The organism is Streptomyces sp. NPDC039465 (genome assembly GCF_055639315.1).
Genome location: NZ_JBVKAP010000004.1, coordinates 197778 through 423561, shown reverse-complemented (window position 1 = coordinate 423561; position 225784 = coordinate 197778). Strand labels below are relative to the sequence as shown.

Sequence of the window (225784 nt, the reverse complement as noted above, 5' to 3'; positions counted from 1 at the left end):
ATCGGGTCCATCAAGTCCCTTCCCCAAAAACCGTGGACGAGATAGCCACATTAGGGGATGAACAGGACACCACAGCAAGCGGCACTCCGCCCCCAACGCTACGCCCCAACACCCGCCCCCCGCACGCGCGTCCACCCCCGGAACAGCAGACAGGCACCACGGCGAATACCACCGAGGAGCCTGGAGATGAGGTACAGTGTGCGACGATGCGGTACCGCGATGGGTCCGCTGTGCGGGTGTAGTTTAATGGTAGAACATGAGCTTCCCAAGCTCAGAGCGCGGGTTCGATTCCCGTCACCCGCTCCACGAGAAAGCCCCAGGCCAGAGGCCCGGGGCTTCTTTGTTGTCTGGACCTCTCCGGGGCCGCCGTGCCCTCCGCGTGCCCTAACTCTGGGAGAGTCGGACAGTCGGCGGGCGGTGAGTCCGACCATCTGGGCGAGACGGGTGACGGTGAACCCGCGGCGCTTCGTGCACACACCGGCCGCGGGCCACCTACCCGGCGCCCGAGCCCAGGCAGCCAGGGCCCACAGCACCCCGCAACGCCCCGATGCCCAGGGGCACCCGGCCGCAGGCACCCTCGCCGTCGTGCAGCAGCCGCCACAGGCACGGCGGCGCTGATCTTCTGCGCGCGCCGACGGGCCCATCCCGATGCCCTCGCTGCTCGTGGCAGCGAGGGCATCTCTGGCTGCCAGCCGAGGCAGTTGATGCGCTGCCGGTGGTCGGGGGCTGCTCGGTAGCGCAGTGGAGGCACTTGCTCGCAGCGGCGGGCAGGTCCTCGGAGAGGCAGGCCGGGCAGGTCTTGACGGGACCGGGTTCGCCCAATGCCTTGACACCGCGGCGGGCCTGGTAGCGCTTGTACGGCACGACGATCAGGAAGTAGATGACCGCCAGGAAGATGATGAAGTAGATCAGCGCGGAGATGAACTGGCCCCGGTCGAGGTACGTCGCCTCGTTTCCCTCTTCGCCGAGCTGCCACCCGAGCCCCCGGAGATTTGCCGCCCTGGAAACGGCTGACGATCGGGTTGATCTAGTCGGTGAACGCTTTGATCAGGGTCGAGAAGGCCAGCGCGATGACCAGGCCGGCACGCGAGCACAGCGGGAGCAGTGCTCAGCAGCTCGTCGCAAGCCCTGACGCAGGTAGCGGAGCCACGGCGCGATGACGCACGGACGGCCGCAGCCCGGCCGCGCCACCGCCTCACTTGGGCTCGGCTCCGTAAGGGATGCCGCCGGTCTGCTGGTGAACGCGGGCACCGCGGCCCGCGTGCGATGGCAGATGGGTACGTGCTCCGCCCGTGTCGCGGGCCGACTGCTCACGGACCAGGTCCTGTAGCGCTGCTCAGCTCGGGCGAGGCGGCGATCAGCGGCTCGGGCCGGCCTTGCAGGAGCCCTACGACCGCGCTGCTGCCCGCCGGATGCCCGGCGACCTCCGACGCGGTCCTGTCGAGCGTGTCCGCGGCGCGCTCCGCCCCATCGGGGTCGGACCGGCGCAAGCGCTGCACCAGGCCTTCCCGGGTAGCGGATCCTCCTGGCCCGCATCGCGCCGTGGCTAGGCATCGCGCATCGTGACCCCGAAAGGGGAGTGGGTTCGGCAGACAGCTGCCGACCCACCGAACCCAGAGCTACGCCACATGCTCGTGGGGCCCACCCCATTCCGATGAGGTGCGCGACCTGAACGCTGACGGTGGCAGGCTCTGTTTCGCCAGGGTCCGCCGGCCGACACTTGAGGCGCGCCAGGGGCTCGTGCCCGGGACCCGCTCGATAATGGGCATGTAGGGGCTCCTCTGGTTCTGCCGGAGGTCGCACGTGACTGCGACCGGGGCTCTGGGTGCCACCAGAACCCCGGCCTGGCGTGCGGGCGTTGAGGTGGGGCCGGCCGATCACCTGCGGGCCGGGCCCGCTACCGGCCTCCGGCCCGCCTGTGTTCTTCGACGATGCCGTGCCCTTCCGCCGGCTCCCTGATGCGCCGTCTCAGGCGCCCACTTGGGACTGGCGGGGCTCGGGCGGACGGTTTACCTCTGACGCTGAGACGAGTGGGGGCGACGTCGATTGCCCCGGGTGCGGCGGCTACGGTCGCGGCGGCTGCTGACTCGGCTGGCTCTCAGCCCCCGGACCGTCGTCGATGGAAGCCTCAGGTGGTCTGCCCCTCAATCGGTAGACGTCGTGGCAGGCTCCCCAGACCAGACGACGCAGCAGTGCGGAAAAGTAGCCGGCGTGAGCAGTCCTGTGCCGAGTCCTGGCAGTCCGCGTCGGCGGCGAAGTCCAGAGTCTCGAAAGTGCGCGACCAGTCCGTGCCCTCACGTGTCCCTTCATTTAGCTGAACGGCGTGGCGTGAGGGCGGGGTACACATTCCTTGGGGAGAACAGCGTTCCCCTCCCGTCGGGTGGGACGATCCAGGAGAACCGCGCCGCTTTCCGGCCAGGTCGGGAACGGCCAGCCACGTCCCGCTCGTCCGATACCGGGCAGCCCGATCCAATCTCGGCTGGGTCATCACAGGCCGAAGCCAGCCATCGAGCCGACCACACAGAGCGCGTCATTGCTACCTCATCTCTGGTCAGCCGAGGAAGTACACGACTCTCGCGGACCGGAAGCGGTACGGACAGGGAGGCGGAACGTGGCGGATTCGAATCGCCGATTCTTGTGATCTGGCAGGCGCTGCCACGTTCCCTGGATTCCACAGCGAGTCCCGTCGGCAACTCTCTGCTCCCCGCCCGGCATGACAGGCGCGGGCATAGCCCAGAGCGCATCCGACTCTGCGAGGATCACATGGCTCGGTTGATCCATCGCCGGAGTGCGACGTGGGTGGTCTCATCCAGCGTGCACAGGGCCTCGATGGCGTCGAGGTCTCCCGGCATGGGTGCGATGCCGGCTGCGGTGAGGGTGGCGTGCAGCTCCAGACGGCGGAGGTCGGCCGGCTCGAAAGGAAGCGGCAGGCGGCTCTCCGGCGTTGGCGCCGGCAGAAGGTAGTCGCCGAGCTCCATGCCGCCGCGGGCCATCGACGTCTCCTCAGACCGGTCGTCGATGAGCACGGCGGGGAAGCGGTACGGGTCGAGATCCAGCAGCCCAGTGGTGCCCGTGGTGAAAGCCGGAGATCCAGTCACGAGTGCCTCCTTAGTAGTCATGCAACTGGAGAAGACGACTGGAAAGGGACTGGGGACAGTTGCAGCCCACGGGGTACTCCACCCGAATGTCCCCTATGGCATCTCGTCACAAGAGAGATGAACCAACCGATCCCAGCGTCCAGCGGCGGCCACCTCTTCGGCTCATCCGGCGCAAGCCGGACCTCGAACACTTCGTCCCTGCATCCCGCATGCCGGGACGGCATCCCTCATCGGCCCCGTCTCCACTCCCGACGTCGTGGCCTCGGCAGGGCGGGCGTGGCTAGGGCTACTGGCTCCCCGATGGCCGGCACTGCGTCGCGCGCCGGTATGCATGGAACACCACCGACAAGCCCGCAACGCGCGGTACCGGCCCTCAAAAGTCGGCACGGGCCGGTACGTTGGCCCAAGGCACGGGCTTTGGCCGCATACCTTGGCCGAGGCTAAGGTGAGGCGCCGTACTCGGTGGATCGCTCCCCTGAGGGAAGTGGGGATGGGGATCATGGATGCGGACCACGCGGGGCTGGTTGTCGCGGCGCAGGCCGGGGACGATCGGGCGCGCGAGGAGCTGATCGCCGCCTACCTGCCGTTGGTCTACAACATCGTCGGGCGAGCGCTGAGCGGACATGCCGACGTCGACGACGTCGTCCAGGAAACCCTGCTGCGCGTGGTGCGCGACCTGCCTGCCCTGCGTGCCCCCGAGAGCTTCCGGTCCTGGCTGGTGTCGATCACGCTCCGCCAGATCAACACCTACTGGCACCGGCAACGCACCTTCGCCGGCCGGACCACGGTCATCGACGAGGCACACCAGATACCGGACGCCGGCGCCGAGCTTGAGGGCGTGACGATCCTGCGTCTGCATGTGTCGGACGAGCGCCGTCAGGTCGTCGAAGCCGGCCGGTGGCTCGACCCGGAACATCGGGTGCTGCTGTCGCTGTGGTTGCAGGAATGTGCCGGCTCACTGAGCCGTGACGACGTCGCCGCCTCGATGGGGCTCACTGTCGCCCACGTCGGAGTACGCCTGCAACGCATGCGCGAGCAGTTGGAACTGAGCCGGACGATCGTCGCCGCGCTGGAGGCCGACCCGCGCTGTCCGCAGTTGGACGAGACCGTCGTCGGCTGGGACGGTCTGCGTACATCGGTGTGGCGCAAGCGGATCGCGCGGCACACCCGCGACTGCCCGGTCTGCATGGCGACGACGACAGAACGGGTTCCCGCCGAACGGCTGCTCCTCGGCCTCGCGACGCTGGCCGTCCCGGCCGGACTCATCGCCGCGCTGGCCGCCAAGGGCCTGCTGTCGGGTACGGCCGCGAGCGCCGCCGGGCTGGCCACGGCACACGTCGCCGCCGGCACGGCGACGGCGACGGCGACGGCGACGGGGGGAGGCGGTCTGCACAGCGCGCTGATCGGCAAACTCCACGTGGTGACCGCTCATCCGCTGGTGAGCCTCGCCACCGGCGCGGTGCTCATCGCCGGGACCGCCACCTACGCGACCTGGCCCGAACCGGCGCATCGGGAGCCCGGCGTCATCGCCGCTCCCACGGTCGGCAGTCCCAAGCCGGTCAATCCCACGCCGATCCCGTCGCGCACTGCCACGTCGGCCGCACCGTCCCCGGTGACTCCGTCCGCCGTCGCGGGCACTGTTCCGCTGGGCCCACAGTCGCTGGAGTCCGTGGACGAACCCGCCCTGTACATCACGTATGCCGGCGACTTCGCGACGCTCGGCCGAGTCTCCGCGTCCAGCAGCGCGCGGAAGCGGCAGCGGGGCACCTTCACGGTCATCGAGGGGCTGGCCGACACACGGTGCGTCACCTTCCGCGCCGCCGACGGCCGCTACCTGCGCCATCGTTACCTGCGGCTACAGCTGAGCGCCAACGACGGCAGCGAACTGTTCCGCGAAGACGCCACCTTCTGTCCGCGCCCCGGGGCGGTCGCCGGGTCGGTGACCCTGCACGCGCACAACTATCCCGGATCGGTCCTCCGCCACCGCGACGGCGGCATCTGGCTCGATGGCTCCGACGGCACTCGGGCCTTCGCCGGCCAGGCTTCCTTCATCATGCGCAAGGCCTGGGCCTGAGAACCGCTCCTTGAGCATTTGGTCCAGCTTCGATCCGCATTCATCGACGGCTGCCACCACTCCAAAACCCTTCACCCGTTGATCCTGGCGGCGCGCCTTTCCGCAGGGACGACCAGACCGCGGGGCTTGGCATAACGCTTTTTGCCCGCGAGATGCATCACTGAGCAATCGTCCGGGCGGCGCGACTTTTCTGTTACGAGACCGCGCGTTCGAAGGCCTCCAATTCGTGGGGTGCCCTTCCCGCCGCTCGCCATGACGTGCCGACGTAGCGGGTTCCCCGGCTTCCCCGTTGACGTATTCCCTGAAGAAAGCCTCTCCGATGACGCAATTCACCCATGAACCCCGAGGAGAATCATGAAGGGCCTGCACCGGCTCAGCCGGCGTCGCCGAACAGCGACGGTAGGACTGTCGGCCGCGGCGGTGGTGGCCGGTGTCGTGACGCTCCTTCCCAACTCCGCCGGAGCCGCGACCCTGGGTACGCAGGCCGCCCCCTCGGGCCGGTACTTCGGTACCGCTGTGGCCGCCGGCAGGCTCGGCGAGCCGGCGTACACCGCGATCGCCGACCGGGAGTTCAACATGATCACCCCGGAGAACGAGATGAAGTGGGACGCCGTCCAGCCGTCCCGCGGCAACTTCACCTTCGGCCCCGCCGACCGCATCGTCAACCGTGCGCAGGCGAACGGCCAGCGCGTGCGCGGCCACACCACGGTCTGGCACTCGCAGCTCCCGGCCTGGGTCGGCTCGATCAGCGACGCGAACACGCTGCGCAGCGTGATGAACGGCCACATCACCACCACGATGACCCACTTCAAAGGCAAGATCTACGCCTGGGACGTGGTCAACGAGGCGTTCGCCGACGGCCCCAGCGGTCAGCTCCGCAGCTCGGTGTTCCAGAAGGTCCTGGGCAACGGCTTCATCGAGGAGGCGTTCCGCACCGCCCGTGCGGCCGACTCCTCGGCCAAGCTCTGTTACAACGACTACAACATCGAGAACTGGTCGGACGCCAAGACCCAGGGCGTCTACAGAATGGTCAAGGACTTCACGTCCCGCGGCGTGCCCATCGACTGCGTCGGGCTCCAGAGCCACTTCGGAGCGGACGGCCCGCCGGCGAGCTTCCAGACCACCCTGGCCAACTTCGCCGCCCTGGGCGTCGACGTCCAGATCACCGAGCTGGACATCGCCCAGGCATCGCCCACCCACTACGCCAACGCGGTCAAAGCCTGCCTGTCCGTGGCCCGGTGCACCGGCATCACGGTGTGGGGCGTCCGTGACAGCGACTCCTGGCGCCGCGGCGAAAGCCCGCTGCTGTTCGACAACAACGGCAAGCCCAAGCCCGCGTACACCGCCGTCATGAACGCCCTCAACTCCGGCTCGGGTACCACCCCGAGCGGGCCGGCCGACGGCACTGGTACCGGCACGGGGGAGATCAAGGGCGTGGCCTCCGGCCGCTGTATCGACATCCCCGCCTCCACCACTGCCAACGGCACCCAGGCGCAGCTGTGGACCTGCAGCGGACAGGCCAACCAGCGCTGGACCTACACCGACGGCAAGCAGCTGAAGATCCACGGCAACAAGTGCCTGGACGCCAAGAGCAAGGGCACCACCAACGGAACCGCGGTGGTCATCTGGGACTGCAACGGCGGCACCAACCAGCAGTGGAACATCAACACCAACGGCACGATCACCGGCGTCCAGTCCGGGCTGTGCCTCGACGCCGTCGGTGCGGCCACCGCCAACGGCACCAAGATCCAGCTGCATGCCTGTGGGGGCGTCGGCAACCAGAAGTGGACCGCCCCGTCCGGGTCGGGCGGCGGCACGTGCGCGCTTCCGTCGACGTACAAGTGGAGTTCGACGGGTGCCCTGGCGCAGCCTGCGAACGGGTGGGCCTCGCTGAAGGACTTCACCAACGTGGTGCACAACGGCAAGCACCTGGTCTACGGGTCGCACTTCAACGGATCGAAGTACGGCTCGATGACGTTCAGCCCCTTCACCAACTGGTCGGACATGGCGTCCGCCGGACAGAAGGCGATGAGCCAGCCCGCGGTCGCGCCCACGCTGTTCTACTTCGCGCCCAAGAAGATCTGGGTCCTCGCGTACCAATGGGGTCAGTGGCCCTTCATCTACCGCACTTCGAGCGACCCCACCGACCCCAACGGCTGGTCCGCGCCGCAGCCGCTGTTCACCGGCAGCATCCCCCGCACCGACTCCCCCACCGGCCCGATCGACCAGACCCTGATCGCCGACGACCAGAACATGTACCTGTTCTTCGCCGGTGACAACGGCAAGATCTACCGGGCGAGCATGCCGATCGGGAACTTCCCGGGCAGCTTCGGCTCGTCGTACACGACGGTCATGAGCGACACGGAAGCCAACCTGTTCGAGGCTCCCCAGGTCTACAAGGTCCAGGGCCGGCAGCAGTTCCTCATGATCGTCGAGGCGAAGGGTGCGCAGGGGCGCTACTTCCGCTCGTTCACGGCCTCCCGCCTGAACGGCTCGTGGACCCCGCAGGCCGCCACCGAGAGCAACCCCTTCGCGGGCAAGGCCAACAGCGCTGCCACCTGGACCAACGACGTCAGCCACGGTGACCTGGTCCGCAGCAATCCCGACCAGACCATGACGATCGACCCCTGCAGGCTGCAGTTCCTCTACCAGGGCAAGTCCTCCACCGCGGGCGGCCCCTACGACCGACTGCCGTACCGGCCGGGTGTCCTCACCCTGCAGCGCTGACTGCCCGATCCACGGTCATACGCAAGGAGAAACACCCCCCATGAAGAACCCCACGAACGGTGGGCGCCGCGGGCGTCACCGCCGCCGCTGGACCGCGACCGGACTGCTGCTCGGAGCGCCCGCTCTCGTCGTGCCGTATCTCCTGTTCGTGCAGGACGACTCGCAGGCCGCGACGGTCGACGGCAATGCCTACTACCGGCTGATCTCCGTACGCAGCGGCAAGGCGCTGGACGTCAACGCCTTCTCCACCGCCGACGGCACCCGCATCCAGCAGTGGACCGACCAGAACACCGCCAACCAGCAGTGGAAGCTGCGACCCACCGGGGACGGCTACTACGAGCTGGTGAACCGCAACAGCGGCAAAGTGCTGGGCATAGCGGGCGGTTCGTCCGCCCAGGCGGCCGCCGCCGAGCAGCAGACCGACAGCGCCTCCACCTCTCAGGAGTGGCGGATCGACGAGGTGAGCGGTTCCGACGCCGTCACCTTCACCTCCCGCAGGAGCGGCCAGGTCCTGGACGTCTCCGGAGGCTCCACGGCCGAGGGCGCGGTGGTCATCCAGTATCCCGGCAAGGGCAGCACCAACCAGCAGTGGAAGCTGGTGAAGACGGCCGAGTCCCCGGCGGCCGGGACCGGACCGTATGTGTGGAGCAACGCCCAGGTGGTGGGCGGCGGTTACGTCACCGGGCTGGTGTTCAACCCGCGTGAGAAGGGCCTTCTGTACGCGCGCACCGACATGGGCGGCGCCTACCGCTGGGACACCGCGGCCGAGCAGTGGATCCCGCTGACCGACTGGGTCGGCGAGAAGGACTGGAACCTGCTGGGCATCGACTCGGTGGCCACCGACCCCGTCGACCCCAAGCGGCTCTACCTCGGGGCGGGCACCTACACCAACGATTGGGCGGGCAACGGCGCGATCCTGCGCTCCACCGACAAGGGCCGCACCTTCAAGCGCACCAACCTGCCCTTCAAGCTGGGCGGCAACGAGGACGGCCGCGGGGCTGGCGAGCGGCTGGTGGTCGACCCCGCGAACAACGCCAACCTGCTCCTCGGCAGCCGCAAGAACGGCCTGTGGCGCAGCACCGACCACGGCGTCACATGGAGTCAGCTCTCTTCGTTCCCCGTCAAGGACGGGGCGGGCAGCGGCGGCGGCATCTCCTTCGTGACGTACGGCCCGGCCGGAAGCAAGACGATCTACGTCGGCGTCGCCGACAAGTCCACCTCCCTCTACCGCTCCACCGACGGCGGCAGCACCTGGCAGGCCGTCTCCGGGCAGCCCGCCGGCCAGATGCCGCAGCACGGCGTGCTCTCCGGTGACGGATCGCTGTACCTGACGTACACCAACAATCTCGGACCCAACGGCGTGACGGCGGGTTCGGTGTGGAAGTACACGCCGGGCAGCGGGGCGTGGAAGAACATCTCCCCGTCCCAGGGAAGTTACGGCTTCTCCGGTCTGGCGGTCGACCCGCGCAAGCCGTCCACGGTCATGGTCACCACCCTCGGCCGCTGGTGGCCCGAGGACGAGATCTACCGGACCACCGACGGCGGTTCGAACTGGAAGGCACTGGCCGACAAGTCGGTGCGGGACGCCTCCGGCGCTCCTTACGTCGGCACTCACACCGGGCACTGGATGACCGCCCTGGCCATCGATCCCTTCGACTCCGGGCACGTGCTGTACGGCACCGGCAACGGCATCTTGCGCAGCAAGGACGCCAATGCCTCCGACAGCGGCGGCACCAGCCACTGGAGCATGGGTGCCCGAGGGCTGGAGGAGACCGCGCTGCTGGACGCGATCGCCCCTCCCGGCGGCGCCACCGTCATCACCTCCATGGGCGACCAGGGCGGCTTCCGGCACGACTCCCTGACCAAGGTGCCCTCCGGGCGGCTGAAGAACCCGTTGATGACCAACAGCACCGATATCGACTTCGCCCAGTCCAAGCCCTCGATGATGGTCCGCGTCGGCCGTGGCGGCGAGCAGGACGGCGCCTACTCCACCGACGGCGGCAGCAACTGGACCGGCTTCAAGGCAGAGCCTGTGGCCGGTGCCCGGGACGGCCGTATCGCGCTATCGGCGGACGGCTCCACCATCGTCTGGACCGAGGCCGGTCAGGCCCCGTACCGCTCGACCGACAACGGGGCGAGCTGGTCGAGGGTCAACGGCCTGGGTAACGACGCCGCAGTCGTCGCCGACCGCTCCTCGGCCAAGACCTTCTACTCACTGGCCGGCGGCACGCTCTACGCCAGCACCGACGGCGGCGCGACCTTCACCGCCCGGGCCACCCACCTGCCCGCCGGCCGGCTCACGGCCGTCCCCGGCATCGCCGGGGATCTGTGGATCGCCGGCGGCGCCAAGGGGGTGCTGCACTCCACCGACGGCGGCCGCACCTTCACCACGCTCGGGGCGGTGCAGTCCGCCTCCGCCCTCGGGTTCGGCAAGGCCGCGCCGGGCGCCTCCTATCAGGCCCTGTACCTGATCGGTACCGTCAAGGACGTCACCGGCGTCTTCCGCTCCACCGACAAGGGCGCCACCTGGCTCCGCGTCAACGACGACGCCCACCAGTGGGGCAGCATCGGCGGCGTGGGCGTCATCACCGGTGACCCCGACACCTACGGTCGCGTCTATGTCGGCACCAACGGGCGCGGCCTCCAGTACGGCGACCCGTCCTGACCTAAACGCCCGAGCGGGGCCGCAGGCACACCGGCCTGCGGCCCCGCCATGGCTGAGGTCAGGCGCCGACCGGCTGCCCCCGCTCGAAGTGGTAGTGCACGGTCGAAAACTTCGGCCCCGACGACGGCTCGGGGTAGCCCACTTCCCTGATGACCGGCTGGAGCCGGTTCCACAGAACGGCCCCGTCATTTCCAGGGGCTCCCCACAGCCCCGGGCATGCAAAGCGAGGCGTGCCGGCACGGCGTCAGGTGCGATGGGTCCCACCTCACCCCCGGACGGCAGGAGTCGAGACGGCCGCTTACGCGGCACCGTCCTTTTCCGCGTAATTCGAAGATGCTTCGTACGGGCCCCGCTTGCCGGACCGGCGCTTCGTTGGGCCGCCCGGATTCTCGATGACCGCTCGTAATCGGGGGGACACAACTCCGGGGGCATAGTGCGCTGTTATGGGGATCCGATATCTTTTGGCGCCGCCGCCGCATCCGCATCCTTTCTCCAACACATTCGTCGGCAGGCAACAGAATGTCATGCCCGCATCACTCCGAGCGGGCTCCATTCCCCCACAGAGGCACACCTCTCCCCACGAGGCGTACCTCTCCCACGGAGGCACACCATGAGATCCTCACTCGCGTCGCGGCGCCCGCGCTTCGCGGCGCCCGCACTCGCCCTGTCCGCCCTGCTCGCCTTGCTCGCCCTGGTCACGGTCCCCGCCGACACCGCCCATGGGGCCAACGGAAGCACCTCGGCATGCGCGCTCCAAGGGACGACCGGCTACACCGACGAGGGCCAGCAAACCGACTACAACCGGTTCCAGGAACCGGCGGGCACCAAGCGCGTGGGCGTGATCTACGTGGACTTCCCCGACACCGTCGGGACCACCACGCCCCTCGACCGTTACTACAACCAAATATCCGGCGCCGCCGACTGGATGTGGAAGGCCTCCAACGGCAAGGTCTGGCTGGACATGCGAGCCCCGCACGGCAACTGGGTGCGCATGCCGAAGAAGTCCACCGAGTACAACTGGGCGCGCGGGTTCTCCTGGGACACACACCGGATATACGTGAAGGACGCGCTCGCCGGTGCCGCCAACGCAGGTGTGAACCTCGCCAACTACGACATGTTCTACATCGTGCCGACCAGCAACGCGGCCGCGATCACCCACACACCCACCTGGGTCCAGGACCCCGCCAACCCGACCTGGGTCTGGAACAAGGCGACGAACGCCTGGGTGGCGATCAAGTGGGCCGTGACCTTCGGACAGGACATGTGGCACTGGGGCTACAAGGTCGCCAACCACGAGACCGGCCACACCTTCGGCCTGCCCGACCTCTACGCCTTCAACGGCGAACAGCACCAGTACGTCGGCGGCTGGGACGTCATGGGCAAGGTGAGCGGACCGGCCCCGCAGTTCCTCGGCTGGCACGCATGGAAGCTCGGATGGATCACGGACAGCCAGGTCTCCTGCCTGTCCACGAACACCACCTACGCCACCAACCTGAACGGGGTGGAGTACGGGGGCAGCGGCTACAAGCTGGCCGTCATCAAGACCAGCGCCACCACGGCCTACATCGCCGAGTCCCGCAAGGCCGCCAACAACGACTCCAACACCTGCGCCACCGGCGTACTGATCTACAAGGTCGACACCTCGGTCACCAGCGGCAGTGGACCGGTCCGGGTGGTGAGCAACCCCAAAGCCGCCGCACCCACCGGGAACTGCAGCACGCTGGACATGCAGACCTGGAAACCCGGCCAGACGTTCCAGGACGACACCGCCCGCATCCGGATCCACGTGAACAGCTCCGACGCGTACAACGACACCGTCTGGACCTACAAGTGGTGACCGCGTAGCCCACATCTCTCTGGGGCTGCCCGCCGGAGTCGGCGGTCAGCCCCGTCCCGTGAAGTCGGTACGCGCCGGCGAGGGATAACCAGGTACTATGCAATGCATGGAACCTGACATCGCAGGTAAGCCCGTCGCAGGCAAGGCGGAGAGCCAGCTCCGAAAAGGGGTGCTGGAGTACTGCGTGCTTGCGATCTTGCGGGATGGCCCGCGCTACGGCGTGGAGCTGCTCGAAACCCTCGGGGCGGTGAACGTCATGACCACGAGCCAAGGGACCATCTACCCCTTGCTGTCGCGGCTGCGCCGGGACGGACTGGTGGAGACCCACTGGCAGGAGTCCCCCAGCGGGCCGCCCCGGCGCTACTACGAGCTGACGCCATCGGGGCATGCGGCGCTGAAGGAGTTCACCGCCATCTGGCCGCACTTCCGTGACGCGGTCGACCACTTCATCACCGACTGACAGGAGACCGCTGTGACGATCACCGAGCACCCGCTGGTGAAGAACTACCTGGCCACCGCGGCGCGTGAGGCGGCCGGACTCGGCCCGGAACGCCGCAACGAGCTGCTGGCCGACCTGGAGGAGCACATCGCCGTGACCCTCGCGGAACAGTCCGCTTCCGGCGACGACGAGGTCCGCGCCGTGCTCACACGCCTCGGCGACCCGCGCACCATCGCGGCCACCGCACTCGGCGACGAGCCCCCCGCCCCTCCCGCTCCGCAGGTGAGCCGGGTACGTCCCCTCGCCCTGCTGGTACTGCTGGTGGTGATCGGCCCCCTGACGGTCTTCACACCCCTCCTGAGCATCGCCCTGATCGCCCCGATCTGGTTGCTGTGGGCCGGGTCGCAGTGGCACACCCGGGACAAGGTGATCGGAACGGTGGCCGCCCTCGCGCCGCCGGCATTCGGAGTCGCGCAGTGGGCGATCCCCGCGGGCGCGATCAACCTCGGCCTCGGAGCGTTGTTCATTCCGCTCGGCCTGGCCCTCCTGGCGCTCCCGATCGCCGCCGGCGTCTATCTGCTGTGGGCGGCGAGGCGCCCGGCGTGACAGGGGCTCACCTGCCGCCCCCACCGCCGTTGACCGGCACGCCCAGCCCGACCGGCGAACTCTGAGACCCCCACCAGCAAGAGGAGAGAACCATGCAGGCTCAGCTCACACACCAGATGGCCCTTGCCCCTACGGGCGACATCCTGATCGCCTGCGCAGCAGCTGCTGTGGTCGCGGGCTGTCTCGCGGCGTTCTTCGGCGCTCTGCTCAGCATCGTCAGGTCTGACGTCACCGGGGGGATGAAGCTGATCTGGGTCGTTTTCGTCTTCATGGCCCCATTCCTCGGGAGCCTGCTCTGGTTCCTCATCGGTCGCCGCGATTCCCCGCGTCGTCGGCCAGGCATCGCCTGATTCCAAGAGCGCCACCTCCACCGTGGCGCGGCAGATCCGAAAATATCTGTGCCCGCGGGCTGAGAGTTTAACGGGCCCCGCTGGGAGAGTTTTTGTCGCAGCGCGCGGAGTGGAATTATTTTACCCACACAGGCCACTTCGGCGTGCTACTGTCGGTCCCAGTTGCAGTCGTGGTTCCCAAAATTCTTCCGGTCATTTTCCGGGCGGGGCATCATCGCGGCGACACGGCGTTCGTGCAGTGCGGACGCTGGTGTACTGCCCCAAAGGAGATTTGACATGGCATCTGGCACCGTGAAGTGGTTCAACGCGGCCAAGGGTTTCGGCTTCATCGAGCAGGACGGTGGCGGGCCCGACGTGTTCGCCCACTTCTCGAACATAGCCTCCCAGGGCTTCCGTGAGCTGCTCGAAGGCCAGAAGGTCACCTTCGACATCGCGCAGGGCCAGAAGGGCCCGACGGCCGAGAACATCGTTCCCGCCTGACGCTGACGCGTATTTCGTAGCTGGGGCCCGCATCCCTCGGGGTGCGGGCCCCAGCTGCACGTATTTTTCGCGGTGGTTCCACCTGCGGAATCAGAATTCCCGGTGACACAGCTCCTCGGAGCCGTATCCAGGTCGATGTACCGGATTTCACGTCCGCCGGCATCACCCATTTCACTTTCGCATTTCATTCGGCCCGTTCTTGTGATTCCCCGCGCTCTTTCGCTGTGGGAATTCCTTTGGTACGCGCCGTATCAAGGAAGGTTCTGCATGAACCCCACACGTACGAACGACCGCTCCTCCCGCACCCGCCGCCGCACCGGCGGCCCCGCTTTCGGCTCCGCCGCAGCTCCGGCTCGGGGCAGCCGCTTCGGTTCGTCCGTCCCCAGCCGGTCGGGCGGCCGCGGCCGTCGATCCGCCGCAGGTCAGAGCGAGTTCGCCCTGCCGAAGACGATCACTCCGGCGCTGCCCGCCGTCGAGGCGTTCGCGGCCCTCGACATGCCCGCCGAGCTCCTGGCCGCGCTCACCGCGCAGGGCCTGTCCGTGCCGTTCCCGATCCAGGGCGCGACCCTGCCGAACTCTCTGGCGGGCCGTGACGTGCTGGGACGCGGCCGTACCGGCTCCGGCAAGACCCTCGCCTTCGGCCTGGCCCTCCTGGCCCGCACCGCCGGGCAGCGCGCCGAGCCCCGTCAGCCGCTCGCGCTGGTTCTGGTCCCCACCAGGGAGCTCGCCCAGCAGGTGACCGACGCCCTCACTCCCTACGCCCGCGCCGTCAAGCTCCGCCTGGCGACCGTGGTCGGCGGCATGCCGATCGGGCGCCAGGCCGGCGCCCTGCGCAGCGGCGCCGAAGTCGTCGTCGCCACCCCCGGCCGTCTCAAGGACCTCATCGACCGGGGCGACTGCCGCCTGAACCAGGTCGCGATCACCGTCCTGGACGAGGCCGACCAGATGGCCGACATGGGCTTCATGCCCCAGGTCACCGCCCTCCTGGACCAGGTCCGCCCCGAGGGCCAGCGCATGCTGTTCTCCGCGACCCTGGACCGTAACGTCGACCTCCTGGTCCGCCGCTACCTCACGGACCCCGTCGTCCACTCCGTCGACCCGTCCCAGGGTGCGGTCACCACGATGGAACACCACGTCCTGCACGTGAACGGCGCCGACAAGCACGCCACCACCACCGAGATCGCTGCCCGCGACAGCCGCGTCATCATGTTCCTCGACACCAAGCACGCCGTGGACCGCCTCACCCAGGACCTCCTCAACAGCGGCGTACGGGCAGCCGCCCTGCACGGCGGGAAGTCACAGCCGCAGCGCACCCGCACCCTGACCCAGTTCAAGACCGGGCACGTCACCGTCCTGGTCGCGACGAACGTCGCCGCCCGCGGCATTCACGTCGACAACCTCGACCTCGTCGTCAACGTGGACCCGCCGACCGACCACAAGGACTACCTCCACCGCGGCGGCCGCACCGCGCGGGCCGGCGAGTCCGGCCGTGTCGTCACCCTGGTCACCCCCAACCAGCGCCGCGACATGACCCGCCTCATGGCCGCCGCCGGCATCGTCCCCCAGACCACCCAGGTCCGCTCCGGCGAAGAGGTACTCAACCGGATCACCGGCGCCCAGGCCCCCTCCGGCGTCCCCGTCACCATCACCGCGCCGGCGCCCGAGCGGCGTAAGCGGAGCGCGGCATCCCGCGGTCGGCGCCGTCCCGCTTCGGCAGCCCGGCGCGTGAGCGTACGGCGGCCCGCCTTTGACGCGGCGGCCTGAGCAGCACGTGACCAGGAATCTGACCCATCTCCGCAGGAGGCACGTTTTGACGCTGGTCCAGATGCAGCCCCGCTCGGCGAGTGCCACCCCCGCGCTCAGGACGGCGGCCAACGCCACGGACACCGAGGCACCGCAGGTCTGCGACGACATGACCGTTGAAGTGGCCCTGTCCGTCATGGCCAGTGCCCGCGCAGGACATCTGCTCATCTGCGACGACGACGGCCTGTGCACCCAGCTGGTCACCCAGGCCCAGCTGGCCGCCGTCCGCGACGGCACCACGTACACGGACCGCATCCGGCTGCGCGACGTCCTCGGCGACCGCGGGCCGTTCACCTCGCCCCGCAGCGCTACGAGCGCCCTCGTCCCTGCCTGAACTGCCTGAACCGTCTGACCGACGGGACCGGCGTGAGCCGCCGCCAGAAGAGCGAGGAGGGCCCGACCAGCGCGCGCTGGTCGGGCCCTCCCGCGTACCGGCGGATTCTCCGCGTGGCGCCGGGTCAGTGGTCGGAGTAGCTGAAGTCGCCCATGGTCCAGGCGCTGACCTCCGCGATCGAGACGCGATACATCCCGCCCGTATCCGGGATCCCCACCGTGCCCTGAAGGATGCGGGCCAGGTGGAAGTGCAGATGCGTGGGCGGCCCCTCCCCGCGTGTCGTGGCGGCGAAGATGGCGGAGAACTCACCCAATCGGGCCGAGTCGGTCAGGACCTCCGACACCCGCTGCCTCCATACGGCTTCGGGAGCCAGCCGGCCGGTGATGACGGCCCCACCGGTGACCACGGTCAGGGACATCTGATTGCTCTGCCCGGACTCCACCAAGGCCGCGACGTCAACGAGCAGTTCGTCAGGCTTCGACATGAGAGCCGATTCTATTCACCGGCCGTCCCGCCCGGCTGCTCTTCCCCCCTGGACCGATCGTGAAGATCTATCTCCCCTCAGGGCGCCCGAAAATCTATGTCGGCCGGGGTAGACATTGGGTGGTGGCGTGGGTATGGTTTTTCTCGTAGCCCAGAGAGACAAGAGGGCCTGGCAGAGACGAACTGCCGGGAAGCAGTACCCGCAGTACATGCAGTACACGTAGTTGCAGTTCGCAGGACGGTGCGGTGGTGGAGTTTCGAAGCCACGGTTGTCGCAGGACGGCGACGGGACTGACGACCGCACTGGGTGGCCCGCAGTGATCAGGGGCCGCCATGAGCAGTTCGCAGTACCAGCAGTACCAGCAGTACGCAGTTCCGCGTTTGGCAAGTAGTTGATCACCGAGGGAAGAACGGAGGAGCCGAGCGCCATCAGGATCGCCCGGGTGGCAGTGAGCCCGGGTACCGCAGGACATCCGATAGTGAGGTGGTCTCCGGTCAAGCAACCGCGATCCCCGCACACCCGACGGCATCACGGTCGGGTCGGCGGAAACAGAGGGCCGGCGCAGTAGCAGGGCCGGCAGATGGTGTAGTAGTTCCTTCGGGGCCCTGGTGCCGTACGGCACCAGGGCCCCTCCACGCGTTCCACATGAGAGGTGCAATGACAGCAGACGACTCGTTCAACCGGCTCGATGACGACGACTACCCCGCCTACACGATGGGCCGGGCCGCCGAGATGATCGGCACCAGTCAGAGTTTCCTGCGCGCCCTCGGCGAAGCGCGTCTGATCACCCCGCTCCGCTCCGCGGGCGGCCACCGCCGCTACTCCCGCTACCAGCTGCGCATCGCCGCCCGCGCCCGAGAGCTCGTCGACCAGGGCACCCCCATCGAGGCCGCCTGCCGCATCATCGTCCTCGAAGACCAGCTCGAAGAAGCCCAGCGCATCAACGCCGAGTACCGCCGCGCCGCCGGATCGTCCTCTCCGCCGGCCTCGGACTGAGGGGACTGTCCCGACCAGCTCCCCCGGTGGCCCGGGTCACCGAAGCGGGCGTCGGCGGCCGGCGAGGCGCATGGGTATCGCGGCGTGGACGAGGGCTGACACGAGCACCGCGATGCCGATGAACAGAAGGAAGAGGAGTCCGTCGACGACGGCGCCGATGATGCCCAGCACGATCGCGACGATGATCAGGGCCAGGAAGAGCGACAAGAGGTCCGCCGCCTCGGTCGTGTCCTCGGTGGTGCGGGCGGCTCAGCGGCGGGCCAGCTGCCGTTCACCGTTCGCCCCGGGGGTGTAGGCGAGGCCGTAGTGTCCGAAGACCGCTTCCTCGTCCCCGGCGGGAAGTACGTCGTCGGTGCCGATCGAAGGGCACTGCTTCACCAGCGCCTTGTCGTGGGCGACCTTCACATAGCCCGGCCCCACCGTCGCACCTTCCAGGGGGACGAACACCAGACGGTAGCGGGTGGGCAGGCCGATCCGGATCGTGGCCATGGACGGCTCGTCGGTGCTGGTGTCGACGTAGATCGCCTCCAGCTCTCCGATTCGGCGGCCCCGGGTGTCCACCACGTCGTGGGTTCGCCACTCACGGATGTCAGCCATCTGGATCATCCCAACTCCTCATCGTCGGTTACCGGTTCGGGAAGCGTGGCGACCAGGATCTCGGCGGCCTGACTGACGTTTTCGGCATCGACCGCCCGGGCCATCGCCGCGCGGGCCGTATCCGCCGTGGTGTGCGGCGGGACGACCAACAGGGCGAAGTGATCGTTGTCGCCACGGGTGATGAGGACGGTGTCGTCGCCGACGGGGAAGGAGTCGAGGTGCACGACACGGTCGTCGACGACCACACGCGTCGGGACCTCCTCCCAGGCGGCGGTGTCCAGGCCGACCCTCGTGATGGGGCCGAGGTGTGCGGTGAGCGCCTCGATCAGGGCGGGCAGCTCGGACACGACGTCACGGGAGCGGGGCCACCACGCGCCGTCCAGGACGCCTTCGCGGGAGTGCGTCGTCTGCAGCCGGAGCACCGCCGTGCCGGGCTTCACCGCTCGGTGGATCTCGTCCGGGAGGAGCTTCCGAGGGGTGGGGGTGTCAGATTCGGCCATGGTGGTTCGCCTGCCTGTGCGGGGCCGCCGGCACCTCATGGCCGACGAGATACCGCCGTGGTCTCACGGTACTCCGCGCGCCTGCGATCACGCCCGCGAGCATCGGCCGGGCGGGTGTTCCGGGCCGAAAATCCGCTGGTCAGAAACCCCTCGTCCGGCCAGGGGGCGGAGTACGCTGAAAGTACCGGGAGTAAGTCGAACACCCGCTCCCACGCGGACGTCGTTTCCGGCGATCAAGACACTGGGCCGCCCCGCAGGGCGGCCCGGAGACGGGTCCGCGATCATGACCACCATCGCACCCCCGCTTTCGGCGCGCCTGGCGCTGACACCGAAGACCACCCTCGCCGGCCAGTTGGACGGCGCCTGGTGGCCGTACTCACGCGATCTCGCGGCTGAGCTGCCACCCCTGGTCGACGCGATGGAGGGCCGCTTCGGACGCATCACGCGCGTCACGGTGAACCCCACCCGTTGGCCCGTCGTCCCGCACAAGGTTCCCGTCACCGGGCACACCGTGCACGTGGGCTGGTTCACCGAACAGGATCCCGACAAGATGATCCTGCTCTCCTACACCATCGGCCGCTGCGACCTGCTGGTGATCCCGCCCGAGACCGAACCCGCCGCAGCCGCCCGGCTCATGGCCGCCGCCGCGATCCCCGGCAGCGTCCTCACCGCCGGTGTGCTGATCTCCGACGAAGCCGCGACCGGCCGCCGTATGCGGGAGGCCCCGAGCAGCGAGGACGCCTGGGAGACCGACGGTGGGTCCGCCCCGCCGCCCCTCCGGCACCCGGTCACCCATCCGGTCGCCCGGCACCCGGTCGTCGGCGCGCGGATGATCCCTTTGCCGGGGAACATGCGGAGATGACGCCATGGAGACCGTGATCACGCTCGCGGCAGGCGCCCTTCTGATCGCGCTCGGCATACGCCTGATCCACCGGCTCAACGCCCAGCACGACGCACGCATCGCGGCCTACCACTTCAGCGACCCCTTCCCGGCGATCAGCCGGCCACCCGGCCACAGCCCCCACAGGCCGTCAGGGCGGACCCCCAGCCGCAGGCTCACGGGCACCTGGCCCTGACCCCAGACCATTCCTCCGACCGAAGGCGGCGGGTGGGGCACCCGACACCCGGGACAACCCACCCGCCGGCCTCTCGCTCGTCCCCTGAAGGGACCACCGCCTTGTACGCCACCGAGCACGCCACCCTGCCGCAGGCAGGACACGCCGAGATCCGTATCGTCGCCGCCACCCCCGACGCCGCCCGCGCGGTCGCCGAAGTCATCCGCCGCTCCTTCGACGGGGCGGAGCAGCGCAGCTATCCCGTTCCCGAAGGCGGAACGCGGCTCCACCTCACCGTGGACACCGAATCCGCCGCGGAACCCGCCCGCTCCTGGCTCACCACCAGCAGACCGTCCGCCGGCACCGGCATCCACGACGACGAAGTCTGAGGAGCGACCCTCACAGGAACGAAAGGACTCGATCATGGCGACCCTCCGCGAGCGTCAGGTCTACCGCGAACGGGTCCTGACCGCCCTCTACGAAGCCAGCGAAGGCAACCGTCTCCTCGGGGTCCCCGGGCGCAAGCTGCGGAACGACCTACGCATCCCGGAGGAAGACCTGGCCGCCGCCTGCACCTACCTGGCCGGCGAGGGCCTGATCACCGTCGACTGGGAACCGGGCAACACACCCGCGATGGTCTCCCTGACCCACCAGGGGATCAGACGTATGGAGGCCGAGGAGGCTGAGCGCGGCTGACTGGCCGCAACCGGACGGCGACCTACACCTTCGCGTCCGGCTTCCAGTCCTGGGCGAGGAGACCGAGCAGCACCTCGTCCATGAACCCGCCCATCACCCAGGCCGAGGAGCGCATCACGCCCTCGCGGACGAAGCCGTTGCGTTCGGCGGAGCGCAGCATCGCGGTGTTGTCCGAGAGTGTCTCGATCTGCAGCCGCTGCAGGCCGCGCACGGTGAAACCGTAGTGGCACAGCACCGCGACCACGTCGGTGCCGTAGCCCTTGCCGCGGCAGGACGGCAGCAGTCCAAGGCCGATGTGCGCGGCCCGGTTGTGGGTGTCGATGCCCCACAGCGTCGCGGTGCCGACGAGGGTGTCGCCCGCCAGCTCCACCACGGAGAACTGGACGCTCCCCTGGTTCGTGTCGTCCACGACGAGCCGCGGATCCTTCGAGCCGGGCGTGATCGGCCGCCACGGCCCGCTCTCGGCCCGCGAGGCGTTCGCCACGTCGTCGTAGAGCTCGGTCCGCAGGATCGGGATGTCGTCCTCGTACCGGGCCCTGAGCCCTACCTTGCCGCCTCTTAGCATGCGAGCTTCTTATCCGGCCGCACTGGCCGGCGGCAAACCAATAAGCAGTCGCTCCGCCTCGCTTGCGTTAGAGCGGACTCTAGATCGTAGAGTCCCGGGCACCAGGGCGGGGGCACCACCCGGCCCATGCCATCGGGGGGTTCGGCAATGCGTTACCGCGTTCTCGGCGGGACAGGCATCGAAGTGAGTACGTACTGCCTCGGGACCATGATGTTCGGCTCCGTCGGCAACCCCGACCACGACGACTGCGTACGGATCATCCATGCCGCCCTCGACCAGGGCATCAACTTCGTGGACACCGCCGACATGTACTCCGCGGGCGAGTCCGAGGAGATCGTGGGCAAGGCGCTGCAGGGGCGCAGGGACGATGTCGTGCTCGCCACCAAGGTGCACTTCCCGATGGGTGAGGGGCGCAACCGCGGGGGCAATTCGCGGCGCTGGATCGTACGGGAGGTGGAGGAGAGCCTCCGGCGGCTTCGTACCGACTGGATCGACCTGTATCAAGTGCACCGGCCGGATCACACGACCGATGTCGAGGAGACTCTGTCCGCGCTCGGCGATCTGGTGCGTGCGGGCAAGATCCGCGCGTTCGGATGCTCGACCTTTCCCGCCGAGGAGATCGTCGAGGCCCATCATGTGGCCGAGCGGCGGGGGCTCCAGCGGTTCCGCACCGAGCAGCCGCCCTACTCGCTGCTGGCGCGCGGGGTCGAGGCGAGCGTCCTGCCCGTGGTTCAGCGGCTCGGCATGGGCGCGCTGACCTGGAGCCCGCTCGCCTCCGGCTTCCTCACCGGCCGCTACCGCAAGGGCCGGTCCATCGACCTCGGCAGCGGGCGGGCCGCGCTCACCCCGGCTCGCTTCGACCCCACGCTGCCGGAGAACGCGCGCAAGCTCGACGCCGTGGAGGAGCTGGTGGGCGTGGCCGACCGACTCGGCTGCACGCTCCCCGAGTTGGCGGTGGCCTTTCCGCTCACACACCCGGCCGTGACCTCGGTCATCATCGGGCCGCGCACGCTCCAGCAGCTCCAGGACGCGCTCAAGGGGGCCGCGCTCGTCCTCGACGACGCCGCTCTCGACCGGATCGACGAGATTGTCCCGCCCGGCACGAACCTCTACCACCCCGACGGCGCCTGGCGCCCGCCGTACCTCACCGACCCCGCGCGGCGACGCCGTCCGCTGGTGGACGACCGGGCGGCGGCCTGAGCGCTCCGTGCCGGCCCCCTGCCTCTACCCTTGGGCCGCGAGACGGACAAGGACGAAGCGGTGGAACGGAGCGTGCGGTGACGACGGGGGAAGCCAATGGCGGAGACCTCATAGGCAAGCTGCTCGGGGGGCGCTACCGCGTGACCTCGATGATCGGGCGCGGTGGCATGGGTGTGGTCGCCCGGGCCGTCGACGAACTGCTCAACAGGGAAGTCGCCGTCAAGGTCCTGCGGGCCTACACCGACGCCTCCGCGCACGAACTCGCCGGTCTGCGGGTCCGGATGCAGCGGGAGGCGCAGGCCGCCGCGCGGATCCGGCACAGCGGTGTGGTCACGGTGCACGACGTGACCGAGGAGCAGGGCCTGCCGGTCATCGTCATGGAACTCGTCGACGGGCCCTCGCTCGACGACGTGCTCACGGAGCGCGGCACGCTCGCGCCGCACGAAGCGGCCGCGATCGGCGCCAAGTTGATGGACGCGCTCGACGCCGCGCACCGCGTCGGCGTACTGCACCGGGACGTCAAGCCGGGGAACGTGCTCCTGGAGCACGGCGAGCGAAGCGAGATGGGGGTCCCCCCGGCCGGAGGCTGGGGGAGGGTCGTGCTCACCGACTTCGGCATCGCCAGCATGGACGCCTCCGGCGACGACGCCATGGACAAGCTGACCCGCAGCGGGCAGATCGTCGGCTCCCTCGACTATCTGCCGCCGGAGCGCGCGCAGGGCAGGGAGCCCGGGCCCGCGTCGGACATCTGGTCGCTCGGTATGACGTTGTACGCGGCGGTGGAGGGCGCTTCGCCGTTCCGCCGTACGTCCGCGTGGTCCACCCTGGCGGCGATCGTCACCGAGCCGCTGCCGGAACCCCGGCAGGCCGGTCCCCTCACGCCCGTGCTGCGGGCGCTGATGGCGAAGGAGCCGGAGAGCCGGCCCACCGCCGAGCAGGCACGCGCGATGCTGGAGCAGGTGGCCGCGGGCGCGACGGTCACCCTCGCACCGCAGGCCCCGCTGCGTACGCCGACCGAGGCCGCGATCCCGACGCCGCCGCCCGGGTTCGGCCCCGCCCCGGCCCACGCCGCTCACCCGGCTCACCCGGCTCATCCGCAGGCTCCGTACACCGGCCACCCCGGGGCCCCCGCCGGGGCCGCCGCCGTCGAAACGAGCCGCGTCGCAGCCCGTCGCGCGCGGCGCCGCAGCCGTACCGTCGTCGGGGCCGCGGCAGCCGTCGCGCTCCTCGCCGCGGGCGGTGGGATCACCTACGCGCTGACGGGCGGACAGGGCGGCGGTACGACCGCGGCGGGCGGGCAGGCGACGCCGCCCGGCGTCAGTTCACCCGCGAGCAGCACCCCGGCCCCCGCCGGTTCTCCCGGCGCCTCCTCGCAGCCGTCTGCCCCGAAGGAGACGGACGGCCGCAAGGACAAGGACCGGGACAAGGAGACGGGTCCCACAGCGACGACCAGCGACAAGCCGACGGCGGGGGCGCCCGCCTCCCCCAAGGCCACACCCAGTTCCACGGTGAAGGAGCCCACCCCGGTGTCGACGGCGTGCACCGGCTGGGCTCACGCGAACCGCAGCGACGGATACGGCTACGTGTCCCAGAGCACCCACCTCTACACCGGTCCGTACGCGGAGTGCTCCTTCGTGACCGCGGTCAAGTCCGGCGTGAAGATCTTCTACCACTGCTACGTCACCAACGCCCATGGCAACAAGTGGATCTACGCCCGTATCGAAGGCACGAGCACCGAGGGCTGGGTGTTCAGCGACAAGTCCACCCTGAAGAGCGGCTCACTGGCCCGCTGCTGACGCGGCACGAGGCGAGGCTCAGGCGGTCAGCCAGCAGCGGCGGTCGCGGGCCACGGTGTGGACACGCTCCACCTGGGCGGCGTCGAGGGCGCCCGACGTCGGTCCCAGCGAGGCCACTTCGCGTTCCTGATAGACCCTCACCTCCAGCTGTGTGGGGACGACGTCCAGCTTGGACACGTCGACCCAGACGAGTACCGGCTGTACGGGCACGGAGAAGCCGCAGTGCCGTTCCAGGGCCGCGGCGACACGGTGTGCCTCGGCGCGGAGGTCGAGGACGTACGGCTGGGGGTCACCGCCGTCGATCCGGAGCGTGTCGTCCCCGACCCACACCGCCTTCTCGGGGTGGTGCCTGGTGTGGATGGTGAAGACGCCGCCGGGGCCGATCAGCAGGTGCTCGATGTCCGTGCCGCCGGGCAGCGGTACGGCGTGCAGGACGCGCCAGCCCCTCTTGGTCAGCCGGTCCAGCTCGGCGCCCACGCGCGCCTCGGCGGCCCGACCGGGTCTCCGGCTCAGCAGGCGGGTCGCGATCCGGCCGAGGAGGCCGGTGGCGGGGCGCTCGGCGGCCAGGTCGTGGTCGGGGGTGAGGGGCGGGAGGGAATCGGGGACCGGGGCGGCCGTCGGGCCCGACTGGGGCGGGCCGGGGTCCTGCCGGGCCAGGGCGTCCACCGCCGCGTCGCCGTACTTGCGGTCGAGGAAGGTGATCTCCCCGGTCGTACGGTCGGCCCACGCGACGGCGGTGCCGTCCGGGAGGTTGACGTAGAGACGATCGTGTCCGTGCCGCTTCCACGAGGTGACCCGCAGCTCGCGCATCGAACCCTCACCCCCCGGTCGGTCCTGTCGGCCGCGCCCCCGCGGGCCGTGTCGCCATCGGAGCACCGGCGCGACGGCGCTCACAAGTGCGCATTCGGGGAAGGGCTTTGCGTCAGGGCTTCAGATTGCTGAAGGCCACTTCGAAACGCTCGACCGAGACGATCCGCTGGCCCTCGCGTTGCGCGGTCTGCTCGCGGATCTCGGTGGCGCGTTGTTCGCTCGCCCGCATGGTCTGCTCGTCCTGCCACAGGGTCAGCGACCTGGCCCTTCCGGTGGCCCGGTCGACGAGGTAGTACACACCGACAAAGCCGGGGAGCTCCTGGACCTGCTGGACGATCGCCTCCGAATTGGCGGCCAGGTCTCCCTCGGCGGGTACCGGTGATCCCTCGTAGGTGCTCAGCCTTGCGAACATCGCCGACCATCCTTTCCACGACTGCCCCCCACCCCACGACCAGGGTCCTCCCAGTCGGCAGGGGCCGCATGCCGACGCCGCTCCCGCGCGGGACAATGAGGGTGACGCCCCTTGGGAGAGGCGGGTCGCCGACGTGCCGTACATCGCCGTGACTGCCTTGAGCCATGCCGGGCTGGTCCGCGAGCACAACGAGGACAGCCTGGTCATCGGCCCGTGGACGCTGTGCGGCACCGTCACCGAGAACCCCCAGACCCTCCTCTTCCCCCTCGGCACCCCGCTCGTCGTGGCGATCGCCGACGGGCTCGGCGGGCAGCCGGCCGGGGAGGTGGCCAGTGCGCTGGTCGTACGGCAGCTGGCCGCGCTCGGGCCCGCACTGGACGGGGCGGAGGCCGTACGTGAGGCCCTGGACCTGTGCAACGAGGAGCTGTACGCGGCCGCGGCGGGCCGGCCGGAGCTGGCCACGATGGGGACCACCGTCGCCGGGATGGTCGTACGGGGCAGGTCGCCGCTGACGTTCAACGTCGGCGACAGCCGGGTGTACGACGCGTCCGGGGATACGTTCCGGCAGGTCAGCGTGGACGACAGCCCGCCGCCGCCACCGGGGCGGCGTACGACGTCGGCAGTGACGCAGACGCTGGGCGGCAGCGAGCGGCCCATCGCCGTCACGCCCCACGTCACGGCCCTGGAGGCGGGCGCCGGCGCCGCCCGCTGGCTCCTGTGCAGCGACGGGCTCACGGATCCGGTGCCGGACGAGGAGATCGGCGCCGTACTGCGGGTGCACGACGACGGCCGGGCCGCCTTCGAGCTGTGGAAGGCGGCCATGCGGGCCGGCGGGCCCGACAACATCACGCTCGCGCTCGTACGCCTCGGTGAGTAGGCGCACGAGCGCGACGCTCGTCCCGCTCAGCCGGTGAACGGCTCCAGGTCGAGGACGCCCAGACGGTCCGGGTCGGTGAGGATGTCCAGGGCCGTGACCTTTCCCTCGCGGATCGTGAACGCCATGAGCGAGAGCGGACGGCCCTCCGCCGTCGCGAGGACTCCCGCCGCGCCGTTGACCAGGGCCGGTACGGACGCCTCGGCGAAGCGGGCGAAGGTGATGGCCTGGCCGGCCACCGCCGCGGCGCCGCGGATCAGCATGGCCGGGCGCAGGGCGCCGCCGTCGGAGCGGGCCACGATGTCCGGGTCCAGGACCGCGACGAGGGCCTCGAAGTCGCCGCCGCGGGCGGCGGCGAGGAAGGCGTCCACGATCTCGCGCTGGCGCGTGAGGTCGCAGTCGGGCGCCGGGGCCGCGCCCTGGACCCGGCGGCGGGCGCGGCTGGCGAGCTGGCGGGTGGCGGTCGGGGTGCGGCCCACGATGGGCGCGATGTCGTCGAAGGGGACGGCGAAGAGGTCGTGCAGGACGAACGCGAGCCGCTCGGCGGGGGCGAGCGTGTCCAGGACGACGAGCAGCGCGAGGCCGACCGAGTCGGCCAGCAGCGCCTCGTGTTCGGGGTCGATCACGTCCCCGGCGCCGACGACCGGATCGGGCAGCCGTACCGGCTCGTCGAGCGATTCCTCGCGGCGCGAGGTACGGGAGCGCAGCATGTCCAGGCAGATCCGGCCGACGACCGTGGTCAGCCAGCCACCCAGGTTCTCGACGCCGTCCGTCCCGGCACGGCTGAGCCGGAGCCACGCCTCCTGGACGGCGTCGTCCGCCTCGTTGAGCGAGCCCAGCATGCGGTAGGCCACCGCCTTCAGATGGCTGCGGTGGGCCTCGAAGCGCTCCGCGAGCAGGTCGTTCGCCTCGGCCGCGCCCCTCGGCTCCATCGTCCCCATCGCCCCCGTCGATTCCATCTGCCTCGTCCGCCCCATCGGTCGTATCGGTTCCGTCGGTCGTATCGGTTCCATCTGTCCTTCTCCTCGCCGCCAGCCCTCGGTGCGTTGACGGAGCAACGTCCGCCGCGTGTGACGCTCAGCCGTCGGCGAGCCGGTCCTCAAGGCCGTTGAGGATGGCGGTGAGACCGAACGCGAAGGTGTTGTCGGGCGCGGCGTTGTAGTCGGTCCCGCTGGCGGACTCGATACGGGCGCGCAGCCTCGGGTACTGCATCGCGATCTCCGTGGCCTGTGCCAGGGTTTCGCGGATCTGTGCCTCCGGGTCGCCGCCGTTGCGGCTGAGCCTGCGGGTGAGGGAGACGGTGGCGGCGTCGCCCGCGGCGTTGCCGAGGACGAAGGTGAAGACGGTGGCGACGGCCTGGTCGGCCTCGGTGCCGGTGAAGCCCGCCTTCTCGTAGAGGCCGATCATGTGCTCGTCGACCCGTGACTTGGCCGGGCCGTACAGCAGATGAGCGGCCAGGGCCTGGAGCAGCCAGGGGTGGCGGGTCATCATCGCGTGCATGCTGTTCGCCATGGCCGTGGCCGCCTCGCGCCACTCCAGCGCGTCGATGTCGGGCAGCTCGACCTCCTTCCAGACCTCGTCACTGGCCAGCCGGACCAGGTTGTCCTTGTTCTTGACGTGCCAGTAGACGGCGGTGGCGGCCGAGCCCAGCCGGTTGCCCAGGGCGCGCATGTTGAGGCCGTCGAGCCCGTCGGCGTCCAGGAGCTCGATGGCGGCCCTGACGATCTGGTCCGCGGTGAGTGTGTTCTGTGCCATGACCCCAGCATAGTTGAACTAAGTGCAAGAGAAGCCCAAAAGAGCTCATGGAAGAGACTTGCACTTAGTTCAAGTCTCCTTCTAAGCTGCACTTGCACTTAGTGCAAGTCCCCGGCGCGAAGCCCGACCCCCTCGAAGGAGACGACATGTCCAGCACCACCACCGCCCTCTTCCAGCTCCTGATCGCCCTCGCCTTCATCAGCATCCCGCTCGTCCGGGCCCGCTACGGAGCCCGCGCACAGAGCGCCGTCGAGAACGAGCTCGGCCGCCAGGGCGTCCGTACCAGCGTCATGGCCGAGAACGGCATGCGGCTCGACGCCGGCGGCCACGAGACCTGGGCCCCGCTCGGCATCGCCACCACGATGGCCTCGCTGGCCGCCCTCAACCTCTTCGGCAACAGCTGGGGCGAGACCCTCTCGTGGTACCTCCAGCCCCTGGTCCTGCTGATCAACTGCGTGATCCTCTACAGCAACCTCACCGCCACGGCCTCCGTCACCGCCGCCTTCGCCAAGAGCGGCGACAGCGAGCTCCAGCGCATCGACGTCAAGGCCATGCTCACCGCCGCCGAGAAGGGCTTCCCCCGCTGGGTCATGCCCTACCTGCAGAACATCCGTCACACCGTCGTCTTCGCCGGCTCGCTCACGGTCCTCGCCCTCCTCGCCACCAGCTGACCCGTCAACCCGCCAGCCCCTTGACGCTCACCCTCACCCTGGAGCCCGCCATGCCACTCTCCGTCACCGTCGCCATCACCCTCCAACTCCTCCTCGCTGCCGTCTTCTTCGTCATCCCCGTCACGGTCTGGATCCACGGCGGCCACGCCCAGCGGGCGGCCGAAGCGGAGATGGGCCGACAGGGCCACGCCTCCACCGTCCTCGCCCAGCACGGCATCCGGTTCAAGGAGGAGATCTGGGAGCTGCTGCTCGCGCTCGGCATCGGGGTGTGCCTGACGGCGCTGGCCGCACTCAACCTCACGGGGAGCGGCACCGGCCGCCTCCTGTCGTGGATCGCCGAGCCGGTCGTCCTGCTCGTCGTCGGCTTCATCACCACGGGCCAGGTCTTCGCCCGGCAGTACACCGAGGCGGCCTTCAGGAAGTCCACCGACCCGGCCGTGCGGCGCATCGACGCCCGCGCCGTCATCGCCGCCGCGAGCGGCGGGTTCCCCGCCTGGCTGCGGCCGCTGGTCCTGCTGCGCTTCCTGCTCGCGACCGTGGGCTCGGGGCTCGTCATCGTCCTGCTGACGACGGACGCGGCCGGCGCGTACTTCCGGTAGGCCGCCGGCCCCGCCCGACACCCCATCTCAGTCCACGTCGCCCCAGGTCATGTCCGGACCGGGCGGCCACGGCTGGGAGAAGTCGAAGAGAGTCGGGTCGTCGATCTCCCGGACGGCCTTGCGCCAGGACGGGCGGCCGGAGAGCAGGAACCCCCGCCAGCCGCCCGAGATCAGCAGATACATGGACGCCGGATCGTTCTCCACGCCATGGTGGTCCGCGATCTCCGCCGTCTCCTCCACCGTCGCCTTACGGATCTCGAGGCCGCGCATCAGCGCGTTGACGCAGATGCTGTCCACATGGCCGGCATACACCTCGATCCGAGGCGCGGGGGCCAGCTTCACATCGGTGTCGCTGCGGAGCAGCAACGCCTTGTGCGACACCGTGTAACTCCAGAGCTTGAACAGCCGCTCCGGCTCACTGAACTGCATAGAGACCCTTCCACTCAGCGGCGGGAATTCCTGCCCGGCGGCTCGGGCGGCTGCACCGACTTGGGCTGCGGGACATCGTCCACCTTCTCGTTCTCGTGGTACCACGTGACCGACTCCCAGGACCGGCCGCCGTAGTCCTCCCCGTCCTCCAGACCGGTGTCGTAGGCCGTGACGTTCCGCGCCACGACGCTCATCTCCCAGGCCGTGCCGCAGCCCTCCGGCGGGTGCTTCTGCTTCTCGCCGGTACCGAACGGCTTCCCTCGCTCGACCGCCTGGTCGAAGGCGTCCGCGATCGACTGCGGAGTGCCGCCCGCGCCCGGCATCCCGGCCAGGGTGATGTGCAGGTCCACCCGCGGGTCCGACACCGCGCCCATCCCCCGCATCACACAGCACTTCGCAGCATGCATGTGCGAAGAGCCTGTCATGGTCGCCGGGGAAGCGATCAAGGCGGATCCGGGGCCGCGCGGGACCCCCGGGAGGCCGGGGGTTCAAGCCGTTCGTCGAAGCGGGGGATCCGGCCAACTCGGGCCTGGGAAAGCGTTTACCGCACGCAGATCCTGGGAACGCCCGTTCCCCATGCGTCACTTCTCGCCACTGATTGAGCACGTAACGTTACCGAAACACATGGGGTCGATGTGTGTTTCGGCGACGTTCCCGCAAGACTCGCGGTCACCGATCAGGCACCACTCGAGCGGAAGGATGCACACAATGCGAACCACCGCACGCTGGGCAGCGACGATCACGTTGGCGGCAACAGCCGTTGGCTGGCCGCTGACCGCCGCCGTCGCCCAGCCTGCCCCCACGCCCGCCTCCCTCTACGCCCCTTCGGCCCTGGTACTCACCGTGGGCCATGGCGAGAGCGCGGCCGACACGACAGTGGAGCGGGCCGTGACCCTCGTCTGTGAGCCCACGGCGGCCGGGAGCCACCCGGACGCGGAGGGTGCCTGCGGGCAACTCCGCCAGTCCCGTGGTGACTTCGACAGGCTGCCCGAGAGCACGGTGGGCGTGTGCACACGGGAGTACAACCCCGTGGTCGTGACGGCGGAGGGCGTCTGGCAGGGCAGCCGCGTCTCGTACGAGCGCGTCTTCGCCAACGACTGCGTACGCAAGTCCCAGGGTTCGCGCGTGTTCTCGTTCTGAACCTCCCCGCGTGGCGCGTGCGATCCATAGGCACGAGTCCGTACGCATGAGAGAGCCCCAGGCCGTCGGCCTGGGGCTTTCTCGCGCACCTCGCGTCCACGGATCAGGCGCGGGGGATCAGGCGTTGGGACGCTTGCCGTGGTTCGCGCCCTTCTTCTTACGGGCTCGGCGCTTGTTGCCTCGTTTGGACATGGAGCACATCTCCCTGAATCGGGATTTTCCGGCCGTCGCCAGTCTAGGTTCGCGGCGACACACCCGCATCAGCAGCCCCTTCGGCGCCGTATACAGGCGGTACACAGTTTCGAACAGCGTTCAACTTCAGAGCATTCAGCTTCAGAGCGCTCGACAACACAGGCGTGGGGGCCTTCATGGCACTGTTCGGAAACGCCACACGATCGACCCGGTGACGGCACAGCAGGACTACGCCGCTGCTGGGCCAGGGGGGAACAGGTGCACGCCGCGTACCTGGTGATACGGGACACGATGCTCTTCAAGGGCGTCCCGCCCCGATCGGGGCGAACGTCCGGGCGTGCGATGGTCCGACCGATTTGCCTTTGTCAACCGATCGGTAACTCACGCGACTGCAAAGCGACATTGCCGTACGCGAACTTCGCGGAGAGCTGCGAAGCACGCTGACAAAGTGTCATACTGGCGCCGCAGCCCTTCGTGCATCCCCCGTCGCGAAGGGCTGTTCATATGCCCGGACACACCAAGTCCCCCACGGGCAGGGGACTCCCCTCGTGGCCCCCTGTCCGTGTTTTTTCGAGTTAACAGTGGCGTAGAGTGTTTGCGCAAGTCCAGTTGACCGCGGACGTGAACGTGGGGGGTTCCAGTGGGAAACGGCGGCGAGCAGACGCCCGAGCCGGAGCGCACGACCGAGCTGCCGACGGGCCCGGCGCCCGAGCCGGCGCCCGAGTTGACGACGTTGCAGCAGAAGGTCGAGTACATGGTGGAGAAGACCTTCCCGGGGCAGAAGGTCTCCGGCCGGTTCTTCGCCGATCTCGTCAAGGAGCGCGGGGGTTCCCTCTCGCACAGTTATTTCTCCAACATCCTGGCCGGGAAGGTGACCCACCCCTCCGAGGACATCCTCAAGGCGCTCGGCCTGGGCTTCGGGGTCGACTGGCGGTTCTTCAAGGAGGAGTCCGAGGTCGTCGACGACGTCGTCGCCGGTCTCCAGTTCCTGGCCAAGCGGCGTACGGGCGAGATCAGCGGGATCGCCGGGCGGGGGCTCGACGACGACGGACTCCCTGCCGAGCTGCTGGAGTTCGCGCTCTCGCTCCTGGAGGAGGCCAAGGGCCCCCGGCAGGACACCGACCAGGAGCCGTCGGCCTAGCCCCACAGACACGTGTCCCGCAAAGGCCCGTAAGGGCCCGCACGCGTGTCCGTCTCGTCGTACGCGTTGGCTAAAATCGCCGTTCGCATGTCACACACACGCGTGACGACGACCAAGAGGCCCCGATGTCCCTGCGCGAGCTGCGGAAAGAGTGCGAAGCCGGGCTGGCTGACCTGCCCCTCCCCGCCCCCTTCGACATCGCGGCGCTGGTGGCCAACATGGAGGCCGCCCGTGGCCGGAAGATCGTACTGCGCGAACTGCCCGACCGGCTCGCCCGTCTCAACGCCGCGTGCGGCCTGCGGCTGAAGGCCGGCGACACCAGCCTCGTCCTCTACCGGCGGCGGCCCACCGAGTACCAGACCCAGCACGTCATCCTGCACGAGCTGTGCCACGAGTGGTTCGACCACGGCACCAGCCTCGACGCCGAGCAGCTGCGGCGGCTCATGCCGGTCTTCGACACCTCCCTCATCGGCCGGGTCCTCGGCTCCGGCGCGACGACCGTGCAGGCGCGGGCGCAGTACGACACCCACGAGGAGCGCATGGCCGAATTCGGGGCCTCGCTCATACCCCGGATGGCTCGCGAGGTCACCAGCGACGACATGGTCGGACGGCTCGCCAACTCGCTCTCCCGGCCCGTCGCCCACCGGCGTACCGGGCTGTTCAGACGCTCCCCCCGTCCCCCGGAATCTCCCCTGTCCCCCCACACCACCCCCGAGGAACCCTCACCATGAACGTCCTCGATCTCGCCGGCTACCTCATAGCCGGGCTGATGACGGCCGTCGCCCTGTGGCGCATGCCCGCCGCGCTCTGGGGCGACGAGGAGGACAAGCGGCGCCGCGCCCTGTGGGGCTGCTACGCCGGATTCGCCGTCGCGCTGTGGACCAAGACCCACATCGTCCGCATCGGGCTCAACAACAGCCCCGTCACCGACCTCGCCGTCCTCATCAAGCACTACACGGCGACCATCGCGATCCTCGCCATCCTCAGCTACATCGTCGCCATCTACGGCCAGTACCCGCAGGGCGGTGACATCCCCCGGCACGTCCGCTTCGCCCGGATCGTGCAACACGTCGCCACCAAGGCGTCGGTCGCCACGCTCGTCCTGCTGACCGTGCTCTTCTTCACCGTCGTGGACCGGAGCACCCCCTCCGACCGGTTCGTCTCCGACCACGCGGGGCAGTGGGGCGCCACGCTCTACATGAGCGTCTTCTACCTGTACTTGGGCGCCGCGTCCGCCGTCTGCGCCTACCAGTGGGCGCTCGCCACCGCCGACACCCGTCTGCGGCACCTGCGGATCGGCCTGGGCATGATGACGGCCGCGATGTTCATCGGCGTCGGCTACACCGTCAGCCGCACCCTCTTCATGTGGGTCAGCGTCGTCGACCGGCCCAGCACCGCCTTCGCGCAGGGCTTCGACAAGGGCACCGAGGTCGCGCAGCTGGTGCTGTTCGCGCTCTTCGCGGTCGGCGCGTCCATCCCCGCGTGCAGCAAGGGCTTGCGCCGGGCAAAGCTATGGCGGGCACAGGCCCGCCTCCACCCGCTGTGGCGGGCCCTGATGACCGCCTTCCCCGACCAGCCCTTCGAGCCGCCCGCCTCCCTCGCCCGGGAGCTGCTGCGCTTCGGCACCCCCGCCGACCTGGCCGTGGACCGCTGGGCCGCCGACATCGCCGACGCCGTCGAGAAACTGCGGCACTACGTCCCCGACCGGCTGCTCCCGGCCGCCAAGGAGGCCGCCTCGGGCGACGCCCCGCTCGCGGACGCGTACTGGATCAAGGCCGCGCTCGCCGCGAAGGCCGACGGCGCCCCGGCCGGCCCGGCCGCCGCTGTCGAGCCCCAGCACGCCACCGACCAGGACGGCGAGGTCGCCTGGCTGGTGCGGGTGGCCGCGGCGTACCGGAAGGTGGACGAGGCACGGGCCCGTACGCTCCTCGCCCCCGCGGCCACGGAGCCGGTCGCGTGAGCGCCACCGTACGCAGCCGGCCCGAGGACACCACCCCGCCCACCCGCACCACCCGTACGGCCCGTACGGTCACCGACGTCCTCCAGCCGCGGAACGTCCTGCTGGCCGGGATGCTCGGGATCGGGCAGGCCGCCGCCGGGCACTGGAGCGGGCTGCTGTGGGGCTTCCTGGGGGCGCTGTGCGCCGGGCTGATCCCCGCCGGGTACATCGAATGGGAGCGCGGACGCGGCACCTGGGGCGACCGGCACGTCGTCGACCGCACCAAGCGGGCGCCCATCTTCTTCGTGATCCTGGGCTCGATCGGCACCGGATCCGTGGTCATGGTCCTCGGCCATGCCCCACCGGGCATCCTCGCCGCGATGCTCGCGCTGTGGGCGATGACCGTCTGCCTGCTCGCCGTCAACACCCTGTGGAAAATCTCGGTGGACTCGGCGGTCGCCTCGGCCGTGGTGGCCCTGCTGGCGGTGGTGCACTCCCCCTGGTGGCTGCTCGCCTACCCGCTGGCCGTCGCCGTCTGCTGGTCCCGGGTCGCGCTCGGCTACCACACGCTCATGCAGACCGTGGCGGGCGCGTCGCTCGGGGCGGCGACCGCGAGCGCCGCGCTCTTCCTCTAGCCGCGACCTGGCCACGCCAGCCGTGGTGGCATTCCGTACATCTCCCTAGAATTGAGGCATTCCTCCCCGCGACATGACCTGGAGGCTGTCATGGCGGTCGGCATGCTGATCGACAACCCGGAGGGTTCGCAGGAGCAGTACGACACACTCCAGAAGCACCTCGATCTGAGCACCTTGCCCCAGGGCCTCATCTACCACTGCGCCGGCCCGAGCCCCAACGGCGGCTGGCGCGTCGTCGACATCTGGGAGTCCGAGGCGGACGCACAGCGCTTCTTCGCCGAGAAGCTGCTCCCGGCCTGGGAGGCCGCCGGCCTCCCCAAGGGCACCGGGGAGCCGGTGTACTGGCCGATCTACAACGCGCTCCCCTAGCAGCGCCGGCCTCTGCGGAAGGTACCCCCCGCAGAGGCCGGTCGGTCCGGGCGGCGGTGCCCGACGGTCGGACGGTCTGTCATGACATGGGTCACAGAAGAAAATGCGCCCTCGTGAGCAACTGCCGTCTTTGTGCGGCTGTGTCCTCCGCTGAGGCTTGGATTCCGCGCCGGGCTCCGCGGTGGCCTGCGAAATCCCGCTTCGGCCCGGCCGGTTGGCGTTTTACGATCACGCCGCTTCACCCTTTCCTCATTCTCTTTTCCGGAAGGCCCAGGTCTCCTGTTGAAGATCCGCCGCATGCTCGCCACGGCCGTGGTCGCCGCCGTGACGACGCCCGCCGTGCTGCTCTCCGTCACCCCCGCGTTCGCCGCCACCACCCCTGACGCACAGCCGCAGGCCACGCGGACGCAGCCGGGCAAGCCCTCCCTCGCGGAGCTGGAGAAGGCCGCCAAGGCGGCGAACAAGGCCTACGAGGACGCCCTCGCGAAGCACTCCGCCGCCGAGAAGGCCTTCGACGAGGCGGCGGCCGACGACGCGCCGCACGCCGTCGCGGACCGCAACGCGCGGAAGGCCGCCGCGGACGCGGAGGAGGCCAAGAAGACGGCCGACAGCGCACTGGCCGCCGCCAGGAACCACCTCCTGACGCTGGACCCCGAGGCCACCGCCGAGGAGAAGGCCGCGGCGGAGCAGGCCGTCGCCGAGGCCCAGACCGCCGCGGCGAACGCCGCGACCGCGAAGGCCGATGCCGACACCAAGGCACGCGCCGCCGCCAAGAAGGCCGGCGACATCCGGGTCGCGGCCGCCCGCGACGCGGAAGCGGCGCGGCAGGCCCTGGAGAAGGCGCTCGCCGTCAAGAAGGCCGCGGACAAGGCGCTCGCCGACGCCCGCGCCGCCCAGGGCGAGGGCGACGACGAGGACGACGACCGCACCTGCGTCGCCGAGAAGGGGCTCACCTCCAAGGTGACCGGCCTTCCCTCCAAGGTCGTCGCCGGAACGACCGTCGCCTTCACGGTCCGGGTGGCCAACGGCACCGGCAAGAACCTCGACTTCGTACAGCCGTATGTGAGCCTGCACGCGTTCGACACCGCCGGCCTCAAGGACCTCGGCGACAAGCTGCGCCTGCAGTGGTCCAGCACCACGTCGAAGACGTGGAAGACGGTCGACGCCAAGCACCCGATCGGCCTGATCACCGGCCTGCGCAAGGGCGCCACGGCCGATGTGAAGCTGCGCGTCACGATCGACGCCTCGGCGCCGAAGGGCAAGGGCGACGTCTTCGTCGGCTCCGAGTACGCCAACAAGGACGGCTCCTGCGGCGGTTCTCCGTTCGACGACCTGTACCGGTTCACGATCGCCCCGGCCGGCACCACCACCGGCAAGGTCGGCGAGGCGGAGAAGACCACCTCCACGACGGGGTCGGGCACCTCGCGCACCAGCGAGCAGGGCGGCCGGTCCACGACCACCGTCACCGCCACCACGACGTCCGGCAGCCTCGCCGCGACCGGCTCCGACGAGAACCTGACGCGGCTCGCCCTCGCGGGCGGCGCGGCCGTCGTGCTCGGCGCCGGTGCGGTGCTGGTGGCCCGCCGCCGACGCGGGGCGGGCAACGACGCGTAAAAGCGGGTACATAGGCATCACAGGCCTGGCTCCAGGACCGATCGGCGGTCCTGGAGCCCGGCTTCTGTCAACGAGGTCCGGGGAAGCGCGTCTCGAAGGCCGTGAACGCCGCCTCCTGGCGCCACTGCACCGTCGCCTTCGGGCTGCCCGCCAGGAACGCGGCGCAGGACGGTCCGGGGCGTGGCGAGCCCGGCCGTTCGTCGCGGCAGGGGCCGCCGGGGCGGTAGCCGTCGCGGGTCGGGTTGCCGGCCCACAGGCTGCGGCCGGAGAGGAAGGCGTACTCGAGGGAGGCGCGCGCCAGGTCCTTCAGCTCCGGGTAGGTCAGACCGTACGTCAGCGCCGCCCGCTCGTATTCGTGGCTGATGGTGATCCGTGAGACTCCCGGGTCGTCCGTGGCGAGCACGACCGGCACCCCGTGGCGGCGGTACGTCATGAAGGGGTGCTCGGCGCCGACGACGCCCAGGATCTGGGCATTGCTGGTCAGCGCTGTCTCGACCGCCACCTCGCGGCGCGCCATCGTCCGGACCAGCTGCCGCCGGTCGTCCTCGTGGCCCAGGTCCACGCCGTGGCCGATGCGTTCGGCCCGGGCGGTGCGGACGGCCTCACCGATATGGAAGGTGAGGTGCTCGGGCTTCACGAGACCGGGGACGAGTTCGCCCGCGTGCAGGGTGACATGGGCGCGGGGGTAGACGCCGCGGAGGTGGGCGAGCATGCGCATGTGGAGCCGGTAGTCGCGCAGCGCGATCGGCCCGTCCTCCGGCTGGAGGAGATTGACGGCGACATGGCGCGGGTCGCGTTCGGCCAGGCGCATCGCGAGGACCATCTGGGTGAAGACGTGCTGGGGCGTGGACTCCCGCAGCACGTGCGGGATCCAGCGCACGGTCAGCGCACAACCCGGGTCGGCGGCGGGCGTGTCGCACCGGGCGGTGGTACGGAACTGCGCCTCGGCGGCGTCCGTCTCCCGCCGCGCCTGGGCGACGAGCCGGTCGATGCGGCCGTCGGCGACCAGCGCGCGGTGCATGCGGTCCAGGTCGGGGTCGAAGCTGGTCTCGGCGGCGAGGGCGGCGGCCCCGGCCACGGCGAAGCCGTCCATGGTCTCCAGGTAGAACTGGTTGTGCCGGGCGAGGGTGCCCGCCACGTCCGCGAGCATCCGGCCGCGGTTGTCCCTGGTGGCCAGGGCGAACTTCCCGAACGTGGCGAAGAAGTGGTCGTGGCCGGGCCGGCCCGGCGGGAAGCCCTCCATCGACCAGGCCCGCACGAGCGCGTCCCGGAACGCCGGATCGGTGGTGGTGTCCACGGCCGGCCGCCGCCCGGGCCCGCACGGCGGCGCGACGGCGGTCATCGTGGCCTCTTCGACGCACAGCCCGGCCTCCACGGCGAAGCCGATCAGCGTCTCGGTCCGTACGGCTCCGGCCAGGTGGTTGTGCAGGTCCCCGCCCTTGGGCAGGGCCCGGAAGAACGCGCCCCGGCGGACGGGGTCGCCGACGAGAGCGCGCAGCCGGTCGTCGGTGCGGCGCTCGGCGGTGACGTCCGGGTCAGGGGCGCGAGCCGCGGACGAAGGGATCGCGGGCAGCAGGCACAGCGCGGTGAGCGCCGCGAGGACGGCGGCGGAACGCTTCCGTGCGGAACGCTTCAGTGGAGTGGTCACCCCACATGATCAGCGGGCAGGGGCGGAGGACCGGCGGTTTCGCGCCGCGGGCCCTCGCGCGGTTCTCGGGCGCGCCGGTGATCGTCAGCCACGACCGCCGGCTGAGGGACGGCTTCCGGGGCAGGCGGCTCGAACTGACCGCGGGAGCCCTCGCCGCGGCCTGGTCCCCGCGGCCTAAGGGGTACGTGCCGGGCCGCGCGGCGCGGACCGGCCGACGACCGTACCGGCGCGGTCGATGCACACCACGTCGACCGCGACCGGTGCCCCCCGCAGCACCTCCAGGGCCTGGTCGCGGGCGGCGGCGGCGACCAGATCCCCGAGCGGCACCCCGGCCGCGGCGCACAACTGCAAGGCGGCCAGACCCGTGTTGGCGACGGCGACCTGTCCGGCCAGCGCCTCGTCGGCGCCGCCCGTACGGGCCAGCTCGGCCAGGAACCCCTTGTCGACCTGGGACCGCGCCGAATGCAGATCCATGTGCCCCACCGCCAGCTTCGACAGCTTCGCGAAGCCACCGCAGACGGTCAGCCGGTCCACGGGATGGCGGCGTACGTACTTGAGCACCGCGCCCGCGAAGTCACCCATGTCCAGCAGGGCGATCTCCGGGAGGTCGTACAGCGTCCGCACGGTCCGCTCCGAGGTGGACCCCGTGCACCCGGCGACATGCGTGAGCCCGGCCGCCCGCGCCACGTCGACCCCGCGGCGGATGGAGTCGATCCACGCCGAGCAGGAGTACGGCACGACGATGCCGGTCGTGCCGAGGATCGACAGTCCGCCGAGGATGCCGATCCGCGGATTCCACGTGGACCGGGCGATCTCCTCGCCGTGGTCGACGGAGACCGTGATCTCGACGTCGCCGCTGCCGCCGTACCGTTCGGCGACCCGCGCGATGTGGTCCCGCATCATCTGCCGGGGGACGGGATTGACGGCGGGCTCGCCCACCTCCAGCGGAAGGCCGGGCAGGGTGACCGTGCCGACGCCGGGCCCGGCGCGGAAGACCACCCCCTGCCCGGCGGGCAGGGGCCGCACGGTCGCCCTGATCAGCGCGCCATGCGTCACGTCCGGGTCGTCACCGGCGTCCTTGACCACCCCGGCCATGGCACTGCCCTCGGCCAGCCCCTCCACGGCCAGCGCGAACGCCGGCGTCTGCCCCTTCGGCAGCGTGATCGTCACCGGGTCCGGGAAGTCGCCGGTGAGCAGCGCGGTGTACGCGGCGGTCGTCGCCGCCGTCGCACAGGCACCGGTGGTCCAGCCGGGCCGCAGCCCGGTGTGCTTGAGTTGGGCGCTGCGACCGCCGGTGGCGGCCGCCCCATCGTCCGTCGTCCCGCCGCCCGTCGTCCCGTCGCCCGTTGTCATGAAGGAACCCCGATGCACGTCCTGATCCTCGGAGGCACGACCGAGGCCCGCGCCCTGGCCGGGCTGCTGCACGCGGCCGGGCCCGGGCAGGGCACCGGGACCGTCCGGGTCACCAGCTCGCTCGCGGGCCGGGTCGCCGCGCCGAAGCTGCCGCCGGGCGAGGTCCGCATCGGCGGCTTCGGCGGTGCGGAGGGCCTGACCGGGTGGCTGCGCGCGCACCAGGTGGACGCGGTCATCGACGCCACGCATCCTTTCGCCGGAACGATCAGTTTCTCCGCGGCGTACGCGGCGGACAAGGCCCATGTTCCCCTGCTGGCCCTCCGCCGCCCCGGGTGGGCCCCCGTGGCGGACGACGACTGGCACCCGGCCGGGTCCCTCGAGGAGGCGGCCTCCCTGGTGGACACCCTGGGCGAGCGGGTGTTCCTGACGACGGGTCGTATGGGGCTGGCCGCGTTCGCCGCCTGCACCTCATGGTTCCTCGTCCGCAGCGTGGACGCCCCCGAGCCGCCGGCCCCGGCCCGGATGGAGGTCCTCCTCGACCGGGGCCCCTTCACGCTGGAGGGCGAGCGGGACATCCTGCGCCGGCACGCCATCGACGTGCTGGTCACGAAGGACAGCGGCGGCGAGGCGACCGCCCCCAAACTGCGCGCGGCCCGGGAGGCGTCCCTGCCGGTGGTGATCGTCCGCCGCCCGCCGGTCCCGGAGGGCGTGCCGGTGGCGTCGACGCCGTCGGAAGCGGCGGTCTGGGTCGCGAACCTGGCGACGTAGCCCCTACTCTCAGGGGCATGTACGGCTACGACCAGAACCAGGGTGCCCAGCAGCAGTACACCCAGCCCCCGCAGCAGCCGATGCAGGGCATGCAGGGTATGCAGGGCGGGTACGGGCAGCAGCCGCTGTACCCCGAGCCGTCGCCGCCGTCGCTCGCCGACGCCGTGCGCGCCTTCACGACCGGGTCCCTGGCCGCCGAGGACTTCCAGCAGATCTTCGCGACCTCGAAGGTCTACTGCCCGCGCGGCGACAACCCCGGCTTCCTGGCGCTGCACAACACCCAGCACCCGGTGATCCCGATGTTCACCACGCTCAAGGAGCTGCGCCGGTACGCGGGCAAGGAGTCCAAGTACTTCGTGATCACCGGCGCCGAGGTGATCGACCTGCTCCCGACCGGGTACGGCTTCGTCCTCGACATGGAGGGCGACCACCGGATGGTCTTCGACGCGAAGGCCGTGGAGCAGATGGTCGACTTCGCCATGCGCCGTATGTACGGCTGATCCACCGCCTTCTCTCCGCCTGTACCCCAGAGCCCGGCCATGCGGCCGGGCTCTTCGCGTGGCGCGATGGAAGCGGAATGGAAGCGGTCGTCGCCGCGTTCAGGTGGCAGGAAGTTCGATATTCAACTAACCTGGATGTCGAAGGATGGAGGTCCTGACATGCCTGCCGTAACCGTCGAGAACCCGCTGACCCTGCCGCGTGTCTCCGCGCCCGCCGACGCGATCGCGCGCCCGGTCCTCGCCGTGAGCACGGCGCCGGCCGGATTCGAAGGGGAGGGCTTCCCGGTGCGCCGCGCGTTCGCCGGGATCAACTACCAGTACCTCGACCCGTTCATCATGATGGACCAGATGGGCGAGGTGGAGTACGCGCCGGGCGAGCCCAAGGGCACCCCCTGGCACCCGCACCGCGGCTTCGAGACCGTGACGTACCTGCTCGACGGAACCTTCGTCCACCAGGACAGCAACGGCGGCGGCGGAACCATCCAGAACGGCGACACCCAGTGGATGACCGCCGGCTCCGGACTCCTCCACATCGAGGCCCCGCCGGAGGCGCTGGTGATGTCGGGCGGCCTCTTCCACGGCCTCCAGCTGTGGGTGAACCTCCCCGCGAGCGACAAGATGATGGACCCCCGCTACCAGGACATCCGCGGCGGCCAGGTCCAGCTCCTCACCTCGCCCGACGGCGGCGCGCTGCTGCGGGTCATCGCCGGTGAGCTCGACGGGCACGAAGGCCCCGGCATCACCCACACCCCCATCACGATGATCCACGCCACCCTGCGGCCGGGCGCCGAGGTCTCCCTGCCGTGGCGCGAGGACTTCAACGGCCTCGCGTACGTCCTGGCCGGGCGCGGCACGGTCGGTACGGAGCGGCGCCCCGTCCACATGGGGCAGACGGCGGTCTTCGGCACCGGCGGCGCGCTGACCGTACGGGCCGACGAGAAGCAGGACGGGCACACGCCCGACCTTGAGGTCGTGCTCCTGGGCGGCCGCCCGATCAGGGAGCCGATGGCGCACTACGGGCCGTTCGTGATGAACACCCGCGAGGAGCTCCAGAAGGCGTTCGAGGACTTCCAGAAGGGACGCCTGGGGACGATCCCCGTGGTGCACGGCATGGGCGCCTGACGCCTGCCTGGGCCGGGTGATCCCGGCCCGGGCGGGGGCGCGGGGCGGGGGCGGGCGCGGTTCTGACGGTCCGTCACCCGGATGCCGCGCCCCACGGGCCGACACCCCCTCGCCGTGATCGGCTGGAGGGGTGCCGACCTCGTCCGCCCTCCTCCCCGAGCCCGTGCGGCGGCTCGCCGCCTGGTGCGTCGTCGTGCTGCTCGTCGCCGGGGTCGCCGCCGTCGGGATCTGGCTCGTCATCACCTTCCAGACGGCCGTCACCCCCGTCCTGCTCGCGCTCCTCGGCACCGCGCTCCTCGGGCCCCTGCACCGGCGGCTCATCAGGCTGCGGATGAACCGCTCGCTCGCCGCCGGGCTCACCTGCGTCGCCGTCGTCGCCGTCGTCGGCGGGGCCACGTACGTCGTCGTCAGCGCCCTCATCGAGACCGGCGACCAGATCCTCGCCTCGCTCCGGCAGGCCGCCGACGACCTGACCAAGCACCTCGGCGCCGCCGGCACCTCGCTCGACGACCTGGCCAACAACGCCAAGAACCTGCTGACGAGGTTCGGCGCGACGGCCGCGTCCGGGGTGATCAGCGGGCTCAGCGTGGTCGGCGAGGTGATCGCCATCGCCGTCCTCGCCCTGCTGCTGGTCTTCTTCTTCCTCCGCGACTCGGACAAGGCCACCGCCACCCTCGCCTCCCTCATGCCCCGCTCCACCGCCACCACCGCCGAGGCGATGTGCCGCCGCGCCTTCGAGGCGGTCGAGGGCTTCATGCGCGGCACGACCTTCATCGCCCTGATCGACGCGATCCTCATCACCATCGGACTGCTGATCCTGCGGGTGCCCGGCGCGGTGGGGCTCGGCGCGCTCGTCTTCGTCGGCGCGTACATCCCGTACCTCGGCGCCTTCATCTCCGGCACGGTCGCGATCCTCGTCGCCCTCGCCGACCGGGGGTTCGTCATCGCGCTGTGGGCGCTCGGCGTGGTCCTCGCCGTGCAGATGATCGAGGGGCACGTCCTCCAGCCCGTGATCCAGAGCCGGACCGTGCAGATGCATCCGGCGGTGGTGATGCTGGCCATCACGGCCGGGGCGTCGGTGGCGGGCGTCCTCGGCATGCTGCTGGCCGTACCGGTGACGGCCGCCGCGTTCGGGGTCTTCGGCGAACTGCGCAGGCACTACGACGGACGACAGACGACGGATGACGGATGACGGATGACAACTGACAGAGGGCGGAACGGGTCAGGCAGGCGCGGCAGGCGTCCCACCCGGTTCGAAGGACGCCAGCATCTGCTCAAGCGCCTGCTGGTCCGGCCCGATCCACGGATCGGACTCCGGCGCCATCGTGATCGTGCCGAGCATCATCGCGGTGAGCCGTACGGCCGGCGGCAGATGGGTGGAGAGCACGATCTCCGGGTCCATCGCCCGTAGCGGTTCGATCGTCGCGACGTATTTCACCGGGTCGACGACATGGATCCACGGACTGTCCACGGTCGCCCACAGCAGCTGCGCCGCGCGCAGGTCCTCGGGCGACACGTCGGAGGCGTGGCCGCCCTCGGCGATCTCCTTGTTCGGCATCGGGCCGCCGAAGCAGTCGGAGCTGAACATGATCCGGGTCTTGTCGTCGTAGAAGCCGACGGTGGCGGGGCTGTCGTACAGCGGCGGCCGGAAGCCGTGCAGCGTGCGGTCGCCGACGTCGAGGGAGTGCCCCGGGTTGAGCATGTACACACGGTCCATCGGGAAGGGCCGTTCGGTGGACATGATGCCCGCGCCGAGGAACGTGGTGACGATCCGGCATTTGGGGGAGGCCTGGAGCAGCTCGAAGATCCCGCCGGTGTGGTCGCGGTCGGGGTGGGTGAGCCAGATCCAGCGGACGTCGGCGGGGTCCATGACCGAGCCGAGGGCGGCCATGAAGTCCCGGTCGGAGAGGGAGAGACCGGTGTCGACGACGACCGGCTCCGTGGCGAGGAGGACGAAGGCGTTGACGGGGATGAAACCGATGCCCGGTACGTCGAGGCTGTCCCCGATGACGGTGGTGTCGCTGCCGACCTTGTGGATGTCCATGGCGCGCTCCGAGGTCCCCCCGGCGGCCGTACGTCTCCAGTCTCCCCCCGCACGCCCAGCCGCGCCCCCGCACGCCCCCCGGGGCCCCCGGAAGCCCCGTCCTCCGCCGCTCTACTCCCCCCGCACGTCCTCGTACAGCTCGAACCAGATCGACTTGCCCCCGCCCCTGGGGTCCACGCCCCACGCGTGCGCCAGCATCTCCATCAGCAGCAGGCCGCGGCCCGAGGACGCCATCTCGCCGGGCCGCCGCCGGTGCGGCAGTTCGTCGCTGGCGTCGGCGACCTCGACCCGCAGCCGGCGGGTGCCGCGTTCGCCGGTCGCCTCCGCGACGAGCAGCGCGTCGCCGTCCGTGTGGACGAGGACGTTGGTGACCATCTCGGAGACCATCAGCACGGCCGCGTCGAGCTGCTCCTCGTCCGTCCAGTCGTGCAGCAGCTCCCGTACGTGCTGCCGGGCCGCCGCGATCCGCTCCGGCTCGGCCTGGGCGACGGTCATGGCGCTGCGGCGCGGAGCCTGGCGGGCCGGGGTGCCGAGCCGGGAGAGGAGCAGGACCGCGATGTCGTCCTCGCGGCGGTCGGCGAGCGGGCCGGTCGTGTGGTGCGAGCCGGGGCCGTGGACGGCCTGGACGAGGCTGTCGGCCAGTTCTTCGAGCGAGCCGCTGTCGTGGGTTTCGAGGAGGGTGCGGATCCGGGCCCAGCCGGTGTCGAGGTCGTGCCCGCCGGTCTCCAGGAGTCCGTCGGTGCACATCATCAGCGTCTCGCCGGGCTCCAGGGTGAGCCGGGTCGTCGGATAGTCGGTGTCGGGGACGATGCCGAGGGGCAGTCCGCCCGCGGTGGGCCGGTGGACGACCGTTCCGTCGGCCATCCGGACCGCCGGGTCGGGGTGTCCGGCGCGGGCGATGTCGATGGTGCCGGTCTCCGGGTCGACCTCCAGGTAGAGGCAGGTCGCGAAGCGGGGGCCGCCGGAGGCGTCGGTGCTGTCGGTGCCGTCGGTGATGCCGTAGAGGAACCGGGAGGCGCGGGAGAGGACGGCGTCGGGCCGGTGGCCCTCGGAGGCGTAGGCCCGCAGGGCGATCCGGAGCTGGCCCATGAGGCCCGCGGCGCGTACGTCGTGGCCCTGGACGTCCCCGATGACGAGGGCGACCCGGCCGCCGCCCGCGCGGGAGCCGCCGCCGGGGAGCGGGATCATGTCGTACCAGTCGCCGCCGACCTGGAGGCCGCCGCCGGTCGGTACGTACCGCGCGGCGATCGACATGCCCGGGATGGCGGGTCCGAGGACCGGCATCATCGAGCGCTGGAGACCGAGGGAGAGTTCCCGTTCGGACTCGGCGACACCGGCGCGGGCGAGGGCCTGGGCGAGCATCCGGGCGACGGTGGTGAGGACGGAGCGTTCGTCGGGGGTGAAGGCGACGGGGTGTTTGAAGGCGGCCATCCAGGCGCCCATGGTGCGGCCGGCGACGATGAGGGGGAGGAAGGCCCAGGACTCCCTGCCGAATCGTTCCGCCAGGCGCCAGGCCGCGGGGAAGCGCCGCCGGTACTCCTGCGGCGAGGGCAGATAGATCGCCCGCCCGGTCCGTACGACCTCCGCCGCGGGGTAGTCGGTGTCCCGGGACATCTCGGTGAACGGTCCCTCGTCGCCGGCGTGGTGTCCGTGGTGCCCGATGATCGTGAGGCGGTCGCCCGCCATGCCGAAGACCGCGAGGCCGTCGGGCGAGAAGCCGGGCATCGACAGCGACGCCGCCACCCGCAGGACCTCCGCCGTCGACCGGGCCTCCGCCAGCGCCCGCCCGGCGTCCAGCAGGAACGCCTCGCGCGAGCGGCGCCAGTCTCCGGTGATGGGGGTGGCGGCGGCGGTGCCGGGCTGGGGCTCGGCGACCTCCTGGAGGGTGCCGACGAGCTTGTAGTCGTCGCCCTCGATCAGGGGCTTGGAGCGGCTGCGTACGGTACGGATGACCCGCCCGTCGGTGTCCATGATCCGCAGCCGGGCCTCGGCGAGGGTGCCCTCGGCGACGGCGAGGTTCACGACGCCGTCGATCTCGTTCCAGTCGACGGGGTGGAAACGGGAGCGCACCTGCGCCTCGGTGAGCGACGCCGGCTCGGCGGGCAGGCCGAGGAGCCGGGCCGCCTCCGCGTCGAGGGTGACGGTCCCGGTCGCGTTGTCCCAGCGCCACAGGCCGGTCGCGATCGCGGCCAACACGTCCTCGGTGCGCATTTCCACACTTTAAGAAGATTGACGGATCAGTCGCCACCGAGGGTGTCCGACAACCGTTCGACCGCCTGTGTCCGCTTCGCGTACGCAGAGTATTCGATAAGCGATCTTGGCCGGACGGGTAACCTTGACCAGTCGAGCCATACCCCCATACCGAAGACTGGATGAACGACGATGCATCGGTACAGGTCCCACACCTGCGGCGAGCTCCGCGCCTCTGACGTCGGCACCGACGTCCGGCTGAGCGGCTGGCTGCACAATCGGCGCGACCTGGGCGGCATCCTCTTCATCGATCTGCGCGACCACTACGGCATCACGCAGCTCGTCGCCCGGCCCGGCACCCCGGCCGCCGAGGTGCTCGACAAGCTGACGAAGGAGACCGTCGTCCGCGTCGACGGCAAGGTCGTCTCCCGTGGCGCCGACAACGTCAACCCCGAGCTCGCCACCGGCGAGATCGAGATCGAGGCCCGCGAGGTCGAGGTCCTCGGCGCCGCCAAGCAGATCCCGTTCACCGTCAACGCCGACGACGGCGTCAACGAAGAGCGTCGTCTGGAGTACCGCTTCCTCGACCTGCGCCGCGAGCGCATGCACCGCAACATCATGCTGCGCACCGCCGTCATCTCCGCCATCCGGCACAAGATGACCGCGCTCGGCTTCAACGAGATGGCGACCCCGATCCTCGCCGCGACCTCCCCCGAGGGCGCCCGCGACTTCGTCGTGCCGTCCCGTCTCAACCCGGGCAAGTTCTACGCGCTGCCGCAGGCCCCGCAGCAGTTCAAGCAGCTGCTGATGATCTCCGGCTTCGACCGCTACTTCCAGATCGCGCCCTGCTTCCGCGACGAGGACGCCCGCGCCGACCGCTCGCCGGGCGAGTTCTACCAGCTCGACGTGGAGATGAGCTTCGTCGAGCAGGAGGACGTCTTCCAGCCGATCGAGAAGCTGATGACCGAGCTCTTCGAGGAGTTCGGCGGCGGCCGGCACGTCACGTCGCCCTTCCCGAGGATCCCGTTCCGCGAGGCGATGCTCAAGTACGGCTCCGACAAGCCGGATCTGCGCGCCAAGCTGGAGCTCGTCGACATCACCGACATCTTCGAGGGCTCCGAGTTCAAGGCGTTCGCGGGCAAGCACGTGCGGGCGCTGCCGGTCCCGAACACCGCCGAGCAGACCCGTAAGTTCTTCGACGGCCTCGGCGAGTACGCCGTCGAGCAGGGCGCCAAGGGCCTGGCCTGGGTCCGCGTCGGCGAGGACGGCACGCTGAGCGGCCCGATCGCCAAGTTCCTCACCGAGGAGAACGTCAAGGTCCTCACCGAGCGCCTCGGCCTGGAGGCCGGTCACGCCGTCTTCTTCGGCGCGGGCGAGTTCGACGAGGTCTCCAAGATCATGGGCGCGGTGCGGGTCGAGGCCGCGAAGCGGGCCGGCCACTTCGAGGACGGCGTCTTCCGCTTCTGCTGGATCGTCGACTTCCCGATGTACGAGCGGGACGAGGAGACCGGCAAGATCGACTTCTCGCACAACCCGTTCTCCATGCCGCAGGGCGGCCTGGAGGCCCTGGAGACCCAGGACCCGCTGGACATCCTCGGCTGGCAGTACGACATCGTGTGCAACGGCGTCGAGCTGTCCTCCGGCGCGATCCGGAACCACGAGCCCGAGGTCATGTTCAAGGCGTTCGAGATCGCCGGCTACTCCCGGGAGACCGTGGAGCAGGAGTTCGCGGGCATGCTGCGCGCATTCGAGTACGGCGCCCCGCCGCACGGCGGCATCGCCCCGGGCGTCGACCGTATCGTCATGCTCCTGGCCGACGAGCCGAACATCCGCGAGACCATCGCGTTCCCGCTGAACGGCAACGCGCAGGACCTGCTGATGGGCGCGCCGACGGAGCTGGACGAGGCGCGGCTGCGCGAGCTGAACATCCAGCTGCGCAAGCCGGTCACGAAGGAGAAGCCGGCGGAGGACCGCCCGATCAGCGAGTCGGTCCACCCGGAGGCGGGCCGGTAGGTCAGTGTGGGGAAGGGCCCTGGAACCGTAAGGTTCCGGGGCCCTTTCTGCTGCCCGCCCTCTTCTTCGCTCTCCCTCCTGTCCTGCAACCGACCTGAAAACGACGGCAGGGCAACCCGTTCGGCAGGCCAACGCGTTCCACTGGTGTGGAACACCTACGGGAGCGCCGGGAAGACCGGCGGCGGAGACGGCGACGGACGGGGACGGAGACGGATGCGCGGCGGGCGGCCCGACCACGGCGACTTCGAGGAATTCGTCGCCGCGCGCGGCCCCAGGCTGCTGCGGATGGCGTGGCTGCTCACCGGCGACGCGCACCTCGCCGAGGACCTGCTCCAGACGGTCCTGGCCAAGGTGTGGCCCAAGTGGCCCCGGATCGCGGCCGATCACCCCGAGGCGTATGTGCGCAGGGCCCTCGTCCACACCCACACGTCCTGGTGGCGGCGGCGCTGGCGGGGCGAGGTCCCGCACGGCGTACTCCCGGAGCGGGCGGTGCCGGCCGACGCGTACGAGGACGTGGACCTGGGCCAGACGCTGGGCGCCGCGGTACGGCTGCTGCCGCCCCGGCAGCGGGCCGTCGTGGTGCTGCGCTACTTCGAGGACCTGAGCGTCGAGGAGACGGCGGCGACGCTCGGCTGCTCCCCCGGCACGGTCAAGAGCCAGGCCGCGAAGGCGCTGCGCACCCTGCGGGCCGTGCTGCCGGAGCCCGCGAAGGAGCGCTGTGACCTGTGACTGATCAGGAACAGGAAGCTCAGGAGGCCGGGCTGAGGGCGCTGCTGGAACGGGCGGTGCCGGAGCTCGCCGCGCCCGAGGGCCGGATGCGTCGGGTGCGGGAGCGGGTCGTAAGGCGGCGGCGGGCGCGGGCCGCGGTGGCGGGCGGCGCGGTGGCGGTGGCGGGCGTACTGCTGGCGGGGGGCGTACTGCGGCCGGAGCCCGTACGGCCGCCGGAGCTGCGGCCCGCGTCGCCGGCCCCCGTGCCGCTCGACCGGACCGTGCGCTATCCGGAGCTGGCCGGGCTGACGCTGCGGCTGCCGCGGGGCTGGTACGGGCTGAAGGCCGGGGCGACCGGTTTCGCGGGCCCGCAGCGGCTCACCCCGTACGAGAAGACGTGCCGGACCGCGCCCGGCGTGTTCTGCCCGCCGCTGGAACGGCTCGACGCGGACGGGGCGCTGCTGGTCCTGCGGATCGGCGCGCAGCCGGCCCTGCGCCCCACGCCCCGGCCGGGCCAGAGCCCGGACCGTACCTCTCTGAGCGCTTCCTGCCGCGCGCTCGACGGCAGCCATGAGTACCAAACGCTCCTCGACGCACCCGAGGCGGCCGGGACGGGCTCGGTGCTCGTCGTGACCGTGTGCCTCGGCCGGGACGGCGACCGGCGGCTGGAGGAGATCCGGCAGATCCTCGCCACGGCGGCGTACGACACCTCACACCTCAAGGAAGGGCACTGACATGGCCGTACTCCGACCCCTGCGAGGCTCCCTGTGCGGGGCGGCGGCCGCGGGACTACTGCTCGCGGTGGGCTGTTCGGCGCCGCCGGCTTCGGCGCCCGAGCCGCGTACGACCACCCAGCAGGCGGCGGACGCCAAGGCGGAGTCGCCCCGGCCGGCCCCGGCGCCGCCGCGCGAGATCCCGGGGCTGGGCCCGGCGACCCGCGCCGCGATCCCGGCGACGGCCCGCCAGGCGGTGGTCGTCACGGGCGCGGGCCCGGACTCGTCCCGCTCCACGGTGGTCCGCTACGTCCGCGACCCGGCCACCGGCTGGTCGCCGGTGGGCACCCCGTGGCAGGCCCACAACGCGCTCAAGGGCTGGACGGACCACCACATCCAGGGCGACAAGCGCTCCCCGATCGGCGTCTTCGGCCTCACGGACGCGGGCGGCCTCCTCCCGGACCCGGGCACCCGCCTCCCCTACGACCAGGGCCGCGCCTTCACCGCCCGCGGCACGGGCTCCCTGGGTGAGCCCCTGGCGGGCTCCTTCGACTACGTGGTTGCCATCAACTACAACCGCCGCCCAGGCCGCACCCCCCTGGACTGGACCCGCCCCCTGGGCCCCAAGCGCGGCGGCGGCATCTGGCTCCACGTCGACCACAACGGCCCCACAGAAGGCTGCATCTCAGTCACCCGCCCCCACATGCGCACCCTGCTCCGCTGGCTGGACCCGTCGATGCACCCGGTGGTGGTGATGGGGGACGCGGGGGCGCTGGGGCGGTGACGGATCCTGGCCCAGGGGCCGTCGGCGGAAGCGAAGCGTTCGCGTAGGCTTTCGACGACTCGCGTTCGTACGGGATGGGCGCAGTGGTCGGGGGGCCGAGATGCAGAACGCTGATCTTGAGGTGTCGGAGGACGGGCTGTCCAAGCTCGCCGACGACATGGATGCCATGCAGAGGTATCTGGAGCAGCAGACGCGACGGATGGACGCCGTGGTGGACAGCATCGAAGCGGGTTGGCAGGGCCCCGCGGCGACGGCCTACCGCAGCCTCCACCGGGGTGTGGCGGAGGACGCCGTACGGATCCGGAACATCCTCGTGCTGCTGGAGGAGGCGACGCGGCTCAGTCGTGACGGCTTCACCGAGCAGGAGCTGGAGACGCTGGGGCGGATCAGCAAGCTGCAGGACGGTGCCGATGTCTCGGCAACCGCCCGAGCCTGGTCGGAGCCGCCCCCGGGATCCGCGCCCGCGCAGCCGCAGAGCCGCATCCTGGACGTCTAGATTTCACGGGGAAACAGCAACGCCATGTCGGAAGACGACCACATCGCCGTCAACTTCTCCACGCTCCAGCGCCTTTCGGGCGAGCTGGAGGACATCCTGCGCACGCTGAACGAGAAGCTGGACCTGCTGTACAAACGTACCGAGAAGGCCGTGCTGAGCTGGGACGGGGAAGCCCGCGAGGCCTTCATCGACGAGCTCGACAGTTGGGACCGCTCCGCGCAGGACCTGCGGGCGGCCCAGGCCTGGCTCCACGAGGTGGTCGTGAACGGTCACCTCAACTACGAGGCGGCCAACCGCTCTGTCCTCCAGGGTTGGGGAGGCGGCGCCTGATGGCCGGCCCCACCCCCGGGTCCCCGTCGACGCAGCAGCCCGGAGGCAGCGGGAACATCGACGTCAGACCGAGCCACCTGTGGCGCGCCTCAGGTCAGGTCGCCCACCAGCAGACCGCCCTCATGAACGGCGTCAAGGACCTGCTGACTGGGCTCCAGAAGTACCCGGACGCGGGTGGCGCGGGCACCGACGCCCGTGAGTTCTCGGTCGAATACCAAAAGGTCGCCAACCGGTGGCTGGAGGTGTGGGCCAAGTCCGTCGCCAGTACCGGTGGCGTCGCCGTCGGCTTCACCGAGACGGCCAATGCCTACTCGAAGGCGGACGCGGCGGCCAACCCGAAGCCCGGTAAGACCGCGGAGCAGAAGCCGCCCCCGGGCAACGTCATCGACAAGCCTCCGTCCCTCGGCACCGTCCCCGACCTCAAGTGGGGCGACAACGACGGCGGCGACGACATCCTCCGCTCGCTGCTGGAGAACATCTCGCCGCCGGTGCGCGCCGCGCTCCAACCGGTGTTCAAGAACGTGTTCCGGGTTGGCAAGGTCGCGGACGTCTATCCCTTTCCGCAGCAGCACTACCTCCACTCCCTGAGCCAGAGCTGGTCCCAGACCCTCACCACGCTCAGCACCGTCTCCAGCGAACTGTCCGGGGCGCTCAGTCCCCTCACCAATGCCCAGCAGGCCGACTGGGCAGAAGCCATGCAGGTCTTCTGCAGCGCCATCTGGGGCGCCACGGACTGGGGGCACCAGCGGTTCGGCCACCAGTGGCGGCAGCAGACGAACACCCCTGGCACACCGAAGCGGCCTACTGGCAGCCAGCCAGTGTTCTCCGTCCTGTTCACCACCGCCGAGGCGATCAGCAAGATCCTCAAGGAGTACGCCAAGGCCGCGGTGAAGCTCAACGAGGAAGTCTGGGACGAGCTAGTCGAGGCCATGAAGAAGGCCCTCAAGGATATGGTCGACAAGGACCTGAACCTGAAGGACGGCGTCGGCATGAAAGACGTCGGGGGCCTGGTGAAGACCGTCGCGAAGGGCGCGGTCAAGGGAGTCGGTCTCGTGGCCGAGTTCGACGTCAAGACCGTCCTCAAGCTGGACACCGCCGAGCTCAACCGGATCGTCGACACCTACACCAGCACCTTGGACGGTCTGACGACCCGAGTGAGGGCCCTGATGGACGCGCTGAACGAGGCGTACCTCAGCGCTCCCACGTATCAGGCGGGTGTGGCACGTGCGCGGGGGTACGGGGCCCGGGCACTGGACGAGTTCAAGACCCCGCAACGGTGGATCAAGGAAGACGCCAACGGCAACTACACCCTCGACCTGGCGAGTAACGAGTGGCTGAACAACGGCCACACGCTCGACAAGCACGTGGGCAAGACGGACGATCAGCTCAAACAGCGGCTGCGCGACCAGCAGCGGAACCACGAACACTTCACCCCGACCTGGCCTCACGGGAAGCCGGCGATCAGCGGATCCTCGTCCTTCCCGACGTACCAGCGGGCGCAGCAGCTCACTCAGCACACCCTCAACGACAACTCCGCTGCTATCAAGGCATGGCTTACCGGGCCGCCCCCGCCGGACCCCGGGGCCACTGAGATCTTCAGATCCAAGGCACCGAACGACGAGGTGAGCGGCACCAGCGTGACCAAGAAGGACAACAGCGATCCGCCCGTCCCGAGGCGGGGATATCAGAATTACGGTATGAACGCCAAGGTGGAGGAGGTGAAGTTCATCGAGACCAGGCTCAAGTACACCCCTCACCTCGATCCGAAGTTCACGGTTCTCACCTCCATGCCGGCACCTTGAGAAAGGCCTTGTAGATGTCTGTCGATCAGGCTGCTTGGGAAAGTGCCCTTCGGTACTTGCACGAGGATTCGTTCGCCTACATGGCCGTCGGTCCGCGTCGGCACGAGGATTGGCGGTTCGATGTCCTGGCTCTCATGAGCCGGTCGGTGGGGGATCCGCGGGGGTGGCTCGGGCTGGACGACCATGCGCACGACGACGGTGAGGAAAATGATGCGGCCTTTCCCTTCCTTCCGCCGACGGTGGAGAGGCTGGCGACAGGCCTCTTCGAGATCGACCGGGCGGCCGCCGCGCAGCAGTTGGTCGCCATGGCCGATGAATCCTGCACATTGCCCCGTGCTCTTCGGCAGTTGAGAGGGAGCCTGGACGAGGCACTGGAGAAGGCGGACGCCGTCCTTTCCCGATTCGGCCCTCACCCCCTCTGTCTCACCACTGCATACGCGGCATACAACGACAGGAATCCGGACTATTCTTCAAAACACTACGGCTGGACGTTGACGACCGTTTATTCCGACGAAAGGGGTCTCGTCGTCCTCTCCGAAGCCGAAGTCGGAATCTTCTGGACCTTCGCCGACTACTGAGCCCTACGAGAGAATGTGACGATGCTGACCCGATCCGCCACCTACCCCGACCGGGAGACCGCCCAGTGGGCCACCCAGGCCGTGGTGACCGCCAACGAGCAGGTCATCCACCGGTGGCTCGCCCAGGGCACCCGGGCGCGGCTCACCATCGAGGCCGCCTGGCCCGCCCGGGAGGAGCCCGTCGGACGGGTGCTGCTGGAGGCCATGCTGCTCGCCGGGCGGGAGCCCGTCGACGTGCGCGCGGCCCGCGTCGTGCTGCGCCGCGAACCGGCCAGTCCACACGGTTTCGTCGTCCAGACCACCGTCCCGTTCTACCTGTAGAGGCCCAGCGACCGTGTCCATGAAGCCCCTCGAACACGACCGCCGCTACGGCGAGCTCGACCAGGTGATGCGCGCCTACCTCGGGCAGCCCGCCGACGACACCCCGGAGAGGCGCAGCGCCGCTCTCGACGCCTACCTCCGCCATACCTGGCACACCCGCCCCTGGGCCATCGCCGAGGCGGAGCGTCAGCTGCGCGAGTACAGCCGCAACCCCCCAGGGCGGCTGCGCCTGAGCCTCGGCGAGTTCTACGCCGTCCCTGACACCGGCATTCCGGAGGCCGCCGTCCAGGAATGGCTCGTCGTCCTCGCCGATCACCTCAAGCAGAGCATCGAGAGCGGCGAGGCACCACGGCCCTCGATCCCGCGCACCCACTGGGAATGGCACGCCCGTTTCCCCGAGACCGCGCAGTTGCTCGGAGGCTGGTTCTCCCAGGACATCGTCGACGAGTTCGCCGACCACGAGGCCGCACTTGCCGACTACACCGCCACCACCGACCCGCAGCTCATCGCCCGCCTCGCCGGCGAACTCCACGAACTGGTCGCGCTCCCCCTCGGCGAGTCCGACTACGCCCTCGCCGCCGCCGAACTCGGCATGGAGGTGGGCCCGCCGGAACCGTTCTCGTACGGGGCCTGGTTTCAGTCGGTTGCCACACAGCTCGTACGGTCCGAGGACTGAGTCGACGCTCCTGAAAAGACGACATTTGGGTCCCGAGGGCACCGACCCCATCCGAGTGGGTCGCTCCACGTGTGCGGGTTGTGGACGTGCGCAGCTGGGCTCGGGATGTAGAAGTACTCACCCACCAGGTAGTCGTAGTGCTCCCGCTGGGTGGGCATGGACCTGGACACGGAACCCCTGAAGGACTGGGTCCGCACCTGAGACGTGGGCCTCGCCGGCCTTCTCGGCACACCTGAGCGGAGGTTCAATCAGACCGCGGTGCCGAGGTCAGGACATCGCGCTTGGCCAGCGTCTCCATTCCCGTTCCCAAAAGCGTCACCTTGGCGGAGTGAACGGTGTCCAGTTGCTCAACCTGCTTGCCATACCACTCGATGGCGGTCAGCAGGAACGACGGTGCGGCCGTGCCCGCCGCATCCGCGGGGCCGACGTGATGAAACACCATGCCCAGGCGGGCAGTCCCTTCGACGCAGCAGACCACGCACACGGCCACGCGGTCCGCACCGACAGGCGCGCCCGCCGTCACGGACTCGATGTGTTCGATACTCAGGAACGCCTTGTCGGGCGCGTCATCCAGCACGTCGGTGTGCCTCCTCAACAAAGCGCACGATCTGCTCGGGGGTACAGTGCCGTCTCAGCGGGGCCTGGATCAAGGAAGACGCCCAGGGCCACTACACCATCGACCTGGCCAGCAACGAGTGGCTCAACAACGGCCACACGCTCGACAAGCACGTGGGCAAGACCGACGAACAGCTCGCACAGCGGCTGCGCAACGACCCCACGAGCGGCTGCCGGATACGCTCTGAGGCACGAATGAGGAAGCAGATGACCCTGGCTCAGCAGGCCTGGGCGACCATCACAGAGAAGCTGTACGACGGGACGTTCGCGTACGTCGCCACCGGACGGCGGACAGGTGAGGACTGGCCCCTCGACGTCCTGGCGGTCATGGGACGCAGGAGCGAGGACCCGCGGGGCTGGCCGGTGCGGGACGACTGCCCCGCCGGCTACGCCGACCAGGGCGGGGAGGAACCGCCCTACCCCTTCCTCCCTCTGTCCCCCGAGGCGATCTCCGAGCTCCTCCACGAGATCACCCCGGACGCAGCCGCCGAGCAGCTGATCGCAATGACCTCGCCCGGCTGCATGCTGCCGGGGTCCCTCATCGAGTTCGACGAGAGCGCCGACGAGCTCCTGGCGATGGCCCGGACCCTGCTGTCCCGCTTCGGCCCCGACGCCACCTACCGCACCAACGTGGGGGAGGCCCGCCGCGACCGGCACCCGAACTACAGCTCCACCCTCCGCTCCTGGCACTCGATGACCGTCTACAACGAGGACGTCGGTCTCGTCGTCGTCTCCCACGACGAGGTCGGGCTGTTCTGGACCTTCGCACCCGAGTACTGAGCCCCACGAGAGAATGGCCGACCGGGAAACCGCCCAATGGGCCACCCAGCAGGTCGTGACCGCCAACGAGCAGGTCATCCACCGGTGGCTCGCCCAGGGCACCCGTGCGCGTCTCACCATCGAGGCGGCCTGGCCGTCCCGTGCGGAGCCCGTCGGCCGGGTGTTGCTGGAGGCGATGATGCTCGCGGGGCGGGAGCCCGTCGACGTCCGGGCGGCCCGCGTCGTGCTGCGCCGTGAGCCGGCCAGTCCACACGGATTCGTCGTTCAGACCACCCTCCCGTTCTACCTGTAGAGGCCCCGCGACCGTGTCCATGAAGCCCCTCGAACACGACCGCCGCTACGGCGAGCTCGACCAGGTGATGCGCGCCTACCTCGGCCAGGCTGCCGACGACAGCCCCGAGAAGCGCAGCGTCGCCCTCGCCGCCCACCTGCGCCACACCTGGCACACGCGCCCCTGGGCCATAGCCGAGGCGGAGCGTCAGCTGCGTGAGTACAGCCGTAACCCGCCGGGCCGGCTGCGCCTGAGCCTGGGCGAGTTCTACTCCGTCCCGGACACCGGCCGGCCCGAGTCCGCGATCCAGGAATGGTTGCTGGTGGTCGCCGACCACCTCAAGCAGAGCATCGAGACCGGCGAGGCTCCCGCGCCCTTGTCCGGCCCGCAGACCCACTGGGAGTGGCACGCCCGCTTCCCGGAGACGGCCCAGCTGCTGGGCGGCTGGTTCTCCCAGGACATCGTGGACGAGTTCCCCAACCACGACGCCGCCCTCGCCGACTACCTCGCCACCACCCACCCCCAGCTGACCGCCCGACTCTGCGGTGAGCTGAACGAACTCCTCGCCCTGCCCCTCGACGAGTCCGACTACGCCCTCGGTGCCGCTGAACTCGGCATGGAGGTGACCCCACCGGAACCCTTCTCGTACGGCGCCTGGTTCCAGTCGGTGGCCACGCGGCTGGCGCGCGCCGACGCCTGACCAGACGGCAGGTCGGCGTCCGGGTCGTGCCGTGCGACGAAAAGGCCCGGGATCGTCCTGATCCCGGGCCCCTTCTTCGTCTTCCTCGCCGTACGGGCTACTGGTCCTTCTTCGGCTCCTCCAGGCGCGGGAACAGCACCGCGCCCTTCGTCACCGTCGCGCCCGGCGGGAGCTGGCCCCAGGTGCCCGTGTCCTGGATGCGCTGGGACGAGAGGGGGCCCAGGGCAGTGGTTTCCGCGCCGAGGGAGTTCCAGAGCTTCTGGGAGGTCTCCGGCATGATCGGGTTCAGCAGGACCGCCACCGCGCGCAGCGACTCGGCCGCCGTGTAGAGGATCGTCGCCAGGCGGGCGCGGCCCTCCTCCGAGTCGTCCTTGGCGACCTTCCACGGCTCCTGCTCCGTGATGTAGCCGTTGACCTGCTTCACGAAGTCGAAGATCGCCAGGATGCCGCCCTGGAAGTCCAGCTCCTCGCCGATCTTCCGGTCCGCCTCCGTCACGGCCTTCGCCATGCCCTCGGCGATCGCCTTCTCCGCGTCGCCCGCGGCGCTCGCCGCCGGCAGCGTGCCGTCGAAGTACTTGCCGACCATCGCCGCGACCCGCGACGCCAGGTTGCCGTAGTCGTTCGCGAGCTCGCTGGTGTAGCGGGCGGTGAAGTCCTCCCACGAGAACGAGCCGTCCTGGCCGAACGCGATCGCGCGCAGGAAGTACCAGCGGTACGCGTCCACGCCGAAGTGCGAGGTCAGGTCCTGCGGCTTGATGCCCGTCAGGTTCGACTTCGACATCTTCTCGCCGCCGACCATCAGCCAGCCGTTCGCCGCCACCTTGCCCGGCACCGGCAGGCCCTGCGCCATCAGCATCGCCGGCCAGATCACCGCGTGGAAGCGCAGGATGTCCTTGCCGATGAGGTGGACGTTGGCCGGGAAGGTCTCGTCGAACTTCTCCGGGTTCTCGTTGTAGCCGACCGCCGTCGCGTAGTTCAGCAGCGCGTCGACCCACACGTAGATGACGTGCTTCTCGTCCCACGGCACCGGGACGCCCCAGTCGAACGTCGAGCGCGAGATCGACAGGTCCTCAAGACCCTGCCGGACGAAGTTCAGCACCTCGTTACGCGCCGACTCCGGCTGGATGAAGCCCGGGTTCGCCTCGTAGAACTCGAGCAGCTTCGGGCCGTACTCGCTCAGCTTGAAGAAGTAGTTCTCCTCCTTGAGGATCTCCACCGGCTTCTTGTGGACCGGGCAGAGCTTCACACCCTGCTCGTCCTCGATCAGATCACCGGGGAGCTTGTACTCCTCACAGCCCACGCAGTACGGGCCCTCGTACCCGCCCTTGTAGATCTCACCCTTGTCGTACAGGTCCTGCACGAACTCCTGCACACGGTCCGTGTGCCGCTTCTCCGTCGTCCGGATGAAGTCGTCGTTCGCGATGTTCAGGTGCTCCCAGAGGGGCTTCCACGCCTCCTCGACGAGCTTGTCGCACCACTCCTGCGGGCTGACGCCGTTCGCCTCCGCGGTGCGCATGATCTTCTGACCGTGCTCGTCCGTGCCGGTGAGGTACCACACCTTCTCGCCACGCTGACGGTGCCAGCGCGTGAGCACGTCGCCTGCGACGGTCGTATAGGCGTGGCCCAGGTGAGGAGCGTCGTTGACGTAGTAAATGGGGGTCGACACGTAGAAAGACTTCACGCCGTTCGCCCCCTGCTTCTCGGATCCAGTGGCCGCCATGGTCGAAATCCTAACGGCCCGCCGAAGATCCACTCACCCGCGTTTCCGTCCGCGGACACCCCGCAGAGCCCCGGAGAGCCCCGGAGGGGTTCGGAGAGGTTCGCGAAACAACCTCCTCCGTAGAAAGACGCATCCTGGGGAGAGGCGGGGGCCATGAACGAGGCACAGAGCAACGAGGAAGAGACGATCATGCGGGTACTGGTGGCCGAGGACGAAAAGGACCTCGCCGAGCTCGTCGCCACCGGGCTGCGCCGCGCCGGGTTCGCCGTCGACACCGTCTACAGCGGCGACGCCGCCCTCGCCTACCTCGGCCTTTACGACTACGACGTCGTCGTCCTCGACCGCGACCTGCCCCGCGTCCACGGCGACGACGTCGCCCGCCACCTCGTCGCCGACGCCTCCCGCACCCGCATCCTCATGCTCACCGCCTCCGCCTCCCTCGACGACCGCGTCGAAGGCCTCGACCTCGGCGCCGACGACTACCTCGGCAAACCCTTCGACTTCCCCGAGCTCGTCTCCCGCGTACGCGCCCTGCGCCGCCGCAGCGCCCGCCCCGTACCGCCCCTGCTCGAAAAGTCCGGCGTATGCCTCGACACCGTCCGCCGCACCGCCACCCGCGACGGCCGCGACCTCGACCTCTCCCCCAAGGAATTCTCCGTGCTGCAGATCCTGCTGGAGGCCGACGGCGGCACCGTCTCCGCCGAGGAGCTCCTCGAACGGGCCTGGGACGCCCACGCCGACCCCTTCACCGGCGCCGTACGCGTCTGCATGAGCAAGCTGCGCGGCAAACTCGGCGAGCCCGCCCTCATCCGTACCGTCCAGGGCGTGGGGTACGCCCTGTGATCGGCCCCGGCTCCACCATCCGCACCCGGATCGCCCTCGTCTTCGGGGGCGTCTTCCTCGTCCTCGGCACCTGCCTGCTCGGTGTCGTCAACCTGCTCTCCCGCGCCGGTACGCAGAACCGCGTCGCCCAGATCCGCTCCGAGGCCGTACCGGCGCTGCGCGCGCCCGCGGCCGGTCAGTCGTACGACCTGTACGGCGACGGGACCTACGGGGGCTTCTCCGTGGTCGAGCTCACCGACACCGTCCAGGACGCCGCCGGGCAGCAGATGCTGATCTGGTCCGGCTTCGCCCTGCTCGCCACCGCCCTGTGCGCGGTCGCCGTCGGCTGGTGGACCGCCGGGCGGGTCCTGCGGCCCGTCCACGAGATGACCGCCCGCGCCCGCCGCCTGTCCGAGCGGAACCTGCACGAGAGGATCGCCGCCGTCGGCCCCGACGACGAGCTGAAGCACCTCGGCGACACCATCGACGCGCTCCTCGGCCGCCTCGAGACTGCCTTCGACAGCCAGCGGCGGTTCATCGCCAACGCCTCCCACGAGCTGCGCACCCCGCTGGCCACCCAGCGCACCGCCATCCAGGTCGGACTGGACGAGACCGCCACCGCCGAGGAGCTCGCCGCCACGAAGCAGCTCCTCCTCGACAGCAACCGGCGCAGCGAGCGGCTCATCGACGGGCTGCTGGTGCTCGCCCGCAGCGAGCGCGGCCTGGAGGAACGGGAGGACGTCGATCTCGCCGACGTCGTCGCCGAGGAGTGCCGGCGGCACGGAGTGGCCTTCGACGCCGACAGCGCCGACCCGGCGGGCGCCACCGGCGCGCCCGTACGGGGCAACCGGCTGCTCCTCGCCCAGCTCGTACGGAACCTGCTCGCCAACGCCGTCGCGTACAACGTCCCGGACGGCTTCGTACGGGTCACCGTCTGCGGCGGTCAGCTGGTCGTCGCCAACACCGGACCCGAGGTACGCGCCGAGGACATACCCATCCTTTTCGAACCGTTCCGGCGGGGCGAGGGCCGCGACCGGATGGGGCCGGGCGCGGGGCTCGGGCTCTCCATCGTCCGCTCGATCACCGTCGCCCACGGCGGCACGGTGACGGCCGAGCCCGGCCCCGGCGGGGGCGGGCTCGCCGTCACCGTCACCCTGCCGGTGACCTGACCGGCTAGCCCTGCGCCGCGTCCCCGGACTGGCCCTGGGGCTGGTACGAGGCGAGCAGGCCCCGGAAGAACGCCGGGTGCGGCGTCTCGGCGGGCGCCGGTCCCGCGTGGTGGAAGCCGGCGTGGTCGACGGCCAGCTTGCGCAGGTAGTCGAACGCCTTCGCGTCCTCCTCGCCGAACGCCACGAACTGCCAGTACACCGGCTTCTCGGCGGCGGCCGCGAGGGCCTGCGTCGCGGCCGTCTTCGACTCCGGCGCGCCGTCGGTCTGGAACACGACGAACGCGGGCCGGTCGCCGCCGGCCTTCTCGTGCCGCGCCAGGACCTCTTCGATGGCGCGGTCGTAGTTCGTCCGGCCCATCCGGCCGAGCGAGCCGTGCAGCTCCTCGATCCGGCCCTCGATCGTGTCGAGGGTCAGCTCGCCGGTGCCGTCGATCTCGGTCGAGAAGAAGACGACCTGGACGGTGGCCTCCTCGTCCAGGTGCGCGGCGAGCGCGAGGGTCTGCTCGGCGAGGCGCTGGACGGTGCCGTCCTTGTAGTAGCCACGCATGGACAGCGACCGGTCGAGGACCAGATACACGGCCGCACGGGCGCCGACGAGCTCCTGCTTCTTGAGCACGGCCCCGGCTGCCTTGTACGCGTCCACGAGCTGCGGCGCCCGGGCCTTCACGCGGGTGAGCGGGAGGGCGGGCTTGGGGGCGGGAGCGGTGGGGGTGGGAGCGGTGGGGACGGGGTCCGTGGCTGCGGCGACCGGCTCAGGCTCGGGGGCGGGCTCGGGCTCGGGGGCGGGCTCGGGGGTCACCTCCGCCGCGACGGGCTCGGGCTCCGGCTCGGGCTCCGGCTCCGGCTGGGGAGCGGGGTCCGGCTGGGGAGCGGGCTCCGGCTCCGAGGCGGAACCTTCCGGCTGCGGCTCGGGCTCGACCTCGGCCACGACCGGTTCCGGCTCGGCGACCGGCTCGGCGACCGGCTCCGGTGCGGGCTCGGGCTCGGGGGCCACCTCCGCCACGACCGGCTCCGGCTCCGGCTCCGGCTCCGGAGCGGACTCCGGTTCAACCGGCTTCTCCGCGGCGGCGGTTACCGGGCCCGTACCCTCCGGGACCGACTCCTCGCGGGCCGGCGGCACCGTCGCCGTACGCGGCTTGGGGTTGTCGAAGGACGCCGCCACCAGATCCGCCGCTGTCCTTTCGACCTGGGTCTGGGCCTGGGCCGGGACCACCGGATCCGAGACCGAGGGGGCCGAGGGGACTGAGGTGGCCGAGGGGGCCGAGGGTTCCGCGGCCGTGGCCTCGGCAGAGCCGGAGGTGGAGGCGGAGGCGGACGCGGACGCGGTCGCCGGGGCGGACGCGACGGGGGAGGGTTCCTGGGTGGTGCGTTCCGTCTGGGGCGGGACGGAGGCTGCCGCCGACTCGTTACGCTCCGCACGGTCGCGTCCAAACACCTTGCGCAGCAAGCTCCGAATGCCCATGGGCGAGGCCTTTCGCATGAGTTGGGTGCCGTGTATGTCCGTACTGGTAGGAATCATCCCTGGCCAGGGCGGACACGTAAGGTTAGCGGCCCCGTGAGTCGCCCGGTGAGTCGCCGAACAGCGGCCTTCGGCGCGCCGCCGCCGTGTCAACCCCGCCCCGGTCGCTCCGGATTCATCAGCCGTTCATTCCCACGCCTCCGTTGAGCAGATGTGTGCACATAACGTCACCGCCGGACGGAATCCCGACACCATGTCGGCACCATGTGGGCGCGGGCTGCGCCTGAGGAGGACCAAGTGCGCAAACTGCTGCCGCTGCTGAGCAATCCCTCACACGCGGGCGGGCGATCCGCCCTGACCTGCCGTTTCCGCTGCGGCGACGCCTGCTTCCACGAGGTGCCCAACACCAGCGACAACGAGTACGTCGGTGACGTCATAGCTTCCGCCTACTCGCGCCGCTCCATGATGCGCGCCGCCGCCGTCGTCACCGTCGCGGCCGCCGCCGGTGGTGCCGTCGTCGCGCAGGGCGGCTCGCCCGCCGTCGCCGCCCCGGCCGAGGGCCTCGGCGCCGCGCCGGCCGCCGCCGGCAAGGCCGACGGCGCCCGTGGTCTGCGCTTCGCGCCCGTCGCCCCGAACAAGGACGACAAGGTCACCGTCCCCGAGGGCTACGCCCAGAACGTCGTCATCCGCTGGGGCGAGCCCATCCTCCGTGGCGCCCCGGCGTTCAACGCCGACAAGCAGACCGCGAAGGCGCAGGCCGGGCAGTTCGGCTACAACAACGACTTCATCAGCCTGCTCCCGCTCGGCGGCGCCTACGAGCGCCAGCAGCTCATGGTCGCGAACCACGAGTACACCGACGAAATCCTGATGTTCAAGGGCTACGACCCCGAGAACCCGACCCGCGAGCAGGTCGAGATCGCCTGGGCCGCGCACGGTCTGTCGGTCGTCGTCGTGCAGGAGGACCACCGCAGCGGCAAGCTCACCGCCGTCACCCGCCACCAGCTCAACCGCCGCCTCCACACCACCAGCGAGTTCAAGCTCACCGGCCCGGCCGCCGGCAGCGACCTGCTGAAGACCTCAGTGGACCCGAGCGGCACGAAGGTGCTCGGCACCCTCAACAACTGCGCCGGCGGCACCACCCCGTGGGGCACCACGCTCCACGGCGAGGAGAACTTCAACCAGTACTTCGCCAACGGCGGCGGCGTCACCGACCCGGTCCAGGCCGCGCGCCTCAAACGGTACGGCGTCACCGGCGCCGCGTCCGAGCGCAAGTGGGAGCGGTTCGACAAGCGGTTCGACGTGGCGCAGGAGCCCAACGAGCCCAACCGCTTCGGCTGGGTCGTCGAGCTCGACCCGTACGACCCGGACTCCACGCCCCGTAAGCGCACCGCGCTCGGCCGCTTCAAGCACGAGGCCGCGCAGCCGCGGCTGACCGAGGACGGCCGTCCGGTCATCTACATGGGTGACGACGAGCGATTCGACTACTTCTACAAGTTCGTCTCCTCGAAGCGGATGAAGAAGGGCAAGAGCCGCGCCGCCCGCGAGCACAACCTCACGCTCCTGGACGAGGGCACGCTGTACGTCGCCAAGCTGACCGGCGACTCGCCGGCCGAGGTCGACGGCACGGGCAAGCTCCCCAACGACGGCGAGTTCGACGGCAGCGGTCAGTGGATCCCGCTCGCCACCGGCGATGTCTCGCACGTGCCCGGTATGACCGCCGAGGAGGTGTACGTCTTCACCCGCCTCGCCGGTGACAAGGTCGGCGCCACCAAGATGGACCGCCCCGAGGACGTCGAGCCGTCGCCGCGCACCGGCCGGGTGTACGTCGCGCTCACCAACAACTCCAACCGCGGCAAGGCCGGCTACGCCCCCGCCGACGAGGCCAACCCGCGTAACGCCAACAAGCACGGCCAGGTCCTGGAGCTCGCCGAGCACTGGGACGACCCGGCGAGCGACGGCTTCGCCTGGCGCCTGTTCCTGGTCGCCGGCGACCCGAACGACCCGGCGACGTACTTCGCGGGCTTCCCCAAGGACAAGGTCAGCCCGATCTCCTGCCCCGACAACATCGCCTTCGACCCGTACGGCAACCTGTGGATCTCCACGGACGGCAACCAGCTCGGCTCGCACGACGGCCTGTTCGGAGTCGCCACGCACGGCGAGCGGCGCGGTGAGCTGAAGCAGTTCCTGACGGTCCCGGCCGGTGCCGAGACCTGTGGGCCGGTCATCCAGGACAAGCGGGTCATCGTCGCGGTGCAGCACCCGGGCGAGGTCGACGGCGCGTCCGTCGAGAAGCCGGCGTCGACGTGGCCGGACGGACCGGGCAAGCTCGTCCGCCCGTCGGTCGTCTCCGTCTGGCGCACGGACGGCCGGGGCATCGGCGTCTGACGCCTCCCGCGAGCCACTCCTGAGGGGCCCGGCCGGTCAGCCACGACCCGGCCGGGCCCGTCCGTCGTCAGCGGACCGTTGTCATCCGTCGTCCGACATCGGTCGAACGTCAGCCGACATCTGTCATCTGTCAGCCGTCATCCGTCAGCCGCTCCCACGCTCTCCCTGAACCGGCAGAACTGCTCCCCCGGCGCCCCCGTGTACGCCCACGGCACCCACGCCGCCCGCTTCCCCAGCAGTCCGAAGATCTCCCGCGCCAGCTGCGCCTGACCCGCGTAACACGCCGCGTGCACGAGGTAGTTGAGGTCCGCGACCTCCTCCGGTGCCACCGGGCCCGGGGGGCGGCCGCCCAACCAGCGGTCGTAGGTGCGGCGCAGTTCCGTCACCGCGAGTTCGTGTTTCCAGTGCTGGTCGAAGCCGCGCACCGGGCCGCGGCCCTTCGCGGCCTCGGCGATGTAGCGGTATTCCTCCACGCGGGCGATCTGGACGAGGATCGGCAGGGAGGTGCCGGGCGGGGCCACGCCCGCCGCGTCGCGGGCGAAGTCGTACATCGAGCCGTGGGTGCCGTGCCAGCGGGCCGACCAATAGCGCAGCAGCTGGGCGTGGCCTTCGGTGTTGTACGGGTCGCGGCGGCGCAACTCGTCCCACCAGCTCCGTATTTGGCGGCGCCCGACGCCGTTCTCGTACAGCCGGGCCACGGTGATCAGGGAGACCCAGGGCATCGGGTCGGCGGGCCGGGCGTCGGCGGCGCTCAGGCAGGCCATCACGGCGACGTCGAGCCGGGTCCGGTCGACGGCGGCGCCGCGGCCGACGGCGATGGCTTCGTTGAAGGACCGTACGACCTCGGTGGCGGCGCGAAGGACGGCGGCGTCGGGGTTGTCCGGTTCGGCTGCGCGCCAGGCCTCGACGGTGGAGCTGCCGGCGGCCGCGTGGGAGAGGAGCCGCAGGCGGTGGGTGCGGCGGGCCCAGTCGCCTCCGGTGGCGCGAAGCAGGTCGCGTACGCCCTGCCAGCGGCCGATGACCATGTCGTGCCGGGCCGCGGTGAGGGCGCGGTCGCCGTAGTCCGGGTCGAAGTCCGGGACGAAGCGTGCCGTGCGGCGGCGTGGGGCCATCCGGTTTCCTCCCTCGTGACGTGAGGTAGTGAGGTGTGCGGTATGAGCTATGACTGAGGAGGGGCGCGGGACCGGCGGGGTTGCGTGGGGCGGGAGGTCGGGCGAAAGTCGCCTGGCTCCCAGGGGGGCGGGGTCAGAAGTCGGTGGCGAGGGCTTCGTCGGCGCGGCGGCCGCCGCGGGTGGTGGGGACGTACGGTTCGGCGGCGGCGAGGGCGCGTTGGGCGTCGAGTTTCGCCGGGGTGTAGTAGGCGCTGCCCTTGTGCCAGTACCAGAGCATGGGGGCGATGCCGGCGGCGAGGCCCCCGAGTCCGATGGTGACGGAGGCCGTGGAGAGTTCGGTGAGGGATTCGAAGAAGGCCCAGAGCATGAAGGCGGAGCCGAGGAGGGGCCAGGCGCCGCCGAGGACGAAGTTCCGTACGGAGCTGAGCAGCATCGAGCGGTAGGCGACGACGGCGGCGATGCCGGCGAGGCTGTAGTAGAAGGCGATCTGGAGGCCGATGGCGCTGACGGCGGCGCTGAGGACGTCGGCGACGGAGCCGAGGGTGGTGGAGGCGACGAACATCAGGGAGGCGACGACGCCGACGACGGCGATGGCGACCCAGGGGGTGTTCCAGCGGCGGTGGACGGTGCCGAGCGCGGCGGGGAGGGTGTGGTCGCGGCCCATGGCGAACAGCGAGCGGGTGACCTGGATGAGGGTGGTCTCCAGGGTGGCGACGGTGGAGAGCAGGACGGCGGCGACGAGGAGTTTTCCGCCGGTGCCGGGCCAGATCTCGTGGCCGAGGGCGGACAGGACGTTGGCGCCGTTGGCCTCGATCTGGCCGGAGGTGAGGATGACGTTGACGGCGATGGTGAACGCCTCGAAGAGGAGGAAGACGACGCCGATGCCGATGAGGGCGGCGAGTCCGGCGGTGCGGCGGCTGTCGCGGGTCTCTTCGCTGAGGTTGCTGGTGACGTCCCAGCCCCAGTAGTAGAAGGCGGCGATGAGGGCGCCGGAGGCGAAGCCGCCCGCGCCGTGGAAGTGGCCGAAGCCGAGCCAGGACCAGTCGAAGGCGTGGGCGGTGCCGCGGTGGAGGACGGCGGCGAGGACGAACGTGAGCAGGATGAGGAGTTCGACGCCGGTCATGAGGAGCTGGGCGCGGACGGTGAGCCGTGCGCCGCCGAGCACGATGAGCAGCATCATGAGGAACCAGCCGGCGCCGACGGTGGTGGACAGGGTGGTGTTGTCGGCGAGTTCGGGGTCGAAGAGGGCGAGGGTCATGGCGCCGGCGGGGAGGGATCCGGCGACCATGAAGAGGGTGGCGGCGACGACGAGGGCCCATCCGGAGAGGAATCCGAGGAAGGGGTGGAGGGTGCGGCCGACCCAGGAGTATCCGGCGCCGGCGTTGACGTCGATGCGGCCGAGGCGGCTGTAGGCGAGGACGATGCCGAGCATGGGGATGGCGCAGTAGAGCAGGGCGGCGGGTCCGGCGAGGCCGACGGCGCCGAAGAGTACGGCGGTGGTGGCGGCGAGGGAGTAGGCGGGGGCGCTGCCGGCGACCGCCATGACGATGGTGTCGAACGTGCCGAGGACATTGGGCTGCAGCCCTCTGCCGGGGTGTTGGCGCATGGCGAATGTCCTTGTCGGGCACGGCGTGTGGCGGTGGTTCACGGGGGTGGTGCCGCTCGCGTGCCGGGTGCGCGGGGGGTAATCGAGCGCATCGTAGTCGTACCGGTCGGGTTCGGTGAGGGCGGTGGGGCAGCTCTGCCGGGATACGTGGAATTTGGTCGTCCGATGGTGGCGTGGGCCGGAATTCCTTCGTCCGGGGGGCGGTTGGGCAGGGATTCCTCGGAGTGGGCGCCGTGGGGGCGGGAGTGGTGGCCGGGGGTGGCGGTCAGGGCTGGGTGGTGACGGCGCGGGCGGCGCGGACTTCTTGGCGGAGGGGGGCGAGGACGCCGTGTTCGTCGCCTTCGAGTTGGGCTCGTACGTTCACGAGGGCGCCGTCGGTGGCGCGGATGCCCTGGGCGAGGTCGTGGAGTTGCTGGGCGATGTCGGTGATTTCGACGGGCGCGGGGGGCGGTGCGCCGTGGGTGACGCGGACGCGGGCGGCGGTGGTGGCGTCCACGATGCGTTCGACGGCGACGACGAGGGGCCACCAGGCGGCGGCGCGGGCTCCGGTGGGTGGGGGTTCGGTGAGGGCGCGCTGGAATTCGGAGCGTACGGCGGACAGGTCGCGGTAGATGCGGCGGCGGGCGCGGACGCGTTCGCCGGGGTCCCAGGCGGGGTCGAAGGCGCGGGCGACGTAGTGGGCGGTGTCGTCGACGGCGTCGGCGAGGCGGTCGCCGATGCGGCTGCGCCAGCTTTCGGGCCACAGGAGGTAGCCGGCGATGAGGGCGATGGCGCAGCCGATGAGGGAGTCCCACAGGCGGGGCAGGACGAGGCCGAAGCCCTGTCGGTTGAGGAGGTCGGACAGGAGCAGGATGACGGGGGTGATGGCGGCGGTCTGGAAGGCGTAGCCCTTGGCGGAGAAGGCGGGGATGAGGGCGGCGAGGGCCATCATGACAGGGATGTCCCACCAGCCGCGGGGGACTTCGGCGAGGACGGCGGCGGCGAGGACGAGGCCGGCGGCGGTGCCGAGGGCGCGCATGACGGCGCGGGAGAAGACGGAGCCGAAGTCGGGTTTGAGGACGAAGGTGACGGTGAGGGCGACCCAGTAGGAGCGGGGGACGTCGATGAGGGAGACGAGGGACTGGGCGAGGCCGATGCACAGGGCGAGGCGTAGGCCGTAGCGCCAGGAGGCTTCGGTGAGCAGGACATCGCGCAGGGCGCGGCGGGCGCGGATGCGCAGGGTGGCGGGGCGGCCGAGGCGGTCGTCGATGTTGTGGGGGTCGGGTTCGGCCTGGTGGACGACGGTGGCGGCGTGGCGCAGGGCGTGGTCGACGGCGCGTTCGGCGGGGGTGGTGGGTGGGGGGAGGTCGAGGGTGGGGGTGGTGGTGCGGCCTTCTTCGACGGCGTCGGCGAGGTGGCGCACGGCGGCGGGGATGGCGGCGTCGAGGGGGCCGAGGCGCTGGGCGCGCAGGTGGGCGGCGGGGGCGGCTTCGACGAGTGGGATGACGACGTTGAGCTGGGCGAGGAGGCGTATGAGGACGGGGGCGCGGCCGTGTTCGCGGGTGCGGCGGGCGAGGACGAGGTCGTAGGCCTGGTTGAGGGCGGCGGTGACGGCTTGGCGTTTGTCGTCGTAGTCGGGGGTGCCGGCGGCTTCGAGGAGGTCGGCGAGGGCGCGGTAGGTGGTGGCGACGGCGGTGCGTTCGGGGACGCCGCGGCGGAAGGGCCAGCCGAGGAGGGTGAGGACGAGGACGACGGCTCCGCCGAGGGTGAGGAGGAGGGGCGCTTTCCACCAGGGGCCGGGGAGGGGGAGTCCGGCGCCGACGACGGAGTTGAGGAGAAGGAGCAGTCCGGAGACGGAGGCGATGGCGCCGATCGAGGAGATCATGCCGGAGAGCAGGGCGATGAGGGTGAGAGCGGCGACGGCGAGCCAGCCGTGTCCGTACACCTGGGTGCCGAGGAGGATGCCGGCGGCGCCGAAGAGCTGGGGGATGGCGATGTTGAGGAAGCGCATCCGGTAGGCGTCGGCGGTGTCGCCGATGACGCCGGAGAGGGCGCCCATGGAGACGAGGGCGCCGTAGGTGGTGTGGCCGGTGGCGAGGCCGACGGCGAGGGGTGCGGACAGGGCGAGTGAGGCGCGGGCGACGGCGGCCCAGGGGATGGGGGTGGGCTGCGGGCGCAGGCCCTTGAGCAGCCATTCCGGTGGGCGGATGGTGCGCTCTGTCCGTGCCATGCCGGTCATTGTCGCTGGTGGAGGGCGAGATCGGCGAGGACGGCCCGGTGGTCGGTGTCGGGCAGGTCGAGGAAGCGGACGGCGTGTACGGAGAAGTCGTCGCTGAGGAGGATGTGGTCGATCTGGACGTACGGGGGCAGGCTGCCGCGTTGGGGCCAGGTGGGGGTGCGGGCGGCTCCGGCGAGGCGGGCGGCGTCGTGGAGGTCGCCGGCGTCGAGGAGGTCGCGGAAGGCGGCGTGGTCCTGGGAGGCGTTGAAGTCGCCGGCGAGGAGGGTGGGGTGGCCGCGCAGGTCGTGGGCGCGGTCGCGGAGGCGGCCGAGTTCGGTTTTCCACAGGTCGATCTGGCCGGGTAGCGGGGGCATGGGGTGGGCGAGTTGGATGTGGACGTCCTGGCCGGCGATGCGTGCGGTGGCGCCGGGCATTCCCATGACACCTGGGAGGACGGTGGGGCGGGTGAGGGGGAAGGTGCTGAGGAGGAGGGAGCCGGAGGAGCCGTCGGCGGCGACTTCGGTGTGGTGGGGGTGGGTGGTGCGCAGGGCGGTGCGCAGGGTGTGGGCGCAGGGGCGGTCGCACTCGGAGACGAGGACGAGGTGGGGGTGTTCGCGTCGGACGGTGTCGAGGAGGTGGGGGGTGGCGCGGCCGAATTCGACGTTGGAGGCGAGGACGCGGAGCCGGGCGGTTTCGGGGCCGCGGGCGCCGCTGGTGTCGGGGCCGTAGGGCTGGATGTACCAGGCGGTGAGGGCGCAGACGGTGGCGGCGGCGGCCGCGGTGGGGCGGCGGCGGGCGAAGAGGGCGAGTGCGGTGGCGAGGGCGGCGGGGAGGGTGAGCCACGGCAGGAACGCGAGCAGCTGCGGTACGGGGGTGAGGGCGTCGGTGCCGGTGAGGCGGCAGGCGACGACGACGGCGGGCGGCAGGAGCAGCAGTACGGCGGCGGCGTGCGCGGTGTTCTGGGGCCGGGTCACGTGCTCCAACGGTACTGGTGGGCCAGGACATCCATCCTTCAGTGGCGCAGGGCCTGGCCGATGTCGGCGGTGGTGGCTCCGGAGAGGGTGCGGTTGCTGCGGGCGGCGCCGGTCTTGGACTGTCCGGCGGGGACGTCGTCGATGGTGACGACGACGGTGTCGAGGAGGCCGCCGCCGTCGTCGCGGAAGTTGACGGCGATGGTGTAGTCGGCGGTGGAGCCGGTGACGTTGGTGGCGGTGATCGCGGCGGTGGTGCGGTCGCCGTCGGCGCGGGTCGGGCCGGCCTTGACGTCGGCCTTGGCGTCGATGCCGTCGGTGACCTGGGCCATCTTGGACGCGGCGGCGGCGGTGGCGGAGGCGACGACGTCCGCGGCCTTCTGCCGGTCCTCCTCGGTACAGCCGGACAGGGCGGTGACGGCGAGGAGGACGGCGACGGCTGCGGCTGCGGCTGCGGCTGAGGTACGGCGGGGGGTCATACGGTCCACGGTGCGCGGCGGCCGGGGCGGCCGCCATCCGGGCGGGGCCGTCTCACGTACGGCACTCAACAACGCCCATGTGAGCGGGGCCGAAATCACCGCCCCCGGACAACGGGCAGTTCCGTCTGCGGACTGGTCCCCTGAGAGCACGCGCAGCAGACTCCAGTGCCGTGCCGTGCCGGGGGCGGAGCTCTGGCCGCGGGCGAATCGCGCCGCGGGACTCGGTGCACGAGTGAGTCAGCCACGTATGAGCGCACCGGAACGGGCATGCAGACGCGTCGTCCCTGCCGAGGCGGCTACCGCTCGGCCAGCATCAGCGCGAGAGGACCGGCCGGCAGGAGGAAGCGACCTTCCTTCGCAGCTTCGATCGCTTCGTGCAAGGGCCACCACGAGAGCTTGAAGTCGACCTCCGTCGGGGTGAGCGCCTGTGGGCCGAAGGTGAGACCCCTAGCCTCGAAAAGGTGTACGCGGGCATTCGAGCCGAGAGTGATGGCGTAGGTGCCGAGGGAGCGCCAGGAGGAAGCGGTGATGCCTGCCTCCTCCTTCAGTTCACGCCGCGCGCACTCATCTGGTGTCTCCCCGGCTTCCTGGCGGCCGCCAGGGAGGAAAAGGAACTCGCCACCGTGAGCGGGGAAGTCCGCAGTGAGGAGCGCGACGAGTCCTGCGTCGTCGCGGGCGACGATGACGGAGGCATCCGGTGTGCTGGTGTCTGTGCTGGGCGTGCTCACGGGGCGCGAGCGTAGTGCTCAGCCGCGCGCCATGGCCGTGAATGGGACATTCATGACGCTCGGGTGGGCGATGCCGCGGCCGTGGTAGCCGTCGTCCCCGTACGCGTCGCCGTGGTCGGCGCACATGATGATCAGCCACCGTCGCTGCTGGGTGAGGGTGGTGATCAGGCGGGCCAGGTTCGCGCTCCGTCCGAGCGCGTGGGGCTTGGGCTACGGTGCAGAGCTCGTCGCGTTGCTCCTCGGCCTCGCCTTCGATGATCTCGGATTGCACCGGGTGTGGGGAGCGCGCTCCCCTCTGAACGAAGCGTCAGCGCGGACCATGGCGAAAGTCGGCATGGTCGAGGAGGGGCGCATCCGAGAGCACATCGAAAAGGCCGGTGTGTGGCGTGACTCAGTGGTCCACTCCATCCTCGAACGGGAGTGGGACACTCAGCGCCACACATATGGCCTGTCGATCGGAGGCGACCGAACGCAGGACGAACAGACGACCGCGTAGAAGACCATCGACCGCACGTACGCCGGGGCCGTCTCACGTACGGCTCGTATCTCATGAGCGGCAGGCGGCTCTCACATACGGCAGGTCGCTGTCCCGGAGCCGGGTGAGAGGGCCGGCGGCGCGTAGGAGGACGTCGAGGATGCGGTCGGGTTCGGCGGTGTAGCTGTGGGCGAACCACGCCATGTTGGCCTCGACGACGGCCCAGTGGCCGTCGGTGAGACGGCCGATGTCGACGCAGACGGCGCTGGGGAGGGTCTTGGCCGTGGTGTCGAGGAGTTCGCGGGCGAAGCTGTGGGCGTCGGGGTGCAGCGGGCCGGGGTCCAGCCGTCCGTAGGTGGCGTAGTGGCTGCCGGCGGCGACCTCGCCGTCGAGGACGAACAGCCGGTACTCGGCGGCGAACTCCACCGGGTCACTGATCAGGACGGGGGTGTCGGCGTCGAGGTGGCGGGGCAGCCGGGAGCCGTCGGCGTGGAGAGCGGCGGGCAGCGCGTCGATCTTCGCGGACGGTGGCTTCACGAAGGCGGGCCCGGTCAGGGCGCGGGCCTCGTCGAGGGTGCTCAGGCGGATGCGGCGCCGGGTCAGGGCGTACGGGACGGTGGTGAGCCAGTCGTCGGCCGGTTCGAGGAGCCCGAGGCCGAGGCGCCGTGCGACCTGGTCGGCGGCGAGCGGTCCTCCGTACCAGTACGTCTGGGTGCCGGCGGCCTGCTCGACGGAGCCGACGACGGTGTGGCCGCGCCAGGCGGCGGCCTGGCCGAGGAGTTCGGCGGTGGTGGTGCGCGGCGGGTGGAGCAGGAGGGTGGGCCCGGTGCCGTGGTTCATGGCACCGAGCCTAGGGAGCGGCGGAGGGGGATCGCTCAGGTTTTCGGGCCGGGGTACGTGCCGGGGGTCGGGGGCCGGTTCGGCGGGGTGCGCGGGGCGGTGGTGCCCCGGGTGTCGTGCGGGTAGGTGGGGGCGGTGGCGAGGGCCCAGATGACGAAGACCGCGATGGCCATGGCGAAGATGGCCCAGACGGGGTGGTAGGGCAGCCACAGGAACTGTACGACGATCTGGAGTGCGGCGAGGGCGATGCCCAGGACGCGCGCCCACTCCTTGCCGCTGAGGATGCCCCCGCCCACGACGGCGACCACGATGCCCAGGACGAGGTGGATCCAGCCCCAGGCGGTGAGGTTGAAGGCGAAGACGTAGTCGCCGATGCGGGTGTAGATGTCGTCCTTGGCGATGGCGGCGATGCCCTGGACGATGTCGAGGAGGCCCACGACCGTCATCAGGACGCCGGCGAAGAGGGCGCCGTCGGCCGCCCAGTCGCCGTTGGCGGGCGAGGTGGCGGGGGCGCCGGGAGGCGGCGCGGAGGGTGCGGTGTTCTGGGTCATGGACTCATCGTCGTGTCGATGGTCCAGGACCGAACGTTCAGCTGCGCTGTACGGGTGAGTCTGGGGAATCGAGGGAGTTCAGGAAGGCGGCGAGGGCGGCGTTGAACTCCTGGGGGCGTTCCAGGTTCGGCAGGTGGGCCGCGTTGTCGACGACGACGAGGGTGGAGTCGGGGAGGGCGGCGTGCATGGCCTCGGCGTCGGCGACGGGGGTGTAGCTGTCGTCACGGCCGACGACGACGAGGGCGGGGACGGTGACGCGGGTGAGCAGGTCGCGGTAGTCGGGGCGTTCGGCCCGGCCGCGCAGGGCGGCGGCGGCGCCTTCGGGGGAGGTGGCCAGCATCATGCGGTGGACGTGCGGGGCGGCGTGGGTGTGGTACGGGGCGACCATGAGGTCGAGGACCTCGTCGGCGTAGCCGCGCATGCCTTCGGCGAGGAGCCGGTCGGCCATGGCGGTGCGGGCGGCCTTGCCCTCGGGGGTCTCGGCGGCGGGTGAGGTGTCGGCGAGGATCAGGCCCCGGATGCGGTCGGGGAAGGTGCGGTAGCACTCCATGGCGATCTGGCCGCCCATGGACAGTCCGCCGAGGACGAAGCGGTCCACGCCGAGGTGGTCGAGGAGGGCCTCGATGTCGGCGGCGAAGCGGTCGAGCGGGGTGGTGCCGGGGACGACGGTGGTGGTGCCGTAGCCCCGCAGGTCGGGGGTGATGACGCGGTGGGTGGCGGTGAACGCGTCGCGCTGGGGCTGCCACATGGTGCGGTCGAAGGGGTGGCCGTGGATGAGGACGAGGGCGGGGCCGGTGCCGTCGTCGTCGTAGCCGGTGGTCACGTGGTCGATGAGCGCGGAAGGCATGGTCGGAGGCTAGGCAGCGGCAACTCGTCGGTGCAATAAGATCGTTTGCTCTCGGTGCAATGAGGGCCGGTGTTGTCGCGGCCAGGTCGTTGGGGGGCGGGGCGGGTGGATTACCGGGACATCGCCGACCGGGTGGCGCGGGCGATCGCGGGCGGGCGGCTGAAGCCCGGTGACCGGCTGCCGCCGCAGCGCCTGTTCGCCCGCCGGCACCGGATCGCGCCGTCCACGGCGATCCGGGTGTACGGCGAGCTGGCCCGGCGCGGGCTGGTGGTGGGGGAGGTCGGCCGGGGGACGTTCGTCCGGGCGGCTCCGCCGCTGCCGGGTCCGGCGCTCGCGGAGGCGTCCGGGCTTGCGCCGGTCGATCTCCAGCTCAACTACCCGGTGGTGGCCGGCCAGTCGGAGCTGATGGCCCGGGCGCTGGGGGCGCTGGCGCGGCCGGACGTGCTGGCCGAGGCGGCCCGGCCCGCGGCGGCCGTCGGTACGCCGCAGGCACGGGAGGCGGCGGCCGGGGTGCTGGCCCGCTCCGGCTGGCGGCCCGACCCGGACCGGATCCTGTTCGCGGGCAACAGCCGGGCCGCGATCGCGGCCGCGGTCTCCTGCCTCGTACCGCCCGGTGGTCGCCTGGGTGTCGAGGCGCTGACGTATCCGCTGGTCAAGGCGGTCGCGGAGCGGCTCGGGGTGCGGCTCGTGCCGATCGCGCTCGACGGGGAGGGGATGCGGCCGGACGCGCTGGCGGCGGCGCACCGGGCGGCGCCGCTCGCCGCGGTGTATCTGCAGCCGAGCCTGCACAATCCGCTCTCGCTGACGGCGAGTGACGGGCGGCGCGCCCAATGGGCGGATGTGCTAAGGGAGTTGGGGCTGACCGCGATCGAGGACGCGACCTGGGGGTTTCTGCACCCGGACTCCCCCGCGCCGCTCGCCGCGTACGCCCCGGAGTGCACGGTCTTCCTCGACAGCCTCTCCAAGCGGCTGGCGCCGGGCCTTACGGTCGGCTATCTCGTGGCCCCGGAGGAGCGGCGGGAGCGGCTGGCCGAGACGCTGCGTTCGGGGGCGTGGACGGCGGCGGGGTTCGCGCTGGCGGCGGCCACGCGGTGGGCCGGGGACGGCACGGTCGCGGAGGTGGTGGCGGCGAAGCGGGCGGATGCGGCGGCCCGCCATGAGCTGGTGCTCCGGCATCTGGGCGGCTTCGACATCGCCACCGACCCGCGCGCCTACTCCTGCTGGTGGCGGCTGCCCGCGCCGTGGCGGGCGGAGACGTTCGTCGCGGCGGCGGCGGAGCGGGGGATCGCGGTCACACCGGGCGCGGCGTTCGCGGTGGGCCCGGGGCGGGCGGCGGACGCGGTCAGGATCGGGCTCGCGTCGCCGCCGCGGCCGGTGCTGGCGCGGGCACTGGAACGGCTGGCGGCCCGCGCCTCCTCCCTAGTGGCTGGCGGACCACTGACAGATGACGCCTGACAGATGACGACTGACAGCTGACAGCTGACGCCGGCTGATCGCCGCGCGTGCCTGACCCTGGCCGCCACCCTGGTGGCCGCTCTCTCCGAAAGGACGCACCACGCATGAACGACCAGCCCATGAATGACCGGCACACGAACGACCGGCGCACCCTCACCAACCCGGCCGGTCTGCACGACCCGGCCCCCTTCGGCTACAGCCATGTCGCCTCCGCGCCCGGCGAGATGGTCTTCGTCGCGGGGCAGTACGCCTCGGACGAGACCGGCGCCGTGGTCTCCGAGGACTTCGCCACCCAGGTCGAGCGGAGCTTCGAGAACCTGCGCACCGCCCTCGCCTCGGAGGGACTCGGCTTCGAGCATGTCGTACGCCTCGGCTCGTTCGTCGTCGACCACGATCTGGCGAAGCTGGAGATCCTCGGCAAGGCGCTGCACGCGGCCTGGGGCGACCGGCTGCCGGCCCAGACGCTGAGCGGGGTGGCCGCGCTGGCGCTGCCGGGGATGCTCTTCGAGGTCGACGCGATCGCCGTACGCCCGCCCCGCGGCTGAGGTCTCCGGTTGCGCGGGTACCGCACGTGGGTGTGCCCTGGAGGGAGGTGAGAGTGGCTGGGGGGCGAGAGTGAAGGAGCTCCTGCCATGGCCGCACACGCAGCGATACCTGCCGGCCGGCGAGGGCGGCGGAGCCGTCAGGGCCGGGAGGTGCGGCGGCACGGCTCGCTCGGCTGGTCGATCCCGCTGACGCTGGCCGTGATCTACGGCTTCTACACGTCGTTCCTCCAGCGCAGCGGCGGCGCCATCACCTGGGGCCAGGTCGGGTTCGGTTTCCTCTGCGCGGCCGTCCTGGGCGGGCTGTGCTATCTGCTGGGCCGTACGCAGCATCTGCTTCCGCGCGGGTGGCGGGCAACGGCGTACGGGGTGCTGGCCGGCACCGCGATCGGGTTCCTGGCGGGACTGGCCGATCGCAGCATCCTGACGGCGTCGTCGTACGGGGCGATCATCGCGGCCGGGGTGTTCTGCGCCGCGTTCTACCTCTTCTACACGCGGGAGTGAGGGCGGCGGGAAAGGGCCCTGCGGGAAGCTGAGTTCCGGCGGGGCCCCTTCCGCTGTCCGCGTCGGACAGGACGGTCAGAGGCCCGCGCCGCCGGTCGCGTCCACGACCCGGCCGGTCACCCAGCGGGCGTCGTCCGAGGCGAGGAAGGCGACGATGCCGGCGATGTCCTCGGGCTGCCCGACGCGGCCGAGGGCGGCGAGGGAGGAGGCGTACGCCTCGGCGTCCGGGTTGCCGCGCAGCCAGCCCGCGTTGACGTCGGTGTCGACGACGCCGGGGGCGACGGAGTTGGCGGTGATGCCGCGCGGTCCGAGCTGTTTGGCGAGGTTGACCGTGAAGGTGTCCAGGGCTCCCTTGGTGGAGCCGTAGGCGATGGACTCGGGCATGGCGAGCCGGGCCGCGCCGCTGGAGATGTTGATGATCCGGCCTCCGTCGCGGAGCCGGGTGAGGCCTTCCTTCACGATGAAGAACGGGGCGCGGACGTTGACGGCGAAGACCTGGTCGAAGTCGTCCTCGGTGAGGGAGGCGAGGTCGGCGCTGCGGCCGATGCCGGCGTTGTTGACGATGATGTCGACGCCGCCTGTGGGTGCGTGCTGGAGGATCCGGGCGTCGAAGCCGGCCCAGAGGGCGGCGGCGTCCTGGTGGTGGCCGAGCTCGGCCCGTACGGCGAAGGCCGCGCCGCCGTCGTCGCGGATCCGGGCGACGACCTCCTCGGCGGCGGGGGTGTCCCGGGCGTAGGCGACGGCGACGACGGCTCCGTCCCGGCCGAGGCGCTCGGCGATGGCCCGCCCGATGCCCCGGCTCGCGCCCGTGACCAGTGCCGTCTTGCCCTCAAGTGCGTGCGTACCCATGGCTGGTGTCCACCCCTCCGGTGCCGTCGAGCATTGTTGAGTGCTCGCTCAAGAAAGACGCTAGCACGATTTTTTGAGTGACCGCTCTACAATGTGGCCATGGCGACGACAACAGGCACCCGCGGCCGCCCCCGGGGCTTCGACCGCGACGCGGCGCTCGCGGCGGCGACGCGCCTCTTCTGGGAGCGCGGCTACGAGGCGACGTCGGTCGGTGACCTGACCGAGGCGATGGGCATCAGGCCGGGGAGCCTGTATGCCGCCTTCGGCGACAAGAAGTCTCTCTTCAAGGAGGCCGTGGAGGCGTACGGGCGCACGCCGTTCGGCGCGTTCATGGGTGTGGCTCTGGCGGAGGAGCCGACGGTGTACGGCGCGTTCGCCCGCATCCTGCGGGAGACGGCGGAGATCTACCCGGACCCCTCGCACCCGGCGGGGTGCCTGACGATCAACGCGGCGACGAACGTGACGGTCCAGGACGAGGACGTCAGCGCCTTCCTGCGCGATCTGCGCAACCGCAACCTGACGGTCTTCGAGAGCCGCCTGGCCGAGGCGCGCCGCACCGGCGAGCTCCCCGAGACCGCCGACCCCAGGGCCCTTGCGGGCTACTTCGCCGTCGTCATCCAGGGCATGTCCCAGCGGGCCCGCGACGGCGCGGACGCGGCCGAGCTGCGGGCGGTCGCGGAGCAGGCCCTGGCGGGCTGGCCTGGGCGGCGGGGCTGGCCGCCGATCAGCCCACACCTCCCAGGGCCGCCTTCGCCGCTGCCGTGATGCGGGTGACGTCGGTGCGTTCGGCCGGGGGCAGGGGGGCCGAGGCGTTCCCGCGCAGGGCGGCGGCGGTGCGCAGGAGGAGCAGGGCGCGGGTGGGGCGGGCGGTGAGGACTTCGGCGCCGGCGAGTCCCTCCAGGGCCAGGGCGCGGGCGCGCGGGTCGCCCAGCGTGCGGGCCACGGCCAGGGACCGCAGGTGCAGGGCGCGGGCGGTGGGGCCGTCGCCGCGGAGTTCGGCGACGAAGCCCAGTTCGGCGAGGACGAGGTGGTTGCCCTGTTCCGAGGAGACGCGCGCGTACCAGTCGGCGATGCGATGGAGCAGCCGCTCGGCCTCGTCCAGCTGTCCGGACCGGCGCGCGCCGAGCGCGAGGCCCATCTCGGCGTAGATCTCGCCCCACTTGTAGCCGTGTTCGGCGGCGGTGCGCAGCGCGCGCCCGTGCAGCTCGGCCGCCCGGTCCCAGTCGCCGGCGAGCAGCGCGAGGCGGCCTAGTCCGGAGAGGCGGGCGGAGACCGCCGCCGCGAGGCCGAGGTCCTGGGCGAGCCGCAGGCCGTCCTCGTGGAGGCGGGCGGCCTGTCCGTACGCGCCGTTGATCTCGGCGAGTGCGGCCAGGGGCGCCACCGCCTGCAACTCGCCCCATTTGTCGCCGAGTTCGCGGAAGATCCGGACGGCTTCGTGACCGTGCCGGCCCTGCGCCGCCGAGTCGCCCCGCAGCAGGGCCTGTGCGGACCGCAGCGCGTGGGTGGCGGCCTGGGTCCACCGGTCGGCGCCCGCGGTGGGCTCGACCACCGTGGCCACGAGCCGTTCGCTCTCCGCGAGGTCGCCGGTGTAGTAGTGCCCGTACGCGACGAGCCAGCCGGCTCGTGCCCGGGCGGCGGGGTCTTCGATCGTGGCGTACACGTCGGGGGCGAGGGCCGTCTTCTCTCCGCACAGCAGCGCGAAGGCGGCTTCCATGGCGCGTACTTCACCGCTCGCGCCGGGTTCGTGCGCCGCGCGGGCGAACCATCGGCGGCCTTCGCGCAGCCGGCCGGACAGCAGCCAGTACCAGGCCAGCGCCACCGCGAACGGTCCCGGGTCCGGCTCGGCGGCCGCCCGTAGGTTCGCCGCCTCGGCGTTCAGCCGCCGCAGCCATCCGTGCTGGCCGCCGTCGTGTCCCTTGTCGCCTGGGCCGCCGTCGTGCCGGTCGTCGTCTTTGCCGCCTCCGCGCAGGCCGTCGCGGGCCGCTTCGGCGAGGGTCAGGTAGTACGCGCGGTGCCGGGCCCGCACGGCGTCCTCGTCGGCCAACTCCCGCAGCCGCTCCAGGGTGTAGGCGGCGACCGACTCAAGGAGCCGGTATCGCTCCCCCGAGCGGACCACCAGCGAGCGGTCCACCAGCCGGGCCAGCAGCTCCACGACGTCCTCGCGGGGTACGCCGTCGCCGCCGCAGACGGCTTCCGCCGCGCCGAGGGTGCAGCCGTCGCGGTGCACGGCGAGTCTGCGCAGCACGATCCGCTCCGGTACGGACAGCAGCTCCCAGCTCCAGTCGATCATGGCCCGGAGTGTCTGCTGACGCGGTGGCGCGCCGCGCTGCCCGTTGGTGAGGAGCCGGAACCGGTCGCCGAGGCGTGCCGCGAGCGCGCGGGTGCCCAGGGCTCGTACGCGCGTCGCGGCCAGTTCCAGGGCGAGGGGGATGCCGTCCAGGCGGCGGCAGATCTCGGCCACGTCGTCGGTGGTGCCGGGGCCGAGGGTGAAGGCGGGGTCGGCGGCGGTGGCGCGGGCCGCGAAGAGCCGTATCGCGTCCTCGGGGGCCAGCGGCTCGACCGGCCACACGGTCTCGCCGGGCAGGCCGAGGGGTTCCTGGCTGGTGGCGAGGATCCGCAGGCCGGGGGCGGTGCGCAGCAGGTGGGCGGTGAGTTCGGCGGCTTCGGCGACGACGTGCTCGCAGTTGTCGAGGACGAGCAGCGCGGTGCGCCCGCGCAGTGCTGCGGCGAGCCGCTCGGCGGCGGCGACGGGCGTCCTGAGGGAGGGCAGGCCGGCGGCGGCGTCGTCCCGTACCCCGAGGGCGGCGGCGACGGTCTCGGCGAGGTCCGCGCCCCTGCCGTGCCCGGCCAGCTCCACGAACCACACCCCGTCGCGGTAGGCGGCGCCGCGCGCGGTCTCCACCGCGAGCCGGGTCTTGCCCACGCCGCCGGCCCCGACGAGGGTCACGAGGCGCGCTTCCCGCAGCAGCCGGGCGGTCGCCTCGACGTCCCGTTCCCGCCCGACGAGTCGCGTCAGGGACTCGGGGAGCGCGGCGGGAGCCGGTACGGGGCCGGGTGCGGTGGTGGGTTCGGCGGGGGGCCTCTCGGGCGGGAGAGTGCCGCGGAGGATGGCGGTGTGCAGTGTGGTCAGTTCGGGGGCCGGGTCCACGCCCAGTTCCTCGGCGAGGCGGGTGCGGAGGTCCTCGTAGGAGCGCAGGGCCTCGGCTTGGCGGCCCGCGCCGGTCAGGGCGCGGATCTGGGTGGCGCGCAGGCGTTCGCGCAGGGGGTGGCGGGCGACCAGGGCGGTCAGTTCGGGGGCCAGGGTGGTGTGTTCGCCGAGGGTCAGGCGGGCCTCGGCCAGGTCCTCCAGGGCGGTGAGGCGTTCCTCTTCGAGGCGGCGCGCGCCCTCCCGTACGAACGGCTCGTCCGCGACGTCTTCGTACGCCGCCCCGCGCCACAGCCCGAGCGCCTCGCCGAGGAGGGTGGCGCGTGCCGCCGGGTCCGGGGTGCGGCGGGCGCGGGCCAGCAGGGCGCGGAAGCCGGTCGCGTCCAGGTCGTCACCGGCCAGGAGCAGGCGGTAGCCGGTCGGCCCGTGGACGACGCGGTCGCGGCCGAGGGCCCGGCGGAGCTGGGAGACCTTGGCCTGGAGGGCGTTGGCGGGCCGGCCGGGCAGCTCCTCGCCCCACAGGTCGTCCAGGAGGCGGTCGGCGGAGACCGGGCGGCCTTCGTGCAGCAGCAGGGCGGCCAGGAGCGCGCGGACCTTGGGCTCGGCGACGCGGACCTGTTCCCCCGCCCCGTCCCACACCGCCAGTGGCCCCAGCACCCCGTACCGCATGCGGGAAACCGTATCCGCCGCCCATCCGTCAGCCGGTCATCAGCCCCCCGTCAGCGGCCCGGCGCAGAGTCGTATCCGTCAGCGGAACGACGAACTCACCATCAGGGAGCCGGACATGAGCACGTACTCGGGGAAGAAGGCCGTCATCATCGGCGGCACCATGGGCATGGGCCTCGCCATCGCGAAGCGTCTTGTCGAGGGCGGGGCCGAGGTGATCGTCACCGGCCGCAATCCGCGGAATCTGCGGGATGCGCAGGCGGAGCTCGGCCCGGCGGCGCACGTCATCTCCTCCGACCTGTCCGACATGGACGCCGTACGCGCGCTGCCGGGGCTCGTCGGGGAGAAGCTCGGCCGGGTCGACCATCTCTTCGTCAACGCGGGCATCGCCGAACTGGCCCCGATCGCGCTGGCCACCGAGGAGCAGTACGACAAGATGTTCGCGGTGAACCTGAAGGGCCCGTACTTCACCGTGCAGGGGCTGATCCCGCTGCTCGGCGACGGTGGCTCGGTGGTCTTCACGACCTCGGTCGCCGATGTCACGGGCAGCGCGGGGATGAGCGTGTACTCCGCGACGAAGGCCGGGCTGTGGTCGTTCGCCCAGGGGCTCGCCGCCGAGCTGGTGGGCCGGGGGATCCGGGTCAACGCGGTGTCGCCCGGGTACATCGACACTCCCGGCGGCGGGGTCCAGGGGCTCACGGCGGAGGAGCACGAGGCGTTCAAGAAGGCCGGTGACGCGGCGACGCCGCTGCACCGGCACGGTACGTCCGACGAGGTGGCGCGGGCCGCGCTCTTCCTCGCCGTGGACGCCACCTTCACCACCGGGGTGAAGCTGGCCGTGGACGGGGGGCTCGTGCAGCATCTGAACCCGGCGTAGGGCGCGGCCCCGGAGGGGTCCCGGGGCCTAGGACGGAAGTCCGACCGTCGCCGTCTGGCGTCCCGCGGGCGACGGTCGGAGACTGGGTGGGGAGTCCATCCCCGACCCGGGACCCCATCATGAGCGCAGCTACCGACCTGGCGATCGAGACGTCCGGGCTGGTCAAGGTCTTCGGCACCAACCGCGCCGTCGACGGGATCGACCTCCGCGTGCCCACCGGCACCGTCTACGGAGTCCTCGGCCCGAACGGCGCCGGCAAGACCACCGCCGTGAAGATGCTGGCCACACTGCTGCGGCCGGACGGCGGCGAGGCCCGTGTCTTCGGCAAGGACGTGGTCAAGGACGCCGACGCCGTACGGGGCCGGGTGAGCCTGACCGGGCAGTACGCGTCCGTCGACGAGGACCTGACCGGCACGGAGAACCTCGTCCTTCTCGGCCGTCTCCTGGGCCACACGCGGCCCGCGGCGCGTGAGCGGTCCGCGCAGCTGCTCGAAGCCTTCGGGCTCTCCGAGGCCGCCGACCGTCAGGTGAAGAACTACTCCGGTGGTATGCGCCGCCGTATCGACATCGCCGCGTCCATCCTCAACACGCCTGACCTGCTCTTTCTCGACGAGCCGACGACCGGGCTCGACCCGCGCAGCCGCAACCAGGTGTGGGACATCGTCCGCGCGGTCGTCTCCCAGGGCACGACGGTGCTGCTGACCACGCAGTATCTGGACGAGGCCGACCAGCTGGCGTCCCGTATCGCCGTGATCGACCACGGGAAGGTGATCGCCGAGGGCACCAAGGGCGAGCTGAAGGCGTCCGTGGGGTCGGGCTCCGTGCACGTACGGCTGCGGGAGCCGGAGCAGCGCCCGCACGCCGAGCGGGTGCTGGCCGCGGCCCTCCACGCGGACGTACAGCTGGATCCGGATCCGGTGGCTCTCACGGCCACCGTCAACGGCCACGGTACGGACCTGGGAGCGGCCGAGCAGGCGGCGCGGGCCCTCGCCGAGCTGGCCAGGGCCGGGATCACGGTCGACAACTTCGGCCTGGGGCAGCCGAGCCTGGACGAGGTCTTCCTCGCGCTGACCGACACCCGCGCGACGCCGGCGGATGCGGCGAACACGGCGGCAGAGACGAAGGGAACGACGGCATGAGCACCGTCGCCACCAGCAAGGAAACTCAAGCGACCGACGCCCTCGCCTTCGAGGCTCCGAAGGCCGACGAACTGGCCGCCCTGCTCGTCGGCCAGGTGCGTCCACCGCGCCCGAGCGCCCTGTCGGCGTCGCTGACCTTCGGCTGGCGGGCCATGCTCAAGATCAAGCATGTGCCGGAGCAGCTGTTCGACGTGACCGCGTTCCCGATCATGATGGTGCTGATGTACACGTACCTCTTCGGCGGGGCGCTCGCCGGATCGGTGTCGGCGTACATCCAGTTCCTGCTGCCCGGCATCCTGGTGATGAGCGTCGTGATGATCACGATGTACACCGGGGTGTCCGTCAACACCGACATCGAGAAGGGCGTCTTCGACCGCTTCCGTACGCTGCCGATCTGGCGGCCGGCGCCGATGGTCGGGTATCTGCTCGGCGATGTGGTGCGCTATCTGATCGCCTCGGCCGTGATGCTCACGGTCGGCATCGCGATCGGCTACCGCCCGGGCGGCGGTGTGACGGGGGTGCTGGGCGGGATCGCGCTGCTGCTGGTGTTCTCGTTCGCCTTCTCGTGGATCTGGACGATGTTCGGGCTGCTGCTGCGCAGCGAGAAGTCGGTCATGGGCGTCTCGATGATGGTGATCTTCCCGCTGACCTTCCTCAGCAACGTCTTCGTCGACCCGAGGACGATGCCGGGCTGGCTGCAGGCGTTCGTCAACAACAGCCCGGTGACCCATCTGTCGACGGCGGTACGGGAGTTGATGGCGGGGAACTGGCCGGCGGCGGACATCGCGTGGTCGCTGGGGTGGTCGGCGGTGTTCGTGATCGTCTTCGGCGCGGTGACGATGCGGCTCTACAACCGGAAGTGAGGGGGCGCCGCCCGCCGGGCGCCCCCCCGGTAGGATTCCCGGTAGGATGGAGAGCATGAGCGAGCCTACCGGCAAGTACTCGATCACCATGCCCCGCGACATCGCCGAAGCCGCCCGCGCCCGCAGCGGCCCTTCCGGGCTGTCGGCGTATGTGGCCGCGGCGGTCGCCCGGCAGATCGAACGGGACAACCTCAACGAGCTCATCGCCGTCGCCGAGGCCGAGCACGGGCCCATCGGAGAGGAAGAGATCCAGGCCAAGCGGGATCAGCTTCAGCGCGCCCGTGAGGCTCAGGGGCAGCGAGGGACGGACGCCGCGTGACGGCCTCGGCAGCCGTGCCGGGCGGCACGTTGGTCCTCGACAGCGAGGGCCTGGCCAAGGCCGTTCTGCGGGACCGTGAGGTGACGGGCTGGCTTGCTCTGGCCAGGGCCGACGACATGCGCGTGATCACCAGCGCGGCCACGCTCGTCGAAGTCGTCCACCCTCGGATCAATCGTCCGGCCCTCGAATGGACGCTGTCACGCATCGTCGTCGAACCGGTCGGCGAGCCCGTCGCCCGCCGCGCCGCAGCCCTCCTGGCCGATGCCGGGCTCCACGGACACAAGTACGCCATCGATGCCATGCTCTGCGCGACCGCTCTCGCCGCTCCCGGCCCCGTCACCGTCCTCACCTCCGACCCGGAGGACCTCACGGCCCTGTGCGGTGACCGTGTCACCGTCGTCAAGGTCTGAGGCGGCGGCTCAGTCGCGTCGCAGGGCCGCGAGTTGGCGCTCGAACGGCACGACCTCGTCCACGTCGTCCGCACCCTGGGCCGGTGCTTCGGACAGCCGGCCGGCCATCAGCCCGGCGAGCTCCGTACCCGCGCGGTCGATCCGGGACGGCAGGCCCGCCGTCCACTCGTCGCCGCCCGAGCCCCAGTCCTCCGAGGCCGCGTAGACCGCCGTCGGCACGATCAGCGCCCGCAGGTAGGCGAAGAGCGGCCGCAGGGCGTGGTCGAGGGCGAGGGAGTGGCGGGGCGTGCCGCCGGTGGCCGCGAGGAGGACCGGACGGCCGCTGAGCGCGTCGGGGTCGATCAGGTCGAAGAAGGACTTGAACAGGCCGCTGTAGGAGGCGGTGAAGACCGGCGTCACGGCGATCACCCCGTCCGCGCCGGTCACCGCGTCGATCGCGGAGCCCAGCGCGGGCGACGGGAAGCCGCTGACGAGGTGCTTGGCGATGTCGACGGCCAGGTCCCGCACTTCGACGACCTGGACCTCGACCGGGCGGCCGCGCTCGGTCAGGCGCTCCTCGGTGGCCTTGGCGAGCCGGTCGGCGAGGAGCCGGGTGGACGAGGGCCGGCTCAGCCCGGCGGATACGGCGACCAGCTTGAGCGTCTGCGACTGCGACTGCGACTGCGACTCCATGGTTCAGGCCTCCTGAGCGCGTACGGCGGGGTGCAGCGGGGCGGTCGCCGGGACGTCGGCGGGCCGCAGGTTGGCGAACTCCTTGCGCAGGACGGGCACGACCTCCTCGCCGAGGATGTCGAGCTGTTCCAGCACGGTCTTCAGCGGCAGACCCGCGTGGTCCACCAGGAACAGCTGACGCTGGTAGTCGCCGACGTATTCCCGGAAGGAGAGCGTGCGGTCGATGACCTGCTGCGGAGAGCCGACGGTCAGCGGGGTCTGCTCGGTGAACTCCTCGAGCGAGGGGCCGTGGCCGTAGACGGGCGCGTTGTCGAAGTACGGGCGGAACTCCCGTACGGCGTCCTGGGAGTTCTTGCGCATGAACACCTGCCCGCCGAGGCCGACGACGGCCTGCTCGGCGGTGCCGTGACCGTAGTGGGCGTACCGCTGCCGGTAGAGGCGGACCATCTTCTCGGTGTGCTGCTTGGGCCAGAAGATGTGGTTGGCGAAGAAGCCGTCGCCGTAGTACGCCGCCTGCTCGGCGATCTCGGGCGAGCGGATGGAGCCGTGCCAGACGAACGGCGGCACGCCGTCCAGCGGCCGCGGCGTGGAGGTGAAGCCCTGCAGGGCGGTGCGGAAGCGGCCCTCCCAGTCGACGACGTCCTCGCGCCACAGGCGGTGCAGCAGGGTGTAGTTCTCGATGGCGAGCGGGATGCCCTGGCGGATGTCCTGCCCGAACCACGGGTAGACCGGGCCGGTGTTGCCGCGGCCCATCATCAGGTCGATCCGGCCGTCGGCGAGGTGCTGGAGGGTGGCGTAGTCCTCGGCGATCTTCACCGGGTCGTTGGTGGTGATCAGCGTCGTGGAGGTGGAGAGGATCAACCTCTCGGTGCGGGCGGCGATATGGCCGAGGAGGGTGGTGGGGGAGGAGGGCACGAAGGGCGGGTTGTGATGCTCGCCGGTGGCGAAGACGTCCAGGCCCACCTCCTCCGCCTTGAGCGCGATGGCGACGGTGTTCTTGATCCGCTCGTGCTCGGTCGGCGTACGGCCGGTGGTGGGGTCGGTCGTGACGTCACCGACGGTGAAGATCCCGAACTGCATCGTGCTCACCTCTCGCGGGGCCCGCTGAGCCCTGACTTTGGACCTTTGGTTGAATATTGAACCGCCACCTTCAACCGCGCCCCTTCTCGCCGTATTCCAGGGCCGCCCGGCCCGCTCCGCGCTCCCGCGTACGCTGAGGGGCATGACGGAATCGGAGCGCTGGAAGGAGCGGGGCGTCGCCCTGCGCGTCTTCGTGTACGTCGTCGTCACCCACGCCTTCGCCGGCTTCGTCTGGCTCCTCTTCCACGTCGGCCAGAACGCCCAGAAGTAGCCGCCCCGGGCCGCTCCCCCAGGTCACCCGCGCCGGACGCTCCCGTAGAGTTCGCCGACGTGAGCTCCGTAATATCCGTCGTCGGGATCGGTGCGGACGGCTGGAACGGACTGTCCCCCGCCGCCCGCGACACTCTCAGCGCCGCCGAGGTCGTCATCGGCGGCCCCCGCCAGCTCGACCTGCTGCCGCCGGACGCCTGCCCCGGCGAGCGCCTCGCCTGGCCGTCGCCGCTGCGGCCCGCCGTCCCCGGCCTGCTCGCCGCCCACGAAGGGCGCCGCGTGGCCGTGCTGGCCAGCGGCGACCCCCTCTTCTACGGGATCGGGCGCGCCCTCGCCGAGACCGTCGGCCCCGGCCGCCTGCACGTCCTGCCCCACCCCTCCTCCCTCTCGTACGCCTGCGCCCGGCTCGGCTGGGCCATGGAGGAGACCGAGACCGTCTCCCTCGTCGGGCGGCCGCTCGCCTCGCTGGTCGCCGCGCTCCACGACGGGCGGCGGGTGCTGGTCCTCAGCGCGGGCGCGGACACCCCGCGGGCGGTGGCGGAGCTGCTGCGGGCCCACGGCTTCGCGCCCAGCCGGGTGCGGATCCTTGAACAGCTCGGCTCGGACCGCGAACGGATCCTCGACGCGACCGCCCAGACCCTGCCGCCCGGGCCGGTCGACCCCCTCAACGTCATCGCCGTCGACTGCGTACGCGCCCCGGGCGCCCCGCGCCTCGGCGCCGCGCCCGGCCTGCCCGACGAGGCGTACGAGCACGACGGCCAGCTCACCAAACGGCATGTGCGCGCCGCCACGCTGGCGGCGCTCGCGCCCGCGCCCGGCGAGCTGCTGTGGGACATCGGCGGCGGTTCGGGCTCCATCGGCATCGAGTGGATGCGCACGCACCGCTCCTGCCGGGCGATCACGGTCGAGCGGGACGCGGCGCGGGCGGCCCGTATCGTCCGTAACGCCGACGCGCTCGGCGTCCCCGGGCTGCGGGTCGTCACCGCCGCCGCCCCCGCCGGGCTCGCCGGACTCCCCCGCCCCGACGCGGTGTTCATCGGCGGCGGACTGACCGCGCCCGGCCTGCTCGACGCCTGCTGGGAGGCGCTCGCGGAGGGCGGGCGACTGGTCGCCAACACCGTGACGCTGGAGTCCGAGGCGCTGCTCGCGGAGCGCTACCGCCGCCACGGCGGTGAACTGATCCGGCTCGCCGTCGCCCACGCCGTGCCGGTGGGCGGCTTCACCGGCTGGCGTCAGGCGATGCCGGTCACGCAGTGGTCGGTCGTCAAAACCACCGAAACGTCCGTCACCGGAACAGGAGATCGAGGATGACCGTCTACTTCATCGGCGCGGGCCCGGGGGCGGCCGACCTGATCACCGTGCGCGGCGCGCGCACGCTCGCGTCCTGCGGGGTCTGCCTGTACGCGGGCTCCCTCGTGCCCACCGAGCTGCTCGCCGAGTGCCCACCCGACGCCAGGCTCGTCGACACCGCCCAGCTGGACCTGGACCAGATCGTCGCGGAGATCGTCCGCGCCCACGAGGCCGGCCAGGACGTGGCCCGGCTGCACTCCGGCGACCCGTCCGTCTTCAGCGCGGTCGCCGAGCAGATGCGGCGCCTGGACGCGGCGGGCATCCCGTACGAGATCGTGCCGGGCGTCCCGGCGTTCGCGGCCGCCGCGGCCGCGCTGAAGCGGGAGCTGACCGTGCCGACGGTCGGCCAGACCGTCATCCTGACCCGGATCGCGCAGCAGGCCACGCCGATGCCGCCCGGCGAGGACCTGGCGACCCTCGGCCGCAGCGGCGCGCTGCTCGTGCTGCACCTCGCCGCCCGGTACGTCGACCGGGTCGTCGACGAGCTGCTGCCGCACTACGGCGCCGACTGCCCGGCCGCCGTCGTCGCCCTGGCCAGCCGCCCGGACGAGGTGGTCCTGCGCGGCACCCTCGACGACATCGCCGCGCAGACGAAGGCGGCCGGCATCACGAAGACCGCCGTCATCATCGTCGGCCGGACGCTCGCCGCCTCGGAGTTCCGCGACAGCCACCTCTACGACCCGGCCCGCGACCGCCACACCTGCTGACCCGCGGCCGGCGGCCGGCGGTCAGGCCTCAGCCAAGCACCTTCGCCGCGAACGCGTGCACGTTGCCGAGCGTGCGGGCGATCTTCTCGTCCGGCGTGAGCGTCTCCTCGTACCGGGGGCGCATGGCCGGCTCCCGCTTGCCCCGTACGTACAGGGAGCAGGCCAGGTCGGCGCAGGCGTAGATGCCGACGGTGTTGCCCTGGCGGCCCGGCTCGCCCGCGCGGGGGGCGGCGAAGAGGGCGACGCCGGAGGAGGCGTGCCCGGTCAGGCAGAACTGGCAGAGGCTGGACTTGAGCGCGCTCGTGCGGGCCTTGTCCGGGGTGCGCAGGGTGATCCCGACCGGGCGGCCGTCCGTCCCCGGGATCACCAGATGGCCGCGCAGCGGCGCGCCCGGGTCGCGCCAGCCCAGGAAGTCGAGCTCGGACCAGGGCAGTTCGGCGAAGTCGAGGGGGAGCTTGAGACGGTTCGCCTCGCCTTTGGAGCAGTTGGCGAAGGAGCCGCGGATCTGTTTCTCGGTAAGTGGTTCCACTCCGCAAACGGTACGTACGAGACTGGAGGGGAGCATCCGAGTTTTTCGCGCGGGCTTTCGAGCCGGGCCTCGGGCCGGCCTCAGGGCCCGTAGACGTCCGTGACCTCCAGGACCCGGACGGTGATCTCCACGCCCGCCGCGAGCTCCGCCCGCTCCGGGTCCGCCCGGAAGGCCGCCAGGGCCTGCCGGGAGGGGAACCGCAGCAGATGGACCTCGCCGAGGCCGTCGCCCGTGCGCAGCCTGCGCTCCAGCCGCCCGCCGTGCCGGGGCAGCAGGGCCAGCACCCGGTCCTCGTAGGTGCGGGCGGCCTCGGCGGCGGACGGCGGGAAGTCGACCAGGACCGCCAGCTGGACGGCGGCCGGGTCCGCCGGCTCCAGGCTCTTGTGGAAGTGGACGTCGACGTGGCCGCCGGGGATGCCCTCCGTACGGCCCGTCTCCACATAGCCCAGGCGCCGGTAGAACGGCGGGGCCTGGAAGGAGAAGGACGAGACGACCATCCGGGTGCAGCCCCGGCGGCGGGCCTCGTCCTCGGCCGCGCGCATCAGCCTGGTCCCCCAGCCGCCGGTGCGGTGGTCCTCCCGTACCCACAGCATGTCGACACCGCCGAGGCCGCCCCAGGTCCAGCCGGTGAGGCCGCCGATCAGCTCACCGGTCGAGGGATCGGTGGCGCGGACCGACAGCTCGGCCTCGTCGTCGAAGCCGGTGGCCGCGTTGTTGAACGCGGTCAGCTCCTTGTCGAGGCGCGCCGACAGCTCCTTGTCGGCGCCCCCGACCGTCAGATCGTCCGTCACGGCGTCACTCGTCGCCTTCCAGGTCGCCCTCGGTCTCCAGGAACACCTGCCGCAGCGCGGCCAGCGTCTCGGCGTCCGGCTTCTCCCACATGCCCCGGGACTCCGCCTCAAGGAGCCGCTCCGCGATGCCGTGCAGGGCCCAGGGGTTGGCCTCCTTCAGGAAGGCCTGGTTCTCCGGGTCCAGTACGTACGTCTGCGTGAGCTTGTCGTACATCCAGTCGGCGACCACGCCGGTCGTGGCGTCGTAGCCGAAGAGGTAGTCGACGGTGGCCGCCAGCTCGAAGGCGCCCTTGTAGCCGTGGCGCCGCATCGCCTCGATCCAGCGCGGGTTGACCACCCGGGCGCGGAAGACCCGCGAGGTCTCCTCGACGAGGGTGCGGGTACGGACGGTCTCGGGGCGGGTCGAGTCGCCGATGTACGCCTCGGGCGCCGTGCCCTTGAGCGCGCGGACCGTGGCGACCATGCCGCCGTGGTACTGGAAGTAGTCGTCGGAGTCGGCGATGTCGTGCTCGCGGGTGTCCGTGTTCTTCGCGGCCACCGCGATGCGCTTGTAGGCGCTCTCCATCTCGTCGCGGGCCGGACGGCCGTCCAGCTCGCGCCCGTACGCGTAGCCGCCCCACACCGTGTACACCTCGGCGAGGTCGGCGTCCGTACGCCAGTCCTTGGAGTCGATCAGCTGGAGGATGCCCGCGCCGTAGGTGCCCGGCCGGGAGCCGAAGATACGGGTCGTGGCGCGCCGCTCGTCGCCGTGCTCGGCCAGGTCGGCCTGGGTGTGGGCGCGGACGAAGTTCTGCTCGGCCGGCTCGTCGAGCGAGGCCGCCAGGCGTACGGCGTCGTCGAGGAGGCCGATCGTGTGCGGGAACGCGTCCCGGAAGAAGCCCGAGATGCGCAGGGTCACGTCGATGCGGGGGCGGCCCAGCTCGGCGAGCGGGATCGGCTCCAGGCCGTTCACCCGGCGCGAGGCGTCGTCCCAGCGCGGGCGGATGCCGAGCAGCGCCAGGGCCTCGGCGACGTCGTCACCGGCCGTGCGCATCGCGCTGGTGCCCCACAGGGACAGGCCCACCGACGTCGGCCACTCGCCGTTGTCGGTGCGGTAGCGCTCCAGGAGCGACTCGGCGAGCGCCTGCCCGGTCTCCCAGGCGAGCCGGGACGGCACCGCCTTCGGGTCGACCGAGTAGAAGTTGCGGCCGGTGGGGAGCACGTTGACCAGGCCCCGCAGCGGGGAGCCGGACGGGCCGGCCGGGACGAAGCCGCCGTTCAACGCGTGGACCGCGTGGGTGAGTTCGTCGGTGGTGGCGGCGAGCCGGGGGACGACCTGCTCGGCGGCGAACCGCAGCACGGCGGCCACGTCCGGGCCGTGGCCCTCGGCGACGGCCGGCACGGCCTCGACCGCCCAGCCGGCGGCCTCCATCGCCTCCACCAGCACGCGCGCCTTCGCCTCCGCCTCGTCGGCGGTGGTGCGGGTGGCGGCCGACTCGTCCAGGCCGAGGGCCTCCCGCAGGCCGGGCAGGGCCTGCGTGCCGCCCCAGATCTGGCGGGCGCGCAGGATCGACAGGACCAGGTTGACCCGCTCGGGGCCGGTCGGGGCGCCGCCGAGGACATGCAGGCCGTCGCGGATCTGCGCGTCCTTGACCTCGCACAGCCAGCCGTCGACGTGCAGCAGGAAGTCGTCGAAGCCGTCGTCGTCGGGGCGGTCGTCCATCCCCAGGTCGTGGTCGAGCTTGGCGGCCTGGATCAGGGTCCAGATCTGGGCCCGGATCGCGGGCAGCTTCGCCGGGTCCATCGAGGAGATCTGGGCGTACTCGTCCAGGAGCTGTTCCAGGCGTGCAATGTCACCGTAGGAGTCGGCGCGCGCCATCGGCGGGACGAGGTGGTCGACCAGGGTGGCGTGGACCCGGCGCTTGGCCTGGGTGCCCTCGCCCGGGTCGTTGACCAGGAACGGGTAGATCAGCGGCAGGTCGCCGAGGGCCGCGTCCGGGCCGCAGGCGGCGGACAGGCCGGCGTTCTTGCCGGGCAGCCACTCAAGGTTGCCGTGCTTGCCGAGGTGGACCATCGCGTCCGCGCCGAAACCGCCGTCGGCGGCGGAGGCCGCGATCCAGCGGTAGGCGGCGAGGTAGTGGTGGGACGGCGGCAGATCGGGGTCGTGGTAGATCGCGATCGGGTTCTCGCCGAAGCCGCGCGGCGGCTGGATCAGGACGAGCAGGTTCCCGCGGCGCAGCGCCGCGAGGACGATGTCGCCCTCCGGGTTGCGCGAGCGGTCCAGGAACATCTCGCCGGGCGGCGGGCCCCAGTGCTCCTCGACCTGTTCCCTGAGCTCCGCCGGCAGGGTGGCGTACCACCGCTTGTAGTCGGCGGCCGGGATCCGGACCGGGTTCTTCGCCAGCTGCTCCTCGGTGAGCCAGTCCTGGTCGTGGCCGCCGGCCTCGATCAGGGCGTAGATCAGCTCGTCGCCGTCGCCGGAGACCAGGCCGGGGATGTCCTCGACCGGGCCGAAGTCGTAGCCCTCCTCACGGAGCCTGCGCAGGAGAGCCACGGCGGAGGCGGGGGTGTCGAGGCCGACGGCGTTGCCGATGCGGGAGTGCTTGGTGGGGTACGCGGACAGGACCAGCGCGAGGCGCTTGTCGGCGTTGGGGATGTGGCGCAGCTTGGCGTGGCGCACGGCGATCCCGGCGACGCGGGCGGCGCGCTCGGGGTCGGCGACGTACGCGGGCAGGCCGTCCTCGTCGATCTCCTTGAAGGAGAACGGGACGGTGATCAGCCGGCCGTCGAACTCGGGGACGGCGACCTGGCTTGCGGCGTCCAGCGGGGACAGGCCCTCGTCGCTCTCCTCCCAGGCGCTGCGCGGGCCGGTGAGGCAGAGCGCCTGCAGGATCGGCACGTCCAGGGCGGCGAGCGCCCCCGCGTCCCAGGCCTCCTCGTCGCCGCCGGCCTGCGCCTCGGCGGGCTTGGTGCCGCCGGCGGCGAGGACGGTGGTGACGATCGCGTCGGCGCCGCGCAGCTGGTCGAGGAGTTCGGGCTCGGGGGCGCGCAGCGACGCCACGTACAGCGGCAGGGCGCGGGCGCCGGCGTCCTCGACGGCGTCGCAGAGGGAGCCGACGAAGGCGGTGTTGCCGCTCATGTGGTGGGCGCGGTAGTAGAGCACGGCGATCAGCGGGCCGTCGTCGTTCTTCGCCGTGCGCTCCAGGGGGCCCCAGGTGGGGGCGGGGGCCGGGGGTTCGAAGCCGTGGCCGGTGAGCAGGACGGTGTCGGAGAGGAAGCGGGCGAGCTGCTCCAGGTTGGCCGGGCCGCCGTGCGCGAGATAGGCGTGGGCCTCGGTGGCGACGCCGATGGGAACGGTGGAGGCGGCCATCAGCTGGGCGTCGGGGGCCTGTTCGCCGGTGAGGACGACGACGGGCCGCGTCTGCTCCTCGGCGAGGAGCACGTCCAGCCCCTCCTGCCAGGCCCGCAGCCCGCCCAGGAGCCGTACGACGACGAGATCGGCACCCTCCAGCAGCCCGGGCAGGTCGTCCAGCGGCAGCCGGGAGGGGTTGGCAAACCGGTAGGCGACGGGCCCGTCGGCCGCGCGGGCGCTCAGCAGGTCGGTGTCGGAGGTCGACAGCAGCAGGATCATGCGCGTGCGGGCCTTCCTCGGGGTGTCCGCGCCCCGGGTGGTCTGGTGGACGGCGGGAGTTCCTGACTCACCGGCTCGTCTCCTACCCCGGCTCACAGTGGCGGGACCGCGCCGGATTCTCACCGGGCTTCCTCCCTAGGGCCTGGGACCCTGTGCCGTTCTGCATAGTAAGTCGTGTCCGCCCAGTGCAGCACAGCAGCCCGGGAAGAGCAGTCGACAACGAGAGACCGCGGCTTTTCACATCAATACGAGCCACGTGCGACCACTCGACTACTCGTTCGAGTGAAGCAGGGGGATTCATCGGACGTTGCTCCCGCGGGGGAGGCATGGTCGGCAGCGATTCATAGGGCTTGAGGAAGACGAGGCGGCAAATGGCAGGTGCAGCGCGCGAGAGGAAGAGCGAACTGCGCCCGATCGCGGCCTGCTTCACCGTCGCCGCGCCTGTGGGCGCCCGCATCCGGGACCGGTTACATCTGACCGAGGCCGACAGCGAAGTCTTTACCGCTGTCGGCAGGCACAACGGGCACCACCAGCGTGTTGATCTCGCTGCGCGTATCGCCCTGGGGAATGTGCGGGCGAAGGACACCCGGCGCGCCGGACGGAAGAAGAAGCTGACGGCGGTGTCATCCTCCCGCTGGGCCGGGGCGATGACCAGGGCGAGTGAGGACCAGTACCAACTCTCCCTGCGGTGCCTGTACAGCGAGCGCACATCCTTGCGTCGCGCCATCGAGATCATTGGCAAGCGCCTTGCGGTCCCGTGCGGTCGACGCAAGGGCAAGACGCGGGGCCAAGGCTTGGTCGTCATCGCAGTCGATCCCGCCTATACGTCCCGCTGGGGCGCTCAGCACTGGCGAGCCCCCCTCCAGCAGCAGACCAGAACCACCGTCACAGGGCACCACGGTGCCGCTGTGGCGATCGGCAGGCGCGGCCTGGGATACCGAATCCGGCGTCGGCCAGGTGTGACCTCCGCTCACCAGAGGATGAGCACGAGGAGAGCTACCGGCCAGACCGGACTCCTTCCCGGGCCACGCGGGACCGTGAGCCCACCCAGGACAGCGGGCACGCCTGACGAAGGCGAGAAGACCCGACCGTGCCGAGGTGACCAACTCGCGCTGTTCCCAGCCCCTCAAGACCGTTCGGAGGAGCACCGGCTCAGGCCGGTTCATGACGATTTGACCACCCCTGGCCAGCGTCAAGAGGAACGGTATGCTCGCCGCCATGTCGCCCACCCCACCTACCCTGCCCGACCAGGGCGAACCTCTTATACGGGACCGCGGTGACGCCTGCCCCGGGGCGCTCCGGCTGCACCCCGCCGACGACGGCCGTCTGGCCCGACTGCGCCTCCCCGCAGGCTTGTTGACGGCACCCCAGGTGGCGGTGCTGGCCACCGCGGCCGAGGATCTGGGCGACGGGCGCGTCAGCGTCACCTCCCGGGGGAACGTGGAGCTGCGCGGCCTCGGTGAGGACTGCGGGGCGCGGCTGGCCGGGCTGCTCGGGGGCGCGGGGCTGTTGCCGTCCGAGACCCATGAGCGGGTACGGAACATCGTGGCCTCCCCGGCCGCCGGTCTGGACGGACTCGGCCACGGCGACGTGCAGTTGTGGGCGCGCGAGCTCGACGCGCTGCTGTGCGGGCGGCCGTGGGCGGCGGCGCTTTCCGGTCGTTTTCTGTTCGTCCTGGACGACGGGCGCGGGGATGTGGCCGGGCTCGGCGGGGATGTGACCTTGATCGCAGCACCGTCACATGTGACCTTGCGCGTCGGCGCCCGCTCCTTCCGGCTCCCGGACCCCAAGGCCGCTCCGCGTGCCGCGCTCGCCGCCGCCGAGGCCTTCCTCGCGGCGGCCACGGCGTCCGGCACCGGCGCGTGGCGCGTGCGGGAGCTGCCCGAAGGCCACGAGCCCGATGTGGCCGGGTGTCTGGAGCGGGCCGGGATCGCCGCGCGGAGCGAGACGGAGGCCGGTCCGGTCGCCGCGAGCCCCGAGAAGCGGCAAGGTGCGCACGGCGGCCCGCCCCGGCCCGGGCTGCTCGGCGCCGGCTCCCTGTACGTACTCGCGCCCCTCGGCCGCTTCCGGGCCGCCCAGCTGCGCGCCCTGCGGCCCCCCGAGCAGGGCGAGGTGCGGCTGACGCCCTGGCGTGGGGCCGTCGTGAGCGGGTTCGCGGACCGGGCCGAGGCCGAGGCGCGGCTGGCGGAGCTGGCGGACGCCGGGCTGATCACCGCGCCCGACGCGCCCTGGGCCGGCGTCGGCGCCTGCACCGGGCGGCCCGGGTGCGCCAAGTCCCTGGCCGACGTCCGCGCCGACGCCACCCCCGGGCCGGTCGGGGCGTCCGCCCTGCCGGTCCACTTCTCCGGATGCGCCCGCCGCTGCGGGCATCCCCACGGCGACTGGGTGGACGTCGTCGCCACCGCCGACGGGCAGTACACGGTGAACGGCGCCCCCACCCCCCGTACCGCACTCGCCGCCGCCGTCACCCAGGCCCGTACCCGCACCCCCGTACCCCCCGTACCCGAGATGAGCGAGAACTGAAGGTGTTCGACTACGAGAAGGACGGCGCGGAGATCTACCGCCAGTCCTTTGCCACCATCCGCGCCGAGGCGGATCTCGCGGGCCTGCCGGCCGACGTCAGTCAGGTCGTCGTCCGGATGATCCACGCCTGCGGCATGACCGACCTCGTCCGCGATCTCGCCTACAGCCCGCGGGTCGTGGCCGACGCCCGCGCGGCGCTGCGGGCCGGGGCGCCCATCCTGTGCGACGCGCAGATGGTCGCCAGCGGCGTCACCCGTAAGCGGCTCCCGGCCGGCAACGACGTGATCTGCACGCTCTCCGACCCGTCCGTCCCGGCGCTCGCCGCCGAGCTGGGGACCACGCGCAGCGCGGCCGCCCTGGAGCTGTGGCGTGACCGCCTCGACGGTGCCGTGGTCGCCATCGGCAACGCCCCCACCGCGCTCTTCCGGCTCCTGGAGATGATCGAGCAGGGCGCGCCGCGCCCGGCGGCCGTCCTTGGCATACCGGTCGGCTTCATCGGCGCGGCCGAGTCCAAGGACGCGCTGGCCGCGCATGTCTCGGGCGTCGAGCACCTGGTCGTACGGGGACGGCGCGGCGGCAGCGCGATGGCCGCGGCCGCGATCAACGCGATCGCTCACGAGGCGGAGATCCAGGCATGAGCGGGAAGCTGTACGGCGTGGGGCTCGGCCCCGGGGACCCGGAGCTGATGACGCTGGCGGCGGTGCGGGCCATCGAGTCGGCCGACGTCGTCGCCTACCACTCGGCCCGCCACGGCCGGTCCATCGCCCGCTCCATCGCCGCCGGGCACATCCGTGAGGACCACATCGAGGAGCGGCTGATGTATCCGCTCACGGTGGAGACGACGGACCATCCCGGTGGCTACCGCGGCGCGCTCGACGACTTCTACGAGGAGGCCGCGGCGCGGCTGGCGAAGCATCTGGACGCCGGGCGCACGGTCGCCGTCCTCGCCGAGGGCGACCCGCTCTTCTACGGCTCGTACCAGCACATGCACAAGCGCCTTGCCGACCGTTACGACACGGAGGTCATCCCGGGTGTCACCTCGGTCAGCGCGGCGGCGGCCCGGCTCGGGGAGCCGCTGTGCGAGGCCGAGGAGGTCCTGACGATCATCCCCGGCACGCTGCCGGAGGACGAGCTGACGGCACGGCTGGCCGCCACCGACTCGGCGGTCGTGATGAAGCTGGGGCGGACGTTCCCGACGGTGCGGCGTGCGCTGGAGCGGGCGGGGCGGCTGGAGGACGCGCGGTACGTGGAGCGCGCGTTCATGGCGGGCGAGCGTACGGAGCCGCTGGCCTCGGTCGACGCGGACAGCGTGCCGTACTTCTCGGTGGCGGTCCTGCCGTCCCGGATCGACGAGGCGGCGCCCGAGGCGCGGCCGCGGGGCGAGGTCGTGGTGGTCGGCACGGGTCCGGCCGGCGCGCCGTGGCTGACGCCCGAGTCGCGCGGTGCCCTCGCCAACGCCGACGACCTCGTCGGCTACACCACCTACCTCGACCGGGTGCCGGTCCGGCCCGGTCAGCGGCGCCACGGCTCCGACAACAAGGTCGAGTCCGAGCGTGCCGAGTTCGCCCTCGACCTGGCCCGCAGGGGGCGCCGGGTCGCGGTGGTCTCCGGCGGCGACCCCGGCGTCTTCGCGATGGCGACGGCGGTGCTCGAAGTGGCGTGCGAGCCGCGGTACACGGACGTGCCGGTGCGCGTCCTGCCCGGAGTGACAGCCGCGAACGCGGCGGCCGCCAAGGCCGGGGCGCCGCTCGGCCACGACTACGCGACGATCTCGCTCTCCGACCGGCTCAAGCCGTGGGACGTGATCGCCGAGCGGCTGCGGGCGGCGGCCGCGGCGGACCTGGTCCTCGCGCTGTACAACCCGGGCTCCCGCTCCCGTACGCACCAGGTCGCGGCCGCCCGCGAGCTGCTCCTCGAACACCGCTCGCCGCAGACGCCGGTGGTCGTCGCCCGGGACGTGGGCGGGCCGCAGGAGTCGGTACGGGTGGTGAGCCTGGGCGAGCTGGACCCGGCCGAGGTCGACATGCGCACGCTGCTGCTGATCGGGTCCTCGCAGACCCGGGCGGTCACGCGCGGCGCGGGCGCGGCGGGCGGGACGGGTTCGACCATCGCCTGGACACCGCGGCGGTATCCCGAGACGCCGTAGAGGTCCTGGACCTCGTGGCGCTGTAGCGCGATTCACGCCCGTCGGCGGCGTGCTCCCTGAAAGGACGGAGCACGCCGCCGACGGGCGTGTGCGCGTCTCGTCAGCGCGTCACTTCAGGAGGGGGAGGTTGATGCCGAGGAGTTCCTCGACGGCGCCCAGGGGGAGGAGATCGAGGAGACCGCCGAGGTCGAGAAGACCGCCGAGGTCGGGGAGGTCGATGAGGTCTGACTTCGTGGCGTCGTCGGTGGCGGTGGTGGTGTCGGTGGCGGTGGTGGCGTCGGCGGCGGTGGTGGTGGTGTCGGCGGTGGTGGTGTCGGGGGTGGTGGCGAGGTCCTGGTCGGTCTCGTCGGCGGGGTCGTCGGTGAGCTCCGGCAGCAGGTCGGCGGGCACCTCGGTCGGGGCGAGCTTCTGCATGTCCGTGACGAGCTTGTCGACGGCGGTCTGGATGCCGGTGAGGTCGCCGGGGCCGCCGGTGGGGTTCGCCAGGATGGCGTCGACGTACTTGTCGATGCTCGCGTCCAGCGCGGCGAGATCGGCGTCGAGGTCGTCGTCGAGGTCTCTCGACGAGGTCGCGGGCCGCTCCGGCGCGGTGGCGGCGGTGGCCGGCCCGGCGAGTCCGAGTACCAGCGCGCCCCCGCAGAGGGCGAGCGCCGCGGACGTGGTGACGGTCTGGAAGTTACGCATGCGCGCTCCCTTGGATCCCCCCTGGTGATCGCTTGCCTTCACCGTCGGGCGCGCGTCGGTCCCCCGCAAACGATCGGGGCCCTCCCGCCCTCGCGCCACCCCCTCTGACCTGGGGTGTTGCGTCACGGTGGCACCGGTGGCCGTTCATCCGAACGGGTAACGGAACGGGTACGGAGAGGTACGGAGAGGAGCTGCAGGGAGCCACCGCCATTGAGACGCGTCACAGATCGCCCGATAGGGGTTGCCCTTATTACCGGCGGGTAGCATTATCGGAGAAGTCTTAGCTACTTGCTGGTATGTGTACGAGGTCCCTGCCTCCCCGATCCTTACGGAGCCATCGCCATGGGGCACTACAAGTCGAATCTCCGCGACATCGAGTTCAACCTCTTCGAGGTACTCGGGCGGGACAAGGTGTATGGCACCGGTCCGTTCGAGGAGATGGACGTCGAGACCGCCAAGAGCGTCCTCGATGAGCTCACCCGCCTCGCCGAGAACGAGCTCGCCGAGTCCTTCGCCGACGCGGACCGCAACCCCCCGGTCTTCGACCCGGAGACGAACACCGCCCCCGTACCGGCCAGCTTCAAGAAGTCCTACAAGGCCTTCATGGACTCCGAGTACTGGCGTCTCGGTCTGCCCGAGGAGATCGGCGGCACCACCTCGCCCCGCTCCCTGATCTGGGCGTACGCGGAGCTGATCCTCGGTGCGAACCCGGCCGTGTGGATGTACTCCTCCGGCCCGGCCTTCGCCGGCATCCTCTTCAACGAGGGCAACGAGGCGCAGAAGAAGGTCGCGCAGATCGCCGTGGAGAAGCAGTGGGGCTCCACGATGGTCCTGACCGAGCCGGACGCCGGCTCGGACGTCGGCGCCGGCCGCACCAAGGCGATCCAGCAGGAGGACGGCTCCTGGCACATCGAGGGTGTGAAGCGCTTCATCACCTCCGGTGAGCACGACATGGAGGAGAACATCCTCCACTACGTCCTCGCCCGCCCCGAGGGTGCCGGTCCGGGCACCAAGGGTCTGTCGCTCTTCCTCGTGCCGAAGTACCTCTTCGACTGGGAGACCGGCGAGCTGGGCGAGCGCAACGGCGTCTACGCCACCAACGTCGAGCACAAGATGGGCCTCAAGGCCTCCAACACGTGCGAGATGACCTTCGGCGACAAGCACCCCGCCAAGGGCTGGCTGATCGGCGACAAGCACGACGGCATCCGCCAGATGTTCCTCATCATCGAGTTCGCCCGCATGATGGTCGGCACGAAGGCGATCTCCACCCTCTCGACGGGCTACCTCAACGCCCTCGAGTACGCCAAGGAGCGCGTCCAGGGCACCGACCTGGCGAACTTCATGGACAAGTCCGCGCCGAAGGTCACCATCACGCACCACCCCGACGTGCGCCGCTCGCTGATGACGCAGAAGGCGTACGCCGAGGGCATGCGCGCCCTGGTCCTCCACACGGCCGCCGTGCAGGACGAGATCCAGATCAAGGAGGCCGCGGGCGAGGACGCGAAGGCGCTGCACGGCCTGAACGACCTGCTGCTCCCGATCGTGAAGGGCTACGGCTCCGAGAAGGGCTACGAGCAGCTCGCGCAGTCGCTCCAGACCTTCGGTGGCTCCGGCTTCCTGCAGGAGTACCCGATCGAGCAGTACATCCGGGACGCCAAGATCGACACCCTCTACGAGGGCACGACGGCCATCCAGGGCCAGGACTTCTTCTTCCGCAAGATCGTCCGCGACCAGGGCGCGTCCCTGAACGCCCTGGCCGAGGAGATCAAGAAGTTCCTCGCGGTCGGCACCGGCGGCGAGGAGCTGGCCGGCGCCCGCGACGCGCTCGCCAAGGCGGCCGTGGACCTGGAGGCGATCGTCGGCGCGATGCTGACCGACCTCACCGCCACCGGCGAGGACGTCAAGAACATCTACAAGGTCGGTCTCAACACCACCCGCCTGCTGATGGCGTCCGGTGACGTCGTCGTCGGCTACCTCCTGCTGCGCGGCGCCGCCGTGGCCGCCGAGAAGCTGCCGACCGCGTCCGCCAAGGACAAGGCCTTCTACACCGGCAAGATCGCGGCCGCGAAGTTCTTCGCCGCCAACGTGCTGCCCGGCGTCTCGACCGAGCGTGCGCTCGCCGAGGCCGTCGACGGTTCGATCATGGACCTCGACGAGGCCGCGTTCTGACGAACCGCTGCCCTTCGGTACGGCCCGCTCCCGGTACGCCGGGGGCGGGCCGTTCCCGTAGGTCCCGGCGCGGGCCCGTACTCGTACGTCACCGCGCCGGGCAGAGGAAGAAGTGGGTCACCCGGCAGGTGTCCGTGGGCGAGGCGCCGCGCAGATTGACGGCCGTGCCGTCCCCCGCGATGTACCAGCGCTCACCTCGCGGCACCCCGGCGACCGGCCGCTCGCCCGGCTCTATCGCCACCCACCGGCCGCTGACCGTGCGATGCCACAACGCCCGGGCCCCGCAACGCCGGCAGGTCATCGGGGAGCCGGCCCGCTGCGAGGGCACCGAGACGCGCAGCGCCGCCGTGGTCACCGGCAGGATGTCACCGAGCCGCACGGGATCGCGCTCCCGGCCGCCGGTGGCGGCCGTCGTGCACGTCGGGCACAGGACCATCCTCAACTGCCCGTTCCACTCGGCGGCGGGAGCGTCGCAGGCGGCGCAGGCAGGGGCTGTCGCGGTCTTCACCAGGGCACCTCCGGTCACGATCGGTCGACTTCCCCGATACTGACAGGCACCACTGACAACGGCCCCTGGCCAGCGCGAACCAGGCGAGCAGCCCCGGCCGCCCGCCGTTCCGCGCAGTGCTCCGCGCAGTGATCGGAGTCATCCTCCGCCGTCGGTGGCCGCCCGTAAGGTGAACCCATGAGCAGCGAACCCGCCCGCTTCGACCGCGGCCACACCGACGACCTGATGACCTTCCTCGCGGCCTCCCCGTCGCCGTACCACGCGGTGGCGAACGCCGGAGAGCGGCTGGAGAAGGCCGGCTTCCGGCAGGTCGAGGAGACCGCCGCCTGGGACGGGACCAGCGGCGGCAAGTTCGTGATCCGCGGCGGCGCGATCATCGCCTGGTACGTGCCGGAGGGCGCGTCCGCGCACACCCCGTTCCGGATCGTCGGCGCCCACACCGACTCCCCCAACCTGCGCGTCAAGCCGCAGCCCGACATGGGCACGCAGGGCTGGCGCCAGGTCGCCGTGGAGCTGTACGGCGGCACGCTGCTCAACACCTGGCTCGACCGCGACCTGGGGCTCGCCGGCCGGCTCACCCTGCGCGACGGGAGCCACCGGCTGGTGAACGTGGACCGTCCCGTGCTGCGCGTACCGCAGCTCGCCATCCACCTCGACCGTCAGGTCAACGACGGTCTGAAGCTGGACCGTCAGCGCCACATGCAGCCCATCTGGGGCCTGGGCGACGTCCACGAGGGCGACCTGATCTCGTTCGTCGCCGACGAGGCCGGTGTGGACGCCGAGGACGTGGCGGGCTGGGACCTGATGGTGCACGCCGTCGAGCCGCCGACCTACCTCGGCCGCGACCGCGAACTGGTCGCCGGGCCGCGGATGGACAACCTGATCTCGGTCCACGCGGGCGTGGCCGCCCTCGCCGCGGTGGCCGCCCGCCCGGACCTGGACTTCATCCCCGTCCTCGCCGCCTTCGACCACGAGGAGAACGGCTCCGAGTCGGACACCGGCGCCCAGGGCCCGCTGCTCGGCACGGTCCTGGAACGGTCCGTCTTCGCGCGCGGCGGCGGCTACGAGGACAAGGCACGCGCCTTCGCCGGCACCATCTGCCTCTCCTCCGACACCGGTCACGCCGTGCACCCGAACTACGCGGAGCGCCACGACCCGACGCACCACCCGCGCGCCAACGGCGGCCCGATCCTCAAGGTGAACGTCAACCAGCGGTACGCCACCGACGGCAGCGGCCGGGCCGTGTTCGCCGCCGCCTGCGAGAAGGCGGGCGTGCCGTGGCAGACGTTCGTCTCCAACAACGAGATGCCGTGCGGCACGACGATCGGCCCGATCACCGCGGCCCGGCACGGCATCGCGACGGTCGACATCGGCGTCGCGATCCTCTCCATGCACAGCGCCCGTGAACTGTGCGGCGCGGACGACCCGTTCCTGCTGGCGAACGCCCTGGTGGCGTTCCTGGAGGGCTGAGAGCGGGGAGCCGAGGCGTGTAGCGGACGGCCGCCCGGGTAGCCGAAGGTTCTACCCAACCAGCCGACAAGGAGGCGGGTTTCATGGGCCTGGGCGGCTGCATCATCCTCATCGCGGTGGGGGCCATCCTCACCTTCGCCACCGACTGGAAGATCGACAGCGTCAATCTCGACCTCGTAGGTCTGATCCTGATGGCGGTCGGTCTGATCGGGGTCGCGACGTTCACCAGCATCGCCCGGCGCCGGCGGGCGGTCGTCCCGCCGGTCGCGCCGACCGTCGTCGACCCACACGAGGAACGGCGCTACTAAGACCCGGGGCCAGGACCCGGGGCGAAACATCTGCGAAAGCCGACGCCTGAAACGCTGCTGACCATGGTTCTGTTGGGACAGCAGACGGCTCTCGTGCGGCACTCCGGGCCGTCACGGAAAGCGCTCTTCACCTGGATCGCCGTCGCCGCGGCCCTCTGCACGGCCGTGGGCGCCGCGATCGCCTGGCGGTACAACGACCGGCCCCCGTGGGGCAGCGAGATCGCCTATGAGGCCGGCTACCTCCAGGCGACCAGGATCCGGCAGACCGACGTCAAGGGAGACAGGGTGCCGGAACTGCTCGGCGGCGGCTGCGTACAGATGGAGTTCTACGGAGTGGGCGGCCAGAAGGCCACCCACGACCCGCAGGCGTGGGTGGCCGGCTGCCTGGACGGGGCGGCCGGCCGTCCGTCCCGCCACCAGGGCCTCGCGTACTAGACCGCAGACACCTGGGCATCGGGGGCGTCGAGCCCGGCCAGGATCAACGGAAGCCGGTCCGCGCCCTGTTCGGTGACCTTCACCGGAACACCCCAGTCCTGCTGGTGGACATGGCAGGCGGGGTACTCGTTGGCGGGGTCGTCGTCGCAGGACGCGGCCATCGCCGAGACGTGCAGGACCCCTTCGGTGACCTCGGGGTTCAGCGTCAGCTCGCGGAAGAGGTCCGTCCCGGTGCCCTCGCCTCCGGCGAGCAGCTCGGGCGGCGTCGAGGAGACGAGGAGCCGGGTCGAGGGCCCGTACCGCTCGTCCAGCTTCTGCCCGGTCGGCGCCTGGAAGACGACGTCGAGCCGCAGCCGGCCGGGGGCGACCTCGGTCGCCTCGCGCCGGGTGCGGTGGGCGACGGCCTCCACCGTGACCGCCTCCTCGGGCAGCCGCAGCCGGGTCAGCCGGTGCCGGGCGGACTCGACGACGACGATGTCCTCGCCGACGAGGACCGCGTCGCTGGGCTCCCGCAGATCGGTGGCGAGGGTGGAGACCTCGCCGGTGGCCGGGTCGAAGCGGCGCAGGGCGTGGTTGTACGTGTCGCAGACGGCGACGGAACCGTCCGGCAGGGCGGTGACGCCGAGCGGGTGCTGGAGAAGGGCCTGTCCGGCGGCGCCGTCGCGGTGCCCGAAGTCGAACAGTCCGGTGCCGACGGCGGTGTGCACGGATCCGTCCGGCTCGATCCAGCGCAGCGCGCTCGTCTCCGAATCGGCGACCCACAGGCGGTCCTCGGTCGCGGCGAGCCCGGACGGCTGCGCGAACCAGGCCTCGTCGGCGGGCCCGTCGACGAGCCCTTCGTTGGTGGTGCCGGCGGCGACCTCGACGGTGCCGGTCAGGGGGTCGTACGTCCACAGCTGGTGCACGCCCGCCATGGCGACCCACACCTTGCCCTGCCACCAGGCGACGTCCCACGGCGACGACAGAGCGACCTCCAGGGCGGGTCCGGAGGTGGGCGAGCCCTGCCACCACTGCCGCCCGGTCCCGGCGATCAGTTCGATCGCGCCGGTGGCGGGGTCGAAGGTGCGCAGCGCGTGATGGACGGTGTCGGCGACGACCACCTTCCCGTCGGGCAGCAGGGCGAGTCCCTGCGGCTCGCGGAACTCCCCGTCCCCGATGCGCCGTACGACGCTCTCGCCGTCGGGGGCGAGCTCGACGAGCTGGTGGCGCGTGGTGTCGGAGACGAGGAAGTTGCCGTTGCCGAGGACAACGGCCTTCCCGGGGAACCGCAGATCGCTCGCGACGGGCTCCGGCGGCACGTACGGCCCGTCCCCGCGCCGCAGCGTCCCCTTCGCCTCGTGCTCGGCCTCCAGCTCGGCGACCAGCGTCGCCAGGGCTCCGGCGTGCCCCTCCCCGGCGTGCTGCGCGACGACGTACCCCTCGGGGTCGATCACGACCAGCGTCGGCCAGGCCCGTACGGCGTACTGCTTCCAGGTGGCCAGCTCGGGATCGTCGAGGACGGGGTGGTGTACCTCGTACCGCTCGACGGCGTCGACGACGGCCTGATGCTCGGCCTCGTGCACGAACTTCGGCGAGTGCACCCCGATGACGACGAGGGTGTCGCGGTGCTTCTCCTCCAGCTCGCGCAGCTCGTCGAGGACGTGCAGGCAGTTGATGCAGCAGAACGTCCAAAAATCGAGGATCAATGTGCGCCCTCGGAAGTCGGCGAGCTTCAGGTCCTTCCCGCCGGTGTTGATCCAGCCGCCCTTGCCGACCAGCTCGGGGGCACGGACACGGGCACGCTTGCGGGGTGCGGGCGCAGGGGTGGGCGCCGGGGCAGCATCGTTCATGTTTCAAGCTTGCCATTGGCCCATGAACACCAGATCACGGCCGTACGACGCCGTTGTCCCGCGCAGCTATGGGATCCGCTCCACGGCGACCTCCGAGAATTCTCGGAGGTAGGTCATATGCCCGGTCCGGCCAGTGTGCTGTATGCACATGTCGGTGCACACGTCCGCGTTCCCGGTCGGTTCGGAGGTCCACCGGCAGTCCGGGTTCAGACACCGCGCGGTTGCCGTGGTCTCGGCCGATGGGTGGCGGCGCATGACATAGCTCACGTACCGCAGCACGGCTTTCACGCTCACGTCGACTCCCCGGGATGCGGGTGATTCCGGAGCTCCACGTTGCAGTCACTGACCACGGAGCCGTCGCCTTCGAGGCGGGCCTCTCGACGCTGCGCGGCCAGGGCGGCGCAGACTCCACAGCCGGCTGCCGGTACGGGCTCCGGATCCGTTCGCAGCGGCAGCTCTACCGGCGGCTGCGCATAGGTGATCGGCTTCACGGCCCGATCTCGTGTCGTCCGCATGGTGACCACGCTAGGAACGCCGAGGTCGCACTTCCCATGAGATTGCATGAGGTTGCACGGCTATCACCGCAGGCTCGGAATGACGCTCGCGATCAGCGCTCGGGCCTTCACTCCGTAGACCGCCATGTCAGCCAGCTCCCTGAACGTATCCGCGTAAGCGGCAACCTCACTGGGCTGGGTCAGCGTGAGGTAGCCCGAGACCAGCTCGACGTTGACCTGTCCGGCGTCGAAGATCCAGAACCCTTCCACCGGCATCCGGGAGCGTTCGGTTCGTGTGGGGACCACGCCCAGGCTGACGCTGGGCAAAGAGCCGACCCTGAGGAGGTGGCGGAGCTGTTCCTCCTGCACCTCCGCCCCTCCGAGCCCGTTCCGCAAGACCGACTCCTCAACCAAGAACGCGAACCGCCGGTCACCCTTATAGAGCACGCGCTGACGCTCCATGCGGACGGCAACCGCATCGGCAACGTCGTCCACTTCAACCCGTCTGCGCTGGACCGCGCGCAAGACGGCTTCCGTGTAGCCGTAGGTCTGGATCAGGCCCGGAACGAACCACGAGGAATACGCGCGGAACCGGCGGGTTCGCTCGAAGAGCGGGAGACGGGCTTCCTGGGCCTGCTTGAGGCCGGCGCGCTCCATTCGCCGCCACCCGACCCACATGCCTTCGGCGGTACGCAGCGAGGCCAACAGGTCTTCCGTCTGATCTTCCGAGCCACACGCCCGGCACCACGCCCGGATGTCATCAGCGGACGGAGGCGTACGGGCGTTCATGATCCGTGACGACTTGGATGGATGCCAGGAGCACAAACGGGCGATGTCCCGTCCGGTCAGACCGGCATCCCGGCACAGCTCAGCGAGTCGATTCGCCAGAGCCTGCCGGGCCTGCTGTGCGCTTGATGAGGGTGAGACGGCCATGGTGGGTGACAGCTCAGCGCGGTCGGTACTCCTCGTGTGGAACGGCCCGTTGCCAAGCTGCCTCGAAGGCGTCGGCGCACAGCCTCACCCGCTCGGGATCGTCCGCGTACTCCCGCCCGTCCTGGTCGAGCTGCCCGTTCCCGGTGAAGTGGTGGAAGAGCGCCTGCGCGCCGTCGAACAACCAGAAGTCGGTGCCCGGCAAGGCCAAGTCCGTGGTCTGCCGCCGGGGCAGCCACCGGACCAGCTCACCCGCCGCGATGTTCGTGAAAGTGCAGTCGTACTCGTACCGCACGTAGTCGCTGATCGGCTCCGACACAATCCGGACCCGACGGACCACGACCCCGCGGGCCGTCGCCTCCTTCACCGCGTCGTGCCAGCCGCCCCACCACGAAGACTGGTCAGCGGGGTCGAGGCGCTTCCCCTGCTGCCACGCGACGAACTCGGGGTCATCGAGCATGTAGCTGTCACGCAACTCAAGGTGCACCGCCGAGTGCTGTGCTCGTGCCAATGCATGACGGGCGGGTGGCTGCACGGCCTGCCTCTCAGTTGTCGTCCGGGCGCGGGATGTACTTCAGCATCACTGCGGGCAGCCGGATGATCGTCTCGTGGTCCGGAACGTCCGTGGAGTGGCCCGGGATCGAACCGATCTCCTGGCACGCCTTCACCTCGTCCTCGGTCGCCTTGTACGACTGAATCAGAAGGTCGCCGGTCTCCTCGTGGAGCCAGATCGTCGGAGACTCGTCAGTCGGCGTGTTCGGGATGATGCCGAGGAACTTTAGGGTCATGGTCGCTCCCGCCTCGAGTGGTTGCACCAGCGTGCACGAGCCTCACCCCTGCGGCTGAGCCGCGCAAGAGGGCCTCCAGACACGTCCGTTGGGGTGCCAGCGAAGGGACGAGAGTCCCCGAGCCCGCCGCCTCGATCCGGAGTGACGAGTGCGGAGGCTCGCGGTGTTGCCCTGCCCTCCGGGCGGCATCATGGGGCGTTCGGCGCGCTTTGCAGGGCGTTAATTCTGTCGCTCTCGCGCCTGCGGCGGTCAATATCCGCTGGTCAGGGCGATGACGAGCCCGAAAAACGGCGTCGCACCCAGCGTGCGCGTTTCGAGCTGGGGCCGGGGTCGGGATGGTGACCACAGCGCAACTTCGCGCCGACCCTCCGAGTGACGAAGTGACGGAATGACGTTTTGTTCTATTCCATCTATAGAGACTCAGAACATCTCTTAAAGAGGTAATGGGAATCGACCGTCATTCCGTCACTTCGTCACCCGTTGACTCCACCCCAGCCTCGTCTCTGGTCGCCCAGACGATCTGGCAGCGCTCGTCACCGTTGAACCTCACGCCGACCCGGCCTCGCTGGACTGCCACGCGATCGATTGCGAGGCCAAGGCGTTCACGCCTTCCGGCTGCGTCGTCGGCTTCCCAAGCTTCACGCAGCAGGTTCGCATCCAGGAGCGGAGAGATGTCAACGGAAGGGGTCGGCATCCGGAGTAGGTCCGCGCGCAGCCCCTCGATCCGGGTACGGAGTCGTCCGGCGAGCCGGTTGTACCGGTCTATCGCGTCTGCGCCGGTGAATTCGCCACGGACGTACCTGGCCTCCTCCAGGTCAGCCAGACGGGCCCCCTCGTCCGCGATCTCCGCCTCGATCGCGTCCCGCTTCGCGAAAACCTCTGGGTCCTCCCTCTGTACCCAGCGATCGGCGATCACGGCGAGCAGCGGGTCCTGGGGCTCCAGGGACGGCAGGCGTGAGAGAAACGCCCGGGTCACGTAGTCGTCGATGCTCTCCACCCGAGCCGATACGCCCGAGCATCCTCGCCCCATCCGGTGGCTGGAGCACTGGTACGACGTGCCGGCCTTGCTCATCCGGGCCCCACAGAGCCCACAACGCGCTATGCCAGTGAGCAGTGACTTGCCCTGCTTGTGGCCGTGCCGCTTCCCCGCCAGAGGAAACGTGCGCGCTTCGAGCTGGCGGAGGATGATCTCACGCTCCCCGACCGTGATGATCCCCTCGCCAATACTCACGGTTTCGAGCGTCTCCGGGTCTCGGTAAGGAGAGACCCGGTTCATGTACTTGCGTGTCCCGTCCGGCTGCTCCTCGTACTCGGTCTGCGGCATGAGACCGGCGAAGGCCGGTGAGCGAAGGAGTTGCATGACGCTGGACGAGTTCCACTCGCCTCCACGGGCGGACTCCACCCCGTGCTCGTTCAGCAGCCGGGCGATGTGGACGAGGGCCTTCCCGGACAGCGCCTCGTCGGCGATCAGGCGGGCGTAGACGGCGGTCTCGGGGTCATGGACGAGCTTCTTCGCCTCCGGGTCCACCAGCAGCCCGTAAGGGGGCTGTCCGCCGATCCACTGGCCCCGCTGGCGTAGGTACCGCTTGGCGTTGCCGACGCGCATCCCAAGGTTGCGGGACTCGTTGCGCGCGAGTTCCGCCAGCATCGTGATGGTGACCCGGGCGCTGTCGTTCTTCGTGTCGAGGCCGTCCATGACGGAGACCAGCCGTCCGCCGACCCGCCCTATGTCGTCCAGCGCCTTGCCGACCTCGCCGATGCCCTTGCGAGACAGGCGGTCGAGCTTCCAGACAATCAGAACGCCCACGACGCCGGCCGTGGCTGCTGTGATCGCCGCATCGAACCCTTTGCGGCTGACGTTCTTGTAACCGGAACGTCCACGGTCGATGTGGACCTTGCGGACGGTCAGTCCGTTGCGCTCCGCCCATGCGCGGCAGTCGGCTTCCTGGCGGTCGATCGCTGTCTTGCCCTCCCGGTCCAGCGACAGGCGCAAGTACAGGTCAGCAGTGGCGTGTTGGTGCACCTTCCCAACGCTAGCGAGAAGTGCTCACATTGGTTCAGGAAATCCAAAAATCCACAACAACGCACTTACCTCGCAGGTCGGCGAGGGTGAGCTCTTTGCCGCCGGTGTTCAGCCATCCACCCTTGCCGATCAGCTCGGGGGCACGGACACGGGCACGTCGGCGGGGCGCGGGCGCGGGGGTGGGCGCCGGGGCAGCATCGTTCATCCTTCAAGCTTGCCATCCGCGGCCTTCACGGCCTGGTCGAGGGCGCCCGCCAGGTCCTGCCACAGGTCCTCGACGTGTTCGATGCCGGTCGAGAGGCGTACCGTCCCCGGGCCGATGCCCGCCGCCGTCAGGGTGGCCTCGTCCATCTGGCGGTGCGAGGTGCTCGCGGGGTGCATCACGAAGGTCTTCACGTCGCCGAGGGACGGGCTGAGCGAGGCGAGCCGTACGGCCTCCACGAAGGCGCGGCCCGCCGCGCGGCCGCCCGCCAGGTCGAAGGAGATCACACCGCCGCCCGCGCGCAGCAGGCGTCGCGCGGTGTCGTGGTCCGGGTGGCCGGCCAGGAAGGGGTACCGGACGGCCGCGACGGCCGGGTGGGTGGCGAGGCGTTCGGCGAGGGTCAGGGCGTTCGCGCACTGGCGCTCGACGCGCAGCGCCAGGGTCTGCATGCCGCGCAGGGTCAGCCAGGCCGCGAACGGGTCCGTGGTGGCGCCCTGTTCGACGGCGTAGTGCCAGATCCGGCGGTGCAGTTCCGCGTCGCGGAAGACGGCGACGCCGCCGAGGACATCGGCGTGGCCCGCGAGGTACTTGGTCGCCGAGTGGATGACGACGTCGGCGCCGTGATCCAGCGGCCGGCACAGCAGCGGCGAGGCGAAGGTGTTGTCGACGACGCTCGGTACGCCCGCGGCGCGGGCCTCGGCGATCAGCGCGGGCAGGTCCGCGACCTGGGTGGTGGGGTTGGCGACGGTCTCCAGGTAGAGCAGCGCCGTGGTGGGGCGCAGAGCCTGGCGCACCTCCTCGGGGTCGTTCCCGGAGACGTACGTGACCTCGACGCCCCAGCGGGCGGCCAGGTCGGTCAGGACGGCGTAGGTGCCGCCGTAGAGGCAGCGCTGGGCGACGACGTGGCCGCCGGTGGAGACCAGGCCGAGCAGTACGGCGTTGATGGCGCCCATGCCGGAGGCGAAGGAGACCCCGGCCACGCCGCCCTCCAGGCGGGTGACGGCCTCTTCCAGGGCCCGTACGGTCGGGTTGCCGAGGCGGCTGTACAGGAACGCCCCGCCGCCCTCGAAGGCCTCGGCCATCGTGTCGGCCTCCTCGAAGGCGAACACGTGCCCCTGGTGCAGAGGGACCCCGAGCGGCCGGCTTCCCTCGGGGATCCGCACCTGCGGCGGGTGGACGGCGAGCGTCTCGGTACGCGGAGACGACAGAGGCGACTGGGGCGACTGCGACGGCTGGTTCGGCTCGTGGAGGCTCATGGACGCAAGTCCGGGGAGAAAGGACTTGCCTCCACAGGCCCAATCCCAGCAGATTGGTCTGCCCATGGAACCAATCGACGATCTCGTCGGCCGTCTCGGCCGTTGGTCGGCGGGCCGCGGCCCGCTCTTCCTGCTGCTCGCCACCCGCCTGCGGCAGCTGATCGACGACGGCGTACTGCCGCCCGGCACGCTCCTGCCGCCCGACCGGCGCCTGGCCGCCGCGCTCGCCGTCGGCCGTACGACCGTGGTCGCCGCCTACGACACCCTCCGCCAGGAGGGCCGGGTCGTACGCCGCCAGGGCAGCGGCACCCGTGTCGCGCCCGCCGTCCCCACCCCGGGACCCCGGGTCGCCGAGACCTCCAACCCGCTCTTCCTCCACCTGCTCGACGCCCCGGACGACGTCATCCTGCTGAGCTGCGCCGCACCCCTGAGGCCGCCGCCCGAGCTCACGCGCGCGTACGCCACGATGACGCTGCCCGCCGAGGACCTCGGCTACCACCCGGCGGGCCTGAGCGCGCTGCGCACCGCGATCGCCGGCCGGTACCGCGCCCAGGGCATCACGACCGCGCCGGAGCAGATCCTTGTGACCACCGGCGCCCAGCAGGCGCTGTCGCTGCTGACCAGGCTCCTGGTCGCGCCGGGCGACGGGGTGCTCCTGGAGGCGCCCACCTACCCCGGCGCGCTGGACCTCTTCCGGGAGTCGTCGGCGGACCTCCTGCCCGTGGCCGTCGGGCCGGACGGCCTGGACGTCGACGCCGCACTGCGGCTCATGGAGCGGCACAGGCCGGTACTGGCGTACGTCGTCTCCTGCTACCAGAACCCGACCGGTGCGGTGCTCCCCCCGCTCAAGGGCCGCCGCCTGGTCGAACGGGCGGCCACGCTGGGCGTACCGCTCATCGACGACGAGGTCCTCGCCGATCTCACCCTCCCTGGCGGGGACGGGCCCGCGCCGTCGCCACTGGCCGCGTACGAGGACGGCGGCGGGGAAGGGGGCGTGATCGGTGTCGGGTCGCTCAGCAAGGTCGTCTGGGGCGGGCTGCGCATCGGCTGGATCCGCGGCCCGCAGGCGCTGATCGCCCGGCTGGCCCGACTGAAGGCCGTCCACGACCTCGGCAGCGACGTGCCCGCGCAGCTGGCGGCGGTACGGCTGCTGGCGGACTTCGCGCCGGTCCGCGCCGCGCGGACGCGTGAGCTGCGCACCGGCCACGACCATCTGCGGGCCGAGCTCGGCCGGCTACTGCCGTCGTGGACCTGCCCGCCGGCCGCCGGGGGCCAGACCCTGTGGGTACGGCTCCCCTACGGCGACGGGGTCTCCTTCGCGCAGGTCGCGCTGCGCCACGGGGTGGCGGTCCTGCCGGGCCGGACCATGGACGCGCTCGGCGGCAGCGGCTCGTACCTGCGGCTGCACTTCCTGCTGGACCGCGAGACCCTGACGGAGGCGGTACACCGGCTCGCCCGCGCCTGGGAGGAGTACGAGCCGCACCCGGCGGGCCCGCAGGCGCCGGCGCAGGCGGCGGTCCCGGCGATCGTGGTGTGAGGGCAGCCGTCATCTGTCGGCTGTCAGCTGTCAGCTGTCAGCTGCCACCTGTCATCGGTCAGCCGTCAGCGGGGTGCGCGGCGGGGCCAGCCCCAGGAGGCGGTCCTTCAGCGCCGGGAACTGATCCCGGGTCACCGCCACCTTCTCCGGGTCCAGTTCGACCCGCAGGATCTCCTCCTCGGCGCCCGCCTCCGCCAGCACCTCGCCCCACGGGTCGACGACGATGCTGTGGCCGGCCTGTTCGACGTCCGCGTGGGTGCCGGCCGTCCCGCAGGCCAGCATGTAGGCCTGGTTCTCCACGGCACGCGCGCGTGCCAGCAGCGTCCAGTGGGCGCGGCGGCGCTCGGGCCAGCCCGCCGGGACGACGAAGGCCTGGGCGCCCGCGTCCACCAGGCCCCGGAATAGCTCGGGGAAGCGCAGGTCGTAGCAGGTGCCGAGGCCGAGGGTGAGGCCCGGGAGGCGTACGGTCGCCAGCTCCTGGCCCGGGGCCATCATCACGGCCTCGCCCTTGTCGAAGCCGAAGCGGTGAATCTTGCGGTAGGCGCTGACGAGTTCACCGGCGGGGGAGAAGACGAGGGAGGTGTTGTAGAGCGGACCGTCCGGGTCGCGTTCCACGATCGAGCCGGCGTGCAGCCAGATTCCGGCGTCGCGCGCGGCCTTGGACATCACGGCATGGGTGGGGCCCTCCAGCGGCTCGGCCTCGTCGGCGAAGGACTCGTACGCGAACGCTCCCACGGGCCACAGCTCCGGCAGGACGACCAGGTCGGCGTCCCGTTCCGCCCGGACCAGCGCGGCCACCCGCTCTCGGCGGTCGGCGACCGTTTCGTCAGGGTCTACAGCGATCTGGAGCAACGAGGCGCGCACACTACCACCGTCCTGGCATTCGAGCCGTCAACACGGCCTACGATCGTCACACGAAAGCACTGCCGGGGTGCCTTCGGGCAGCGTAACTTAGCGTCCGAGCCTCCCACGCCGTCTTGTTTTCAGCCCGCGCACCGCAGAACCGCCGAGGGGTCCCGTGACCGTCCATCCCAGCCTTCAGACCTACGCCGACGCCTGGACCCACTCCATCGAAGCGATAGCCGAGCTGGTTCAGCCGCTCGTGGAGGGCGAGTGGAATCGTGCCACGCCGTGCCCGGGCTGGTCGGTGCGGGACATCGTGTCGCACGTCATCGGCATGGAGTGCGAGATGCTGGGCGACCCACGGCCGATCCACACCCTTCCCCGCGACCTCTACCACGTGCGCAGTGAGTTCGCGCGCTACATGGAGATGCAGGTCGATGTGCGGCGGCACCACACCGCTCCGGAGATGACCTCCGAGCTGGAGTACGTCCTCATCCGGCGGGCCCGTCAGCTACGCAACGAGAACCGGCAGCCCGACCACATGGTCCGCGCGCCCCTGGGTGCCGAGCAGACCCTCGAAGTCGCCTACCGCATGCGGGCCTTCGACGTGTGGGTGCACGAGCAGGACCTGCGGACGACCCTCGGCAAGCCGGGCAATCTCGACTCCCCCGGCGCGCTGGTGGCCCGGGACAACCTGCTCGCCGTGCTGCCCCGGGTGGTCGCCAAGGACGCGGGCGCGCCGCCGAATTCCGCGATCGTCTTCGATGTGCACGGGCCGGTGGAGTTTCTCCGTACGGTACGGGTCGACGCGGAGGGCCGGGGCTCGGTCGACGGGGCGCCGTCGCTCGGGCCGGCGGCGACGCTGGCCCTGGACTGGGAGACGTACGTGCGCCTGGCGTGCGGCCGGGTGAAGCCGGCGGCGGTCGCCGACCGGATCAAGGTCGAGGGGGACGCCGATCTGGCCTGGGCGATCCTCGACAACTTCGCGGTCACGCCGTGAGGCACCGTCCCCCTGTGACGCCCTGACAGCCGGGTCCCCGCTATGCGGGGACGTGCACCGCTTCCACGCGGCTCGCCACGAGCCGTTCCCGTTCCAGACGGACCGTGCGCGCCTTCAGGCGCAGGATCTGGGCAACGCCGACGGCCTCCAGGACGAAGACGGAGGAGAAGGCGATGCGGTAGTTGTCGCCGGTCGCGTCGAGGAGGATGCCGACCGCGAGCAGGGTCGTCATCGAGGCGACGAAACCGCCCATGTTGACGATGCCGGAGGCGGTGCCCTGACGCTGCGGCGGGTTGGCGGGGCGGGCGAAGTCGAAGCCGATCATGGAGGCGGGGCCGCAGGCGCCGAGCACGGTGCACAGGGTGATGAGCAGCCACATCGGGGCGTGGTCCCCCGGGTAGGCGATGGTGGTGGCCCATAGGGCGGCGGTGACGGCTATGGTGCCCAGCGCCAGGGGAGCCCGTGCGGCGTGGTGCCGGGCGATGATCTGGCCGTAGACGAGTCCGACGACCATGTTGGAGAGCACCACAAGGGTGAGCAGTTCACCGGCGGTCTCCCGGGACAGTCCCTGCGCTTCGACGAGGAACGGCAGTCCCCACAGCAGGAGGAACACCATGGCGGGGAACTGCGTGGTGAAGTGCACCCACATGCCGAGGCGGGTGCCGGGCTCGCGCCAGGATTCGGCGATCTGACGGCGGACGAAGGCGGCGCCGGCGTGTTCGGCGGGGGCCGGTTCGTGACCCTTCGGGTGGTCCTTGAGGAAGAGCAGCAGCAGGGCGAGGACGACGACGCCGGCCGCGGCGCTGCCCGCGAAGGCGGCGGTCCAGCCGATGCCGTGCAGCAGCCGGGCGATGACGATCGTGGAGACGAGGTTGCCGGCCATGCCGACGAGTCCGGCGAGCTGGGCGATCAGCGGCCCGCGGCGGGCCGGGAACCATCGGTTGCCCAGGCGCAGCACGCTGATGAAGGTCATGGCGTCGCCGCAGCCGAGCAGCGCGCGGGCTGCGAGGGCCATGCCGTACGAGGGGGAGAGCGCGAAGCCGAGCTGGCCGGCGGTGAACAGGATCACGCCGAGGGTGAGGACCTTCTTGGTGCCGAGCCGGTCGACCATCAGGCCGACGGGTATCTGCATGCCGGCGTAGACGAGCAGCTGGAGGATGGAGAAGGTGGAGAGGGCGGAGGCGTTGACGTGGAAGCGGTCGGCCGCGTCGAGTCCGGCGACGCCGAGGGACGTACGGAAGATGACGGCGACGAAGTAGACGGAGACGCCGACGCCCCAGACGAGGGCGGCTCGTCGGCCGCCGGGCGGATCTCCGGGCAGGGACACCGCCGCTGCGCTCATCGCTCGTCACCCCTGACCAGGACCTTGACCCAGCTCAGATGCCTGCGGACACAGGTGGCGGCTCCTTCGACGTCGCCGGCCTTGATCCGCTCCAGGATTTCGGCGTGTTCGGTGATGTTCTTGGCGATGCGGTCGGGCTGGGACTGCATGACGGCGACGCCCATCCGCAGCTGACGGTCGCGCAGCTGGTCGTAGAGGCGGGCGAGGATCTGGTTGCCGGCGTGGCGGACGATCTCGGCGTGGAAGGAGCGGTCGGTGGCGGCGACTTCGGCGAGGTCACCGGCGTCGGCGCGGTGCTGCTGTTCCTCCAGGAGCTCTTCGAGCCGGGTGATGAGGGAGGACGGGGCGGGTACGGCCCGGCGGACGGCGAACTCCTCGACGAGGAGGCGGGTTTCGACGACGTCGGCGATCTCCTGCGCGGAGACGGCGAGCACGAGCGCGCCCTTCTTGGGGTAGAGCTTGAGCAGCCCTTCCATCTCCAGTTTCAGCAGCGCTTCCCGGACGGGGGTGCGGGAAACCCCTACGGCGTCGGCCAGTTCGCCTTCGGTGAGGAGGGTTCCCCCCTCGTAGCGGCGGTCGAGGACCGCCTGCTTGACGTGCATGTAGACGCGGTCGGCGGCGGCAGGGGCAGCAGGCATGCACACAGCATAGATACAAGTGAGGTGCATGTCAGAGCGCCTTCCACGATGCGGACGCCCCGCTGTCCTCGCGGCTTGGGCGGAGTCCCTGGCGCCCGCGCTGCATCGAAGGATGTAGGCCGCTTTCGTTCAGCCGCAGGACGAAGCGCCGCGCGCCCGCCGGGACGCTGGTGGCATGGCGAACACCCTGCGCGCACCGGCCGCTCCGGCGCCCCCGTCCCACCGGCTTCCGCTCCTCGACGTCCTGCGTGGTGCGGCCATCCTCGGCACCCTCATGACCAACGTCTGGATCTTCGCCTCGCCGGGGTCGGAGTGGTCGGTGCTGAACGGGCTCACCGCCCCCGATCCCCTGCACGACCCCTCCGCGGCCTCCGTCGCCGAGTTTCTCTTCCGCTTCCTCGCCGACGGCAAGTTCCTCGCCCTGCTCACGATCCTGTTCGGCGTCGGTCTGGCCATCCAGTACGACTCGGCCGCCCGCCGGGGCGAGCCCTGGCCCGGACGGTACTGGCGGCGGGCCGCCTTCCTCTTCATCGAAGGGACCGTGCACTTCCTGCTGGTCTTCGCCTGGGACGTGCTCATGGGGTACGCCGTCACCGCGCTGCTGGTGTCGCGGCTGCTGGCCCGCTCCGAGCGGGTCCGGCGGCGGGTGATGTGGACGGCGGCCGGGGTGCATCTGACGCTGGTCGCCCTCGCGACCCTGGCCCTGGTGGCCACCGGGAACGGCGGGGACGGCGGAGAGAGCTCGGACGGCGGGGAATCCGGGCTCTCCGGCCAGGTCGTGGACCTGTACGCGCACGGTAGCTACGGGGAGCAGATCGCCTTCCGGGTCTCCAACGCCATCGTCCTGCGCCTGGAACCGGTCGTCTCCTTCGGTCTGCTGGTCTTCCTGTTCCTGCTCGGCATACGGCTGTACCGGGCCGGTGCCTTCACGGACACCGACGCCGGGCGGCGTATCCGGGTCCAGATGGCGGCCTGGGGTCTGGGGCTCGGACTGCCGCTGAACGCGGCCGTCACTCTCGGCGGGCCCGACTTCTTCGCGCTGGGCCGCTACGGCGCCGCCCCGCTCGTCGCGATCGGCTACATAGGTCTGATCGGCTGGGTCCTGGACCGGCTGCCGGTCCCGTCCATCGTGACCGGGGGCCTGTCCGCGGTGGGCAGGACCGCCCTGTCCTGCTACGTCCTGCAGAACGTGCTCTCCACGCTCGTCTGCTACGGCATCGGGCTCGGCCTCACCGAGTACTTCGCCGGCGAGGGGCCCTGGTGGGTGATGACCCTGTGGGCCGCGATCTCGCTCACCCTGATGGCCGCCTCCTGGCTCTGGCTGCGCCGCTTCTCGCACGGTCCGCTGGAGTCCGTACAGCGCTGGGCCCTCACGCCCCGGCGGTGATCCCCGGCCCGGCACAACACCGACGGCCGGCCCCCAGATGGGGGCCGGCCGTCGGTGTTTCACGTGAAACAACCCGTCAGGACCTCGAGGTCCTCAGCTCCAGGTCATCAGACGCTTCGGCTGCTCCAGGATCGCGGCGACGTCCGCCAGGAACTTGGAGCCGAGCTCGCCGTCGACCAGGCGGTGGTCGAAGGAGAGGGCCAGCGTGGTGACCTGGCGGGGCTTCACCTTGCCCTTGTGGACCCACGGCTGGAGCTTGATCGCGCCCACCGCCAGGATCGCGGACTCGCCCGGGTTGAGGATGGGCGTACCGGTGTCGACGCCGAAGACGCCGACGTTGGTGATGGTGAACGTGCCGCCCTGCATGGCCGCCGGGGTCGTCTTGCCCTCGCGCGCCGTGGAGATGAGCTCGCTGAGGGACTTCGACAGCTCGGGCAGGGTCTGGGCGTGCGCGTCCTTGATGTTCGGCACGATCAGACCGCGCGGGGTGGCGGCGGCGATGCCCAGGTTGACGTAGTGCTTGAGCACGATCTCCTGGTTGGCCTCGTCCCAGGCCGCGTTGATCTCCGGGTTGCGCCGGACGGCGACCAGCACGGCCTTGGCGATGAGCAGGAGCGGGTTGATCCGCAGGCCCGCCATGTCCTTGTCGGCCTTGAGTTCCTCGACCAGCTTCATCGTGCGCGTGATGTCGAAGGTGATGAACTCGGTGACGTGCGGTGCGGTGAAGGCCGAGCCGACCATGGCGGCGGCGGTGGCCTTCCGTACGCCCTTGATGGGGGTACGGGTCTCCCGCGTGTCGCCCGTGAGGGCGGAGGCGGGCGCGGTCGGCGCCGGGGCGGCGGGTGCGGGGACCGGCGCGGGTGCCGGGGCCTCGGCCGGGGCGGCCGCGGCGTGGACGTCCTCGCGGGTGATGATGCCGTCCGGGCCGGTCGGGGTGACCGCGGCCAGGTCGACGCCGAGGTCCTTGGCGAGCTTGCGGACCGGCGGCTTGGCGAGCGGCCGGGTGCCGACGGCGGCGCCGCCGTGGCCGTTGAGCTCGCCCTGGACCGCCGCCGCGGCCTGCTCCGGGACGGAGACGGCGGCGCCCTTGCGGGCGCGGCGCTTGGTGGAGCTGGCGGCGACGCCGTAGCCGACGAGGACGGGCTGGCGGCCCTGGGGCTCGGCCTCCTCGACAGGTGCCGGAGCCTGTGCCGGGGCCGGGGCCTCGGCGGGGGCTTCGGCGGAGGGCTGCACGGGGGTGGGGACGTCACCGCCGCCCACGTTCACCGAGATGATCACCTCGCCGACGTCGACGGTGGTGCCTTCGGGGAAGCGCAGCTCGTGCACGATTCCGTCGTAGGGGATGGGCAGCTCGACGGCGGCCTTGGCCGTCTCGACCTCGCACACCACCTGTCCGTCGGTGACGGTGTCACCGGGCTGGACGTACCACTTGAGGATTTCGGCCTCGGTGAGTCCCTCGCCCACGTCGGGCATCTTGAATTCGCGTACGGAAGACGCAGTCGTCATGGTCGTCACGTCCTCTTCCCTCAGTACGCCAGCGAGCGGTCGACGGCGTCGAGCACCCGGTCCAGGCCCGGCAGGTACTCCTCCTCCAGGCGCGCCGGCGGGTACGGCGCGTGGTAGCCGCCGACCCGCAGGACGGGGGCCTCCAGGTGGTAGAAGCAGCGCTCGGTGATCCGGGCGGCGATCTCGGCGCCGGAGCCGAAGAAGACCGGGGCCTCGTGGACGACGACCAGGCGGCGGGTCTTCTCGACCGACTTCTGGATGGCGTCGAAGTCGACCGGGGAGACCGAGCGGAGGTCGAGGACCTCGACGGACTTGCCCTCTTCCTGGGCGGCCGCGGCGGCCTCCAGGCAGGTCTTCACCATCGGGCCGTAGGCGGCCAGGGTCAGGTCGGTGCCGTCGCGGACGACCCGGGCCTTGTGGAGCTCGCCGGGGATCGCCTCGGTGTCGACCTCGCTCTTGTCCCAGTAGCGGCGCTTGGGCTCGAAGAAGATCACCGGGTCGTCGCTCTGGATGGCCTGCTGGAGCATCCAGTAGGCGTCGCTGGAGTTCGACGGCGAGACGACCTTGAGGCCGGCGACGTGCGCGAAGAGCGCCTCGGGGGACTCGGAGTGGTGCTCGACCGCGCCGATGCCGCCGCCGTAGGGGATGCGGACGACGACCGGCAGCTTGATCTTGCCGAGCGCGCGGGCGTGCATCTTGGCGAGCTGGGTGACGATCTGGTCGTACGCGGGGAAGACGAAACCGTCGAACTGGATCTCGACGACCGGGCGGTAGCCGCGCAGGGCCAGTCCGATCGCGGTGCCGACGATGCCGGACTCGGCGAGCGGGGTGTCGATGACCCGGTCCTCGCCGAAGTCCTTCTGCAGGCCGTCGGTGACGCGGAAGACGCCGCCGAGCTTGCCGACGTCCTCGCCCATGATGAGGACCTTGGGGTCGGTCTCCAGGGCCTTGCGCAGCGACTCGTTCAGCGCCTTGGCGAGGGGGAGCTTCTGTACAGCCATGGTTACTTGGCCTCCTCGGGCGCGGAGTCGGCGAACGACGCCTGGTAGGCGGCGAACTGCGCGCGCTCCTCGTCGACGAGCGCGTGCCCGTCGGCGTAGACGTTCTCGAAGATCGCCATGTGGTCGGGGTCGGGCATGGCGCGGACGGCTTCGCGGACGCGCTTGCCGAGCGTCTCGCTCTCGGCCTCCAACTCCTCGAAGAAGGCGGCGTCGGCGTGGCCCGCGTTCTCCAGGTAGGCCTTCAGGCGCAGGATCGGGTCCTTGGCCTCCCACGCGGCGCGCTCCTCGTCGGCCCGGTACTTGGTCGGGTCGTCGGAGGTGGTGTGGGCACCCATGCGGTAGGTGAAGGCCTCGACGAGGGTGGGGCCCTCGCCGCGGCGGGCGCGCTCCAGCGCGGAGCGGGTGACGGCCAGGCAGGCGAGGACGTCGTTGCCGTCGACCCGGACGCCGGGGAAGCCGAAGCCCTGGGCGCGCTGGTAGAGCGGGACGCGGGTCTGCTTCTCGGTGGGCTCGGAGATGGCCCACTGGTTGTTCTGGCAGAAGAAGACGACCGGGGCGTTGTAGACCGCGGAGAAGGTGAACGACTCGGCGACGTCGCCCTGGCTGGACGCGCCGTCGCCGAAGTAGGCGATGACGGCGGAGTCGGCGCCGTCCTTGGCGACGCCCATGGCGTAGCCGGTGGCGTGCAGCGTCTGCGAGCCGATCACGATCGTGTACAGGTGGAAGTTGTTGCTGTTGGGGTCCCAGCCGCCGTGGTTCACGCCACGGAACATGCCCAGCAGGTTGGTCGGGTCGACCCCACGGCACCAGGCGACGCCGTGCTCGCGGTAGGTGGGGAAGACATAGTCGTCGTCCCGCAGGGCGCGGCCGGAGCCGATCTGGGCGGCTTCCTGGCCGAGCAGCGACGCCCACAGTCCGAGCTCGCCCTGGCGCTGCAGGGCGGTGGCCTCGGCGTCGAAGCGACGGGTGAGGACCATGTCGCGGTAGAGCCCGCGCAGTTCCTCGGCCGTCAGGTCGATGTCGTACTCAGGGTGCTGAACGCGCTCCCCCTCGGGCGTCAGCAGCTGTACGAGCTGGGGCTCGGAACTCTGTGGCTTCTTCGCGCCCGCGCTTGCGGTGCGCTTGGTGCCGCTGCTGCGTCGCGGCTTGCGCGCGGCAGTGCTCTCCACGGTCACGTGCGTGCTCCTCCGTCTGTCCGGCCCCCGGGGTCCGCCGGGAACCAGTGCGGCTCGCCTGTATCCGTACCCGTGCACGGGGTGGGTGCGACTCGGCCGGGAACAGGCGTGACAGGTGCCCCGGCGAGTGCCCTGTCACAGGCACGTTACCCAGTGCTTCGCATTACTGCGAAACCCCTTTGACCTGCGATTTTGCTTGGATTTCCAAGTAAATCGAGGAATGCGGGAACAGCAGCTGGTCAGAGCGCTGGTTACAGCCTTGCAGGCCGCCGGAACACCGGCACGTTATCCCGGTCACCCCGGGCACGGGAAGAGTGAATGTGTGAGACTGATTCCGTGCGCGAAGAAGGAAAAATCACCGTATTTCTGCTGGATGACCATGAAGTCGTCCGGCGTGGCGTCCATGAACTTCTCTCCGTCGAGGACGACATCGAGGTCGTCGGTGAGGCCGGCACGGCGGCGGATGCCCTGGTCAGGATCCCTGCGACGCGCCCTGACGTGGCCGTTCTCGACGTCCGGCTGCCGGATGGCAGCGGTGTGGAGGTGTGCCGCGAAATCCGGTCGTTGGACGATGGCATCAAATGTCTGATGCTCACGTCGTTCGCCGACGACGAGGCCCTCTTCGACGCGATCATGGCGGGGGCCTCGGGTTATGTCCTGAAGGCGATCCGTGGCAACGAGCTGCTTCATGCCGTACGGGACGTGGCGGCCGGCAAGTCGCTGCTGGATCCGGTGGCGACCGCACGGGTGCTGGAGCGGCTGCGGGACGGCAACAGCCCCAAGGGTGACGACCGGCTTACGAACCTGACCGAGCAGGAGCGCAAGATCCTGGATCTGATCGGTGAGGGGCTGACCAACCGGGCGATCGGCGAGCGGCTGCACCTCGCCGAGAAGACCATCAAGAATTACGTGTCCAGCCTGCTGTCCAAGCTGGGCATGGAGCGGCGGTCCCAGGCCGCCGCGTATGTGGCGCGGATGCAGGCCGAGCGCCGCTGAGCGCTGCTGAGCACCCTTCTTCGGCACTCTTATTCGGGACCTACGTCCCCTTCAATGGGGGCAGGGGCCCCTTTTCGGGCATCCCGTGGTGATCCACAGTGGTGCGTATGTCCTCCGAGGAGCTGCGCGCCATCGACCTGCTCGCCCGTGTCGCGTACGGCAGGGTGGCCACCAGCATGCGGGCGATGCCGTTCGTGGCCCCGGCCCGGCACATCGTCGCCGACGGCTGTGTGATCGTACGGATGCACCGCGACCTCGGGTATCACCGGGCGTGCAACGGCAGCGTGGTGGCGTACGGCGCGGACAATCTCCATGCGGACGATCCCCACGCGGATGCGGCAGACGCGGCGGATGTGGCGGACCTGTGGTCCGTGCAGTTCACGGGCACCGCGCGGATCGTGGAGCCGACCGGGGAGCAGCTCGTGCGGTTCGGCCGCGCGCCGGGGCGGGTGGACGGAGAACCTTTCGATCCTATCTACATGCGAATCGAACCCCAGTTCGCCACTGTACATACGATCGGCTACTCCGCCGAGCGACAATCTCACCACGTTGCGTGATCTAACATCTGGCGAGTGCCGCGCTCATATGCACCTTCCCCGCCCGTCCCCGCTCTGCTCCGCCGCTACGCCGACGCCGGCGAACCGCTCTCCTGCGAACCGGTCACCCTCGGCCTGCTGAACCGCGGCTACCGCCTCTCCACCACCCGTGGCGCCTATTTCCTCAAGCACCATCTCGACGGCGACCACGAGGCCATCGCCCGCCAGCACCGCGCCACCCAGCGGCTCCAGTCCCTCGGCGTACCGGTCGCCCCGCCCCTGGAGGACACCGACGGCGGCACGGTCACGGTGATCGGCGGGCGCTGCTACGCCTTGCACCCCTGGGTCGACGGCCGCCACCGTGACGGCGCGCAGCTGACGACGGTGGAGTCGCGGCGTCTCGGCTCGCTCCTCGGGCTCGTCCACACCTGCCTGGAGCGGGTGATGGAGCCGGGCCCGCGCCGGCGCTACGAGAGCGCGGATCCCGCCGACACGTACGGCGTCATCGACGAACTCCTCGGCCAGGTGCGCGGCCGGGTGCCCCGCGACAACTTCGACGAACTCGCCGAACACCGCCTGCTGGAGCGGCGGATCCTGCTGCGGGAGCACGCCCACCGGCGGCCGCCGCCCGCGGACGCCGGCGGCTGGGTGCACGGCGACTTCCATCCGCTGAACCTGCTCTACCGGGGCGCGGAGCCCGCCGCCATCGTCGACTGGGACCGGCTGGGCGTGCAGCCCCGCGCGGAGGAGGCGGTACGGGCCGCGGCCATCTTCTTCGTACGGCCCGCGGGTGAACTGGAGCTGCCGAAGGTACGGGCCTACGCGCGGGCCTACCGGCGGGCCGCCGGGGCGGACGCGGCCGAACTGGCCGCAGCGGTGCACCGGGTGTGGTGGGAGCGGCTCAACGACTTCTGGATACTGCGCTGGCGGTACCAGCTGCACGACCGCAGGGCCGACCCGCAGTTTCCTGCGGTGTCGGCCCTGGCGGTGTGGTGGACGCGTGAATACGCGGCCGTGTGCGAGGCGTTCACCGGGTGACAGGCGCTGGGTGAGGCACCTGGTTCACCGGATGAGAGGCATCCGGCCGCCGGCGTCAGGTCAGTTGGTGCCCGTGCCGGCGGTGGTGCCCTTGGTATCGGCGCCGGCGGTCGTGCCGGTGCTGGTGCCCGTGCCGGTGGTGGTCCCGGTGTTGGTGTTGCTGCCGTTACCGCCCTCGGAGGTGCCCTCGGTCGTCCCCTCGGTGGTGCCTTCCGTGGTGCCCTCGGTCGTGCCTTCCGTGGTCCCCTCGGTCGTTCCCTCGGTGGTGCCTTCCGTGGTGCCCTCCGTGGTGCCCGTACCGCCGTCGGCCGTTCCGGGCGAGGAGGAGGTGCTGCCGGACGGCGACGGCGACTCGGTCTTGGGGTCGGACGGCCGCACCGGCGGCGGGTTCTGGTTCCATTCGTCGTCGCCCGTGGAGGGGTCCTCCGGCTCGTCCGACGGCTCCTCCGACTCCTCGGAGGGGCTCGGCGAGGTCTGCGGCGTGCTCGGGCTGGTCGAGATGGTCGGCTTGTTCGTCGTCCCACCCTTGGGGGCCTGCGCCTTGTTGACGGCGTAGACGACACCGGCGGTGATCGCGATCAGGGCGAGGGCGACGAACAGCAGCAGCTTGCCCCGGCCGCCCCGCCCGCCCTGCCGGGCGTAACCGCCGTCGTAGCCGCCGTCGTCCGGGTTCATCGGCGGCAGGATCGCGCCCTTGGACGTGTCGCCGTGGACCGGGTGCCCCATGACGGCGGTGGCCGCGGTCGTGCCGCCCACGGGGGTGCGCGCCGCGTCGTGCATGTCCACCGGGCCGGTGTTCCACATGCCCGTGTGGCTGCCCTGCTGCTGGAGCATGTCCAGCCCGTACTGGACCAGTCCGCGCATCTCCTCGGCGCTCTGGAACCGGTCGTCCGGGTCCTTGGCGAGGGAGCGCATGACCAGACCGTCGAGCTCCGGCGGGCAGCCGCCGGCCACCTTCGACGGCGGCACGGGCGCGTCCTGGACATGCTGGTAGACCACCGACAGCGGGGTCTCACCGGTGAACGGCGGCCGCAGGGCCAGCAGTTCGTAGAGGAGACAGCCCGTCGCGTACAGGTCGGAGCGGTGGTCGACGGCCTTGCCCAGCGCCTGCTCGGGCGAGAGGTACTGCGGGGTGCCCATGACCATGCCGGTCTGGGTCATCGTCGACTGCGCGCCGTGCAGAGCGCGCGCGATGCCGAAGTCCATCACCTTCACCGCGCCGCTGTTGGTGATGATGACGTTGGCGGGCTTGATGTCACGGTGCACGATGCCGTGCTGGTGCGAGTAGGCCAGCGCCTCCAGCACCCCGGAGACGATGATGAGCGCCTGCTCGGGGCCGGGGGCCTCCGCGCTGATCAGCAGATCGCGGATGGTGCGGCCCTCGACCAGCTCCATCACGATGTACGGCACGGGGTGGCCGCTGACGACGTCCTCACCGGAGTCGTACACCGCCACGATCGCGTGGTGGTTGAGCCCCGCGACGGACTGCGCCTCACGGGTGAAGCGGGCCTTGGAGACCGGGTCCTCGGCGAGGTCCGCGCGCAGCAGCTTCACGGCGACCGTGCGGCCGAGCCGTACGTCCTCCGCGGCGAACACCTCCGCCATGCCGCCGCGTCCGAGACGGTGCGTCAGCCGGTAGCGTCCGTCGCCGACCAGCCCGCCGGCGCCCCATGACTCCACATCCGACACTCCGCCGCCTGCTTCGGGTTCGGGTGCCATCAGTCCTCGCCGTCGTTTCTGTCCGCGTGCTGTGTACGCCTGCGCGGTTTCGAGTGCTACGCCATGTCACGCTACAGGCTTCCTACGACACCCCGGTCCGAGATGGACGGGCCATCCAACCGGTTCCCCGTGCACCGGTGCAAATTCGATCCGGTTCCGGTAACGCTTCCGAGACGCTTCTTGTGCGTACGGTCACGGAACGGGCACCCGGCTTGACGTGTCGGTGCCCTGGGGCAGACTTGGCCCGTAAATTCAGGATCATCGCCGCCACGCGCGCGTAGGGGGAAGCAAGAATGAGCCAGGACGGCGCACAGGGCCGCTATGCAGGCGGTTCCGTAGCGAGCGGCCGGTACCAGCTTCGCGACCTGCTCGGCGAAGGCGGCATGGCGTCGGTCTATCTGGCCTACGACAGCGCGCTGGACCGGCAGGTCGCCATCAAGACGCTCCATACGGAGCTGGGGCGGGAGCAGTCCTTCCGGGAGCGCTTCCGCCGCGAGGCGCAGGCCGTCGCGAAGCTGTCGCACACCAACATCGTGTCGGTCTTCGACACCGGCGAGGACGAGCTCGACGGCTCGCTCATGCCGTACATCGTCATGGAGTACGTGGAGGGCCAGCCCCTCGGGTCGGTGCTCCAGACGGACATCCAGCAGTACGGCGCGATGCCGGCCGACAAGGCGCTGAAGGTGACGGCCGACGTGCTGGCCGCGCTGGAGACCAGCCACGAGATGGGCCTGGTCCACCGCGACATCAAGCCCGGCAACGTGATGATGACCAAGCGCGGCGTCGTCAAGGTGATGGACTTCGGCATCGCGCGCGCCATGCAGTCGGGGGTCACCTCGATGACGCAGACCGGCATGGTCGTCGGCACTCCGCAGTACCTGTCGCCCGAGCAGGCCCTCGGGCGGGGCGTGGACGCCCGGTCCGACCTGTACTCGGTCGGCATCATGCTCTTCCAGCTGCTGACGGGCCGTCTGCCGTTCGAGGCAGACTCGCCGCTGGCCATCGCGTACGCACACGTCCAGGAGGAGCCGGTCGCGCCGTCCTCCATCAACCGCTCGGTGTCCCCGGCGATGGACGCGCTCGTCGCCCGGGCGCTGAAGAAGAACCCGAACGAGCGTTTCCCGAGCGCGGCCGCCATGCGCGACGAGTGCCTGCGGGTGATGTCGGCCGGGCAGACGGGCGCGCCGGTCATCGTGGCGGGCGGTCCGGTCAGCAGCGGCTCGGGCGTGGGCTCGGCGGTCTTCCCGCCGGTCGGCCAGGGCACCCCGGCGCCGGGCCCGCACAGCGTGCAGACGCCGTACCAGGCGCCGCAGACGCAGCAGCCCGGCCCGTACGGTCCCCCGACGCCGGCCCCGACGCCGAGCTACGGCTACCCGCAGGCCGCCCAGACCCCGCCGCCCGGCCCGGCGTACCAGACCCCGGCTCCGGCTCCGTACACGATGCCGCAGCAGCCCGCCGCGCAGTCGGGCGGCGGCGCGGGCGGCGGGAAGCGGAACATGCCGGTCGTCGTGGGCGCGATCGTGGTCGCGCTGATCGCGATCGGCGGTGTGATCACGGCGATCGCGATGAAGGACGACAACACGCAGGCGGGCTCCGGCGGGACCACCGGCGGGACGTCGGCGGCGCCCGGCCACAAGGGCCCCGACCTGACGAAGACCATCGACAAGAAGGAGTGCACCGAGCCGACCGAGTCCAGTGAGGACCCGGAGAAGTTCGAGCTGCCCGACTTCCGCTACAAGAACATCCAGTCGGTGAAGGAGTGCGTCCAGGCGGCCGGCTGGAAGATCATGAAGCAGACGCCGATCGACGAGGCCACCTACGGCGAGGGGACGGTCCTCAACCAGTTCCCGCCGGCGGACTCGGACGTGAAGAAGGAAGAGATCGAACTGACGCTGGAGATCTCCACGGGCAACCCGCCGCAGTAGCGGACCCCGGGGGCGACGAGCGCGGTAGCGGACACCGGCGGCGTCGGCCGCCGCGGCAAGCCCGGAAAGAGAACCTGGTCGAAGGCCCGGCGCGGATGAGGCGCGCCGGGCCTTCGTCGCGTTTTGCCCCATTCGGCCTCGTATCAGGCGCTCTTCACGAGATGCCGGAAGTGTCCCCGCGTGTGACGCTGAGCGGGAACCTCGGCGGCTCGGCAGGGAGGGGGTCACCCGGTGACTCCAGGACTCCGCAGGCGCGCGACGGCACGGTGGGCCCGCTGGTCGCTCACTCCGGCGCTCGCGGCGCTGCTGCTGTCCGCGCCCCCCGTCGCGTACGGGGCGGAGAGCGGGCCCCCACCGAACGGGCCGCCCGCGGCGCAGGACGGAACGGCGACCGGGCGCGGGGCAGGCGCTGTGCGTGGTCCGGGGGCTGGGGCGCGGGGGCCCGGGACCGCGTCGCCGACAGGGGCAGTGTGGGGGCCCGGGGCAGGGTCCGGAGCCGCAGCGCCTTCCCTACCGGCGTCGGTCCCGGCGCCTACTTCGGCACCGCCATCCACATCGGCATCGGAACCGGTCGGGGGCGTGAGCGGCTCGCCGACCGGGAGTTCCTCGCCGTCGGGCGCCCGCCCGGCACCCGGCCCGGCGGCCGGGTCCCGGAAGCCGGGCCCACCCGCCGAACCGTCCGTCTCCGCGTCGCTCGCGGGGCGGCCGGCCGGGGAGGGGCGCGTACGGCCGGGGCGCAAGCCGGCGTCTCTCCAGAGCGCGGTGCCGGTGCGCCCGTCCGCCCCCGAGGAGCCGGTTGGTACCAGAACTGCAACAGAGGGGGACGGCGAGGAGGAGCCGGACGAGGCCGTGGAAGCGGTACCGGAGAGGGAGGAGGCGCCTGCCGCCACACCACCCGCGACGGCGCCCGCGGCAGCCCGGGTGAGTCTTCCGCGCACCGCCGCCACCCCTTCCCACCGGCAGGTTCCCGTCATGACCCTGGGCGCGGGGCTCACGATGGTCGGTCTCGGCATCGGATTCCTCGGGGTGCGGCTGAGGCGCCGCTGACCGCTCGCGGCCTCCCGCGTCCTCCTTGCGACGGACCCCCGCGTTCCCTCTCAGGTCGGTTGTCCAGGACGACATACTCGGTATACATACTGAGTATGTCGATCCGCCACGGCCTTCTGGCCCTCCTCGAACGCGGCCCGCGTTACGGCTCTCAGCTCCGTACGGAGTTCGAGTCCCGTACCGGCGCGACCTGGCCGCTCAATGTGGGCCAGGTCTACACGACGCTTGGCCGCCTGGAGCGCGACGGCATGGTCGCTCAGAGCGGCGAGGACGACGCCGGCCACGCCCTCTACACGATCACCGACGCGGGCCGTGAGGAGCTCAGGACCTGGTTCGAGCGGCCCGTGGACCGCACGAGTCCGGCCCGCGACGAGCTGGCGATCAAGCTGGCCATGGCCGTGGGCGCCCCCGGCGTCGACATCCGGGCCGTGATCCAGTCCCAGCGCCGGCACACCGTGAAGGCGATGCAGGACTACACCCGGCTCAAGGCCCAGGCGATCACCGCGCTCGAAGGCGGCGGTCGGCAGGAACGCGACGACGTGGCATGGCTGCTCGTCCTGGAACAGCTGATCTTCCAGACCGAGGCCGAGGCCCGCTGGCTCGACCACTGCGAAGCCCGCCTGATCCGGCTCTCCATCGCCGCCGGACAGCCCGGCCCGGCCGCTCAGGCCGCTTCCACAACCTCAGCCCCGGCACCCGCACACGACGCCGGAGCCACGCCGACAGCCACGCCCGAACCCACCGCCGAGGTGGGCCGGACCCCACGGCGCTGATCCCGCCCCGCGCCACCACCCGTCAATCCGCTCCGTACGTCTCGTACGTCGGCGTACGTCCAAGGGGGACCCCTCTCCATGTCCGAACGATCGCAGCAGGCGCAGCAGCCTGTGCTGCAGCTGCAGCAGCTGACCCGCGTCCACGGCTCCGGCGCCACCGAGGTGCACGCCCTGCGCGGCATCGACCTCGACGTCTTCCCCGGTGAACTCGTCGCCGTCATGGGCCCGTCCGGGTCCGGCAAGTCCACCCTGCTCACCATCGCGGGCGGACTCGACACCCCCACCTCGGGACGGGTGATCGTCGAGAACACCGACATCACCTCCGGCGACCGCAAGGTCCTCTCCGCGCTGCGCCGCCGCAGCATCGGCTACGTCTTCCAGGACTACAACCTCATCCCGGCGCTCACCGCCGCCGAGAACGTGGCCCTGCCGCGCGAGCTCGACGGCGTCTCCGCCCGCAAGGCCCGTGGTGAAGCCCTCGCCGCGCTGGAGGAGATGGAGCTCGGCCACCTCGCCGACCGCTTCCCCGACGAGATGTCCGGCGGCCAGCAGCAGCGCATCGCCATCGCCCGCGCCCTCGTCGGCGACCGGCGCCTGGTCCTCGCCGACGAGCCGACCGGCGCCCTCGACTCCGAGACCGGCGAATCGGTCCTGGCCCTGCTGCGCGCCCGCTGCGACGCGGGAGCCGCCGGTGTCCTGGTCACCCACGAGCCCCGGTTCGCCGCCTGGGCCGACCGTGTGGTCTTCCTGCGCGACGGCGCCGTCGTCGACCAGACCGTCCGCAGCGACGCCGACTCGCTCCTGACCGGCCAGGCGGGCCAGCGGTGACGAACTGGTTCCACTCCTGGCGCGCCGCGGTGCGCATCGCCCGCCGTGACGCCTGGCGCTTCAAGGGACGCAGCTTCCTCGTCCTCGCGATGATCGCCCTGCCCATCCTCGGTGTCAGCGCCGCCGACCTCACCCTGCGCAGCTCCGAGCTCTCCGCGCAGGAGAAGATCCAGCGCTCCCTGGGCGCCGCCGACGCCCGCCTGTCCGACCCCGGATTCGGCGGCGCGCCGATCCTCCAGAGCCCGGACGCCGAGAACTACAGCCCCGCCAAGGACTACGAGAACGCGCCCTGGCCGAGCGGCAGCACCGACGTCAGCAAGGCCGTCCCGGCCGGCGCCACCACACTGGTGGACACCACGGGCAACGCCAAGGTGCGTACGGCACACGGCCTGCTGCAGACCGATATACGTGAGCTGAAGGCCGCCGACCCGATGGCCCGGGGCATCATGGCCCTCCAGCAGGGCCACTTCCCGGAGAAGCCCGACGAGGTCGCCGCGACCACCGCGTTCCTGGAGACCAGCGGCCTGAAGGTGGGTCAGACCCTGACGGCCCGTGGCTTCGACCGTACGTACCGGATCGTCGGCGCCTACGAACTGCCCAGCGACCTGAAGGCCAGCCAGGTCAACGCGCTTCCCGGCGCCTTCCTCGCCCCGTACGGGAAGGCTCTTGAGGCGGCCGGGCTGCAGTCGCAGGGGGCCTCCAGCACGTATCTGCTGAAGATCGACGGCGGTTTCACGTGGAACATGGTCATGGAGACCAACAAGAAGGGCGTGATGGTCGCGTCCGCGGCCGTGCAGCTCAACCCGCCCGCCGACGCCGATGTGCCGCTCTTCCAGAAGGAGGGCTGGAACAACTACCAGATGAGCGCCGGGGCGCAGGCCGCCGCTCTCGCCGCGGTCGGCACGGTCGTGGGTCTGGCCATGCTGGAGATCTGCCTGCTCGCCGGCCCCGCGTTCGCCGTCGGCGCCCGCCGCTCGCGCCGCCAGCTCGGGCTCGTCGGCGCCAACGGCGGTGACCGCCGCCACATCCGCGCCATCGTCCTGGCCGGCGGACTCGTCATCGGTGTCGCCGCGGCCGTCATCGGCACGGTCCTCGGCATGGTCCTCACCTTCGCCCTCCAGCCGGTCCTCGAGGACTACATGGGCAAGCGGTTCGGCAGCTTCGACATCCGCCCGCTGGAGCTGCTCGGCATCGCCCTGCTGGCCGTGGTGACCGGTCTGCTCGCCGCGATCGTCCCGGCGATCACCGCCTCCCGGCAGACCGTCCTCGCCTCGCTGACCGGCCGCCGTGGTGTGCGCCGCAGCAACCGCGTCCTGCCCGTCGTCGGACTCGTCGCGGTCGCGGCCGGCGCCGCCATCGCGCTGTACGGCTCCGTCGTCAGCGACCAGTTCGTCATCGTCGCGGCCGGCAGCGCCCTCGCGGAGCTGGGCGTCGTCGCCCTCACCCCGGCCCTGGTCGGCCTCTTCGGCCGGCTCGGCCGCTGGATGCCGCTGTCGCCGCGACTGGCCCTGCGCGACGCGGTCCGCAACCGGGGCCGTACGGCTCCCGCCGTCGCCGCCGTCCTGGCCGCTGTCGCCGGCACCGTCGCCGTCGCCACGTACGCGGCGAGCAGGGACGCCCAGGACCGGGCCTCGTACCGGGCCGAGCTGCCGTACGGCGCGGTCTCCGTGATGATCGACGAGGACGCCGGTCGGGACGTCCCGGCCGTGCGCGAGGCGGTGCAGCGGTACCTCCCCATCGATCTGCGCGCCGACGTCGACCGGATCGGGGTCGGCAAGGCGAACTGCTCCTCGATGTACTCCAGCGAAAAGGGCTGCGGGCGCTACGAGGTCGTCGTCCCGAAGGCCAACCAGTGCCCCCTGTGGCTACCGACCACCGACGGCTCGGACCCCGCGGAGCGGTTCTCCAAGGAGCAGCGGCGTGAGCTCGCCAAGGACTGGCGCTGCAAGTCGGGCAACGAGGGCGGCGCCTACATCGAAGGCGGGCTGCTGATCGCCGACGCCAAGCTGCTGAAGATTCTCGGCATCAACGACAGCGCGGCCGAGAAGGCCCTCGCCGACGGCAAGATCGTCTCGTTCTCCAAGCCGCAGGTCGACAAGGCCGGCAAGATCGGCGTCCGGCTGATCACCGACATCGAGGCGGCCGACCGGGCCAGCGAGAAGGGCCTGGACGCGCCCGGCGAGATCAAGACGTTCGGTACGTACCAGATGCCCGAAGGCACCAAGGGCTACGGCATCTCCGGCATCCTCACCCCGGCCGCCGCCAAGGACGCCGGTCTGCGGGCCGTCCCGTTCGGTGCGTACTACTCCACTGACCAGATGCCCAGCAGCGAACAGCGGCAGAAGCTCGACGCCGAGATCGCCCGGCTCGGCAGCGCCGCCAACCTCCACCTGGAGGAAGGATTCGTCAGCAAGAACAGCATCGTGCTGCTCGCCCTGACGGTCTTCGCCGGTCTCATCACCATCGGCGCCGCCGGTATCGCCACCGGCCTCGCCCAGGCCGACGCCGAGGCCGATCTGAAGACGCTCGCCGCCGTCGGAGCGCCGCCGCGGGTCCGCCGTACGCTCAGCGGATTCCAGTGCGGGGTGGTGGCCGCGATGGGTGTGGTGCTCGGATCGGCGGCCGGTGTCCTGCCGGCGGTCGGTCTGCGCCTCACCGAGGAGCGCCAGGAGCTGAAGTTCTACCAGCAGGCCCTGGACGAGGGCTGGGGCGGCATCACCCCGCCGCACGTGCCGATCGTCGTCCCGTGGGAGACGCTGGCGGCCCTGCTGGTGGCCGTCCCGCTGGGGGCCGCTCTGCTGGCCGCGCTGGTCACCCGCTCCCGTGGCGCGCTGGCCCGCCGCGCGGCGACCTGACGGGCCCGAGCGCACGGGTAGCCGTGCCCCCGTAGGAGGGTGGATCACCCTCCTACGGGGGCACACCGTGTCTGACAGCATGTGTGCGAGAGAATGGCGGCATGGAGATGCCGAGGAGTGAACGGTCGCAGGAGAGCCCCCATGTCCTGGTGGTCGGACAGGACGGGATGGCGATCGGCGGCGCCGACGACGAGTCGCGCGAGGTTCCCGTGACGGACATGGTCGAACAGCCGGCGAAGGTCATGCGCATCGGCAGCATGATCAAGCAGCTCCTGGAGGAAGTCCGCGCGGCTCCTCTGGACGAGGCGAGCCGGGTCAGGCTCAAGGACATCCACGCGAGCTCCGTGAAGGAGCTCGAGGACGGGCTGGCGCCGGAGCTGGTCGAGGAACTCGAGCGGCTGTCCCTGCCGTTCACCGACGAGGCGATCCCCTCCGAGGCGGAACTGCGCATCGCGCAGGCCCAGCTGGTGGGTTGGCTGGAGGGCCTCTTCCACGGCATCCAGACGGCCCTGTTCGCCCAGCAGATGGCGGCCCGCGCCCAGCTGGAGCAGATGCGCCGGGCTCTGCCGCCGGGCGGCTCCCACGAGGACAGCGACGAATCGGGGCACGGCGCGGTGCGGTCGGGGCCGTACCTGTAGCCGTACCCGCCTGACGTGCGGCGCAGGGCCCGGAGCATCGACTCCGGGCCCTGTCGGCGTTTCAGGTGCTTGGTTGGGTTGGTGCGGGCGGTTGTTGGCTGCCGTTGTTGGCTAGCTGGGGGCCTGGTTGGGCCGGGTGCGGGCGGTTGTTCAGGCCGTTGCGGGGGCCTGGGGGGCCACCAGCAGGACCTTGCCCACGTGGGCGCTCGCCTCCACGGCGCGGTGGCCCTCCGCGGCGTCCTGGAGCGGCAGCGTACGGTCGACGACGGGACGGACCGTGCCCGCGCCGATCAGCGGCCAGACATGCTCCTGTACGGCCGCGACGATCGCCGCCTTCTCGTGCAGTGGGCGGCCGCGCAGCGTCGTCGCCATGATCGCGGCGCGTTTCATCATCAGGGCGCCGAGGTTCAACTCCCCCTTCACACCGCCCTGGAGGCCGATGACGGCCAGGCGTCCGCTGACCGCGAGGGCGCGTACGTTCCGGTCCAGGTACTTCGCTCCGACGATGTCGAGGATGACGTCCGCGCCCGCCCCGTCGGTCGCCTTGCGCAGCTCCTCCACGAAGTCCTGCTCGCGGTAGTCGATCAGGATGTCCGCGCCCAGCTCGGCGCAGCGGGCCAGCTTCGCCGGGCCGCCCGCGGTGACCGCGACGCGGGCGCCGACGGCCTTGGCGAGCTGGATCGCCATCGTTCCGATCCCGCTCGCCCCGCCGTGCACCAGCAGCGTCTCGCCCGGCCGCAAGTGGGCGATCATGAAAATGTTGGACCAGACGGTCGCGGTCGCCTCCGGCAGCGCGGCCGCCGCGACGAGGTCGACGCCCTCGGGCACGGGCAGCAGCTGGCCGATGGGGACGACGACCTTCTGTGCGTACCCGCCGCCCACGAGCAGCGCGCACACCTCGTCGCCGACGGACCAGCCGGACACCCCCGGGCCGAGCTCGGCGATCCGGCCGGAGCATTCGAGGCCGGGGTACGGGGAGGCGCCGGGCGGGGGATCGTAGAAGCCCTGCCGCTGCAGCAGATCGGCGCGGTTGACGGCGGTGGCCGCCACCTCGACGAGCACCTCGCCCTCGCCGGGCACGGGATCGGGCACCTCGGCCCAGACGAGCGCCTCGGGGCCACCGGGTTCCGGAATCGTGATCGCATGCATGGCGGCGAGGCTACTCGGGCGGCGTGGAGAGCGGAGGGACCGGTCGCGCCCGCACGATGGTGATCAGCCGGTCCGTGAGCTGGAGCGGGCTGGCGGCCGGATCGTCGTAGCCGAGCAGCCGGTGCCCGCGCAGCACGCTCACCACCAGGTCGTTGGTCTCCCGGGGGCTCTTGCCGACCTCGCTCTTTATGACCGGCCGCTCGACGAGATCGAGGCCCGTTCCCTGCTGGATCAGGTCCTCCATCACCGTGCCGGCGCTGGGGCTGAGGACCGACAGACCGAGCAGCCGGCCGGCGGCGCTCGCACTGGTGATGACGGCGTCCGCACCGGACTGGCGCAGCAGCGGCGCGTTCTCCTCCTCACGGACCGCGGCGACGATCTTCGCCCCGCGGTTGAGCTGGCGGGCGGTGAGCGCCACCAGCACGGCCGTGTCGTCGCGCTGGGTGGCGATGACGATCTGGCGCGCCTTCTGGAGCTCCGCGCGCAGCAGGACATCGCTGCGGGTGGCGTCGCCGATCACGCCCACGAAGCCGTCCGCGTTGGCCGCTTCGATCACCTTGCTGCTGGGATCGACGATGACGATCTGGTCCTTCTTGAGACCGGTCGCGCAGAGCGTCTGGATGGCGGAGCGGCCCTTCGTGCCGAATCCGACGATGACGGTGTGGTCACGCAAGGTGGCCCTCCAGCGGTTCAGCCGCCACTCCTCCCGGGTCCGTTCCGTGAGGACCTCGAGTGTCGTGCCGACCAGAATGATCAGGAAAATCACCCGCAGCGGGGTCACCAGCAGCACGTTCACCAGACGTGCGCTGTCGCTGTGGGGAACGATGTCGCCGTAGCCCGTGGTGGAGAGGGTGACGGTCGCGTAGTAGACGGCGTCGAGCAGGTCGATGCTGCCGTCGGCGTTGTCGTGGTAGCCGGCGCGGTCGAGGTAGACGATGACGACGGTCAGCACCAGCACCCCGAGGGCCATCAGCAGCCGCTTGCCGACCTGCCACAGCGGGCGTTCGACGATCTTGCGGGGGATTTTGACGCGCGCGGTGTCGAGGTGGTCGGCGGCGGTGCGGGCGATGGCGTCCTGGCCGTGAAGTTTCACGTGAAACACACCCCTTCGGCCGGCCCCGCCGACCTCGCCGACGCCGCCGACCAGGGCAGGTCGAGGATCTCCAGTTCGTCCCCGGGCCGCGCGCCCCCGGGCGGTACGACGGCCAGACCGTCGGCGGCGGCGATGCCGCGCAGCATGGCCGGCCCGTTGTAGTGCAGCGGCAGGACCTCGCCGCGGCGGTGGGCGACCGGCACGAGCCGGGTGTCGTACGGGTGTCCCTGGACCTCTTCGCGTACGGGCACCCGGTACGGCTCCGGCTCCGGCCGGGCGGCCAGGGAGCGCAGCAGCGGCGCGGCGAGGGTGAGCAGGCCGGAGACGGCGGCGAGCGGATTGCCGGGCAGTCCGACCAGATGCCTGCCGTCGGTGAGACGGGCGAGCAGCATGGGATGGCCGGGGCGCACCTTCACGCCGTCGACGAGCAGCTCGGCGCCCGCCTCGCGCAGCACAGGGTGCACGTGGTCGACGGGTCCGGCCGCTGTGCCGCCGGTGGTGACGACGAGGTCGGCGCCCGAGCCGGTGACGGCCTCGTGGAGGGCGTCGGCGGTGTCCCCGACGCGCCGGGTGGCGATGACGTCGGCGCCGAGCGCCCGCAGCCAGGGGCCGAGCATCGGCCCGAGCGCGTCGCGGATGAGCCCGTCGTGGGGGAGGCCGCCGGTGAGCAGTTCGTCGCCGAGGACCAGTACCTCGACGCGCGGGCGGCCGGCGGTGAGCAGCTCGTCGTACCCGGCGGCCGCGGCCAGGCCGAGCACGGCCGGGCTCACCACGGAGCCCGCGGGCAGCAACTGATCGCCGGTGCGGCACTCCTGGGCACGGGGCCGGATGTCCTGGCCGGGGACGACGTCCCGCAGGGCATGGAGTCGGCCGGCGGCGTCGGTACGGGAGTGCTCCCTGCGGATGACCGCGGTGGCGCCCTGGGGGATCCGGGCGCCGGTCGCGATCCGTACGGCGGCGCCGTCGGCGAGGGGCTGCGTGGGCGCGTGCCCGGCCAGGACCGAGTCGTCCTGGCGCGGCTCCCAGGGTCCGGGTCCGGCGACGGCCCAGCCGTCCATGGCGGAGGTGTCGAACGACGGCAGGTCGGTGAGCGCGGCCAGCGGCCCGGCCAGCACACGCCCGAGCGCCTCCGCCAGCGGTACCGCGACCGCCTCCCGCGCGCTCCCGCGCCCGGCCCGCGCGGCGACGGCCCGGGCCTCGGGCCAGGGCGTGGCGCGGTGCGGCACGGCCGTGGAGGGGGAGGCGGGGGACGGGGCCGCCGCGGGCGCGGGGCCGGTCGGCGCGTCGTCCGGCTCTCCCGGGGCGGTGGGGCCGGAGGTCTCGTTCCGCGGGCTCGTGGGTCCGCCGGGGCCGCCGCGGCCGGATGCGTCCGCGTGCGGGCGCCGGGCCGGGGCCGCGGCCGGACTGGGGCCGAGCAGGGCGAGGGCGTCATGCATGCCGTCGGCGTCGTGGAGGACGTCGGCGTCGTGCCTGCCGAGGGTCTCCTGCCGGGCGGGGGCGGGGCGGGAGCCGGTCAAGGCGTCGTCCAGGCCGCGGGCGGCGGGGGCTCCGTGGGCGGCGAGCCTGTTCTGGGGGTCGTGCTCCTGGGACGTCATCCGGCCTCGGTGTCCTTGGTGTCGCCCGGCTGCGACTCGGCCGCCCAGCGGTTGGCGAGCGCGGCGGCCTTGCGCGCCGCCTCGGCGACGGCCTCGGGGCCACCGCCCGCCCCGGCCAGCCCCGCCGCGTACCCGACCAGGAAGGTGGTCAGCGGCGCGGCGGGCCGCGCCACGCCGTGGGCGGCGTCACGGGCCAGATCGAGCAGCACGCCGGTGTCGACGTCGATCTCGATGCCCAGTTCGTCCTTGACTGCGGTGATCCATTCGTCCAGCACGTTCCCATGCTCCCTGATGCGGGCGCGGGCTGCGGCAATGTCCTCCCAGGTGTCGCAGTCGAAGGAGGCCAGGGGCCGCGCGGCGACCCGGACGATTCGGAGTTCCTGGGTCAGAAGCCGCAGCGGCAGCCCCGAGAGGCTGCCGTACTCGGTGGCGGCGTGGGCCAGCTCCCGCCTGAGCGGCTCGGTCCGGTACGCCGCCACGAGCGGCTGGTCCCGGCCGTCCGGGTCCACACAGAGCGCCGCCTCCGCGCCGGCCTCCCGCCGCACGGCGTGCAGCAGGTCCCCTACAGTCTCCTCGCCCAGGAACGGCAGGTCGGCGGAGAGCACGAGGACGGTGTCGGCCTCGACCTGGCGGACCCCGGCGTCGAGGGCGGCGAGCGGTCCGCCGCCGGGCGGGTCCTCGCGGGCCCAGACGACGGGCCGGGCGGTGGGCCGCCGCCCGCCGACGACGACCGTGCGCCCGGCGGTCCGGCACGCGGTCAGGACGCGGTCGAGCAGGGCGCGGCCGCCCACGCTCAGCGCGGGCTTGTCCACCCCGCCGAGCCGCTTCGCGGCGCCCCCGGCGAGCACAATGGCGTCATACGCGGTCACCCCAGAAGTATGGTCCGCGCCCCGCCCGCCGGGGGAGCCGGTCCTGCTACAGCGTCCTGAGCAGCACCGCCGGCTGTTCCACGCAGTCCGCCACGTACCGCAGGAAGCCGCCCGCCGTACCGCCGTCGCAGACGCGGTGGTCGAAGGTGAGCGACAGCTGAACCACCTGACGGACCGCCAGTTCGCCCTGGTGGACCCAGGGCTTGGGGATGATCCGGCCGACCCCGAGCATCGCCGCCTCGGGGTGGTTGATGATCGGCGTGGAGCCGTCGACCCCGAACACGCCGTAGTTGTTCAGCGTGAACGTCCCACCGGTCAGGTCCGCCGGCGTCAGCGTGCCCTGCCGGGCCGCCTCGGTCAGCCGGCCGAACTCCTCGGTGAGTGATTCGGCCGAGCGGGCCTGCGCATCGCGGACCACCGGCACCACCAGGCCACGGTCGGTCTGCGCCGCGAACCCGAGGTGCACGGCGGGCAGTCGGACGATCTCCCGCGCGGCCATGTCGACCGTGGAGTTGAGCTCCGGGTAGCGGGCGAGCGCGGCCGTGCAGATACGGGCGAGCAGCGCCAGCAGCGAGACCTTGGGGCCCCCCGCCGCGTTCATCGCAGCGCGGGCCGCCATGAGTTCGGTGGCGTCGGCGTCGACCCAGCAGGTGGCGTCCGGGATCTCCGTACGGCTGCGGGAGAGCTTGTCCGCGACGGCACCGCGTACGCCGCGCAGCGGGATCCGCTCGCCGGTGAGCCCGGCCGTGGCCGCCGGGGCGGTGGCCGCGGGCGCGGGGATGGGTGCCTCGGCCGCGCGGATCGCCTGCTCGACGTCCGCGCGCAGGATCAGCCCGTCGGGGCCGGAGCCCTGCAAGGACCGCAGGTCGAGCCCCTTCTCCCGGGCGAGCTTGCGCACCAGCGGCGAGATGACCGGGACGGGCCCGGACGCCTCACGCACCGCCGGGGCGGAGGGGACTGCGGGGGCTGCCGGGGCGGAGGGGACTACGGGGGCTGCGGGGCCGGCGGGCCCGGTGAGGCTGGTGGGGCGCACCCGGCGGCGGCGGGCGGCGGGGGCGCCGGTGCCGTAGCCGACGAGCACATTGCCGGAGCCTTCGCCGGACGAGGCGGAGGAGGCGGACGAGCCGGCCGGGGCGGAGGCGCCCTGGGGCGCCGCGCCGGGCGCGGCCGCGTCGACGGGTCCGACCGCCACGGTCAGCAGCGGCGCGCCGACCGGCAGTTCGGTGCCCTCCTCGCCGAAGCGGGCGGTGACCACGCCCCCGTAGGGGCAGGGGACCTCCACCATCGCCTTGGCGGTCTCGACCTCGACGACGGGCTGGTCGATGGCGACGACGTCGCCGACGGCGACGAGCCAGCGCACGATCTCGGCCTCGGTGAGTCCCTCACCGAGGTCCGGCAGCTTGAATTCCAGGACCTGGGCCATCAGCTCCCCGCCTCCCACTGCAGGCGCGCGACCGCGTCCAGGACCCGGTCCACGCCCGGCAGGTGGTGCCGCTCCAGCATCGGCGGCGGGTAGGGGATGTCGAAGCCGGCCACCCGCAGCACCGGAGCCTCCAGATGGTGGAAGCAGCGCTCGGTGATCCGCGCGGCGATCTCGCCGCCGGGCCCGCCGAAGCCGGTCGACTCATGGACGACGACGGCCCGGCCGGTGCGCCGCACCGATGCGCAGACCGTCTCGTCGTCGAACGGCACGAGCGAGCGCAGATCGACGACTTCGAGGTCCCAGCCCTCCGCCTGGGCGGCCTCGGCGGCCTCCAGGCAGACCGGCACGGACGGACCGTAGGTGACGAGGGTCGCGCTGCGGCCGGTGCGGCGCACGACCGCCTTGCCGATCGGCTCGACGGCGGTCGGCGCCTCGGGCGACCAGGCCGCCTTGGACCAGTAGAGCCGCTTGGGCTCCAGGAAGACCACGGGGTCGTCGGAGGCGATGGCCGCCCGCAGCAGCCCGTAGGCGTCCTCGACGGTGGCGGGGGTGACGACATGGAGCCCCGGAGTCGCCATGTAGTACGCCTCGGAGGAGTCGCTGTGGTGCTCGACACCGCCGATCCCGCCGCCGTACGGCACTCGGATGACCATCGGCATCGGCATCGCGCCGCGCGTGCGGTTGCGCATCCGGGAGACGTGGCTGATCAGCTGCTCGAAGGCGGGGTAGGCGAAGGCGTCGAACTGCATCTCGACCACCGGCCGCAGCCCGTACATGGCCATGCCGACGGCCGTCCCCAGGATGCCGGCCTCGGCGAGCGGGGTGTCGGTGCAGCGGTCCTCGCCGAACTCCTTGGCGAGGCCGTCCGTGACCCGGAAGACGCCGCCGAGCGTGCCGACGTCCTCACCCATCACATGGACGGTCGGGTCCTCGGCCATCGCGTCGCGCATGGCGCGCTGCAGCGCCTGCGCCATCGTGGCGGGCTTGGCCGCTGCCAGCGTCGTCGTCATCGCACATCACCTTCGGTGCCTGCCGAGGCGTCGTCGCCCGCGGCGTCCAGCTCGGCCCGCAGCTGCGCGGCCTGCTCCCGCAGCTGCGCGGTCTGCTCGGCGTAGACATGGGCGAACAGGTCCATCGGGTCGAGGACCGGCTCGGCGTTCATCCGTTCACGCAGCGCCGCGGCCATCGTCTCGGCGGCCTCGGCGGCCTGCCGCTTTCCTTCCTCGTCGAGCATCCCGCGCTCCGTCAACTCCCGCTCGAGCAGCCGGATCGGGTCATGGGCCCGCCAGGCCTCGACCTCGCTGTCCCCGCGGTAGCGGGTGGCGTCGTCGGCGTTGGTGTGGGCGTCGATCCGGTAGGTCACCGCCTCCACCAGCGTCGGTCCGCCGCCGCGCCGGGCGCGGGCGACCGCCTCGGAGAGCACCTGGTGGACCGCGACGGCGTCGTTGCCGTCGACGAGCCGACCGGGCATGCCGTATCCGACGGCCTTGTGGGCGAGGGAGGGGGCGGCGGTCTGCTTGGCGAGCGGTACGGAGATCGCGAAGCCGTTGTTCTGGACGAGGAAGACCACGGGGGCCTGCCAGACGGCGGCGAAGTTCAGTGCCTCGTGGAAGTCGCCCTCGCTGGTGCCGCCGTCGCCGACCATGGCGAGGGCGACGACGTCGTCGCCCTTGAGGCGGGCCGCGTGCGCCAGACCGACGGCGTGCGGCAGCTGGGTGGCCAGCGGTGTGCACAGCGGTGCGACGCGGTGCTCGTGCGGGTCGTAGCCGGTGTGCCAGTCGCCGCGCAGCAGGGTGAGCGCCTGGACGGGGTCGAGCCCGCGCGCCACGGCCGCGAGCGTGTCGCGGTAGGAGGGAAACAGCCAGTCGCGGTCTTCGAGGGCCAGCGCGGCCGCGACCTCGCAGGCCTCCTGGCCGGTGCTCGACGGGTAGACCGCGAGCCGCCCCTGCTTGGTGAGGGCGGTCGCCTGCGCGTTGTAGCGGCGGCCGCGCACCAGCTCGGCGTAGAGCCGCCGCAGCAGCTCGGGGTCGGCCGTGGCGACGGCATCCGTGCCGAGCACCCGGTGGGGCTCGGTCTCGGGGAGCAGCGGCGCGGGGTCCGTGCGCGGCTTCCACGCCGGGGGCGGGGTGGGCCGGTAGACACTGGCGGCACCGGGCAGCTCTTGGACTGTCGAACTGCTCTGTTTCAACGAGTCCACCTCCTCGTGGGAGCGGGCATAAGACCCGAAGGCGGTGGGCGCGAGTGTGGCGCGCCTCACCTACCGATTGTTCGGTCGTGGACGCATTTTGGCTACAGGCACCTCCAGCCTGTGGACAAACGGTTCTCCACAGCCTGGGATAGAGACAGGTCGTCCATGGCGGAGAGGTGGGGGGACATGGTGGATGAACAAATGGCCGACGGCTGGGAGCAGAGGCCCTCGGCGCGCCAGCTGGACGCGATCGACAAGGACATCCTCCGCATCCTGCAGACGGACGGCCGCGCGTCGATACGTTCCGTGGCCGAGCGGGTGCACGTGTCGCGGGCGAACGCCTACGCCCGGATCAACCGGCTGATCGACGACGGGGTGATCCGGGGCTTCAGCGCGCGGGTGAACCACGAAAGGGCGGGCCAGGGCGCGTCGGCGTACATCACGCTGAAGATCGTCCAGAACTCGTGGCGCACGGTCCGCGAGCAGCTCCAGGCGTTGCCGGGGGCCGCCCACATCGCTCTGGTCAGCGGAGATTTCGATGTCCTGCTGCTGGTGCACACACCGGACAACCGCACCCTGCGGGAACTGGTCCTGACCAGGATCCAGTCGATTCCCGAGGTGCTGTCGACCCGCACCCTGCTGGTGTTCGAGGAGACGGACCTCGACCCGGAGCGGGACTAGACACTCAAGGGTCTGGGACTAGCCGCTCAGGCCCGGGACTGAACGCTCAGGGGCCCGGACGGGACGCTCAGGGGGCCGTACGCAGCCCGTCGAAGGCCAGGTGGACGACGGTGTCGGCCACCTGGGCACGTTCCGCGTCCCCGCCCGGGTGCGGCCTGTACCACTCGACCAGCGAGTTGACCATGCCGAAGAGCAGCCGGGTGGCGAGCCGGATGTCGACGTCGGCCCGCAGGTCGCCGTCGGCGACGGCCGCCTTGAGGAGCTCGGCCACCCGGTGGTCGAACTCGCGCCGGCGCTCCATGGCCCAGCGTTCGGTGGTGGTGTTGCCCCGCACGCGCAGCAGCAGCGTGACGTAGGGCAGCTCCGCGATCAGTACCTCGACGGTCCTGCGGGTGACGTACTCGACGCGCTCGACGGCCCGACCCCGCACCGCGCCCGGTTCGTCGAGGATGCCGAACAGGCCGTCGAGGGCGCGGCTCACGGCGCGCCGCAGCAGCTCCTCCTTGCCCGCCACATGGTGGTAGATCGACGACTTCGAGATCCCCGCCGCCTTGGAGAGGTGCTCCATGGAGGTGCCGTCGTAGCCGCGCTCGTTGAAGACCCGGACGGCGACGGAGAGCAGCGTCTCGGGGGTGTACGTGTCGCGCTTGGCGGTTGTCATGGACCTACTCGCTCTTCATCTCGACGTACGTCTGGCGGTAGAGGGCCAGGGAGGGTGCGTAACGGCCGGTGGGCACGCGCGCGTGGAGCTCGTCGAGCAGCTCGTGGGCCCAGGCGTGGCCAAGCCTGCGGCCCCATTCGACCGGGCCGAGGGGGTAGTTGACGCCGAGCCGCATCGCCGTGTCGATGTCCTGCTCCGAGGCGACGCCCTTGGCGACGGCGTCCGCGGCGAGGTCCACGAGCATCGCGACCGTCCGGGCGACGATCATGCCGGGTACGTCCCCGATGACGCTGACGTTCTTGCCGAGGGCCTGGAAGAGGCCGATCGACTCACGGAGCGTCTCCCAGGCGGTGACCTCGGAGGCGGAGAGCGCGATCCGGGTGGCCTCGCGGTAGTCGAGCGCCAGGTCGAAGTAGACGACGTCCCGGAACTCCACAGAGGTCTGTCCGTCGGCGAGCACGAGCTGCCCGCCGCTGGGCAGCAGGATGCGGGTGCCACGGTCCTCGTCCTGCTCGTGCACCGTGATCCCGGCCTCGCGGCAGAGCGCGACCAGCTCACCGGCCGGGCCCAGATCGCCCTCGACGGTGATGTGCGCGGGCGGCTCGGTCGCCGGAGCGGTGTGCGGCTCGGGCACCTCGGCGCCCTCGGCGTACGAGAACCAGCCCTGGCCGGACTTGCGGCCCAGGCGGCCCGACTCGACCAGCCGCCGCTGGGCGAGGGAGGGGATGAACTTGGGGTCCTGGTAGAAGGACTCCCACACCGACCGGGTCACGGCCTCGTTCACGTCCTGGCCGATCAGGTCGGTCAGCTCGAAGGGGCCCATCTTGAAGCCGCCGCACTCGCGCAGGACGGCGTCGATCGTGGCGGGGTCGGCGCCGCGCTCCTCGTGGACGCGCAGGGCCTCGGCGTAGAAGGGCCGGGCCAGCCGGTTGACGATGAACCCGGGGGTGTCGGCGCAGCGCACCGGCGTCTTGCCCCAGGCCTTCGCCGTCTCGTACGCGCGCGTGGCGGAGCGCTGGGCCGTGGCGTGCCCGCTGACCACCTCGACGAGCGGGAGCAGCGGGGCGGGGTTGAAGAAGTGCAGGCCCACGAAGCGGTCGGGGACCCGCAGGGGGCCCGCGATGGCGGTCACGGAGAGGGAGGAGGTGTTGGTGGCGAGGAGGCAGTCGTCGGCGACGATCTCCTCCAGGGCCGTGAAGAGCTCCTGCTTGACCTCGAGCCGTTCCACGATCGCCTCGACGACGAGCGCGGCGTCGGCGAGGTCGGTGAGCGCGGCGGCCGGGTGGAGCCGGGCGAGCGCGGCGGACCGTGCGTCCGCGTCCAGCCTGCCCTTTTCGACGAGCCGGTCCAGGCGGCCCGCGATGGCCTCGGCGGCCTGCTGCGCCCGCTCGGGGAGGGCGTCGTAGAGCCGTACGGGATGGCCCGCGACCAGGGCGACCTGGGCGATTCCCTGCCCCATGGTGCCGGTGCCGACGACGGCGACGGTACGGCTCTGCTCGATGGCGGTCATATGGATGATCCTCCCCTACCAGTTATCCACAGCTTCTGCGGACCCCCTTGTCCCGACCGATCGTTCGGTTACTCTAGCTCTGACCGCCTTTGACTGCCCACCCGTCACACATCACCACCCATCTGTTGGGGAGCGCTTCGCGCGCGACTGATTTGGCTCACCGAGGAGTTGGTCCGTAATGGCCGCCGCTCAGCTGACCACCGACCGCCTGGCCGAGACCCACCGGCCCACGCTCGATCAGGCTCTCGAAACGATCCGTACGCGCGCGTACTGGTCGCCTCACCCGGAGCATCCGAAGGCCTACGGAGAGAACGGCTCGCTGAGCGCCGCCGACGGTCTCGCCGCCTACGAATCCCTGCTGAACGGCCGCTTCGAGCTGGATCAGCCGGGCACGGACGGCTGGACGGGCGGCGAGGTCTCCCCGTACGGCCCGGCGCTGGGCGTCGAGTACCCGCACGCGGACATCGACGTGCTGCTGCCGGCGATGCGCGCCGGCATGGCTGCCTGGCGGGACGCGGGCGCCGAGACGCGGGCCCTGGTCTGCGTGGAGATCCTGGCCAGGATCAGTGCCCGCACCCATGAGTTCGCGCACGCCGTCATGCACACCAGCGGCCAGGCGTTCATGATGGCGTTCCAGGCGGGCGGCCCGCACGCCCAGGACCGCGGCCTGGAGGCCGTGGCGTACGCCTACGCCGAGCAGATCCGCACCCCGCAGGACGCCGGCTGGTCCAAGCCGCAGGGCAAGCGGGACCCCCTGGAGCTGAAGAAGACGTTCACGCCCGTCGCGCGCGGGATCGCGCTGGTGATCGGCTGCAACACCTTCCCGACCTGGAACGGCTACCCGGGCCTGTTCGCCTCCCTCGCCACCGGCAACGCCGTGCTGGTCAAGCCGCACCCGCGGGCCGTGCTCCCGCTGGCGCTGACCGTGCGCGTCGCCCGCGAGGTGCTCGCCGAGGCCGGTTTCGACCCGAACCTGGTCGCCCTGGCCGTCGAGCGGCCCGGTGAGGGCATCGCCAAGACCCTGGCCGTCCGCCCCGAGATCCGGATCATCGACTACACCGGCTCCACCGCCTTCGGCGACTGGCTGGAGGCCAACGCACGCCAGGCGCAGGTGTACACCGAGAAGGCCGGTGTGAACACCGTCGTCGTCGACTCCACCGACGACTACAAGGGGATGCTCTCCAATCTGGCTTTCTCGCTGTCCCTGTACAGCGGCCAGATGTGCACCACGCCGCAGAACCTGCTGATCCCGCGCGAGGGCATCACCACCGACCAGGGCCCGAAGTCGTACGACGAGGTGGTGGCCGACCTCTCCGCCTCCATCGCCGGTCTGCTGGGCGACGACGCCCGGGCGAACGCGCTGCTGGGCGCGCTGGTCAACCCGGACGTGAAGGCCCGGCTGGAGGCCGCCGCCGCCCTCGGCGAGGTGGCCCTCCCGTCCCGTGAGGTCGCGAACCCCGAGTTCCCGGACGCCGTGGTCCGTACGCCGGTGATCGTCAAGCTGGACGGCGCGAAGCCGGACGACGAGGCGGCGTACATGTCCGAGTGCTTCGGGCCGGTGTCCTTCGCCGTCGCCGTCGACTCGACGGCCGACGCCCTGGAGCTGCTGCGGCGCACGGTCCGCGAGAAGGGCGCGATGACGGTCGGCGCGTACACCACGTCGACCGACACCGAGCGCGCCGTCGAGGAGGTCTGTCTGGAGGAGTCCGCGCAGCTCTCCCTCAACCTGACGGGCGGGGTCTATGTGAACCAGACGGCCGCGTTCTCCGACTTCCACGGCTCGGGCGGCAACCCGGCCGCCAACGCCGCCCTGTGCGACGGCGCGTTCGTCGCGAACCGCTTCCGGGTGGTGGAGGTCCGCCGCCAGGCCTGACGAGTGCACCCGGACCCCGGCCGGTTCCTACCGGCCCGGGTCCGGGATGTCGGCGTAACGCTGCACCCACGCGTGCATGGCGATCGCTGCCGCGGCGCCCGCGTTGATCGACCGGGTGGAGCCGAACTGCGCGATCGAGCACACCATCGACGCGTGCTTACGGGCCTCCTCCGTGAGGCCCGGCCCCTCCTGGCCGAACAGCAGCACACAGCGGCGCGGCAGCTCGGTCCGCTCCAGCGGCACCGCGCCGGGCAGGTTGTCGATGCCGATGATCGGCAGGCCCTCGGCCGCCGCCCAGGCCGTCAGGGACTCGGTGTCGGGGTGGTGGCGGACGTGCTGATAGCGGTCGGTGACCATGGCCCCGCGGCGGTTCCAGCGCCGCCGGCCGACGATGTGGATCTCCTTCGCCAGGAAGGCGTTGGCGGTGCGCACGACCGACCCGATGTTGAAGTCGTGGCCCCAGTTCTCCACCGCCACATGGAAGTCATGGCGCCGGGTGTCGAGGTCGGCGACGATCGCCTCCCGCGTCCAGTACCGGTAGCGGTCGACCACATTGCGCCGGTCGCCTCCGGCGAGCAGCTCGGGGTCGTACCGCTCACCGCTCGGCCAGGGTTCGGGATGCGGGCCGACACCGATCTCGATGCCGTATCCCTCGTCGTACTGGACCGGGTCCTGGCCGATGGACGGGTCCGTGGGGGTCTCGCTGCTCACCTGACGAGGGTAGGGCTACCGCCGTCACCGTGTGCGGGGGCCTGCTCGTCCCACGGCGCGGGCCGCTGCTCCGGCAGCCGCCCGCCGCGCACGCGCGCGATCAGCCGCTCCCTGCCCCGGCCGGCCCGGGCGCCCAGCCAGACCAGGAACGCGGTCGGCAGGAACACGGCGTCGGCGGAGATCATCGCGAGCGAGAAGAAGGGCAGTCCGAGCAGGAGGGCGATGCCCGCGTGCTCCAGGATCATCGCGACCAGCAGGGCGTTCTTCACCCGCCGGTTGAAGAGGGTGAAGGGGAAGGCGACCTGCACGAGCACCGTGCCGTACGTCAGCAGCATCACGATCAGGCCGCTGGAGGCGAGCACGTCGGACAGGGCAGGCCAGGGGGTGAAGTAGTCGAGCTTGAGCGGGTAGTACAGCGCGGTGCCGTCCTGCCAGCGCGTGCCCTGGATCTTGTACCAGCCGGCCGTCGCGTAGATCAGGCAGACCTCGGCCATGATCACGGCGAGGGTGGCGTTGTGGAGCAGGTTGGCGAGGACGTCGAGCAGCACCCGCGGCTCACTGGGCGCGAAGCGGCACACCACCCACCACAGCCCCTGGGCCACCCACAGGCCCCACAGCAGCGCCAGCAGCCATATCTCGCCGGTCCGGTCGATATGGAGCGTGGCGGGCACCAGGAAGCCGCCGAGGACCACCCACAGCAGCGGGCCGACCCGGTCCGGCTGGCCGCCGCCCCGGGCGGCGCGGCGGGCGTCCAGCGACCAGACCTGCGAGCAGCGGGTCAGCAGCAGGTAGAGGGCGACCAGGTGCACGACGTTGTCGCCGCCGTCGCCCATGAAGATGGACCGATTCTGCAGGGACAGGACACCGGCCATGAAGACGGCGGACATGGCCCTGGTGCGCCAGCCGAGCATCAGCAGCAGGCTGGAGAGCAGGGCGGCGGCGTAGACGATCTCGAACCAGACGGCGCTGTCCGACCACATCAGGACGGTGAACGAGTCGTTGGTGCCGATGAGCTCGCGGGCCATGTCCCAGCCCCAGGGGCTGTCGGGGCCGTAGAGCTCGCTGCGGTGGGGCAGCTCGCGCAGCAGGAAGATCAGCCAGGTCGCGGAGAAGCCGATCCGGACGACGGCGCTCTGGTACGGGCCGAGCGCGGCGGCCGTGACGCGCTGGATGGCGCCTGCGAGCCGCCGGTCGCTGGTCTGCCTCCGGGCGGGCCGGGGGTGGGTGCTCACTGGCCTGCCTCCTTGCCGTCGCGTACGCCTGCGGGCAGATCCGCGGCGGTCACCGTCCACCAGGGCACGACCCGCAGGAAGGGCCGGGTGTCGATCTTCTCCTGGCTCCACGGGGGTGCGCTGACCGCGCTGGTCGAGGAGCGAAGCTGGATCCGCTCGACCCGGCCGCCCAGGGCGTGCGCGTCCAGGCGCTGCATCACGATACGGCGCAGGTAGCGCTCCGAGAGCTGCCCGCGCAGTCCGTTGGGTTCGTTCTTGTCGTTGTGGCTGTTGACGTAGAAGTCCCAGCCGCGGCGGAGCTCGTTCTGCTCGGTGTGGCTGGGCAGCAGGCTGCCACGGATCGCCGCGCCGTCCTCGGCGGACAGATCGATCCAGTCGGTGGTCCTGCGCGTGCCGCCGGGGCCGGTGACCTCGGCGCGGACCTGGACCGAGATGTTCTGCTGGAGGGGGTTGGGGGCGAACAGCTTCCAGTTCTGCTCGAACTCGGGGTAGACCCAGCCGTCGATCGCCTCGCCGTTCTGCTTGGTCAGCGTGTTCGAGGGCGCGACGTGCAGAAACACCATCGAGACATGAACGCACGCCAGGACCGCGACGACGGCCAGAGCGACGGCCGCGGCGACCTGATACGGGAGGGACAGCGCGGCTATCCCGGCGGGTGGGCCGTCGGCCGTTTCCGGCGAGCCGGCACCGTCACCGCGCTCACCGCGCCCGCCCTCGTCGTCGTACGCGTCCATCCCGCCCCGATCCCCATCGGCCCACAGCAGTTATCCACAGGGTTGACACCTTACGGGCCGCCGACCCACCATTGAAGTCATTCAACCGAACGATCGGTCGGTAGGGGATGCGATGAGGCGGTGGCGGCGGTGACAGCAGTGACGACGGACACGCAGGAAGCAGCCGAGGCACAGGCGGCACACGAAGCGGCGTTCGACGCCGCCGTGGCGGCCGAGGAGCGCATCGAGCCACGCGACTGGATGCCGGATGCCTACCGCGCCTCCCTGGTGCGCCAGATCGCCCAGCACGCCCACTCCGAGATCATCGGCATGCAGCCCGAGGCCAACTGGATCACCCGCGCGCCCAGCCTGCGCCGCAAGGCGATCCTCATGGCCAAGGTCCAGGACGAGGCCGGACACGGCCTGTATCTGTACAGCGCGGCCGAAACGCTCGGCACCAGCCGCGACGAACTCCTCGACAAGCTTCACGCCGGACGCCAGAAGTACTCCTCGATCTTCAACTACCCCACGCTGACCTGGGCCGACGTCGGCGCCATCGGCTGGCTCGTGGACGGCGCCGCGATCACCAACCAGGTCCCGCTGTGCCGCTGCTCCTACGGCCCGTACGCCCGCGCGATGGTCCGCGTCTGCAAGGAGGAGTCCTTCCACCAGCGGCAGGGCTACGAATCGCTGCTCGCCCTGTCCAAGGGGACACCGGAGCAGCACGCGATGGCCCAGGACGCGGTCGACCGCTGGTGGTGGCCCTCGCTGATGATGTTCGGCCCGCCGGACGACGAATCCGCGCACTCGGCCCAGTCGATGGCCTGGAAGATCAAGCGCCACTCCAACGACGAACTGCGCCAGCGCTTCGTGGACATCTGCGTCCCGCAGGCCGAGGCACTGGGACTCACCCTCCCCGACCCCGACCTGCGGTGGAACGAGGAGCGGGGGCACTACGACTTCGGCCCGATCGACTGGACCGAATTCTGGGAGGTCCTCAAGGGCAACGGGCCCTGCAACGAGCAGCGGCTCAGCAGGCGCCGCCAGGCACACGAAGAAGGCGCCTGGGTCAGAGAAGCCGCGGCGGCGTACGCCGCGAAGCACGGGGAGGCACGGGCATGACGACCGACAGTTGGCCGCTGTGGGAGGTCTTCGTACGCTCCCGCCGGGGCCTGTCCCACACCCACGCGGGCAGCCTGCACGCGCCGGACGCGGAGATGGCCCTGCGCAACGCCCGCGACCTCTACACCCGGCGCAACGAAGGCGTCTCCATCTGGGTGGTGCCCTCCACGGCGATCACCGCCTCCTCCCCCGACGAGAAGGACCCCTTCTTCGAACCGTCGGCGGACAAGCCCTACCGCCACCCGACGTTCTACGAAATCCCGGAGGGGGTGAAGCACCTGTGACCACCACCCCCACCACCCACGCGGCGGCCCTCGCCCTCGGCGACGACGCCCTCGTGCTCTCCCACCGCCTCGGCGAGTGGGCGGGCAACGCCCCCGTACTGGAAGAAGAGGTCGCCCTCGCCAACATCGCCCTCGACCTGCTCGGCCAGGCCCGGGTGCTGCTCTCCCTCGTCGGGGACGAGGACGAGCTCGCCTACCTCCGCGAGGAGCGGTCCTTCCGCAACCTCCAGCTGGTCGAACAGCCCAACGGCGACTTCGCCCACACCATCGCCCGCCAGCTCTACTTCTCCACCTACCAGCGCCTGCTGTACGGAGCGCTCGCCACCGGCGACACCCCGCTGACCGGCCTCGCCGCGAAAGCGGTCAAGGAAGTCGCCTACCACCAGGACCACGCCGAACACTGGGCACTCCGCCTCGGCGACGGCACCCCCGAAAGCCACCAGCGGATGCAGCAGGCCTGCGACGCCCTGTGGCGCTACACCGGCGAGATGTTCCAGCCCCTCGACGGCCTCGACCTCGACTGGCCCCAGCTGGAGGCGGCCTGGCTCGCCTCCGTCACCGATGTGCTGGAGCGGGCCACGCTGACCGTGCCCGAAGGGCCCCGGACGGGCGCCTGGGCGGCCGGCGCGGGACGCCAGGGCCTGCACACCGAACCGTTCGGACGGATGCTCGCCGAAATGCAGCATCTGCACCGCAGCCACCCGGGGGCGACATGGTGACCATGACGCCGCTCGAGGAGGAACTGAGCCGGCTCGCCGGCTCCGTCCCCGACCCCGAGCTGCCCGTCCTCACGCTGGAAGAGCTCGGAGTCCTCCGGGGCGTGCAGGTCCTCGGCCCCGGCAAGGTCGAGGTCGCCCTCACTCCCACCTACACCGGCTGCCCCGCCATCGAGGCGATGTCCTCCGACATCGAACAGGTCCTGCACGAACACGGCATCCCCGAGGTGTCCGTGGTCACCGTCCTGTCCCCCGCCTGGTCCACCGACGACATCAGCGACGAAGGCCGCCGCAAGCTCTCCGAGTTCGGCATCGCCCCGCCACGCCACCAGAGCGCCGGCGGCCCCGTGGCACTCACCCTCGCCATCCGCTGCCCCCACTGCGGCTCCACCGACACCGAGCTGCTCAGCAGGTTCTCCTCCACGGCCTGCAAAGCACTGCGCCGCTGCGCCTCGTGCCTCGAACCGTTCGACCACTTCAAGGAGTTGTAGATGTTCCATTCGCTCCGCGTGAGTGAGGTCGAGCGGCTCACCGACGACTCGGTCGCCGTGACCTTCGAGGTGCCGCCCGAGCTGCGCGAGACCTTCCGCCACATCCCCGGTCAGCACCTCGCCCTGCGCCGCGTCGTCGACGGCGAGGAGATCCGGCGCACGTACTCGATCTGCACCCCCGCCGCCCCGGCGGGCGAGGATCCGGCGCTGCGCGTCGGCATCCGGCTCGTGGACGGCGGCGAGTTCTCGACGTTCGCGCTCAAGGAGCTCGCCGTCGGGCACACGGTCGAGGTCATGGAGCCGATGGGACGCTTCGTCCTGGAGCCGCGGACCGGGCACTTCGCGGCGATCGTCGGCGGCAGCGGGATCACTCCCGTCCTGTCGATCGCGGCGACCCTGCTGGCCCGCGAACCGGAGGCCCGGTTCTGTCTCATCCGCAGCGACCGCACCGCGGCGTCCACGATGTTCCTGGACGAGGTCGCCGACCTCAAGGACCGCTTCCCCGACCGGTTCCAGCTGGTCACGGTCCTCTCCCGGGAGGAACAGCAGACCGGTCTGCCCTCCGGCCGACTCGACCAGGAACGGCTGGCCGCGCTGCTCCCCGCACTGCTGCCGGTCGCCGAGATCGACGGCTGGTTCCTCTGCGGACCCTTCGGACTGGTGCAGGGCGCCGAACACGCGCTGCGCGGGCTCGGCGTGGCGCGCGGCCGGATCCACCAGGAGATCTTCCACGTGGACGACGGCTCGGCGCCCACCGCGGTCGCGACCATGGCACCCGAGCACGCCACGGTCACCGCGACCCTGCACGGCCGGTCGGGCACCTGGCCCGTGCCCGAAGGCGACTCGCTCCTGGAGGCGGTGCTGCGGGCCCGCTCGGACGCTCCGTACGCCTGCAAGGGCGGCGTCTGCGGGACCTGCCGGGCGTTCCTCGTGCGCGGCGAGGTCCGGATGGACCGCAACTTCGCCCTGGAGGACGAGGAGACCGACGCCGGATACGTCCTGGCCTGCCAGTCCCATCCGGTCACCGCGGAGGTGGAGCTGGACTTCGACCGCTGACGCCCCACCCATTCCCTTCCCCTAGAACCTGTTCTATCTTGACGGTCCGTCAGGCACCGGTGGTTCGTGGGAGGACAGGGCTGTGGACTTCACCTTCACCGAGGAGCAGCAGGCGGCCGTCGAGGCGGCGAAGGCGGTCTTCTCGGGCGTCGCGCCCGACTCCGTACCGAGCCCCGCGCTCACCCCGGGCGCGGTCGCCGAGGAGCACGACCGGCCGCTGTGGACCCGGCTCGCCGCAGCCGACCTGCTCGGCCTGGTCATCAGCCCCGCCCACGGCGGCGCCGGACTCGACCCCATCGCGCTCTGTCTCGTCCTGCGCGAATCCGCCAAAACCCTGGCCCGCGTACCGCTCCTGGAGCACAGCGCCGTCGCCATGACCGTCGAGCGCCACGGCAGCGCCACGCTCAAGGACACCGTCCTCGGCCCCGCCGCCCGCGGCGACCTCGTCCTCACCGCCGCCGCGAACGGCCGCACCGGCCACGACCCCGCCGAGCTCGCCGTCACCGCCCGCCAGGACGGCCACGACTGGGTCCTCGACGGCGTCCAGACCGGCATCCCCTGGGCCCACAGCGCCGACCTCCTCGCCGTGCCCGCCCACACCGCCGACGGCCGCACCGTCCTCGCCCTCGTCCCCCGCGCCGCGCCCGGGCTCACCCTCGCCGACCAGTTCTCCACCAGCGGCGAACTGCTCGCCGAGGCCCGCCTCGACTCGGTCCGCCTCCACGGCCACGACGTGATCGACACGGCAGGCGCCTGGGAGTGGCTCCGCGGACTGCTCGCCACCGGCACCTGCGCGCTGGCGCTCGGCCTCGGCGAAGCGGTCCTCGCCATGACAAGCCGGTACACCGGCACCCGCGAACAGTTCGGCCACCCCATCGCGACCTTCCAGGCCGTCGCCGTCCAGGCCGCGGACCGCTACATCGACCTACGCGCCATGGAAGCCACCCTCTGGCAGGCCGCCTGGCGCATCAGCACGAATGCCCCCGGCGCCCTGCCCGCAGCCGGCGACATCGCCGTGGCCAAGATCTGGGCATCCGAAGGCGTTCGCCGTGTCGTCCAGACCGCGCAGCATCTGCACGGCGGCTTCGGCGCGGACACCGACTACGTCCTGCACCGCTACCACGCCTGGGCCAAGCAGCTGGAACTCTCCCTCGGCCCGGCGGCCGCCCACGAGGAGGCCTTGGGCGACCTGCTGGCCGCCCACCCCCTCGGCTGAGCCAGGACGCAGGCCTGGCTGCCGTCCAACAGGACGCAGGCCTGTCCGCCGTCTACAGGACGTAGGCCTTGCTGCCGCCCTCGGCGACCATCGGGCGCCCGGCGCCCTCCCAGGCCAGCATGCCGCCGTCGATGTTCACGGCGTCGATGCCCTGCTGCACCAGATACTGCGTGACCTGCGCCGAACGGCCGCCCACCCGGCACATCACATGCGCCCGGCGCCCGTCCGCGACGGCCTCGGTCACCTCACCGAAGCGCGCCACGAAGTCGCTCATCGGCACATGCAGCGCGCCCTCGACATGACCGGCCGCCCACTCGTCGTCCTCCCGGACGTCCAGCACCAGACCGTCGGCCGGCACCGACGCGGCGTCCACGGAGGGCAGGGACGCGAAATTCATGGGATCAGGCCTTCTTCCGTCGTTACGAACCCAGAAAAACTACTGCACCAGCCCCGCCAGCTCGGCCTCCCGCTCGGAGACCTGGGCGAGAAGCTGCTCGGCGATCTCGTCGAGCAGCCGGTCCGGGTCGTCCGGCGCCATCCGCAGCATCGCGCCGATGGCGCTCTCCTCCAGCTCACGGGCGACCACCGACAGCAGCTCCTTGCGCTGCGCCAGCCACTCCAGCCGGGCGTACAGCTCCTCGCTCTCGCTGAGCCGCGCCGCCGGCACCGGCCCGGCCGCCCACTCCTCGGTCAGCTCCCGCAGCAGCTCGGCGTCGCCGCGCCCGTAGGCGGCGTTCACCCGCGTCAGGAACTCCTCGCGCCGGGCCTGCTCCTTCTCGTCCCTGGCCAGGTCCGGATGCGCCTTGCGGACCAGGTCGCGGTAGAGCTTGCGCGCCTCCTCGCCGGGCCGTACCCGCTTCGGCGGCCGGACCGGCTGGTCCGTAAGCATCGCCGCAGCCTCAGGCGACAGCCCGTCGGAGTCCATCCACTCGTGGAACAGCTCGTCCACGCCGGGCATCGGCATCACCATCGCCCGCGCCTCCTGCGCCTTGCGCAGGTCGTCCGGGTCGCCGGTGCGGGCCGCCCGGGCCTCCGCGATCAGCGCGTCCAGCTCGTCGAGGCGGGTGTACATCGGGCCGAGTTTCTGGTGGTGCAGCCGGGAGAAGTTCTCCACCTCGACCCGGAAGGTCTCCACCGCGATCTCGAACTCGATCAGGGCCTGCTCGGCCACGCGCACAGCCTTCTCCAGGCGGGCCTCGGGCCGCTCATCCGCCTGGCCGCTGTCGATCACGGGTTCGTTCACGTCATCGCTCCGGGTCGTCACCGAACCAGCGTACGGGCCTGCCCGGGGGACCGGGGCCCGCCCCCGCCCCCCTCCCTCCCCCTCCCCCCGTTTTCGTCCCCCTCTCCCCCTGCCCCTCAGCCCCTCAGCCCCGCCCCCCGTGTTCGGCGTCAGACGCCCAGTTCCGCAGCGATGCGTCCCGTCCTGACCGCTGTGACGAGGTGCGCGTGGTCGGACTCGGTGCGGTCGGCGTAGGCGACGGCGAAGGTGGCTATCGCCTCGTCGAGCTCGTCGTTCTTGCCGCAGTAGCCGGCGATGAGGCGCGGGTCGGCGCTGTGGGCGTGTGCGCGGGCCAGCAGGGCGCCGGTCATGCGGCCGTAGTCGTCGACCTGGTCCGCGGCGAGGGCGGCGGGATCCACGCTGCCCTTGCGGTTGCGGAACTGACGGACCTGGAAGGGTCTGCCCTGCACGGTCGTCCAGCCGAGCAGGATGTCGCTGACGACCTGCATGCGCTTCTGGCCGTGGACCACGCGCCGCCCCTCGTGCCCGGGGTCGGGTATCGGGAATCCGGCGGCCGGGAGGTGGGGCAGCAGGGCGGTGGGGCGGGCCTCTTTCACCTGGAGGACCAGCGGTTCTCCGCGGTGGTCGAGGAGAAGCACCACGTATGACCTGGTGCCCACGCTTCCGGTGCCGACGACACGGAAGGCGACGTCGTGGATCGCGTAGCGGGCGAGCAGGGGCAGCCGGTCTTCCGGCAGGGTCGTCAGGTATTCGCCGAGGGACGCGGCGACCGCGGCGGCTTCGGCGTCCGGTACGCCTCGCAGTACGGGCGGGGCGTCGACGAAGCGCCGGCCGGTGGCGCCGTCGGGGCCGGTGACGGCTTCGGTGGATCTGGCGGCGAACCGGGCGCTGGTGTTCTGCCGGGCCTTCTGCGAGACCCGCTCGAGGGTGCCGAGCAGGTCGCGGGCGTCGGTGTGGGAGACGAGTTCCTCGTCGGCGATGGCGTTCCAGGCGTCGAGTACGGGCAGCCTGGCGAGCAGCCGCATCGTGCGCCGGTAGGCGCCTGCCACGTCGAAGGCGGCGGCCCGGCAGGTGTCCTCGTCGGCGCCCGCCTCCCGGCCGGCCAGGACGAGGGAGGTGGCGAGCCGCTTGAGGTCCCATTCCCAGGGTCCGAAGACGGTTTCGTCGAAGTCGTTGAGGTCGATGACGAGCCGGCCGCGCGCGTCTCCGTAGAGGCCGAAGTTGGCCGCGTGGGCGTCGCCGCATATCTGGGCGCCTATGCCGGTGACGGGGGACCCGGTGAGGTCGTGGGCCATGAGTCCGGCGGAGCCGCGCAGGAATGCGAAGGGGGTGGCGGCCATCCGGCCGACCCTGATCGGGGCGAGTTCGGGGACGCGGTCCCGGCTGGATTCCTCGACGGCCCGGACGGCGTCCGGTCGGCCGGCGGGCAGGACGAGCTCGGCGTGTGAGGTGCGGGCGATCTGGTCCCGGAGGGCCTTGCCGCGTTGCTTGGGGGAGTTGGACGTTCCTGGCGCGGTGCGCCGGGCGAATCCGGCCACTGTCGGGGTGCGCTCGGTGCCTGCCCGCTGTGCCGGTACCGCTGCCAGTGCCTCGCCCATGGGACCCCCCGTGACCTCGATCAACATCAACTGCCCTGACGGTACAGCCGGGGGACCGAGCCCGTCTGCCCCTGTGGACAACGGGAAGATCCGGGCGGAAAATCCGCTCGCGCCTTGTGGAAAACTCGGCCACTTTCCCGGTTGACCGGGGTCTGCACGTGGTGGTGGGCGGGCTAGCAGCGTCCGTTTTCGCCGAGGTAGGCCTGCCCAGGCGGCCAGTTCCTTGGGTGCGGGTTCCATCGCGGCGCCGGCCTCGGTCAGCCGGTACGAGACCCGCAGTGGCGGGCCCTCGTCGACCTCGCGCAGCACGAGCCCGGGCGCACCGGGTTCGGTCAGCCGGTCGGAGAGCATGCGCTCGCTGATGCCGGAGATGGCCGACTTGATCCCGCTCGCGGACGCCTCCCGTGCCAAGGCGCTCACCGAGGCCTCCGACAAGGGCAAGGCCCTGGCCGCCCGCCTCGCCGCCTGAGACCGGACAGCCGGACGACCGGACGACCGGACAGGCGTTCGCCGGCCCCGCCCCGCCCCCACCCGAACCCCGACACCCGCACCCCGGGCCGCACGCCGCCCCGCACGGGCCCCGGTACGTTCGCCCTACAGGCCTCCGTCCCGTACCACCCCGGCGTCCCGCGCCAGCAGAGCGGCCTGGACCCGGTTCTCGCAGCCCAGTTTCGCGAGGATCCGGCTCACATACGTCTTCACCGTCGCCTCGCTCATGTGAAGCCGCTTCCCGGCGTCCGCGTTCGACAGCCCTTCACCCAGCACGGCCAGCACGTCCCGTTCGCGCTCGCTGAGTCCCGCCACCCGGGACCGGGCCTCCTCGCTGCGGGCCGCGGCCCGGCCGGAGGCCAGCTGCTCGACCACGTGGCGGGTCGCGGCGGGCGAGAGATACGCGTCGCCCGCGGCCGTGGCCCGGACCGCGCCGATCAGCTCGGCCGGCGCCGTGTCCTTCAGCAGGAACCCGGCTCCGCCGTGCTCCAGCGCCCGCAGCACGTTCTCCCGCTCACCGAAGGTGGTCAGCACGATCACCCGGGCGTCCGGGACCGCCCTGCGCAGCTCCGGCAGGGCAGACAGCCCGTCGAGGACCGGCATCTGGATGTCGAGCAGCACCACGTCCGCCGCGTGCGCGCGGGCCTGGTCGACGGCCTCCCGGCCGTTCGCGGCCTCCGCGACCACCTCGATCTGCGGATCCGAGGTGAGGATCATCCGGATCCCGGCCCTGATCAGGGGCTCGTCGTCGGCGATCACGACTCTGATGCGCGGCCCTGCCACACCTACCCCCAACACCTACCGGTAACGGCGGGCCCGGGGCAGCGGCGGCCCCCCGGCCGCCGCTGCTCCCGACCTCAACGCCTGACGTCGTACGACTTCTTCTCGATCAGCTTGCCGTCCTTGAAGCAGAACCGGAAAACCGGCTCCGTCTCCAAGGTGTCCGTGGTGGCCGAGGACATCAGCACCAGGCACTGCGACCCCTCAGGCTCCTCGGGCCCCTTGCCGCTCAGCCCGGTCGTCCAGACGGTGTCCCCGCTGGGCAGCCGGTCGCGTGCCTCACTCTCGGCCATGCCGACCGATATCGCCTCGTACTCCGCAGGATCGATCATGCCCTTGTTCATCGACCCCATCAGGAAGTAGAGGCCGAACCCGCCGGCCACCATCAGCAGCACCAGCGCGGCGACCGCGATCCCGCATCCGATCGCCACGCCCTCGCCCCTGGTCCTGCCCCCGCGAATCGCCATCGCCAACTCCCGCTCCGTGATCGTCCAGTCCAAGCCAGGACCGCCCGCGCCCGGGCTCCAGTCCATGACGGGACCGCCCGTGCCGGGGCCGCCGCCCTTGGCCCGACCACGGTCGCGGAGGGGGCGGGTCCGTGACTGCTGCCGGAAGTCGTCGGCCGCATCGACCAAAGGCGCGGCCTCGGCCCGGGACGCGGCCTCCACGACCCCGTACGGCAGGACACCGGCGACCCGGAAGCCGCCGCCCGGCACCGGCCCGGCGTGGACCATGCCGCCGACGAGCCGGGCCCGTTCGTGCAGCCCGGTCAGGCCCTGGCCGCCGCTGACGACGTCTCCAGGGCTTGCCGAGGGGGCCGCGTTGACGACCTCGACGACGAAGGAGTCCGGTTCGTACCGCAGCTCGACGCTGATCCGCGCCCCGGGAGCGTGCTTGTAGGCGTTGGTCAGCGCCTCCTGGGCGATCCTGTACGCGGCGTGGTCGGCGGCGGCCGCGAGCGGCCGTGGTTCACCGCTGCGCCGCAGCTCCACCCCGTGCCCGGCAACCCTGGCCGCGTGGGCGAGGCCGTCTATGCCGGCGATGCCGCGGGCGGCTCTGGCGGCCTCGTCGGCGGCGCCGGCGCCGGCCGGGTCGGGTGCCTCGACGCCGTCCCGGAGGATGCCGACGACCTCGCGCAGTTCGTGCATGGCGGTCACCGAGGCGTTGCGGAGCACCCCGACCGCGGTGCGCTGGCGCTCGGTCAGTTCGGGGTCCACCTCCAGGGCGCCGGTGTGCACGGAGATGAGGGCAAGTTGGTGGCCGAGGCTGTCGTGCATGTCCTGGGCGATCCGCTGCCGTTCACGCAGCCGGACCTGCCCCTCCACCATCGCGCGTTCGCGCAGCAGTTGGGCGTTGCGTTCCTGGAGGGTGTGCAGGAGGGTGCGGCGCTGGGTCCAGTAGCGGCTCGCCAGGCCGGGGACGACGGTCGTCGCCAGGAAGTACAGGGCGTTGAGGAAGGCGAGGGTCAGGGCTTGGTTGCGGTCCCAGGAGTGGACGAGGCTCACGCTGAGGAAGAGGGCGAACGAGGCGGTGAACGCGCCGAGCGCCCGTCCGGCGCCCGCGATGAACCGCCCGGACGACCAGCCGACGACGATCAGCAGCATCAAGAAGCCGCCCAGGGGCGGCGTGAGCGCCCCGGTGATCACCAGTACGGTCGCGGGTAGTCTGCGCCGCAGCAGCGAGAGCACGGCGGCGGCCAGCGCGACGCCTGCCGGGCGCCATCCCTCGCCGCCGCTGATGTCCTCGATGCCGGCTGCGAGCAGCCCGACGAGGACGGCGAGTACCGCCTCCCCCGCGGTCTGCCGCCGCGACCACAGCTCGGGCGTCGCGAGCCACTGCCATCCGGCCCTGATCTTCGATGACACGTCCACGCCCGCACCCTAGGCAGCCCGTCGCCCCGGCCGCGGTCCTCTTTCGTCTCGTCCGGGTGCGACGAAGGTCGCGACCTCGAAGCCACACCGGCACTTCGGCCCGACACAACGCGGAAGCCCCGTAGGTCGATGACCTACGGGGCTTCCGTCTGGTGCGCGAGGGGGGAGTTGAACCCCCACGCCCTTTCGGGCACTGGAACCTGAATCCAGCGCGTCTGCCTATTCCGCCACCCGCGCATTGGGTGTGTCGTGTGGTTTCCGCATCTTTTCGCTGCGTTCGCCTGGCGACATCAGAAGATTAGCACGCTGCCGAGGGTGGATTCACATCCGTTGTTTCGGGGCCCCTCCCGGGGTGCAGCAGAACAGAGGAGAGTCAGAGGTACGGGGAGGAGAGGGGAGGAACGGAGGAGAGCCGACGCCCCCGCTCCTCCAGACCTGACCCCGGGTGCGGGACACTGTGAGGAGGCCGCCTCTACGATCCGTGTGAGAGGTGACACTCGTCCACAGGGCAGAGAAGGGGAACCAGCCGATTTCCCGACGCGTGGATACGATCAGTAAGCAGTACCAGGACGGCAACGACGGAGGAGGTGCCCCATGGGAGTCATGAAGCGTTTCGAGCAGCGTCTCGAAGGTCTGGTCAACGGCACCTTCGCCAAGGTCTTCAAGTCCGAGGTCCAGCCGGTCGAGATCGCGGGCGCCCTCCAGCGTGAGTGCGACAACAACGCGACGATCTGGAACCGTGAGCGGACCGTTGTCCCCAACGACTTCATCGTGGAGCTGAGCGCTCCGGACTACGAGCGCCTCAGCCCGTACTCGGGCCAGCTCGGCGACGAGCTGTCGGGCCTGGTCCGCGACTACGCGAAGCAGCAGCGCTACACCTTCATGGGCCCGATCAAGGTCCATCTGGAGAAGGCCGACGATCTCGACACCGGTCTGTACCGGGTGCGCAGCCGTACGCTCGCGTCGAGTACGTCACAGCCGCAGGCTCCCGACCGCGCTCCGGCCGGTCCCGCGGCGCCGCACGGCCCGCAGCCGGGCCGTCCCGGTGGCTATGGCTACCCGCCTGCCGCTGCTCCGCCGATGCCTTCCGCGCCGCCGCCCGGCGCGCACCGTCCCGGCCAGGCGCCCGGCGCCGGCCGTCCCGGTGCGGTGCCCGGCGGGCAGGTGCGTCGCTGGATCGAGATCAATGGCACACGCCACCAGATCTCCCGCCCGACGCTGGTGCTGGGTCGCAGCACCGACGCCGATGTGCGGATCGACGACCCCGGCGTCTCGCGCCGGCACTGTGAGATCCGGACCGGAACGCCCTCGACGATCCAGGATCTCGGGTCCACCAACGGCATCGTGGTGGACGGGCAGCACACCACCCGCGCTACGCTCCGCGACGGCTCGCGGATCGTCGTGGGCAGCACCACCATCGTTTACCGGCAAGCCGAAGGGTGAAGCGGGGGCAATGTCAGAGCTGACCCTGACGGTCATGCGGTTGGGTTTCCTGGCCGTTCTGTGGCTGTTCGTGATTGTGGCCGTACAGGTCATTCGCAGCGACCTGTTCGGCACACGTGTCACGCAGCGCGGTTCGCGCCGCCAGGACACGCGGCCGCAGCAGAACGCGCGCCAGGCGGCGCCCGCCGCGCCTCCGCAGCAGCGGGGGCAGCAGGGCGGTGGGCGGCAGCGCCGGGGTGCGCCGACCAAGCTGGTCGTGTCGGAGGGGACCCTCACGGGTACGACGGTGGCGCTGCAGGGGCAGACCATCACCCTGGGCCGGGCGCACGACTCCACGATCGTGCTGGACGACGACTACGCCTCCAGCCGGCATGCCAGGATCTACCCGGACCGTGACGGCCAGTGGATCGTCGAGGATCTCGGGTCCACCAACGGCACGTATCTCGACCGGACCCGGCTCACCACCCCGACCCCGATTCCGCTGGGCGCGCCGATCCGCATCGGCAAGACCGTCATCGAGCTGCGGAAGTAGTACGACAATGAGCGAGCGGAGCGAGCGAGCCGCGGCGGTCCCCACAGCGGACCGACCGGCCCTGGCGGCGGGCCTGCGGGCGCCGGCGACGGGCCTGAGCGGGCTCCCGACCGGAGGGTGGGCAGTGTGGCTCGAGACCGGTTGTACCCGGACCCGACTGGTGAGGTGCGCATGAGTCTGTCCCTGCGCTTCGCCGCCGGTTCGCACAAGGGCATGATCCGTGAGGGCAATGAGGACTCCGGGTACGCGGGTCCGCGCCTGCTTGCCATCGCCGACGGCATGGGCGGCCAGGCCGCCGGTGAGGTCGCCTCGTCCGAGGTGATCTCGACGCTGGTCACGCTGGACGACGACGTGCCCGGCTCGGACATCCTCACGTCGCTGGGTACGGCGGTGCAGCGCGCCAACGACCAGCTGCGGATGATGGTCGAGGAGGACCGTCAGCTGGAGGGCATGGGCACGACGCTCACGGCGCTCCTGTGGACGGGGCAGCGGCTCGGTCTGGTGCATGTCGGTGACTCGCGGGCGTATCTGCTGCGGGACGGTGTCCTGACGCAGATCACGCAGGACCACACGTGGGTGCAGCGGCTGGTCGACGAGGGCCGGATCACCGAGGAGGAGGCCACCACGCATCCGCAGCGGTCGCTGCTGATGCGCGCGCTGGGCAGTGGTGATCATGTCGAGCCGGATCTGTCGATCCGTGAGGTCCGTGCCGGCGACCGGTACTTGATCTGTTCCGACGGTCTGTCGGGGGTGGTGTCCCATCAGACGATGGAGGACACCCTGGCCAGCTACCAGGGCCCGCAGGAGACCGTCCAGGATCTGATCCAGCTGGCGTTGCGCGGTGGCGGCCCGGACAACATCACGGTGATCGTCGCCGATGTGCTGGATGTCGACGGCGGTGACACTCTCGCCGGGCAGCTGAGCGACACTCCGGTCATCGTGGGCGCGGTCGCCGAGAACCAGGCGCAGCTGAACGACGGCGGGGCGATGCAGACTCCGGCGGGCCGGGCGTCCGGTCTGGGTCGGCAGGCGCCGCAGCCGCCGGCGGGCGGGTTCGGTCCGCCCGGCAGCGGGGACGACGTCGGCTATGGCGGGATGCCGCCGCAGGGCGCGTTCGGCGCGTACGCGGATGACGACTTCGTGAAGCCGCGTACCGGCCGTAAGTGGCTGAAGCGGTCCTTCTACACGGTGCTGGCGCTGGCTGTGGTCGGTGGTGGTCTGTACGGCGGCTACCGCTGGACGCAGACGCAGTACTACGTCGGCGCGAATGACGATCATGTCGCGCTGTACCGGGGCATCAGCCAGGATCTGGCGTGGGTCTCGCTCTCGAAGGTCGAGAAGGATCATCCCGAGATCGAACTCAAGTACCTGCCGCCCTACCAGAAGAAGCAGGTCGAGGACACGATCACGGGCGGCAGCCTCGGCAGGGCGCAGGCCAAGATCGATGAGCTGGCCACGCAGGCGACGGCCTGCAAGAAGGACGAGCAGCGCCGGGCGGCCGCCGACAAGGCGACCCCGCCGCCGCCGACGGACGGCGATGCCGCCCCGGCGAACGGAACGAAGCCGACCGACCCCAAGCCCACCGCAGCCACTCCCTCTCCGGGCCCCACCCTCTCGGAGGAGGAGCAGAAGCTGGCCTCGAACTGCGGCAAGCAGTAAGGACCCGTAGGGGGGCCTTTCACCACCATGAGCGTTGTCACCAATACGACCACCATCGGCGCGATCGAGCTGCCGAGCCGCCGCAACACGGAGTTGCTGCTGCTCGGGTTCGCGGTCGTCATCCCGGTGTTCGCGTACCTGAACGTGGGCCTGGCCATCGACGGCAAGGTCCCGCCGGGCATGCTCGGTTACGGGCTGGGTCTGGGTCTGCTGGCGGGCGTGGCGCATCTGGTGGTGCGCAAGTTCGCGAAGTACGCGGATCCGCTGCTGCTGCCGCTGGCGACGCTGCTCAACGGCTTGGGGCTGGTGTTGATCTGGCGGCTGGACCAGTCGCCGCGCATCATCGCGCGGTACAAGACGTTCAGTCCGGACGCGCCGAACCAGCTGATGTATTCGGCGATCGGTGTGGCGCTGTTCCTGCTGGTGCTGATGTTCCTGAAGGACCATCGTGTGCTGCAGCGCTTCACGTACATCTCCATGATGGTGTCGATCGTCCTGCTGCTGCTGCCGCTGGTGCCGGGTCTGGGTGCGGATGTGTTCGGCGCCAAGATCTGGATCCGGATCGGCCCGTTCTCGATCCAGCCGGGAGAGTTCGCGAAGATCGTGATCGCGGTCTTCTTCTCCGGCTATCTGATGGTGAAACGTGACGCCCTCGCGCTGGCCAGCCGCCGTTTCATGGGGCTTTATCTGCCGCGTGGCCGTGACCTGGGCCCGATCCTCACGATCTGGGCGGTCAGCCTGCTCATTCTGGTCTTCGAGAACGACCTCGGTACGTCGCTGCTGTTCTTCGGCATGTTCGTGATCATGCTGTACGTGGCGACGGAGCGGACCAGCTGGATCGTCATGGGTCTGCTGATGGCGGTGGGCGGCGCGGTCGTCGTCGGCTCGTTCGCCACCCACGTCCAGTCCCGTGTCGCCGCGTGGCTCGACCCCTTCGAGTGCCTGAAGACGGCCCCCGAGGGATCCAACATGGCCGCCGCGTGTGACCAGATGACGCAGGTGCTGATGTCGTTCGGCTCCGGCGGTGTCCTCGGCACCGGCCTGGGCCAGGGCAATTCCGACCTGATCGGCTTCGCCGCCAACTCCGACTTCATCTTCGCCACGGTCGGCGAGGAGCTCGGTCTGACCGGTGTGATGGCGTTCCTGCTGCTGTACGGCCTGATCATCGAGCGCGGTATCCGTACGTCCCTGGCGGCCCGCGACCCGTTCGGCAAGCTGCTCGCGATGGGTCTGTCCGGCGCCTTCGCGCTGCAGATCTTCGTCGTCGCCGGCGGTGTGATGGGTCTCATCCCGCTGACCGGTATGACGATGCCGTTCCTGGCGTACGGCGGTTCCTCCGTGATCGCGAACTGGGCGCTGATCGCCATCCTGATCCGTATCAGTGACACCGCCCGCCGCCCCGCGCCGGCGCCCGCCCCGTCCCCCGACGCCGAGATGACCCAGGTGGTCCGACCGTGAACAAGCCCCTGCGCCGGGTCGCGATCTTCTGCGGCCTGCTGGTCCTCGCGCTGCTGCTGCGGGACAACTGGCTCCAGTACGTCCGGGCCGACGAGCTCAACTCGCACCAGAAGAACCGCCGGGTCACGATCGAGCGGTACGCCAACGAGCGCGGCAACATCATCGTCGACGGCAAGCCGATCACCGGCTCCGTCGACTCCAAGGACCCGTACTACCGCTTCAAGCGCACCTACACCGACGGTCCGATGTGGGCGCCGGTGACGGGTTACGCCTCGCAGGCCTACGACGCCAGCCAGATCGAGAAGATCGAGGACGGCATCCTCACCGGCAACGACGACCGGCTCTTCTTCGACCGCACGCTGGCGATGTTCACCGGGGAGAAGAAGACCGGCGGCAATGTCGTCACCACCCTGAACGGCGCCGCCCAGAAGGCCGCCTTCAAGGGCCTCGGCGACAAGAAGGGCGCGGTCGCCGCGATCGACCCGAAGACGGGCCGGATCCTCGCGCTGGCGTCCACGCCGTCGTACGACCCGTCCTCCTTCGCCGGCTACTCCGCCAAGGACGAGAAGGCCTGGGTGGCGCTGGAGAAGGACCCGGACAAGCCGAAGCTGAACCGCGCGCTGCGCGAGATCTACCCGCCCGGCTCCGTCTTCAAGGTGGTGACGGCGGCCGCGGCGCTGGAGCACGGCAAGGTCACCGACATCAACGCGTCGACCGACACCCCCGAGCCGTACAACATCCCGCTGTCGCGGGTGCCGATGAAGAACCACGCCCAGGGCTGCAAGAACGCCAGCCTGAACGACGCGCTGAAGGTCTCCTGCAACTCCGTCTTCGCCAAGCTCGGTGACGAGGTCGGCCGCGAGAAGATGGTGGAGACGGCCGAGAAGTTCGGTTTCAACGCCGAGCAGTTCGTGCCGATCCGCGCGGTGGCCTCCGTCTACGACAAGAAGATGGACCGCGGTGGCAACGCGCAGTCCGCGATCGGCCAGTTCAACACCGCGACGACGCCGCTGCAGATGGCGATGGTGGCCGCGGCGGTCGCGAACGACGGCAAGCTGATGAAGCCGTACATGATCGACAAGCTGGAGGCTCCCAACCTCGACGTGCTCAAGACGACCGAGCCCGAGGAGATGAGCCGCCCGATGTCGCAGAAGAACGCGCAGCTGGTGCAGCAGATGATGGAGAACGTCGTCAGCGACGGCACCGGCGGCAAGGCCGATGTCAACCGCCCCGGCGTCAAGGTCGGCGGCAAGACCGGTACGGCGCAGCACGGTGTCGGCAACAAGAAGCGCCCGTACGCGTGGTTCATCTCATACGCCAAGACGGACAGCGGCTCGCCGGTCGCCGTCGCCGTGATCGTCGAGGACTCGCAGGGCACCGCCCGTGACGACATCAGCGGTGGTGGGCTGGCCGCGCCGATCGCCAAGGACGTGATGGAGGCGGTTCTCGACGGCAAGGAGTGACGGCGGGCCGTTACGGGCGCGGTCGTGTACCGGTGTGGTATCAGGTGCCGGTCGCGGACGAAGCGGCTGCCTGTGGCCGGTAGCGTATGCGCGAACAGCACACCGCCGGATCACACACACGGGTGCGGTCGGGACAGACGGAGAGGGCTGGATTAGCTATGGAAGAGCCGCGTCGCCTCGGCGGCCGGTACGAGCTGGGCTCGGTGCTCGGCCGCGGTGGCATGGCCGAGGTGTACCTCGCCCACGACACCCGGCTCGGCCGCACCGTCGCCGTGAAGACGCTGCGGGCCGACCTCGCCCGTGACCCGTCCTTCCAGGCCCGGTTCCGCCGAGAGGCCCAGTCGGCCGCCTCGCTCAACCACCCGGCGATCGTCGCCGTCTACGACACCGGCGAGGACTACGTCGACAACATCTCCATCCCGTACATCGTGATGGAGTACGTCGACGGCTCGACGCTGCGGGAGCTGCTGCACTCCGGGCGCAAGCTGCTGCCGGAGCGCACGCTGGAGATGACGGTCGGCATCCTGCAGGCGCTGGAGTACTCGCACCGCGCCGGCATCGTGCACCGTGACATCAAGCCGGCGAACGTGATGCTGACGCGTACGGGCCAGGTCAAGGTCATGGACTTCGGTATCGCCCGTGCGATGGGCGACTCCGGCATGACCATGACGCAGACGGCGGCTGTCATCGGCACGGCGCAGTACCTCTCCCCTGAGCAGGCCAAGGGCGAGCAGGTCGACGCCCGCTCCGACCTGTACTCCACCGGCTGTCTGCTGTACGAGTTGCTGACGGTCCGCCCGCCGTTCGTGGGTGACTCCCCGGTCGCGGTGGCGTACCAGCACGTACGGGAGGAGCCGCAGCCGCCCAGCAACTTCGACCCCGAGATCACGCCCGAGATGGACGCGATCGTGCTGAAGGCGCTGGTCAAGGACCCCGACTACCGCTACCAGTCCGCCGACGAGATGCGGGCCGACATCGAGGCGTGCCTCGACGGTCAGCCGGTCGCGGCGACGGCGGCGATGGGCACGGTCGGCTACGGCGGCTACCCGCCGGAGGACCAGCCCACCACGGCGCTGCGGCAGGCCGACCCGGCCGGGCAGACGTCGATGATGCCGCCGATGAACCCGGACGACGGCTACGGCTATGACGACCGCCCGGCCCGGCGGCGCCAGAAGAAGTCGAGCATGTCGACGATCCTGCTGGTGCTCGCGGGCATCCTGGTGCTCGTCGGTGCGGTCCTGATCGGCCGCTCGCTGTTCGACGGCAAGGACGGCGCGGATCAGGTGGCCGTGCCGCAGCTGGTCGGCAAGACGCTGAAGCAGGCCGAGGAGCTTGTCGGCAATGCCGGGGTGAAGGTCGCCCAGTCCGGGTCGGAGCGCTGTGACCAGCCCAAGGGCAGCATCTGCAAGCAGACCCCGGCGGCGGACAACGGCGCGAAGATGGCCACCGGCGAGACGATCCAGGTGATCGTCTCGGAGGGTGCGCCGACGATCGAGGTCCCGGACGTCACGGAGAAGTCCGAGGAGAACGCCAAGCAGCTGCTGGAGGCGAAGGGCTTCAAGGTCGAGGTCAAGCAGGAGGAGTCGGACGAGGAGCAGGGCACGGTCCTGCGCCAGGAGCCCACGGGCGGCTCCCAGGCCGAGAAGAATTCCCCGGTGACGATCACGGTCGCCAAGAAGGCCCTGAAGACGGTCCCGCCGGTCGTGGGCTCGAACTTCGACTCGGCCAAGCAACAGCTGGAGACGTTGAAGTTCCAGGTCGCGAGGGTCGACGTGGACTCGGACAAGCCGAAGGGCGAGGTCCTGGAGCAAGACCCGGCCGGTGACTCCAAGGCCGCCGAGGGCACGCAGGTGACGCTGAAGGTCTCCAAGGGCCCGACGCAGCAGCAGGTGCAGATCCCGGCGGACATCGCCGGGAAGAAGTACCGGGACGTGAAGAAGGCCCTGGAGGACATGGGTCTCGTGGTCACCCTGGCCCCGGGCTCGGTGGACAAGCCCGGTGCGACGGTCGTGACCAGCAACCCGGCCCCTGGTTCGACGGTCAACACCGGCGACTCGGTGGCCCTGCTCACCGCGGAGAGCGGGGACGGGGACGGGGACGGCGGCACGATCTTCGGCCAGGGCCTCGGACGCGGCGGGGATTAGCCCCCGGATCCCCCGGATACGAAAGAAAGGGCCCCGGCATCCGTTCGACGGATGCCGGGGCCCTTTCTTCGTGTGCTTATGGCCCGGTCAGAGCTTGAGCTCGGCGGGCGGGGTGCGGTCGCGGTCGACCGTTTCCGTGCGTTCCAGCTCGCCCCAGACGATGTAGCGGTAGTCCGAGGTGTAGATCGGCGTGCACGTCGTCAGGGTGATGTAGCGGCCCGGCTTGGTCTTCCCCGATTCCTTCGGTATCGGGTCGAGGACCTTCACGTTGTACTTCGAGGTCTCCGGCAGCGTCTTGTAGACCTTGTAGACGTACCAGACGTCCTTCGTCTCGAAGACGATCGAGTCGCCGTTCTTCAGCTTGTGGATGTTGTGGAACTTCGCGCCGTGCCCGTCGCGGTGCGCCGCCAGCGTGAAGTTGCCCCGCTTCGCCGACGGGAGGGCGGAGGCCACCGGGTCCGTGTAGTAGCCGGCGACACCGTTGTTCAGGGTCTTGGGGTCGGTGCCCCGCTTGACCAGGACCTCGCCGTCGCCCATGGCCGGTACGTGCAGGAAGCCGATGCCGTCCTTGGTGTCGAGGGCGCCCGGGCCGCCGGCCCAGCGGTCGCGGACCTGGCTGATCTCCTTGTCGGCCGCTCTGTCGGCGAGGACGTTGGTCCACCACAGCGAGTAGACGACGAAGAGGCCGAGCACCACACCCGCGGTGATCAACAGTTCGCCGAAGACGCTGATGATGCCGGCGATCCGGTCGCGCGCACGTGCCACTGCTTCTGTCCCGTCGTTTCAGGCCCAGGGGTTCTGCCCAGGGGTTCTGGGGTGTCAGCCTACGAGCGCGTCCGGTTTCCCCTTGCTGCGCGGCCGTTCCTCGACCATCTTGCCCCACACGATCATTCGGTACGTACTGGTGAACTCGGGGGTGCAGGTGGTGAGGGTGATGTACCGGCCGGGCTTGGTGAATCCTGAGCCCGGTGGGACCGGGCCGATCACCGCGACGTTCGACGGTGAGGTCTGCGGGAGGATGCTCGCCATCGCGTAGGTGTAGTACGCGTCCTGGGTCTCGACCACGATCGGGTCGCCCGGAGAGAGCTGGTTGATGTAGCGGAAGGGCTCGCCGTGGGTGTTGCGGTGGCCCGCCACCGCGAAGTTGCCCTGTTTGTCGGAGGGCATGGCGGTCTTGAGGGCGCCCTCCGCGTAGTGGCCGACCATGCCGCGGTCCAGGACCTGGGACTTGCTGATGCCTTCGGCGATCGGCACGACGACGTCCAGCTTGGGGATGTGCATGAGGGCGAAGCCCTGGCCCGGCTCGAACGCGCCCGGCTTGCGGCCCTTGGCCCAGTCGTCGGTGATGCGGTTCTTCGCCTTGTCGACCTCGAGACCGGCCTGCACATTGGTCCACCACAGCTGGTACGTGACGAACAGCAGCATCACCACGCCGAAGGTGATGAACAGCTCCCCGACGAACCGGCTGGCGATCACGCCGAGGCTTTCCTTGGCCGCCCGGGCCGCCCGACGGGCCTCCACCCGGGTCAGCGGTCTTCCCGGCGCCGGATCGGGCGGTGGCGGGGCGGCGGCGCCCCTGCGGCCGCGCGCCTTGGCGGCCCTGCGCCGCTCGGCCCGCCCCGGCCCGCGATCCGGCACAGGCGTGGCCACGGGCGCCGGATCAGGCTCGGGATTGGGCTCAGGCTCGGCGGCTGGTTCCGTGCTCGTACAGGGGTCCGGTTCGGGGGTGTACATCCCCTGGCCGTAGGGGTCCTGCCCGTACTGATCCGGTATCGGGTCGTAGGCCTGGGGCGCGGGCGCGTACGGCTGCGGGGCCGGCTGTTCGTACAGCTGCGGCACGGGCTGTACGGGCTCGTACTGCTCCTGCCCGTACGGCTCCTGACCGTAGGGTTCCTGCCCGTACGGTCCGGGGTCCGGCGGCTGGGGCTCCCGCGGCGGATTCGTCGCCCGGAACCATGGCGACCCCGTCGTCACGCGACGGCCTTGCCCACCACCGGCGCGAGCCCGGCCGACCGCTCGACCGCCCCCCGGTCGCCGCACTGCTCCAGCCAGTTGGCGAGCATCAGATGGCCGTGTTCGGTGAGCACGGACTCGGGGTGGAACTGCACGCCCTCGACGGCCAGTTCACGGTGGCGCAGCCCCATGATGATGCCGTCCTCGGTGCGGGCCGTGACCTCAAGCTCGGCCGGCAGGTCGGCCGGCTCGGCCGCCAGGGAGTGGTAGCGGGTCGCGGTGAACGGCGAGGGGAGCCCGGCGAAGACGCCCTTGCCCTCGTGGGTGACCGGGGAGGTCTTGCCGTGCAGCAGCTCGGGGGCGCGGTCGACGACGCCGCCGTACGCCACCGCCATGGACTGCATGCCCAGGCAGACGCCGAAGACCGGCACACCGGTGGAGGCGCAGTGCCGGACCATGTCGATGCAGACTCCGGCCTGTTCGGGCGCGCCGGGGCCGGGTGAGAGGAGGACCCCGTCGAAGCCGTCCTGGGCGTGTTCGAGGGCCACCTCGTCGTTGCGCAGCACCTCGCACTCGGCGCCGAGCTGGTAGAGGTACTGAACGAGGTTGAAGACGAAGCTGTCGTAGTTGTCGACGACGAGAATCCGCGCGCTCACTGGCCGTCCACCGTCACATCGTTGAACGGAAGCAGGGGCTCCGCCCAGGGGAACACATACTGGAACAGCACGTAGACAACCGCGAGGGCGAGCACGAGTGAGATGAGTGCCTTCACCCACGCGTTGCCCGGCAGATGCCGCCAGATCCAGCCGTACATGACGTCCGCTGGTCCTTCCTGTGGTGTCCCTTCGGTACCGCACCAGACTAAGGGGCGAGAGGGTCTCGTGGGTCAGCTGTCCAAAGCTTCGGGTCTTCCGGCCGTCACGGGCCTGGTCGCGTCGAGATGGGCCCAGACGATCAGCCGGTGGCTGCTGCCCCATTCGGGCTCGCAGGTGGTGAGGGTGAGATAGCGGCCGGGTCCGGCGTAGCCGGAGGCGCGGGGGACGGGGTCGACGACGCCGATGTCGGTGGGGACGGTCTTGTAGGGCTTCTTGTCGACGCGGTACGTGAACCAGGTCGTGCCGTCGGTCAGGACGATGGCGTCGCCGGGGCGGAGCCGGGGGACGTCCTTGAAGGGGTCGCCGTGGGTGCGGCGGTGGCCGGCGACCGCGAAGTTGCCCCGCTCGCCGAGGCGGGCGGTGGGGGTGTAGTGGCCGAGCCCCTTCTTCAGGGTGGCGGCGAGGGTGCCTTCCAGGACGGGCCATTCCCAGTCCTTGCCGAAGCGGGGCACGTACATGACGGCGAGGCCCTTGCCGTCCTCGTACGGCTTGGGGGGCGGGGGTCCCGCCGCGGGCTCCTGGGCGGCGGGGACGTCCTGGCCGGCCCACTGGCGCTGGAGGGTGTCGAGCTGTCCGTCGGTGGCGGCGCCGGCCTGGACGCTGGTCCAGTGCAGGACGTAGACGACGAAGAGGAGGATCAGGGTGCCGGTGGTGATGCATGCCTCGCTGAAGGCCTTCACGACCAGTCGCACCGGGGCCTCCCGCGCTAACTCACCAGCTTCGCGTAGTGGAGATCCACTGTGCCCGAGTAGCCAGGAAGAGTCACCGCCTCGTGCTCGTCGACTTTCCAGCCGAGGCCGTAGGCCTTCACGTAGAGCTGGTAGTTCTGGATCGCGGGAGAGGCGGTGAGGGCCTTGTTGAGCGTGCGGGTGTCACCAACCGCGGTGATCTTGTAGGGCGGGGAGTAGACGCGGCCCTGGAGGATCAGGGTGTTGCCGACGCAGCGGACGGCGCTGGTGGAGATGAGCCGCTGGTCCATGACCTGGATGCCGGTGGCGCCGCCCTTCCACAGGGCGTTGACGACGGCTTGCAGGTCCTGCTGGTGGATGACGAGGTCGTTGGCCTGCGGTTCGGGGTAGCCGGGGGCGGCCTGGGCGCCGGGCGGGGCGTCGTTGAGGGTGACGGTGAGGCCGGAGCCGGCGACCTTGGTGGTGCCGGCGGCCTGCTCCAGGGCGCTGAGCTTGCGGTCCTCCGCCTTGGTGGAGCCGTCCTGGCGGCGGGCGGCCTCGGCGGCGCGGTCGACCTCGGCGCGGACCGCGGCGGTGGACTTGTCCAGCTCGGCGTTCTTGTGGCTGCGCTCCTGGATGAGGTCGGAGAGGCGCAGCAGGGAGGCGTCCGTGCGGATGTTGGTGCCCTTGGCGGTGTTGAAGCTGGTGACGAAGATCAGACCGGCGAGGGCGAAGACGGCAGCGGTGAGCAGCCGGACGGGCCTCCAGAATGGACGCCGGACCGGCCCTTGGGGGGTGTCGGCAGAATTGCTCAACGTACCCTTCTCCTACTCGGTGCCGCGGAAGCACTACGCTAACGGACGCCCGGGGGAGGCAGAGGTCCCCCTTGCTCCCGCCCCGGCGCCAGCCACATTTATCTGCGCGGTCACGCAGCGCATCGACAGGAGAGTCCCTCGTGCCGAAGTCACGTATCCGCAAGAAGGCCGACTTCACGCCGCCGCCTGCCGCGAAGCAGGTGACCAACATCAAGCTCACCTCTCGCAGCTGGGTGGCTCCGGTGATGCTGGCGTTGTTCCTGATCGGGCTTGCCTGGATCGTGGTCTTCTATCTCACCGACGGCACGCTGCCGATCAAGTCCCTGCGGAACTGGAACATCGTGGTCGGCTTCGGCTTCATCGCCGGTGGCTTCGGTGTCTCCACGCAGTGGAAGTGACGGCGCCTCCACGGTGGGCGTAGCGGCTGCGGCGAGCTGCCCGCAGTAGCGGTCCGGCGGGCTGCCCGTCAAGCCTTGCCCTGAGGTTATCCACAGCGTTGTCCACACTGGGGAAAAGGTCAGACGATCTGTGGATAACTCACATGGCGTTGACGCCGGTGTGACTGCGGCGGCCTCTTGGGTGAATCGCTTCGCCCCTTGCCCCTCCTGGGAAAACCCAGCTCAGGGGCGAGGGGCGCAGTCGTTCCCCGCGCAGTGCACAAGATCCGACACACGCTGTGGACAACTTTGGGGAAAGCTTGCGCTCAGCTGAGCGCGGAGGTCCTCAGGAGCACCATCACCACGTTCGCCAGCAGGATCAGCCCACAGGCCGTGTACTGCACCAGCCGGCGCCGCTCACGCGGGGCGTGCACCAGGGCGGCGGCCACCAGCGCGCCGCCGACGAGGCCGCCGATGTGCGCCTCCCAGGAGATCCCGGGGCGGGTGAAGGTCAGCAGCAGGGCGAGCGCGATGAAGAGCAGCACCGGCCGCATGTCGTGCGCGCGGCGGCGGGCGAGCACGGCGAAGGCGCCGATCAGGCCGAAGACGACGCCCGAGGCGCCGAGCGAGGGCTGGTTCGGCGCGGCGATCAGATAGACGAGGGCGCTGCCCGACAGGCCGGAGAGCAGGCACAGGGCCGCGTAACGGGCGCGGCCGAGCTCGGGCTCGACCATGCCGCCGATGACCCACAGGCCCAGCATGTTGAAGACGAAGTGCATGATCTCCTGGTGGAGCACCGTCGAGGTCAGCAGCCGGTACCACTCGCCGTCGGCGACGCCGACGACCTCCCCGAGGACGGGGCTGAAGGCGTAGCCGATCAGCTCGGTCTCGGAGACGAAGACCTCACCGGCGGCGAGCACCGTCAGGAACACGGCGAGATTGATGCCGATGAGGATCTTGGTGACGAAGCGGGGGTCTGCGGCGACGGTGCCGCCGGCGATCGTGCGCGGCTGGTTGGCCGTACGGGCATGGCCCGTACCGGATCCGCCGCGGACGCAGTCGGGGCACTGGAAGCCGACCGAGGCGGAAACCATGCAGTCGGGGCAGATCGGCTTCTCGCAGCGGGTGCAGCGGATGCCGGTCTCCACCCCCGGGTGGCGGTAGCAGCTCGGCAGCGAGTGCGCGCCGCCCTGCGGCTCCTGCGGACTGCCCGGCGCCTGCTCCATCGAGCTCCCCTTCTTTCCTGCGGTCCGGCGTTCCGGACGTCGGCCTTCTGGCCTCCGGCCAGCACACCGCCCCGCTCTTCCTTACGGACGGGCGGGGCGAAAAGGTTCCCGGTCGAGAATCGCCCGGGCTGTCAGCGGCTCTCGGCCTGTTGGGCGGTCAGCGGCTCTCGATCTCGACCGACTCGATGACGACGTCCTGGACCGGGCGGTTGGTGCTCGGGTTGGTGTCGACGGCGGCGATCTCGTCCACGACCTTCCTGCCGGCCGCGGTGCTGACCTCGCCGAAGATCGTGTGCTTGCGGTTCAGCCAGGTGGTGGCCCCGACCGTGATGAAGAACTGCGAGCCGTTGGTGCCCGGGCCGGCGTTGGCCATGGCCAGCAGGTACGGCTTGTCGAAGGCGAGCTCGGGGTGGAACTCGTCGGCGAACTTGTAGCCGGGGCCGCCTGTGCCGTTGCCCAGCGGGTCACCACCCTGGATCATGAACCCTTCGATCACGCGGTGGAAGACGGTTCCGTCGTAGAGGCGGGCCGTGGTCTTCTCACCGGTCTCCGGGTTGGTCCACTCGCGCTCGCCGCGGGCCAGCTCGACGAAGTTCTTGACGGTCTTCGGAGCGTGGTTCGGCAGAAGCCGGATCTCGATGTCGCCCCGGTTCGTCTTGAGGGTGGCGTAAAGCTGCTCGGCCACGGTGCGCCTTCCGGTGAGTCTGATCGGTCGTCCTGACGTCTTCGACGTCCACAGATCCTCGCACGATTGCCCCGGATGCCCGCCCCGCATGCCGGACCCGACGTCACGAGGCATGATTTCGAAATGGGTGGAAAGGCGAAATACCGACACCACCACCGAGGAGGAGGATCCCGTGACCCGCAAGGACAGCGTGCGCGCCGCGACCGCCACGGCCAAGGACAGCGTGCGTCATGCCGCGGACGTGGTGGCGCCCTACGCCGAGACGGCCAAGGACCAGGCTTCGCACTACGCGCATGAGGCGCGCGTGCGGCTGGGGCCGAAGGTCTCCCTGGCCGCTCATCAGGCCAAGGTGCAGTACGGCGCGCGTGTGGCACCGCATGTTCCGGAGCGGATCGACAAGGCCGCGCACCGTGCGGCGGTCCGGACCCGCAGGACCGCCCGTCAGGCGGCCGATTTCACCGTTCCGCGTGTCGAGCACGCGGTCGCCACGGCTCAGCCGGTGATGGCGGAGGCCGGAGCGCGTTCCGCCGCGGCAGTGGCCGCGCTGCGCGGTCAGATCACGGCGAAGGAGATTCACAAACTCGTCAGGAAGCATGAACGCCGGGCCAGGGCCGGGCGTATCGCCAAGGGTCTCGCGGTCCTCGGCGTCCTCGCCGGCGGCGCCTTCGCCGCCTGGAAGTGGTGGGACAAGCAGGCCAACCCCGACTGGCTGGTCGAGCCGCCCGCGCCTACCGAACTCTCCGAGCGGGACACCCTGTCGTCCGTCGACGGCACGGACCGTACCGACCGGACCACGCTCGACCCCGAGGTGGAGGCGAAGCAGGCCGAATCCGAGTCCGGGTCAGGGTCGGGGACCGATGCCTCGAAGCCCGACGACCGACGGTGAGTGTGCGGCTGAGGGAGGCTTCCGCGGCTGACTGCGGCTGACGGCGGCTGAGGGAGGCTTCCTCGGCCGAGGTGGGCCGAGTGGGACCGGTTCAGACGCGGCTCAGACCGCGGCGAGCGCCAGGTCGTCCAGGGCCGGGTCGGTCTCGGCCGGCCCGGCGGGCAGGTGACGGACCGAGGGCGAGGAGCCGTGCGCCTCAGCGCTGATGCGCTGCTTGATCGTGGGCGGCAGGGACCGGTCGCGGGGCGTCGGCGCCCGGTACACCGCCTGGGCGGGTACGGGAGCGGCGGCGCGCTTCGACCGTACGGGGGCGGCGGGGGCGGTGGGGCCCTCAGGTCGGCGTACGGGCGTCCGCTGCGCCGGGGCGGCGGTGTTGCCCGTCAGGCCGACGGAGGCGAACAGGGCGACGAGAAGAGAGACGAAGGCGGTCCAGAACTGCTTGACCTTGACGGCGGCCATGGCTCCTCGCTTCCGATTGAGTCCGGACTTCGATTGAGTCCGGTTTATTTGGCTTAGTTCGGGTTGCGCGATCTACATACCTTTCTCATGATGTGTATGCCTCCGGGGATTCCGGGGAGCGACGCCGTGCGCGCGCAGATCTTCGGATGAACACCACCCGTACGGCGCAGCCCTCAGCCGTAGACGACCGACCAGGGGCGGGGCGGGCCGTCCGCCGGACGGGGCCCGGTGTCCCGGCGCGGGACGGCGGTGCGGTCGCCCGTGAGGACGGTGGCGGCGAGCTCGGCGAAGCGGCGGGCGGCCGGGTGCGGGGTTCCGGCGGCCGGCCACGCCGCGGTGATCCGCTGGGCCAGTGGGCGCGCGGCGAGCGGCCGCCAGGCGACCCGCGGTTCCTTGCGGGCGACCGGGCCCTGGTCGAAGGCGACCGCGTGGCCCGCCGTCACCAGCGCCAGCAGGAACTCGGGGTTCGAGGCGTGCCGGATGCGGCCCGGTACGAACCCTTCGCCGCGGCAGACGTCCAGGACGTGGTCGTACCAGCCCGGCGCGTGGGCGCGCGGGAAGAGCACCAGATCGTGGCCCGACAGCTCGCCGAGCGCGACCTCGGGCAGCCGGGCCAGCGGGGACGTACGGGGCAGGACCACCCCCAGCTCCACCCGGACCTCCGGACCGAGCCGCAGCTCGGTGGCGTCCACCGGCTGGTGGACGAGGCCGACGTCGAGTCCGCCCGACAGCAGAAGCCGTATCTGCTCGTCGGTGGTGACCTCCTGAAGGTCGACCCCGAGGCCCGGGCAGTGCTCCGCGCAGGCGGCGAGCAGCGCCGCGAGGACGGGGGCGGAGGTGTCGGGCGGCACGCCGGCCCGGAGTGTGCCCAGGTCACCGGCTGCCGCGCGGCGGGCGAGGGCGCGTAGCCGCTCCTCACGGCCGAGCAGCTCCCGGGCCTCCTCCAGCAGGACGGCTCCGGCGGAGGTCAGGCGTATCTGCCGCCTCGACCGGTCGAACAGCTCGACGCCGAGATCCTTCTCCAGTCTCCGTACCGCCTGGCTGAGCGGCGGCTGCGCCATGCGGAGACGTTCGGCGGCCCGGCTGAAGTGCAGTTCCTCGCCGACGGCGACGAAAATACGCAGGTGGCGCAAGAGATCCACAACGAGGGACCTTACGCGAGGGGGAGGGCGATGGCGGTGGTGGAGGCCGGGGTGAAGGCGCGGATCGAGGAGGTCTTCGCGGCGGCGGGCGCGGAGGGCCGGCTGTGCGCGCTCCCCGTCGACGGCGGGGAAGTGGCGCGTGGGGAGATGGTCCGCGATGAGGCGGCGGTCGGGGAGGTGGCGGTCGGGGCGGACGAACCGGTCGTGATCGCCTCGGTGTTCAAGGTGCTGCTGGTGCTGGAGTTTGCCCGGCAGGTCGAGGCGGGCCAGATCGACCCCCGGGAGCGGGTCCGGGTCACGGCGGCCGACCGGCTCGGCGGCTGGGGGACGGCCGGCTGCCTCGACGACGTCGAGTTGTCGCTGCGCGATCTGGCGTTCTTCGCGATGTCGGTCAGTGACAACTCCGCGGCGGACCTGCTGCTCGCGCGGGTCGGCCTGGACACCGTACGGCTGCTCGCCGAGGAGCTCGGGCTGCGCCGGACGCGGATCGTGGGCGGCCCGCGGGATGTGCTGGAGGCGATGCTCGCCGAGGTCGGGGCGCGGGACGAGGCGGAGTTCGCAGTGCGCTATCCGGCGCTGTCCGACGAGCGCAAGCGGCGGCTGAGCGTGCTGGATCCGCGCCGGACCAATGCGTCCACACCGCGCGAGATCGCGCGTCTGCTGCGGCTGATCTGGCGTGACGAGGCCGGTCCGCCGACCGCCTGCGCGCAGGTACGGGAGCTGATGGGGCGACAGATCTTCCGGCACCGGCTGGTGTCGGGGTTCCCCGAAGGGGTGGATGTCGCGGCCAAGACCGGCACCCTGCCCGGCCTCCACATGGAGGCCGGGGTGGTGCGGTGCACTGATGGACGGCAGTACGCCGTGGCCGTCTTCGCCCGCACCCGGCAGCCGGACGTCGCGCGGCCGGCGGTGGACGCGGCGATCGGCTCCGCCGCCCGGATCGGCGTGGAATTCCTGCACGGCACGCCCTTGTGACGGGCCGTCCGACCTGGGCTCATATCCGTTCGGGTATCGCTTCCCCGGCCTTGCGGTCTTGGACGGGCCCGTACGGCACCTGATCTCGTGGCGGCATGAGCGACGACAAGAACGCACAGCGCGCCCACTCCTCCGGCTCCTCCGAGCACTCCGGCTCCCGCGGCGCATTCGGCCGGCGTGCGGTGCTGCGGGGCGCCGCCCTGGGCGCGGCCGCGCCCCTCCTTCCGGCGGCCGCGACCGCGACCGCGGCGCAGGCGGTCCCCCGCCGCCCTCTCGTCCATGACGCGGTGTCGCTGCGCTGGCTGGGCACGACCGGCTGGCGCATCGACACCGGCGGCCGGACCGTCCTGTTCGACCCGTATCTGACCCGCTTCCGGACCGGGCTGTTCGAGGACGCCTTCGATCCCGCCACGAAGCTCGCGGAGACCGATCCGACGCTGGTACGGGACTTCGCCGGGCGCCCGGAACTCATCCTGGTCAGCCACTGCCACTGGGACCACATCGCCGACGTGCCGTACCTCGCCAAGACCACCGGCGCCCGGGTCGTCGGCACCGAGACCGCCTTCCATCTGCTGGTCGCCTGCGGTGTGGACCCCGCCCAGATCTCCGTGGTCAAGGGCGGTGAGGTGCTGGACTTCGGCGGTGGTCTCACCGTCGAGGTCGCCGCCAGTCTGCACAGCCGCAACAAGAAGCACGCCTACTTCGCGCCCGGCACCCTCCATGCCCCGCCGGCCACCGCCCCGAAGACCATCTCCGACCTGCCCGAGGGCGACACGCTCGCCTTCCAGGTGACGGCGGGACCGCAGGGGCCGTCGCTGTTCCTCATGGGCGCCAGCGACTTCGCCGAGAGGGCGGTGGACGGGCTGCGGCCCGATCTGGCGATGGTGGCCGTCCCCTCCAGTTCGGCGACCCACCGCTATGTGCCCCGTCTCATGCGGGCACTGGGCCGCCCCCGGGTGGTCGTTCCGGTCCACTGGGACAACTTCGAGACCTCGCTGCGCAAGCCCGTGGTCCCCGACCCGACGATGGACCTCGACGGGCTCATCACCCAGGTACGGCGGGAGTCGCCGGGCAGCACCGTCGTCGTACCGGACTACCGGACGGTGTACGGCGGCGACATGCGGCCGCGGCGCTGAGCCACCCCGCGTCCCCGGCGGGCGGGGCGCGGCTCAGAGCCGGATGCGGGCCCCGACGGGGAGGTGGTCGCTGCCGGTGGTGGGCAGCGTCCAGACGTCCGTGACGGTCGCCGACCTGGTCAGGACGTGATCGATACGGGCCAGAGGGAAGGCCTCGGGCCAGCTGAAGGCGAAGCGGGAGCGGGGGCCGGTCAGCTGCGCGGTGACCGGCCCGAGGCCGCGGTCGTCCAGGGTCCCGTTGAGATCGCCGAGGAGGATCACCCGCTCCAGCGGCTCGGCGTCGAGCACCGCGCCCAGCAGGCCGGCGCTCTCGTCCCGCCAGGCGGAGCGCAGCCCGCCCGCCCCGATCCGTACGGACGGCAGATGCGCCACGTAGACCGCGACCTCGCCGTGCGGGGTACGGGCGGTGGCCCGCAGTCCGCGCTGCCAGTCTGCCGGGATGCCCTCGGGCTTGATGTCGAGGGGCCGTACGTCGCTGAGGGGGTGGCGGGACCAGAGCCCGACGGTGCCGGCGGTCGCGTGGTGGGGATACTCCGCCGCCAGGATCCGGGCGTAACCGGGCAGGGCGGCCGGGGTCAGCTCCTCCAGGGCGATCAGGTCGGGCCGGGCCCGCAGCAGTGTGCGGGCGGTGCCGGAGGGATCGGGGTTCGCGTCGTCGACGTTGTGCTGGACCGCGGTCAGGTCGTACGCCCGGTCGGTGTGCGCGAGCGACGGTACGGCGAAGAGCACGCACCACGCCGCCAGCGGGACGAGTGCCGCCGCCAGGGCGAGGGCCGAGCGCAGCCGGACCGCCAGGGCCAGCAGCACGGGCACGGCGAGCCCGAGCCACGGCAGGAACGTTTCCAGCAGGCTGCCCGCCCGGCCGACCGCGTTGGGGACGACGGCGGGGAAGACCAGCAGACCGGCGACGAGCCCCGCCACCACGGCAAGAACCCCCACCGCGCGGCCACCCGCCCGCCCACCTGCCCACCGACCCGCTCGACAACCGTCCATGTGGCTCCCCCTGGGCCCCAGGCATACGAAAAGACCCCTCCCACCGCGTCGCGGATCGGAGGGGTCCTGCTTGTGGAGCCTAGGGGAGTCGAACCCCTGACATCTGCCATGCAAAGACAGCGCTCTACCAACTGAGCTAAGGCCCCGGAACGAGACCAGAGTACCGGGTCACCCCCTGTATCCCGCAAAAGGTTTGGGACTCCCGATGAACGACCACGCTCCGTAAGATGCTCGTCGAGGTTCGCAGTGGCGAACCGCAGGGATGGGGAGACGTGATGGACGCCACACAGCAAGAAGCCACCGCCAGAGCCAGAGAGCTACAGCGCAGTTGGTACGGGGAGCCGTTGGGGGCGCTCTTCCGTCGGCTGATCGACGATCTCGGGCTGAATCAGGCCCGGCTCGCGGCTGTGCTCGGACTGTCCGCGCCCATGCTCTCCCAGCTGATGAGCGGTCAGCGGGCCAAGATCGGCAACCCCGCCGTGGTCCAGCGGGTCCAGGCCCTCCAGGAGCTGGCCGGGCAGGTCGCCGACGGCAGCGTCAGTGCCGCCGAGGCCACCGACCGCATGGACGTGATCAAGAAGTCCCAGGGCGGCTCGGTCCTGACCGGCACCAGCCAGACCACCAACAGCTCCGGTGCGCCGACCGTGCGCCGCGTGGTGCGGGAGATCCAGTCGCTGCTGCGCTCGGTCTCGGCGGCCGGGGACATCATCGACGCGGCGGACACCCTCGCTCCGACCCACCCTGAGCTGGCAGAGTTCCTCCGGGTGTACGGAGCCGGGCGCACCGCGGACGCCGTCGCCCACTACGAGTCGCACCAGAACTGAAAGCACGCCGGACCGGAACGGAACTGGGAGCGGGCGCAGCGCAATGGGTGAGGTCTTCGCTGGTCGGTACGAGCTGATCGACCCGATCGGACGTGGTGGAGTCGGCGCCGTCTGGCGTGCCTGGGACCACCGCCGCCGTCGCTATGTCGCGGCGAAGGTTCTGCAGCAGAGCGACGCGCACACACTGCTCCGTTTCGTCCGCGAGCAGGCGCTGCGCATCGACCACCCGCATGTGCTCGCCCCGGCCAGCTGGGCCGCGGACGACGACAAGGTGCTGTTCACCATGGATCTGGTGAGCGGCGGGTCGCTGGCGCACGTCATCGGGGACTACGGCCCGCTGCCGCCCCGGTTCGTCTGCACCCTGCTCGACCAGTTGCTGTCCGGGCTTGCCGCGGTGCACGCGGAGGGGGTCGTGCACCGCGACATCAAGCCCGCGAACATCCTGCTGGAGGCGACCGGCACCGGGCGTCCGCATCTGCGGCTGTCCGACTTCGGCATCTCGATGCGCAAGGGCGAGCCGCGCCTCACCGAGACCAACTATGTGGTGGGGACGCCCGGTTACTTCGCGCCCGAGCAGATGCTGGGTGCGGAGCCGGACTTCCCGGCCGATCTGTTCGCGGTCGGTCTGGTGGCGCTCTATCTGCTCCAGGGGCAGAAGCCCGACGCGCAGGCGCTGATCGAGTACTTCGCCGCGCACGGCACCCCCGGGGCGCCGCAGGGCATTCCGGAGCCGCTGTGGCAGGTCCTCGCGGGCCTGCTGCAGCCGGACCCGGGGGCGCGGTTCCGTACGGCCACGGGGGCGCGCAAGGCGCTCACAGCGGCGGTCGAGATGCTGCCGGAGCCGGACGGGGACGAGGAGCCCGTCGAGGTCTTCGACCAGATCGGTCCGCTGCCGGCGGGCTTCGGCCCCAACGGCCCCGAGTCCGCGGCCAAGCCCGCCTCCGCCGCTCAGGCCGACGCCCCCTCCGCGGCCGGCCCGGCCGTCGCCACGCCGCCGCCCTCGCCGTCGGAGACGGGCAGCTTCCATCTGCCTCCGCCGCCCCATCAGCAGCCGCAGCCACAGCACCACCAGCAGCACACACCCCCCACGCAACCAGCGGCCCCGGTCGCCCACATCCCCGCGCATTCGGCCTCCCCCCACCCCGCCGCGCCGGACTTCTTCCAGGCCCAGACGGCCGCGGTGCCGTATCAACAAGCTCCTACTCGTCAATACACCGCCCACGGCTCTCAGGTTCCCGTCCCCGCGGCGGGAGTTGCGCCGGTCGCCCAGCCGCCCGCACCGGCGGTGGCAAAGCGACCGGGACCGCCCCCGAAGGTGGCGATCCCGGTGCTGTTCGTCGCGCTGGTCTGTTTCGCGGTCGGTATCTGGGCGCTGACCCAGGCCTGACGGCCCCGCCCGAGAGGCCGCGGTCCAGGCCCGCTACCAGCCGGCCGGCGGTCCGTACTGCGGCGGCCCGCTCCGCGCCGCCGCGGCACCGGCCCGCCGCCGGGCCATCAGCGTCCAGCCGCCGAGGCCGAGCACCAGCACGGTCCCCGCGCCGATCCCGGCCGCCGCGATCAGCTTCATGGAGTCGCTGCGCGCCGCGCCGGGCCCGCTCTGCCCACTCGCCGCGGCTTCCTGGTCGTCGTCGGTCACCTTGAAGATCCCGGCGGGACCGTCGTACGCGGGCGGCGCCTTGGCCTTCCCGTCGACGTTGATCCGCAGCGTCAGCGGCACGGGCTTGTCGCCGTACGACTGGGCGAGTTCGGGGCTCAGCGTGGCCGAGAGGTAGTACCAGCCGGCGAACCTCATCGCGCTGACCTCGTCGGAGGAGTCGAAACGATTCTCGTAGGCGACCGGCGGCTGCGGGTCGAGCGACATCTGGCTCGGCTTGCCGTCGTACGACGCCGTCTTCTGGTCGACATGGCCGCGGGCCGGGTTGGTCAGCGTGAGCGCCAGCGCGTTGCCGAGGTATTTGCCGCCCGCGGAGCTGCTGCCGAGGGAGGCGGTGGCGTAGATCTGCTGCCCCCAGTCGACCGGCACCCGGTAGAACAGCGTCTGGCCGGGCTTGATGTCGTCCCGCCACTCGCCCTGGGAGAGGCCGGTGGCGGTGTGGAAGCTGGTGCCGCCGGTCCGCTTCTGCGGGCCGCCCGCGGGCGGCGGGGGTGAACTGGACGGCCAGCTGTCCGGCGCGTCGGTGGGGCCCGCCGTCTTCAGCGCGGGCTCGGAGACGTGCCGGATCTCCAGCTGCCAGTCGTCGGGCGTGGAGGCGGACTTGCTGGTCCGCTCGACCAGGACGTAATAGGCGCCCTGCTTCTGGCAGTCGCTCTTGCCCGGCTCGATGGTGCGATGGGCGTAGGCGGCGAGGGGGCGGGTGTATCCGGCGGACTCGAAGCGGGCGTCCTCGCTGCTGCACTCCGTACCGGAGCCGTCCTCCAGGCTCACCTCGATGCCGTCCCCGTACTCTGCCTTGCCGCCGGGCCTGGGCACGGCGACGACCGACACATAGGCGTTGGTGCGGTCGTCGAGGTCGACGCGGTAGTAGAGCTTGCCGTCCTTCGCGATCGTGTCCTTGTAGGTCGATCCGGCCGCCAGGCTCTGCGCGTCGCTGTTGGACACGGCGCCCTTGACGGCCTTCGCCTCGCCGTCGAACTCGTACGGACCCTCGCCGGCCGCCCAGGCCTGCCCCGGCAGCACCACCGCGCACAGCGCCGCGCACACCACCGCGGACACCCTCGCCACGGCGGCCGTCCCCCGGCCCCTGCCGCGCTGCCTGTTCACGCGCTTCTCCTCGTCGTCTCCGTCGCCGCCCTGCGCCGCACCAACGCGATCACCGCTCCCGCGACCAGGACGACCGCGCCGCCCGTGACCGCGGCGGCCGCGATGCCGGTCCATCCTGCCCCGCCCGTCCCACCGCTGTCTGCGCGCGCGGCCGAATCACCCTGCTTGTCCTGCTTCTTGGCCACGGCGGCCACGTCGTGCTGCGACACGGCCAGCTCGTCGCCGAGCACCGCGACCCGCAGGACGACCCCGATCCGTGGATTGCGCGATGTCGGCGGCGCGCGCCGCTTCTCCCCGTCGGAGATCAGCAGGATCGTGCGTGTCCCGGTGGCTCCGTCCGGCCTCCTGGGCAGGTCCTGGGCGGCCTTCTGGAGGGACAGGCCGATGGGAGTGCCCTTCGGGGCCGGACGGCCGCGACAGCGCCCTTGAGGCCCGCCCGGTCCAGCCCCCCTGACCCTGATCACTCAACTTTGCTTATGCAAGCTAATGATTTGCGGAGGCGAAGGGGTTCGTATCACGGTCCCCCCACAGCGCGAAGCCCCGGCCCGCACAAGGCGCGGCCGGGGCTTCGTCAGCAGACTTGATGGGTGTTACACACCGGAACCTGCGGGCACGGAGTCGGTCGCCTCCGTCCACAGATCCTGCTCGGCGCGATCCGCCTGGATCTGGCGGTACACGAGGAGCCCGCCGATGGCGGCCAGTGCGACCAGGAGGAGCTTCTTCACCGCGCGACCTCGTCTTTCCTTGACGTAGGGGACTTCTGGCGCCCGACTATACACACCGACCGATATCGATTGGTGACCTACCGGGGGGTCAACTACCGCCCGTACGCCGCACCGCACCCAAAAGCGATCGGCCCGGACGGAGAATTCCGTCCGGGCCGATCATGTCTGTGGGGCTAACAGGATTTGAACCTGTGGCCTCATCCTTATCAGGGATGCGCTCTAACCAACTGAGCTATAGCCCCGCCGCGCTCTGCGGTGTGTGTCCCGCGCGCTGACCTCTGAAGATTAGCGCACGTCGGGGCCAGTCCCAAAATCGGTCGTCCGCGGCCTCACTCGTCCTCGGCGAGCGTGAGCTCCACACCGCCCACGAAACCGGCCGAGAGGTTGTAGATGAAGGCTCCGAGCGTGGCCAGCGCGGTGGCGAGGACCACATCGATGACCGCGATCACCGAGGTGAACATGAGCACCCGCGGCAGCGACAGGAACGACTGCAGATCGAAGCCGTTGCTCTCGTTGGAGCCGGTGGCCTCGCTGATCGTGCCGCCGACCGTGGAGAAGACGCCCATGGCGTCCATGACCATCCACAGCACCGCCGCCGCCACGACCGTGCAGATGCCCAGCGCGATGGAGAGCAGAAAGCTGACCTTCATCACCGACCACGGGTCGGCCTTGGCCACCCGCAGTCGCGCCTTGCGTGTGCGCGGCGTGGTCTTCGCACCCGTGCGCGGCCGGCGCACCGCCGAGGCGGCGGCGCCGCCCTGGCCGTCGTACGCCTGCGGCGGGTGGTACGGCTGGGCCTGCTGCTGGCCGGGCTCGCGCTCGCCGGGCAGCGGCCCGTTCGCGTACGTGTCGTACGAGGGGTTCGACCCCCGAGTGTCTGTCACCCCAACCCCCTGGGAGTCCGTGGCGGGGCCACGGGCACCTTTCGCTCCAGCAGCTCCAGCAGCGGCCGATCCGGCGCCCGTGGCTCCACTCACGATTTACTCCTCGTGCTCCCCGACCGAGGGCTGGGCGCCCTCGACGGCCTCGGTCTCGACACCTTCGGCTTCCTCGGCTCCGTCGACCTCTTCGGCTTCGGCACCGGCCTCGGCGTTGCGGGCGATACCGACGACGGCATCGCGCTTGCCCAGGTTGATCAGCTGGACGCCCATGGTGTCACGTCCGGTCTCCCTGACTTCGTTGACTCGCGTACGAATCACACCACCGGAGAGCGTGATGGCGAGGATCTCGTCGGTCTCCTCGACCACCAGCGCACCCACGAGCGAGCCACGGTCCTCGACGATCTTGGCGGCCTTGATACCCAGACCACCGCGACCCTGGACGCGGTACTCGTCGACGGGGGTGCGCTTGGCGTACCCGCCGTCGGTGGCGGTGAAGACGAACGTACCCGGCCGGACGACATTCATCGACAGGAGCTGGTCGCCCTCGCGGAAACTCATCCCCTTCACGCCGGACGTGGCGCGTCCCATCGGGCGAAGGGCATCGTCCGTCGCGGTGAAGCGGATCGACTGCGCCTTCTTACTGATGAGCAGCAGATCGTCCTCCGCCGACACCAGCTCAGCGCCGATCAGCTCGTCGTCGCTGCCGTCCTCGGTCTCCCGGAGGTTGATCGCGATGACACCACCCGAACGCGGCGAGTCGTAGTCCTTCAGCGCGGTCTTCTTGACCAGACCGCCCTTGGTGGCGAGCACCAGGTACGGCGCGGCCTCGTAGTCGCGGATCGCCAGGATCTCGGCGATCTGCTCGTCCGGCTGGAAGGCCAGCAGGTTGGCCACGTGCTGGCCACGGGCGTCCCGGCCGGCGTCCGGCAGCTCGTAGGCCTTCGCGCGGTAGACCCGGCCCTTGTTGGTGAAGAAGAGCAGCCAGTGGTGCGTGGTGGAGACGAAGAAGTGGTCGACGATGTCGTCCTGCTTCAGCTTCGTACCGCGCACACCCTTGCCGCCGCGCTTCTGCGAGCGGTAGTCCTCGGTCTTGGTGCGCTTCACATAGCCGCCACGCGTGATGGTGACGACGATGTCCTCCTCGGCGATGAGGTCCTCGATGGACATGTCACCGTCGAAGGGCACCAGCTTGGAGCGGCGGTCGTCGCCGAACTTCTCGACGATCAGCGCCAGCTCGTCGCTGACGATGCCGCGCTGCTTCTCCGGCGAGGCCAGGATCGCGTTGTACTCGTTGATCTTCGACTGGAGCTCGTCGTGCTCGGCCACGATCTTCTGGCGCTCCAGGGCGGCCAGCCGGCGCAGCTGCATCTCGAGGATGGCGTTGGCCTGGATCTCGTCGATCTCCAGGAGGCCCATCAGGCCCTCGCGCGCGACCTCGACCGTGTCGCTGCGCCGGATGAGCGCGATGACCTCGTCGATCGCGTCGAGCGCCTTGAGCAGGCCGCGCAGGATGTGGGCGCGCTCCTCGGCCTTGCGCAGCCGGAAGCGGGTGCGCCGGACGATGACCTCGATCTGGTGCGTCACCCAGTGGCGGATGAACGCGTCCAGGGAGAGCGTGCGCGGCACACCGTCGACGAGCGCCAGCATGTTGGCGCCGAAGTTCGTCTGGAGGTCGGTGTGCTTGTAGAGGTTGTTGAGGACGACCTTGGCGACCGCGTCCCGCTTGAGCACGATGACCAGGCGCTGGCCCGTACGGGAGGACGTCTCGTCGCGGACGTCGGCGATGCCGCCGATCTTGCCGTCCTTGACGAGGTCGGCGATCTTCTGCGCGAGGTTGTCCGGGTTGGTCTGGTAAGGAAGCTCCGTGACCACCAGGCACTGGCGGTTCTGGATCTCCTCGACCTCGACGACCGCGCGCATCGTGATGGAGCCACGGCCCGTGCGGTACGCCTCCTCGATGCCCTTGCGGCCCACGACCAGCGCGCCGGTCGGGAAGTCCGGGCCCTTGATCCGCTCGATGAGCGCGTCGAGGAGCTCCTCGTGGGTGGCCTCGGGGTGCTCCAGGGCCCACTGGGCGCCGGCCGCGACCTCGCGGAGGTTGTGCGGCGGGATGTTGGTCGCCATGCCGACCGCGATACCGGCGCTGCCGTTGACCAGCAGGTTCGGGAAGCGGGCCGGCAGGACCGTCGGCTCCTGGTTGCGGCCGTCGTAGTTGTCCTGGAAGTCGACGGTCTCCTCGTCGATGTCCCGGAGCATCTCCATCGACTGCGGCATCATCTTGCACTCGGTGTACCGCATGGCGGCGGCCGGGTCGTTGCCCGGGGAACCGAAGTTGCCGTTGGAGTCGACGAGCGGCATCCGCATCGACCACGGCTGGGCCAGCCGGACCAGCGCGTCGTAGATCGAGGAGTCGCCGTGGGGGTGGTACGTACCCATGACGTCACCGACGACACGGGCGCACTTGTAGAAGCCCTTCTCGGGCCGGTAGCCGCCGTCGTACATGGCGTACAACACACGGCGGTGGACGGGCTTGAGACCGTCCCGTACGTCCGGCAGCGCACGCGACACGATGACGGACATCGCGTAGTCGAGGTAGGAGCGCTGCATCTCCGTCTCGAGCCCGACGGGCTCGATCCGCAGCTGCTGCTCCTCTTCTTCGGTGGTGGTGGCGGGGGTGTTCTCGTCGGCCATTGCTGGTCGTCAGTCCTTTCGTACGGTCAGCTGAGACCGACTCAGATGTCGAGGAAGCGAACGTCCTTGGCGTTGCGCTGGATGAACGAGCGCCGCGCCTCGACGTCCTCACCCATCAGCACCGAGAACAGGTCGTCGGCCTGCGCCGCGTCGTCCAGGGTGACCTGGCCGAGCACCCGGTGCTCGACGTCCATGGTCGTGATGCGCAGCTCCTCGGCGTTCATCTCACCGAGACCCTTGAAGCGCTGGATCGAGTCTTCCCGGATCCGCTTGCCGTTCTGCTTGCCGAGCTCGACGAGGGCGTCGCGCTCCCGGTCCGAGTACGCGTACTCGAAGTCGTCGCGACCCCACTTGATCTTGTAGAGCGGCGGACGGGAGAGGAAGACGTGCCCGGCCTCGACCAGCGGCCGCATGAAGCGGAAGAGGAAGGTCAGCAGCAGGGTGTTGATGTGCTGGCCGTCGACGTCGGCGTCCGCCATCAGGATGATCTTGTGATAGCGGAGCTTCTCGATGTCGAAGTCCTCGTGGACTCCGGTGCCGAAGGCCGAGATCAGCGCCTGGACCTCGGTGTTCTGCAGGATCTTGTCGACCCGGGCCTTCTCGACGTTCAGGATCTTGCCGCGGATCGGCAGGATGGCCTGGTACATCGGGTTACGGCCGGACTTGGCCGAGCCGCCGGCGGAGTCACCCTCGACGATGAAGATCTCGCACTTGGTGGGGTCGTTCGACTGGCAGTCGGAGAGCTTGCCCGGCAGGGACGCCGACTCCAGCAGGCCCTTGCGGCGGGTGAGGTCACGGGCCTTGCGCGCGGCCACGCGCGCGGTGGCGGCCGTGATGCCCTTGCGGACGATGTCCGCGGCCTCGTTCGGGTTGCGGTCGAACCAGTCGTTGAGGTGCTCGTGCACGACCTTCTGCACGAAGGTCTTCGCCTCCGTGTTGCCCAGCTTGGTCTTGGTCTGGCCCTCGAACTGCGGCTCGCCGAGCTTGACGGAGATGATCGCCGTCAGACCCTCGCGGATGTCCTCACCGGTGAGGTTGTCGTCCTTCTCGCGCAGCAGCTTCTTGTCGCGGGCGTAGCGGTTGACCAGGCCCGTCAGCGCGGCGCGGAAGCCCTCCTCGTGGGTACCGCCCTCGTGCGTGTGGATCGTGTTGGCGAAGGAGTACACACCCTCGCTGTACTGCGAGTTCCACTGCATCGCGATCTCGACCGAGAGCATGCGCTCCTTGTCCTCGGCCTCGACGTCGATGACGGTCGGGTGGATCAGCTCACCCTTGCGCGAGTTCAGGTACTTCACGAAGTCGACGATGCCGCCTTCGTAGTGGTACTTCACCGTCCTCGCCGGCTGCTCCTCCGCCGCCTCGGCGTCGGGGTCGTCGGCGCCGACCGTGGCCTTCGCGGACGCGCGCTCGTCGGTGAGCGTGATCGTCAGGCCCTTGTTGAGGAAGGCCATCTCCTGGAAGCGGCGCGAGAGCGTCTCGAAGGAGTACTCGGTCGTCTCGAAGATGTCCGGGTCGGCCCAGAACGTGACCGAGGTGCCGGTCTCGTCGGTCTCCTCGTGCTGGGCGAGGGGCGCGGTCGGGGCACCCAGCTTGTAGTCCTGCGTCCAGCGGTGGCCGTCGGTCTTGATCTCCACCGAGACCTTGGTGGAGAGGGCGTTGACGACGGAGACGCCGACGCCGTGCAGACCGCCGGAGACCGCGTAGCCGCCGCCGCCGAACTTGCCGCCCGCGTGGAGGACCGTCAGCACGACCTCGACGGCCGGCTTGCCCTCGGAGGGGACGATGCCGACGGGGATACCACGCCCGTTGTCGACGACGCGCACGCCGCCGTCGGCCAGGATCGTCACGTCGATGGTGTCCGCGTGGCCGGCCAAGGCCTCGTCGACGGAGTTGTCGACGACCTCCTGCACCATGTGGTGCAGTCCCCGTTCACCGGTCGAGCCGATGTACATGCCGGGTCGCTTGCGGACCGCGTCCAGACCCTCGAGGACAGTGATCGCGCTGGCGTCGTACGACGCAGCGTTGGCGGACGGAGTGATCTCGTTGGGGTTGCCGGAATCGGCCACGAAGCGCCCTTTCTGGCACAGCACAGGCCGTTCTCCGGGCATACGGGAGCGGCTGCGTCGTTCGACTTGTTCCGCGGGGTGGCGGGTTTACCGACCAGTCTACCGGTAGCGCCGACACGAATGGGGGTTTGCCGGTACCTGAGTCCGCATGTGGCGCCCTGAGCGGGAGCGAGACGACTCCCCATATCCGGGGAGGGGCTCCAAGAGGCTCTGACGGCCACCTAGAGCTTCGGGCCGTTACCTGTTGTGGGCAACCGATGCCGAGGTGGGAGGGGCGGGTGGTACGACGACCCGGATGCCGGGTAATCAGCCGGATCGGCGGCCCTCGTGGGGCAGGAGTGAGGAGGTGCGCGGGGAGGGGCCGGCTCAGCCGTAGGTGTCGCCGGGGCCGACGCTTCCGGGTGCGCGCAGCGGCCCGTAGCCCCGCCGCGGCCCGCCGGGGCCGAGCACCTTGATCATCCGGACCGTCCCCTGTCCGAGGTCCTCGTTGAGCCGGGCCACCAGCCGGGGCGCCAGCAGGCGCAGCTGGGTCGCCCAGGCCGTGGAGTCGCACTGGACGGTGAGGACCCGCTCGTCCGGCTCCTCGTCGTACTTCAGGGGCACGCAGTGCTTGGCGAGATCCTCACCGACGATCTGCGGCCAGCGGCCCATCACGCCGCCCACCGCGGCGGGCGTCTCCCAGCCGCGCTCGGTGATCAGCCGGTTGATCGCGGCGCCGAGCTCCATCGGGTCCCGGCCGTCCGCGCGCGCCCCGGACCTGAGCCCGCCGCCGCGCTTGGCCTGCTTCTTCTGCTGCGCCGCGGCGCCGCGCGCCTTGGCCTGCTCCTTGGCCGCGCGCAGCGCCACGCGCGCGAGGTCCACGCCGGAGGTCTCGGCGGTCCCGGGTGCCCCGGGGGACATGGGGGCTAGCGAGGAGCCCGAGGCCGGGGGGGAGCCGGGGGCCAGCGGGGAGTGCTCGTCGCTCATACCCGCTCCACCGTCCCGCCCGCCACCGCGTACCGCGCCCCGGCCAGCACACCGGGTACGTCGTCGTCGACCGCCGCCGTGACGAGCACCTGCTCGCCCGGGGCCACCAGCTCGGCCAGCCTTTCCCGGCGGCGCGCGTCCAGCTCGGCGAAGACGTCGTCGAGGACGAGGACGGGCTCGTTGCCCTCCGCGCCCAGCAGGTCGTACGAGGCGAGCCGCAGCGCCAGCGCGTACGACCAGGACTCGCCGTGGCTCGCGTACCCCTTCGCCGGCATGTCGCCCAGCTTCAGCAGCAGCTCATCGCGGTGCGGTCCCACCAGCGTCACTCCGCGCTCGATCTCCTGCTTGCGCGCCTCGGCGAGCGCCGCGATGAGCTGTTCGTACAGCTCCTCACGGGTGTGGCCGGCGCCGGGGGCGGACGGCCGGTACTCCAGCAGAATCGGTCCGCCACCCGGGGCGAGCTGCTCGTACGCCTTGTCCGCCAGCGGCTGCAGGGTCGCGACCAGGTCCAGCCGCTGGGCCAGCAGCTCCGCCCCGACCCGGGCCAGATGCTGGTCCCACACGTCGAGGGTGGACAGGTCCATCGTCCGGCCGCCGTGCCGCCGGGCCATGGCGGCGGACTTGAGCAGGGTGTTGCGCTGCTTCAGGACGCGGTCGTAGTCGGAGCGCACGCCGGCCATACGCGGCGCCCGCGCCGTGATCAGCTCGTCGAGGAAGCGGCGGCGCTCGCCCGGGTCGCCCTTGACGAGGGCGAGATCCTCGGGGGCGAACAGCACGGTCTGTACGATCCCCAGCACATCACGTGGCCTGACCTGCGACGACCTGTTGATGCGGGCCCGGTTGGCGCGTCCTGGGTTGAGCTCGAGCTCGACCAGCTGGGAGCGCTCGCCCTGGGTGACGGCCGCCCGGATGACGGCCCGCTCGGCGCCCATCCGCACCAGGGGCGCGTCCGAGGAGACCCGGTGGCTGCCGAGGGTGGCGAGATAGCCGACGGCCTCGACGAGATTGGTCTTGCCCTGGCCGTTCGCGCCCACGAAGGCGGTGACGCCCGGATCGAGCGGGACCTCGACCCGGGCGTAGGAGCGGAAGTCGGCCAGCGACAGATGCGTGACATGCATGGTGTGCGCCGACCTTCCCCCGGCTGCTGTGCACCGCGGGGTGCACAGCCTGTGGATTACTTCTTGGACTCGACCGCGTGGCCGCCGAACTGGTTGCGCAGCGCGGCGATCATCTTCATCTGCGGGGAGTCGTCCTGACGGGAGGCGAACCGCGCGAAGAGCGACGCGGTGATCGCCGGCAGCGGCACCGCGTTGTCGATGGCGGCCTCCACCGTCCACCGGCCCTCGCCGGAGTCCTGGGCGTAGCCGCGCAGCTGGTCCAGGTGCTCGTCCTCGTCGAGGGCGTTGACCGCCAGGTCGAGCAGCCAGGAGCGGATGACCGTGCCCTCCTGCCAGGAGCGGAAGACCTCGCGCACGTCGGTGACGGAGTCGACCTTCTCCAGCAGCTCCCAGCCCTCGGCGTAGGCCTGCATCATCGCGTACTCGATGCCGTTGTGGACCATCTTCGCGAAGTGCCCGGCGCCGACCTTGCCGGCGTGCACGGAGCCGAACTCGCCCTCGGGCTTGAGCGCGTCGAAGATCGGCTGGACGCGGGCGACGTGCTCGGCGTCGCCGCCGTACATGAGCGCGTAGCCGTTCTCCAGGCCCCACACACCGCCGGAGACGCCGCAGTCGACGAAGCCGATGCCCTTGGCGGCGAGCTCCTCGGCGTGCTTCTCGTCGTCCGTCCAGCGGGAGTTCCCGCCGTCCACGACGATGTCGCCGGGGGAGAGCAGGTCCGCCAGCTCGTCGATGGTCGACTGGGTGGCGGCACCGGCCGGGACCATCACCCACACGACGCGCGGACCCTTGAGCTTGCCCACAAGCTCTTCGAGGCTGTGGACATCGGCGAGGTCCGGGTTGCGGTCGTATCCGATGACGGTGTGGCCTGCGCGGCGGATGCGCTCGCGCATGTTGCCGCCCATCTTGCCGAGACCGACGAGACCGAGCTCCATCAGAGATTCCTTAAGCGTCGTGTGCGGTTCGTACCCGCGTCCGAGCCTACGCCCGGACGCGGGTGCACACCTGTGGGGTCGGGCGCTCAGTCGGCGAGCCGCTGAGCGGTCCCACGGCAGGCACAGCAGGCGTCAGCCGCTGAGCCGCACCGGCATGATCAGGTACTTGTACGCGTCGTCCGCCTCGGCGTCCACGGCCGGCTTGCCGCTGAGCAGCGCCGGCTTGGTGGAGGTGGTGAAGGAGAGCTGGGCGACCGGGGAGTCGATGGCGCTCAGGCCGTCGAGCAGGAAGGTCGGGTTGAAGGCGATCGAGATGTCGTCGCCCTCCAGCTGCGCGTCGACCCGCTCCACAGCCTGTGCGTCGTCGCTGGAGCCGGCCTCCAGGATGAGGACGCCCTGCTCGAAGCTGAGACGCACCGGGGTGTTCCGCTCGGCGACGAGAGCCACGCGCTTGACGGCCTCGACGAACGGGGCGGTCTCGATCACCGCGACCGAGTTGAACTCGGTGGGGAAGAGCGTGCGGTACTTCGGCAGGTCGCCTTCGAGCAGGCGGGTGGTGGTCCGCCGGCCCGCGCCCTCGAAACCGATCAGACCCTCGCCCGCACCGGAGCCGGAGAGCGCCAGAGTGACGGTGTCGCCGCTGGTCAGCGCCTTGGCGGTGTCCAGGAGGGTCTTCGCGGGCACCAGGGCGACGGCCGAGGCGTCCGGGGACTCCGGCTTCCACAGGAACTCACGGACCGCGAAGCGGTAGCGGTCGGTGGAGGCGAGGGTGACGGTGTCGCCCTCGATCTCGATCCGCACACCGGTGAGGACGGGCAGCGTGTCGTCGCGGCCCGCGGCGATGGCGACCTGCTGGGCGGCGGAGGCGAAGACCTCGCCGGGAACGGTGCCGGTCGCGGTCGGCATCTGGGGCAGCGCCGGGTACTCCTCCACAGGCAGGGTGTGGAGGGTGAAGCGGGAGGAGCCGCAGACCACGGTCGCCCGTACACCGTCTGTGGAAATCTCCACCGGGCGGTTGGGGAGGGCGCGGCAGATGTCGGCGAGGAGGCGGCCGGAGACCAGGACCGTGCCGTCCTCCTCGACCTCGGCCTCCACGGAGACCCGCGCCGAGACCTCGTAGTCGAAGCTCGAGAAGCTGAGGGCGCCGTCCTCGGCCTTCAGGAGAAGGCCCGCGAGTACGGGCGCCGGCGGACGGGCCGGGAGGCTCCGGGCCACCCAGGCCACCGCCTCCGCGAGTACATCGCGCTCCACCCGGATCTTCACCGGAACCGCCTCCTGCTGTTGCTGGCTCTTCGTCGACTGGCGGAACCAGTCTGACGTACGCCGCCGACAGTCGGTGCGGCTCGGGGTCAAGTCGCGACGAGAGGCACCAGAGGCTCCGGGCCCAAGTTGTGCACAGCCCCCTCTTCGAAGCGAATTCCCCGGTAACTCTAAGTGGGAGTAGTAGTAGGGCCTGTGGAAACCGTGGATAACGCCATCCACGCAGGTCAGACCCATTTTTTTGTCCACCGCGCCTGTGGGCGGAGCCGGTGGACAACCGGGTGCTTCTGTGGACACCGGAAAGTTCTGCACACCCGATGCACAGGCCACTGGGGTTTCTCCCCAGCGCCGTCCCCAGCTTTACCCAGGTTCCCCACAGCCCAACCGTCTCCCTTGGTGTGACCGCTTTCACTCGTCACGGTGAAGCCGGGTGTTTCCTTGCCGAACAGTGGACAGCGGTGTGGAGAAGCTGTGGGCAACGGGCTGCCGCCTGTGGGCCGCCCGTGGACAACTGAGATCACACCCTGTGGACGAATCCTGTGTCCACAGGGTGTGGAGCATGCTTTGCCACAAATCCACACCCCTCTGACCTGGGATGATCAAGTCTCCCCAGATGGTCCTGTGGACGCTGTCTGGACAACTCGGGAGTCCCCAGGCTGTGGATGGAAGATCATCCCCCCGTCTGTGGAGAACCCGCCTCGGCCTCGATGTATTCGAACACTCTGAGGTGCGGACAGCTGTGCCGACGGCTTGAGCGGGGGCTCCACGGCGGTTCCGCGGGGGCTCCACGGCGGTTCCCAGGCGCTTCCGAGGCGCTTCCGAGGCGCTTCCGAGGAGGCGTGCGCAACGACGAAGGGCGCCCGGGGATGGTGTCCCTGGACGCCCTTCGAGGGGTGCGGTGGCCTTGCTCAGCCGTTCTTGATGCGGTTGGTCAGCTCGGTGACCTGGTTGTAGATGGAGCGGCGCTCGGCCATCAGCGCGCGGATCTTGCGGTCCGCGTGCATGACGGTCGTATGGTCCCGGCCGCCGAACTGCGCACCGATCTTCGGCAGCGACAGATCGGTGAGCTCCCGACAGAGGTACATCGCGATCTGGCGCGCCGTCACCAGCACCCGGCTGCGCGACGATCCGCACAGGTCCTCGACCGTCAGCCCGAAGTAGTCGGCGGTGGCGGCCATGATGGCGCTCGCCGTGATCTCCGGGGCGGCGTCCTCACCACCCGGGATCAGATCCTTGAGCACGATCTCGGTGAGCCCGAGGTCCACCGGCTGGCGGTTGAGGCTCGCGAAGGCCGTCACCCGGATGAGGGCGCCCTCCAGCTCGCGGATGTTCCGCGAGATGCGCGAGGCGATGAACTCCAGCACCTCCGGCGGAGCGTTGAGCTGCTCCTGCACCGCCTTCTTGCGCAGGATCGCGATACGCGTCTCCAGCTCGGGCGGCTGCACATCGGTGGTCAGGCCCCACTCGAAGCGGTTGCGCAGCCGGTCCTCCAGGGTCACCAGCTGCTTGGGCGGCCGGTCCGAGGAGAGCACGATCTGCTTGTTGGCGTTGTGGAGCGTGTTGAAGGTGTGGAAGAACTCCTCCTGCGTCGACTCCTTGCTCGCGAGGAACTGGATGTCGTCGACCAACAGGATGTCCACATCGCGGTAGCGCTTGCGGAAGGTGTCGCCCTTGCCGTCGCGGATCGAGTTGATGAACTCGTTGGTGAACTCCTCGGAGCTCACGTACCGCACCCGCGTGCCGGGGTAGAGGCTGCGCGCGTAGTGCCCGATCGCGTGCAGCAGATGGGTCTTCCCGAGACCCGACTCCCCATAGATGAAGAGGGGGTTGTACGCCTTCGCCGGCGCCTCGGCCACCGCGACCGCGGCCGCGTGGGCGAACCGGTTCGACGACCCGATGACGAAGGTGTCGAAGAGGTACTTGGGGTTCAGCCGGGCGTGCGGCTCACCGGGGCCGGGCGCCTTGGCCGACTGCCCGCCGAGCGTGCCCGGACCGCCGCCAGGGCCGCCCGTGTGACCGCCGGGGCCGCCGTGACCTCCGTGGCGGGAGGGCTGGGAGTCAGGGAGCTCGGCCCGCTCCGGGCGCTGCGGTTCGTACGGCGACCGGTCGGAGGACTGCGGACCCGGGCCCCGGTAGTCGTGTTGCGGCTGCTGCGTACGCGGGCCCGCGTACGGGTCCCGCTCCTGGAAGCCGCCCAGCCGCTGCTGCTGCCAGGAGATGTCCTCCGTGGTGCGCGGCCAGGCCCCGGAGTCGGGGCGCTGCTGCTGGTAGTCCGGGTAGGCGGGGCGCACGGTCGGCAGCCCGTCGTCGGGCAGCGGCCGGTGGCCGTAGGTGTCGTACGAGTCCTGCTGCGGCCGCTCGTCGTAGCGCGGCTGCTGCTGGACCGGGGGCGCCGGAGCGGCGGGCGGCTCGCCGACCGAGTCGTCGACGGTGATCGCGATCCGGATCGGGCGGCCGCACTCGCGGCTGAGGGTCTCGCTGATCAGCGGGGCCAGCCGGCCCTCCAGGACGCGCTTGCCCCATTCGTTGGGGACGGCCAGGAGCGCGGTGTCGGCCACCAGTGCGAGCGGTTGGCAGCGCTCGATCCACTGTTTGTCCTTGGGCTCGATGCCTTGCTGGCCCTCGCCGAGCAGCTGCTCCAGCACGCGTGGCCACACTGCGGCAAGATCAGCAGGTACGTCAGCCACAGGGCACGCTCTCTCGCAGGTCCCACGAAGGTGTGGTTCTCGGGACGGGTCGGTTAGGGCAGGTAACGCCACAAAGGAAAAGATTCGGAGTTCAGTCACGGTAGTCGGGGCGACTGACGTGGTTCAAGTTGTTGTCCACAGCCTGTGCACAGTGTGGCCCCCTGGGCGGCCGGTTTGACCGGATGGCGTAGCCGCGCGTACCGTAACCAGGTCGAGTTGTCGATGGCTGCTGCCGCCTGCCTCCGATGGGCAAAGATCATGATCAATGATCGTGAAGCGGTGCACTCGGGCGTATTGCGAGCTACTCGTGGGCGCACGGTGACAGCCAGGCGATGTCCCGCCACCACACGAATCATTTCTGGAGCCCCCGAGTGAGCAAGCGCACCTTCCAGCCGAACAACCGTCGTCGCGCGAAGACCCACGGCTTCCGCCTGCGCATGCGTACCCGTGCCGGCCGCGCCATCCTGGCGAACCGCCGTGCCAAGGGTCGCGCGAGCCTGTCCGCCTAATCGCGTTCAGGTTGTGACGTGCTGCCTACCGAGAATCGGCTGAGGCGGCGCGAGGACTTCGCAACCGCGGTACGCCGAGGACGCAGGGCCGGCCGCCCTCTACTCGTCGTCCATCTACGCAGCGGTGCCACAGACCCGCACGCGCCTGGGGAGAGCGCTCCCCCGACGCGTGCGGGTTTCGTCGTGAGCAAGGCAGTAGGCGGTGCGGTCGTCCGTAACCAGGTCAAGCGAAGACTGCGCCACCTGGTGCGCGACCGGCTGCCAGAGCTGCCCCCCGGTAGCCTGGTTGTCGTACGGGCGCTGCCCGGAGCGGGCGACGCCGACCACACACAGCTGGCCCGAGACCTGGACGCCGCCCTCCAGCGGCTGCTGGGAGGGGGCGCGCGATGAAGTACCCGTTGCTGGCGCTGATCAAGCTGTACCAGTGGACGATCAGCCCGCTCCTGGGGCCTGTCTGCCGGTATTACCCGTCGTGCTCCCACTACGGATTCACGGCCATCGACCGGCACGGTGCGGTGAAGGGCACCGCCCTCACCGCCTGGCGCATCCTGCGGTGCAACCCGTGGTCGCCCGGTGGGGTCGACCACGTGCCACCACGTAAGCGCCCTCGTTGGCACGAACCGCTGCGCAACGCACTGCGCGGTGGCAAGGGCGGGCACTCAGCCGAGACGAGCCCGGCCGCAGAGACCCCGCCCCATGCTCAAGGAGCCTGATTAGTGGACACGATTGCCAGTCTGTTCAGCTTTATCACCACACCCGTTTCCTGGATCATCGTCCAGTTCCACAAGCTGTACGGGGCGATCTTCGGCCCGGACACCGGGTGGGCCTGGGGTCTGTCCATCGTGTCCCTGGTGGTGCTGATCCGGATCTGTCTGATCCCGCTTTTCGTGAAGCAGATCAAGTCGACCCGGAACATGCAGGCGCTCCAGCCGAAGATGAAGGCGATCCAGGAGCGCTACAAGAGCGACAAGCAGCGCCAGTCCGAAGAGATGATGAAGCTGTACAAGGAGACGGGTACCAACCCGCTCTCCTCGTGCCTTCCCATCCTGGCGCAGTCCCCGTTCTTCTTCGCCCTGTACCACGTACTGAGCAAGATCGCCTCGGGTGAGCAGATCGGCGTCCTCAACCAGAGCCTGGTGGACAGCGCCCGTGAGGCTCACATCTTCGGCGCTCCGATCGCGGCGAAGTTCATGGACAGCCCGGAGAAGGTCGAGGCGCTCAACGCCTCCCTGACAGATGTCCGCATCGTCACCGCCGTCATGATCATCCTGATGTCGGCGTCGCAGTTCTTCACCCAGCGCCAGCTGATGATGAAGAACGTCGACCTGTCGGTGAAGACGCCGTACATGCAGCAGCAGAAGATGCTCATGTACATCTTCCCGGTCATCTTCGCCGTGATGGGCATCAACTTCCCCGTCGGTGTCCTCGTCTACTGGCTGACCACGAACGTGTGGACCATGGGCCAGCAGATGTACGTGATCAACCAGAACCCGACCCCGGGCAGCAAGGCGCAGGGCCACTACCTGGACCGTCTGCTGAAGAGCGTCACCTCCCACGGTGAGGTCCGCGGCCGCCGCCGTCGCAATGTCGTCCAGGCGATCGTGGCCAAGGGCAGCGACCGCAACGACAACGAGCGCCGCTTCATCGCCGGGCTCGCCAAGGCCGGCTTCGCCGCCCAGGCCAACGGCACCGTCGAGAAGAGCACCGTCGCCACGGCCGAGGCCGAAGCCGCGGGAGGCGCCCGCCGCCAGCAGCCCAAGCGTCAGACCAAGGCTCAGCGCCAGTCCGCCGCTGCCCAGCAGGGCGCGGCCAAGGGCGACGAGGGTTCCTCGGAGGAGCCCAAGACCTCGCTGGAGAAGGACGCGCCGCAGGACGCCAAGCCGAAGCCGACGGGCAAGTCGCCCTCCGGCGCCGCACGCCAAGCCAAGTCCGGACAGCGCAAGGGCCAGCAGCGGTCCAAGCACCAGTCGTCCAAGAAGTAGAAGGAGTCCATCCGTGACGGAAGGCACCACCTCCGCCGCCGAGGGTGGCGACACCCTGACCCGCCTGGAGCAGGAGGGGGAGATCGCGGCCGACTACCTCGAGGGTCTCCTCGACATCGCCGATCTCGACGGCGACATCGACATGGACGTCGAGGCGGACCGGGCTGCGGTCTCGATCGTCAGCGACGCGGCCGGCCGTGACCTGCAGAAGCTGGTCGGGCGGGACGGCGAGGTCCTGGAGGCGCTCCAGGAGCTGACGCGCCTGGCCGTGCACCGGGAGACCGGGGACCGCAGCCGGCTGATGCTGGACATCGCGGGCTTCCGGGCCAAGAAGCGTGCCGAGCTGGCCGAGCTCGGCGCCCAGGCCGCGGACGACGTCAAGAAGTCCGGTGAGCCGGTGAGGCTGGCCCCGATGACGCCGTTCGAGCGCAAGGTCGTGCACGACGCGGTCGCGGCCGCGGGTCTGCGCAGTGAGTCGGAGGGCGAGGAGCCGCAGCGCTTCGTCGTCGTACTCCCCGCCTGACCCTTCTTGTACTGTCGGCCCCGTCTGTTCGCAGGCGGGGCCGATCTTTGTCAGCCTGATACTCAGCCACCCCAGTGCGGTACGGAAGGACGGTTCCCGTGACGGAGGAAGCGGAGCTCCCCCAGGCGCCCGAACAGGCGCGGACGGTATTCGGTGAGTTCTTTCCGGAGGCTGTCCGGTACGCGGAGCTCCTCGCGGATGCCGGAGTCAAGCGCGGCCTGATCGGCCCGCGTGAGGTTCCGCGGTTGTGGGAGCGGCATCTGCTGAACTGTGCGGTGCTCTCCGAGGTCGTACCGGAGGGCGTCACGGTCTGCGACGTCGGCTCGGGAGCGGGTCTGCCCGGCATTCCGCTGGCGCTCGTCCGGCCGGATCTGAAGATCACGCTGCTTGAGCCGCTGCTGCGCAGGACGAACTTCCTCCAGGAGGTCGTGGAGCTGCTTGGGCTCGACCATGTGACGGTGGTGCGGGGCCGGGCCGAAGAGGTCCTCGGCACACTGCCTCCGGTCCATGTGGTGACGGCGCGGGCGGTGGCTCCGCTGGACCGGCTGGCCGGCTGGGGTGTTCCGCTGCTGCGCCCGTACGGCGAGATGCTGGCGCTCAAGGGCGACACCGCCGAGGAGGAGATCAACGGGGCGCGGGCCGCACTGAGCAAGCTCGGTGTGGTGGACGCCTCAGTGCTGCACGTCGGCGAGGGCATCGTGGACCCGTTGTCGACGGTGGTGCGGGTGGAGGTCGGCGAGAGCCCCGGTGGTGTCCGGTTCGCCGCGAAGCGCGCCAAGGCCGCTCGACCGAGCCGCACGCGTCGCCGCCGTTGACGCCTGGTTGATCCTCATACGTACGCATTTCGGAGTGTCGTGAGCGGGTGACACTGCGCCAGGGGCATCGTGTTTCACGTGAAACGTCGCTCACTGCTGCAGGGAATCATCAGCCGCGGCCGTGCGGCTGCCACGCCGCGCGGAATCAAACCACTCGCGAGGGTCACGGAGTTGTCCACAGAGGTGGATTCATCCACAGATCCACGGGCCTCGCTGGTTCACGACCCCGAAAGCATGGCAGTCTCTCCCCATCGAGAGCTTGAAGTCGAGGAGAGTGAATCCTTGCGGTCCAACGCCAACATCGCGGGACCGATGGCCGACCCGGTCCCCGGTCCCCGCACCGAATCGGCGGGGGAGGATGTTTCACGTGAAACACCGCCTCCGATGGATGACACCCCCATTGGTCGTGCTGCCCAACTGGCTGTAGAGGCGCTGGGCCGTGCCGGCGAGGGGCTTCCCCGGCCTGCGCAGACGCGAGTGATGGTGGTTGCCAACCAGAAGGGCGGCGTGGGGAAGACGACCACCACGGTCAACCTCGCCGCCTCGCTGGCCCTGCACGGTGCCCGGGTTCTGGTGATCGACCTCGACCCGCAGGGAAACGCCTCCACGGCTCTGGGGATCGACCATCACGCCGAGGTCCCCTCGATCTACGACGTCCTGGTGGAGAGCAAGCCGCTCGCCGAGGTCGTCCAGCCTGTCCCGGACGTCGAGGGCCTCTTCTGTGCCCCGGCCACCATCGATCTCGCCGGTGCTGAGATCGAGCTGGTGTCGCTGGTGGCCCGGGAGAGCCGGCTGCAGCGGGCCATCCAGGCCTATGAGCAGCCGCTCGACTACATCCTCATCGACTGCCCGCCGTCCCTCGGTCTGCTGACCGTGAACGCTCTCGTGGCCGGCGCGGAGGTGCTGATCCCGATCCAGTGCGAGTACTACGCGCTGGAGGGTCTCGGCCAGCTCCTGCGGAACGTCGACCTGGTCCGTGGGCACCTCAACCCGGGGCTCCATGTGTCCACGATCCTGCTCACCATGTACGACGGCCGCACCCGGCTCGCTTCCCAGGTGGCGGACGAGGTGCGCAGCCACTTCGGTGACGAGGTGCTGCGGACCAGCATTCCCCGATCCGTCCGGATCTCGGAAGCACCGAGCTACGGGCAGACCGTGCTCACCTACGACCCGGGTTCCAGTGGCTCGTTGTCGTATCTCGAAGCGGCCCGGGAGATCGCGCTGCGTGGAGTCGGAGTGCACTACGACCCGCAGCACGCCCATGTGGGCAGCCAGAACAACCAGCGAAGCATGTCGGAGGGGATCCAGTGAGCGAGCGACGTAGAGGGCTGGGGCGTGGGCTCGGTGCCCTGATCCCCGCCGCTCCCCAGGAGCGCCCGGCGGCCGCGGTCGGAGTGGGCTCCACCTCTCCAGGTTCCCTTCCGGCCCTGACGGCGGAGCGGGGTGTCGCCGCGGCCAAGGTCGCGACCCTTCCGCAGAGCCCGCAGTCGCCGGATGCGGCGGTCATGACGCCGCCGGAGCCGGAGCCGGTCCCGGAGGAGAGCCCGGCGGGAGCGCACTTTGCTGAGCTGCCGCTGGACTTCATCACCCCCAACCCGCGCCAGCCCCGTGAGGTCTTCGACGAGGACGCGCTGGCCGAGCTGGTCACCTCCATCAAGGAGGTCGGCCTGCTCCAGCCCGTGGTCGTACGACAGCTCGCTCCCGAGCGCTACGAGCTCATCATGGGTGAGCGTCGCTGGCGGGCCTGCCGCGAGGCCGGTCTGGAGCGGATTCCGGCGATCGTCCGCGCCACCGAGGACGAGAAGCTCCTCCTGGACGCGCTCCTGGAGAACCTGCACCGAGCTCAGCTGAACCCGCTGGAGGAAGCCGCGGCCTACGACCAGCTGCTCAAGGACTTCAACTGCACCCACGACCAGCTGGCGGACCGGATCGGGCGTTCGCGCCCGCAGGTCTCCAACACCCTGCGTCTGCTGCGTCTGTCGCCGCCGGTGCAGCGTCGGGTGGCGGCCGGTGTGCTGTCCGCCGGTCACGCCCGTGCGCTGCTCGCGGTCGAGGACCCGGAGGCGCAGGACAAGCTGGCGTACCGGATCGTGGCCGAGGGGCTCTCGGTGCGGGCCGTCGAGGAGATCGTGACGCTGATGGGCTCCGAGCCCACCGTGGCGACGAAGCCGAAGGGCCCGCGGGCCGGTGCCCGTGTCTCCCCCGCCCTGAACGATCTCGCCTCACGGCTCTCGGACCGTTTCGAGACCCGGGTGAAGGTCGATCTCGGGCAGAAGAAGGGAAAGATCGTCGTCGAGTTCGCCTCGATGGAGGATCTGGAGAGGATTCTCGGCACCCTGGCGCCCGGTGAGGGCCGGGTCCTGGAGCAGGGGCTCTCCGAGCAGAACACGGAGGAGGACGGCGAGCGCTGAGCCGTTCGTATGAGCTGAGGGCGGGTCGTGTCCGGTCGTTACCGGAACACGGCCCGCCCTTTGCTCTCGTACGGTATGCGGGTCGTCGCCCGCTGGATACGATGCGTTGAGGTAGGCGCATCCGTCAGCCATCTCAGAGGAAGGCGCGGGCATGCGAGAGGTGAGCCGCAGCCACATGGTGACAGCAGCCCTGGGACTGGGAGCGGTCGGTGGATTCATCGGCAGTCTGATCCAGGAGCGGAGCGCGCTGTCCGCCGCGCGTGATGCGGCCGGTAAAGGAAGTGAGGATCAGCCTTGGGCCGTCGGCTCGTACCGCTCACGCTGGACAACCTTCCGGACCTTCCCAAGCGCTGCCGCGCGTGTGTCTTCTGGGAACTTGATCCGGTCAGCGGGGAAGCCGCGGTAAAGGCGGGCACGCCCGAACTGGAGAAGGAAGCCTGGATCTCCGCGGTCCTGCTGGAGTGGGGATCCTGCGGCCGGGTCGTCTACGTCGATGATGTGCCGGTCGGCTTCGTCCTCTACGCACCACCCGCCTATGTACCGCGCTCCCTGGCGTTCCCTACGAGTCCCGTCGCTCCGGACGCCGTTCAGCTGATGACGGGCTGGATCATGCCGGGCTATCAAGGGCAGGGGCTGGGCCGGGTGATGGTGCAGACCGTCGCCAAAGACTTGCTGCGGCGGGGGTTCAAGGCCATCGAGGCCTTTGCGGATGCCCGCTGGAAGGAGCCTGCCTGTGTGCTGCCGGCGGACCATCTGCTGGCTGTCGGCTTCAAAACGGTCCGCCCGCACCCCACCTATCCGCGGCTGAGGCTGGATTTGCGGACGACGCTGTCCTGGAAGGAAGACGTCGAGCTGGCGCTGGACCGTCTCCTGGGAGCCGTGCAGAAGGAGCCCGCTCTGCGGCCGCTGTAGCGTTCGGCGTAAACGGCGACGGCCCGCCCCTGTCCAGGGGCGGGCCGTTCATGTTTCACGTGAAACAGCGAAGGCGTCAGGCCTTGGCCTCTTCGTCGATGAAGCCGGCGAGGTCGCGCAGGAGCGCGGCCTTCGGCTTGGCACCGACGATGGTCTTGGCGACCTCACCGTTTTGGTAGACGTTCAGCGTCGGGATCGACATCACGCCGTACTTGGCGGCCGTGGCCGGGTTCTCGTCGATGTTGAGCTTGACGATCTCGATCTGGTCGCCGTGCTCGGCAGCGATGGCCTCGAGCGACGGGGCGATCTGGCGGCACGGCCCGCACCAGGCGGCCCAGAAGTCCACCAGGACAGGCTTGTCGCTCTTGAGGACGTCGTCCTCGAAGGTAGCGTCGGTCACATTCTTCAGGGCGCCGGCCACGGCGGCCTCCTTCACTTCGCGGGGTGTGGGGTGGGGCGGGGGCGAGGTCAGACCACGGCGGTCTTCTCGGGCTCGGCGGCGTTCTCGCCATCGGCGAGCGCGGCCAGGAAACGCTCGGCGTCGAGCGCGGCGGAGCAACCGGTGCCTGCGGCGGTGATCGCCTGGCGGTAGGTGTGGTCCACCACGTCGCCGGCGGCGAAGACGCCCGGCAGGTTGGTGCGCGTGGAGGGAGCGTCGACCTTCAGGTAGCCCTCGTCGTCCAGGTCCAGCTGGCCCTTGAAGAGCTCGGTGCGCGGGTCGTGGCCCACGGCGATGAACAGACCCGTCGCCGGGAGCTCGGACGTCTCGCCGGTCTTGGTGTTGCGCAGCGTCAGACCGGAGAGCTTCTGGTCGCCGTGGATCGTGGCGACCTCGCTGTCCCAGGCGAACTTGATCTTCGGGTCGGCGAAGGCGCGGTCCTGCATGGCCTTGGAGGCGCGCAGGGTGTCACGTCGGTGGACGATGGTGACGGTCTTGGCGAACCGGGAGAGGAAGGTGGCCTCCTCCATCGCGGTGTCGCCGCCGCCGACCACGGCGATGTCCTGGTCCTTGAAGAAGAACCCGTCGCAGGTGGCGCACCAGGAGACACCGCGGCCCGACAGCTCGTCCTCCTTGGGGAGACCGAGCTTGCGGTGCTGGGAGCCGGTCGTCACGATGACGGCCTTGGCGCGGTGGACGGTCCCGGCGGTGTCCGTCACGGTCTTGATGTCGCCCGTGAGGTCCACGGCGACCACATCGTCCGGAACGAGCTCGGCGCCGAAGCGCTCCGCCTGGGCCCTCATGTTGTCCATGAGGTCGGGGCCCATGATGCCGTCGCGGAAGCCGGGGAAGTTCTCCACGTCGGTCGTGTTCATCAGCGCGCCACCGGCGGTGACGGCACCTTCGAAGACCAGCGGCTTCAGCGACGCACGCGCTGTGTAGAGCGCAGCGGTGTAACCCGCGGGCCCGGAGCCGATGATGATCACGTTACGGACGTCGCTCACGGGTTTCTTCCTCGTCTCTGCAGACTGCCTACTGCCTACGGGGCCGGGTCAATGACTCTCACCCCACCCAACGGATCCTAAGGGGCGAGCATTCCCGGACCGCCCGGAGGCGCGGCGGTGTGGGTCAGGAGCGAGGGTACGCGTGGCTCACCAGAATCTCCGCCTTGCCGGATCCGCCGGTGTCTACGCAGGTGGCGTCCACGACGTAGGCCTGGACCTGGCCACTATCCGTGGGGTGGGGGAGGACGACGAGATAGGCCTGTTCACCCTGATACACGCCTCGCTCGATGCCCAGAGCGGCATCGTTGCGGCCGATGCCTGCCTGGATGCAGGGCGGGACGGCCGGATCCTTGGCGAGCTTGGTCTTGTCGGGGCCGGTCTCGGTGGAGAACGAGGAGCCCTGTTCCGATTCCTTGGTGGCCGTCGCCTCGTCGGCCAGTAGCCCATGGACGCGACCGGAGAGCTTCTCTCCGGCGAAGGTCAGGCTGTCCGGGGCGCTCACCGAGGTCTTGGTGTCACCGGCGCTTCCGCCGGGGCCCTGGGTGGTCTGGAGGAGCAGCACGCTCACTCCGACGGCAGCCATGCCGAGTACGGCACTCAGTGCGGCGACCCGGCGGCGCCGGGTCCGCTGCGTGCGTCCGGGACCGGTGGCCGCGCGCGGATGCCCTGCCGGGCGGTGGGCGGGTGTGGGGGAAGGCGCGGGAGAGCCGACCACCTCGGGGCGGGGTTCGAAGGTGTCGGTCGATGTTTCACGTGAAACATGCGTCGACGAGTCGGGGGCGGTGGCGTCCAGGAGTGCCTCGGCGGCCAGCGCGGCGTCGATTCGGCCGGCGATCTCGGCCGGCATACGGGCGGGGCCGGGGAGGGTGCCGAGCAGGCCGCGGATCTCCTCCAGGGAGGTGCGTACGTCGGCGCAGAGCGCGCAGCCGTCCAGGTGGCGTCGTACATCGGCTGTGCGGGACGGCGGGAGCAGCCCTTCGGTGAGGTCGGAGATCTCCGAGACGTCCGGGTGCTGAGCCGTGTCGATCGTCGATGTCACGTGCGCCCACCTCCGCCCTTCACAGCAGCAGGACCGCTTGGTCCCGTTTCCCTTGGTCCCGACACCGGTGGGACGGATGTCCCCGGCGTCCGGTTCCTTCCCCGGTCAGGACCGCCGCTATCCATGGAGTCGGCGCGCAGATGAGTGAGCATCGGCAGGAGCCGGGCACGGCCGCGGGCACAGCGGCTCTTCACCGTCCCGGTGGGGACATCGAGGATTCGGGCGGCTTCAGCCACGGGGTAGCCCTGCATGTCCACCAGCACGAGCGCCGCCCGCTGGTCGGGGGGAAGCTTCGCCAGTGCCGCGAGCAGCTCCCGGTGGAGATCCTGTCGCTCCGCGGGGGCCTCGGCGGACTCGTGGGGCTCCAGGAGCTGCTCGAGCCGCTCGGTGTCCTCCACCGGCGAGGTCTTGCGCGAGGCGGCCTTGCGGGCGCGGTCGAGACACGCGTTGACCGTGATCCGGTGGAGCCAGGTGGTGACGGCGGACTGACCGCGGAAGGTGTGAGCGGCCCGGAAGGCGGAGACCAGCGCGTCCTGGACGGCGTCCGCGGCCTCCTCGCGGTCCCCCAGGGTCCGCAGGGCGACGGCCCAGAGCCGGTCGCGATGGCGGCGTACGAGCTCGCCGAAGGCATCCGGATCGCCGGCGACGTGGCGCGCCAGCAGATCCTGGTCGCTCAGGTCGCCGGGTGTGGCCTGGTCCAACGGTGCGCCCCCTCCCCTGGTGCCGTCAGCTGGTGATCTTGATGTCCGAGAGCTTTCCGCGGAATCCGCCGTCGTTCGCCGGAAGCTCGGTGAGCCATACCAGAACGTACCGCGTCGTCACGGGCTTGCCGGGCTTGAGTGTCACCTGGCTCCCGGATCCGTGGGCGATCTTGGTGAAGGAGTCCGGCGTCGTCGGCTGGGAGGCTGCGTCGGCCGCGGCGGCCCTCAGTTCCACGGAGGTCGCGCCCTTGAAGGTGACCCCTACGGAACCGACCTGCTGCGGCTTGCCGAGATCCAGAACGATCCCCACGCCTTCCTTGAGCTGGCCGAAGTCCGCGCTGGCGTAGTTAGCCGTCTGCCAGAACGACTGAGGATCTCCGTCGTAGGCGTTCTCTATGCTCTGGGCGTTCTCGTTGCCGTTGCCAAGCGGGTCGAAGTCCTGGGCCTCGGAGATGGAGACCGGCTTGCCGGGCGCCGGAGTGCTCTGCGGCTTCTCGTCGCCGTTCGCCGGCGCCGTGTCTTCCGGGGTGGTGGTCTTCTTGCGCCCGTCCAGCAGCGTGTCCGCCACCTGCCAGCTGCCCAGGCCAAGCGCGGCGATGAGCAGAGCGGAGACCGCCCACTTGAGGACCTTGCCCGCACGGCTCTGCAGCGGCGGTGGCGGGGGCGCCACGGGCTGGGTGACGGTGACACCGGGACGGGGCTGCGGACGCCCGTAGGTGCCCTGCTGATACGTGGTGCGCTGGTACTCCGCCGGGGGGGTGAACTCGGGCTCCGGCGGACGGATCCGGGGCAGCGCGGCGACGGCCTTGGCCAGCTCGTCGGGGGTGGTGCACGGAGGTTCCTGGCGTGACGCGGTGGCTCCGTCGTTGGCCAGGGCGCGCATGGCGATCTCGGCGAGGCCTCGGTGCACGCCCGCCCGCACCTGGTCGGGGGCGATGAGTCCGACGCCTTTGGGAAGGCCCCGAAGGCCGTAGGCGTCGCTGTCGTACGGCCAGCGCTGAGTCAGCGCCGCGTACAGCAGAGCGCCGATCGCTTCGGTGTCGGTGCGCTGCGGGCTGTCGGAACTGATCCCGCGCAGCGCGGCGTTCACGGCCAGTCCTCGGATGCGGTACTGGCCTGTCGAACTGCGCAGGACGGCGCTGGGCGTCAGCCGCAGGTGGGCCAGCCCCTCGCGGTGGGCGGCGGCCATGGCCTGGGAGACCTGGGTGACGAGCTGATAGGCGTCGTGCGGCCCCAGCGGTCCGGAAGCCAGGAGCCCGGTGAGCTCGGTGGCGTCCGGCAGCCATTCGTGGACGACATAGACGAGGTCGTTCTCCTCGACGGCGTCGAGGACCTGCACGAAGCGGGGGTCGCCGAGCAGCGCCGAGGAACGGGCCGCGGCCAGCACCGAGCGAGCCCGGGGGTGGTCCGCGGACAGCAGATGCACCCCGACGGCGCGGCGCAGTTTCTCGTCGACGGCGCGCCAACTGCTGAAACCGTCCAGACGGGTGACGCACTCCTCCAGCCGGTAGCGTCTGGCGAGTTTGTGGCCGCTGTGCAGTTCGGGGCAGACCAGAGCCGGCTGCTCACCGCCGGGCTCGTCGTCGCCTTCGTCCTGCGCGGTCGGTTCCGCCGCGTCCTGCGCTTGTGCCACCCCGTCGGTCGCGGCCTTGTCCGCCTTGGCGGTCAGCGGGTCGTCCCCGCTGCTGTCGGCCACGTCGACGGCAGCCGTGCTACGTTCCGCCACCGTCGTTCCTGCCTCCCCATCCGTTGCGCATATTCAACGCCATGCCAATTGTGCCCACAGTCCGGCGCTATGCACGACACACGGCAGCCGACGAGGGTTGTGCGGGATGGTTGCGGTTCAGCGACCGAGCCGACCGCGCACCATGCCGACCATGGAGTTGAGCTCCTGGATGCGCATCCGCTTCGCCGCGACGAAGAAGACGGCGGCCAGCACCAGACCGCCGGCGAAGAGCGCGGCGAGGGAACCAAGTGCGTCTTCTCCGAGGGCGGTGAGGACACCGAAGCCGGCCGCACCGCCGAGGACCGCGGCGGGCAGTGCGGCGAGGCAGAGCCGGGCGTAGGTGCGCAGCACATGGGCGCCGTCCAGGTCGCCGCCGAGGCGGTTGCGCAGCCGGCGCCAGGCGACGCCCACGCCCACGGCGTAGGCGAGGCCGTAGGCACCGGCCATGCCGACGACGGCCCACTGGGCCGGCAGCACGAAGTAGCAGCCCGCGGAGACGGCCGCGTTGACCGCCGCCACAATGACCGTGTTGTAGAAGGGCGTCCGGGTGTCCTCATAGGCGTAGAAGCCGCGCAGCACGACGTACTGCACGGAGTACGGGATGAGGCCGAGGCCGAAGGCCATGAGGATGAAGCCCATGCTCCGGGCGGCCTCGACGCCGCTGGAGGCGTAGAGGAGGGTGCACATCGGCACACCCAGCGCGAGGAACGCGAAGGCCACCGGCACGATCGCGACGGCCGAGTTACGCAGTCCCTGGGAGATGTCGTCGCGGACCGCACCCGGGTCGTCGTCGTGGGCGGCGCGGGAGATCCGGGGCAGCAGGGCGGCCATGACGGAGACGGTGATGATGGCCTGCGGCATGCCCCAGATGAGCTGGGCGTTGGAGTACGCGAGGAAGCCGGTGCCGTCCTTGCCGGACGCCTCGCCCGCGGCGGTGGCGAGCTGGGTGACGACCAGGACGCCCGCCTGGTTGGCGAGCACGAACAGCACGGTCCACTTGGCGAGTTTGACCGTCTTGCCGAGGCCGTGGCCCTTCCAGTCGAAGCGGGGGCGGAAGCGGAAGCCCGTCTCGCGGAGGTAGGGGATCATCGCCAGGGCCTGGACCACCAGACCGAGCAGGGTGCCGATGCCGAGGAGGCGGATGCCCTCGTCGGGGATGGTCTGGACGCCCAGCTGGGATTCGGCGGAGGTGCCGTAGACCCAGATGAAGAGGCCGAACGTGACGATCATGACGATGTTGTTGAGGACCGGGGTCCACATCATCGCGCCGAACTTGCCACGCGCGTTGAGGATCTGACCCATCACCACATGCACACCCATGAAGAAGATGGTGGGCAGGCAGTAGCGGGCGAAGGTGACGGCGACGCTGTTGGCCGCCTGGTCGTCGGCAATCGTGCTCGACATCGCGCGGATCAACAGCGGGGCCGCGAACACCGCGACGGCCACGATGGCGCCGAGGGCCACCATGACGAGGGTCAGCAGCCGGTTGGCGTAGGCCTCGCCGCCGTCCTCGTCGTTCTTCATGGAACGGACCAGCTGCGGCACGAAGACCGAGTTGAGACCGCCGCCCACCGTGAGGATGTAGATCATCGTCGGCAGGGTGTAGGCGACGGTGTAGGTGTCACCGAGCAGGGCGGCGCCCAGGGCGCCGGTGATCACCAGGCTGCGTACGAAGCCGGTGAGACGGGAGGCCAGAGTGCCGGCCGCCATCACGGCGCTCGACTTCAGCAGACCCGAGGCCCGGCCTCCCGACTTCTTCGGAGCCGCCGGTGGCGGCGAGGCGGGCGCGGGGACCTGCGCGGGCTGGGAGGGCTGCCCAGGGGTCTGCTGGTCGCGGTAGAGATGGGCGAACGCGTCCGGCTCCGGCTGCTCCTCGCCAGCCCGGGTGACCAGGTCGTCGACGCCGGTGAACTCAACCGTCCGCGGGTCGTCGCCGTACGGGAGGTGGCGCGAGGGCCCGTCGGGCTCGGGCGCGGGTGTCTGGGCCCACACCCGCGGGTCCGGGGCGTGCTGGGGCGCCGCCGGCTGCTGGTAGAGCGGCTGCGGCTCGGGATAGGTGCCCGGCGGCGGCGGGGGGTGGGCAGCGCGGTCGTACAGCGCCTCGCCCACCGGGTCCTGGGCGGACAGGTCCTGTGCCCGGTACGGGTCGTGGCTGTAGGCGTCCTGGACGTACGGGTCCGGAGCGGGCGGCGGTGATGGATGGGGCACCTGGCCCGCTCCCGGTGCAGCCTGGGGCGACCCGGGGGAAGGCGCGGTGCCGCCGCCCGCGCCCTGCCCGCGGTCACCGTCGTACGGCGCGTTCATGGTTACCCCACCTCATCGTCCCCGGCCGACCGGCCACGACATCGCTCAACGGTCCACTTTCTCACCCGTGCCCGACGGGTCGCCGCTTTCGGGGCCGGTGTCCGGTGTCGGGTCACTCGGCTGCTCGGGATCGCCGTCCTGGGCGGGCCCGTCCTGTGCCACCGGATCCCCGGTCCCGTCCTCGGCCGCGGACTCCTCCGCCGCCTCTCGCTCGGCGGCGCGCTTGCGCTGGGTGTACATCCTGATGCCCGCGAGGACGAGCAGCAGGACACCGCCGGCGAGGACGAGCATCACGGTCGGGGTGATCTCGGAGACCTTCACGGTGAAGGTCATCGGACGACCGTAGGGCCTGCCGTCCGCGGTGAACAGCTGGGCCGTCATCGGCACGGGGCCGTTGGCGTTGGCGGAGGCCGTGAACTTCACCGACTGGCTGTGCCCACCGTTGATCTTGACGGGCTGCTTGGCGATCGTCTTGCCGTCGTTGAGCTTCAGACGGGTGGGCTTCGTGGACTCCAGGCGCAGAACCAGGTTGTCGACGCCCTGCAGGAGTTTGTTCTGGACGGTCACCGGGATGGTGGCGCTGCGGCCGGAGAGCGTCAGGTCCGACTTCTCGATCAGGTTGACCTCGGTGGTCAGGCCCTTGAGGTCGTCGAGCACATCGGTGCGGTAGCCGGCCGCCGCGGCGGGATCGCCGCGCCAGGACGCCGACATCTCACGGCTGATCGCGTTGCCGAAGGGCGTCACCACGCGGTACGCCGCGGTGAGGATGACCTTGAAGTTGTCCAGGGTCTCCTGGGTGGTCTTCATGTCGTGGAACGCCTGGACCGGCAGTTCCCGCTTGCGCAGCCTGTCGGGGTAGTCGGAGGAGCTCGGCACCTTCGTGGTGGCGTCGGCGTCCGGCTTCACGGCGGCGGCCGCGATCAGGTCGACGGGCTCGGTCCAGCGCTGCGAGGACAGTCCCGCCATGGCGGTCGCCATGGTCTGTGCCTGCGCGGCGGACGGCATCCGCTGCGGGGCGACGACGATGCTGCGCTGCTTGTCCGGCACCTGCTGGGTGAGCGCCAGGGTCTGGGAGAGGAACCTCTGCACGGCCAGGGTGGAGGGCTCCGCCTGCGACATGTCGCCCTGGAAGACCGTGGAGAGCGAGGCGTCCGAGACGATCGCGGTCCTGCCGCCGCCGATCGGGCGCGCGGCGCTGGGCGTGTACGACAGATCGTCCCGGAGGCTGTCGCTGCGCGCGATCACCTTGTGCGCGCCGGCCGAGGTGGCCACATCCACGATGGACGGGTCGATCGCGCCCTCCACCGGCCAGGCGAAGTCGGTGGACGGCTTGACGTGGAGGATCGTCTCGACGGTCGTCTCGGCCACCGCGGTCGCGGGCTGGAGATGCCTCAGCGAGCCGGAGACGTCCCTGCCCCGGTGAGCGAGGGAGGCCAGGTCGGGGTCGGCGAAGGGCAGCGCGACGACCTTGCGGCCCTCCACAGCCTTCTCCAGGGCGCTGAGCCACTGCTCGGCGACGGCCTGGTTCTTTCCGGCGACCTCGCCCGTGCCCTCCTTGACGCGGTAGTTCCTGGTCATCGCGTCGACGGTGGCGAGCAGGTCCGGGTCGATCACCCAGGTGACGGGGAGTTCCTTGCCCAGCGAGACCATTCGTTCCAGGCGCCCGCCGGGGGCAAGCTCGGCGGCCAGGTCGTCGTTGGCGAAGACCGGGGTCTGTTGGTCGTCGGAGCCTGTCTCCGCGGACAGATGAGCCGAGGAGATGAGCGGCCACAGATAGGTCAGCTGGGTCTTCTTCTCGACGGCCTCGGGCTGCCAGGGCAGGAACGTGCGCTCGATGCCGAGAACCCGGTCCCCGGGCTGGTTCTGCGTCTGCCCGGACAGGGAGACACCGACCTGGTAGACCCCCTCGTCGTCGAGGCCGAGCTTGTCGACCGGGACGGCGATCGTGAAGTCCTCGCTGATCCCGGCGCCGAGCGGCGGCAGCTTCACGGTGTAGGCGTCGTCGAGCACGCCCGGGTCGCTCCCGGGCCGGAAACCGGTGCGGGACGCCGCCTCGTCGATCGAGCTGCGGTTGCTCAACGGGGGCCCCACGCGGAGATCCACATGGCCGTCCGTGACGGTCTGCTTACTCTTGTTGGTGACCGTGCCGCTGATCGTGAGCGTGTCCCCCTTCACCGGGGCGCTCGGGGAGAACGTGTTCAGGGACACATCGACGGTACGGGAGCCGGAGGGTTCCTCGGCGGCCGCGGAGGGCGCCGCGGGCCCGTTCAGCAGGCCGGCCAGCAGGGGCGCGCCGGCGATCAGGGAGGCCGCGCGCAGCAGCCACCGACGGGCAGGAGAGGGACCGTTGCCCTGGATGTCTGCCGCCTCGGCCACGCGTTCGCCCATCCCTCGTCGTTGTCAGTGGTGCCGGTGGTTGTCGGTTGCTGTGTCCACGCATGGTAACGAGGCACGCTGTGGCGAAGTGCCGCGGACTGCTCCACGTGATCGCAAACGGGTCCCGGGCCCGGCGAAAAGGCGGACGCTCCGGTCGGCCGGGGCACGTACCCTTTTCTGTTGTGCCGAACGCCAACGAAGACAACCTCACCGCACTGAGCCAGGTGCAGCGTCGAGCGGTCAGTGAGCTGCTGCGCGTGTCCCCTGTCGCCGACGATCTCGCCCGCCGTTTCCAGGAGGCCGGGTTCGGCCTCGCGCTGGTCGGCGGCTCGGTACGGGACGCCCTTCTCGGCCGGCTCGGCAACGACCTCGACTTCACCACCGACGCACACCCCGAGGACGTTCTGAAGATCGTCCGGCCCTGGGCCGACGCCGTCTGGGAGGTCGGGATCGCCTTCGGCACGGTCGGCTGCCAGAAGAACGCCCGGGTCGACGGCGTCGAGCAGCGCTTCGAGATCGAGGTCACGACGTACCGGTCGGAGGCGTACGACCGCACTTCCCGTAAGCCTGAGGTGTCCTACGGCGATTCCATCGAGCAGGACCTCGTCCGCCGGGACTTCACGGTCAACGCGATGGCGGTCGCGCTTCCGGAGAAGGAGTTCATCGATCCGCACGGTGGTCTGGAAGACCTCGCCGCCCGGGTGCTGCGTACTCCCGGTACCCCGCAGGAGTCCTTCTCGGACGACCCGCTGCGCATGATGCGGGCCGCGCGCTTCGCCGCTCAGCTGGACTTCACGGTCTCCCCGGAGGTCGTCAGCGCCATGAAGGAGATGGCCGAGCGCATCGAGATCGTCTCCGCCGAGCGGGTCCGGGACGAGTTCAACAAGCTGATCCTCTCCGCCCACCCCCGTGAGGGCCTCGGCCTCCTCGTAGACACCGGCCTCGCCGATCATGTGCTGCCCGAGCTGCCCGCCCTGCGGCTGGAGAGCGATGAGCACCACCGGCACAAGGACGTGTACGACCACTCACTGATCGTGCTCGAGCAAGCCATCGACCTCGAAGAGGACGGGCCTGATCTGGTGCTGCGGCTCGCCGCGCTGCTGCACGACATCGGCAAGCCCCGCACCCGGCGCTTCGAGAGCGACGGGCGGGTCTCGTTCCACCACCACGAGGTGGTCGGCGCGAAGATGACCAAGAAGCGGATGACCGCTCTCAAGTACTCCAACGAGCTGGTCAAGGATGTCTCGCGGCTGGTGGAGCTGCATCTGCGCTTCCACGGCTACGGCACGGGTGAATGGACCGACTCCGCCGTACGGCGTTATGTCCGTGACGCCGGCCCGCTGCTGTCCCGGCTGCACAAGCTCACCCGCTCGGACTGCACCACGCGCAACAAACGCAAGGCCGCTGCTCTCTCCCGCGCCTATGACGGCCTGGAGGAGCGCATCGCCCAGCTCCAGCAGCAGGAGGAGCTGGACGCCATCCGTCCCGACCTCGACGGCAACCAGATCCAGGAGATCCTCGGTGTCGGCCCGGGGCCCGTCATCGGCAAGGCGTACAAGTTCCTGCTGGAGCTCCGTCTGGAGAACGGTCCGATGGAGCACGACGCCGCCGTGGCCGCGCTCAAGGACTGGTGGGCCTCGCAGGACTGAGCGAGGGCCGGTCATGTTTCACGTGAAACATGACCGGCCGCCGATGAACGAGGGGCGATGTTTCACGTGAAACATCGCCCCTCGGCGTATCAGGCGCCGGACCGGGCCGACGGCCTCCGCCGTGTCCAGCGGTACAGCAGGAACGCGACCGCCGCATAGAGAACGGCCACCATGGTGACCAGGGTGATCGACCTGCCGTCCGACGGCAGCATCAGGGCCGCGACTCCAGCAGCGCCGACGAAGGCCACGTTGAACAGCACGTCGTACAGCGAGAAGACCCGGCCTCGGTAGGCGTCGTCGACCGAGGTCTGCACCACGGTGTCGGTCGCGATCTTCATGCCCTGGGTGGTGAGCCCGAGGACGAAGGCGGCGATCAGCATCGGGGTGGGCGCGAAGGGCAGACCCAGGCTCGGTTCCAGTACGGCGGCAGCGGCGGCGCACAGGATCATCCAGCCGAAGGGCCCGAGCCGTCCCACGGCCCACGGGGAGACAACCGCGGCCGCGAAGAACCCGGCACCCGACACGGCGACGGCCAGTCCGAGCAGGGCGAGGCCCTCCTTCTCGGTCGAGGCCCAGGAGTGCCGGCAAAGCATGAGCACCGTCACCAGCAGCGCCCCGTAGCAGAAGCGCATGAGCGTCATCGCGGTCAGCGCCTGCGCGGCGGGCCGCCGCTCCATCAGATGACGAAGGCCTGCCATGAGCCCGCGCGCGGTGGAGGCAAGCGCCGCCATCAGCTGGGGCTGCACCAGCTCCGGGTCGGGGCCGAGCAGCTCACGTGCCATCCGGAGGGAGGCGAGCGCGGCGCAGAGGTAGAGCAGGGCGCCCAGCAGGACCACGGCGGCATCAGAGTCGTCGGCGGCAAGCCGTACCGCGAAGGCCAGCCCACCGCCGGCGGTCGCGGCGAGTGTGCCCGCCGTGGGCGACAGCGAGTTCGCCATCACCAGCCGGTCCTCGTCGACGACGCGGGGAAGGGCTGCCGACAGTCCGGCGAGGACGAAGCGGTTGACGGCGGTGACGGAGAGCGCCGAGGCGTAGAAGAGCCAGTCGGGCACCGGGACGAGGATCAGTACCGCCGTGCCGGTGGCGAGCAGGGCGCGGAGCAGATTGCCGTAGAGGAAGACCTGCCGTCGCTGCCAGCGGTCGAGCAGGACGCCGGCGAAGGGACCGATCAGCGAGTAGGGCAGCAGGAGAATGGCCATCGCGGAGGCGATCGCGGCGGGGGAGGTCTCCTTCTCCGGGGCGAAGACGACGTACGTGGCGAGCGCGACCTGGTAGACGCCGTCGGCGCATTGGGAGAGCAGCCGTACGGCGAGCAGGCGGCGGAAGTTCTTCAGGCGCAGGAGTACGCGCAGATCACGTACGACAGGCATGTGGGCAAGCGTCACATATGCGGAGAGTCCCCGGACACATTGTCCGGGGACTCTCCGAGGAAGAGCGGGGAAGCGCGGGCGACGCCCGTGCCGTGCCGAGTTCTGGCTTAGCGCTCGACCTCGCCCTTGATGAACTTCTCGACGTTCTCGAAGGCCTCGTCGTCGAAGTACTGCACCGGCGGGGACTTCATGAAGTACGAGGAGGCGGAGAGGATCGGGCCACCGATGCCCCGGTCCTTGGCGATCTTCGCGGCGCGCAGGGCGTCGATGATGACACCCGCGGAGTTCGGGGAGTCCCAGACCTCGAGCTTGTACTCCAGGTTCAGCGGGACGTCACCGAAGGCGCGGCCCTCGAGGCGCACGTACGCCCACTTGCGGTCGTCCAGCCAGGCCACGTAGTCCGACGGGCCGATGTGAACGTTCTTCTCGCCCAGGTCGCGGTCGGGGATCTGGGAGGTGACGGCCTGCGTCTTGGAGATCTTCTTGGACTCCAGGCGCTCGCGCTCGAGCATGTTCTTGAAGTCCATGTTGCCGCCGACGTTCAGCTGCATGGTGCGCTCCAGGCGGACACCGCGGTCCTCGAAGAGCTTCGCCATGACGCGGTGCGTGATGGTGGCGCCGACCTGCGACTTGATGTCGTCACCGACGATCGGGACGCCCGCCTCGGTGAACTTGTCCGCCCACTCCTTGGTGCCGGCGATGAAGACCGGGAGCGCGTTGACGAAGGCGACCTTGGCGTCGATGGCGCACTGCGCGTAGAACTTCGCGGCGTCCTCGGAGCCGACCGGCAGGTAGCAGATGAGAACGTCGACCTGCTTGTCCTTGAGGACCTGGACGACGTCGACCGGGGCCTCGGCGGACTCCTCGATGGTCTGCTGGTAGTACTTGCCCAGACCGTCGAGGGTGTGGCCGCGCAGGACCTTCACGCCCGTCGACGGCACGTCGCAGATCTTGATGGTGTTGTTCTCGCTGGCGCCGATGGCGTCCGCGAGGTCGAGGCCGACCTTCTTAGCGTCCACGTCGAAGGCAGCCACGAACTCGACGTCGCCGACGTGGTAGTCGCCGAACTGGACGTGCATCAGACCCGGCACCTTGGTCGCCGGGTCGGCGTCCTTGTAGTACTCGACGCCCTGCACCAGCGAGGCGGCGCAGTTGCCTACGCCGACGATGGCTACGCGAACCGAACCCATTCCGGTTGCTCCCTGTGTGATCTCGACGAAGCCCTGCAGGTCGCAGAGCCTCACTTGGTGGTGTCGTCGGACGGATCCGGCCGGGTACTGCCCCCGTGCCGGGGCAGGCCGCCCGTTTCTCCAGATGTGTTGTCCTGCTGAGCGGTGGCGTCGGTCCCGGATCGTCGATCCCGGCCCGCCCGCTCGCTCTCGATGAGCTCGTTCAGCCAGCGCACTTCGCGCTCCACGGACTCCATTCCGTGGCGCTGCAGCTCAAGCGTGTAGTCGTCCAGCCGCTCGCGCGTACGGGCCAGAGAGGCGCGCATCTTCTCCAGACGCTCCTCCAGCCGGCTGCGGCGGCCTTCCAGCACCCGCATCCGCACCTCGCGCTCCGTCTGCCCGAAGAAGGCGAAACGGGCCGCGAAGTGCTCGTCCTCCCAGGCATCCGGCCCGGCGTGGGTGAGGAGCTCCTCGAAGTGCTCCTTACCTTCCGGCGTCAACCGGTAGACGATCTTGGCGCGGCGTCCTGCGAGGGAGGCGGCGAGCGCGTCCTCCGGGGCGCTGCCCGGCTCCTCGATCAACCAGCCGTTGGCGACCAGCGTCTTGAGGCAGGGATAGAGGGTCCCGTAACTGAACGCTCGGAAGATCCCCAGCGAGGTGTTGAGCCGCTTCCGGAGCTCGTAGCCGTGCATCGGCGCCTCACGGAGCAGCCCGAGGACGGCGAACTCAAGGATCCCGGAGCGCCTGCTCATTCGTCGCCTCCTCTGCCGTCCAGGACTCTTATGCCGCTCTGATGTATCGACTCGATACATCCTGACGATAGAACGGTGGTCCTGCTGCGACAAGGGGGGCTGTCGTGACCGGCGTCACATCGTCAATTCGCAGTAATCGAGTTGCCTGATTTGGGGTGAACTTCAGCGCTAGGTGGGTTTTGACCGTGCGTAGTCTGTGCGGCATGCAGACCACCGGGAACCATGCGACGGCAGGGGGCGTCAGTGCTCTCGGTGCCATGGCTGCACTGCGGATGAGCCCGTTGCCGGGCATGTCCGTATTCATTTCGGGGGGACCGGAACCAGCTGCCGTTTCCAGGCGTACTCGCCTGCCCGAGGAGTAGTCGTTCGATGAGCGAGCACCGTCGCAAACAGCCGCCGCAGCCGCAGGGCGGCGGACGTGCCGCGGCCCGGCGCGCAGCCCAGCAGCCGCAAGGCCGCCGGGCATCCCAGGCCCGGGGCGTCAGTACAGGATCGCCCTCCGAGCCGTACGGTCAGGAGCGCCCCTACAGTGGCCGTGCCGAGGCCCGCCGCGCCGCGCAGCGGGGCGGACGCCGGCGCGCGGCCGAGGGAGGCGGCGCCGGTGCGGGTGGCGGCGGTCACGAGAGCGGCCCCGGTCGTGGTCGTGGCGGGCGGCCGCCCGGCCGGAAGCGGATGATCGACTATCCGCGATACGGCAAGTACGGCTGGCGCCGCTGGGTGCCGTCGTGGAAGCTCACGTCCGGCCTGTTCCTCGCGTTCTGCGGCAGCCTGATGGGCGCGGCGACGATCGCGTACGCCATGGTGGAGATCCCCAAGGAGGATCTGGCCGCCAAGGCGCAGAACAACGTCTACTACTGGGCCGACGGCACGCAGATGGCCGCCACCGGCGGTGAGGTCAACCGCCAGATCATCGGGATCGACCAGATTCCGAAGGCCATGCAGAACGCGGTGGTCTCGGCCGAGAACAAGACCTTCTGGACCGACCCGGGCATCGACCCGATGGGTATCGGCCGCGCCGTGTTCAACATGGCCCGGGGTGGTCAGACGCAGGGTGGCTCGACGATCACCCAGCAGTACGTGAAGAACAACCGGCTCGCCGACCAGTCGCAGACCCTGAGCCGGAAGGTGAAGGAGCTCTTCATCTCCATCCGGGTCGGCAACGAGCTGGACAAGCCCGAGATCATGGCCGGCTACCTCAACACCGCGTACTACGGGCGTGGCGCCTACGGTCTTCAGGCCGCGGCCCGGACGTACTACGGCAAGGACGCCAAGAACCTGAACGCCAGCGAGTGCGCCTTCCTCGCCGCGCTGCTCAAGGGCGCCACGTACTACGACCCGGCCGGCGCGCTCGAGATCGACCCGAAGGCCAACCCCACGGACAACCTGGACCGGGCCACCAAGCGCTGGCGCTGGATCCTCGACGAGATGGTCAACGACAAGCTTCTCCCCGCGGAGGAGCGGGCGAAGTACGCGGCGTTCCCGATGCCCAAGAAGCCGCAGAAGAGCGCGCAGCTGAGCGGCCAGACCGGTTATCTGGTGAGCCTCGCCAAGGCCTACTTCATCAACAACAACGACCGGGGTATCGGGGAGAGGGAACTCTCCCAGGGCGGCTTCGAGATCTACACGACCTTCGACAAGAACAAGGTCAAGAAGCTCGAGACGGCGGTCAAGAAGGTCTACGACGCGCACATCGACCCGGTGAAGCGCCCCAAGACCGACACACACGTCCAGTTCGGCGGTGCCTCGGTGGACCCGCGGACCGGAGCGATCGTCGCGATCTACGGCGGCACCGACGCCACCAAGCACTTCACCAACAACGCCGACCAGACCGGTGCGCAGGTCGGATCGACCTTCAAGCCGTTCGTGCTGGCCGCGGCGATGCGCGACGGTGTGCGCAACCCGCAGGGCGAGCGTCGCATCCTCGACCCGGACAAGAGCCGTTACAGCGGCAAGAACAAGCTGAAGATCAAGAACTACGACGGCACGGTCTGGCGCAACGAGGAAGGGAAGGAGTGGCTGCAGGTCAACGACGACGACGCGGACTACAAGGACATCGACCTGCGCTACGCCATGGTCCGCTCCGCGAACTCCCCGTTCGTGCAGCTGGGCATGGACGTCGGCATCGACAAGGTCCGCCGGGCCGCCGTCGACGCCGGTCTGCTGGAGACCTCGCTCGTCAAGTCCGACGTCCCGTCGTTCTCCCTCGGTATCTCCGACCCGAGCGCCATCCGTATGGCCGGCGCGTACGCGACCTTCGCCGCCAACGGCAAGCAGCGTGACCCGTACTCCGTGACCAAGGTCAAGGAGCGCGGCAAGGAGGTCTACAAGCATGAGGACAAGGCGGATGAGGCCTTCTCCTCCGCCGTCGCGAGCAATGTGACCGACGTGCTGCGGGACGTCGTCGAGCACCCCAGGGGCACCGGCCGCAAGGCCGCGATCCCCGGCCGGGACGTCGCGGGCAAGACCGGTACCACCGACGGCAACGAGTCCGCCTGGTTCGTGGGCTATACGCCGCAGCTGTCGACCGCCATCGACATGTACCGCTTCGACGACAATGCCGAGAACACCAAGCGCGAGTTCCTGGAGATGTTCGGCACGGGCAACCAGCCGAAGATCCACGGCTCGTCGTTCCCGTCCCAGATCTGGCACGACTACATGGTCGACGCGCTCGAGGGCGAGAAGGTCATCGAGTTCCCCAAGCCGGAGTCCCTGGACAACGCCGAGGCCGTCTTCGGTGGCGGTGCTTCCAGCCCGAGCCCGACGCCGTCCATGTCGACCTCGCCGTCGCCGTCGGTGTCGACCTCGCCGTCTCCCTCGAAGTCCGCGTCCACCAGCCCGAGCCCCGGTAACTCCTGCGGTGTGTGGGACTGGGACTGCAACAACGGCGGAACCAGCAAGGGCGGCGCCGACAACGGCGGCGCGGACGGCGGGACCGCCGACGGCGGCTCCACCGGCGGGCCGTCGGACAGTCCGAGCCCACCGACCGGAGGCACCGACACCGGCGGCCCCGGCAACGGCAACGCCGGCAAGAACGAAGGCGCGAGCAGCGGAATCTTCGGCGGAACGGAGAGTTGACGCCGCACCCGCCCCGCTGACCTGGGCCGTCGCCCCCGCCCCGTACGTTCCGTACGGGCACGGGAGCGGCGGCCCAGGTCGTATCTCCGGCGCCGTACGGCAGGATGTCCCCATGCCGAGCCTGGAGAAGACGAGCCCGCAACAGGACTGTCCGGTCGTGTCCCCCACCCAGAGGGACGAGGTCGCCGCCGCGGGCAGCGAGCTGATCGGCGGCCCGCTCGGCCGCTGGGCCCGGCCGGGCGGCAGCGCGCTCACGCCGGTACGCGTGGTCGCACTGGTGGCGATCGGGATGTTTGCGCTCGGCATGGTGCAGAAGCTGCCCTGTTACACCTGGGCCTGGTTCCGCGGTGCCAGCTCCCAGTACACGCACGCCTGTTACTCGGACATTCCGCATCTCTTCATCGGCCGGGGGTTCGCCGACGGGCTCATCCCGTACTTCGACCGGCTCTCGGGCGACATGGAGTACCTCGAGTACCCCGTGCTGACCGGCCTGTTCATGGAGGTCGCCGCCTGGCTGACCCCTGGGGGCACCGACATGATGCACCGCGAGCAGATCTACTGGCTGGTCAACGCGGGCATGCTGATGGTCTGCACCGCCGTCATGGCCGTCTGCGTCGCCCGGACGCATCGAGACCGCCCCTGGGACGGCCTCCTGGTGGCGCTCGCGCCCGCCTTCGCGCTGACCGCCACCATCAACTGGGACCTGCTCGCGGTCGCCCTCACCGCCGCCGCGATGCTGATGTGGTCGCGCGGCCGTGCCCTCGCCTTCGGCATTCTCATCGGGCTCGCGACCGCCGCCAAGCTCTACCCGGTCCTCCTGCTCGGGCCGCTGCTGCTGCTGTGCTGGCGGGCCGGAAGGTGGCGGGAGTACGGGACGGCGGTGCTCGGCGCGGCCGGCGCCTGGCTCGTGGTGAACGTGCCGGTGATGCTGCTCGCGCCCGAGGGGTGGAAGAAGTTCTACACGTTCAGCCAGGAACGCAATGTGGACTTCGGCTCCTTCTGGCTGGTCATCACGCAGCGCACCGGTGAGCCGATCGCGCCCGAGACGGCCAACACGTACGCGATCGTGCTGATGCTGCTCGCCTGTGCCGGGATCGCCGCGCTGGCCCTCATGGCCCCCAGGCGGCCCCGGTTCACTCAGCTCGCGTTCCTGGTCGTGGCCGCTTTCATCCTGACCAACAAGGTCTATTCACCGCAGTACGTGCTGTGGCTGATCCCGCTCGCCGCGCTGGCCCGGCCGCGCTGGCGGGACTTCCTGATCTGGCAGGCCTGCGAGGTCATGTACTTCCTCGGCATCTGGATGTACCTCGCCTTCACGACCAGCGGGAACAAGCAGGGACTGCCCACCGACGGGTACCAGTTCGCGATCGTCCTGCACCTGGTCGGCACGCTCTACATCTGCGCGCTGATCGTGCGGGACATCCTCATGCCGGAGCGGGACACGGTGCGCCAGGACGGCGCCGACGACCCGTCCGGAGGCGTGCTGGACGGGGCCGAGGACGTCTTCGCCCTTGGACCGGCCGCCCACCCGCCCCGGCACGCCGCGCACGCCGTCGAGGGGCCGCGGGTGGAGTGGGGCGCGGTCCGGGAGTAGCTGGCGGTCGGGAGGGGTCAGCGCTCCACGATCCGGTCGAACTGGGTCGTGGTGTGCCGCAGATGGGCCACCAGCTCGTCGCCGA

At 70.7% G+C, this 225784-nt stretch carries 214 protein-coding genes, 4 tRNA genes, 4 pseudogenes and 1 riboswitch (2 of these 223 only partly in view); of the genes and pseudogenes, 113 read left to right on the top strand and 109 right to left on the bottom strand.

Going from position 1 to position 225784, the window contains the following annotated elements:
- A protein-coding gene (locus tag ACZ7LT_RS16465) for a hypothetical protein (protein WP_471236728.1) crosses the window boundary here: on the bottom strand, positions 1 to 11 show its 5' portion. The gene continues 169 nt to the left of window position 1, outside the view; only the first 11 of its 180 coding nucleotides appear in the window; the start codon lies at positions 9 to 11; its stop codon lies off the left edge, out of view.
- 221 nt (positions 12 to 232) lie between these two features.
- Between ACZ7LT_RS16465 and ACZ7LT_RS16460 the strand changes: the two genes are divergently transcribed.
- Positions 233 to 306 (top strand) — tRNA-Gly (locus ACZ7LT_RS16460).
- 417 nt (positions 307 to 723) lie between these two features.
- Here ACZ7LT_RS16460 and ACZ7LT_RS16455 read toward each other — a convergent pair.
- A pseudogene (locus tag ACZ7LT_RS16455) lies at positions 724 to 1105 on the bottom strand (large conductance mechanosensitive channel protein MscL); the annotation flags it as partial.
- Positions 1106 to 1156: 51 nt separating this feature from the next.
- Between ACZ7LT_RS16455 and ACZ7LT_RS16450 the strand changes: the two are divergent.
- The gene (locus tag ACZ7LT_RS16450; RefSeq protein WP_471236727.1) at positions 1157 to 1330 is read left to right on the top strand and encodes a hypothetical protein; all 174 of its coding nucleotides are present in this window, start codon (positions 1157 to 1159) and stop codon (positions 1328 to 1330) included.
- 1429 nt (positions 1331 to 2759) lie between these two features.
- On the opposite strand, the gene ACZ7LT_RS16445 is transcribed toward ACZ7LT_RS16450, so the two are convergent.
- Entirely contained in the window at positions 2760 to 3098 is a 339-nt protein-coding gene (locus ACZ7LT_RS16445) for a hypothetical protein (RefSeq protein WP_471236726.1), read from the bottom strand.
- A 490-nt stretch (positions 3099 to 3588) separates the two neighbouring features.
- Here ACZ7LT_RS16445 and ACZ7LT_RS16440 point away from each other — a divergent pair, with 490 nt between their 5' ends.
- From ACZ7LT_RS16440 to ACZ7LT_RS16395, 10 genes and pseudogenes are all read left to right on the top strand, one after another.
- On the top strand, positions 3589 to 5172 hold the full coding sequence (locus ACZ7LT_RS16440; RefSeq protein WP_471236725.1) for a sigma-70 family RNA polymerase sigma factor: 1584 nt from the start codon (positions 3589 to 3591) through the stop codon (positions 5170 to 5172).
- A 354-nt stretch (positions 5173 to 5526) separates the two neighbouring features.
- Positions 5527 to 7899, top strand: coding sequence for a non-reducing end alpha-L-arabinofuranosidase family hydrolase (locus ACZ7LT_RS16435; protein ID WP_471236724.1), 2373 nt, complete (start codon positions 5527 to 5529; stop codon positions 7897 to 7899).
- 40 nt (positions 7900 to 7939) lie between these two features.
- Positions 7940 to 10564 carry an RICIN domain-containing protein gene (locus tag ACZ7LT_RS16430; RefSeq protein ID WP_471236723.1) on the top strand — a complete coding sequence of 875 codons (2625 nt, stop codon included), beginning with the start codon at positions 7940 to 7942 and terminating at the stop codon, positions 10562 to 10564.
- A gap of 610 nt (positions 10565 to 11174) precedes the next feature.
- Positions 11175 to 12401, top strand: a complete 1227-nt coding sequence (locus ACZ7LT_RS16425) for a M6 family metalloprotease domain-containing protein (RefSeq protein ID WP_471236722.1) — start codon at positions 11175 to 11177, stop codon at positions 12399 to 12401.
- 106 nt (positions 12402 to 12507) lie between these two features.
- Positions 12508 to 12861, top strand: a complete 354-nt coding sequence (locus ACZ7LT_RS16420) for a PadR family transcriptional regulator (protein WP_471236721.1) — start codon at positions 12508 to 12510, stop codon at positions 12859 to 12861.
- A gap of 12 nt (positions 12862 to 12873) precedes the next feature.
- A complete protein-coding gene (locus tag ACZ7LT_RS16415) occupies positions 12874 to 13446 on the top strand; it encodes an HAAS signaling domain-containing protein (RefSeq protein ID WP_471236720.1) in 573 nt (190 codons plus the stop codon).
- 92 nt (positions 13447 to 13538) lie between these two features.
- A complete protein-coding gene (locus ACZ7LT_RS16410) occupies positions 13539 to 13796 on the top strand; it encodes a PLD nuclease N-terminal domain-containing protein (RefSeq protein WP_471236719.1) in 258 nt (85 codons plus the stop codon).
- 276 nt (positions 13797 to 14072) lie between these two features.
- Entirely contained in the window at positions 14073 to 14276 is a 204-nt protein-coding gene (locus ACZ7LT_RS16405) for a cold-shock protein (protein ID WP_471236718.1), read from the top strand.
- A 267-nt stretch (positions 14277 to 14543) separates the two neighbouring features.
- Positions 14544 to 16040 (top strand): DEAD/DEAH box helicase, encoded by a 1497-nt coding sequence (locus ACZ7LT_RS16400; protein ID WP_471236717.1) that lies wholly within the window; start codon positions 14544 to 14546, stop codon positions 16038 to 16040.
- A gap of 46 nt (positions 16041 to 16086) precedes the next feature.
- A pseudogene (locus ACZ7LT_RS16395) lies at positions 16087 to 16380 on the top strand (CBS domain-containing protein); the annotation flags it as partial.
- Between the two features lie 157 nt (positions 16381 to 16537).
- Here the strand turns inward: ACZ7LT_RS16395 and ACZ7LT_RS16390 are convergent.
- On the bottom strand, positions 16538 to 16897 hold the full coding sequence (locus ACZ7LT_RS16390) for a hypothetical protein (RefSeq protein WP_471236716.1): 360 nt from the start codon (positions 16895 to 16897) through the stop codon (positions 16538 to 16540).
- Positions 16898 to 17554: 657 nt separating this feature from the next.
- Between ACZ7LT_RS16390 and ACZ7LT_RS16385 the strand changes: the two genes are divergently transcribed.
- A complete protein-coding gene (locus tag ACZ7LT_RS16385; RefSeq protein WP_471236715.1) occupies positions 17555 to 17893 on the top strand; it encodes a helix-turn-helix domain-containing protein in 339 nt (112 codons plus the stop codon).
- A gap of 36 nt (positions 17894 to 17929) precedes the next feature.
- Here the strand turns inward: ACZ7LT_RS16385 and ACZ7LT_RS16380 are convergent, their stop codons facing one another.
- The 3 genes from ACZ7LT_RS16380 to ACZ7LT_RS16370 are packed head-to-tail and all read right to left on the bottom strand — an operon-like array spanning position 17930 to position 18990.
- On the bottom strand, positions 17930 to 18100 hold the full coding sequence (locus ACZ7LT_RS16380; RefSeq protein WP_471236714.1) for a hypothetical protein: 171 nt from the start codon (positions 18098 to 18100) through the stop codon (positions 17930 to 17932).
- Positions 18101 to 18142: 42 nt separating this feature from the next.
- Positions 18143 to 18499 carry a PRC-barrel domain-containing protein gene (locus tag ACZ7LT_RS16375; protein WP_471236713.1) on the bottom strand — a complete coding sequence of 119 codons (357 nt, stop codon included), beginning with the start codon at positions 18497 to 18499 and terminating at the stop codon, positions 18143 to 18145.
- Positions 18496 to 18990, bottom strand: a complete 495-nt coding sequence (locus tag ACZ7LT_RS16370) for a DUF5994 family protein (RefSeq protein ID WP_471236712.1) — start codon at positions 18988 to 18990, stop codon at positions 18496 to 18498. Before ACZ7LT_RS16370 ends, ACZ7LT_RS16375 begins: the two co-directional genes overlap by 4 nt.
- A gap of 283 nt (positions 18991 to 19273) precedes the next feature.
- On the opposite strand from ACZ7LT_RS16370, the gene ACZ7LT_RS16365 reads away from it, so the two are divergent.
- From ACZ7LT_RS16365 to ACZ7LT_RS16350, 4 genes are all read left to right on the top strand, one after another.
- Positions 19274 to 19852 (top strand): DUF5994 family protein, encoded by a 579-nt coding sequence (locus tag ACZ7LT_RS16365; protein ID WP_471236711.1) that lies wholly within the window; start codon positions 19274 to 19276, stop codon positions 19850 to 19852.
- A gap of 4 nt (positions 19853 to 19856) precedes the next feature.
- Positions 19857 to 20066, top strand: a complete 210-nt coding sequence (locus ACZ7LT_RS16360) for a hypothetical protein (RefSeq protein ID WP_471236710.1) — start codon at positions 19857 to 19859, stop codon at positions 20064 to 20066.
- A gap of 101 nt (positions 20067 to 20167) precedes the next feature.
- On the top strand, positions 20168 to 20434 hold the full coding sequence (locus ACZ7LT_RS16355) for a hypothetical protein (protein WP_471236709.1): 267 nt from the start codon (positions 20168 to 20170) through the stop codon (positions 20432 to 20434).
- 34 nt (positions 20435 to 20468) lie between these two features.
- A complete protein-coding gene (locus ACZ7LT_RS16350; RefSeq protein ID WP_471236708.1) occupies positions 20469 to 20741 on the top strand; it encodes a hypothetical protein in 273 nt (90 codons plus the stop codon).
- Positions 20742 to 20763: 22 nt separating this feature from the next.
- Here ACZ7LT_RS16350 and ACZ7LT_RS16345 read toward each other — a convergent pair whose 3' ends face one another.
- Positions 20764 to 21306 carry a GNAT family N-acetyltransferase gene (locus ACZ7LT_RS16345; RefSeq protein ID WP_471236707.1) on the bottom strand — a complete coding sequence of 181 codons (543 nt, stop codon included), beginning with the start codon at positions 21304 to 21306 and terminating at the stop codon, positions 20764 to 20766.
- Positions 21307 to 21453: 147 nt separating this feature from the next.
- Here ACZ7LT_RS16345 and ACZ7LT_RS16340 point away from each other — a divergent pair, with 147 nt between their 5' ends.
- The gene (locus ACZ7LT_RS16340; protein ID WP_471236706.1) at positions 21454 to 22506 is read left to right on the top strand and encodes an aldo/keto reductase; all 1053 of its coding nucleotides are present in this window, start codon (positions 21454 to 21456) and stop codon (positions 22504 to 22506) included.
- 77 nt (positions 22507 to 22583) lie between these two features.
- On the top strand, positions 22584 to 24302 hold the full coding sequence (locus ACZ7LT_RS16335) for a serine/threonine-protein kinase (protein WP_471236705.1): 1719 nt from the start codon (positions 22584 to 22586) through the stop codon (positions 24300 to 24302).
- A gap of 18 nt (positions 24303 to 24320) precedes the next feature.
- Here the strand turns inward: ACZ7LT_RS16335 and ACZ7LT_RS16330 are convergent, their stop codons facing one another.
- Both ACZ7LT_RS16330 and ACZ7LT_RS16325 read right to left on the bottom strand, forming a co-directional pair.
- Positions 24321 to 25112, bottom strand: coding sequence for a nuclease-related domain-containing protein (locus ACZ7LT_RS16330; protein ID WP_471236704.1), 792 nt, complete (start codon positions 25110 to 25112; stop codon positions 24321 to 24323).
- A gap of 112 nt (positions 25113 to 25224) precedes the next feature.
- On the bottom strand, positions 25225 to 25524 hold the full coding sequence (locus ACZ7LT_RS16325; protein WP_471236703.1) for a hypothetical protein: 300 nt from the start codon (positions 25522 to 25524) through the stop codon (positions 25225 to 25227).
- 133 nt (positions 25525 to 25657) lie between these two features.
- Between ACZ7LT_RS16325 and ACZ7LT_RS16320 the strand changes: the two genes are divergently transcribed.
- Positions 25658 to 26401 carry a PP2C family protein-serine/threonine phosphatase gene (locus ACZ7LT_RS16320; RefSeq protein ID WP_471236702.1) on the top strand — a complete coding sequence of 248 codons (744 nt, stop codon included), beginning with the start codon at positions 25658 to 25660 and terminating at the stop codon, positions 26399 to 26401.
- A 26-nt stretch (positions 26402 to 26427) separates the two neighbouring features.
- Here ACZ7LT_RS16320 and ACZ7LT_RS16315 read toward each other — a convergent pair whose 3' ends face one another.
- Complete coding sequence (locus ACZ7LT_RS16315; RefSeq protein WP_471236981.1) at positions 26428 to 27330, bottom strand: sigma-70 family RNA polymerase sigma factor; 903 nt, start codon at positions 27328 to 27330, stop codon at positions 26428 to 26430.
- Positions 27331 to 27475: 145 nt separating this feature from the next.
- Complete coding sequence (locus ACZ7LT_RS16310) at positions 27476 to 28153, bottom strand: TetR/AcrR family transcriptional regulator (protein WP_471236701.1); 678 nt, start codon at positions 28151 to 28153, stop codon at positions 27476 to 27478.
- Positions 28154 to 28299: 146 nt separating this feature from the next.
- Here ACZ7LT_RS16310 and ACZ7LT_RS16305 point away from each other — a divergent pair, with 146 nt between their 5' ends.
- Positions 28300 to 28824, top strand: a complete 525-nt coding sequence (locus ACZ7LT_RS16305) for a hypothetical protein (RefSeq protein ID WP_471236700.1) — start codon at positions 28300 to 28302, stop codon at positions 28822 to 28824.
- Positions 28825 to 28874: 50 nt separating this feature from the next.
- On the top strand, positions 28875 to 29423 hold the full coding sequence (locus ACZ7LT_RS16300; RefSeq protein ID WP_471236699.1) for a hypothetical protein: 549 nt from the start codon (positions 28875 to 28877) through the stop codon (positions 29421 to 29423).
- A 27-nt stretch (positions 29424 to 29450) separates the two neighbouring features.
- Here ACZ7LT_RS16300 and ACZ7LT_RS16295 read toward each other — a convergent pair whose 3' ends face one another.
- Entirely contained in the window at positions 29451 to 29852 is a 402-nt protein-coding gene (locus tag ACZ7LT_RS16295; RefSeq protein ID WP_471236698.1) for a hypothetical protein, read from the bottom strand.
- 14 nt (positions 29853 to 29866) lie between these two features.
- Positions 29867 to 30259, bottom strand: coding sequence for a hypothetical protein (locus ACZ7LT_RS16290; protein WP_471236697.1), 393 nt, complete (start codon positions 30257 to 30259; stop codon positions 29867 to 29869).
- Positions 30260 to 30560: 301 nt separating this feature from the next.
- Between ACZ7LT_RS16290 and ACZ7LT_RS16285 the strand changes: the two genes are divergently transcribed.
- Positions 30561 to 30992: a subtilase-type protease inhibitor gene (locus ACZ7LT_RS16285; protein ID WP_471236696.1), complete on the top strand. Its 432-nt coding sequence runs from the start codon at positions 30561 to 30563 to the stop codon at positions 30990 to 30992.
- A 117-nt stretch (positions 30993 to 31109) separates the two neighbouring features.
- Here the strand turns inward: ACZ7LT_RS16285 and ACZ7LT_RS16280 are convergent, their stop codons facing one another.
- A complete protein-coding gene (locus ACZ7LT_RS16280; protein ID WP_373297613.1) occupies positions 31110 to 31184 on the bottom strand; it encodes a 50S ribosomal protein bL37 in 75 nt (24 codons plus the stop codon).
- A 640-nt stretch (positions 31185 to 31824) separates the two neighbouring features.
- Here ACZ7LT_RS16280 and ACZ7LT_RS16275 point away from each other — a divergent pair.
- From ACZ7LT_RS16275 to ACZ7LT_RS16250, 6 genes are all read left to right on the top strand, one after another.
- Positions 31825 to 32325, top strand: a complete 501-nt coding sequence (locus ACZ7LT_RS16275; protein WP_471236695.1) for a hypothetical protein — start codon at positions 31825 to 31827, stop codon at positions 32323 to 32325.
- 125 nt (positions 32326 to 32450) lie between these two features.
- Complete coding sequence (locus ACZ7LT_RS16270) at positions 32451 to 33056, top strand: toxin (RefSeq protein WP_471236694.1); 606 nt, start codon at positions 32451 to 32453, stop codon at positions 33054 to 33056.
- Complete coding sequence (locus ACZ7LT_RS16265) at positions 33053 to 34285, top strand: MAB_1171c family putative transporter (protein ID WP_471236693.1); 1233 nt, start codon at positions 33053 to 33055, stop codon at positions 34283 to 34285. The genes ACZ7LT_RS16270 and ACZ7LT_RS16265 overlap by 4 nt, the downstream gene beginning before the upstream one ends.
- Complete coding sequence (locus tag ACZ7LT_RS16260) at positions 34282 to 34899, top strand: hypothetical protein (RefSeq protein WP_471236692.1); 618 nt, start codon at positions 34282 to 34284, stop codon at positions 34897 to 34899. The genes ACZ7LT_RS16265 and ACZ7LT_RS16260 overlap by 4 nt, the downstream gene beginning before the upstream one ends.
- A 90-nt stretch (positions 34900 to 34989) precedes the next feature.
- Positions 34990 to 35268, top strand: coding sequence for a hypothetical protein (locus ACZ7LT_RS16255; protein ID WP_471236691.1), 279 nt, complete (start codon positions 34990 to 34992; stop codon positions 35266 to 35268).
- 297 nt (positions 35269 to 35565) lie between these two features.
- A complete protein-coding gene (locus tag ACZ7LT_RS16250; RefSeq protein WP_471236690.1) occupies positions 35566 to 36882 on the top strand; it encodes a peptidase in 1317 nt (438 codons plus the stop codon).
- Positions 36883 to 36949: 67 nt separating this feature from the next.
- On the opposite strand, the gene ACZ7LT_RS16245 is transcribed toward ACZ7LT_RS16250, so the two are convergent.
- Together ACZ7LT_RS16245 and ACZ7LT_RS16240 are read right to left on the bottom strand one after the other, a co-directional pair.
- Positions 36950 to 38530, bottom strand: coding sequence for an adenosine deaminase family protein (locus ACZ7LT_RS16245; RefSeq protein WP_471236689.1), 1581 nt, complete (start codon positions 38528 to 38530; stop codon positions 36950 to 36952).
- A gap of 174 nt (positions 38531 to 38704) precedes the next feature.
- Entirely contained in the window at positions 38705 to 39883 is a 1179-nt protein-coding gene (locus tag ACZ7LT_RS16240; protein WP_471236688.1) for a cobalt-precorrin-5B (C(1))-methyltransferase, read from the bottom strand.
- 12 nt (positions 39884 to 39895) lie between these two features.
- Between ACZ7LT_RS16240 and ACZ7LT_RS16235 the strand changes: the two genes are divergently transcribed.
- The 4 genes from ACZ7LT_RS16235 (at position 39896) to ACZ7LT_RS16220 (ending at position 43465) form a co-directional block, all read left to right on the top strand.
- Positions 39896 to 40651: a cobalt-precorrin-6A reductase gene (locus tag ACZ7LT_RS16235; protein ID WP_471236687.1), complete on the top strand. Its 756-nt coding sequence runs from the start codon at positions 39896 to 39898 to the stop codon at positions 40649 to 40651.
- 17 nt (positions 40652 to 40668) lie between these two features.
- Positions 40669 to 41151: an SseB family protein gene (locus ACZ7LT_RS16230; RefSeq protein WP_471236686.1), complete on the top strand. Its 483-nt coding sequence runs from the start codon at positions 40669 to 40671 to the stop codon at positions 41149 to 41151.
- A gap of 159 nt (positions 41152 to 41310) precedes the next feature.
- Positions 41311 to 42273 (top strand): pirin family protein, encoded by a 963-nt coding sequence (locus tag ACZ7LT_RS16225; RefSeq protein ID WP_471236685.1) that lies wholly within the window; start codon positions 41311 to 41313, stop codon positions 42271 to 42273.
- Positions 42274 to 42403: 130 nt separating this feature from the next.
- Positions 42404 to 43465: an AI-2E family transporter gene (locus ACZ7LT_RS16220; RefSeq protein ID WP_471236684.1), complete on the top strand. Its 1062-nt coding sequence runs from the start codon at positions 42404 to 42406 to the stop codon at positions 43463 to 43465.
- Between the two features lie 30 nt (positions 43466 to 43495).
- On the opposite strand, the gene ACZ7LT_RS16215 is transcribed toward ACZ7LT_RS16220, so the two are convergent.
- Both ACZ7LT_RS16215 and ACZ7LT_RS16210 read right to left on the bottom strand, forming a co-directional pair.
- The gene (locus ACZ7LT_RS16215; protein WP_471236683.1) at positions 43496 to 44317 is read right to left on the bottom strand and encodes an oxygen-binding di-iron domain-containing protein; all 822 of its coding nucleotides are present in this window, start codon (positions 44315 to 44317) and stop codon (positions 43496 to 43498) included.
- 111 nt (positions 44318 to 44428) lie between these two features.
- Positions 44429 to 46528 carry a SpoIIE family protein phosphatase gene (locus ACZ7LT_RS16210; RefSeq protein ID WP_471236682.1) on the bottom strand — a complete coding sequence of 700 codons (2100 nt, stop codon included), beginning with the start codon at positions 46526 to 46528 and terminating at the stop codon, positions 44429 to 44431.
- A gap of 171 nt (positions 46529 to 46699) precedes the next feature.
- On the opposite strand from ACZ7LT_RS16210, the gene aspS reads away from it, so the two are divergent.
- The 10 genes from aspS to ACZ7LT_RS16160 all read left to right on the top strand — a co-directional run bounded on the left by aspS (position 46700) and on the right by ACZ7LT_RS16160 (position 54928).
- On the top strand, positions 46700 to 48520 hold the full coding sequence (gene aspS / locus ACZ7LT_RS16205; protein WP_471236681.1) for an aspartate--tRNA ligase: 1821 nt from the start codon (positions 46700 to 46702) through the stop codon (positions 48518 to 48520).
- A gap of 213 nt (positions 48521 to 48733) precedes the next feature.
- Positions 48734 to 49249 carry a SigE family RNA polymerase sigma factor gene (locus tag ACZ7LT_RS16200; protein ID WP_471236680.1) on the top strand — a complete coding sequence of 172 codons (516 nt, stop codon included), beginning with the start codon at positions 48734 to 48736 and terminating at the stop codon, positions 49247 to 49249.
- The gene (locus tag ACZ7LT_RS16195) at positions 49246 to 49962 is read left to right on the top strand and encodes a hypothetical protein (protein WP_471236679.1); all 717 of its coding nucleotides are present in this window, start codon (positions 49246 to 49248) and stop codon (positions 49960 to 49962) included. The genes ACZ7LT_RS16200 and ACZ7LT_RS16195 overlap by 4 nt, the downstream gene beginning before the upstream one ends.
- A gap of 1 nt (position 49963) precedes the next feature.
- A complete protein-coding gene (locus ACZ7LT_RS16190; RefSeq protein ID WP_471236678.1) occupies positions 49964 to 50725 on the top strand; it encodes a L,D-transpeptidase family protein in 762 nt (253 codons plus the stop codon).
- A 100-nt stretch (positions 50726 to 50825) separates the two neighbouring features.
- Entirely contained in the window at positions 50826 to 51221 is a 396-nt protein-coding gene (locus ACZ7LT_RS16185; RefSeq protein ID WP_471236677.1) for a WXG100 family type VII secretion target, read from the top strand.
- 24 nt (positions 51222 to 51245) lie between these two features.
- A complete protein-coding gene (locus ACZ7LT_RS16180; RefSeq protein ID WP_471236676.1) occupies positions 51246 to 51551 on the top strand; it encodes a WXG100 family type VII secretion target in 306 nt (101 codons plus the stop codon).
- Positions 51551 to 53353 (top strand): RNase A-like domain-containing protein, encoded by a 1803-nt coding sequence (locus ACZ7LT_RS16175; protein WP_471236675.1) that lies wholly within the window; start codon positions 51551 to 51553, stop codon positions 53351 to 53353. Before ACZ7LT_RS16180 ends, ACZ7LT_RS16175 begins: the two co-directional genes overlap by 1 nt.
- Positions 53354 to 53409: 56 nt before the next feature.
- The gene (locus tag ACZ7LT_RS16170; protein WP_471236674.1) at positions 53410 to 53931 is read left to right on the top strand and encodes a hypothetical protein; all 522 of its coding nucleotides are present in this window, start codon (positions 53410 to 53412) and stop codon (positions 53929 to 53931) included.
- 21 nt (positions 53932 to 53952) lie between these two features.
- Entirely contained in the window at positions 53953 to 54252 is a 300-nt protein-coding gene (locus ACZ7LT_RS16165) for an RNase A-like domain-containing protein (RefSeq protein WP_471236673.1), read from the top strand.
- A gap of 13 nt (positions 54253 to 54265) precedes the next feature.
- A complete protein-coding gene (locus ACZ7LT_RS16160) occupies positions 54266 to 54928 on the top strand; it encodes a contact-dependent growth inhibition system immunity protein (protein ID WP_471236672.1) in 663 nt (220 codons plus the stop codon).
- A gap of 244 nt (positions 54929 to 55172) precedes the next feature.
- Here the strand turns inward: ACZ7LT_RS16160 and ACZ7LT_RS16155 are convergent, their stop codons facing one another.
- Positions 55173 to 55505: a hypothetical protein gene (locus tag ACZ7LT_RS16155; RefSeq protein ID WP_471236671.1), complete on the bottom strand. Its 333-nt coding sequence runs from the start codon at positions 55503 to 55505 to the stop codon at positions 55173 to 55175.
- A 245-nt stretch (positions 55506 to 55750) separates the two neighbouring features.
- On the opposite strand from ACZ7LT_RS16155, the gene ACZ7LT_RS16150 reads away from it, so the two are divergent.
- Genes ACZ7LT_RS16150 through ACZ7LT_RS16140 form a run of 3 tightly spaced genes read left to right on the top strand, consistent with a single transcriptional unit; the run spans position 55751 to position 57294 of the window.
- Positions 55751 to 56323 (top strand): hypothetical protein, encoded by a 573-nt coding sequence (locus ACZ7LT_RS16150; RefSeq protein ID WP_471236670.1) that lies wholly within the window; start codon positions 55751 to 55753, stop codon positions 56321 to 56323.
- A gap of 13 nt (positions 56324 to 56336) precedes the next feature.
- Complete coding sequence (locus tag ACZ7LT_RS16145; RefSeq protein WP_471236669.1) at positions 56337 to 56615, top strand: RNase A-like domain-containing protein; 279 nt, start codon at positions 56337 to 56339, stop codon at positions 56613 to 56615.
- Between the two features lie 13 nt (positions 56616 to 56628).
- On the top strand, positions 56629 to 57294 hold the full coding sequence (locus ACZ7LT_RS16140) for a contact-dependent growth inhibition system immunity protein (RefSeq protein ID WP_471236668.1): 666 nt from the start codon (positions 56629 to 56631) through the stop codon (positions 57292 to 57294).
- A 97-nt stretch (positions 57295 to 57391) separates the two neighbouring features.
- Here ACZ7LT_RS16140 and metG read toward each other — a convergent pair whose 3' ends face one another.
- Complete coding sequence (gene metG, locus ACZ7LT_RS16135; protein WP_471236667.1) at positions 57392 to 59014, bottom strand: methionine--tRNA ligase; 1623 nt, start codon at positions 59012 to 59014, stop codon at positions 57392 to 57394.
- 189 nt (positions 59015 to 59203) lie between these two features.
- Here metG and ACZ7LT_RS16130 point away from each other — a divergent pair, with 189 nt between their 5' ends.
- Both ACZ7LT_RS16130 and ACZ7LT_RS16125 read left to right on the top strand, forming a co-directional pair.
- Positions 59204 to 59857 (top strand): response regulator transcription factor, encoded by a 654-nt coding sequence (locus tag ACZ7LT_RS16130; protein ID WP_471236980.1) that lies wholly within the window; start codon positions 59204 to 59206, stop codon positions 59855 to 59857.
- Complete coding sequence (locus ACZ7LT_RS16125; RefSeq protein WP_471236666.1) at positions 59854 to 61005, top strand: sensor histidine kinase; 1152 nt, start codon at positions 59854 to 59856, stop codon at positions 61003 to 61005. The genes ACZ7LT_RS16130 and ACZ7LT_RS16125 overlap by 4 nt, the downstream gene beginning before the upstream one ends.
- 4 nt (positions 61006 to 61009) lie before the next feature.
- On the opposite strand, the gene ACZ7LT_RS16120 is transcribed toward ACZ7LT_RS16125, so the two are convergent.
- Positions 61010 to 62467, bottom strand: a complete 1458-nt coding sequence (locus ACZ7LT_RS16120; RefSeq protein WP_471236665.1) for a VWA domain-containing protein — start codon at positions 62465 to 62467, stop codon at positions 61010 to 61012.
- Positions 62468 to 62761: 294 nt separating this feature from the next.
- Between ACZ7LT_RS16120 and ACZ7LT_RS16115 the strand changes: the two genes are divergently transcribed.
- Positions 62762 to 64849, top strand: a complete 2088-nt coding sequence (locus tag ACZ7LT_RS16115; protein ID WP_471236664.1) for a PhoX family protein — start codon at positions 62762 to 62764, stop codon at positions 64847 to 64849.
- Positions 64850 to 64986: 137 nt separating this feature from the next.
- Here ACZ7LT_RS16115 and ACZ7LT_RS16110 read toward each other — a convergent pair whose 3' ends face one another.
- The 6 genes from ACZ7LT_RS16110 to ACZ7LT_RS16085 all read right to left on the bottom strand — a co-directional run bounded on the left by ACZ7LT_RS16110 (position 64987) and on the right by ACZ7LT_RS16085 (position 71942).
- On the bottom strand, positions 64987 to 65961 hold the full coding sequence (locus ACZ7LT_RS16110; protein WP_471236663.1) for a hypothetical protein: 975 nt from the start codon (positions 65959 to 65961) through the stop codon (positions 64987 to 64989).
- A 133-nt stretch (positions 65962 to 66094) separates the two neighbouring features.
- Positions 66095 to 67567 (bottom strand): APC family permease, encoded by a 1473-nt coding sequence (locus ACZ7LT_RS16105; RefSeq protein ID WP_471236662.1) that lies wholly within the window; start codon positions 67565 to 67567, stop codon positions 66095 to 66097.
- Between the two features lie 265 nt (positions 67568 to 67832).
- Positions 67833 to 69776: an FUSC family protein gene (locus ACZ7LT_RS16100; protein WP_471236661.1), complete on the bottom strand. Its 1944-nt coding sequence runs from the start codon at positions 69774 to 69776 to the stop codon at positions 67833 to 67835.
- Positions 69777 to 69781: 5 nt separating this feature from the next.
- Positions 69782 to 70738: an endonuclease/exonuclease/phosphatase family protein gene (locus tag ACZ7LT_RS16095; protein ID WP_471236660.1), complete on the bottom strand. Its 957-nt coding sequence runs from the start codon at positions 70736 to 70738 to the stop codon at positions 69782 to 69784.
- Between the two features lie 38 nt (positions 70739 to 70776).
- A complete protein-coding gene (locus tag ACZ7LT_RS16090) occupies positions 70777 to 71214 on the bottom strand; it encodes a hypothetical protein (RefSeq protein WP_471236659.1) in 438 nt (145 codons plus the stop codon).
- 296 nt (positions 71215 to 71510) lie between these two features.
- Positions 71511 to 71942, bottom strand: a complete 432-nt coding sequence (locus ACZ7LT_RS16085) for an NUDIX domain-containing protein (RefSeq protein WP_471236658.1) — start codon at positions 71940 to 71942, stop codon at positions 71511 to 71513.
- Positions 71943 to 72120: 178 nt separating this feature from the next.
- On the opposite strand from ACZ7LT_RS16085, the pseudogene ACZ7LT_RS16080 reads away from it, so the two are divergent.
- Positions 72121 to 72438: pseudogene (locus ACZ7LT_RS16080) on the top strand (GNAT family N-acetyltransferase); the annotation flags it as partial.
- A 51-nt stretch (positions 72439 to 72489) separates the two neighbouring features.
- Here the strand turns inward: ACZ7LT_RS16080 and ACZ7LT_RS16075 are convergent.
- Genes ACZ7LT_RS16075 through ACZ7LT_RS16065 form a run of 3 tightly spaced genes read right to left on the bottom strand, consistent with a single transcriptional unit; the run spans position 72490 to position 74655 of the window.
- Positions 72490 to 73257, bottom strand: coding sequence for an ATP-grasp domain-containing protein (locus ACZ7LT_RS16075; protein ID WP_471236657.1), 768 nt, complete (start codon positions 73255 to 73257; stop codon positions 72490 to 72492).
- A 35-nt stretch (positions 73258 to 73292) separates the two neighbouring features.
- Positions 73293 to 73808 (bottom strand): DUF7144 family membrane protein, encoded by a 516-nt coding sequence (locus ACZ7LT_RS16070; RefSeq protein ID WP_471236656.1) that lies wholly within the window; start codon positions 73806 to 73808, stop codon positions 73293 to 73295.
- A 37-nt stretch (positions 73809 to 73845) separates the two neighbouring features.
- A complete protein-coding gene (locus ACZ7LT_RS16065; protein WP_471236655.1) occupies positions 73846 to 74655 on the bottom strand; it encodes an alpha/beta fold hydrolase in 810 nt (269 codons plus the stop codon).
- A gap of 105 nt (positions 74656 to 74760) precedes the next feature.
- On the opposite strand from ACZ7LT_RS16065, the gene ACZ7LT_RS16060 reads away from it, so the two are divergent.
- From ACZ7LT_RS16060 to ACZ7LT_RS16050, 3 genes are all read left to right on the top strand, one after another.
- Positions 74761 to 76110: an aminotransferase-like domain-containing protein gene (locus tag ACZ7LT_RS16060; protein ID WP_471236654.1), complete on the top strand. Its 1350-nt coding sequence runs from the start codon at positions 74761 to 74763 to the stop codon at positions 76108 to 76110.
- 104 nt (positions 76111 to 76214) lie between these two features.
- Entirely contained in the window at positions 76215 to 76655 is a 441-nt protein-coding gene (locus ACZ7LT_RS16055) for a RidA family protein (protein ID WP_471236653.1), read from the top strand.
- A gap of 87 nt (positions 76656 to 76742) precedes the next feature.
- A complete protein-coding gene (locus ACZ7LT_RS16050; protein ID WP_471236652.1) occupies positions 76743 to 77156 on the top strand; it encodes a hypothetical protein in 414 nt (137 codons plus the stop codon).
- Between the two features lie 75 nt (positions 77157 to 77231).
- On the opposite strand, the gene ACZ7LT_RS16045 is transcribed toward ACZ7LT_RS16050, so the two are convergent.
- Positions 77232 to 78005: an SDR family oxidoreductase gene (locus ACZ7LT_RS16045; RefSeq protein WP_471236651.1), complete on the bottom strand. Its 774-nt coding sequence runs from the start codon at positions 78003 to 78005 to the stop codon at positions 77232 to 77234.
- A gap of 99 nt (positions 78006 to 78104) precedes the next feature.
- Here ACZ7LT_RS16045 and ACZ7LT_RS16040 point away from each other — a divergent pair, with 99 nt between their 5' ends.
- On the top strand, positions 78105 to 78770 hold the full coding sequence (locus ACZ7LT_RS16040; RefSeq protein ID WP_471236650.1) for a TetR/AcrR family transcriptional regulator: 666 nt from the start codon (positions 78105 to 78107) through the stop codon (positions 78768 to 78770).
- Here ACZ7LT_RS16040 and ACZ7LT_RS16035 read toward each other — a convergent pair.
- Positions 78730 to 81819 carry an AfsR/SARP family transcriptional regulator gene (locus ACZ7LT_RS16035; protein WP_471236649.1) on the bottom strand — a complete coding sequence of 1030 codons (3090 nt, stop codon included), beginning with the start codon at positions 81817 to 81819 and terminating at the stop codon, positions 78730 to 78732. The genes ACZ7LT_RS16040 and ACZ7LT_RS16035 overlap by 41 nt on opposite strands.
- A gap of 115 nt (positions 81820 to 81934) precedes the next feature.
- Here ACZ7LT_RS16035 and ACZ7LT_RS16030 point away from each other — a divergent pair, with 115 nt between their 5' ends.
- The 5 genes from ACZ7LT_RS16030 to ACZ7LT_RS16010 all read left to right on the top strand — a co-directional run bounded on the left by ACZ7LT_RS16030 (position 81935) and on the right by ACZ7LT_RS16010 (position 85424).
- Entirely contained in the window at positions 81935 to 82693 is a 759-nt protein-coding gene (locus ACZ7LT_RS16030) for an SDR family oxidoreductase (protein ID WP_471236648.1), read from the top strand.
- 119 nt (positions 82694 to 82812) lie between these two features.
- Positions 82813 to 83832 carry an ATP-binding cassette domain-containing protein gene (locus ACZ7LT_RS16025; protein ID WP_471236647.1) on the top strand — a complete coding sequence of 340 codons (1020 nt, stop codon included), beginning with the start codon at positions 82813 to 82815 and terminating at the stop codon, positions 83830 to 83832.
- Positions 83829 to 84695: an ABC transporter permease gene (locus tag ACZ7LT_RS16020; protein ID WP_471236646.1), complete on the top strand. Its 867-nt coding sequence runs from the start codon at positions 83829 to 83831 to the stop codon at positions 84693 to 84695. Before ACZ7LT_RS16025 ends, ACZ7LT_RS16020 begins: the two co-directional genes overlap by 4 nt.
- 55 nt (positions 84696 to 84750) lie before the next feature.
- The gene (locus tag ACZ7LT_RS16015) at positions 84751 to 85014 is read left to right on the top strand and encodes a CopG family transcriptional regulator (protein WP_471236645.1); all 264 of its coding nucleotides are present in this window, start codon (positions 84751 to 84753) and stop codon (positions 85012 to 85014) included.
- Positions 85011 to 85424: a PIN domain-containing protein gene (locus tag ACZ7LT_RS16010; protein ID WP_471236644.1), complete on the top strand. Its 414-nt coding sequence runs from the start codon at positions 85011 to 85013 to the stop codon at positions 85422 to 85424. The genes ACZ7LT_RS16015 and ACZ7LT_RS16010 overlap by 4 nt, the downstream gene beginning before the upstream one ends.
- Before the next feature lie 9 nt (positions 85425 to 85433).
- Here the strand turns inward: ACZ7LT_RS16010 and ACZ7LT_RS16005 are convergent, their stop codons facing one another.
- Both ACZ7LT_RS16005 and ACZ7LT_RS16000 read right to left on the bottom strand, forming a co-directional pair.
- Positions 85434 to 86096: an FMN reductase gene (locus ACZ7LT_RS16005; RefSeq protein WP_471236643.1), complete on the bottom strand. Its 663-nt coding sequence runs from the start codon at positions 86094 to 86096 to the stop codon at positions 85434 to 85436.
- A 3-nt stretch (positions 86097 to 86099) separates the two neighbouring features.
- The gene (locus ACZ7LT_RS16000; RefSeq protein WP_471236642.1) at positions 86100 to 87176 is read right to left on the bottom strand and encodes an LLM class flavin-dependent oxidoreductase; all 1077 of its coding nucleotides are present in this window, start codon (positions 87174 to 87176) and stop codon (positions 86100 to 86102) included.
- Positions 87177 to 87318: 142 nt separating this feature from the next.
- Between ACZ7LT_RS16000 and ACZ7LT_RS15995 the strand changes: the two genes are divergently transcribed.
- From ACZ7LT_RS15995 to cobM, 3 genes are read left to right on the top strand one after another with little or no spacing between them, the layout of a single operon-like run.
- The gene (locus ACZ7LT_RS15995; RefSeq protein ID WP_471236641.1) at positions 87319 to 87447 is read left to right on the top strand and encodes a DUF6126 family protein; all 129 of its coding nucleotides are present in this window, start codon (positions 87319 to 87321) and stop codon (positions 87445 to 87447) included.
- A 59-nt stretch (positions 87448 to 87506) separates the two neighbouring features.
- Positions 87507 to 88757, top strand: coding sequence for a precorrin-6y C5,15-methyltransferase (decarboxylating) subunit CbiE (gene cbiE, locus ACZ7LT_RS15990; protein ID WP_471236640.1), 1251 nt, complete (start codon positions 87507 to 87509; stop codon positions 88755 to 88757).
- Entirely contained in the window at positions 88754 to 89503 is a 750-nt protein-coding gene (cobM, locus tag ACZ7LT_RS15985) for a precorrin-4 C(11)-methyltransferase (RefSeq protein WP_471236639.1), read from the top strand. The genes cbiE and cobM overlap by 4 nt, the downstream gene beginning before the upstream one ends.
- Before the next feature lie 28 nt (positions 89504 to 89531).
- On the opposite strand, the gene ACZ7LT_RS15980 is transcribed toward cobM, so the two are convergent.
- The 3 genes from ACZ7LT_RS15980 to cobN form a co-directional block, all read right to left on the bottom strand.
- On the bottom strand, positions 89532 to 90032 hold the full coding sequence (locus ACZ7LT_RS15980; protein ID WP_471236638.1) for an FBP domain-containing protein: 501 nt from the start codon (positions 90030 to 90032) through the stop codon (positions 89532 to 89534).
- A gap of 80 nt (positions 90033 to 90112) precedes the next feature.
- Positions 90113 to 90823, bottom strand: a complete 711-nt coding sequence (locus ACZ7LT_RS15975) for a GNAT family N-acetyltransferase (RefSeq protein ID WP_471236637.1) — start codon at positions 90821 to 90823, stop codon at positions 90113 to 90115.
- Between the two features lie 4 nt (positions 90824 to 90827).
- Positions 90828 to 94433, bottom strand: a complete 3606-nt coding sequence (cobN, locus tag ACZ7LT_RS15970; RefSeq protein WP_471236636.1) for a cobaltochelatase subunit CobN — start codon at positions 94431 to 94433, stop codon at positions 90828 to 90830.
- Between the two features lie 34 nt (positions 94434 to 94467).
- Positions 94468 to 94608, bottom strand: a riboswitch (cobalamin riboswitch).
- A gap of 1043 nt (positions 94609 to 95651) precedes the next feature.
- Here cobN and ACZ7LT_RS15965 point away from each other — a divergent pair.
- The 3 genes from ACZ7LT_RS15965 to ACZ7LT_RS15955 are packed head-to-tail and all read left to right on the top strand — an operon-like array spanning position 95652 to position 99102.
- Positions 95652 to 96956, top strand: coding sequence for a cobalamin biosynthesis protein CobG (locus ACZ7LT_RS15965; RefSeq protein WP_471236635.1), 1305 nt, complete (start codon positions 95652 to 95654; stop codon positions 96954 to 96956).
- A 2-nt stretch (positions 96957 to 96958) separates the two neighbouring features.
- The gene (locus ACZ7LT_RS15960; RefSeq protein ID WP_471236634.1) at positions 96959 to 97594 is read left to right on the top strand and encodes a precorrin-8X methylmutase; all 636 of its coding nucleotides are present in this window, start codon (positions 96959 to 96961) and stop codon (positions 97592 to 97594) included.
- A complete protein-coding gene (locus ACZ7LT_RS15955; RefSeq protein WP_471236633.1) occupies positions 97591 to 99102 on the top strand; it encodes a precorrin-2 C(20)-methyltransferase in 1512 nt (503 codons plus the stop codon). The genes ACZ7LT_RS15960 and ACZ7LT_RS15955 overlap by 4 nt, the downstream gene beginning before the upstream one ends.
- 108 nt (positions 99103 to 99210) lie before the next feature.
- Here ACZ7LT_RS15955 and ACZ7LT_RS15950 read toward each other — a convergent pair whose 3' ends face one another.
- Positions 99211 to 99786 (bottom strand): hypothetical protein, encoded by a 576-nt coding sequence (locus ACZ7LT_RS15950; protein ID WP_471236632.1) that lies wholly within the window; start codon positions 99784 to 99786, stop codon positions 99211 to 99213.
- Between the two features lie 342 nt (positions 99787 to 100128).
- Between ACZ7LT_RS15950 and ACZ7LT_RS15945 the strand changes: the two genes are divergently transcribed.
- Entirely contained in the window at positions 100129 to 101955 is a 1827-nt protein-coding gene (locus tag ACZ7LT_RS15945) for an acyl-CoA dehydrogenase (RefSeq protein ID WP_471236631.1), read from the top strand.
- Between the two features lie 88 nt (positions 101956 to 102043).
- Here the strand turns inward: ACZ7LT_RS15945 and ACZ7LT_RS15940 are convergent, their stop codons facing one another.
- Positions 102044 to 102463 carry a DUF6083 domain-containing protein gene (locus ACZ7LT_RS15940; protein WP_471236630.1) on the bottom strand — a complete coding sequence of 140 codons (420 nt, stop codon included), beginning with the start codon at positions 102461 to 102463 and terminating at the stop codon, positions 102044 to 102046.
- 177 nt (positions 102464 to 102640) lie between these two features.
- On the opposite strand from ACZ7LT_RS15940, the gene ACZ7LT_RS15935 reads away from it, so the two are divergent.
- The 3 genes from ACZ7LT_RS15935 (at position 102641) to ACZ7LT_RS15925 (ending at position 104676) form a co-directional block, all read left to right on the top strand.
- Positions 102641 to 103933 (top strand): M18 family aminopeptidase, encoded by a 1293-nt coding sequence (locus tag ACZ7LT_RS15935; protein WP_471236628.1) that lies wholly within the window; start codon positions 102641 to 102643, stop codon positions 103931 to 103933.
- 83 nt (positions 103934 to 104016) lie between these two features.
- Positions 104017 to 104241, top strand: a complete 225-nt coding sequence (locus ACZ7LT_RS15930; RefSeq protein WP_019887960.1) for a DUF6458 family protein — start codon at positions 104017 to 104019, stop codon at positions 104239 to 104241.
- 63 nt (positions 104242 to 104304) lie between these two features.
- A complete protein-coding gene (locus tag ACZ7LT_RS15925) occupies positions 104305 to 104676 on the top strand; it encodes a hypothetical protein (RefSeq protein ID WP_471236627.1) in 372 nt (123 codons plus the stop codon).
- Here the strand turns inward: ACZ7LT_RS15925 and ACZ7LT_RS15920 are convergent.
- The 8 genes from ACZ7LT_RS15920 to ACZ7LT_RS15885 form a co-directional block, all read right to left on the bottom strand.
- Complete coding sequence (locus ACZ7LT_RS15920) at positions 104673 to 106505, bottom strand: thioredoxin-like domain-containing protein (RefSeq protein ID WP_471236626.1); 1833 nt, start codon at positions 106503 to 106505, stop codon at positions 104673 to 104675. The two genes, ACZ7LT_RS15925 and ACZ7LT_RS15920, sit on opposite strands and share 4 nt — an antisense overlap.
- Before the next feature lie 66 nt (positions 106506 to 106571).
- A complete protein-coding gene (locus tag ACZ7LT_RS15915; RefSeq protein WP_471236979.1) occupies positions 106572 to 106784 on the bottom strand; it encodes a DUF7848 domain-containing protein in 213 nt (70 codons plus the stop codon).
- Positions 106785 to 106795: 11 nt separating this feature from the next.
- Positions 106796 to 107020: a hypothetical protein gene (locus ACZ7LT_RS15910; RefSeq protein WP_398680325.1), complete on the bottom strand. Its 225-nt coding sequence runs from the start codon at positions 107018 to 107020 to the stop codon at positions 106796 to 106798.
- Positions 107021 to 107083: 63 nt separating this feature from the next.
- Positions 107084 to 107932, bottom strand: a complete 849-nt coding sequence (locus ACZ7LT_RS15905) for a helix-turn-helix domain-containing protein (RefSeq protein ID WP_471236625.1) — start codon at positions 107930 to 107932, stop codon at positions 107084 to 107086.
- Between the two features lie 13 nt (positions 107933 to 107945).
- A complete protein-coding gene (locus ACZ7LT_RS15900) occupies positions 107946 to 108464 on the bottom strand; it encodes a DUF6879 family protein (protein ID WP_471236624.1) in 519 nt (172 codons plus the stop codon).
- Between the two features lie 10 nt (positions 108465 to 108474).
- Complete coding sequence (locus ACZ7LT_RS15895) at positions 108475 to 108717, bottom strand: hypothetical protein (RefSeq protein ID WP_037920596.1); 243 nt, start codon at positions 108715 to 108717, stop codon at positions 108475 to 108477.
- Between the two features lie 457 nt (positions 108718 to 109174).
- The gene (locus ACZ7LT_RS15890) at positions 109175 to 110740 is read right to left on the bottom strand and encodes a recombinase family protein (RefSeq protein WP_471236623.1); all 1566 of its coding nucleotides are present in this window, start codon (positions 110738 to 110740) and stop codon (positions 109175 to 109177) included.
- Positions 110741 to 110941: 201 nt separating this feature from the next.
- On the bottom strand, positions 110942 to 112198 hold the full coding sequence (locus ACZ7LT_RS15885) for a trans-sulfuration enzyme family protein (protein WP_471236622.1): 1257 nt from the start codon (positions 112196 to 112198) through the stop codon (positions 110942 to 110944).
- 64 nt (positions 112199 to 112262) lie between these two features.
- Between ACZ7LT_RS15885 and ACZ7LT_RS15880 the strand changes: the two genes are divergently transcribed.
- Positions 112263 to 113735: an aminotransferase-like domain-containing protein gene (locus ACZ7LT_RS15880; protein WP_471236621.1), complete on the top strand. Its 1473-nt coding sequence runs from the start codon at positions 112263 to 112265 to the stop codon at positions 113733 to 113735.
- Positions 113736 to 113786: 51 nt separating this feature from the next.
- Here the strand turns inward: ACZ7LT_RS15880 and ACZ7LT_RS15875 are convergent, their stop codons facing one another.
- Positions 113787 to 114599 carry a carbon-nitrogen family hydrolase gene (locus ACZ7LT_RS15875; protein ID WP_471236620.1) on the bottom strand — a complete coding sequence of 271 codons (813 nt, stop codon included), beginning with the start codon at positions 114597 to 114599 and terminating at the stop codon, positions 113787 to 113789.
- Positions 114600 to 114753: 154 nt separating this feature from the next.
- Between ACZ7LT_RS15875 and ACZ7LT_RS15870 the strand changes: the two genes are divergently transcribed.
- On the top strand, positions 114754 to 115578 hold the full coding sequence (locus ACZ7LT_RS15870; protein WP_471236619.1) for a maleylpyruvate isomerase family mycothiol-dependent enzyme: 825 nt from the start codon (positions 114754 to 114756) through the stop codon (positions 115576 to 115578).
- A 40-nt stretch (positions 115579 to 115618) separates the two neighbouring features.
- On the opposite strand, the gene ACZ7LT_RS15865 is transcribed toward ACZ7LT_RS15870, so the two are convergent.
- Positions 115619 to 116920 (bottom strand): MFS transporter, encoded by a 1302-nt coding sequence (locus ACZ7LT_RS15865; RefSeq protein ID WP_471236618.1) that lies wholly within the window; start codon positions 116918 to 116920, stop codon positions 115619 to 115621.
- Positions 116917 to 117558: a GntR family transcriptional regulator gene (locus tag ACZ7LT_RS15860; protein WP_471236617.1), complete on the bottom strand. Its 642-nt coding sequence runs from the start codon at positions 117556 to 117558 to the stop codon at positions 116917 to 116919. Before ACZ7LT_RS15860 ends, ACZ7LT_RS15865 begins: the two co-directional genes overlap by 4 nt.
- Positions 117559 to 117733: 175 nt before the next feature.
- Between ACZ7LT_RS15860 and ACZ7LT_RS15855 the strand changes: the two genes are divergently transcribed.
- The gene (locus ACZ7LT_RS15855) at positions 117734 to 118945 is read left to right on the top strand and encodes a DUF418 domain-containing protein (RefSeq protein WP_471236616.1); all 1212 of its coding nucleotides are present in this window, start codon (positions 117734 to 117736) and stop codon (positions 118943 to 118945) included.
- A 93-nt stretch (positions 118946 to 119038) separates the two neighbouring features.
- On the opposite strand, the gene ACZ7LT_RS15850 is transcribed toward ACZ7LT_RS15855, so the two are convergent.
- From ACZ7LT_RS15850 to pdhA (ACZ7LT_RS15840), 3 genes are read right to left on the bottom strand one after another with little or no spacing between them, the layout of a single operon-like run.
- Positions 119039 to 120460 (bottom strand): dihydrolipoamide acetyltransferase family protein, encoded by a 1422-nt coding sequence (locus ACZ7LT_RS15850; protein ID WP_471236615.1) that lies wholly within the window; start codon positions 120458 to 120460, stop codon positions 119039 to 119041.
- A gap of 11 nt (positions 120461 to 120471) precedes the next feature.
- Entirely contained in the window at positions 120472 to 121452 is a 981-nt protein-coding gene (locus ACZ7LT_RS15845; RefSeq protein ID WP_471236614.1) for an alpha-ketoacid dehydrogenase subunit beta, read from the bottom strand.
- A 2-nt stretch (positions 121453 to 121454) separates the two neighbouring features.
- The gene (pdhA, locus tag ACZ7LT_RS15840; protein ID WP_471236613.1) at positions 121455 to 122627 is read right to left on the bottom strand and encodes a pyruvate dehydrogenase (acetyl-transferring) E1 component subunit alpha; all 1173 of its coding nucleotides are present in this window, start codon (positions 122625 to 122627) and stop codon (positions 121455 to 121457) included.
- A gap of 336 nt (positions 122628 to 122963) precedes the next feature.
- On the opposite strand from pdhA (ACZ7LT_RS15840), the gene ACZ7LT_RS15835 reads away from it, so the two are divergent.
- From ACZ7LT_RS15835 to ACZ7LT_RS15825, 3 genes are all read left to right on the top strand, one after another.
- Positions 122964 to 123623, top strand: coding sequence for a response regulator (locus ACZ7LT_RS15835; protein ID WP_471236612.1), 660 nt, complete (start codon positions 122964 to 122966; stop codon positions 123621 to 123623).
- 107 nt (positions 123624 to 123730) lie between these two features.
- A complete protein-coding gene (locus ACZ7LT_RS15830; RefSeq protein ID WP_471236611.1) occupies positions 123731 to 124180 on the top strand; it encodes a pyridoxamine 5'-phosphate oxidase family protein in 450 nt (149 codons plus the stop codon).
- Positions 124181 to 124195: 15 nt separating this feature from the next.
- On the top strand, positions 124196 to 125197 hold the full coding sequence (locus ACZ7LT_RS15825) for a phosphotransferase (protein ID WP_471236610.1): 1002 nt from the start codon (positions 124196 to 124198) through the stop codon (positions 125195 to 125197).
- A 60-nt stretch (positions 125198 to 125257) separates the two neighbouring features.
- On the opposite strand, the gene ACZ7LT_RS15820 is transcribed toward ACZ7LT_RS15825, so the two are convergent.
- The gene (locus ACZ7LT_RS15820) at positions 125258 to 126916 is read right to left on the bottom strand and encodes a protein kinase domain-containing protein (protein WP_471236609.1); all 1659 of its coding nucleotides are present in this window, start codon (positions 126914 to 126916) and stop codon (positions 125258 to 125260) included.
- 293 nt (positions 126917 to 127209) lie between these two features.
- On the opposite strand from ACZ7LT_RS15820, the gene ACZ7LT_RS15815 reads away from it, so the two are divergent.
- The 6 genes from ACZ7LT_RS15815 to ACZ7LT_RS15790 all read left to right on the top strand — a co-directional run bounded on the left by ACZ7LT_RS15815 (position 127210) and on the right by ACZ7LT_RS15790 (position 134982).
- Positions 127210 to 128841: a protein kinase domain-containing protein gene (locus ACZ7LT_RS15815; protein ID WP_471236608.1), complete on the top strand. Its 1632-nt coding sequence runs from the start codon at positions 127210 to 127212 to the stop codon at positions 128839 to 128841.
- Positions 128842 to 129690: 849 nt separating this feature from the next.
- Positions 129691 to 129888 (top strand): hypothetical protein, encoded by a 198-nt coding sequence (locus ACZ7LT_RS15810; protein ID WP_471236607.1) that lies wholly within the window; start codon positions 129691 to 129693, stop codon positions 129886 to 129888.
- Between the two features lie 95 nt (positions 129889 to 129983).
- Positions 129984 to 130661 carry a PadR family transcriptional regulator gene (locus tag ACZ7LT_RS15805; protein ID WP_471236606.1) on the top strand — a complete coding sequence of 226 codons (678 nt, stop codon included), beginning with the start codon at positions 129984 to 129986 and terminating at the stop codon, positions 130659 to 130661.
- 78 nt (positions 130662 to 130739) lie between these two features.
- Entirely contained in the window at positions 130740 to 131489 is a 750-nt protein-coding gene (locus ACZ7LT_RS15800; protein ID WP_471236605.1) for an ABC transporter ATP-binding protein, read from the top strand.
- Positions 131486 to 134344 (top strand): ABC transporter permease, encoded by a 2859-nt coding sequence (locus ACZ7LT_RS15795; protein ID WP_471236604.1) that lies wholly within the window; start codon positions 131486 to 131488, stop codon positions 134342 to 134344. Before ACZ7LT_RS15800 ends, ACZ7LT_RS15795 begins: the two co-directional genes overlap by 4 nt.
- Positions 134345 to 134445: 101 nt before the next feature.
- On the top strand, positions 134446 to 134982 hold the full coding sequence (locus ACZ7LT_RS15790) for a bacterial proteasome activator family protein (RefSeq protein WP_471236603.1): 537 nt from the start codon (positions 134446 to 134448) through the stop codon (positions 134980 to 134982).
- A gap of 150 nt (positions 134983 to 135132) precedes the next feature.
- On the opposite strand, the gene ACZ7LT_RS15785 is transcribed toward ACZ7LT_RS15790, so the two are convergent.
- The 7 genes from ACZ7LT_RS15785 to pdhA (ACZ7LT_RS15755) are packed head-to-tail and all read right to left on the bottom strand — an operon-like array spanning position 135133 to position 143308.
- Entirely contained in the window at positions 135133 to 136131 is a 999-nt protein-coding gene (locus ACZ7LT_RS15785) for an NAD(P)H-quinone oxidoreductase (protein ID WP_471236602.1), read from the bottom strand.
- A 10-nt stretch (positions 136132 to 136141) separates the two neighbouring features.
- Positions 136142 to 137224: a potassium channel family protein gene (locus tag ACZ7LT_RS15780; RefSeq protein ID WP_471236601.1), complete on the bottom strand. Its 1083-nt coding sequence runs from the start codon at positions 137222 to 137224 to the stop codon at positions 136142 to 136144.
- Positions 137221 to 138819 carry a molybdopterin molybdotransferase MoeA gene (locus ACZ7LT_RS15775; RefSeq protein WP_471236600.1) on the bottom strand — a complete coding sequence of 533 codons (1599 nt, stop codon included), beginning with the start codon at positions 138817 to 138819 and terminating at the stop codon, positions 137221 to 137223. Before ACZ7LT_RS15775 ends, ACZ7LT_RS15780 begins: the two co-directional genes overlap by 4 nt.
- Positions 138816 to 139688, bottom strand: coding sequence for an NTP transferase domain-containing protein (locus tag ACZ7LT_RS15770; RefSeq protein ID WP_471236599.1), 873 nt, complete (start codon positions 139686 to 139688; stop codon positions 138816 to 138818). Before ACZ7LT_RS15770 ends, ACZ7LT_RS15775 begins: the two co-directional genes overlap by 4 nt.
- 46 nt (positions 139689 to 139734) lie before the next feature.
- Positions 139735 to 141111, bottom strand: a complete 1377-nt coding sequence (locus ACZ7LT_RS15765) for a dihydrolipoamide acetyltransferase family protein (RefSeq protein WP_471236598.1) — start codon at positions 141109 to 141111, stop codon at positions 139735 to 139737.
- Positions 141111 to 142121 (bottom strand): alpha-ketoacid dehydrogenase subunit beta, encoded by a 1011-nt coding sequence (locus ACZ7LT_RS15760; RefSeq protein ID WP_189200317.1) that lies wholly within the window; start codon positions 142119 to 142121, stop codon positions 141111 to 141113. Before ACZ7LT_RS15760 ends, ACZ7LT_RS15765 begins: the two co-directional genes overlap by 1 nt.
- The gene (gene pdhA / locus ACZ7LT_RS15755) at positions 142118 to 143308 is read right to left on the bottom strand and encodes a pyruvate dehydrogenase (acetyl-transferring) E1 component subunit alpha (protein WP_471236978.1); all 1191 of its coding nucleotides are present in this window, start codon (positions 143306 to 143308) and stop codon (positions 142118 to 142120) included. Before pdhA (ACZ7LT_RS15755) ends, ACZ7LT_RS15760 begins: the two co-directional genes overlap by 4 nt.
- 192 nt (positions 143309 to 143500) lie before the next feature.
- Between pdhA (ACZ7LT_RS15755) and ACZ7LT_RS15750 the strand changes: the two genes are divergently transcribed.
- Positions 143501 to 143980 (top strand): Lrp/AsnC family transcriptional regulator, encoded by a 480-nt coding sequence (locus ACZ7LT_RS15750; RefSeq protein ID WP_471236977.1) that lies wholly within the window; start codon positions 143501 to 143503, stop codon positions 143978 to 143980.
- 67 nt (positions 143981 to 144047) lie between these two features.
- On the opposite strand, the gene ACZ7LT_RS15745 is transcribed toward ACZ7LT_RS15750, so the two are convergent.
- Both ACZ7LT_RS15745 and ACZ7LT_RS15740 read right to left on the bottom strand, forming a co-directional pair.
- Positions 144048 to 144641: a TetR/AcrR family transcriptional regulator gene (locus tag ACZ7LT_RS15745; RefSeq protein ID WP_471236597.1), complete on the bottom strand. Its 594-nt coding sequence runs from the start codon at positions 144639 to 144641 to the stop codon at positions 144048 to 144050.
- A gap of 4 nt (positions 144642 to 144645) precedes the next feature.
- Positions 144646 to 146151 carry a 3-hydroxyacyl-CoA dehydrogenase gene (locus tag ACZ7LT_RS15740; RefSeq protein WP_471236596.1) on the bottom strand — a complete coding sequence of 502 codons (1506 nt, stop codon included), beginning with the start codon at positions 146149 to 146151 and terminating at the stop codon, positions 144646 to 144648.
- A 178-nt stretch (positions 146152 to 146329) separates the two neighbouring features.
- Here ACZ7LT_RS15740 and paaN point away from each other — a divergent pair, with 178 nt between their 5' ends.
- The gene (gene paaN, locus ACZ7LT_RS15735) at positions 146330 to 148024 is read left to right on the top strand and encodes a phenylacetic acid degradation protein PaaN (protein WP_471236595.1); all 1695 of its coding nucleotides are present in this window, start codon (positions 146330 to 146332) and stop codon (positions 148022 to 148024) included.
- Between the two features lie 27 nt (positions 148025 to 148051).
- On the opposite strand, the gene ACZ7LT_RS15730 is transcribed toward paaN, so the two are convergent.
- The 3 genes from ACZ7LT_RS15730 to ACZ7LT_RS15720 are packed head-to-tail and all read right to left on the bottom strand — an operon-like array spanning position 148052 to position 150701.
- Positions 148052 to 148735: a TrmH family RNA methyltransferase gene (locus tag ACZ7LT_RS15730; protein WP_471236594.1), complete on the bottom strand. Its 684-nt coding sequence runs from the start codon at positions 148733 to 148735 to the stop codon at positions 148052 to 148054.
- On the bottom strand, positions 148732 to 149967 hold the full coding sequence (locus ACZ7LT_RS15725; RefSeq protein ID WP_471236593.1) for an HTTM domain-containing protein: 1236 nt from the start codon (positions 149965 to 149967) through the stop codon (positions 148732 to 148734). The genes ACZ7LT_RS15730 and ACZ7LT_RS15725 overlap by 4 nt, the downstream gene beginning before the upstream one ends.
- Positions 149964 to 150701, bottom strand: coding sequence for a DUF5819 family protein (locus tag ACZ7LT_RS15720; RefSeq protein ID WP_471236592.1), 738 nt, complete (start codon positions 150699 to 150701; stop codon positions 149964 to 149966). Before ACZ7LT_RS15720 ends, ACZ7LT_RS15725 begins: the two co-directional genes overlap by 4 nt.
- 120 nt (positions 150702 to 150821) lie before the next feature.
- On the opposite strand from ACZ7LT_RS15720, the gene paaA reads away from it, so the two are divergent.
- The 6 genes from paaA to ACZ7LT_RS15690 all read left to right on the top strand — a co-directional run bounded on the left by paaA (position 150822) and on the right by ACZ7LT_RS15690 (position 155565).
- Entirely contained in the window at positions 150822 to 151802 is a 981-nt protein-coding gene (gene paaA, locus ACZ7LT_RS15715; protein WP_471236591.1) for a 1,2-phenylacetyl-CoA epoxidase subunit PaaA, read from the top strand.
- Complete coding sequence (gene paaB, locus ACZ7LT_RS15710) at positions 151799 to 152086, top strand: 1,2-phenylacetyl-CoA epoxidase subunit PaaB (RefSeq protein ID WP_471236590.1); 288 nt, start codon at positions 151799 to 151801, stop codon at positions 152084 to 152086. Before paaA ends, paaB begins: the two co-directional genes overlap by 4 nt.
- Positions 152083 to 152805 (top strand): 1,2-phenylacetyl-CoA epoxidase subunit PaaC, encoded by a 723-nt coding sequence (gene paaC / locus ACZ7LT_RS15705; RefSeq protein WP_471236589.1) that lies wholly within the window; start codon positions 152083 to 152085, stop codon positions 152803 to 152805. Before paaB ends, paaC begins: the two co-directional genes overlap by 4 nt.
- A complete protein-coding gene (gene paaD / locus ACZ7LT_RS15700) occupies positions 152799 to 153293 on the top strand; it encodes a 1,2-phenylacetyl-CoA epoxidase subunit PaaD (protein ID WP_471236588.1) in 495 nt (164 codons plus the stop codon). The genes paaC and paaD overlap by 7 nt, the downstream gene beginning before the upstream one ends.
- Positions 153294 to 154349 (top strand): 1,2-phenylacetyl-CoA epoxidase subunit PaaE, encoded by a 1056-nt coding sequence (gene paaE / locus ACZ7LT_RS15695; protein ID WP_471236587.1) that lies wholly within the window; start codon positions 153294 to 153296, stop codon positions 154347 to 154349.
- Positions 154350 to 154431: 82 nt separating this feature from the next.
- Positions 154432 to 155565, top strand: a complete 1134-nt coding sequence (locus ACZ7LT_RS15690; RefSeq protein ID WP_471236586.1) for an acyl-CoA dehydrogenase family protein — start codon at positions 154432 to 154434, stop codon at positions 155563 to 155565.
- Between the two features lie 52 nt (positions 155566 to 155617).
- Here the strand turns inward: ACZ7LT_RS15690 and ACZ7LT_RS15685 are convergent, their stop codons facing one another.
- The 7 genes and pseudogenes from ACZ7LT_RS15685 to ACZ7LT_RS15655 form a co-directional block, all read right to left on the bottom strand.
- Positions 155618 to 155962, bottom strand: a complete 345-nt coding sequence (locus ACZ7LT_RS15685; RefSeq protein WP_471236585.1) for a rhodanese-like domain-containing protein — start codon at positions 155960 to 155962, stop codon at positions 155618 to 155620.
- A gap of 39 nt (positions 155963 to 156001) precedes the next feature.
- On the bottom strand, positions 156002 to 156829 hold the full coding sequence (locus ACZ7LT_RS15680) for a J domain-containing protein (RefSeq protein WP_471236584.1): 828 nt from the start codon (positions 156827 to 156829) through the stop codon (positions 156002 to 156004).
- Between the two features lie 128 nt (positions 156830 to 156957).
- On the bottom strand, positions 156958 to 158406 hold the full coding sequence (locus tag ACZ7LT_RS15675; RefSeq protein ID WP_471236976.1) for a DUF2252 domain-containing protein: 1449 nt from the start codon (positions 158404 to 158406) through the stop codon (positions 156958 to 156960).
- Between the two features lie 264 nt (positions 158407 to 158670).
- Positions 158671 to 158757, bottom strand: a pseudogene (locus ACZ7LT_RS15670) (winged helix-turn-helix transcriptional regulator); the annotation flags it as partial.
- A 243-nt stretch (positions 158758 to 159000) separates the two neighbouring features.
- Positions 159001 to 159678 carry a response regulator gene (locus ACZ7LT_RS15665; RefSeq protein ID WP_471236583.1) on the bottom strand — a complete coding sequence of 226 codons (678 nt, stop codon included), beginning with the start codon at positions 159676 to 159678 and terminating at the stop codon, positions 159001 to 159003.
- Positions 159679 to 159752: 74 nt separating this feature from the next.
- Positions 159753 to 161546 (bottom strand): sensor histidine kinase, encoded by a 1794-nt coding sequence (locus ACZ7LT_RS15660; RefSeq protein ID WP_471236582.1) that lies wholly within the window; start codon positions 161544 to 161546, stop codon positions 159753 to 159755.
- A gap of 150 nt (positions 161547 to 161696) precedes the next feature.
- A tRNA-Leu gene (locus tag ACZ7LT_RS15655) sits at positions 161697 to 161783 on the bottom strand.
- Between the two features lie 357 nt (positions 161784 to 162140).
- On the opposite strand from ACZ7LT_RS15655, the gene ACZ7LT_RS15650 reads away from it, so the two are divergent.
- The 6 genes from ACZ7LT_RS15650 (at position 162141) to pknB (ending at position 170245) form a co-directional block, all read left to right on the top strand.
- Entirely contained in the window at positions 162141 to 162989 is an 849-nt protein-coding gene (locus ACZ7LT_RS15650; protein ID WP_471236580.1) for an FhaA domain-containing protein, read from the top strand.
- A 10-nt stretch (positions 162990 to 162999) separates the two neighbouring features.
- Complete coding sequence (locus ACZ7LT_RS15645) at positions 163000 to 163521, top strand: FHA domain-containing protein FhaB/FipA (RefSeq protein WP_471236579.1); 522 nt, start codon at positions 163000 to 163002, stop codon at positions 163519 to 163521.
- A 171-nt stretch (positions 163522 to 163692) separates the two neighbouring features.
- Positions 163693 to 165180, top strand: coding sequence for a Stp1/IreP family PP2C-type Ser/Thr phosphatase (locus ACZ7LT_RS15640; RefSeq protein WP_471236577.1), 1488 nt, complete (start codon positions 163693 to 163695; stop codon positions 165178 to 165180).
- A gap of 27 nt (positions 165181 to 165207) precedes the next feature.
- A complete protein-coding gene (locus tag ACZ7LT_RS15635) occupies positions 165208 to 166638 on the top strand; it encodes an FtsW/RodA/SpoVE family cell cycle protein (protein ID WP_471236575.1) in 1431 nt (476 codons plus the stop codon).
- On the top strand, positions 166635 to 168101 hold the full coding sequence (locus tag ACZ7LT_RS15630; RefSeq protein WP_471236574.1) for a peptidoglycan D,D-transpeptidase FtsI family protein: 1467 nt from the start codon (positions 166635 to 166637) through the stop codon (positions 168099 to 168101). Before ACZ7LT_RS15635 ends, ACZ7LT_RS15630 begins: the two co-directional genes overlap by 4 nt.
- Positions 168102 to 168259: 158 nt before the next feature.
- Complete coding sequence (pknB, locus tag ACZ7LT_RS15625) at positions 168260 to 170245, top strand: Stk1 family PASTA domain-containing Ser/Thr kinase (protein ID WP_471236573.1); 1986 nt, start codon at positions 168260 to 168262, stop codon at positions 170243 to 170245.
- An 87-nt stretch (positions 170246 to 170332) separates the two neighbouring features.
- Here the strand turns inward: pknB and ACZ7LT_RS15620 are convergent, their stop codons facing one another.
- The 6 genes from ACZ7LT_RS15620 to ACZ7LT_RS15595 all read right to left on the bottom strand — a co-directional run bounded on the left by ACZ7LT_RS15620 (position 170333) and on the right by ACZ7LT_RS15595 (position 174556).
- Entirely contained in the window at positions 170333 to 171010 is a 678-nt protein-coding gene (locus tag ACZ7LT_RS15620) for a class E sortase (protein WP_471236572.1), read from the bottom strand.
- Between the two features lie 54 nt (positions 171011 to 171064).
- A complete protein-coding gene (locus ACZ7LT_RS15615; RefSeq protein WP_471236571.1) occupies positions 171065 to 172219 on the bottom strand; it encodes a class E sortase in 1155 nt (384 codons plus the stop codon).
- The gene (locus tag ACZ7LT_RS15610) at positions 172216 to 172854 is read right to left on the bottom strand and encodes an aminodeoxychorismate/anthranilate synthase component II (protein WP_471236570.1); all 639 of its coding nucleotides are present in this window, start codon (positions 172852 to 172854) and stop codon (positions 172216 to 172218) included. The genes ACZ7LT_RS15615 and ACZ7LT_RS15610 overlap by 4 nt, the downstream gene beginning before the upstream one ends.
- Complete coding sequence (locus tag ACZ7LT_RS15605; RefSeq protein ID WP_471236569.1) at positions 172851 to 173012, bottom strand: hypothetical protein; 162 nt, start codon at positions 173010 to 173012, stop codon at positions 172851 to 172853. The genes ACZ7LT_RS15610 and ACZ7LT_RS15605 overlap by 4 nt, the downstream gene beginning before the upstream one ends.
- A 72-nt stretch (positions 173013 to 173084) precedes the next feature.
- Positions 173085 to 173765, bottom strand: a complete 681-nt coding sequence (locus ACZ7LT_RS15600) for a class E sortase (protein WP_471236568.1) — start codon at positions 173763 to 173765, stop codon at positions 173085 to 173087.
- 14 nt (positions 173766 to 173779) lie between these two features.
- Positions 173780 to 174556, bottom strand: coding sequence for a DUF881 domain-containing protein (locus ACZ7LT_RS15595; protein ID WP_471236567.1), 777 nt, complete (start codon positions 174554 to 174556; stop codon positions 173780 to 173782).
- Positions 174557 to 174696: 140 nt separating this feature from the next.
- Here ACZ7LT_RS15595 and crgA point away from each other — a divergent pair, with 140 nt between their 5' ends.
- On the top strand, positions 174697 to 174954 hold the full coding sequence (crgA, locus tag ACZ7LT_RS15590) for a cell division protein CrgA (protein WP_471236566.1): 258 nt from the start codon (positions 174697 to 174699) through the stop codon (positions 174952 to 174954).
- A 305-nt stretch (positions 174955 to 175259) separates the two neighbouring features.
- On the opposite strand, the gene ACZ7LT_RS15585 is transcribed toward crgA, so the two are convergent.
- Positions 175260 to 176159 (bottom strand): rhomboid family intramembrane serine protease, encoded by a 900-nt coding sequence (locus ACZ7LT_RS15585; RefSeq protein WP_471236565.1) that lies wholly within the window; start codon positions 176157 to 176159, stop codon positions 175260 to 175262.
- A gap of 157 nt (positions 176160 to 176316) precedes the next feature.
- Positions 176317 to 176844, bottom strand: a complete 528-nt coding sequence (locus ACZ7LT_RS15580; RefSeq protein WP_471236564.1) for a peptidylprolyl isomerase — start codon at positions 176842 to 176844, stop codon at positions 176317 to 176319.
- Positions 176845 to 177016: 172 nt separating this feature from the next.
- Here ACZ7LT_RS15580 and ACZ7LT_RS15575 point away from each other — a divergent pair, with 172 nt between their 5' ends.
- Positions 177017 to 177730: a DUF5324 family protein gene (locus tag ACZ7LT_RS15575; protein ID WP_471236563.1), complete on the top strand. Its 714-nt coding sequence runs from the start codon at positions 177017 to 177019 to the stop codon at positions 177728 to 177730.
- Between the two features lie 102 nt (positions 177731 to 177832).
- Here the strand turns inward: ACZ7LT_RS15575 and ACZ7LT_RS15570 are convergent, their stop codons facing one another.
- Together ACZ7LT_RS15570 and ACZ7LT_RS15565 are read right to left on the bottom strand one after the other, a co-directional pair.
- Positions 177833 to 178189, bottom strand: a complete 357-nt coding sequence (locus ACZ7LT_RS15570) for a DUF6344 domain-containing protein (RefSeq protein ID WP_471236562.1) — start codon at positions 178187 to 178189, stop codon at positions 177833 to 177835.
- Positions 178190 to 178362: 173 nt separating this feature from the next.
- Positions 178363 to 179331 (bottom strand): LysR family transcriptional regulator, encoded by a 969-nt coding sequence (locus ACZ7LT_RS15565; RefSeq protein ID WP_471236561.1) that lies wholly within the window; start codon positions 179329 to 179331, stop codon positions 178363 to 178365.
- A 30-nt stretch (positions 179332 to 179361) separates the two neighbouring features.
- Here ACZ7LT_RS15565 and ACZ7LT_RS15560 point away from each other — a divergent pair, with 30 nt between their 5' ends.
- Positions 179362 to 180306 carry a serine hydrolase gene (locus tag ACZ7LT_RS15560; protein ID WP_471236560.1) on the top strand — a complete coding sequence of 315 codons (945 nt, stop codon included), beginning with the start codon at positions 179362 to 179364 and terminating at the stop codon, positions 180304 to 180306.
- A gap of 95 nt (positions 180307 to 180401) precedes the next feature.
- On the top strand, positions 180402 to 181442 hold the full coding sequence (locus ACZ7LT_RS15555; protein WP_471236559.1) for an MBL fold metallo-hydrolase: 1041 nt from the start codon (positions 180402 to 180404) through the stop codon (positions 181440 to 181442).
- A 33-nt stretch (positions 181443 to 181475) separates the two neighbouring features.
- Here the strand turns inward: ACZ7LT_RS15555 and ACZ7LT_RS15550 are convergent, their stop codons facing one another.
- Together ACZ7LT_RS15550 and ACZ7LT_RS15545 are read right to left on the bottom strand one after the other, a co-directional pair.
- Entirely contained in the window at positions 181476 to 182381 is a 906-nt protein-coding gene (locus tag ACZ7LT_RS15550) for an endonuclease/exonuclease/phosphatase family protein (protein ID WP_471236558.1), read from the bottom strand.
- 127 nt (positions 182382 to 182508) lie between these two features.
- Positions 182509 to 182581: transfer RNA gene (locus ACZ7LT_RS15545), tRNA-Ala, on the bottom strand.
- 129 nt (positions 182582 to 182710) lie between these two features.
- On the opposite strand from ACZ7LT_RS15545, the gene ACZ7LT_RS15540 reads away from it, so the two are divergent.
- Complete coding sequence (locus tag ACZ7LT_RS15540; RefSeq protein ID WP_471236557.1) at positions 182711 to 183259, top strand: helix-turn-helix domain-containing protein; 549 nt, start codon at positions 182711 to 182713, stop codon at positions 183257 to 183259.
- Positions 183260 to 183302: 43 nt separating this feature from the next.
- The gene (locus ACZ7LT_RS15535) at positions 183303 to 184646 is read left to right on the top strand and encodes a serine/threonine-protein kinase (protein ID WP_471236556.1); all 1344 of its coding nucleotides are present in this window, start codon (positions 183303 to 183305) and stop codon (positions 184644 to 184646) included.
- Between the two features lie 33 nt (positions 184647 to 184679).
- Here the strand turns inward: ACZ7LT_RS15535 and ACZ7LT_RS15530 are convergent, their stop codons facing one another.
- The 12 genes from ACZ7LT_RS15530 to dnaA form a co-directional block, all read right to left on the bottom strand.
- On the bottom strand, positions 184680 to 186020 hold the full coding sequence (locus ACZ7LT_RS15530; protein ID WP_471236555.1) for a hypothetical protein: 1341 nt from the start codon (positions 186018 to 186020) through the stop codon (positions 184680 to 184682).
- Positions 186017 to 186484, bottom strand: coding sequence for a hypothetical protein (locus ACZ7LT_RS15525; protein WP_471236554.1), 468 nt, complete (start codon positions 186482 to 186484; stop codon positions 186017 to 186019). Before ACZ7LT_RS15525 ends, ACZ7LT_RS15530 begins: the two co-directional genes overlap by 4 nt.
- A gap of 126 nt (positions 186485 to 186610) precedes the next feature.
- Entirely contained in the window at positions 186611 to 186745 is a 135-nt protein-coding gene (locus tag ACZ7LT_RS15520; RefSeq protein WP_003958712.1) for a DLW-39 family protein, read from the bottom strand.
- 168 nt (positions 186746 to 186913) lie between these two features.
- Positions 186914 to 186987 (bottom strand) — tRNA-Ile (locus ACZ7LT_RS15515).
- Positions 186988 to 187074: 87 nt separating this feature from the next.
- Positions 187075 to 187629 carry a DUF3566 domain-containing protein gene (locus tag ACZ7LT_RS15510; RefSeq protein ID WP_471236553.1) on the bottom strand — a complete coding sequence of 185 codons (555 nt, stop codon included), beginning with the start codon at positions 187627 to 187629 and terminating at the stop codon, positions 187075 to 187077.
- A 96-nt stretch (positions 187630 to 187725) separates the two neighbouring features.
- A complete protein-coding gene (gyrA, locus tag ACZ7LT_RS15505) occupies positions 187726 to 190317 on the bottom strand; it encodes a DNA gyrase subunit A (RefSeq protein WP_471236552.1) in 2592 nt (863 codons plus the stop codon).
- Between the two features lie 41 nt (positions 190318 to 190358).
- On the bottom strand, positions 190359 to 192407 hold the full coding sequence (gyrB, locus tag ACZ7LT_RS15500) for a DNA topoisomerase (ATP-hydrolyzing) subunit B (RefSeq protein WP_471236551.1): 2049 nt from the start codon (positions 192405 to 192407) through the stop codon (positions 190359 to 190361).
- Positions 192408 to 192749: 342 nt separating this feature from the next.
- Positions 192750 to 193349 carry a DciA family protein gene (locus ACZ7LT_RS15495; RefSeq protein WP_471236550.1) on the bottom strand — a complete coding sequence of 200 codons (600 nt, stop codon included), beginning with the start codon at positions 193347 to 193349 and terminating at the stop codon, positions 192750 to 192752.
- Complete coding sequence (recF, locus tag ACZ7LT_RS15490; RefSeq protein WP_471236549.1) at positions 193346 to 194467, bottom strand: DNA replication/repair protein RecF; 1122 nt, start codon at positions 194465 to 194467, stop codon at positions 193346 to 193348. Before recF ends, ACZ7LT_RS15495 begins: the two co-directional genes overlap by 4 nt.
- Before the next feature lie 56 nt (positions 194468 to 194523).
- Positions 194524 to 195402, bottom strand: a complete 879-nt coding sequence (gene gnd / locus ACZ7LT_RS15485) for a phosphogluconate dehydrogenase (NAD(+)-dependent, decarboxylating) (protein ID WP_471236548.1) — start codon at positions 195400 to 195402, stop codon at positions 194524 to 194526.
- A gap of 132 nt (positions 195403 to 195534) precedes the next feature.
- Entirely contained in the window at positions 195535 to 196665 is a 1131-nt protein-coding gene (dnaN, locus tag ACZ7LT_RS15480; protein ID WP_019887851.1) for a DNA polymerase III subunit beta, read from the bottom strand.
- A 905-nt stretch (positions 196666 to 197570) separates the two neighbouring features.
- Positions 197571 to 199349 (bottom strand): chromosomal replication initiator protein DnaA, encoded by a 1779-nt coding sequence (gene dnaA, locus ACZ7LT_RS15475; RefSeq protein ID WP_471236547.1) that lies wholly within the window; start codon positions 199347 to 199349, stop codon positions 197571 to 197573.
- A gap of 371 nt (positions 199350 to 199720) precedes the next feature.
- Between dnaA and rpmH the strand changes: the two genes are divergently transcribed.
- The 9 genes from rpmH (at position 199721) to ACZ7LT_RS15430 (ending at position 206501) form a co-directional block, all read left to right on the top strand.
- Positions 199721 to 199858 carry a 50S ribosomal protein L34 gene (gene rpmH, locus ACZ7LT_RS15470; RefSeq protein WP_015659252.1) on the top strand — a complete coding sequence of 46 codons (138 nt, stop codon included), beginning with the start codon at positions 199721 to 199723 and terminating at the stop codon, positions 199856 to 199858.
- An 18-nt stretch (positions 199859 to 199876) separates the two neighbouring features.
- Positions 199877 to 200248, top strand: a complete 372-nt coding sequence (rnpA, locus tag ACZ7LT_RS15465; protein ID WP_078513347.1) for a ribonuclease P protein component — start codon at positions 199877 to 199879, stop codon at positions 200246 to 200248.
- Complete coding sequence (gene yidD / locus ACZ7LT_RS15460; protein ID WP_471236546.1) at positions 200245 to 200571, top strand: membrane protein insertion efficiency factor YidD; 327 nt, start codon at positions 200245 to 200247, stop codon at positions 200569 to 200571. Before rnpA ends, yidD begins: the two co-directional genes overlap by 4 nt.
- A 3-nt stretch (positions 200572 to 200574) precedes the next feature.
- Complete coding sequence (gene yidC, locus ACZ7LT_RS15455; RefSeq protein WP_471236545.1) at positions 200575 to 201840, top strand: membrane protein insertase YidC; 1266 nt, start codon at positions 200575 to 200577, stop codon at positions 201838 to 201840.
- A gap of 13 nt (positions 201841 to 201853) precedes the next feature.
- Positions 201854 to 202363, top strand: a complete 510-nt coding sequence (locus tag ACZ7LT_RS15450) for a Jag family protein (RefSeq protein ID WP_471236544.1) — start codon at positions 201854 to 201856, stop codon at positions 202361 to 202363.
- Between the two features lie 98 nt (positions 202364 to 202461).
- Complete coding sequence (gene rsmG / locus ACZ7LT_RS15445; protein WP_471236543.1) at positions 202462 to 203178, top strand: 16S rRNA (guanine(527)-N(7))-methyltransferase RsmG; 717 nt, start codon at positions 202462 to 202464, stop codon at positions 203176 to 203178.
- Positions 203179 to 203412: 234 nt separating this feature from the next.
- Complete coding sequence (locus ACZ7LT_RS15440; protein ID WP_471236542.1) at positions 203413 to 204489, top strand: ParA family protein; 1077 nt, start codon at positions 203413 to 203415, stop codon at positions 204487 to 204489.
- Complete coding sequence (locus ACZ7LT_RS15435; RefSeq protein ID WP_471236541.1) at positions 204486 to 205589, top strand: ParB/RepB/Spo0J family partition protein; 1104 nt, start codon at positions 204486 to 204488, stop codon at positions 205587 to 205589. The genes ACZ7LT_RS15440 and ACZ7LT_RS15435 overlap by 4 nt, the downstream gene beginning before the upstream one ends.
- 294 nt (positions 205590 to 205883) lie before the next feature.
- A complete protein-coding gene (locus ACZ7LT_RS15430; RefSeq protein WP_471236540.1) occupies positions 205884 to 206501 on the top strand; it encodes a GNAT family N-acetyltransferase in 618 nt (205 codons plus the stop codon).
- A gap of 76 nt (positions 206502 to 206577) precedes the next feature.
- Here ACZ7LT_RS15430 and trxA read toward each other — a convergent pair whose 3' ends face one another.
- From trxA to ACZ7LT_RS15395, 7 genes are all read right to left on the bottom strand, one after another.
- A complete protein-coding gene (trxA, locus tag ACZ7LT_RS15425; protein ID WP_471236539.1) occupies positions 206578 to 206922 on the bottom strand; it encodes a thioredoxin in 345 nt (114 codons plus the stop codon).
- A gap of 47 nt (positions 206923 to 206969) precedes the next feature.
- A complete protein-coding gene (gene trxB / locus ACZ7LT_RS15420) occupies positions 206970 to 207944 on the bottom strand; it encodes a thioredoxin-disulfide reductase (protein WP_471236538.1) in 975 nt (324 codons plus the stop codon).
- Positions 207945 to 208068: 124 nt separating this feature from the next.
- Complete coding sequence (locus ACZ7LT_RS15415) at positions 208069 to 208983, bottom strand: anti-sigma factor (RefSeq protein ID WP_471236537.1); 915 nt, start codon at positions 208981 to 208983, stop codon at positions 208069 to 208071.
- Entirely contained in the window at positions 208980 to 209684 is a 705-nt protein-coding gene (sigM, locus tag ACZ7LT_RS15410) for an RNA polymerase sigma factor SigM (protein WP_471236536.1), read from the bottom strand. The genes ACZ7LT_RS15415 and sigM overlap by 4 nt, the downstream gene beginning before the upstream one ends.
- 25 nt (positions 209685 to 209709) lie before the next feature.
- Complete coding sequence (locus tag ACZ7LT_RS15405; RefSeq protein WP_471236535.1) at positions 209710 to 211410, bottom strand: protein kinase family protein; 1701 nt, start codon at positions 211408 to 211410, stop codon at positions 209710 to 209712.
- Positions 211411 to 211527: 117 nt separating this feature from the next.
- Entirely contained in the window at positions 211528 to 213714 is a 2187-nt protein-coding gene (gene murJ, locus ACZ7LT_RS15400) for a murein biosynthesis integral membrane protein MurJ (RefSeq protein ID WP_471236534.1), read from the bottom strand.
- A 45-nt stretch (positions 213715 to 213759) separates the two neighbouring features.
- Complete coding sequence (locus tag ACZ7LT_RS15395; RefSeq protein WP_471236533.1) at positions 213760 to 216090, bottom strand: DUF6049 family protein; 2331 nt, start codon at positions 216088 to 216090, stop codon at positions 213760 to 213762.
- Between the two features lie 182 nt (positions 216091 to 216272).
- On the opposite strand from ACZ7LT_RS15395, the gene ACZ7LT_RS15390 reads away from it, so the two are divergent.
- On the top strand, positions 216273 to 217739 hold the full coding sequence (locus ACZ7LT_RS15390; protein ID WP_471236532.1) for a CCA tRNA nucleotidyltransferase: 1467 nt from the start codon (positions 216273 to 216275) through the stop codon (positions 217737 to 217739).
- Between the two features lie 89 nt (positions 217740 to 217828).
- Here the strand turns inward: ACZ7LT_RS15390 and ACZ7LT_RS15385 are convergent, their stop codons facing one another.
- From ACZ7LT_RS15385 to ACZ7LT_RS15375, 3 genes are all read right to left on the bottom strand, one after another.
- Positions 217829 to 219109 (bottom strand): MFS transporter, encoded by a 1281-nt coding sequence (locus ACZ7LT_RS15385; protein WP_471236531.1) that lies wholly within the window; start codon positions 219107 to 219109, stop codon positions 217829 to 217831.
- 107 nt (positions 219110 to 219216) lie between these two features.
- The gene (locus ACZ7LT_RS15380) at positions 219217 to 220299 is read right to left on the bottom strand and encodes an inositol-3-phosphate synthase (protein WP_471236530.1); all 1083 of its coding nucleotides are present in this window, start codon (positions 220297 to 220299) and stop codon (positions 219217 to 219219) included.
- Between the two features lie 50 nt (positions 220300 to 220349).
- Positions 220350 to 221030 (bottom strand): PadR family transcriptional regulator, encoded by a 681-nt coding sequence (locus tag ACZ7LT_RS15375; RefSeq protein WP_471236529.1) that lies wholly within the window; start codon positions 221028 to 221030, stop codon positions 220350 to 220352.
- Between the two features lie 369 nt (positions 221031 to 221399).
- Between ACZ7LT_RS15375 and ACZ7LT_RS15370 the strand changes: the two genes are divergently transcribed.
- Together ACZ7LT_RS15370 and ACZ7LT_RS15365 are read left to right on the top strand one after the other, a co-directional pair.
- Positions 221400 to 224105 carry a transglycosylase domain-containing protein gene (locus ACZ7LT_RS15370; RefSeq protein ID WP_471236527.1) on the top strand — a complete coding sequence of 902 codons (2706 nt, stop codon included), beginning with the start codon at positions 221400 to 221402 and terminating at the stop codon, positions 224103 to 224105.
- A gap of 112 nt (positions 224106 to 224217) precedes the next feature.
- A complete protein-coding gene (locus ACZ7LT_RS15365; protein ID WP_471236526.1) occupies positions 224218 to 225699 on the top strand; it encodes a glycosyltransferase family 87 protein in 1482 nt (493 codons plus the stop codon).
- Between the two features lie 17 nt (positions 225700 to 225716).
- Here ACZ7LT_RS15365 and ACZ7LT_RS15360 read toward each other — a convergent pair whose 3' ends face one another.
- Positions 225717 to 225784: the end of an alanine racemase gene (locus tag ACZ7LT_RS15360; RefSeq protein ID WP_471236525.1), read on the bottom strand. It continues 964 nt past the right edge of the window; only the last 68 of its 1032 coding nucleotides appear in the window; its start codon lies off the right edge, out of view; its stop codon occupies positions 225717 to 225719.

Bases quoted from the DNA above. Each gene is read 5' to 3' on its own strand.
- ACZ7LT_RS16450 (WP_471236727.1), top strand. From the start codon at position 1,157: ATGACGCACGGACGGCCGCAGCCCGGCCGCGCCACCGCCTCACTTGGG.
- ACZ7LT_RS16440 (WP_471236725.1), top strand. From the start codon at position 3,589: ATGGGGATCATGGATGCGGACCACGCGGGGCTGGTTGTCGCGGCGCAG.
- ACZ7LT_RS16435 (WP_471236724.1), top strand. From the start codon at position 5,527: ATGAAGGGCCTGCACCGGCTCAGCCGGCGTCGCCGAACAGCGACGGTA.
- ACZ7LT_RS16430 (WP_471236723.1), top strand. From the start codon at position 7,940: ATGAAGAACCCCACGAACGGTGGGCGCCGCGGGCGTCACCGCCGCCGC.
- ACZ7LT_RS16425 (WP_471236722.1), top strand. From the start codon at position 11,175: ATGAGATCCTCACTCGCGTCGCGGCGCCCGCGCTTCGCGGCGCCCGCA.
- ACZ7LT_RS16420 (WP_471236721.1), top strand. From the start codon at position 12,508: ATGGAACCTGACATCGCAGGTAAGCCCGTCGCAGGCAAGGCGGAGAGC.
- ACZ7LT_RS16410 (WP_471236719.1), top strand. From the start codon at position 13,539: ATGCAGGCTCAGCTCACACACCAGATGGCCCTTGCCCCTACGGGCGAC.
- ACZ7LT_RS16405 (WP_471236718.1), top strand. From the start codon at position 14,073: ATGGCATCTGGCACCGTGAAGTGGTTCAACGCGGCCAAGGGTTTCGGC.
- ACZ7LT_RS16400 (WP_471236717.1), top strand. From the start codon at position 14,544: ATGAACCCCACACGTACGAACGACCGCTCCTCCCGCACCCGCCGCCGC.
- ACZ7LT_RS16390 (WP_471236716.1), bottom strand. From the start codon at position 16,897: ATGTCGAAGCCTGACGAACTGCTCGTTGACGTCGCGGCCTTGGTGGAG.
- ACZ7LT_RS16385 (WP_471236715.1), top strand. From the start codon at position 17,555: ATGACAGCAGACGACTCGTTCAACCGGCTCGATGACGACGACTACCCC.
- ACZ7LT_RS16375 (WP_471236713.1), bottom strand. From the start codon at position 18,499: ATGATCCAGATGGCTGACATCCGTGAGTGGCGAACCCACGACGTGGTG.
- ACZ7LT_RS16370 (WP_471236712.1), bottom strand. From the start codon at position 18,990: ATGGCCGAATCTGACACCCCCACCCCTCGGAAGCTCCTCCCGGACGAG.
- ACZ7LT_RS16365 (WP_471236711.1), top strand. From the start codon at position 19,274: ATGACCACCATCGCACCCCCGCTTTCGGCGCGCCTGGCGCTGACACCG.
- ACZ7LT_RS16360 (WP_471236710.1), top strand. From the start codon at position 19,857: ATGGAGACCGTGATCACGCTCGCGGCAGGCGCCCTTCTGATCGCGCTC.
- ACZ7LT_RS16350 (WP_471236708.1), top strand. From the start codon at position 20,469: ATGGCGACCCTCCGCGAGCGTCAGGTCTACCGCGAACGGGTCCTGACC.
- ACZ7LT_RS16345 (WP_471236707.1), bottom strand. From the start codon at position 21,306: ATGCTAAGAGGCGGCAAGGTAGGGCTCAGGGCCCGGTACGAGGACGAC.
- ACZ7LT_RS16340 (WP_471236706.1), top strand. From the start codon at position 21,454: ATGCGTTACCGCGTTCTCGGCGGGACAGGCATCGAAGTGAGTACGTAC.
- ACZ7LT_RS16330 (WP_471236704.1), bottom strand. From the start codon at position 25,112: ATGCGCGAGCTGCGGGTCACCTCGTGGAAGCGGCACGGACACGATCGT.
- ACZ7LT_RS16325 (WP_471236703.1), bottom strand. From the start codon at position 25,524: ATGTTCGCAAGGCTGAGCACCTACGAGGGATCACCGGTACCCGCCGAG.
- ACZ7LT_RS16315 (WP_471236981.1), bottom strand. From the start codon at position 27,330: ATGGAGCCGAGGGGCGCGGCCGAGGCGAACGACCTGCTCGCGGAGCGC.
- ACZ7LT_RS16310 (WP_471236701.1), bottom strand. From the start codon at position 28,153: ATGGCACAGAACACACTCACCGCGGACCAGATCGTCAGGGCCGCCATC.
- ACZ7LT_RS16305 (WP_471236700.1), top strand. From the start codon at position 28,300: ATGTCCAGCACCACCACCGCCCTCTTCCAGCTCCTGATCGCCCTCGCC.
- ACZ7LT_RS16300 (WP_471236699.1), top strand. From the start codon at position 28,875: ATGCCACTCTCCGTCACCGTCGCCATCACCCTCCAACTCCTCCTCGCT.
- ACZ7LT_RS16295 (WP_471236698.1), bottom strand. From the start codon at position 29,852: ATGCAGTTCAGTGAGCCGGAGCGGCTGTTCAAGCTCTGGAGTTACACG.
- ACZ7LT_RS16290 (WP_471236697.1), bottom strand. From the start codon at position 30,259: ATGCATGCTGCGAAGTGCTGTGTGATGCGGGGGATGGGCGCGGTGTCG.
- ACZ7LT_RS16285 (WP_471236696.1), top strand. From the start codon at position 30,561: ATGCGAACCACCGCACGCTGGGCAGCGACGATCACGTTGGCGGCAACA.
- ACZ7LT_RS16270 (WP_471236694.1), top strand. From the start codon at position 32,451: ATGTCCCTGCGCGAGCTGCGGAAAGAGTGCGAAGCCGGGCTGGCTGAC.
- ACZ7LT_RS16265 (WP_471236693.1), top strand. From the start codon at position 33,053: ATGAACGTCCTCGATCTCGCCGGCTACCTCATAGCCGGGCTGATGACG.
- ACZ7LT_RS16255 (WP_471236691.1), top strand. From the start codon at position 34,990: ATGGCGGTCGGCATGCTGATCGACAACCCGGAGGGTTCGCAGGAGCAG.
- ACZ7LT_RS16250 (WP_471236690.1), top strand. From the start codon at position 35,566: ATGCTCGCCACGGCCGTGGTCGCCGCCGTGACGACGCCCGCCGTGCTG.
- ACZ7LT_RS16240 (WP_471236688.1), bottom strand. From the start codon at position 39,883: ATGACAACGGGCGACGGGACGACGGGCGGCGGGACGACGGACGATGGG.
- ACZ7LT_RS16235 (WP_471236687.1), top strand. From the start codon at position 39,896: ATGCACGTCCTGATCCTCGGAGGCACGACCGAGGCCCGCGCCCTGGCC.
- ACZ7LT_RS16230 (WP_471236686.1), top strand. From the start codon at position 40,669: ATGTACGGCTACGACCAGAACCAGGGTGCCCAGCAGCAGTACACCCAG.
- ACZ7LT_RS16225 (WP_471236685.1), top strand. From the start codon at position 41,311: ATGCCTGCCGTAACCGTCGAGAACCCGCTGACCCTGCCGCGTGTCTCC.
- ACZ7LT_RS16215 (WP_471236683.1), bottom strand. From the start codon at position 44,317: ATGGACATCCACAAGGTCGGCAGCGACACCACCGTCATCGGGGACAGC.
- ACZ7LT_RS16210 (WP_471236682.1), bottom strand. From the start codon at position 46,528: ATGCGCACCGAGGACGTGTTGGCCGCGATCGCGACCGGCCTGTGGCGC.
- aspS (WP_471236681.1), top strand. From the start codon at position 46,700: ATGCATCGGTACAGGTCCCACACCTGCGGCGAGCTCCGCGCCTCTGAC.
- ACZ7LT_RS16200 (WP_471236680.1), top strand. From the start codon at position 48,734: ATGCGCGGCGGGCGGCCCGACCACGGCGACTTCGAGGAATTCGTCGCC.
- ACZ7LT_RS16190 (WP_471236678.1), top strand. From the start codon at position 49,964: ATGGCCGTACTCCGACCCCTGCGAGGCTCCCTGTGCGGGGCGGCGGCC.
- ACZ7LT_RS16185 (WP_471236677.1), top strand. From the start codon at position 50,826: ATGCAGAACGCTGATCTTGAGGTGTCGGAGGACGGGCTGTCCAAGCTC.
- ACZ7LT_RS16180 (WP_471236676.1), top strand. From the start codon at position 51,246: ATGTCGGAAGACGACCACATCGCCGTCAACTTCTCCACGCTCCAGCGC.
- ACZ7LT_RS16175 (WP_471236675.1), top strand. From the start codon at position 51,551: ATGGCCGGCCCCACCCCCGGGTCCCCGTCGACGCAGCAGCCCGGAGGC.
- ACZ7LT_RS16165 (WP_471236673.1), top strand. From the start codon at position 53,953: ATGCTGACCCGATCCGCCACCTACCCCGACCGGGAGACCGCCCAGTGG.
- ACZ7LT_RS16150 (WP_471236670.1), top strand. From the start codon at position 55,751: ATGACCCTGGCTCAGCAGGCCTGGGCGACCATCACAGAGAAGCTGTAC.
- ACZ7LT_RS16145 (WP_471236669.1), top strand. From the start codon at position 56,337: ATGGCCGACCGGGAAACCGCCCAATGGGCCACCCAGCAGGTCGTGACC.
- metG (WP_471236667.1), bottom strand. From the start codon at position 59,014: ATGGCGGCCACTGGATCCGAGAAGCAGGGGGCGAACGGCGTGAAGTCT.
- ACZ7LT_RS16130 (WP_471236980.1), top strand. From the start codon at position 59,204: ATGCGGGTACTGGTGGCCGAGGACGAAAAGGACCTCGCCGAGCTCGTC.
- ACZ7LT_RS16120 (WP_471236665.1), bottom strand. From the start codon at position 62,467: ATGGGCATTCGGAGCTTGCTGCGCAAGGTGTTTGGACGCGACCGTGCG.
- ACZ7LT_RS16110 (WP_471236663.1), bottom strand. From the start codon at position 65,961: ATGGCCCCACGCCGCCGCACGGCACGCTTCGTCCCGGACTTCGACCCG.
- ACZ7LT_RS16105 (WP_471236662.1), bottom strand. From the start codon at position 67,567: ATGCGCCAACACCCCGGCAGAGGGCTGCAGCCCAATGTCCTCGGCACG.
- ACZ7LT_RS16100 (WP_471236661.1), bottom strand. From the start codon at position 69,776: ATGGCACGGACAGAGCGCACCATCCGCCCACCGGAATGGCTGCTCAAG.
- ACZ7LT_RS16090 (WP_471236659.1), bottom strand. From the start codon at position 71,214: ATGACCCCCCGCCGTACCTCAGCCGCAGCCGCAGCCGCAGCCGTCGCC.
- ACZ7LT_RS16075 (WP_471236657.1), bottom strand. From the start codon at position 73,257: ATGAACCACGGCACCGGGCCCACCCTCCTGCTCCACCCGCCGCGCACC.
- ACZ7LT_RS16070 (WP_471236656.1), bottom strand. From the start codon at position 73,808: ATGACCCAGAACACCGCACCCTCCGCGCCGCCTCCCGGCGCCCCCGCC.
- ACZ7LT_RS16065 (WP_471236655.1), bottom strand. From the start codon at position 74,655: ATGCCTTCCGCGCTCATCGACCACGTGACCACCGGCTACGACGACGAC.
- ACZ7LT_RS16055 (WP_471236653.1), top strand. From the start codon at position 76,215: ATGAACGACCAGCCCATGAATGACCGGCACACGAACGACCGGCGCACC.
- ACZ7LT_RS16050 (WP_471236652.1), top strand. From the start codon at position 76,743: ATGGCCGCACACGCAGCGATACCTGCCGGCCGGCGAGGGCGGCGGAGC.
- ACZ7LT_RS16045 (WP_471236651.1), bottom strand. From the start codon at position 78,005: ATGGGTACGCACGCACTTGAGGGCAAGACGGCACTGGTCACGGGCGCG.
- ACZ7LT_RS16040 (WP_471236650.1), top strand. From the start codon at position 78,105: ATGGCGACGACAACAGGCACCCGCGGCCGCCCCCGGGGCTTCGACCGC.
- ACZ7LT_RS16035 (WP_471236649.1), bottom strand. From the start codon at position 81,819: ATGCGGTACGGGGTGCTGGGGCCACTGGCGGTGTGGGACGGGGCGGGG.
- ACZ7LT_RS16030 (WP_471236648.1), top strand. From the start codon at position 81,935: ATGAGCACGTACTCGGGGAAGAAGGCCGTCATCATCGGCGGCACCATG.
- ACZ7LT_RS16025 (WP_471236647.1), top strand. From the start codon at position 82,813: ATGAGCGCAGCTACCGACCTGGCGATCGAGACGTCCGGGCTGGTCAAG.
- ACZ7LT_RS16020 (WP_471236646.1), top strand. From the start codon at position 83,829: ATGAGCACCGTCGCCACCAGCAAGGAAACTCAAGCGACCGACGCCCTC.
- ACZ7LT_RS16015 (WP_471236645.1), top strand. From the start codon at position 84,751: ATGAGCGAGCCTACCGGCAAGTACTCGATCACCATGCCCCGCGACATC.
- ACZ7LT_RS16005 (WP_471236643.1), bottom strand. From the start codon at position 86,096: ATGGAGTCGCAGTCGCAGTCGCAGTCGCAGACGCTCAAGCTGGTCGCC.
- ACZ7LT_RS16000 (WP_471236642.1), bottom strand. From the start codon at position 87,176: ATGCAGTTCGGGATCTTCACCGTCGGTGACGTCACGACCGACCCCACC.
- ACZ7LT_RS15995 (WP_471236641.1), top strand. From the start codon at position 87,319: ATGACGGAATCGGAGCGCTGGAAGGAGCGGGGCGTCGCCCTGCGCGTC.
- cobM (WP_471236639.1), top strand. From the start codon at position 88,754: ATGACCGTCTACTTCATCGGCGCGGGCCCGGGGGCGGCCGACCTGATC.
- cobN (WP_471236636.1), bottom strand. From the start codon at position 94,433: ATGATCCTGCTGCTGTCGACCTCCGACACCGACCTGCTGAGCGCCCGC.
- ACZ7LT_RS15965 (WP_471236635.1), top strand. From the start codon at position 95,652: ATGTCGCCCACCCCACCTACCCTGCCCGACCAGGGCGAACCTCTTATA.
- ACZ7LT_RS15955 (WP_471236633.1), top strand. From the start codon at position 97,591: ATGAGCGGGAAGCTGTACGGCGTGGGGCTCGGCCCCGGGGACCCGGAG.
- ACZ7LT_RS15950 (WP_471236632.1), bottom strand. From the start codon at position 99,786: ATGCGTAACTTCCAGACCGTCACCACGTCCGCGGCGCTCGCCCTCTGC.
- ACZ7LT_RS15945 (WP_471236631.1), top strand. From the start codon at position 100,129: ATGGGGCACTACAAGTCGAATCTCCGCGACATCGAGTTCAACCTCTTC.
- ACZ7LT_RS15935 (WP_471236628.1), top strand. From the start codon at position 102,641: ATGAGCAGCGAACCCGCCCGCTTCGACCGCGGCCACACCGACGACCTG.
- ACZ7LT_RS15930 (WP_019887960.1), top strand. From the start codon at position 104,017: ATGGGCCTGGGCGGCTGCATCATCCTCATCGCGGTGGGGGCCATCCTC.
- ACZ7LT_RS15925 (WP_471236627.1), top strand. From the start codon at position 104,305: ATGGTTCTGTTGGGACAGCAGACGGCTCTCGTGCGGCACTCCGGGCCG.
- ACZ7LT_RS15920 (WP_471236626.1), bottom strand. From the start codon at position 106,505: ATGAACGATGCTGCCCCGGCGCCCACCCCTGCGCCCGCACCCCGCAAG.
- ACZ7LT_RS15910 (WP_398680325.1), bottom strand. From the start codon at position 107,020: ATGCGGACGACACGAGATCGGGCCGTGAAGCCGATCACCTATGCGCAG.
- ACZ7LT_RS15905 (WP_471236625.1), bottom strand. From the start codon at position 107,932: ATGGCCGTCTCACCCTCATCAAGCGCACAGCAGGCCCGGCAGGCTCTG.
- ACZ7LT_RS15895 (WP_037920596.1), bottom strand. From the start codon at position 108,717: ATGACCCTAAAGTTCCTCGGCATCATCCCGAACACGCCGACTGACGAG.
- ACZ7LT_RS15885 (WP_471236622.1), bottom strand. From the start codon at position 112,198: ATGAGCCTCCACGAGCCGAACCAGCCGTCGCAGTCGCCCCAGTCGCCT.
- ACZ7LT_RS15880 (WP_471236621.1), top strand. From the start codon at position 112,263: ATGGAACCAATCGACGATCTCGTCGGCCGTCTCGGCCGTTGGTCGGCG.
- ACZ7LT_RS15865 (WP_471236618.1), bottom strand. From the start codon at position 116,920: ATGAGCGCAGCGGCGGTGTCCCTGCCCGGAGATCCGCCCGGCGGCCGA.
- ACZ7LT_RS15860 (WP_471236617.1), bottom strand. From the start codon at position 117,558: ATGCCTGCTGCCCCTGCCGCCGCCGACCGCGTCTACATGCACGTCAAG.
- ACZ7LT_RS15855 (WP_471236616.1), top strand. From the start codon at position 117,734: ATGGCGAACACCCTGCGCGCACCGGCCGCTCCGGCGCCCCCGTCCCAC.
- ACZ7LT_RS15845 (WP_471236614.1), bottom strand. From the start codon at position 121,452: ATGGCTGTACAGAAGCTCCCCCTCGCCAAGGCGCTGAACGAGTCGCTG.
- ACZ7LT_RS15830 (WP_471236611.1), top strand. From the start codon at position 123,731: ATGTCCTCCGAGGAGCTGCGCGCCATCGACCTGCTCGCCCGTGTCGCG.
- ACZ7LT_RS15820 (WP_471236609.1), bottom strand. From the start codon at position 126,916: ATGGCACCCGAACCCGAAGCAGGCGGCGGAGTGTCGGATGTGGAGTCA.
- ACZ7LT_RS15815 (WP_471236608.1), top strand. From the start codon at position 127,210: ATGAGCCAGGACGGCGCACAGGGCCGCTATGCAGGCGGTTCCGTAGCG.
- ACZ7LT_RS15805 (WP_471236606.1), top strand. From the start codon at position 129,984: ATGTCGATCCGCCACGGCCTTCTGGCCCTCCTCGAACGCGGCCCGCGT.
- ACZ7LT_RS15800 (WP_471236605.1), top strand. From the start codon at position 130,740: ATGTCCGAACGATCGCAGCAGGCGCAGCAGCCTGTGCTGCAGCTGCAG.
- ACZ7LT_RS15790 (WP_471236603.1), top strand. From the start codon at position 134,446: ATGGAGATGCCGAGGAGTGAACGGTCGCAGGAGAGCCCCCATGTCCTG.
- ACZ7LT_RS15785 (WP_471236602.1), bottom strand. From the start codon at position 136,131: ATGCATGCGATCACGATTCCGGAACCCGGTGGCCCCGAGGCGCTCGTC.
- ACZ7LT_RS15775 (WP_471236600.1), bottom strand. From the start codon at position 138,819: ATGACGTCCCAGGAGCACGACCCCCAGAACAGGCTCGCCGCCCACGGA.
- ACZ7LT_RS15765 (WP_471236598.1), bottom strand. From the start codon at position 141,111: ATGGCCCAGGTCCTGGAATTCAAGCTGCCGGACCTCGGTGAGGGACTC.
- ACZ7LT_RS15760 (WP_189200317.1), bottom strand. From the start codon at position 142,121: ATGACGACGACGCTGGCAGCGGCCAAGCCCGCCACGATGGCGCAGGCG.
- ACZ7LT_RS15750 (WP_471236977.1), top strand. From the start codon at position 143,501: ATGGCCGACGGCTGGGAGCAGAGGCCCTCGGCGCGCCAGCTGGACGCG.
- ACZ7LT_RS15745 (WP_471236597.1), bottom strand. From the start codon at position 144,641: ATGACAACCGCCAAGCGCGACACGTACACCCCCGAGACGCTGCTCTCC.
- ACZ7LT_RS15740 (WP_471236596.1), bottom strand. From the start codon at position 146,151: ATGACCGCCATCGAGCAGAGCCGTACCGTCGCCGTCGTCGGCACCGGC.
- paaN (WP_471236595.1), top strand. From the start codon at position 146,330: ATGGCCGCCGCTCAGCTGACCACCGACCGCCTGGCCGAGACCCACCGG.
- ACZ7LT_RS15720 (WP_471236592.1), bottom strand. From the start codon at position 150,701: ATGGACGCGTACGACGACGAGGGCGGGCGCGGTGAGCGCGGTGACGGT.
- paaB (WP_471236590.1), top strand. From the start codon at position 151,799: ATGACGACCGACAGTTGGCCGCTGTGGGAGGTCTTCGTACGCTCCCGC.
- paaD (WP_471236588.1), top strand. From the start codon at position 152,799: ATGGTGACCATGACGCCGCTCGAGGAGGAACTGAGCCGGCTCGCCGGC.
- paaE (WP_471236587.1), top strand. From the start codon at position 153,294: ATGTTCCATTCGCTCCGCGTGAGTGAGGTCGAGCGGCTCACCGACGAC.
- ACZ7LT_RS15685 (WP_471236585.1), bottom strand. From the start codon at position 155,962: ATGAATTTCGCGTCCCTGCCCTCCGTGGACGCCGCGTCGGTGCCGGCC.
- ACZ7LT_RS15675 (WP_471236976.1), bottom strand. From the start codon at position 158,406: ATGGGCGAGGCACTGGCAGCGGTACCGGCACAGCGGGCAGGCACCGAG.
- ACZ7LT_RS15650 (WP_471236580.1), top strand. From the start codon at position 162,141: ATGGGAGTCATGAAGCGTTTCGAGCAGCGTCTCGAAGGTCTGGTCAAC.
- ACZ7LT_RS15645 (WP_471236579.1), top strand. From the start codon at position 163,000: ATGTCAGAGCTGACCCTGACGGTCATGCGGTTGGGTTTCCTGGCCGTT.
- ACZ7LT_RS15640 (WP_471236577.1), top strand. From the start codon at position 163,693: ATGAGTCTGTCCCTGCGCTTCGCCGCCGGTTCGCACAAGGGCATGATC.
- ACZ7LT_RS15635 (WP_471236575.1), top strand. From the start codon at position 165,208: ATGAGCGTTGTCACCAATACGACCACCATCGGCGCGATCGAGCTGCCG.
- pknB (WP_471236573.1), top strand. From the start codon at position 168,260: ATGGAAGAGCCGCGTCGCCTCGGCGGCCGGTACGAGCTGGGCTCGGTG.
- ACZ7LT_RS15605 (WP_471236569.1), bottom strand. From the start codon at position 173,012: ATGTACGGCTGGATCTGGCGGCATCTGCCGGGCAACGCGTGGGTGAAG.
- ACZ7LT_RS15585 (WP_471236565.1), bottom strand. From the start codon at position 176,159: ATGGAGCAGGCGCCGGGCAGTCCGCAGGAGCCGCAGGGCGGCGCGCAC.
- ACZ7LT_RS15570 (WP_471236562.1), bottom strand. From the start codon at position 178,189: ATGGCCGCCGTCAAGGTCAAGCAGTTCTGGACCGCCTTCGTCTCTCTT.
- ACZ7LT_RS15560 (WP_471236560.1), top strand. From the start codon at position 179,362: ATGGCGGTGGTGGAGGCCGGGGTGAAGGCGCGGATCGAGGAGGTCTTC.
- ACZ7LT_RS15555 (WP_471236559.1), top strand. From the start codon at position 180,402: ATGAGCGACGACAAGAACGCACAGCGCGCCCACTCCTCCGGCTCCTCC.
- ACZ7LT_RS15540 (WP_471236557.1), top strand. From the start codon at position 182,711: ATGGACGCCACACAGCAAGAAGCCACCGCCAGAGCCAGAGAGCTACAG.
- ACZ7LT_RS15535 (WP_471236556.1), top strand. From the start codon at position 183,303: ATGGGTGAGGTCTTCGCTGGTCGGTACGAGCTGATCGACCCGATCGGA.
- gyrA (WP_471236552.1), bottom strand. From the start codon at position 190,317: ATGGCCGACGAGAACACCCCCGCCACCACCACCGAAGAAGAGGAGCAG.
- ACZ7LT_RS15495 (WP_471236550.1), bottom strand. From the start codon at position 193,349: ATGAGCGACGAGCACTCCCCGCTGGCCCCCGGCTCCCCCCCGGCCTCG.
- recF (WP_471236549.1), bottom strand. From the start codon at position 194,467: ATGCATGTCACGCATCTGTCGCTGGCCGACTTCCGCTCCTACGCCCGG.
- gnd (WP_471236548.1), bottom strand. From the start codon at position 195,402: ATGGAGCTCGGTCTCGTCGGTCTCGGCAAGATGGGCGGCAACATGCGC.
- yidD (WP_471236546.1), top strand. From the start codon at position 200,245: ATGAAGTACCCGTTGCTGGCGCTGATCAAGCTGTACCAGTGGACGATC.
- ACZ7LT_RS15440 (WP_471236542.1), top strand. From the start codon at position 203,413: ATGGCAGTCTCTCCCCATCGAGAGCTTGAAGTCGAGGAGAGTGAATCC.
- murJ (WP_471236534.1), bottom strand. From the start codon at position 213,714: ATGAACGCGCCGTACGACGGTGACCGCGGGCAGGGCGCGGGCGGCGGC.
- ACZ7LT_RS15385 (WP_471236531.1), bottom strand. From the start codon at position 219,109: ATGCCTGTCGTACGTGATCTGCGCGTACTCCTGCGCCTGAAGAACTTC.
- ACZ7LT_RS15380 (WP_471236530.1), bottom strand. From the start codon at position 220,299: ATGGGTTCGGTTCGCGTAGCCATCGTCGGCGTAGGCAACTGCGCCGCC.
- ACZ7LT_RS15375 (WP_471236529.1), bottom strand. From the start codon at position 221,030: ATGAGCAGGCGCTCCGGGATCCTTGAGTTCGCCGTCCTCGGGCTGCTC.
- ACZ7LT_RS15370 (WP_471236527.1), top strand. From the start codon at position 221,400: ATGAGCGAGCACCGTCGCAAACAGCCGCCGCAGCCGCAGGGCGGCGGA.
- ACZ7LT_RS15365 (WP_471236526.1), top strand. From the start codon at position 224,218: ATGCCGAGCCTGGAGAAGACGAGCCCGCAACAGGACTGTCCGGTCGTG.